Here is a 230686-nt window from a genome sequence, read left to right as displayed (position 1 = left end):
GATCAAAGCAGCCGCGCAGCTGGTCCAGTCGCTGCGAAAAATCCGGCTCCTCCAGCACAAATTTTGTTTTGGAGGCCAGCAGCTTCTGCAGCAGACTGTCAACAGCCTCTACCGCTTCCGTATTCTGATATTCAAATTCAATGATGATATCCGCTATCGCCAGCAGCTTATCGCTCACAAGCAGAGTGCCCCAGGCACAATACAAGCGCACACCGTCAATATTTTCCGGCGTAAAACGTGTCAGGCGATATTTGTACATATCATTATCGTTAAAATATTTTTCTTTGATTTTTACCTTAACGGTACTGCCAGGCAGCAGCCTTTTCACAAGATTAAGCAGCTGCGCCTGGTTTTTTACTTCCAGTCCATGCAGACACAGCTTGTGTTTCATGTCATCTACCTCCCGGACCTTGACGCTTATTTATGCGCTTATTTGTTCTTCGGTACAATTTCCAGCCAATAATTATCAGGGTCGGTAATAAAGTAAATTCCCATAGCAGGATTTTCGTAGCAAATGCAGCCCATTTCCTTATGCTTAGCATGCGCTGCTTCGTAATCATCTACCAAAAATGCCAGATGGAATTCATTTTCGCCCAGATTATAAGCCTCCTTGCGGTCGCGCAGCCAGGTAAGCTCCAACAGATGCGGAGTTTTGCCGTCAGTCAGATACACCAGAATAAAGCTTCCGTCCGCAGCCTCTTTGCGATGATCCTCCTTCAGGCCCAGAGCCTCCTCGTAAAACTTCAGGCTTTTTTCTAAATCCAATACGTTAAAGTTGTTATGTGCGAAAGTAAATCCCATATTGTACACCTCTCATTAAATTATATTATATATTTAAAAAAATACTACCTGCTTCAAGAGCAGAGCAGCTAAAGCAATACCTGCTGCCAGCTTGCCGACCATTGCAAAAAAGCGCATCTTCGCTGCCGTCCACGCCAACTGCATAGCAGCCGCCGAAACACCCGTATGCGCCAGCTCATAGGCAAACGCAGCCGCAAAGGCACCGGCCATGCCGCCAAGCAACGAGCCTAATATCGGAAAAATCAATGTACCGAGCAGAGTGCCGGCAAAGCTTCCCAAAGCAATGAAAATAACCGCGAACCAGGATACCTTACTGCGCTTGATGCCGAAAAGGCCGACGCAGAACTCCCAAAACTCGCCCAAAGCATAAATGAGCACCATAGCAGACAGCAGTCTGCCGTTAAAATAAAGTACCTCATCAAAAAAAGCAAACATCAAAGATGTCAGTAAAAGCAAAGTATTCCCCGGAAGGTCGAATATTGTCAGTATCGGTCCCGATATAGCTATGAAGATTGCAAATGTACGTTCAACCAGCAGTTCCATAACATGCCTCCGTCTATTTATATTGTATTAATTATACCACAATCATAAACATACAAGTTTACTAAAGTGTCACGAGAATTAGAAATAAATGTAAAATCGTTGTGCAGCAACACAGAAAATGCTAAAATTAGTTAAGCTGAAAAATTCTTAACCAAGGAGGTTCCCTCGTGAACGATATATTGCTTACTCTTAAACCCTGGTACCCTTCCATAAGTGCCTTTCTTTTCTTTACCGTTGTCCGCTACATTTATAAAAACTTTTTCATCCGCCTTTTACGCCGTCTGAATAACAAGGTTTCCTTCAGCTACGGCGAGGATTTTCTTAACGCCTTCGAAACACCTATCAACATTGCGCTCTTTATTATTGCGTTCTATGCGGCAATCAACCTGTCGCCGTTGGCATCAATACATGATGTAAGCTTTACCGACCGCATCCTGCGCACAATCATTGTCACCAACTTTTTCTGGGGCCTTTATAACCTGATTGATACAACGCACGGCGTTTTCTTCGATTTGCTGGAAAGATTCGGCATCCAGACCGATGAAGCTATCGCCAACATTCTCGCGACTGTTTTCCGCATGATTATCATCATGCTGGGCTTTGTAACCGTAGCCCGCGAATGGAATTATGACATCAGCGCCTTCATCGCTTCCCTCAGTATCGGCTCTTTGGCTGTTGCATTTGCAGCCAAGGATGCATTGGCCAACGTTTTCGGCAGTATGATAATCCTGCTCGATAAGCCCTTTAAAATCGGCGACTGGATTAAAGCCAACGGCATTGAAGGCATCGTAGAAAGCGTTTCCTTCCGCAGCACCTGTATCCGCACCTTTCCGCAGGAGCTTGTTTATATTCCGAACTCCCTCCTCAGCAACACGCCGATTACCAACTATACGCTGCGCGAACGCCGCCGCATCGACTTTACGCTTGGCCTGACCTACGGTACAACGGCTGCCCAAATCGAGGAATTTATCTTCAAGCTGAAAAATTATCTGGAGGATCTCACGCTTATTGACGAAAATGATGTACGCGTTCATTTCCTCACCTACAACAGCAGCAGCCTTGATATACGTGTTGTCTGCTACGCCAAAACAGGCAAGCACCTCGAATACCTCAACATTATGCAGGAAATCAACCTGCATACCTTGGAACTTTTGGAAGAAGTCGGCGTAAGCTGCGCCTTCCCCAGCACCAGTCTTTATTTTGAAACTCCGCTGCAGGAAAATGTTACCGAGCAGCCTGTCAACGCACACGCCGAAGCTGATAAGCCAAAAGATAACAGCACCTCTGCCAACTGCTAATTCACTATTATTTTGCAGAAAAATTTTGCAAACTGAGTTATAATAAAATAAAGAATAATTTTCCATTTTATCTCAGTTTATATTTACAGGAGGCTGCCTATGACTAACAACATTAAGCAAGCGATTATTATCGGCGGCGGTCCCGCCGGAGTAAGTGCTGCTCTTTATCTGGCGCGCGCCGGTCAAAAGGTATGCATCATTGAAAACGGCCCCGGCGCACTGGCCAAGGCACATAAAATCGATAACTATTACGGCATTGCCGCTTCCGGCGCCAAGCTTTATGCGGCAGGACTGGAGCAGGCACGCTCTCTGGGCGTAGAAATTTTGCAGGATGAAGTTCTCGGCGTTGAATACACCGACTGCTTCACGCTCAGTTTAAAAAACACAGCCGAGCCGCTGCAGACGGAAGCTCTTGTTCTGGCTACCGGCAGCAAGAATATTACGCTCAACCTTCCCGGTCTTATCGAGCTGGAGGGCAAGGGCATAAGCTATTGCGCCGTCTGCGACGGCTTCTTCTTCCGCAAAAAGCGGGTGGCGGTTTTAGGCAACGGCGCCTATGCTCTGCACGAGGCGGCTTATCTTAAGCAGCTGGCAGGCAGCGTCACTATCCTGACCAATGGTCAAAGCGGCGACGCAGCCAAGGCTGCAGGCTTTGAGGTAAACACCTCCGTGCTGCAGGCAGTAGAAGGCAACGGCAGGCTCAGCAGCATCCGCTTTACCGACGGCAGCACGCTGGCCGTCGACGGCTTGTTCATCGCTCTGGGCACGGCAGACAGCACCGATATGGCGCACAAGCTTGGCGCAGAGCTGAACGGACGCTTCATCCGTATCGACGGCGACGGAGCGACTAACATCCCCGGACTTTTCGCTGCCGGCGACTGCACAGGCGGACTGATGCAGGTAGCTAAGGCAGTACACGAAGGCGCACGCGCCGGCTTGGCAGCGTTAAAGTTTTTACGTCATCATAAGACAGACGAAAAATAACTAAAAGTTTTACAAAAACACCTAAGGAGTGATAATTATGGCATTAGAAATTACTACAGCAAACTTTGAGCAGGAGGTTACCAATTCTACCCAACCAGTTCTCGTTGATTTTTGGGCATCTTGGTGCGGCCCCTGCCGTATGCAAGCTCCGATTCTGGAAGCCTTTGCTCAGGAGCACAGCGATATCAAGATTACCAAATGCAACGTTGATGATAATCCGGAGCTGGCAGAAAAATTTGCTATCATGAGCATCCCCAGCCTGCTGGTTTTCAAAAGCGGCAAGCTGGTGAAATCCGCAGTCGGCCTGCACGATAAGGAAGCTTTGGCAGCACTGGTAAAATAGCAGCGCTTTGATTACTTAATGAAAAGAATCCCGGTTATGGTTTTTGAAGAAGCCATGCCGGGATTTTCTTTGTTTTTAAGCATAAAAAGAACTCCCTACGAGGCACTGCATAAGCAGGGCACATAGAGAGTTCTTTATTTTTCTTTTTACCGTGCTGCTTACGCAGCACGGCTTATTTTTTATTAAGCAAGAATTTTATTCCTTGCCTGCCAGCTTTTTGTAGCCGTCCAGACGAGTCATTGCGTCCTTCTCGGTCTTTTCGAACAATGCTTCCGCAGTATCCGGGAACATCTTCTGCAGGGAGCTGAAGCGAACTTCGCCCATGAGGAAGTCACGGAAGTTTGCGGTAGGCTCTTTGCTGTCCAGAATGAACGGATTCTTGCCTTGCTCCTTCAGTTCCGGATTGAAGCGGTAGGTTGCCCAGTAACCACAGTCAACAGCACGTTTTTCTTCGAGCTGGCTGCAGCCCATGCCAACCTTCAGACCGTGGTTGATGCAAGGTGCGTAAGCAATAATCAGGGACGGGCCGTCATAAGCCTCTGCTTCGGCAATAGCCTTCAGAGTCTGGTTCTTGTCGGCACCCATAGCAACCTGTGCAACATATACATAGCCATAGCTCATAGCCATCATGCCAAGGTCTTTCTTCTTGGTCTTTTTGCCGCTGGCAGCAAATTTAGCGATTGCCGCAGTCGGAGTAGATTTGGAGGATTGACCGCCGGTGTTGGAATATACCTCGGTATCGAATACCATAACATTGACATTCTCGCCGGATGCCAGTACATGGTCCAGACCGCCGTAGCCGATATCATAAGCCCAGCCGTCGCCGCCGAAGATCCAGTGGCTGCGTTTAACGAAGAATTGCTTCTCGTCATACAGAGCAGCGCATTTATCGCAGTTGTCTTTGTATTTTTCCAGTACAGCAGTCAGCGCTTCGGCACGCTCACGGGTGCCTTCGCTGTCGTTGACATGCTCCAGCCAATCGGTCAGCGCAGCCTTGAGATCCTCAGGCAGCTCGCCTTCCAGCATAGCTTTTACCATGTCTTCTACACGCTCACGGGATTGTTTAACGCCCAGGAACATACCTAAGCCATATTCAGCGTTATCCTCGAACAGGGAGTTTGCCCAGCTCGGACCATGGCCTTTGCAGTTTTTGGTGTACGGCATGGACGGAGCGGATGCACCCCAGATAGAGGTACAGCCTGTTGCATTGGCAATCATCATACGGTCGCCAACCAGCTGGGTTACGAGCTTAGCATACGGAGTTTCGCCGCAGCCTGCGCACGCACCGCTGAACTCAAGCAGCGGCTGCTCGAACTGAATACCCTTCATGGTCTTCTTGTTGAGCGGATTTGCCTTCGGAGCAACCTCCTTCTGGCTGTATTCCCATGCAGCAGCTTTATCAAGCTGAGTATCGAGCGGTTTCATAACGAGAGCCTTGGCTTTCGGAGCCGGGCATACCTGAGCGCAGTTGCCGCAGCCGGTGCAATCAAGCGGAGAGATGCTCATGCTGAACATCAGGCCTTTTGCGCCGATAGCAGGCTTGCTCGGCAGAGTTGCCGGAGCCTTGGCAGCTTCTTCCTCGGTCATGAGAACCGGACGGATAGCAGCATGCGGGCAAACGAAAGCGCACTGGTTACATTGGATACAGGTGTCCATCTGCCATTCCGGTACATCGATAGCAATGCCGCGTTTTTCGTAAGCAGCAGTACCGCTCGGGAAGGTGCCGTCTGCATAATCAGCAAAAGCACTTACCGGCAGCTTGTCGCCTTCCAGCTTGTTCATCGGAACGAGCAGCTTGTCAACAAATTCGTTGCCGGTTGCAGCTTCGGCAGCAGTATCGCCGGCCTCAGCCCAGCTTGCGGGAACATCAACAGCAACAATAGCGTCAATGCCCTTGTCGATAGCAGCGTTGTTCATGTCGACAATGTTCTGGCCCTTCTTGCCGTAGGAATGCTCAACAGCATCCTTCAGGTATTTAACAGCGTCAGCCAGAGGAATAATATCAGCCAGCTTGAAGAAAGCAGACTGCATAATCATGTTGATGCGGCCGCCCAGACCGATTTCCTGAGCAATCTTAACAGCATCAATGATGTAGAATTTGATATCGTTCTTAGCGATGTAGCGTTTGAGCTGACCGGGCAGCTGTGCGTCGAGCTCCTCAGCGCTCCAGTTGCAGTTCAGCAGGAAGGTGCCGCCTTTTTTCAGGCCTGCGGTTACATCGTATTTATGAACATAGGACTGATTGTGTACTGCAACAAAATCGGCAGCATCAATCAGGTACGGTGCCATAATCGGAGTATGACCGAAGCGCAGATGGGAAACAGTTACGCCGCCGGATTTTTTACTGTCGTAGGAGAAGTAGCCTTGAGCGTACATATCGGTGTGGTCACCGATGATTTTGATAGCGCTCTTGTTGGCACCAACGGTACCGTCACTGCCCAAGCCCCAGAATTTGCAGCCCTTGGTGCCTGCAGGAGTTACGTCAATGCCTGCGACGCACGGCAGAGAGGTATTGGTTACATCATCAGTGATGCTGATGGTGAAGTTGTTTTTCGGTTCTGCACTTGCCAGATTATCGAATACAGCTACGATATCGCCGGGCAGCAGGTCTTTGGAGCCCAAGCCGTAACGGCCGCCGATAATCATAGGCTTGCGGTCACTTGCATAGAAGGCAGCACGTACATCAAGATACAGCGGTTCGCCGAAAGCGCCCGGCTCTTTGGTGCGGTCCAGTACAGCGATACGTTTTACGCTTTGCGGAATTGCGCCCATGAAGTGCTCGATGCTGAAAGGACGATACAGGTGAACTACGAGTACGCCAACCTTTTTGCCTTCTGCGTTGAGCTTTTCAACAACAGTGCGTACGGTTTCGGAAGCAGAGCCCATGATGATGATAACATCTTCTGCATCCTCAGCGCCGTAGTAGTTGAACAGATGATATTCACGGCCGGTCAGCTTGCTGATTTCGCCCATGTAATCCTCTACGATTTCCGGCAGAGCATTGTAATAGGTGTTAACAGCCTCGCGGGTCTGGAAGTAAATGTCCGGGTTTTGTGCGGTGCCGCGGATAACAGGATTATCCGGGTTCAGGCCGCGTTTACGGAATGCGTCTACCGCATCCTTATCCAGCAGCTTTTCGAGATTAGCATAATCCATAACCTCAATCTTCTGGATTTCGTGAGAGGTACGGAAGCCGTCGAAGAAGTTCAGGAACGGTACACGGCCTTTGATAGCACTCAGATGTGCTACGCCTGCCAGATCCATAACCTCTTGTACGCTGCCTTCAGCCAATAATGCGAAGCCGGTCTGACGGGTAGCCATAACGTCCTGGTGGTCACCGAAGATAGACAGAGAGCTTGTTGCCAGTGCACGTGCGGAAACGTGGAAAACTGCGGGCAGCAGCTCGCCGGCCATTTTATACATATTAGGAATCATCAGCAGCAAGCCTTGAGATGCGGTGTAGGTAGTAGTCAGCGCACCTGCCTGCAGAGAGCCGTGAACTGCGCCGGAGGCACCTGCCTCAGACTGCATTTCCATCAGCTTAACGGTTTGTCCGAAAATGTTCTTTTTGCCTTGGGCAGCCCATTCATCGACAACCTCAGCCATCGGTGAGGACGGAGTAATAGGATAAATTGCAGCAACATCGGTAAATGCGTAGGAAATATACGCAGCAGCTGTGTTGCCGTCCATTGTTTTCATTTTTACCATTGGATTCCCTTCTTTCTTGAAATCACAAAATTACTTGACCTTAATTTTTACAGGAAAAACTTTCCGGTTCATACAATTAGTATACACTACTCAGCCTTGTTTGTAAAATATCTGCATAAATGTATACAGCATTTTTGCGTAAATAAAATGTGAAAAAAGATGCCGCCGGTTAAGCAGCATCTTGAAAATATTTATGCTTCCAGATAAATCGCACTGTCAAGTTTTTCGGTCACATAGCCGATAATCTGCGTACTAGGAGCAACAGCCCGCAGCTCTGCCAAGCAAGCCTCTGCCTCCGCCGCAGGAACAGCACACAGCAGGCCTCCGCTCGTCTGCGGGTCGTAAAAAATATCCTGCAGCGCACGCGCGACAGCTCCCACAACACGCACACCCGCTTCGGCAAAATCACGGTTGCGGTAGGCCCCGGCCGGGATAAAGCCCATATCCGCCATCTCGTATGCTTCCTTGTGATAGGGCACATCCTGCGCCTTCAGGTGCACAGTAACGCCGCTGCCCTGCGCCATCTCCAGACTGTGGCCCAAAAGGGCAAAGCCTGTCACGTCGGTGCAGGCATGCACGCTGTATTTCACAAGCACGTCATGCGCATATTTATTGAGCGTACTCATCTGCACATACAGCTTGTCGAGCAGCTCCTGCTCTACTAAGCCGGCCTTCGCCGCCGTCATCAGAATGCCTACGCCCAAAGGCTTCGTCAGCAGCAGTACGTCACCGGGTTGCGCGCCGCTGTTCGTCCACACATTTTCAGGCTTCACAAAGCCTGTCACCGCCAAGCCGTAAATAGGCTCGGCGCCGTGAATGGTGTGGCCGCCGGTTATAATTGCGCCTGCTTCATAGGCCTTGGCATAACCGCCGCGCAAAATCTCCTGCACGGTTGCTTTGTCCATTTTCTCGGGGATGCACATAATGTTCAGCGCCAGCTTCGGCTCGCCGCCCATAGCGTAAACATCGCTCAGAGCGTTCGTCGCCGCAATCTGTCCGTACATAAAGGGATCATCGACAATCGGCGGAAAGAAATCCGTTGTCTGTACAATCGCCAGCTCGTCGCTCACCTTATATACACTGGCATCGTCGCTTTTATCGTAGCCTACCAAAAGATTAGCATCATAATGCGTCTGAAAGCCTGCCAGCAAATTGCACAGCGTACCGGCACCCACCTTGGCCCCGCAGCCGGCACAGCTCGCCAGCTTCGTCAGCTTTACTTCGTTTTCCATAGCTCAAACCTCCGCTCATTCGGCAGCAGTATACAAAACCTCGTAGCCATCCTCACGCTCACGCACTATCTGCTCCAGCTCCGGTGTCTGCAGGGACGCTGCATCTTCCAGCGTCTCTGTTTTAAAAAACACGCAGGTACCGCAGCTGCTGCTCAGGCTGCGCGGCACCGGGCGCACCTGCGCCTGCCAGCCACGCTCCGCACACAGATGCTGAAAGCGCACCGCGCCGAAGTGCGAAAAGAACGTTGCAATATACTGCATCATTTGCTCAGGGACAGAGTAAATTCGCCGTCCTGCTCCGTCACAGCAACCTTATAGCCCTGATGCTGTGCGTAGCGTGTTACATTTTCCTTGGAGGTATTATTATCCACGATTACCTCATAAGCAGCCTCGCCGCTCATCATCGCCTGACGCGTCAGGATAACAGGTTCGGGACAGGAAAGTCCTCTTGCATCAATAGTTTTCATAGCGTTTCCTCACTTTTTATATGTATTCAGATAAGCAATCACAGTAACAACCACAATACCGATTACAACAGCAATCTGACCGTTAGCGGTAGGACCGTTGCCGCTGGAAGCCAGGCCGAAGTTATGCGCAAAGGCCGCACCCACGATGAAGCCCAGCAGAGTTACGGCGCTATCGGAGTTGCCTTCGCCGGACAGCACCAGCTGACGCATCGGGCAACCGCCCAAGAGCACGCAGGCAAAGCCAGCCAGGAAAAGTCCCAGCACGTTCCACAGCGCATCGGTGTGTGCAATAGGCTGCGCCGCAAAGCCCACCTTGAAGAAGGCACCGCCGGTTACGGAGGTCAGCACAACATTGCAGGCAGCAGCTGCCGCAACAACAGCCACAAAGCCCCACAGCATTTTAGTTTCTTTAAAGAGAATAAAATCGCGGATACCGGCAATCATGCAGAAGCGTGTGCGCTGCGTGAGATAACCGACTGCCACTGCAGCAATCAGGCTCACAGCAACAGCCGCATGCTTGGCGCCGGGGCCTCCGCCTGCCTTGGTAAAGTGGATGAAGTCCGGTGCAGCAACGAGCAGCACCAAAAGCACAACAGCAATTACCGACATAATGCTGCCTTCCGCCGCCGTCATCTTATAGGTACGCTTCAGGCTGTAGCCACGGTTCAGGAAGAAAATGCCGGCATAAATACCTGCCGCAAAGCCAACCAAACCGACAACAGCGTTCAAGTCACCGCCGGCAATACGCAGCAGCATTCTGAACGGACAGCCCAAAAACATCAGACAGCCGATCATCGCAAAAAAGCCCAGTACAAAACGTGTCAGCGGAGAGCTGCCGCCCTTCGGCGAAAATTCTCTGTGCAGATATGCAGCACCCAGCGCGCCCAGCACCAGACCGCTGATTTCCGGACGGATGTACTGCACAGCCTTAGCGGCATGCAGTCCCAAACCGCCGGCAGTATCACGCAAAAAGCAGGCAATACACAGGCCCATGTTGGCCGGATTGCCGAAAAACACCAGCATTGCTGCCACCAGGCCGATAACCGCACCTGTTGCAACAATCGTTACTTGTTCATTTTTCATAAAAAGCCTCCCCAAAATATTTCTTCGACAAAAGTATATCATAGCCCACATGCTTATACCAATATCATTTATAGATAAAGCTGATTGATTTATTAGCTTTTCAGATAATTATATGATAGAATAGGCGTAACATGAGGAGGTACGGAAAATGCAGCAAATTTATCTCGACAACGCCAGCACCACCTTTCCCAAGCCACAGGCAGTTGCTGACGCAGTTTATCAATATATTACACATGCAGGCACCAACATCAGCCGCGGTACCTGCGCTGCGAGCAGCGAGGACCTGGTTTTTGCCACCCGCGAGCAGCTTTGCCGCTTTTTCGACGGCGAGGACAGCAAAAATGTTGTCTTTACGAAGAACATTACCGAAAGCCTGAATATCATCATCAAGGGGCTGCTGCACAGCGGCGACCATGTGCTTGTTACCGCTATAGAGCACAACGCCGTCATGCGTCCGCTCCAGCAAATCGGCACAGAGCTTACTGCCGGCAACGCTCCCACTGATGCCATCACCTTCAGCCGCATTCCCTGCGACGCGGAGGGCGCACTGTGCTTAGACGCTTTACCGCAGCTGTTGCGCCCCAATACCAAGGCTATTATCATGACACACGCCAGCAATGTCTGCGGCACGCTGCAGCCCTTGGCAGCAATCGGCAGCTTCTGCCACAAGCATAACCTGAAATTCATCGTCGACAGTGCGCAAAGCGCCGGCGTCGTTCCCATCAACATGCAGGAAATGCACATTGACGCTCTCGCCTTTACGGGGCACAAGGGACTTTTGGCACCGCAGGGCATCGGCGGTTTTGTGCTGCGTGAAAGCATTATCGACGAAATAACACCGCTCATCGTCGGCGGCACCGGCAGCCTCAGCCACACGGAGCACACTCCCAACTTCATGCCAGATAAATTTGAGGCAGGCACGCTCAACCTGCCGGGCATCGCCGGCCTGCATGCTTCCCTCAGCTGGCTGCAAAAGCAAGGCATTGATAAAATCCGCACGAACGAGCTTACGCTTACGCAGCAATTTATAGACGGATTGCAGCAATTAGAAGCGCAAAAGCTTATGCGCATCGTCGGCAAAAGGGACTGCACCGACCGCGTAGGTGTTGTTTCCATCAGCACAGATATAACAGATATCGCAGAGCTGGCCTTCATTTTGGCAGACAAATACGCCATTGCTACGCGCGTAGGCCTGCACTGCGCCCCCAACGCCCACAAAACGCTCGGAACCTATCCCACGGGAACACTACGCTTTTCTTTCGGCTGGCACAATACTGCGGAGGAAGTCAACATTGCCCTGCAAGCATTGAAAGAGGTGCTCGCCCATGGACTTTAAACAGCTGCAAAGCTTTGTCACCGTAGTGCAGGAGGAAAGCTTCACACAGGCTGCAGGCAGGCTTTTCGTATCGCAGTCCACCGTCAGCACGCACATCCGCCAGCTGGAAAGCGAGCTTAACACCAAGCTCATTCTGCGTACCACAAAAAGTCTGCAGATAACCCCCAAGGGACGCGAGCTTTACGAATACGCGCTGAATATCCTGGAGCTGAAGGAGCGCATGATTCAGGCCTGCTCCATCGAAAGCCGGCGCATCATCCACCTCGGCGCCTCCACCATCCCCTCGGCTTATATCCTGCCGCAGCTTTTAGCGGACTTCGGCAAATTGCATCAGGATATTTACTTCATCATTCACCAGAGCGACAGTCAGGGCATCATCAACGGCCTGAAGGACGGACTGTTCAACCTTGGCTTTATTGGCATGAGCTGCGAGGACAGCGACTTCTGCTGCCAGCCCTTCTGCAAGGACCGCATGGTAGTCATCACTCCGGTCAACGAACATTTTCTGCAATATAAGCAGCAAAAGGAAAATGTACTGCCGGAGCTTTTACGCGAGCCGCTGATTCTGCGCGAAAAGGGCAGCGGCAGTAAAAAAATGGCCGATAACTTTCTGGCGCACAGCGGTATTTCCGAGGACGAGCTGCAGATTATTGCCCGCGTCAACGATCAGGAAACCATCAAAAACCTTGTCGCCGGCGGCATGGGCATTTCCATTATCTCGGAAAAGGCGGCGCACAACTTTCTGCAGGAAAAACGTTTGCTGGCCTTCGAGCTGCCGCAGGCTTTTTCCGAACGCAGCCTCTACCTCATCTACCGCAAAAATTATCTGCTGCCAAGCTACGTCAAGGAGTTTCTCGGCTTCATCAGCCAAAGCAAATTATAAGCATAACAAAACGAGTACGCACAGGACGAACCCTTGCGTACTCGTTAATTTTTTGCATATTTACTTAACAATTGTCACAGGCACATTAGCGTTTTCCACTATGACGCTGCTGACACTATTGCGGAACAAGCCTTCCAAAACTCCCATGCCTCTGCTGCCCAGCACGATACCGTCACATTCCTGCTCACCTACAGCACGCAGGATGCTTTCGGCAATATCGTTGTCGTTTTCCAGCAAATAGGTGCAGTCAATGTTCTTGCCGCTGAGAATCGCATGTGCGGCATCAAGCACTTCATCACCCATCTGAACATACAGGCAATCGCTTCCAAATTCCACAATATGCTGTTTCATTCTGCCGGAAAGCACCGTCATAACCACCAGCGAGCCGCGCGTATAGCTTACAAGCTCACAGGCATATTCCAATGCTCTCCAGGAATGCTCCGTACCGTCAATAGGTACAAGAATGCGTTTCAGCATTTTATTTTACAATCAGCACAGGTACATTTGCATATTGAGCAACCTTGGAGCTTACGCTGCCAAGGAAGAATTCAGCAATACCGGAAAGGCCACGGCTGCCGATAATGATTGCATCTGCGCCGGTCTTTTTAGCCATAGCGATGATGCGTTCAGACGGATGGCCAACCTCCAGGCTGAATTTGGTTTCGCCTTCGTAGTTTCTCAGACGCTCCTGCGCCATTTCGAGAACCTTGTCACCGATTTTCTCCAGCTCACTGTTGCCCTGACTTACAGTTGCATGATCCAGAGGAACTGCCAGCAAAGCAGCATTATTATATGGTTGGATTACATTGATTACATGCAGTTCGCCGCCAAACTTTTTGCCAAGCTCTACAGCAGTATCCAGTGCTCTCCAGGAGCCTTCACTGCCATCTACAGGAACAAGAATCTTTTTAAACATAACAACGCACCTCCATAATAATGCACATGTTGTATTTTATTTATTATATTTTTTACAAGAAGAGGCTTTTTTTCTTCTTACGTTATATATTCTGCTTTAGTGCAAAAAATCCTGCCTGAATTACTCGCGGCCGCGATTTTTTCTTTTTTCGTGGATGCGGGCAGATTTCTTGCTGAACTTTTTCGGTTCGTCAGCCAGTTTTGCCAGCTCGGAAGGAGATTGCTCCTTAGCCTCGGCAAAGTTTTCGCCCTTCACAAAGCGGAAATAAATCGCAATACCGGCAATCAGCACCAGAGGAATGCTGCCGATAATATAACGGTAGCTCTGCGGTGCAGCCATGGTGATAAAGTCATAGATAACGATACATGCAGGCACCAGGATAATTTGTCCCATGCGGGCGAGGAAGCCGTCCTTACCCATAAAACGCACTACCATGCCATAAGCCAAAAAGGCTACCGCAAAGGAAACGAAAGACATAAATACCAGAAACGCAAAAAACTCAAAATTCATCTAAAAAAGCACCTTCCTTAATTCTTCTGTCCGCAGGCACGGGCACCAATTACGCGCGCAGCCCAGACACCGCTGGCACTCGCCTGCGATAATCCGCGTGTAATACCGGCACCGTCGCCTACCGCAAACATATTCGCAACCTTGGTTTCCAGATTGCTGTCCAGCTCGAGGCGTGCGCTGTAAAATTTTACCTCTACGCCGTAAAGCAGCGTATCAGCATTCGCCATACCGGGAGCAATCTTATCCAAAGCATAAATCATTTCAATGATATCATCTAGATGGCGTTTAGGCAAGACCAAACTTAAATCACCCGGCGTTGCACTGAGCGTCGGTTTGGTAAAGCTCTTGAGCATACGCTTTTCATTCGTGCGTCTGCCCTTCACCAGATCGCCAAAGCGCTGCACCAGCACGCCGCCTCCCAGCATGTTGGAGAACGAAGCGATACGCTTGCCGTACTGCAGCGGCTCATGGAAGGGCTCGGTAAACTTGCTGCTCACCAAAAGCGCAAAGTTGGTGTTCTTGCTGTGCATCTTGGGGTCGCGGAAGCTGTGGCCGTTAACCGTAATAATGCCGTCCGTGTTTTCTGCTACTACATAGCCGTAGGGATTCATGCAGAAGGTACGCACAACGTCATTATAAAGCGAGGTGCGGTACAAAATTTTTGCTTCATACACCTCGTCGGTGATATGCTTGAACACTTCTGCCGGTACCTCCACGCGCACGCCGATATCCACCTGATTGTTGATAAAATCAAGGCCCATCTTGGCGCACTGCTCTGTGTACCATTCCGCACCGGCGCGGCCGGGAGCGGCAATCAGATACTTGCAGGCAACCTTTTCGCCCTTATTCAGCTCCAGCACAAAGGTTCCGTCCTCCTGACGGCAGATTTCTTCAACCGCAGTATTGCAGCGGATTTCAATCTTATCCTCCAAAAACTTATGGATGTTTTCCATAATCACCAGATTGTTTTCCGTACCCAGATGGCGTACCTTGGCGTTCAGCAGATGCAGGTCGTATTTCAGCGCCTGCACGCCTATTTTGCTGTTCTTGGTAGAAAAATATTCACCGGGAGCACCATGACGGCAGTTCAGCTCATCAACATAATCAATCAGCTCGATAACCTTGTCCTCCGGCAGATATTCGTTCAGCCAGCCGCCGAATTCCGTCGTAAAATTATATTTGCCGTCCGAAAAAGCACCGGCACCGCCAAAGCCGCGCATAATACTGCAGGGGTTGCAGTTAATGCAGTGGTCAACCTTCTTGGCTGCCAGCGGGCAGAAGCGCTTTTCAATCGTATTGCCGGCCTCCAGCATAATAACTTTCAGCTGCGGATATTTCAGCACAAACTCATAAGCGGCAAAAATTGCGGCAGGACCGCCACCGATAATGGCAACATCATACATAAATTCTCCTCCTTGTCATATCCCATAAAAAAACCGCAGCCTCATTTTTTAACTGCGGTTTATCAGCTTATTGCTGTTGTTCCTGCTGCTTGCGCAGGTAGCTTGGCTGCGGTGAGCCGTTTCTGATATCCTTGTAGCCCTCTGCCGACTTGCGCATAAAATCGGTTACCAGATAATCAGCCTCACCCATAACCACCAACGCATGGGTTGCATTCTTTTCCAGAAAGGGCAGAATCTTTTCGAGGTTTTCCTTTTTATCTACCAGCTCCACAATCACCGGGAAATTAGCATTGCCGCTGATAAATGTGCTGACAGCACGGCCAACGCCGCGCACCTTGGTAGCATAGCCTTCAATACCCTTGATAACAGTACCGCCGGCAAGGCCCAAAGAGCGTGCTTCACGCAGAATTGCTTTATAAAGCGGAATATCCTCAAAAAGAACATCCTCGCCTGTATAAATCTTTAAATACGAGGTTTTGTTAAATTCTAAAGCCATGGTTCTACACCTCCAGCCATCATTTCAATTTTGCTTATCTTATATTATTATAATTCGGCGCTTGGCAGACAATTCCTGCAATATATAGGCAAAAAATTCTTATCCCTGCATTTAGGACTTGTCAGCAGAACGATAATACTTTATGATATAAGCGTATGATTTGATTATTGAAAGAGGGTATTAAGCATGACAAATTTACATACCGGACTTACCGGCACCGCTAACGTAACCGTAACCGAGGCTAATATTGCCGCTACTATGAAAAGCGGCTCTTTGGCTGTTTTTGCCACTCCCGCTATGTGCGCACTGATGGAGGAGGCTGCCTGCGCCGCAGTCAACGCTCATCTGGAGGAGGGCAGCGGCACTGTAGGCATCAGCCTGAATATTACGCATGACCGCGCTACCGCTATGGGCGACAGTGTTACCGCTACCGCTAAGCTGACTGCGGTTGACGGACGCAAGCTGACCTTCGAGGTGAGTGCTGCAGACAGCAAGGGCGTTATCGGTAAGGGTACGCATGAGCGTTTTATTATTGATAATGAAAAGTTTATGGCGAAGGTGAATAAGTAATTCGGGGATTTTTAAAGGCGTTCTGCTGCCAGTTCAGCAGGACGCCTTTAGGTTAATAAGCATAAATCAATCTATTTAAAAAGATATAATATAGCAAATATTAAATCAATTAATTGATCAAAAGCATACAAAAAAAACAGCAAAAGACGATGAAGCTAAAAATACCCGAAAAATTTCTTTATTTCTTTTATAATCATTACGAATATAACTCAAAAAGTAACATGGATACATTAAAAAAATGTAAACAGCACTGCTGGTATTATTCGACGAAAAAAATGAATAAGTCTCATTGGTATCTGAATCCATAGACTTGGGTCTCCTGGAGAACTCAACAGATAATATTGATGGAAGAACTTATTGTAGATTAGAATTTCTAATTCTTGATATTTTGCGTCAAAGAATTCTACAGTAATGAACGCTAACGTCCAAGGAATAATATATGCTAATATGAAATTGTACCATACCCGTTTATAACCAAACAACGCATGCATTATCCCATTGAATATCTTTTCCCTGAGTTTCTTTTTTCTTTTTACATAGTAACTATATCCAGTCTCTTGCCTTGCTTGTTCTTGTCGTCTGCGCTCTGCTTCCTGCCTTGCTTGTTCTTGTCGTCTGCGCTCTGCTTCCTGCCTTGCCTGTTCTTGATATCTGCGCTCTGCTTCCTGCCTTGCCTGTTCTTGATATCTGCGCTCTGCTTCCTGCCTTGCCTGTTCTTGACGTCTGCGCTCTGCTTCCTGCCTTGCCTGTTCTTGACGTCTGCGCTCTGCTTCCTGCCTTGCCTGTTCTTGACGTCTACGCTCTGCTTCCTGCCTTGCTTGTCCTTGACGTCTGCGCTCTGCTTCCTGCCTTGCCTGTTCACGTCTTCTGCTCTCTTCGCGTAATCTTGCTTCATAATTTAAATTATAGTCATATTTTTTTCGTGCTTCAGCATCAGAAAGTACATTATAAGCATTAGTAACCTCTTTAAACTTTTCTGCCGCGTATTTTTTATCTAATTTTGTCGTATCGGGATGCCATTTTTTTGCCAACTTTCTGTAAGCACTTTTTATCTCTTTTTCTGTAGATGTACGCTCAATTTCAAGTATTTCATAATAGTTCGCCATTTTACACTTTTCCTCAAATCATAACCTGAATTTGCTTCATATATTCTTTCAGAACTTTAAGCATATGCTGCAATTCTTCGCAATCCTCTCTAGATATCTCTAAAAAACCGTAAGAACCCCACTTCTCACTATAAATTGGATAGCGTATATTATTATGCAAGCTACTAAAACGAACATTTTTAAAGACAACGGCTTTCAGTTGATGCTCTAATTGCTGCGACAATACATCATCTTTCCCATATACTAAAAGTTCAAGGAAAAAATCTATCGCTAAATCCAGGGAATGCCCTATAGCCTTTAGTTTAGCTGCATAATAAGTATTGGTTACATCAATCTTGGAGCTTATCGCTGTCTTTACTACTTTTTCCATAGCTTGAATATAATAATAAGCTGATTCGTTATACAAGCCATTTTTAAGGAGCACATCTGCTGCTTTTTCATCGTTCGTAGCATACACACTATACTCATCAGCAATTTCTGTTCCCTTTTTAACGTACCGCATTTTTCCGATTCGTTTATATCTACCAAAATTCATATTATAAAGTACCATCCTACCAATTTTAAAATTTATTATCTAAGCTATAATCTTCACGGAAAGTAAGCGTCAAATCCACCGTGTATGTGTGCGGCGGCTGTACTCCGTTTTATTTAAAATAAAATTCCATGTTTAATATTTTCTCGTTGCCTATCAGTTAAAATGGAATTATGAAGTAGTTCAAAGTTCTTTTGCAATAAATCAATAGATATTTTCCTATAACATTCATGTGGATATATAGTCCTTACAGTTGATAGATCTATTTTTCCATGATCAAATGAACATAAAATAAATCTATTTTTCCCATTTCCAGTTACTAACAATTGATCTACAAGCAATACTCCTTTAGATTTTAATATTAGCTGTTCATGCTCAATCTGTTCAATATAATTCAATATGCTTTCAAATGTAAGGCAAAGGAGAAAACTGTCATATTCTTTATTGTCCAATTGTTGTATTGCATACTCTTTCATGTCAGCTCCTCCTTTCTTAGTTCATCGTTCACATATCAGAGCAAGACACTTTCTAATTATTTCATTAGCCTCATCTTTAGTTTCAATCAGTCTTGTAGAATCCGTACTTCCCATAATATCTCCAAAATGGAATATAGTATCTCTTTGTGATTTATAATAATTATAACACTTCTCTATCTGCGGTTTCCATGAAACATCAGAAATAGTTCCAGTAAAAATATATGCTTCAGACATATCTTTGTTAAAGGTATTAAATGAACGACCAACTGTACCACCAGAGGAAGTTATAAGATATTTTATATGACCTTCCAAAGCTCGTAATGCTGAAAATGCATATTGTGAGTATTCCTCACTTTCAACAAAATAATTCAAATTGATAATAGATTGTCGAATAAGGCGTTTTGTGCTTTCAGGATAATTTGTCGGGAACGTAGGACAAATCGCATTAAAAGAATCATCAATTCTTTTAGAGTCAATATTAGTACGGTATGCACTACTTAAGATAGGTTCTACTCTATTAGTCCCATCTAATTCAATAATTATTGAAATAATTATTTGAAATAGTACCGAATTTTCTCCTTGAACTAATACTTTTTGATTTTTTGACTTGAATAAGGTTGTTACGATTTTACTTCCGTCTAACTCAAACTTATAAACTATTTTAGTTGGATAAGTTGTTGATGTAATTACGATATGTTCATTTTCTTCTTTTATCAACTCTGCAAGAGCCTGAAAATCAGACTCCTTAAAGTATGGCAACACAAACCAATGATCCCCTTGAATTGCCATCTTAGTTTTATCCTGTAAAGCAGATTTGGCAAGCGTATCGGCTTTGTCATTATATTTATTATTACTATGTCCTTTAACTTTTTCAAACTGAATTTCTAAAACTCCATCAAACTTTGTGTGATATATAGAAAGAAACATTTGAGCAACATCGCTTTTAGCGGTCCATTCTCCGCTGACCCATTTACTCAATCCTTCATAGTCATGATATATCTTTATTTTTTCATACCCATTGGAAACCGCCCAATCTAAGGCATTTATTACCCCAAATATTTCACCTATAATATTATTACTTGAGATATACTTTTGGTTACTTCCAAAACCACATAATGAAGTTTCTTTTTTTTCGCTATCAATTAAAACCACACCATACGAATAACAATTCAGTTTATTCTCATAACTACCATCGCAAAACGCAACTAAAAATCCTTTTTCAATATCTTTTTCTACAATTTCATCCCATAAGTCTTTATCTATTAAATAGGCTTCTGCTTCTTCCCTCGAATTAAAGGATTTGAAATCTTGCCCTGGAAACCCTTTTATTGATTCATTACACTCATTCCAGTTATCAAATATACCAACAGTACGACCTACTTTTACCGCATAATATTTCACAAGAACACACCTCCACACAAATCCAAAAACGGATTTTAATATTTAATTATAACTTGTAACATTATAGATGTCAACTATTTCAGGTGAGTTTCGCAGTAGTAGGCACTGTGGGAATGTGTATAACTGACCGTATCAAAGAGCTGTGGGAAACGGCGTTTGCAGGATGTGGGAAAGCCTCGGCTTTTCCATGTGCTGTGAATGTGTTTTCCATCGTTGAAATGATCTGTTATGCACATTTCCATGGTGATAGTTCAATAATTATTCTATAGAATTTTCTATGTACTCAGTCCATGATTTTCCATGAACCTCTCGGCAACAGGTATCTTGCAATATATTTCTAAGACCTATTAAAAAATTAAGATTGATTTTTGCACTATCCTTTTCGTAGATATAACGCCAGTGTTCAAACGCATTAGACATATCAAAAGTATTTCATCAAACATATTTTCATTCTTTGAATTGAACCATAGTTTCATCCTTTGTTCAATATTTAATGTAGTTTCTATATTGCACTAGTCAACAAATTTTAGACACAAATCACAAAAAAATATACAACAAAAATCTCTCTGTTATTCAGCTACACTTCTATAATGCAACTCGCGATATTGAATAGGCGTCAGATAGTTTAAAGAATAAGCAGGACGCTGTTCATTAAAGAAATGAATGTATTCTGTTACTTCATCTACAACAGACTTTTCTCCTGTTACATGAAAATCAGTAAACATTTCTGTTTTTATCCAACCATTAATCGCTTCCATTGCTGCATTATCGGTAGGTGTTCCTGCACGAGACATAGAATGGGTAATGCTATACATTGGCAACAAGTCATTAAATGCCTTAGACGCGTAAACGGAACCTTGGTCTGAATGTAGGATCATTTCATATTCTGGATATTGTTTCTTTAAAGCAATTAAATCCTCCAAACCGCTAATATATGTCATGCGGTCACCTCGTTTAGAAGAAAGAGAATGACTTACAATTTCATTATTCCAAAGGTCCATATACAATGTCAGCTCATAATAAATCCCTTTAACATGAAAAGCAGTCATATCGCTTACAATACATTGTAGCGGTCCATCAATCTGCATTTCTTTCATGAGCAGATTCGGAAAAATCCGGTATGAATCCCCTGGTTTCTTGTATTTGTAATGCTTAGCCTGACTTTTAATACCAGTAATTTTGCAACACTTATGTGCATATGCATCCGAAAGGATAAGACCGGTATCCAGACGAATCTTAGCGTTAAGCCAGCGATATCCGTGAGAAGGATATTTAGCATGGTATTCATTAAAAAGCAAAATATTACTAAGCAGATTCCGCATTTTTGTAGAAGGATGTGAGAGCTTCTTCTTCCATGCATAGAAGCTGCTACGCTGTACATTCATTGTTTCGCATATAAGTTTTACCGGAAATTCGCCAGAGAGTTCTAATATTACTTGGTATTCTTGTTGCCGTATAGAATTACTGTACCATCCCCTTTCACCGCATAGCCTTTTTTTAATCTAGCTTCTGCAATTCTTGCTTTAAGCAACTCACGAATTAATTCTTCCTTGGTCATAGATTGATAATCATCCGTGTTCGCAGAAAGTGCAGGTGCATTGGGACGTATTATATTACATTTTTGTTGTTTACAATTTTTTGCAGGCAGGTTATTCGCATCTCTGTACATACGCATATAGGTACGTGCTGTACCTTCGCAAATATTGTATAACTCTGCTGCTTGATAGCGAGTAATCTCGCTATCATATATTCGGCGACCAATGTCTAATTTTTCTTGTTTAGTGTATTTCATGGTAAACCTCCTGTTTAGACCGAAGTATTGCTTGTCTATTGATATATATATTGGTGTATTCCATTATATATCATCTGTACAAGAAATACCCCCTCTGTGTCTAAAATAAGTTTACCACTTCATCACGGTATAATCACGGGTTTTCTCTATACGGAAAACTGCCATAATCGGACACCTCCTTTCCGTTTTCTAAAAAGGTCGTTTTTCTTGTGATTTTTCCTCTGTGCTGTTTCCGTCAGGATACAGAGATAAATTCTCCTGCCTGTTGTCGGAGAGAGGCATACAGAGAGGAAAAAGGATGATTTTCGCCCCAAAAGAGGGTGCTTTTCAGATGTCACGGTCTTTTGCGTCATAGTGGAGGTTTCCCGCTATCACTTTGGCGTGGTTTCTGATCTTGATAAATCCCTTGTCCTGGTTCTCCCTGGCTTTCTGGTATCCCTGCTCGGTGAGGAACAGACGCATAACGTTCACCTTTATATCCCATAGGGGACTCATGGGAGAGAACATCTAAGACGATCATGTGGCGGGTATCAGGGGCAAAACGCTCTAGAGCCATAATGTCATGGCCGGCCAGTTTCTCCGCCCCGGACTTCTGCCTTGCCTCCGCAAGCATTTCCCCGATGGTTCGGGCTTTCCCTGCAAGTGGTAATTCTTCTGAACATCTTTTACCAGATCCATGCACTCCTTGTCGGAGAGCAGCCGCAGCTTTGACAAAAGGTTTTCTGCGGTCTGCCGGAGTTCCGGGTTTTGGGCATATCGTTTATTCATGGCTATCTCGTCCAGAATGGCTGCCTGGCAGGTGCTTTCTACCTGGTAAACCATTCTCTTTTCATTTTCGGTTAAATTCATGGGATGGGGTCCTTTCTAAAATTTAAATGGTGGCAAAAAAATAACGGCTAAAAATAGCCGTTAAGAGCGAAAAACATTGAGCATAATATGAAACGCTGATATAATATAATTAACACTAGGTGAAACTAGAAATAAAATGGAGGTGTAAATCATGGCAGACGGTAACGCTCCAAAAAGGATATTTCTTCGGAAAATTTTATATCGTATAGATTTCCAACTTATTACTGAAAAAATGCAGGAGGATTTGTTTCAATATGCTGCTGAAAAATATAGCCAATATTTTTCTAATCAGGGAAGTGAGCAGGAAAACTCTGTAGATATTGAAATAAACCCATTGTATCCAGGGATACCTAAAATGAATACGCGACTTCAAAATGTCTTTGTTCTTATACATTCTAAAAGTGATGATAGCGATGGACGTACTATTAAAATTGGAAAAACTTTTATCTATTTAGAATTAGATTTAAATATTGAATCAATGAATCTTCCATATTATGAATGGTTTTCTGACATAGTTGATCATATAAAAACAAATCCAATGTTTAGACCTACACGTGTAGGTCTAAGAAAATTTAATTTGTTTTATATCTTGGATGAAGATAAGCAATCTATTGAAGAAATCTTTCGAATTCCTTTTTTTACAAATGCGGATGTTGATGCATTTGAATTGAGTCAAACGAATACTGCTCAGGTTTATAATACTGAAAATTATACCCTTAATTTTTCACGCGAGTATTCAACGGGCAATTTAAGCAATGCTAGTATTGATAATAAACTAGCACATTTAATTGCGTTCGATTTTGATTTGTATAGCACGGAACAATCAACATTAGATGAATTTATCCAAAATCCTAAAAATGGCTTGATAAAGATGAATGATAAAATTTATCAGTTTTTTACTCATGTAGTAAATGATAATATTGTTGATTTAATTAACGGTGGTGACTTATTAGAGCGATATAAAGTGCTACCTTTTTAAGGAGGCGATATAATGTTTACAAAAGTAAATAAATCACAGGGAACAACTAAATTTCAAACTGTTACTAAAAATAGATTTAGTTCCTTGGTAACAGCTTCTGCTGTAAGTGCTTCAACATTTACACCAAGAGTAAGCAAAACTATAACACCAAATGAAAGTGCAATCATAAGTATAAATAGACGTAGGACATATAAATACAATGAAAAAGGATGAATTATTTTTTAATTATTATAATAAAGTGTCTTGTAAAATATATGTTTTGGGAAGTTCCTCCGAAGGAGAAAGCATTCTTTTTGTGCTTTATGGGGATGATAAGGTAATATATTCATGTGTAACGGATTCATTTCTTTATCAAAATCAACCAGCAGTAAAAGTTATTTTAGATGACGCTAATATCAATCAAATTGCTGACTTGTTTTGGACACACCCACATGACGATCATTCCGATGGATTGATTGAGATTGTAAAAACGTTTAAACCCAAACGTGTATTTTTACCTACCGAGTTGCAGAGTTTACCTAAAAATACAGCTAAAATATCACGCGACGTATTGGATAAATTAAATAGTTATCGTGGTTATGATAAAAGATATAAAACTCATTAACCCAAGATTCAAGGAATTGGAGCAAATTCTCTAATAAAGGATGAAACAATTAAAGTTGGAACAATGCAAATTCCTTTTTCTATTTGTGCGATTTCGCCCTCCCTAGGTAAAATAAGAAAAAAAGCAATAAACCAAGACTACAACGCATTAAATGATTATTCTATTGCTGTTTCAATATTAGTTGGTGATTTTTCATTATTACTAACTGGTGACATTCAAGATCAAATGTTACAATACTTATTAGATGAATTAGTGAAAGAAGTTCCGATTCCCAATATATTGAAGATTCCTCACCATGGGTCAAAGTATTCATTAGGTATTACATCACTTTTTGAAGAAGAACCTAGCTTTGATATTGCAATTACTACAGCAAAAAGTTCTAGTAAACTACCGAAACAAGAAGCATTGGATCATTATAGGACATATAGTAAGCATTTATATAAAATAAATAGTGGAGCTCCAGACTTAGCAATTTGGGGAGTAGAAGTTGATATTTTGCATGCTACCATAACTCAAATTGTTAATAATAATTATGTTGCAGTATAGCTATGGAAAGAATTTGAGATTAAATTTCTTCCATAGCTATAAATATATTTACTAAGAATGTGCTAATTGAACACTTTGCAATCGGGCGAAATCTGTTGAATGAGGTGTAATACCTTAACAGGTCAAACGCCCAGAAAAGCCCGTAAAATCAAGGTTTTCTTGAATGAGAAGTTATGTAGTCGGCAACCGCACGAGGTGGTAAGCCATACTCCTAAGCGGTAGGTCGCCAGTTCGATTCTGTCCAGGATCAGCAAGAAAATTTGATTGCCGTACATGCTTACCTAAGAAGAAAAGTCGCCAGTCCGATTCCACCATTGCGGGTACGCGTGGCCGGGATCAGCATCTCGGAATTATGGCATTGGTCCAAATTTCGGGGTTGGGCTGTTACATGAGTGTGGGTCGACCTAGTCCGTAGTTGTGGGTAAACCTATTACAATATGTGGGTCGGGCTAGTACAAATTTTGTGGTCGACCTAGTCCATGCTACTGGGTTTCAATGGCTGGAGCGTATTGCTCCAGCCATTTTTGTCTTTAAAGAGTGAATTTATCGTATTTGTTGAGACAATAAAGGATTCGGTTACGGGTTCGTTTAAAATTTCTGGTACTGTCAATAGTTTTGCGCAAATTTTTTCAGACATCCTAGCAGAAGTTTAGTTATATAAGTTTAACGGTTAGTGCACTTCACCGTTAAATATCAACTAGCTTCTGCTTTAGATACCTTTGCTTATTAAGTTAAATGATTTTCGTCTTAAATTCTGGCGTGTATTTTTTCTTTGGTATGATTTTGTCCAACATTTTCTGTATATACTTAATATACCATACACGCCTATTTTTTCAAAGTCTGGTCCAGTTCCTAGTGTCCATTATACTGTTGATTTTCTCGATAAAATTCATCTACTATAAACTCATCGCTTTCTCCCCACATAGCAGTAGCAGGAGTCGTTAAGCACCAGTAAGTATGACTTTTCGCAAACAACATATAGGCTTCATCAAAGCTGATTTTATTTTGTGCAGCAATAAGCTCAACTACATGCCGCAGCTTTTCATAAATATCGAGCGTTAAATCCATACCCTTATAAATATATTTACTAGTCAACTTCGTACCTCCTCACTAACTTGATATATCTAAGCGCTTTTTCTGTATTAAGGCAAACCTGGTCATTAACTTTAAAATAAGCTAAGCGCTCTAATGCTTCTTCAACAGTATAAGTACCATTCATATAACGATTTACTGTGAGCATGGTATTATCATCAGCAACAGGTCCTATTACAACATCATATTCATGCTGCACGCCGCCTAAAGCCCGATTCATTTTTATAAATTCTAACCAGTCCTTCGTTAAGCCTTGAAAAGATTTACATTTCAGTTCTTCACTAAAAGTAAATTCATAAACATATACATAAGCAACCTTAGCAGCATTTCTTAATGCTATGTTTTTTGCCCAGGCTTCAGCTTGTGCTTGAATGGTGGTTGTATAAAACCCTTTGCCAAAATCCCTTTTATTCTTTGATTTGCTTAGGTCAATATTTTCAAAACCAAAAGCAGTTCCGTGATATACTATAATTTTTTTCATGCGCTCACCTGCTTTAGCATATCTTCAGCAAAGAGAGCTACTTCATCTAAGTCCAACATATGCAAAACTGCATATTGTGAGCGAATAGCTGGTATAACATTATGCTTACCAAATAGCTGTAATACATTTTCTGTTTTCATATTATGCTTTTGAGCGTATTCCTCTACTGCTGCAATAACAAGCAAATTGCAATCTTTAATATCCTGTTCAGACATAGTTAGCACCACCTTTTCCATAGCTGTTTACTCAAATATATTATACCATATTATCTTCACCATACAGGCACATTATACGCAATAATATATACTGGATAGCAAACCCTGAAAAATCACTCTTATATAGTTTTTGTATACTAGGCACTTTTTCGCCAAAAATTACCTTTTTTTGCGCAAACTAAAACCGCCCCCAAACCTAGACTGGGAGCGGTTTTCTTGGTGATCCCGGCCAGAATCGAACTGGCGACCTACCGCTTAGGAGGCGGTTGCTCTATCCTACTGAGCTACGGAACCATAAAAACAGCTCAGGCAGAACTCAAGCCATTCCGCCCAAGCTGTATTAAATATTATACCGCAAAAACAAAATACTGGCAATGAGGAAACAGCAAGTTATGCGTCAGCAAGCTTCTCCTCTTTTTCCTTTGCCAAAAACTCCGCCACAGCAGGCAGATTATCAAAAATAAACTGCTGCGCTGCCTGCGGATAAAAGTTAATATAATAAATCTCTCCGGTGGCTTGTCTTACACGCTTTTCGGTAACAATACCCAACGCAGAACCCTTTTCTGTCGGAATTTTATTGCGCCCATCCTCTGGCAACTGCAGATAACCGGTATTTTCCAACCATCTGCCAAGCTCCACCGTAGTAAGATTATGCATTTCCTTATCTGCAAAGGTATCATTAATATATTTTACAAGCTTTGTGATATTGGTAGCTTCAGTCATAGGCTGCAGCCTGCTCAGGTCATCCTGCTCCACAACAAAGCTGCTTTTAACTGCCTTAGAAGTTTTGGGTGCAACCTTAAAGCTCGTGCTCTGCGACACCAGATTCATAATCTTACCGTAAACAGCAATCACCTCTGCGGCATCGGCAAGCGCCTCTTGTACCTGCGCGCTCTGCACAACCTCAAGTGAAAGCTCTTCTTCGGCAAAAGGATGTCTGTTTTGGCTCATACGGTGAATAACATTGTAAGCATTGCGTAATTTGTTGATATCCAGCATCTGCATTTCTCCTATTCTTCACACAAATTTTATAAACAAAAAGGCAGACTCTGCTATATCAAGAGTCTGCCCTAAAACAATCAGCAGTTAATGTGCTTCTGCCAGCACCTCAGCGGCGATATCGTCCGCCATTCCCGGAGGCATGCTCCATTCAACACGCACGCCGGTTTTACCCCAAAGACGGGTGAGCGCTACTTGAAACGCCTCCTTACTGGAAAGCGGCTCCAGCGTTATCGTAGCAAAATCACGGATAGTATCACCCTGCGGCACATCCAGACTCAACGGAGTTGCCAGATACTTTTCGACAGCAGCCTTAGCTTCGGCAACAGCCTCCGGCAAGGTTACTACGGCAGTCTTATCCGCTTCGTTATATTCTACATAGCCATAATGGCAATTATAATTCAAGGTTACAGCATAATTACTCATTTTAATCCCCCTCTACTCTTGTTACTAATTATAACAACTTAAGCACATAATATCAATATAAGGATTTAAGTAAGCAATTAAAATATAAGTCTTTCTTAGCCTGTAATCCTTGATAAATATAATGCATCACTATTATCTGCGGCTGAATACAGGCTGCAGACGCTTTTCCATCGGCAGCTTGTCGGCAGTCACCGCCAACTGCGCCATCTCGTACAAAGTGCTTTGCGCGCTCACAGGCTCCAGCTTATTGCGTACACGGCGATAGCTGCCGTTGGACTGCATCATATGCGCGCCCACGTTATCGCGCAGATACAAATCCAGCAGCGCCTTGATGCGATGGATATGCTCCTCTGTTTCTACCGGGAAGAACAGCTCTACGCGGTCATTAAGGTTACGCGGCATCCAGTCGGCACTGGAAAGATACAGCTGCTCTTCGCCGCCGTTGGCAAACCAGAAGATACGGCTGTGCTCCAGCTGACGGCCCACAATGCTTCGGACCGTGATATTGTCGCTGATGCCCTCAATACCCGTGCGCAGACCGCAGATACCGCGCACAATCAAATCGATATGCACGCCTGCGGCAGAAGCCTCGTACAGCTTCTGGATTACGGGCTGGTCAATCAGCGAGTTCATCTTGGCGATGATATGTCCCTCACGACCGGAACGCACCATAGCAATTTCATTATCAATCAGCGCGTAAATCTTCTCGCGCAGTCCCAGCGGCGCCATAACCAGCTTGTTCCAAACCGGTGGCTCGCTGTAACCGCTGAGCAGATTGAAGAACGCCGAAGCATCGCTGCCGAACTCGTCATTGGCTGTCATCAGGCCAAGGTCGGTATACAGCTTTGCGGTGCTGTCGTTATAGTTGCCTGTACCCAGATGCAGATAACGCCTGATGCCGTTATCCTCCTTGCGCACAATCAGAATAATTTTGGCATGTGTCTTTAAGCCTACCAAACCGTAGATAACATGGCAGCCTGCTTTTTCCAGACGGCGCGCCCAGAGAATATTATTTTCCTCATCAAAACGTGCCTTAAGCTCTACCAGTACGGTTACCTGCTTGCCGTTTTCCGCAGCACGCGCCAGCGCAGCAACGATAGGACTGTTGCCGCTCACACGGTACAGCGTCTGCTTAATTGCCAGCACCTGCGGATCATCGGCAGCATCGCTCACCAGCTTAACTACCGGGTCAAAGCTTTCGTAGGGGTGATGCAGCAAAATATCATTTTCACGGATAGCGGCGAACAAATCGCTGTCATCCGGCAGCTCCAGCGGACGCTGTGGCACAAATGGCTCATACAGCCACGGCCACATGCCCTTCATACCGATAAATTTAAAGAAGCAGGTCGGGTCCAGAGGTCCGTTGATTTCATAAACTTCCATCTCCGTAACATCCAGATTTTCCTCCAGGAATCTTTTGATACGATTATTATTCGTTTTGAAGATTTCCAGACGTACAGCAGCGCCGCGCTTACGCTTACGCAGCGATTCCTCAACCTCCTTCATCAGGTCAACGCTGTCATCCTCTTCCAAGTCAAGGTCACTGTCACGCGTTACTCTGAAGGACACCATATCCAGAATATGGCAGCCCTTGAACAGATCATGGCAATGGCTGGCGATAATATCCTCCAAAAATACGAAGGTACGCTTGCCCTCAGGCTCAACCTCCACAATGCGGTCCAATACGCTCGGCACCTGAATCAGGCCCATGCTGTGCTCGCCGTCGGCCTTAATCAGCTCAACAGCAAGGTTCAGTGTTTTATTGGCCAAAAACGGGAAGGGACGCGAAGCATCTACCGCCATCGGTGTCAATACCGGGAAAACAACCTCACGGTAATATTCCTCCAGCCAGTCCTTGCCCAGCTCGCTCAAATCCTTAACGCGGCGGAAATGCAGCTTCACCGCATCCATTTCTGCCATCAGCGCAATCAGCGATTTTGTCTGAGTGCGCACCTGCTCATGCGCTGCCTGCGAAATAGCCACCAGTTGCTCATGCACCGACATGCCGGAGGCATCGCGCTTTTCTACGCCGCTGTCAAAATTGCTCCACAAACCGGCTACGCGCACCATAAAGAATTCATCTAAGTTAGAGGCCGAAATGGCGATAAACTTCAGGCGCTCCAGCAGCGGTGTGTCCTTAACCATTGCTTCCTTGAGCACGCGCAGATTAAATTTCAACCAGCTCAGCTCGCGGTTATAAAAATACTCAGGCTTTGTCAAATCTAATTTTCCCATTACTTATTCACCCGTTCCAAAATCGGTTCAATACCAAAAACTTCCTCAAAGAAAGTTGATTTATCATCAAATGTCCAGATTTCCAACGTCAAATCCTCTTTACTTGCTGCCAAAACCTTCAGCTTATTATCCTTCAGCGTTACAGTGCAGCTGTGGATTTTTTGCATATAACTGCGGTCTAAGGCATCGGCCAGACGCACAATGGCAGCCAGCTTGGCCACAACAGGCACCAGCTCCTTTTCCACATGCGGAGCAAGCGTATTGGTCTTGTCAAACAGTCTGTTGGCATGATAATACGATGCCAGCGCTACGATTTTCTTATCCTTCTCGCTCAGGCCGATAATATCCGTAGACATAATCAGCTGATAGGTGTAGATAGAGTGACTGCGCATGCAGATGTATTTGCCTATATCATGCAAAATGCAGGTTGCACGCAAAAGCAGGCGCTCATGCTCGCCCATGCCGTAAGCCTTGGCAATCTTGTCGAAAATAATCAGCGACAGGCGCTCCACCTGCTGAGCATGCTTCTTATCATACAGATAACGGGCGCCGATGGTATGGAAAAGGCTGATAAGCTCCTGCTCCAGCTCCTTACGCATGACAGGGTTCGTTTTATTGCCGATATGCAGCAGCTGGATGCCGTCGATAAAGCGGTCTGCCGTAATAATAATTTCCTTGGCGGGAATCAGATGCAGCAGCTGTTCATAAAGCAGCACCGTAGGCAGCACAAGCTCCGCAACATTTTCCGGCAGCTTGTATACCTGAATCAGCTGCGGCAGGCTCATCTGACGCATGCTGTCGAAAAAGGCATGGAAATCCGCCGCCTTGATGCGATGCACCTTCTGCTGCTCATCCAGTCCCAGCATACGCAGCAAAAGCTCGGTCTCTGTACCGGACAGCACCAGATAACGCACCTTGCTGTCACCCAGCTCATTTCTTACCGGGCCGATTGTACTGCTGAGGAACTCCGTCAGCGCCTTGTTAAAATGCATGCTTTCACGGCGATTGCGTTCAAAGCTCTCCTTAATACGGATAATACCGATATGGAAGTTGCCCTGATAGCAGATTTTTTCATCGCGCACCAGCGTTACACCCAAACCGCCGGAGGAAATATCCATCATCAGCATGCCCTCACGCTCGGTAGAAATTTTTTCTGCCTTCAGAGTATTACGGATAGCCACAAATTTGGTGTAAATCTCCTTCGGCATATCAACAACATCGACAACAAGTCCCGTTTTGTTATAAATCTGATCCAGCAGAAAAACCTGATTGCTAGCCTCACGCACGGCAGTTGTCGCCTGCATAACATATTCCTCTACACCGTATTCCTTCATCAGACGCTTGAAGCCGATAAGAATTTCGCAGATTTCGGAAACCAGCGGGAAAGGAATTATTTTATTTTTAAAAGTTGCCTCACCCAGGCGAATGCGTCGGTTGCAGCACTCAATAACCTTATACCTTTCGGTATTGTGATATTCGGTAATCTGCATACTGAGCATCTCCGAGCCTAGATGAATAGCAGCAAAGGTTGTGTAATTTTTACGCTTCATTAGCTAAGCCTCCAAAACAGTATGTTATTGTTATAATTCGGGTTTCTTAACAAAAATCCTGCGAAAAAATCAAAATTATACAGTAATTTAACAAGTTAACACGAATTTTACTTTTTCACGCAGGATTTTTTCAGGTTATGGGTAATATAATAAATATATCGTTAAAATAGAATAATCGGAGTTTATAGAAACACCCCACAAGGAGAAAAGGAAAATGCAACGAATCGCAATTATCGACATCGGCTCCAACTCGGCCCGGCTTGTTATCAGCCATATTTATAAGAATGGTGCTTATAATATGGTCTATAACCAAAAAGAAGCCTTGCGCCTCAGTCAGAAGGTCGACGAAAAAAACATGCTTACAGAAGTAGCCTTCAGCAGCACCATAGAAACCATGAAAAGCTTTGCCTATATGTGCAAAATTTATCAGGCTGACAAGACCATTGCCGTTGCTACCGCAGCCATCCGTAACGCTGCCAACGGTGCCGAGCTTGTCGCACGCGTTGCCGAGGAAACAGGCATCCAGCTGCACATCATCTCCGGCAATACCGAAGCCTACATCAGCTACCTTGGCGTTATCAACACCCTCAACGTCAAGGACGGCATCATCTTCGACTTGGGTGGTGGCAGTACCGAGCTGATTCTGTTCAAGAACCGTAAAATTTTAGATAGCGTGTCCCTGCCCATCGGTGCAGTCAATACCACCTCCATGTTCAATACCCGTAACGTCATGCCCGCCAATGTCTTCAGCGATGTCAGCTTTTTTATCATGAGCCGTCTGGAAAAGTACCCCTGGCTCAAACAGAACGGCCTGCCTCTCATCGGTGTCGGCGGTACTGCGCGTACGGTAGCTAAAATCATCCAACGTGAAAAGAAATATCCGGCAACCAAAATCCACAATTACTCCTATACCACGCAAACATATTGCAGCTTCTTCAACAGACTGCGCAATACAAATCTGGAGCAGCGCAAAAAGATTTCCGGCCTCAGCAGCGAGCGCAGTGATATCATTTTGGCCGGCAGCAGCATTATCAGATGCCTTTTGGAGGCAACAGGTGCCAAAAAGCTCATCACCTCCGGCTGCGGCCTGCGCGAAGGCCTGTTCTTCGATTATTATTCTAAGGAAAACCACGTGCCCATTATAGCGAAGGATATCCTGAGAATGAGCAGGGAAAATGTGTTAAACTTATATGAACCCGATCAGCAGCATTCCAGACACATCACCCATTTGGTGTTATCAATGTTTGACGGCTGGAGCGAGTTGCACGGCTTACGCAAAAATTACCGCCGCCTGCTGGAAACCGCTGCACTTTTGCATGACATCGGCATCACCATCAATTTCTACAGTCACGCACGTCACAGTGCCTATATGATTTTAAATGCCAAGCTCTTCGGACTGACGCACAAAGAGCAGGTTATCACGGCAGCCATCGCCGGCTGGCATAACGGCGTTTCCAAAAACTATTTCAAGGACCGTTTCTACAAGGAACTGCTTAGCGACGCCAACTGGAAAACAATCAACAAGCTGGCACTGCTGCTGGCCTTGGCAGAAAGCCTCGATTATACGGAAACATCCCAGATTCACGTTATTGAACCCGGTATCAACAAAAAGAATGCTACCTTAAAGCTCTATGCTCAAGGTATTCCCAGTATTGAAATGCATCAGATTCAGGAGCATCTTTCATGGTTCAAAAAGACCTTCGGCGTAGAGCTGAAGGTGCAGCTGGCGACAGCAGCAGAAGAATAAAGCAAAGCAGCCTCAGTATACGCATGCGTATGCCAAGGCTGCTGTTTTTATTTTGCTCCATATTTTTCTGTTTCTTCCTGAATGTAATGTGTCGTAAAAACAGGCATAAATCCGCCGCCTTCTTTTTTGATATACTCGCGCAAAATATTTTGCCAAGCACGCTTAGCATACAGAAAACGAATGACATAAACAGCACTTTCATCTTCGCGCACGACATAAAACAGCAGATAATTTTTCACGGGCACGAAGCGGATTCCCCACGCACGCAAAAATGCGTCGTTACATAAGGGATAACGAGTCGGAAAAGCAGCAAGGCTATCTCCTTCGCCGAAAAAATTCTCTACTATACGATCTGACGCAGAGATATTACACAACTTGAGCTTTATATAACTAGCGACAGCATCTAAATCCGCCAATGCTTTTTGCGTATAAATTATCTTGTACGTCATCATATATTTGCTCCAGGATATTTCTTTCTGAACATCTCTTTAGCATCTTCTGCGGAAACTACTCTCCCCGCCTCAATATCATCTAAACCTTGCTTCAACGCACCATACAACTCAAACCTTGCTGTAAGCTCCTCGTAGGCTTCAATGCTCATGACAGCCAAATCGCCCTTGCCGTTTTTGGTAATAAAAACCGGCTCCTTATACTTATGGCAGAAATTAGAAATCTCGTTATAGTTGTTGCGCAAATCTGCGCTGGAAGTAATTTTCGGCATAATCGCACCTCCTTTTTTATATATAAATTATACCTTAATTCGGCTATGTGGTCAAATTTCATAATTAAAGGCCTGCATGCGTTTTGCACATGCAGGCCTTTAATTATATATACCTTTTTATTTTACCGCAGCCTTCAAAATACCGTGTACCATCAGCGCAGTATTATACAAATCCTCTTCCTTGATGTATTCGTCTACAGTATGCACATGAGCCATACCGGTACCCAAAATTACGCTGGGCAGTCCGTAAGCATTCAGGAAGTTGGCATCACTGCCGCCGCCGGTAACCGTAATATCCGGAGTAAAGCCGTGCATTGCGCAGGCAGCCTTCGCCAGTGCTACAACATCGCTGTCCTCGGCAACAGCAAAGGAATCATACTTGTTATCCACAAAAACCTCTGCCTTAGCGCCGTATTTTTCAGCACTGGTTGCAATAGTTTCTACGATTTCCTTGCAGATAGCCTCCAGCTTTTCCTTGTTACGGCTGCGCGCATCACCCTCAATGGTTACCAGATCAGGCACAATATTGGTTGCCTTGCCGCCGCCGATAATGCCGATATTGCAGGTAGTTTCCTCATCAATACGGCCATAGCGCTTAACATCGGCAAGAGCCTTGGCAGCAATCATAATGGAGTTGATGCCCTTTTCCGGCTCCAGTCCGCCATGCGCGGTTCTGCCGATAATGTCGATTTTATATTTCTTCTGGCCGGGAGCACCGACAACAATCTCGCCCGGAGCACCTTCACCGTCCAGTGCATAGCCAACATCCGCACGCAGCTTAGAGCGGTCGAGGCAACGGGAGCCGTTCACGCCGCCCTCCTCGCAAACTGTAAAGAGTATCTGGATATCACCATGCGGAGCGTCTTCCTCCAACAGCAGACGAATACCCTCTAAAATACCCTCAACGCCGGATTTATCGTCACCGCCGAGAATAGTGGTGCCGTCGCTGTATAAAACGCCGTCCTTTTGGATAACGGTAGTGCCGCCGCAGGGCTCAACACCATCCATATGTGCAGAAAGCAGTACGCGTACCGCACCTTCAACTCCTGCGCTGGCAGGCAAAAATGCCCACAGATTACCACAATTGCCGCCCAGCTTTTCACCGGCGTCATCCTCTTCCACCGTAAAGCCGAGAGCCTCTAATTTGCCTTTGAGCAGTTCGAATACCGGACGCTCCTGCAGGCTGTGACAAGGCAGAGCAACAATTTCCTTAAATTCTGCGAGCATACGCTCCTTATTTACTTGCGTCATGTATATCTTCCTTTCTATGATATAAATTAAGCTCAGCGTGCCTAAAGGGGTAGCAAATCCGCTAAACTTTTATTCCTTAAATTATTCCTGTATGTTCCAGCAAAATTTTGACACCGATAAAAATCAGCACCAAGCCGCCGGCCACATCAGCTCGCTTGCCGGCCATAGCACCCAGCTTAAAGCCTGCCAGACCGCCAAAGGCTGCGATAGCAAAGGTCACCACGCCAATCAGTATGGAAGCGGACCAGATATCTGTATTCAAAAAAGCCAGACTGATACCTACCGCCAGAGCATCAATACTGGTGGCAATCGCCAGCACCGCCATCTCCTTCACGCTATAATCTTTTTTGACATGGCAGGCCTCGTTTGCTTCACGAATCATGTTGATTCCCAGATAAAGCAATAAGAAAAAGGCAAGCCAATGGTCATATTCCGTAATATAATCACGGAAAGACACAGCGCCGAAATAGCCTATCACCGGCATCAAAAACTGAAACGCTCCGAACCAGCTGCCGAAGCGTAATGCTCCGCGCAACCTGTTATCCGGTGTCAGCACCATACTGCCGCAAACGGAAACGGCAAAGGCATCCATCGCCAGGCCAACCGCCAACAGCAACAGCTCTGCTAAACCCATATTTTCATTCCCTCACTCACTGTAAATAACCTTATTCTTTTTCTTCCTTATGCAACAGCTGCAGCAAGCGTTTATGATCCTTGCTTATCTTAATTACACGGAATACGCTTGTCATAAGCATCATCCCCAAGGCAATAGCACTGGCATCCATGCCGGTGGTTATAAGGATGTTCATCCCCGTGTCGTAATCATTTTCTATAATCGCTGCCATACCGCGATACATGCCAAGTCCCGGCACAATCGGGATAATACCGGGAATAACAAAAATTGTTACCGGCTGCTTAAACATGCGCGCCGCCAGCTCGCTCAAAAGCGAAAGCGCAACCGTGGCAAAAAACATGGCATAAAAAGAATCATACGCCAAATCCTTACGGATATAGCAATAAACTACCCAGCCTACAGCACCGATAAAGCCGCTGATAGGCAGGCTTTTACGCGGTGCCTGAAACAGAATACCGAAGGCAGCAGTAGCAATAAATGCAAAGCCAAAGGCTGTAAAATAATTTATGCCCACAGCTTCCACCCCCAGTGATACCATACAAGCAGGCTAAATGCCAAGCCAATCGCAATGGATGTAGCGAAAAGCATTGCCTCGGCGATACGCGAATTACCGGAAATCAAATCACCGGCCATATAATCGCGCAGACCGTTGGTAAAGGCTACGCCCGGCAGGAACGGCATCAGCGCACCTACGATGATGTTGGTACGTGTGCATTCTCCGTCCATCTCACAGCAAAAAATAGCCAAAGCGCCGATTGCCGCACCGGAAAGGGCATTTTCCCAAAAGGCACTGGGGCGATAACCGCCCATCTGCTTTAACAGCACCATTGAAAGACCGCCGGTAATAAAGGCCGCGATAAAATCATGGCCGTTGCCGCCCAGCATCGCCGAAAAGGCTGCCGAGCTGATTGCCGAAGCCATGCAGACACGCCATTTGCCATAGGGCGGAGCCTTATGACGCAGCTCATCCAGATACGCCAGCGTTTCTTTGTAATTCAGCGGCCAGCGTTTCAGGTTATAGGAAAAATCATTCACAGCGCTGATAACGCTCAAATTAGTGCTGCGATAACGAATACGGCTGATAATCGTCGCACCCTCGCTTTCCTCATCGCCTAAAATAATAACCGTCGGCGTAACAAAAACATGAATATCATGATAGCCGTGCGTATGACAGAAGCGGGAAATTGTGTCCTCTACTCTGGAGGTTTCCGCACCGTTTTTCAAAAGCGCCTTGCCCATGCCAAGAGCAATATGCAGTGTCTGCTCACGGCTTAAAGGAACAGCTTCCAAATCCATTACATCTCACCGCCTAACAGCTGCGCTACTGCCGCACGGAAGCGGTTGGCACCGCCCATAGACGGATGCGGCACAGCCATACATTCAACGCCGTAACGTGACAGCGTTGTCGCCGCCTTCTGACCTATAGCGACAATCTTCATCCCCGGACGCAACTCCAGCAGCATCCGCGCGTACTCAATGCCTACATCAAGCTCGCTCGGTGAGGGCGTACGGTTAGTCAGCAGATTGCCTGCTTTATACGGATGAAACGGAAAAATATTCCAAAGAATAACATCAAAGGACGCAAGGCCATGACTGTTCAGCGCGTTCCAGACAACAGTATCCGTGGGCTCGTTAAAGCCCTTCAGGCGCTGCGTATTATTCAGCATTGCGCTGCTTTCATCACTCGTGCGACGGTAATCCCATTCACCCAGCACGCTTTTCGGCTCTACATCAGGATGATGGCCCAGCAGAATACGCTCCGAAGTAATTGCAATACCGCTGAAATGACCGCCCTGATAGCCCAAGGCCTCGGCAATAAACAAATAATGTGCGTCAGGACGCAGCTCCAGATAACGGCGCAGATTGGCACTGCGAATAACGGGAGCCTGCGGACCTATATCACAGCTTGTATCAAAATCACGCCAGGGGTTAAAAACCTGCTCGCTGTGATAGCTCTGTAATTTATCAAGAAAAGTATTAATCTCCATAATTCCCTCCATGCATTATTATACCGCATAGAGGCAAGTCGTCGCAATAAAAATGGATGCGAAGCAATAGTTCCGCATCCATTTTATACTTTAAAAATATCTGATTTTAGAACAGCAGCAGTATCATGCCTACAACCAACGCCAGGGTAATACCCAGAGCATTACGCTTGCAAACATCCATCGGGTCTACACCGGCAATGCCTGCGCAGATAATAGTAGCACCTGCAATTGGGGAAATAGTACGGCCGAGAGTACCGCCCAAAGCTGCAATGGAGCCCATGTTCATGGTTTCCAGACCAAACTGTGCCGCATGCGGAGTAACTGCTTCGTTAAACGCAACGGTTGCAGCGTCACCGGAACCGGAAATAAGTGCCAGCACAAACGGACCGAATGTAGCAGCAATTTTAACAATACCGGTAGAATTCAGCATCCAGTTAATCAGCGCCTTAATCAGTCCCAAAGCATTCAGGCCTGCTACGAAAACTCCTACGGAAATAATAATACCGATGATATTAGCATAAGCATCGCCCATGCCGTCAAAGAAGCTCTTAGTCAGCTCAACAGGATTTTTACGGGTTACTGCCAAAGACAGGATTGCACCGATAACCATAGCGTGGGGTACGCCCATTTTCAGTGCAGGAACCAGCTTGGTGCTGCCAAGCAGCAAGATGATAACCGGAACCAGCGGCATAATAGCGAAAAGCGGATTGATACCGAAGTTTTCGTCAACACCGGCTTCGCCTTCCGGTACAAAGCCTCTGTTTTCCTTCAAAACAACTGCGAGAACAGTCAGTACAGCTGCAGCAATGATTACGCCGACTACGGTTGCCAGCATATGGTTGGCAATTACATCAGTAACTTGCACGCCTGCCAGCTTAGCGATAACGGCGTTGTGTACCAGGCCGGGGTTCAGCATACTGCCATAAGTACCGGATTTAACGGCAGCAGCAGCCATTGCCGGATGAATGCCCGCAGACATCATAATCGGAATAAAAATTACGCCTACCGCAGCACTGCAGCCTGCAGCACTGGGGATAGCAATATTAACAACAAAGGTTGCCAGCGTAGCGCCGGGAATGAGCAAAAAGCCCATTTTTTTCAAAACCTTACCGATAGCGACAACCAAATGCTTGTCGCAGCCCGTATACTTCATGCACCAGGCAAAGCCCATGCAAGAACAAACAGAAGTAATCAGACCGGCATTAGTCATACTCTTGGCAAAAGCATCAAGAGAAGCCATCGGCTTGCCGGCAATGCAGCACATCAGAATACCAGCGGCAATCAATACCATTCTGGATTCATGTCGTTTCAACAAAAGATAAATTACACCGATAACAACGAGTGCACCTATTATCAGAAACATCTTCATTCCCTCCATAAAATTATTTTTTTGCATTAATATTATATGTGATAGAACTGCTTTTGAAAAGTGTATTATCAATTGTATACATAATACTTGCTTTCTTCAGCTAAGTTTATATAGCAAAAGTACAAATACCGTCCCACATTTCTGCGGAACGGTATTTTTTAATAACTTTATTGATGCCACAAACCATAATAATGAATAATATAGTTTGTTAAAGCATCCTCATATTCTGTGTCCGGTACAGGCTTATCCATCTGGTCGACAAAATGACGCTCATCCGACCAGTAGAACGCCTTACCGCCAAAGTAGCCTAAGGCATAGGGAATATCCGTAGGCTGCAGAAGATTGCGGCCCATAAATTTTTCCGGCACATCAATGCCCAAGAGATACAAAAGCGTCGGTGCCAGATCAATCTGCGAAGCGTATTCATTGGTGCGCAGATTATTGAGCGGTGCGAGATTCTTCGACACAAAAATCAGCGGAATCGGTGCAATGCTCTGCTTATCATCAGCCTTGGTAACGAGCTTGGTGTACTCGCCGCCGCTGTGCGGATTATGGTCACTTGTAATGATGAACAGCGTTCTGTCATCCATCAGGCCACGCTTCTGTGCTTCCTTAAAGAAATGCTCCAACGTTTTATCAACCCAATAAACGCCGCGCACTGTAATAAACTGGTTGCTGCGTACATTGTCCGGCATTTCGTTCCAGCTGAAGCCCGTATAAGGATAAGGCTGATGCATATCCAGCGTTTTGGTAACCATCACCAGACGGTCATTCTTCGCTTTGGCTTTTTCCAACAGCTTCAGTGTTTCCTCATACATTACGTCATTATGGAAGCCCCAGCCGCTGGCGCCTGTATAACCTTGCTTTTCCAGATATTCCTTGGCATAATATTCGTTCATACCGAACTGCGTAGGATATTCGCGCAGCTCGTTAGCATAATACTGGCTGGAGGCATTCATGAAAATGCCGCGCATCCCCGCTGCCTGCACGCTGCGGAACAGTGAAGGCGTATTTTTACCGGGAAGATCCTTGTCCATAATCAGATGCGAACGGAAGGTAGCATTCAGGCCCTGCGTTGTCGGCACGGCAGAGGAATAATACCTGTTCATATGCGGATAACGGATAACAAGACTATTCAAAAACGGAGTAGCTTCTTCGGGAATATCATGGTTATAGTAGTTGATGTAATCACGGTGCATGGATTCCAGAATCAGCAGAACAACTCTGTCATACTGCGGTTTGATTTTGGCAATCTTTGCTTTAGGCTCATCAATGCCCATTTCCGTCAGACGTGTTTTATCCTTGGCAGTCAGCTCGCGCTGCTCCACATGCTTGCCGCCGGCAATTTTATCCGTATCAAAAATTGCCTTGCTGACGAAGTTCACATTAACAGGAACGGAAAGCATATTGCGGTAGTTCATGCGCGTCTTTTCGTTCTCAACTTCAGCGTACATACCGATAACATTTTCCACGCCGTACATGCCGGCATAGCCAAGCAATCTGTCGGTAAGGTTCAAGCCCAAGGTGAACATGGCCACGCACAGCAGCGACCAGGCAAAGTTAGGCTTACGCTTTTGCGGCTTCGGTACATAAAACAGCAGTAAAATCACCACAATGCTGATAACGATACCGGCAATCATCGTGTTGCTCATCGTCGCAAAAATACCTTTAACAGCATAAATATTCAGGTTTTGGAAGAGGACGCTCTCCACGTGCATGGAGGTCTGCCAAAAGTAAAAACCGTCAAAGACCAACGCCAAAGCGGAAAATACATAAACAGCAAAATAGAGTATTTTCATCCCGATATTAGGCCATTTATGGTAGCACATTGCCATCAGCAACACTGCAAAAATGTTATTGTTAATACCGGCAAGCACGGACAGGCTTGTCTGCAGGCCTTTATCCAAGCTAAGCTGGTTAACCATGAAAAAGGCTTCGCACAGATACAGAATGCCGATAACAATAACAGGAAAATAACGCTGCAATCTGTCAGGCACACGCTTGCGCCGATAATACAGCACATACACTACCTCTGCCAAAACACAGTCACGCAGAAGATGATCAAAAATCTGAAAACCAAACTCGTTCAGCGGAAAGGGGTGCGTCCCGCCGAAGCTCTGCCAGGCAAAAAAGCCTTCCACAATACCGGCAACGATTATAAAAATCAGCCAGCCCATTTTTCTACTAATCCTATTCACCTTACACCATTTCCTTGCTTACGCCAAAAACTTAATCGGCTCGGACTCCATCTCAATTAAAAGCGGAGCAGTTGTTACAGCATCTCCGTCAAGCTCTGCTGCAAAATTTTCTTCATTGCAGCGTATTTCCATTTTTTTCGCTGCACGGATAATAATATCATTATCCAGCGTCAGCGCCTCCATAGCAATGCAGGCCGCATAACGGATAAAATCGGCGCGCTTATCCCCGGTAAACAGCGCCGCATGTAAAAGAGGTGACGAAAGCGACGCACCGTTAAAGAGGTTGTAGCGTCCGGCATAATAGCGGCTCTTGCCTACAATAACAGATGTTGCATCATACCACTCGTCTTCATCATCAAAGCGCACCTGAAAGCGGTAACGCCAGTTGTTAAACAGAAATTCCTTACGCATAATCTCTGTTCCCTGCCAAACATAAGCGAGCTTGTTGAGCAGCTTTTTCTCCTTTTCGGTCACCTTGTCTACTACAAGGGAATCGAAGCCTATACCGGCAACCGTCAGAAAAACATTTCCGTTGGCGCGTCCCAGATAAACAGGCACCTCTATACCTTTGGATACACGCTTAAACCATTTATGCGGATCCGCCTTCAGCAGCAGCTCCTTAGCCACCAGATTTACCGTACCGGCAGGAAAAACGCTGATGTAAGGTACATACTTGCGATTAGCCAGCTGTTCAATCATTGCTCTGATTGTGCCGTCACCGCCGGCAATTATCACCCAGTCAACCTTTTCCTCAACTATTTCCGCAGCAATCTGCGGTATCTGGTCAAAGAAGCGGATATCTCGCATTTCTGCATTTTTAGGTCCTACTAATTCCTTCACCAGCTTATAGGTTTCATTCACCTTAGCCATCATACTGGCAAAAAGCTGCTTACCGGAATTACGGTTATACAAAAGCACAACCTTTTTAAATTTTTTTACGTCTACATATTCTCCAGGCATATCTAACTCCTAAAAATCCATTTTTTACGTGAGAGATAGTTCCATACAACAACAATACAGCTTGTCAGCACCTTAGACAGCATCGGCTGCCAGTCAAGCAGGCTGACGAAAATATACATCAGCAGCAGGTTAAACGCCAGGCCTATACAGCTTACCAAAAACACCAGGCTAAGCTCCTTGCCGCGTTTGTAACGGCTGCCGCTGTCAAAAACCAAAACATTGCCCAAGAAATAATGATACAGTGTTGCCAAACAAAAGGATAAGGCTGTTGCCAGCATAGTCAGCAAGGTCAGGCTCAACCCGGTTAAAAGATAGTGGAAGAAAATGTAGAACAAGGCCCACTCCACCAAGGCCGCCGTGCCGCCGACAAACAGATACAGCAAGAGCTTAATCAGCTCACTGTCCGTATAATCAACACCAAATAATATTTTCCTGCGCATAGCGTACTCCAGTCATAGTATAATAGCTTATTATATCATCTTTAAGCGAAGTTTTCAAAGCTTTCCGCTAGGAGATGCTGATGGTGACGGATTTATATATTTAGATAATTGTTGAAAAAAGATACACAGCCCGCTCCTTTTGTATAGCAGCATGACGCAGTAAAGAGCGTAACCATCATCGAATTCAAAGATGGCAAGCAGGCTTACCGCACAACTGTAAAACCCTGATTTCCCTCTCAATATCGGTCTTCCCAACCGATTTGTGGAAAAAAGTGAGGCTATCATATCACTCTAGTGATAGCCTCCACTTTTTATTTCAGATATTTCATATAAAAAGCTTCTATTTTATCAAAGGAACTTACATCAATCTTGCAGTACAAATCCGACGCACAGCACCAGAAATAATTAGCAGCTCCTTATTGTCTCCTTGTAGCTTTTTAACAGCATTTGAATTTAACTCAAAACTAAGAATAAAAATCACAAAAACAGAGCGATGCTTTCGCACCGCTCTAAAAAATTTATAAAAATTTATTCTTAAAGGCTGTATTTCACCTCTTTATCCACCACTACACCAGTTTCCGGATTAATATTCATCTCACCACGCAAACCAGAGGCACTGAATTTCACTTCGTATTCATATAATCCATGTTCTCTGTCCAATTTCAGTGCATAAATCGACACGTCACCAACTTCTTTAGCAACAATTGCTTTTACATCATCTTTGGACAAGATTACATTAGCGCTGCCGCCCAACGCTTTTCTTTCCATATTATATTCTTTGATTTTACCATTTACCTGATATACATCAATTTCATATTTTGTCTGAGTAGCAGTATCAAAAAACTTCACTTCATAATATGGTTGCAGTTTTTGCAATTCTGCTTCAGTATTCAGGTAAGTACTACATGTTGGAACTTGCTTTTGCGCAATTGCCCGAGCTTCGTCCGCACTAATCAGATTAGCAGCAAATGCTGTAGCAGAAATTGTCAAAACAGTCAGTGCGCCAGTAATAATAGCTGTTAATTTTTTCATGAGATAAACCTCCTTCAATGTGAAAAGTTACACTATATTTAAAGTATACTAAATTTCTAGGATTTACATTGTGAAGTTTTTGTGACTTCTTTAGAAGCTCCAACGCACGCCAGCGTTCCAATCCCAATTCTTTGGGTTTCAAGGCAAGAATATATAAAACAACTGCTGCCACGTTTTTGTAGTATGATTGGGAGTTAACATTCACCACTAAACTTCCATTTTCCACTTGACTTAGAGTATACTTCAGGTATTAAAATATAAGTAACTAGATTATAGGAGGTAGATGAAATTGACACAAGAATTTGCACAAGCCCCTGTAGTAGGCTGCAAAAAAGTTTCCGCAAACGATAACGCAGGCTCTCATGCCAAAGTATACTTCACCAAACACATTGATGCAGAGCATCTCATCAAATTATATGATTTAATCAACGAAAGCATTTACGGCAAGGTTGCCATCAAGCTGCACACCGGCGAAAAGCACGGCCCCAACATTCTGCCGCGCGAGCTGGTCAAAGCACTGCAGCAGCAAATCCCTGACAGCACCATCGTAGAAACCAACACCCTGTATCAGGGCGACCGCTATACCACCGAGGAGCATCTTGATACATTGAAGGTTAACGGCTGGACCTTCTGCCCTGTTGATATCATGGACGCAGAAGGCACTGTAAATCTGCCTGTCCGCCACGGCAAGCATTTCAAAGAAGTTTCCATGGGCAAAAACATCGTCAACTACGATTCCATGCTCGTTTTAACACATTTCAAAGGTCACGCTATGGGCGGTTTCGGCGGCTCCATGAAAAACCTTGCTATCGGCTGCGCTGACGGACGCATCGGCAAAGCTCAGGTTCACGGCGTAGATAAGGATAACCTGCCTACGGACTGGAACGTATGGCCCGGCAAGGAGCTGCTCATGGAAAATATGGCTGAATCCGCTAAGGCTACTATCGATTTCTTCGGCAAGCACATCGTTTACATCAACGTTCTGCGCCGCATGTCCGTTGACTGTGACTGCGCCGGCTTAAGCGCAGAAGAGCCGACCATTCCTGATATCGGCATTCTCGCTTCTACCGACATTCTGGCCATCGACCAGGCTTCCGTTGATCTTGTATATGCCACGGAAAGCAACCATGACCTCGTTAAACGCATGGAAAGCCGTCACGGCCTGCACCAGCTCACCGCTATGCGCGAGCTGAAAATGGGCAACGACAAATATGAACTGATTGAGCTGGATTAAGCGCAATTAAAAAGGCTGTCGCATTCACTATTGATGCGGCAGCCTTTTTGCTTATTTAGTTAATTTCACTTCGTCAAACTGCTTGCCATCCGGCAGAAAAGCTTTAAACTCCAAGGTTTTCTCATCGGCTTTCATTGTCATATAGTTGGCAGTTTCCGGCTTCGGCGCTGTTGCCGCATCCCACTCAAAATCTCCCCACAGCTTAGGATAACGCACACTGCCGGCCACACCTGTCAGAATATAGGTAACACCGCTTCCCTGCGGTGCAGGCGCAAAATTCTGCAAGGGCACACGACGGCGATAAGTATGCAGATGCGCCGTCAGCACTGCATCAACCTTGTATTTTTCAAAAATCGGCATCAGCTGATAGCTGAAATCAAGAAAATGCGTCTTGGTCTGCGCTCTGCCCGACTCCGGCCCGAAGCCGTAGAGAAAAATATCGCGGTGCATCAGAACCACCTTCCACTGTGCCTTGCTCGCCGCCAAATCCTTTTCCAACCAAGGCAGCTCGTCTGCCAATAAATCAGGCTGAAAATTTTTCATCTCCGGGAAGTTGGTATCCAGCACTACAAAATGCACAGGACCGTAATCAAAGCTGTAAAACTGATTCGGATACTTTGCCAGACCATTTTGCGGCACATTGAACAGATGCGTATAGCTTGCAGGCAGGCATTCCTTCCACTCCAGACTGTACGCCTCGTGATTGCCGAGTACGGGTGCCAGCGGCACAGCATCACTGAACACGCTCACGCTGTTGAACCAGGCACGCCATTGGCTTGCATCCTGTCCGTTGTCCACCAAATCACCCATATTCACGTAAAACGCACTTTCCGGATGACGCTTATACGCTTCACGCGCCAGTTGCTGCCAGCCGCTGTAATTGGCACTTTGCGAATCCGGGAAAATTAAGGCAGTAAAGCCTGCGCCGTTTTCCGTCTGCAGCTTGTGCCAACGCCCTTTATTCTGCGCTGTGTTGATGCGATATTCATAAGCACTGCCAGGGACCAGCCCGCTAAGACGCGCAGTATATTGAATAACACTGTTCTTATCCGTAAAGCTGCTGTCTGTTGCCTGCACTTGCTTTATATCCTTGTTGCCCTTTAAACGGTACTCCAGCGTATAAGGCTGCTTAACCTTTGCTTCCCACATAATTGTGCGCCCTGTCTTGTTATCCGCAGCCACCAGCTGACGCGGATTGGTAATGGCAACGGCGGTATCACTGCCCTGTACTTCGCTGTCGGCATTTTTAGCACAACCGCTTAACGCTGCCACTGCAAGGCAGAATATAAAAAGTAAAAGCTTAAATTTCTTGCTCATGCTCTGCTTCCTTTCATGTTGCTTTATTTAAGTATAGCATAACACCTGGAGTCCGGTCGAAGTCAAGCGCAAAAGAAAACAGCGGCCCTGACTCACGCCAAGGCAGCTGCTTATTTTTGTCTTACTTTAATATATCACTGTTTCCCCGTCTTCCGGAATCACATAATTATCAACACCACGACGTACAAGCGCACCTCGCATTTGGCTACGTGTAATCGAAGCATGAGCAACATTATCGAAATGTGTCAGATACAGCTTTGCTTCCGGCAATGTCTGATGTACGCAATCCACATCTTCATCATTCATTATCAGCCTGCCATAAGCACGCAGCTCCGCAGCGCAGGCATTAAGCATAATTACTTCCGGCTGATAATTTGCCAAAGTTTTACGAACACCATCAAACCAAATCGTATCTCCGGCAACGTATAAAACTTTTTCCTGCTCTGCTTTAAACACTACACCACAAGCATCAGACGATGGCTTTATCGTGCCATGCATAGCGGACGTTTTATATAAGGTTATATCTGCAAACTTAACCCCATCATTTTTCAGGATACGTACATCCTGAAAACCTGAAGCTTTTAAGACCTGTGCATCATCTTCATTTTGCACAAAAATTGGCTTATCATGCTCCAAAACATCACCAAAAGTGCCCTTCTGCATATTGATATCTATATGATCAGGGTGCAGATGCGTTACAATATAAGCATCTACTCCACTCAAAATGCTTTCTACCGTTTCCGGCAAAGCAAAAAGCGGCATTGGTATTTTCGCCTTTACCTGATCAACAGGCATGTAAGGATTTCCCGGAATACTGTCAAAACAGCCTAAACCATATTGCTCCACAAGCCAAGGATCTAAAAGAAAAGTTTTGCCACCATAAAAAATTTTATTCGTCGCACTGCGAATTTGCTTGATTTTCATTTTGTTCCTCCAATAAGTTTTTATTTCATTATAGACGTAAAGTCACTGCTGCAAAAGAAAAAACTTAGTTCTTTACCGCAACCAATTAGTTGCGGTAAAATAAGATTGAGGTGAAAAAAATGCAGTCAAAGCAATTACAATATTTTATCACAGCCTATGCAACAAAAAATATCCAGCGAGCAGCAGAAAAGCTTTTCGTGTCTCGCCAAGGAATAAGTAAAACAATTCGTGAGCTGGAGCAGGAATTAGGCGCAGACTTATTCTTGCGCTCATCCAAAGGCTTAGAGCCAACGGATTTTGCCGAGGCATTATTTCCCCATGCCAAAAAGTTGCTCGATGAATATAACTACATAACAGGCCTGAACACCTTGGCAAAGCAAAAGGAAAATGTTATCACCATCTACGCGCTTGATAACATCGTAAAATATTTAACAGCAGAATTTTTCTTTGACTTTCGCAAAATATATCCGAATATTATTCTCAGCATTATCGAAAGCACCGATGAGGCCGCTCTCAACGCCTTACTTGCTCGCAATGCAGATTTCGCTATTACTACAGATCCGTTGGACAACACAAATTTTACACTTACACCCATATTTTATACGCATTATTGCATAGCACTTTCTGCTGACCACCCTTTAGCTGCTAAAGAAAGACTCAGCTATCAGGATCTTCATAATCAAAAAATCATCAGTAAAGGCAGATCCTTCCGTTGTTTTCGCGACAATATGGAAAAATATATTCTTGGTAATGGTCTGAATGTAGATATTTTTGCGGAAATCACCGATATTGACGTTGCTCTGGATTTAGTAAAGGAAAGCAACGTAATCTATCTAGGCTATGACTACATTGCTGCAATGCAAAGACATCCTGATATCAGATGGAAGATGCTCGATGCTGAAGTAAGCGGTCAGAACATGTATATTGCAAGTCTAAAAAATACTCTGCCGCGCAAGGTGTGCCGTGATTTGCAAAATTTTTTATTGGCATGGCTGCCAGTACACAACAAAGATAAAATTATTTTGTAACCTCATTGTATAATGAAATTGCACACCTGAAAAATTGAACAAGAAAAAAACAGCAGCTGCAACACTGAAGTGTTTTAGCTGCTGTTTTCGTATATGAGATGGAGTTAAGTATGATGAGCTTAATTAAAATTCAAACTCTGCGGAAAGCATGAAGGAACGCGGCATGTTGAGCATGAATTTATTGTTCTGACCAGCTTGCGCAATCCAATGACTATCATTAGCAACATTGTAGCAAGCTGCAATAAATTTAACAGGTGTACCATTAATTTTAGCTTTATGGCTTGCAAACAGGTCCAGAGTAACATGAGAAGGAATATCCAGCTCTTCTTTATTGCCCTTTACATATTTGCCAACCCCAACATAGCTCAGTCTTCCGGTAAAGCTAGTGTCTTCATCAGGCTTGTATTCCAAGCCCCAAACGCTGCTCCACTCAGCCGAACCCATTACATGACAACCATCATATTTTCCGTTAGCTGTTTTTTCTTGGCGTGCATCAAGCCATTCAAAACCACCAAAAGCATTCCATTTATCAGCAAAAGAGGCATTCAAGCTAAAATCAACGCCCTTATAACGGTTTAAACCATTATTAGTCAGCCACAACTTGCCAGCAGCATCCTTTACATCAATAGTCTGAGGTTGTTTCATGTCAAAATATGCCAATGTCATCATCAGATTATCATTTGCTTTATATTTTACACCAACTTCAGCATTGCTATTACGAACAGACGGTAAGATTTCGCCATCATTCTCATAATTTTTCTTACCAGATGCAACAACTGCTGTACCACGGTTTCTTGAATTTGCTTTAGCTGCATAAATTGATAAATCATCAGTCGGTGCATAGGATAAGCCAAAGGTTGTTGCCCAATTATTATCTTTAACATTATTTTTCTGCTGATTCTTGGTTGTACCACGTACATAATCACCATGACGACGAGAAGCAGAAGCAAGCAATGTCAGTTTGCCAATTTCAACCTTGTCCATAAAGTTCAAACTTACGTCTGTTTCCTCATGTTGAAGGTTTTTCGTTAATGTAGAAGATATATCACCGTTATAAATCCACGGTCTAAAAATCACTCCAGTATAAATATTGCCTTCAAAACTACCATCAGCTTTTCCAGTTGATGGATTTATAGTATCAACGCCTTTTTTATACATTTTACGATGAAAGCGATCTACAGATACGGCAACATTGTGCTTAGCCATGCCTGTCATAAAATCGCCCTTTAAGCCAGTCTGCAAATACTGGTTACGAATATGAATATAGTCAGACCACACCGCAGTTTTAGGATCTATATCGCCATTATCAAAAATGTCGACTTCACCATCGTAAATATAGCGACGCATAACAGATTGGTTAGCACCAGCATTAACAAACCAGTTTAGATGCTCACCCAATTTTTTCTGATGATTGAGTGTCAGCATATAACCATTGGTATCCTGATGCATCAAGCTAGGATCGTCAAAGCTCTTGCTAGCATCCGGAGCATCAGGAATTTTTGTTGGATCTCCCGTCAATAAGAAACGACGTTCTGTACCCATAAGCTTCTGGTCATAATAACCGCCAAAAACGTTGGTTTTAGTCGTCTCGCCTTCATAGCTGATGTTAGCAAATAAATTCTTCTTGCGCTGGCCTGCACCGGAAATAGCCAAACCGCCATCATCATATTGGCCATAAATTCTTAAACCAATATTACGGTCCTTGCCAAAGCGTTGGCTTACATCAAGATATTCGCCGTAATCGCCATAACCACCAAAGGTCTGCGTATATTTGATGAAATCATCCTCACCGGCACGTTTGGTGTTCAAATAAATAGCACCCGGAGTTGCACCAGTTAATGGACCAGCTTGATAAGAGGGAGTGGAACCATTGATAGTAGAAGCAGGACCAATTAAAGCATCAATACTACCTACAGTATGTGTTATAGGACCAGTAGCCATAATAAAGAAACCAGGGATATTATTTACATAATAAGAAGCGGCATTCGTACAAACACCACGGATAGAAAAATCCGTTTTAATCGGAGAAGTACCTGTGCGAATTGCAGGCACATTGGAAAGAACAGTATCTAAATCCTGATTAGGCATGGCCATCTTACTTACAGTATCCTCAGTAATACTTTGGACAGTGAATGGTGCCTTGATAACCTCTGTTTCACCTAAAAGACCTACTCTGGAGGAATCATTGTTAAAGCCACCGGGCAACGGAGTTTTGTGGTTACGAGAGCTTTCAACAACCATCTCATCCAGATTGAACGTTTCAATGGTTTCTGCGCTTACAGGAGCTGCACTTACGCCAAGAATAAGTGAGCACATGATACTGCTTAAAAGCAATTTTTTTCTCTTAGACATTCTGATACACCTCTTAATCATCAACTTTATAAATTTTATATGTGAGAGTGAAATAACAAGCTAGTAGGGAACACAAATAGTTCTTTGCTGCTCCGGCAAATACAGCAGCTTTATTTTCAGCTTATAAATTTCCTCTAACGCCGACTCTGTTAACACATCTCGCACATCGCCAACCTCAAGTCCGTCGGGCTTTAAAATCGCCGTCTTACTGCCCAGATAAAAAGCCTGGTCAGGCATATGCGTTGTTAAAATAACAGCTATCCCTCTTTGTGACAGCTTCTGTACCATTTGCAGTACGCGGAACTGATTACCGTAATCAAGATGATTTGTCGGTTCATCCATAATAACCAGCTGCGGCTGCTGCACAATAGCACGGGCAATAACTGCCTGACGTTGCTGTCCGCCGCTCAAAGTATTGAAGGAACGGTTACGCAAATGATAAATGCCTAAATCATTCAATACCTCATCAGTCAACTCGTAATCCTTTTGTTTAGGCTTAGTAAAGACACCAAGATGCGGCGCTCTTCCCATAACAACATAATCACGCACCAGAAACGAGTAAGCAGTATTTTGTACCTGGGGCACATAACCGATTTGGGCAGTAAACTCTTTCTGATTTTCGTAAGGCGTATATTCATCGCCCTCGTCCGTAATAAGACGTACACTGCCACCGGCTAATGGCTTAAAAAATCCTATTAACGTACGCAACAGTGTTGTTTTACCAATACCGTTACTGCCTAGAATCGTCATAACCTCACCCTTGTTGAGCGTAAAGCTGACGTTCTGCCATAAAGGTGACTGTTCATTATAGGCAAATGCTAAATTATTTACAATTAATTTCATGATAACGCCAACCTTTGTCTTAACAAGAGATAAAAGTAAAACGGAGCACCGATCAGACCGGTAAGAATACTCAAGGGAATCTCCGCACTCATCGACGCACGTGAAATCGTATCAACAGCCAACAGGAAAAATGCTCCCAAAACAATAGCTAACGGCAGCAGGCGTTGGTTGTTAGGGCCGACAAGCATTCTAGAAAAATGCGGAATAACAAGACCAACCCAACCGATAGTACCGCTAATGCAAACAGAGCAGGCTGTAAGAACAGTCGCACACAGGATAATCGCATAGCGCAGCCAGCCGGCATCACGTCCCAGCATATGTACCTCTTCATCGGAAAGCGTCAGGATATTCATACGCCAACGAATGACCAACATAAACACAAGACAAAATACAATAGGTATTCCGCTGGAAAAAATATTAGCCCAGGTTACGCTAACAAGAGAGCCTAGCTGCCAATAGGTGATTTCCGGCAGTTGTGTTTCGCTGTCTGCAAGGTATTTTATAATACCCAGCAAAGCATTCATCAGACCGGAAACGATAAGGCCGGACAAAACAAGCATAACTATCGAATTTTTACCGATAATACGCGGAATAATAACAGCGCAGCCTACGGCAAGCATACCACCGGCGAAGGCTCCCAGCTGGATAAAGGTACTGCCTAAGCCAAACAATATGCAAAGCGAAGCACCAACGCAGGCTCCTGATGATACACCCAGCATATCCGGCGCTACAAGCGGATTTTTAAAAACACTCTGATAAGCAGCGCCGGAAAGCGACAATGCCGCACCAATCAAAATTGCTGCCAGCACACGCGGCAGACGCAGCGTATAAATAACGCTCGCCGCCTGATCACTCCAGCTTTGCTCTACAGGCACAACATAAGAGCACAAGATTTTAAAGACATCCATAGGCGCAATGTAAAGGCGTCCCATTCCTAGGCTCAGTACTACCATCAATAACAGTAACATGCTGAAGATAAGCATGATTACCGCATAATTTGATTTGCTAGCTTCTATCTGCATCAGAATAACGGCTTACTGTTTTTATTAGCTTCATCAGCAAAAATTTGCGCCATATCTGCTTCAGAAATATTGTAATGCATAAAATCCTCATAGAATTTTTTTGCATCTGCACGCACATCCAGATCCTTGAATAATTCAGGCTGCAGCACATGCGCCAGCCATTCCATCATGAGCGGTGTTTCTACGCCCGGAGCATCCCAACGGTAAATGCCCATAGGCACCTTATACACGCGTTTTTCCTTAACTGCTTTCACTGTACTCCAATCCTGACCGGGAATTTTGTTATCATACAAATCATCAGGCACAAATTTATCAAAGTTGCTCAGCAAAATAATATCCGGATTCAGCTTATATACCTCTTCCATAGCGATGGTCTGCTCACTGCCACCACTTAACGCAATCTGTTCATAGGGATTTTCTCCGCCGCCAATACGGATTGCTTCATGGATGAAATTATCATTGCCCTGTAAACGCAGTTTAGCATTACGCAGGAATAAAACAGTCGGCTTATCCGTCTTTTCCCATGCTTTTTTAGCAATAATTTTTTCATTAGTTGCATCGTAATATTGGTTAATCTTTGCAGCACGTTCTTCTTTGCCCAAAAGCTTGCCAATAATTAAAAAGCTTTTCTTCAGATTTTCTACGGTGTCATTGTAAATCAGTAATGTCGGAATCCCAACCTTAGTCAGTTTTTCGGCATCCTTATCCTGATATTGCCACAAAATAGCAGTATCAATTCCGGCCTGAGCTGCACTTTCAATGTTAACAGAAAAGTTCTGCGCAATAATTTTAGTATCTAACTGCGCAAAATGCTTATCCTTTGTTTCCAAAAATTTACCTGTATAAGCTGACATCGCCCCGGCATGAATTGCCGCCAAACGCTCAGAGCTTCCGTCGATGGCATAAATAACACTAGCCCAAGGAATAGGCACAACAGCAATACGCTTCACATTCTGCGGCACGCTTACCTCTCTGCCCTTCAAATCCGTAACTATTTTTGTTGCCTGCTTAGTATCTGCCTTTTTATCGGCATTATTACCGCAACCTGCTAACGCTCCCACCAAAGCTAACGCCGCCAACGCAGTAGCAGTCAATTTTTTCCAGTTTTTCATAGAAAAGCTCCTTTCACTTCACTCAACCTCATACTCAAATTTTATTTTACCAACAGCTTAAGCTGCTCAGCTATATTCTTGCCTAAAGCACCACTGCCGGCAGTGCAAGCACTGCGGCCGGAAATAACACCCCAGGACAACGGTACATGCTTTTTCGTCTCAGCCCCAATAGAACTCATTACATCAGCTAACAACGTATCGGCAAATACGATATCTGCATCCTCCCACAAATCCTGTAACGCTGTTAAGCTGTCTATAATAATCAGCCACTTATCAGCACCTGGAGTATTACGGTATAAATTACGGCTGGCTACACCGGTACACAGCGTGGCCAACTGTATATGATGAAAGCCTTCATGCCAAAGCGCATGTGCCAATCCCATCGTCTGCATGGGATCGCCTATAAATAACAGCTTGCGTTTATCTGTTTCCTGTATGCTGTAGTTATGAATGCATAGCTGGCGTATCTCACTATTTTCAGACTTGCACAGCTCCTGCACATTTTTCCGCCACATCTTCATAGCATGTTCTCCTACCGGACATGACAGCAGCAGCGGTACAGCATATTTTTCGTTCAGCACACGCGCAGCCGGTATACCGGCAGTTGATACTACCCAACATAAAGCAGGTTTGCCGGCAGCTTTTTCGCCAACAAACCGTGGCTCATAGCCTATACTTCTAATATAGGCAAAACATTCCGCATACTGCTCTCTTTCACCACAGAGAAGAGGACTATATCCTAGAATAAGTATCTCACGAGCAGGTTTTACATATAGCTCCTGCTCTTCCTCCACTAAAAGCTCCTGCGCACAGCTTACGCCATATACAGCATCATTAAATCCATCTATATTAAAGCTTCGTGTTTTCAAATTATTTTCCATTGAATTTGCCACCCAATTGCCATCAAAGCCAATAAAAGCTGCTACTGCAGAACTGATAAGATTCAACGATTTATATTTTCCGTCTGACATCAGCTCCCTGCACTGCTTAACACAATTATCTTCTATACCATAAATAAAATCCTGCTTTTTTGTTTCCAGAGTATACACTCCCTGCGTTTGCTCCAGTAAATCACCATCGCGCAGACAAGCCCGGCAACCGCTGGGCGCTACCAATACCTTCGCCTCATTTGCAGGCAATGTGTCTATAACACCGGCAACATCAGTAGCTAAAGGCGGCAGCTGATACAGGTTATGACTTATGCAACCATTTTCCTCTGGCAGTTCAGCCATAAACTCGTAAACAGGCTTAAAATGCCTTATGTCCATCTTTCCCAACGGTCCACGAAAGAAGTAACGTACCATAACACCGGTTGCTTCAGAAAGACTGCTCTCCAGATAATCAAAATCAAGTCTTGTCAATATATCCAGACAGTTCAAATACAATACCACAACCTGTACACCATGCACCGCTGCAGCCCGTTTTATAACGCGCGTAATTTTTTCTTCGGCAGTTCCCATAGTATAATCATCATCTGTTGTATGGCAAAACATAAGCTGCTGCAGCTTTCCCTGCTCTACGGCACGATAATAAAGTTCCCGCAAGCATGGACCGGAACCGGCGGCAACTAACATTATGTCTTTTCTCTGCCACAAAACATCAGAGGGAGGTTTTGGCATATTAAACTCCATAGTCTTGATTGGCTTCATTACTTTCACTTCTTTCGTGCTATTTTCTATTAATATTCTATCACATTTGCATTGTTAATAATAATTGATGTTACTAAAGCCTTGATTCAATGATATTGAACCAAGGCTCTGTTTCTTCAAAAGAATTAAACTGTCAATCTTCCAAGCTTTTATATTGTTCCAACAGCTGAAAAAATAATTTCAATGGCGGACTAAGCCACTTATCTTTACGATAGGCATATACCGCATGGATCGGCTCAAACTTTTTATCTATAGGAATTTCTACCAACACATCCTTATCCAATTCCTCTTGAATAGTAAACTTGGGCAAAAAACATATACCCATATCATTTTTCACTAAATTTTTTATCGTCTGTGTACCGCGAATTTCTATCGTCGGTCCCATAGTAAAATTTTTGCTTTTGATATATTCATCGAATCTTTTACGCACCCTGCCTACGGCAGGCTGGCAAATACGTGCTAACGATCTGAAATCCTGATTAGGCGTAATAAAATCGCTATATAGCTTTTTAATTTTTGGCGAAGCAAACATCACAAAATCAAAATCTTTATATGGTACAACCTTTATCGTAGCATCATCTACAGGCAAATCATAAAAAATACCAATATCAGTTTTATTTTCTCTTATGGCCCTATACACCGAGGTACTGGTCATAGAGTCAAGGTAAATATGCACACGAGGCGCCTGTTTACGAAATTCGCGCAAAATCTTCGGCATATGAAAGCACAGAAGAGATTCCGGCGCAGCAATACGTATATCCCCCTGGCACTCTTCAATAACACTGCGAAAGCTTTTCATATTGTTTACAGACTGCAGCACATTTTCTACATAAGGCACCAATTCCTGTCCTGCCTTAGTCAAAACCATATGTCTGCCAGCCTTTTCAAAAAGCTGCACACCAAGCTCCTTCTCCAGCTGACTTACATGAAATGTAATAGTTGACTGCGTATAGCATAATTTTTCGGCAGCCTTATTAAAGCCTCCTGCCTCCACAATGGTGTGAAAGGTATTAATATAACGTAAGTCCATACTTCCTCCAAAACGATACCAGCACTCATCAAAAAATTTATAGTAACAAGCTATTTATTGCGTTATTTATATTATACAGTCTTTCCTCATATATAACAACAGCAGTTGCCTAACACCAAGGCAGCTGCTCATTTTATCATGTACGAAATACTGTCGTTTTTTCCATAACCACACTTAAAGTTACAATAATACTATCTTTTTTACTCTACAAAACATTATAGAATTTATTCATTATGTAGTAAAAGATAATTTGTGAAAAGCTTTCAAAAGCACTTTCATAAAATGCTATTTTTGATATAATATAAGGTGAAGCTATCGCATGCTGTTATTTTAAACAAGGTATCATAAGGAGGAGACCATATGAGCTTAAAAATAATTACTAAGCGTTGCAAGGGCTGTGGTATTTGTGCGGCCTTCTGCCCGAAAAAAGTTCTGGCAGTCAGCGAAGTCGGCAAAGTCGAAGCCGTTGCTGAAGAAAATTGCATCAAATGCGGACAATGCGAAATGCGTTGCCCCGACTATGCCATCTTTGTAGATAAATAAAAAGGAGTGAGGTAACCCATGTCAAGAATCCTGCTGTTACAAGGTAACCAAGCGGTTGTTGAGGGTGCGATTGCTGCCGGTGTAAAATTTTACGGCGGTTATCCGATCACCCCTTCTACCGAAATTGCTGAACAATTAGCTCTGCGTCTGCCGCAGGTTGGCGGTAAATTTATGCAGACTGAAGATGAAATCGCCGGTCTCGGCACTGTTATCGGTGCATCTATGGCCGGTAAAAAGGCTATGACCGCAACCAGCGGCCCGGGCTTCTCCCTGAAACAGGAAATGCTCGGCCTCGCCTGCAGCGCCGAAATCCCCTGCGTTATCGTTAACGTACAACGTGTAGGCCCCGCTACCGGCCAACCGACCTCCCCCGCACAGGGCGAGGTTATGCAAACCCGTTGGGGCACCCACGGTGACCACTGGCTGATTACCGTTTCTCCGTCCAGTGTTCCCGAATGCTTCGACTTGACTTTGCGTGCAGTAGCATTGAGCGAAAAATATCGTTGCCCGGTTATTCTCCTGATGGACGAGGTTATCGGCCATATGCGCGAGAAAATCGAGCTTCCCGACACCTATGATGAAATTCCGCAGGCAGAACGCAAGCGCCCGACCTGCGCACCCGAAGATTATCTGGCTTACGGCTGCGAGGAAGGCTCCAAGGTTCCTGCTATGGCAGACTTCGGCAGCGGTTACCGTTGGCACGTATCCGGTCTGGTACATGACGAAACCGGTTTCCCGAAAGGCACCGGCGAAGCAACCCGCACCTCTCAGGACCGTCTGCGCACTAAATTAGAAGATAACTTAGACGACATCGTACAAGTAGAAAACTATCGTATGGAAGATGCCGAATTTGCTGTTGTAGCCTTCGGCGGTGCTGCCCGTACTGCTTATGAAGCAGTTGACATGGCACGCAAGGAAGGTCTGAAGGTTGGCTTCGTCCGCCCGATTACCATCTGGCCGTTTGCCGAAAAGCAAATGCAGGAGCTGGCAGGCAAGGTTAAAGGCATCCTCGTACACGAGCTGAACTGCGGCCAGTACGTTCTGGAAGTTGAACGTGCGGTAGCAGGCAAGGTTCCTGTAAGCCTGTACGCTAAATACGATAACGAATCTGCTACTCCGGCAGAACTGTTAGCTGAAATCAAAAAGGCTATGGCCTAACGGATGAGAGGAGAAAAAACGATGAGTGAAATGGAAAATTTAATCAATAAATATTTCCGCCCGGGCCGTCTGCCTCACATCTGGTGCCCCGGCTGCGGCAACGGCGTTATCACCGGCGCCATTGTAAAAGCAATTGATAAGCAAGGTCTGGAAAAAGACGACGTTGCAGTAATCAGCGGTATCGGCTGCTCCAGCCGTTCCTCCGGTTATCTGGACTTCAACACCGCCAACACTCTGCACGGCCGTGCTCTGCCGATTGCTACCGGTGTAAAAATGGCTAACCCTGCACTGAACGTTATCGTTTGCAGCGGTGACGGTGACTGCACCGCTATCGGCGGCAACCACCTGATTCATGCAGCACGCCGCAATATCGATTTAACTCTTGTTGTTTTCAACAACAGCATTTACGGCATGACCGGCGGTCAATATTCTCCTATGACCCCGATTCATTCCAAAGCAACCACCGCTCCGTACTACACTGTTGAACCAAGCTTCAACCTGCTCGATTTGGCAAAGGCTGCCGGCGCAACCTATGTAGCACGCGCAACCACCTACCATGTTCCCGTACTGGTTGATGTTATCGCTAAAGGTATTGCTCACAAGGGCTTCTCTATCATCGAAGCTGTCAGCGCCTGCCCGATTTCCTTCGGCCGTCAGAACAAAATGGGCGGACCTGCTCAAATGATGGCTTGGCAGCGTGACCATGGCGTTATGAAGGCTGTTTGGGACCGCATGGATGAAGATAAAAAGGCAGAAGCAATCGCTGCCGGCAAATTCCCCATCGGCGTTCTCTATGAAAACAATGACGTTATGGAATACACCAAGGCATATGACCAAATTATTCAACGTGCACAGGAGGGTAAATAATTATGAGACATAGCTTTCGTTTCTCCGGTACCGGTGGTCAGGGCCTGATCACTGCTGGTATTATTTTAGCCGAAGCTGCCCTCTTAGACGACAAGCTGGCTGTACAATCCCAATCCTACGGTCCGGAAGCCCGCGGCGGCTCCTCCAAGGCCGAGGCTATCATCAGCGACGAACCCATTTATTTCAGCCGTGTTATCTGCCCGGATACTCTGCTGGTAATGAGCCAGGAGGCTGCCAACAAATTCATTGCCGACTGCGATGAGCACACCACCGTTATTACCGATACTCTTTTCGTAACTGATGTTCCCGGCAAGTACGGCAACCGCGTTGACCTGCCTATCACCCACACTGCCAACACTGTTTGCGGCAAGACACTGTTTGCAAACATCGTTGCTCTGGGCGCAGTTGTTGCACTCACCAAATGCGTTTCCAAAGAAGCAATTCTCAAAGCTGTGCTGAACCGCGTTCCGAAAGGAACCGAAGAAGCTAATACCAAGGCTCTCGAAGCTGGTATGGCACTGATTGAAAAATAAAATCTGACCTATAACAATTAAAGCTGTTGCTTTCGGCATTCACGCCGGAGGCAGCAGCTTCTTAATTTTTAGCTGGCTAATTATGCAAAATGTCATGCAAATGCCACAAACTTACGCTATAATATACAAGTACAATAGGCTTTTAACTTCAAGGAAACGAGGAATCTACTATGAAGATATTAAAAATATTATGTTGTATGGCAGCCGTCTGCCTCACAGCCTTCAGCCTGAGCGGCTGCAGTCTGCAAAAAACGGAAGGCAGTCTTGGCAGCGGCACAATCAGTATCCCCACCTATGCAGTCAAGGCTCCGACAGCAGGCAAGCTCATAGGTCTTATCAGTGAAAAGGGCGAGCGCATCAGCAAGGGCCAGCCGCTTTTTGCTATCGGTGACGCAAAGCTAGATAAGCAGGTTAAGGACCTGGCAACGCAGGTTGCCAAGGCCGAAGCAGATTTAAAGCGTATGCAGCAGGGCACACCGACGGCAGCACCGATTGCTGACACCTCTCTGGCGCAGGCCAACGTAGCGGCGGCACAGCAAAAGGCCGCTAAGATGAACAGCCTGCTGGCACAGGGCGCAGTTTCACGCAACCAGGCGCAGGCTGCCCAGGACGAGCTGCAGCGTGCTATCGCGCAGCTGCAGGCAGCAAGCAGCGTAAGCGTCAGCTTCAAACCCGCTTCTCCGGCAGAAATTGAGGCGCAGCAAAAGCTCATTGTACAGCTCAAGGCACAGCAAGCCGCTGCAATAGCACAGCAAGAGAAAAATGAAGGCAACAGTCCCTGCACCGGCATCATTACCGATTTGCAGGCTGCCAACAACGCTACCGTACAAAAGGATCAGGTAATCCTGCACATCAAGGCTGTCGACAGCTGCAGTATAACGCTGAACGTCAGCGCAGCGCAGGCCAAGGAACTTAAGGCAGGAATGCCGGTAAACATCAAAGCCAAAGAAAACCCAGCACCATTCAGCGGTAAGATAAGCAGCATTGACGGCACTAAAATCACTGTTACTTCAGACCAGAAGCCCGAGGATCTTAAGGACGGCGCTAATGCTGAAATCAGCTTAGCAGCTTAAGCTGCCAATATCCAAAACAAGAAATTTTACGCAAGGAGATTCATATGCTTAACCAGTTTTCACGCACAGAGCTGCTTTTCGGCAGTGAAGCAATTACGCGTCTGCAAAATGCCCATGTCGCTGTTTTCGGTATCGGCGGTGTAGGCGGTTATACAGTTGAAGCACTCGCCCGTAGCGGCGTCGGCAGCTTTGACCTCATTGATAACGATACCGTTGCCCTCACCAATCTCAATCGTCAGATTATCGCTACTCTTGATACTGTCGGCCAGCCTAAAGTTGAAGTCATGGCCAACCGTATTGCAAGCATCAATCCCGATGCCAAAGTAAATTGCCGCCAATGCTTCTTTTTGCCGGAAAATCAGCACGAATTTGATTTCTCGCAATATGATTACGTTGTCGATGCCGTAGACACTGTGGCAGCAAAAATTGCTATCGTACTTGCAGCCAAGGCAGCAGGCGTGCCGGTTATCTGTAGCATGGGAGCAGGCAACAAGGTTAATCCTGCCATGTTTGAGGTAGCAGATATCTATAAAACCAAGGTTGACCCCTTGGCACGTGTTATGCGCCAGGCTATGAAGAAAAACAACATAAAAAAACTAAAGGTTGTTTATTCGCAGGAGTTGCCGCTTTTACCTATAAATGAGGAAATAGAAAGCGAATGTCACGCCGAAGCACCCAAACGCCGTGCGCTGCCCGGCAGCAATGCCTTCACACCTTCGGTAGCAGGACTGATTATTGCCTCCGAAGTCATCAAGGACCTGGTAGGCTGGGATGACAGCCACCGCAAGGGATTAGCTTAACAAAAACAGAATTACAGGCAAAATAAAAACGCCTCTGCCCACAGCTCAAAGCGTGGTCAGAGGCGTTCCCTCATTACAATTATTCAAAAATGCACATAACAGTCAGGACGCCTAAGAAAACTAAGCTAACACCAGCGGCACTAAACATAGTAACTCACCTCCATGCATTCGCACTTTTTATTTTTTTGATACTGTATTTTTACAGCCTGTGGGGTTTTTCCCTCATCTGCTATCTATTATAGCACTTTTTTGTATTTTGTATACAGTATTCTCGAAAAAATTTTAAAGTTTTTCTGATAACTACAATTGCTCGTCACAAAGCCCTCAGCATTGCCTCATACTTGCAACTTTACCTGTTATAGTATATAATAGCGTTATGGTATTTTTATCTGCGGGTATAGTTCAGCGGTAGAACATCAGCTTCCCAAGCTGAGTGTCGCGAGTTCGATTCTCGTTACCCGCTCCATTTACGTTTATCAGCTTCAAGCCTTCGGCTTGGAGCTTTTTTTGCGCTCACATAAAAAAGTCTGACGGCAAAGCATTTATTGCTTGTCGCCAGACTTTTAGGTTGTATTGAAAATGACAATGTATACGGTGCTTATCCTCATGCTCAAAGGCTGACGAGAAATTACCGGAAGCAAGGAACGGATGCCGCCGACATACTTTTAATTTGTGACGAAGTATACGGTGCTTCTCCTCTATCTCAAAGGCTGGCGAGAAAGTACCGGAGGCGAGGAACGGATGCCGCCGGCGTACTACTGCTACGTCAAGGCATTCGTGACAATGCATACGGTGCTTTATCGGCGGCCTTCCCTACCATGCACATTTTAGAAGATAAAATATAGCCCCCAAAAACGCACCCATAACCGTACCGTTAAGGCGAATACGCTGCATATCGGTATTAACCTTACTGCGCACCATCTCCGTCAAACGTTCATCGGCCATTGCCTGCAAAATACGCTCCACAATATCGCCCAGCATCGTCTGAGCCTGCAGCAGACCTAAGCCAAGTATATGCTGCAGATACGCCTCTGCCTTAGCCTTAAATTGTGCATCGGAACGTAAATCCGTTTCAATAGTTTCCAACGCCTCTTGCACAGCCTGCAGCAGAATCGTCGGCTGCGCTGCCGCACTGCCTTCCTGCGCAAGCGGACGGCACAGAGCCTTAATCATATTATCCAAAAGCTGCTTCAAGGCAGACTGCAGAGAAATATCATGCAAAGCACGATTCTGCAGTGACTGCACCAGTTCACGCCACGCTTGCGTACCATAAACACTGCCTGCAACACGCTGCAGCTGTGCATACAGCCAGGAGCGCCACTGCTTGTCATCCTGCAGACGGTGAGCAGTTCCCACCAAGGCACGGCAGATGGCATCTGTTGCATCATCAACATTAACAACATCTAGCTTTTTGGCAGCCCACAGCTTCAGGCTGCTCCATAAGCCTTCGCTGCTACGCTGCTCCACCTGCTTTTGCAGCTCTTTGTGCACACGCTCCCTGATGGCAGGAGATTCCGCCAGCGCAACCAGCTGCTGCAGCAGCCATTCGTAGCATTGCTCATCCCTACGCTGTGCAGCCAAGGCTTTAAACAGCTTATCAAGCTGTTCGTTGGCTTCTACGTCAGCTAAGGCTGTTTTTATTTTACCCTCAAGCTGCCTGCTTAAAGCTAACGTATCCAGCTTATGCAGAACGCCTTCGGCAAAATTGGTCAGCAAACCCTGCAAACGCATCTTATTTTCCGGCTTTTCCAGATAAGCTATAAATTTATCCATAATTACCAGCTGTTTTTTTTGCAGCAGCAAGGCCTTTTTCGTCAAAAACTCCTGCTGTACCATTTGACCGCAGCCACGCACAAAGCCTTCTCTGCTGCGCGGCAAAATCGCCGTATGCTTGGCCATAAACGGCAGCAGACGGCATATCCAAGGCACCTTAAACACAGCAGTCACGGCAAACCAATCCGCAAAGCTACCAATCAACGCCGCTTCCGCCATATAGTAGCCCAAAATCAGCCAATCCCACTTAAGCTCGCCGAAATGCCCCATGTACATCCCGGCATAATGCAGTCTGAGATATAAGAAAAGCAGATAGATTGCACCGGAAGCAAGAAAAGCGCTGTCTGCATATGTCCAATGTTTTTTCAGGCTATCCATCCTACCCCACCAGCCTTTCTGCCAACGTCGCAATAATAAACAGCACCGCTCCCATCAAGCCGCCTATACAGGTGCCGCTCTTGCGGATATTTTGCAAATCATCGCCCACGCGCTGCTCCATCTTCGCAATTAGCGTATCTCTATCATAGCTCTGCAGCTTAGCCAAAACCAAATCATATACCGTATCATGCTGCATTGCCAAGGCCTGCAGCAGCAGCTCCTTCAACGCACCGTCCAGCCTGCTCTGCTCCGCCTCGCTGTCAGCCAGCAGCTGCAGCCTCTTTTGCAGCAGAGTCAATAAAATATCTACGTCCTGCGTTTGCAGCAGCTCCTTAAAAGCCAGTGCCTTCGCTGTTGCCAGCTGTGACAGCTTGCTGTTGAGCCAATCCGCAAAAGCAATATCATGACGATAATCCTCCATACGCGCCAACAGCCAATTATCAACCTGCCGCCGCAGCTCACTGTCAGGATCAGCCAAGGCATCCAAAGCCTTTTCCAGCTCCTGTACAAAAAGCGGTGCCAGCTTAGCCGCCTGTCCGCTCACAAATAAATTGCGCAGCAGACTGTCCTTGTTATATTCTTCTTCCGCCATCTGCGTCAGGCCTTCCAGCAAAGCGGTAAACTCCGGCTTATGCAGAATCTGCTTGGCCTCCTGCGTCAGCAGCTGCCAAATACCGTTAAAGCTGCCGTTGGCCACAGCCTTCTGCAGCGCGTCCACCAGAATCTCCGGAATACGCAGGCTGGCAATATACTTAGGCAGCTCCGAAAGCAAAAGCTGTTCGGCCTGCCTCGTATTGAGTGAGCGCAGCGCATGCTGCGCCAACGGACGTACCGTCTGCCACAGGCGCTCTACATTCTGCTGCTGCGCAAAATGTGCCAACAGCAGCTTGGCAAAATTTTCTCTGCCGACAGCCCGCATAACATTTTCTGCCGTCAGCAGATCATTGCTCACAAAATCCGCCAAACCTGTCGTCAGGCGCTCATAATTATTACGCAGTACATCGGTGCCTGGCGCATTGATGCCCAGCGGACGCTTAAACAGCGCCGTCACACCCCACCAATCTGCCAAGCCGCCAATCGTCGCAGCCAATGCCGTATGATGTATAAAATCAGCCGCCAAACTGGCCTGCGCCCAAGGCCAGGCGCAGACAGCGGCAGCTGCGGCGCCGGCCAGCAGGCAGTGCGCCTGTGTTTTTACTGTAGCCATAATTATTCTCCTATCAACAAACGCTTTATAATAGTATGCTATAGAATTCCTTTCCTGCTATTTTTAATTATAGCACAAAGCAGATTACAGAGTAAGCAAAGCTATCCAACACCTTTAAAACGCATAAAAAATAGTCGGTGCAAGGAACTCTCACTCACCTTGCACCGACTATTTAAAATTCTCTCTCTCCTCGTAAAGCAGAAGTGCTTAACCTTTTTGTTTTAACAACTTTACAATTTGCAGAACTTCTTCCAAGCTGATATCTTTATCTTTGGCATCAGCCTGTTCATCTAAATCAACAAAGAAACTGCTCATGTTGCACTCTAATAAGCTGTGCAGCTTAAGCAGATTGGGCAGAGTTACAGGAACACGGCCACACTCTATATTACACAGGTGTGTCTGGGAAATCCCCATCTCCTTTGCCAACCCTGTTTGTGTCAGATTTTTTGCGGTACGCAGCAAACGGATTCTGCGACCAATAAGTTTAATTTCCTCTTGCAATTTCCTAGCACCGCCTTTCGGTTTACTTGCGACAAATTTTTTTAAACTAATAAAGCACTTATTTAAAGTTTACCACGTTTTTCAGATTTCGCAAGAGTTTTTTCGTATATTTTATTTACTTTCCTCTATATTTTAGTTATGAAGCTATTAAATTTCTAGTGAAATGCTAAAATTCTTTTTTTATGGTACTCTTGTTTACCTATCGTAAACTTGTGTCCATATCGAGAAATTCAGCCTATCAACCAAGCAGCAAACGGTCACTTGCCATCTCGGAGCCGCTTGCCTTTTCAAACATATCCAGCAAATCGGCTATTTGCAAATGCTGCTTTTCTTCTCCCTTAACGTCGATAATTACTCTGCCGTTATGCAGCATAATCAGGCGGTTGCCGTAACGCAGTGCATCGCGCATATTATGTGTAATCATCAGCGTTGTCAGCTGATCACGGGTTACGATTTTTTCCGTAAGCGCCAGCACCTTTGCTGCAGTTTTGGGGTCCAATGCTGCCGTATGCTCGTCCAAAAGCAGCAGCTTGGGTTTTTTCAGCGTTGCCATCAGCAAGGTAAGTGCCTGACGCTGACCGCCGCTCAAAAGACCGACCTTCGCAGTCATTCTGTCCTCCAGACCTAAATCCAGTTCCTTCAGCAGCTCATAAAAACGGTCATGCTGATCACTGGAAAGGCTCCAGCCCAAGCCGGGAGTTTCGCCGCGGCGAGCCGCCAGAGAAAGATTTTCTTCTATCATCATACCGGCAGCAGTACCCAGCATAGGATCCTGAAATACACGGCCGATATATTTAGCACGCTTATGCTCCGGCTTCTTGGTAATATCTTCACCATCAATAATAATCTTACCCTTATCTATCGGGAAAACACCGGCAATCGCATTCAGCGTAGTAGATTTGCCGGCACCGTTACCGCCGATAACGGTAGCAAAATCACCGGGCTCCAGATGCAGAGATAAATCCTGCAGAGCCTTTTTTTCATTGATTGTTCCCGGGAAAAATGTTTTGGAAACGTGTTCTACATGCAGCATTTAACGCACCGCCTTTCTGGCACCGAATTTACTTTTAATCAGCGGCATGGACAACGCAATTGCCACCAGCACAGAGGTAAAGAGCTTCAGATCGTTTGGCGGCATACCCATAGCCAATACTACGGCAATAACGATACGATAAACAATGGAGCCTAAAACTACGGAAATCAGGCAATTTTTAAAGCTGCGTGTACCGAAAAGCACCTCGCCGATAATAACGGATGCCAGACCGATAACGATTGTGCCGGTACCCATACCGACATCGGAAAAGCCGTTGGACTGTGCAACCAGCGCACCGGAAACAGCAACCAGAGCATTACTGATGAGCAAGCCGAGAATAATCGTTACGTCGGTATCTACACCCTGAGCGCGGATCATCTGTTGGTTGAAGCCGGTAGCACGGATAGCAGCGCCAATCTGTGTACCAAAGAACCAGTACATGAAGCAGCCCACCAGAACGGTTACAGCCAAACCGACAACAAGCGTTGTCTGCGCCATTGACAGGTCCATCATAGACTTGGCAATTTTAAAGGTAGTATCCACACCAAGCAGGGATAAGTTAGCCTTACCCATAATGCGCAGGTTAACGGAATACAAAGCAATCATTGTCAAAATACCGGCCAACAGAGCAGGTATTTTCATTTTAGTATGCAAAATGCCGGTTATAATACCTGCCAGCATACCTGCAATGCAGGCACCCAAAAGTGCGGCCAGAGGACCGAAGCCTGCAACCATCATAGAAGCAGCTGTTGCCGCGCCCAACGGAAAGCTGCCTTCTACCGTCAAATCAGCAATATCCAGCACTCGGAATGTTACATATACACCAAGAGCCATCAACGCCCACAGTAAGCCCTGTGCCACTGTAGGTATCAACAAACTAATCATTTCCCAATTCCTCCCAATCTTCTTAGCGAAAAAAGAGCCTGCTTTTTTAACGGCAGGCTCCAAATTTTAATTATTTAATAACCTCTGCACCCTTCAGCAAATCTTCAGGAACCTTCAAACCAATCTTAGCTGCTTCCTTAAGATTGATGGTAGGCTTAAATTCTTTTTGTGCCTGAATAGCCATATCAGCCGGTTTAGCCTTGCCGCTCAGAATATCAGCAGCCATCACACCGGTTTGGAAGCCGAGCTTGTAATAATCAACGCCCAGGGTTGCAAGACCGCCGGCTCTTACCATACCGCCTTCAGCACAGATAACCGGTAATTTTGCTTCCTCAGTTACACTGATTAAAGTAGGAATAGCAGATGCCAATACATTGTCGGTAGGTACATATACTGCCTGTACATCACCTGCCAGACTGCGGGCAGCCTGTTGGATATCATTAACAGTAGAAACAGTTGCTTCCTTTACGGTAATGCCCTTAGCAGCTGCAGCCTTCTTCAGCAGCTCAACCTGCAGTTGGGAGTTAACTTCGCTGGAGCAATAAATTGTACCGATGGTTTTAGCATTCGGAACCAGCTTGAGCAGTAAATCCAGCTGCTCGGCAACAGGGTTCATATCAGTTGTACCGGTTACATTAGTGCCCGGTTTAGCGTCATCCTTAACCAGCTTAGCGGTTTTGTAGTCAGTTACCGCAGTAGCAACGATAGGAATATCGCTGGTAACATTGGCTACAGTCTGAGCTGCAGGAGTTGCGATAGCACAAATCAGGTCAACCTTATTGTTTACAAAGCGATGAGCAATGTTCTGCAGATTGGATTGGTCAGCCTGAGCATTTTGTTTGTCAAAAGTAATGTTCTGGCCTTCCTTATAGCCCTTAGATGCCAGACCGTCAATAAAGCCCTTGTTAGCTGCATCGAGCGCTTCATGCTCAACCAGTTGTACAATGCCTACATTAACCTTTTCAGCCTTTGCACCTGCTTCCTTTTTGTCACCGCCACAGCCTAATGCCCCCAAGGCGAGGGTCAGCATCAGGCCGGCTGCCAATGCTTTAAGTTTGTTGCTTTTCAGAGAAATCATTTTCTACCATCCTTCCATGCTACAAATTTCGTATAAATGTAGTTAGGGTTATTTTATGCTTTTATACTTTATTTGTAAAGTTTTTTGAAAAAATTTCCTCATTTCTGTTTTCAATGTATATTTACTGTATAAAAAGTTACATGTTCTGCTGTAAAAAGCAAAACTGCCCCACACCTATAGTGTGAAGCAGTCAATCATCAATGAAATTATTTCAGCAAAGCCTTAGCCTGCTCTTCGCTGACAATAAGATGTGTAAAAAGACCTGTTGCCAAAGCACCCACCAACGCCTTATTACCGGCATTCAGTCCTATGCCTATCAGCTTCTTGCAACGGCGCAGCTGTGCCAACGGAATATGCAGACAGTAATCATTATTACCGCTGATGAATTCACCGCGCTGATTATAATAATATGATAAAAAGCTGCCTACGGCCCTTTGCTGCTCCAACGCGTCACCGAAACGGGTTGCCGTTGCTTCATCAGGCACGGCAGGATAACCGCAAATGGAAACAACAGCAGCATCCAGGCTCTGCCATTGCTGCAGAAGCTGCTGATAGACCGACCTGCTTTCCAGCTCGGCGCGTTCCTCCTCGGAATCAGGAAAAGCACTACAGCCCAACATATAACAGCTTCTGCCACAGGCGCTTGCCCATATTTTCACCAGCTCATCCGGATGATAACCCTTATTAGGAAAATTCGCCGTACCGATCAGCGGATATACCATGCCATCCTGCGTATAACTGCTGCAGTCCGCAGCCTTCAGCACAACCTCGCCCAAGGCATAACCCCAGCCCAGCGCCAGGCTCTTGTCAGCCGTTGTTTCAGCCATAAGATAATGCATAGCCTGCGTCAATGCGTCCTGTTCATCTGTAAGCACACAGCCACCGGCCAAGGCATATTTAGATTGCAGACGCTGCAGCAAATCCGCCTTTCCCTCATCTCCGGCACGGATTTCGATATGCACAATTCCCAGCTCACGCGCTCTTGCCAGCATCTTGCTGACAGACGGACGTGACACATTAAGGCGTTGCGCAATTTGCGCCTGCGTCAGATTGCTTTCATAATATAAACGGGCAGCAGCTACAAGCTGTGCCCGTTCATGAACCGATAGCATTTATTTAACTTCTTCCATTAATTCGAACAGGATTCCGTCCTTCATGATGAAAGCAATGCGGGTATGCTCATCAGCCATCCAGGGCTCAACAATAACCTTATTTTCTGCCAGCTGCTTATCAAGGTCATCAACCTTATAAGCTACATGCACTAAGATCTGCAGCTCTTCCGGCAACGGAGTATCTTTTTCGAAACGCAGGTATTCAATATGAAATTCATTGGTATCAGGAGTAATGAGATGTGTCTTTATGCCTTCTGCATAAATCTCGCCTTCTCTTGCAACAGTCGTCGGTACGCCGACATGCATAAATTCTTTCATTTAATCCACATCCTTCTGCCATAACTCATAAGCATGGTAAGCTGCTTCCGGAGTTGCATTTTCGTGTACAACCATGCGGATTGCACGCAGCATTGCCTTCGGTGCGGCAGCCTGTAAAACGTTGCGTCCCATATCAACACCGGCTGCGCCTTCATTTACGGCACGATAAGCCATTTCCAGTGCGTCACGCTCAGGAATCTTCTTGCCGCCGGCAATTACGATAGGTACAGGGCACGCAGCAGTAACCTGTTCGAAGTTATCACAATAATATGTTTTGATGATATGTGCACCGGTTTCGGCCAGCAGACGTGTAGCCAGGGAGAAATAACGCGTGGTACGCTCCATCTCCTTGCCAACTGCTACAACACCGAGAACAGGAATCGCAAAACGTTCGCCCATATTTACATAATAAGACAAATTGCGCAGGGAGTCAAGCTCGCCCGCAGAGCCTACAAAGCATTGAACCGCCATGCAGGAAGCATTCATGCGGATAGCATCTTCAATTTCTACGCCCACATTGCCAAAGCTCATGTCGTCCTTGAGTACGCTGGTGTCTGCAGTGCAGCGCAGAGCAACAGCCTTGTGATGGTTAGCGGGAATGCAGGTACGCAAAGCACCTCTTGTTGCCATCAGGCAATCCGCATATTGCATCAGCGGCGGAATTGTCAGATCAAGACGTTCCAGACCTGCGGTAGAACCCATAATATAACCATGGTCAAAAGCCAGCATAATCGTGCGGCCGTCATCAGCAAAAATCTGTCCCAGACGCGATTGCATGCCCCAGCCTGCGGATGCGTGCCCCTTTACCGGAAACGGACGCTCCGGCGGAGCAATACCGATACCATAATCTTTTGCCAGTACATTACCTTCTTTATCTGCCATATTCAGTCACCTGCTTAATTTCTGTAGTACGGAGTGCGGCACGGAGCATTCCAGTAGCCAAGCAGCTCATCATCCATACGCGCAATGAACATCTGGAAGCCTGCGGTTTCCTGTACGGTAAGGATTTCGCCTACAGCACTTGCCACAACCTCAATGCCTTTTTCTGCCAACAGCTTATGGCAGGCACGGAAAACAATCAGCTGTTCCATCAGAGTAGTAGCACCGCTGCCGTTGATAACAACCATCAGCTTTTCGCCTGCTTTTACGTCCAAATCCTTCAGCAGAGCGTCCATCATAATTGCAGCAGTTTCGTCAGCAGATTTCATCGGTTGGGTACCGCCACCGCCTTCACCATGCTGCCCCATGCCAACTTCCATGGTGCCTTCGGCAATATGAGCGATTTCCATACCGGTTGCCGGATGAGTAGCGCCCTTGGTAGCAACAGCGATAGTTGCCATGTTATCAGCAAATTTTTGTGCAATAGCAGCAACCTCTTCCAAGGATTTGCCTGCAGCAGCTGCAGCGCCGGCAATTTTATACAGAGGAACGCAGCCAACCAGACCACGGCGGTCGTCAGCGTTTTCACGCGGAGCATTGGCAACGTCTTCCTGAGTTACAACCTTAACAACATTAATGCCCAGTTTTTTCACCTGTTTCATAGTCAGGTTGCCGGTCAGCATATCACCTGCATGATTAAGTACAACGAAAAGTACGCCATGACCTTTATCAGCCATCTTAATTGCTTCTACGCAAGCCTGAGGGCCGGGTGCAGCAAAAATATTACCTGCAACAGAAATATCAATCATGCCTTCGCCGACAAAGCCGCTGATAGCAGGCTCATGGCCGGTGCCGCCCAAGGTTACGATGGTTACACGATCTGCCTCTGCCAATTTCTTGTTTACAATGAGGTTTCCCTGCTCCAGAGTGATGATATCAGGATTAGATAACACCAGACCTTCCAATAATTCACTTGTCAGATTTTCCGGATTGTTAATGAATTTTTGCATAATGACGCCTCCGTTTTTATTTATTTTATTGTTTTTTAAGCTTGCGCTTTATCAGCAAATCAGATTGCGGCAGCCATTGCTGTCAGCAGAATAGAAATAGACGTTGCACCGGGATCCTTCGTACCCAGGCTACGTTCACCTACGTTTTTGGCACGGCCGAAGCGTGCTACCATATCAGCGGTTTTTTCTGCGCCCTCGGCTGCAGCCTTGCCCATAGCCGCAAAGACAGCCTTCGCATCACCTTCGGCTGCAATACCTGCTTCAAGTGCGGGATACAGAGCATCAACCATTGTCTTATCACCGATTTTAGCCTTGGAAATATCCTCAAAATCCTCTTTAGCCTGAGCCAGCATAGCGTGAAGCTCCTCCAAAGAAACCTCCTTGGCATCCTCTGGGGCAGCATCAGCAAAGCCGCCAAAAACAGTTCCCCATAAAGGTCCCGCACTGCCGCCGTTGCTGTTCATAAAAGCCATGCTCAAATCATCCAGCAGGTCTTTAATATTAGCGCTGTCATGTGCTTCTACTTTCTTTTTCATGGACTCTGCCATACGCGCAATAGTAACGCCATGGTCACCGTCTCCGGCTACGCTGTCCAGCTCGCACAGCATTTTGCTTTTTTCTTCAAGCTCAACTGCTGCTGCCAAAAGCATTTTTTCCAGCATTTCTAAAGTAAGCATAATTTATCCGCTCCTTTCGTTATTCTCATTGTAGCATTTGTCAGAACATATGTAAACGATATTTCTGAAATTTATTTCTTCTTCTTCTTCTGCTAAAAAAAGTTCGCCGCACTAAGTACGACGAACTTAAAGATTTTCAATATTTACTTATCAGTCACAATTACATCAGGCTGGAAGGATCAACCTGCTCGCCATAATGAATAACTTCAAAATGCAGATGCGGACCGGTGCTGTAACCGGTGCTGCCGACATAACCGATAATCTCGCCTTTTTTCACATATTGTCCTGCACGGCAGACAACTCGGCTCATATGACCATAGGCTGTCTGATAGCCATAATCATGGTTTATACGTGCATAAATTCCATAACCGCCATACCAGCCTGCCTGCTGCACATAGCCTGCCGCACTTGCATAAATAGGCTCGCCATAATCAGTAGCAATGTCAATTCCCGGATGCCAGTCACGGCCATAACCGCCGAAGGGATTAGCACGACCGCCGAAAGAAGATGAAATATAGCCACCGCTGGTAGGCCATTGGCTCGGAGTAACCTCACGACGATAGTTCTCAGCTTCAATAGCGCTCAGCAAATTTTCCAAATCAACTTTTTTCGCATCGGCCTCAAGACCAATGTTTTTTTCCTGCTCCAGTACAATGTTTGCCGGATTAGCGGAACCCAATACAGGACCGCCCTGACCTGCATAATCGGAAGCATTGCTCTTAGGAGGAAGCTGTGCACCGCTTTTTTCCATCTGGCTGCGCACCTGGTCCTCCAGCTTAGACAAAGCTGCCAGCTTTTTCTGGTTGGTTTCTGCCATCAGGCGTAATTGTCTGATAGTCTGCTCCTGCTCGGATTTAGTCTGCTTATAAGCAGCCAGCTCCTGCTTCTGCTGCTCGTTTTGCACAGCAAAATGAGCCAGTACACCTATAGTACAAGACACAAAAACAAGGAATGAAGCAACTGCTGTCAAAGCATATTTCAAATGAGTCTTTTTTACATGGGTTTTAGCGATATTCTGACCGTCTGCCGGAATAAACCAGAAGGTAAAATGCTGATTGCGGCGCCAAGTACTGAGCAGCGCATGATAGCGTGCTTTCATACGTCCGACAATCTCCTGCTGCTTAGCCTGCAGCTTATTCACAATGCTCATAACATGCAGACGCACGCGACGCTCAAGCATAGTCAGTTGAATTTTTGCAACAGCTGCGGCAACAGCTATTACGGCCTTCACCTGAGCAACAATCGCAACTATTTTTTCTAAACAGCCATTGTATAATAACTGCACTTTTTCTAACAGCTTGGCAACCAGTTCGCTTGCCTGTGCTTTACAGTGATTATATAATGATTGCACTTCTTCTGCCAGCTTAGCATACAATTCGTTTACTTTTTTTCCGCAACAATCATATATTGATTGCATTTTCTCATTACATCGCTCCAAGAAATTTTGACTCATCCTGATACTCCTTTTATTTTTAATATCTATTAAACTGCTATGCTTTTATTTTTTACGAAGCTAATACAACGTTTATATTTTAATACTTTTCACGCATTTAGTCAAATTTTTGACTGATTTTCTGCTTATATCATTATTTAATCTTTCCAAATAAATTATGCACAATATATTTTTCAAAGCGCCTGTCGCATCCCCGCAGATTCTCTGCTTTTATTTTACATCATAGCCACAAGCAAGCATTTTAATTATATAGTAAATTTAAAAACAGACCTGTTTTGTTTTTCTTATACTATATAAAACAATTCTGTTTACACGCTAAATTACTGACTTATAATGTTTTGCTTACTTGACAAACACCGCTCTCTTTTGTAAGATAGATATATAATATGGGGGTATAGCTCAGCTGGGAGAGCGCTTGAATGGCATTCAAGAGGTCAGCGGTTCGATCCCGCTTATCTCCACCAGAATTTACTAAGCCGTTGGTTTTACCAACGGCTTTTTTATTGCAGAGCATCTATTTTCTAGCAAAATTCTCTGTTACCGCAAAGCGAAATTGAAACCAAATTGCAACCAACAAGTATTATTTTTTACCCGCGCACAAAAACAGCACCCACGCGAAACCCGCATGGGTGCTTGATTTTTTAATGGAGCTACTGACGGGATTTGAACCTGCGACCTACTGATTACGAATCAGTTGCTCTACCAGCTGAGCTACAGTAGCACATAAGCTATATTAAATTTCCATCTGCATTGCAGCTTCTTCAGCTGCCTTAGCTGCTGCCATCTCTGCCTTAGTACGGCGCTTTCTGACCTTCTTGGCACTGTTAATACCGGCCTTCTTGATGACCTTTGCTAATTCAGAAATAATATGCAGTTCATCTACGGAACAATCCTTAACCAAGTCAGCCAGCTCATTGCAGTAAATCTGCTCACTGTGATGAATGTTGTCACACAGCAGCTCGTCCACAGAAACATCCAGTACATTAGCCAGATGAATAATTGTAGGCAGGCCAAGCTTAGTATTACCGGTTTCTATATTGCTGATATGCGGAGTTGACAGACCAGTTAGATTAGCTATATTTCCCTGAGTTAATCCTTTTCTGGCACGAGCGGCCTTTATCCTCAGTCCTATAGCCTTATAATCAATATCTAACTTCACAAACGTTCTCCCCTTCTACTTAATCACATACTAATAACATTACAATTATATATGATATCATCGTAAAAGGCAAGAGTCATTTATTTTTTTATAAAATTTTATTTTTTCAACACAGGCACTGTCAGACTGCCCTGCGGCATCAGTAAAACCTTATAATCTTTGCCGACATATTTTTCTGCCAGCTTCATAGCCGCATCTACATCATCCACAGATTCAAACAGCAATTTTTTGGCAAGCTCTTTATCCAAAGCGGAAACAAGTATAAAATGCGCCTTCTTCATCAGGCGGGTGATAGCAAAAGCCTTATGCGCACCGATGACAAAATTCTTTTCCAGCTCCGCCTTAATAGCATCTGGAGAAGGATTTTCTTCCAATGCCTTTTCCAGAGCGGCACTGCCGCTGCCTTCTTCGCATTCACCGAGAATAATGATTACGCCGCCATCCTTAACAGCACACCAGGCATTATCCATTGTCTTTTGCAGCTGATAAATATTGATATCCTTAGGATAACCGCCGCAGCTGGCAATAACTACATCCGCAGGCTCGCTGATAGGTACGCCGTAAACCTGCTCGACAAATTTGCAGGCCTCAAGATGTGCTTCATACCAGTCACCGGCAAAAACCTTCAGGAATTGCTTTTGCGCATCCAAAATAGAATGGAACAGGAACATCTTATGCTCCTTGGCAAAAAGACGCACGCCCTCAACCTGATCATCGTATACAGGATTGCCATGCAGCTTGCCTAATTTTGCCTCCGGACTCATCATCAGGCTATGGTTCTTGCGAACCGTTTCCATAGCTGCAACACCGGGCAGCACAGCCTTGCGTCCGCCGCCAAAACCGCTGAAGAAGTGGTAAACAACGGTACCGGTCAAAATAACCAGGTCAGCATCGCAAACATGCTTATTAAGCCATACAGGAGTGCCATGCTCTGTTTCGCCGAAATACTCAAAGTCGTCCTGCACATGACAGTCACTGTTATACATTTTCAGGCGTTTGGCAACATCCTCGCCGACCTGCTCCATCATTTCCTCGTGGCTCATGCAGCGATGTGTACCCAAAGCAAAGACAATATGCATATCATCATCCTTAACGCCCAGTTTATTCATTTCGTTAACCAAAATGGGTATAAAGGAATGCGTGTTGGCAACACGGGTTGAATCGTTACAGATAAAGGCTATTTTCATTCCGGGCTGCACCAGCTCATCAATCGGTGCGCTGGCGATAGGATGATACAAAGCATCCAGAACAGCTGCTTTTAAATTCTCCAGCGGCGGCATCTGCTTCATTTTCAGTTCGCCCAGGACATGCTTCTCCGGCAGAGAAAACTCCTTGTAGCCATGACCATATTTGTACTTATAATCAGTCATCTCCGTACCTCCTCTTGCTTAGCTTAAGCAATTTTACTTAATTCTATTCTATCATATCTGCTATGAAAAATGTTTATTTTTTTGGCAGTGAAAGTAATAAAACCGTAAAAATAATGCACGCCATACCGATATAATCAGCCATTGCCAATTTTGTGTTCAGCAGCAAAACTACGGAGATAATAGAAGCCAAAGGCTCGGCGCAGGAAATCAGGCTCGCCTTGGTAGGGCCGACAATTTTCAAACCTGACAGATAAAATGCATAGCTCGCAATAGTCGCACCCAACAGCAGATACGCAAAAGCCAAATAACCGCTCATATCCCAATGACCTGCAGGCGTAAAGGGATTACGCCAGATAATCAATGCCACGCCGCTGATAAGCTGGCCCCAGCCGATAAGCGTTGCCGCAGTATATTTTTTGAGCATTTGGCCCGGCTTAATGCTGTAATATGCATAGGAAAGCGCAGACAATACACCGATTGTCAATGCCATTGGCGAAATCGCCAGGCTATCCAGACTGCCGTGCGTTGCGATAAGAAAGACACCAACAAGTGCGCCGACAATGCCTATCAGTTCACGTACGTCAGGAATTTTTCTTGACTTATAGCTCATCCACAGCATTACATAAAGCGGTGCCATGTATTGCAAAACCGTCGCCGTCGCCGCATTGCACAAACCGATGGTGTAATAAAAACCCAGCTGCGCGCCCAAGATACCTAAAAACGAAAACTCAATAATATTCCAGGTATCTGCCTTAAGAATAGCAAAGATATCCTGCTTCTGCACAAAGGCCGCAAAAAGCAGGAACATACAGCCTGCCAAAATCTGACGTACCATACAAAGCCAGATCATATCTGCCTGATGATATTGATACAAATACTGTCCTGCTACACCGCCCATTCCCCAGCAGGTTGCGGCACATATAATTAAAAATATACCCTTAAGCATACCGATAACCTCTTTCATATATGATGATTATCAATAATATAACACCTAATAAGAATATTTACAAGACAAAATAAATTGTACTTTAAAAAGACTACATAAAAGAGCTGCCGCACCTGCGTGCGACAGCTCTTAAAAGCATTTTACAACGTAGCAATAAAGTAAGCAATGCTGCTTACCAACACCGTCAAGGTAATCATCATCGGGTCAGCGATAGATGTACGGTAGTTTTCAGGATTATAATGCGTGCGTTTACGGAACGGTTTGGCATCGAGGAAATCCATAGGATTGCTCGTAAGATCCATAAACTTTTCGTACAGAACGCCCCAGGCTCCGCCCAGGCCGCCGCTGATTGCGCACAGCAGCATGCTGATGCGTACGATAATAAAATCAATCGGCTTACGGTAGAACCAGTCTGTATCGAGGCTGAGCGCTGTATGAGGCTCCATGCGCGGCAGGAACATCATAAACGGCACCATGGTTACGACAAGAATTTCTACGTAACTCAGCATATGTGCTGCAGTGAACGGCTGGTAATCGGGATAACCGAACGGCAGATAGCGATACAGCAGATCCGGATATACGCCGTACAGGAAGCAGAGCGCTGCGCCAAAGCCCATGCCGATATACATATTCTTCGGCAGATGATTTTTAATTTCCACATTCTTATCGGCATCACGCAGGAAGATGAAGTAACCCATCTTCAAGGTAATGGATAAGAAAGTACCTATGCTGGCAAGCTCCAACAGTGTATATACCCAATCATAACCGGCAGCTGATGCAGCGGCAATCGTAATCGTTTTGCTGATGAAGCCGTTGAAGAACGGTACACCGGAAATGGAGAACGCCGCTACAAAGAAGCATACAGCCACGAACGGCATCTTTTTCGCCATACCGCTGAGCTGGTTAATCTTGCGGATACCGGTTGCATAGATAATTGCACCGGCACACATGAAGAGCAGGGATTTATACAGGATGTGCGAGAAGGCATGGGCCGCAGCACCATTCAGTGCCATTGCCGTGCCAACGCCTACACCGGCAACCATGAAGCCGACCTGGCTGATAATATGGTAACCGAGCAGACGGCGCATATCGTTTTCCATAATCGCATAGGCTGCACCGTAAAGCGCCATGAAGCAGCCAAAGCCCATCAGGAAATCTGTTCCGGCAAAGATACGGATTAAAGCGTAAACAGCAACCTTTGTTGTAAAGGAGCTTAAGAATACGCTGCCTGTAATCGTGCCTTCGGGATAAGCATCAACCAACCAGGCATTAACCGGCGGAATTGCCGCATTGACAGCCACGCCGATTAAAATTGCCCAGAAAGCAAGGTCATGCGGAGCCTTAGACAGATTGGCAATCAGAGAATCACCGCTGCCAACCTTCAGGAAAATACCGAGCAGCAGCAGATTGCCGCCGAGCATGTGCACCAAAAGATAACGCAGGCCTGCGCGACGGGACTGAGGAGTATTGCGGCACCAGATCAAGAACAGAGAGGTTACGGCAAGTGCTTCCCAGAAGAAAATCAGCGTCAGCCAATCCTTAGCCAGTGTTACACCAAGAGCACAGCCGGCGTAGGACATGGAGCACAATGCTTCCATGCGGTTCTCGTTATGACAGGAATAAATGCCGCCGATGCAAGCCATCAGCGCAAAAATCATGCAGAACACGTAGCTGAGCTTATCTACAAACATATAGCCCAAGTGATAGCCTGTACCAAAAAACTCAATGCTCAAATCTGTGCCAACCGGCATAGAAAGTGCAGCAAAGAGGGCAAAGAACGGACCTATAGCCAAAATAAACTTACGCAGCATTTTCGGCACGAGCATTGCAATCACGCCCACGGCAATGAGGATCAGACCGGGATGAAGCAGATTACTCATCGTCCTCACCTCCCTTAGGATCAGCATAATAGGTTTCATCACGCTGCAGCAGCGGCGTCATGATAATTTTTGCCAGAATAATCAGCAGCCAGCAGCCGAAGAAGCCGAAGAAAATATCATAGCCAAACGGCAGCGGCCACCACGCAGGACTGTGCATATGTACGCCGCAAAGCTCTCCGATTGCGGAAAGCACGAGCACGGCAGCAGCTATCATGTAAACAGTTTTCTTGCTCATTACATCCAACCTCCATTCCAGCCTGCGCAAATAGCGTTGGAGGCCATTGTTGCCAGCTCATAGAAGTGCGGATAAATATCCGGCACGATACCGAGGACAACAGCAATAATCGTTGTAATGCAGATAGGAATCAGCATCGAGTAGCTGATAGCGCCATATTCACGGAACTCCTCCTGTGGGTCCTTGCGGAAGTATGCCATCTGTACAACAGGCATCAGATATCCGGCAGCTAAAAGTGCACTGGCAACCCAGACGAGAATGTACAGAGGCTTGCCTGCCTGCAAAGCACCGAGTGCCAGATTCCATTTGCTGACAAAGCCAACGAGGAACGGCGTACCGGCGATACCCAGAGAAGCAATCGTGAAGCAGGCCATTGTTACCGGCAGCTTCTTGCCGATGCCATACAGCTCACTGATATTGTTTCTGTGTGTACGCGCGATAATCAGACCGGCGCACATAAAGAGGGTAATCTTCATAACAGCATGAGCTACCAGATGCAGGTAAGCACCCTTGATGCTCAGCGGAGAAATCAGCGCAGCGCCTAAAACAATGTAGGAAAGCTGGCCGATAGTGGAGAACGCAAGACGACGTTTCAAGTGATCCTGACGCAGAGCGATGAGCGAGGAAATAATAATGCTCGCCGCAGCAGCCCACGCCAATACATCAACAACACCGATTTCCGCCAACAGCTTCGGACCAAAGACGAAGCCGATGATACGCAGTACGGCGAAAACACCGGTTTTAACAACGGCAACGGCATGCAGTAATGCAGATACCGGAGTCGGCGCAATCATTGCTGCCGGCAGCCAGCCATGCAGCGGCATAACCGCAGCCTTTACGGAACCGGCCAAAATCATCAGTACGAAGATAGCCTGCAGCACCCATCTCGGAGCCATATCCGTAGTCAGGAAGCCGCCGGGAGTAAAGTCCATCGTACCGCTGATGCAGTAAACGGCGATAACGCCGGCCAGGAAAAGCTGACCGGAAATCAAGGTATAAATCAAATACTTACGGCTGGCCATCAGGGCTTCCTGGTTACGCTTATGCAGTACCAGCGGATAGCTTGCCAGAGTCAGCAGCTCGTAAAAGATGAAGAAGGTCAACAGGTTTTCGGCCATCGCAATGCCCATTACGGCACTCATGCAGATAGCAAAAGCAGCAAAGTAACCGGTCTGCTCACTTTCGTTATTGCAGCGCATATAGCCGATGGAATAGAAGTTCATCGGTACCCACAGCATCGAAGCCAGTACCGCAAAAATCATGCCTGCCGGATCGGTACGCAGCGTCAGGCCTACAGTATCTGTAATCTGGCACAGCGTCCATTGATACTGGTTGCCGTCGAGAACAGCAGGCAGCATCGACAGGATGATACCGAATTTAAGTACGGAAGCGATAACGCTCCAGGTTTCACGCAGGTTAGGCCAGCGTCTGCTGAACGCGATAAGTACAGCAGCTATAAAAGATACACCAACCGCCAGAAATGGTCTGCAATCTAAAATAGTCATCTCAGAAACACCTCCGGCAATCCTAACTTAACGACATCGGTAACGATGTCAACACTGTAGAAGCCAAGTACCAGAATCATGATACCGCCGACGAGAATCGGGATAACCATGGAAAGCGGTAAGCCCAGCTTGCCCTTATGCGGATGTACCTCAGTCAGCGAAGCTTCACGCTGTATAAACATCTGCTCAATAATACGGAAGAAATAAATTGCATTCAGCAGAGAGCTGATAACAAGTACAGCGATGTAGAAATACTGTGCACCGGTGTAGGCACCAAGCATAAGATACCATTTACTGAAGAAGCCGCAGGTCGGAGGCAGGCCGATCATAGACAGAGAAGCCAGCAGCACGGTAATCGTACTGATAGTCATCTTTTTGTTCATGCCGCCTAAGCGGTACAGATTAACCTCACCGAAGCGATACTCAATACCGCCGATAACCAGGAAGAGGCTGCTCTTCATAAAAGCATGGTTGATAGCGTGCAGCACGGCGCCGATAAAGCCGTACATATTACCCATTGCCAGACCAATTGCAATATAACCGATCTGTGCCACAGAGGAATATGCCAGCATACGGCGGAAGTCATACTGAGCCATCGCCATAATAGAACCGATAAGAATACCTGCTACACCGAGAATGCCCAAAACGTTGAGTGCGCTCTGAACTACAGGGTTATCAACCTTAAAGATATAGTAAACAAAACGGATTAAAGCATATGCCGGAGCCTTACTCATGCAGCCTGCGATAAAAGCAGCAGCGCCCGGATGAGCGAAGGTGTAGGCATCAGGCTGCCAGCCATGCAGTGGGAACAGCGCCATCTTGATACCGAAGCCGATGATAAAGCAGGCTACGGCAATCGCAAACAGCGGCGAATTCAGATGCGGAACTACGCGTGCAGCAAGGTCAGCCATGTTCAGAGTACCGGTCATAGCGTACAGATAACCGACACCAAGCAGATACAGAGAAGCACCGATGGTACCGATTAACAGGTAACGGAAGGCTGCCAGCATTGACTTTCTGCCGCCGAGGGCAATCAAGCCGTAACCGGAAAGTGACATAATCTCCAGATATACATAGAGGTTAAAAACGTCACCGGTGATAATCATACCGGAAAGACCTACCGTCAGCAGACCGAACAATGTATAATAGCCGCCTACATGCAGCCAATCCTCATCCTTGACGAACGGACGGCTGTAAAGCGAAACCATCAGGGAAATAAACGTTACCACAACAGCCAGAATACTGTTTAAGGGGTCAAGAGCAAATTCAATACCGATTGGCGGTTCCCAACCACCCATCCAGTAATGCCAGGTTTTGCCGCCGGACTCCAACACTCTTTGCAGTACGATGCATGCATTGGCAAAGGCACCTGCGATAGAAGCCATAACTATCCAGGAGCCTAAAAACTTGCTGATACGGGAAAATAACATACACAGCAATGATGCTGTCAAAGGTAAAAGTACAATTAGGACGGGAGCATGCTGTGTCATTTACTAGCCCTCCTCAATACCTCTACTTCTTCAACAGAACCGTAGATTTCTTTAATACGCATGAGGAGTGCAATTGCTACGCCTGTAGTACCAAGACTTACAACGATTGCCGTCAGCATCAGGCCATGCGGCAGAGGGTTAATGTAAGCATTAGGATCTGTTGTCAGGCCGTTCTGGATAGGAATCATTGCGCCATCCTTCTGTGCGAAGCACAGATAAAAGTAAATAACGGCAACCTGCATAACATTCATCGCCATCAGCTTCTTCATATAGTTCTTGCTGAGGACCATGCCATATACACCCAGGAAGAAAAGAATCATGACCAGGGAATAAATGCCTTTTGTTTTCAAAAACTCATTGAGCACTTCCATCTTCGTCACCCCTTTTCACGATTGCATCAAGCAGATTAATAATTGTCATCATTACGCAGATGGCAACACCGATTTCAATAAGGAAAATGCCCATAGCATGCATTTCATGCTGCGGCTCCATATGAATCGGCATATAATTGTAGTTCAGGAAAAAGTCTGCACCGCCGAACAAGGTCAGCCAGCCGGTAAAAGCATACAGGAAGGTGCCCACGCCGGCAAGAACAACAGAGGTTTTGCCTAAGACATTGAACTTTGTATCAAAGCCCAAGATAAGACGTGCCAGCAGCACGCCTACAGAAAGCAATGCGCCTGCCTGGAAGCCGCCGCCCGGAGAAAACTCACCCAGGCAGAGAACGTAAATGCCGTAGGTAATCGTGAACGGCACCAGCATTCTGAAGGCCACATTCAGGATAAGACCGCCAAATGGTTCTTTCATTTGATAATCTCTCCTTCCTCCGGATCCTCCGGCTCTTCCTCAGGTCTGCGTCCTACCGGATTGCTAGTCAGCACCAGCACCGTTGTCAGACCGGCAAGGAACATTACCGAGGTTTCCCACATAGTATCGAAGCCACGATAGTCGATGATGACGCCCGTTACGATATTGGGCGAGCCTGTATCCTCCGCACTACGGGAGATATAGGTCGGAGTAACATGCTGGTTAGGCGCAGTGTTCGCGTCACCAATTTCGGGCAGGTAGGTTACGACAGAGCAAAACATGCCTGTCATAATCGCCAGGATAACAGCAACTAATCCACGCATTATTTACACCACCTATCAATTTTTTTCAACGAAGCTACGAAGAAGATGGTAGAAATCGTACCGATAACAGCCTCCGTAAAGGCCACGTCAGGGGAACCCATCATCAGATACAGCAGCACAGCGCAGAAGCTGAACGCACTGTAGATAATCGCAGCACTAAGAATATCCTTGCAGAAAATAACTGCACAGGTAATGAGAATCAGGAAGACAAGTAAAAGAGCTTCAATAGTATAAATCTCCATTTTATTTATCTCCTTTCTTCTTATGATATTTATGTACCTGATTACGATTTGTTTTTGCAGGCTTCTTGCGGATATGACCGACAGGCTCGTCAGCACTGTGGTCAACTTTTTCCAGACCGACAAGCTTTTTGGCTCCCTTGCTTTGCAGTGTCCAGACAGGATGCCCGGATTTATAGGCTGCCTTGCTCAGAATATGCGAGCCGATCGGATTCGCCATAAAAACAAGTAAAAATACAAAAGCCATCTTTGCCGCTGTAAGTGTAGGTCCTTCATAAATCATCAGACCGATAAAGGAAAGCGTACAGCCAAGAGTTTCACTGTTACCGGAGGCATGGATTCTGGAATAGAAGTCCGGCAGGCGCAGCATACCGATAGCTGAGCCGATGAAGAATACCAGACCGCTTAACAGGAACAGTGCAGCGATAACTTCGCGTGGAGAGGTAAAACCGAATTGTTCAATCATATCCTTTTACCTCCTATAAATTTAGCTACAATCAGCGAGCCGATGAAGCCTAAAATTGCATAAGAAATCGCTATATCAACATACATATCCGGACGTTTGTCAATATAGCCGAAAAGTACCAATAATAGAATTGTATCGGCACCGATAACGCCCAAGGCGTTCATTCTGTCAAAAATTGTCGGTCCGTTAAACAAGCGTTGCAGCATCGTACCGATGATCAGAAGAATGGCTACCATCATAATATAAAATATAATCTGCATAATCATTCCTCACTCTCTACTACTGCAAAATCAAATTTTTCGCCATATAAATCGGCAACCTTTTTCTGCATGCCGCCATCAAGCACGCCTGCGGCCGCACCAACGGTCAGTGCATGAATCTCATACACACCGTCGTCGGTAACATTCATTGTTACTGTACCCGGTGTCAGCGTAATTGAGTTCGCCAAAATAACAGATGCCATAGGATTATCAGCTCTGAAGCGGAAGCGGACAACCTTAGGATCAATGTTCAGCTCCTGACCTGTAGTTGCCAGCAACACATCAATATTGGCGAGCACCAGCTGCCACATCAGCCAGAAAAAGTACATAATCATTTTCGGAATTGAAAAACCGAAAACATAATACTTTTTACTGCCGTCCTTATTCGGGACCAGCAGAAGCGGGTATGTAACCCAAGTCGTCACCACAGCTGTGAGGATACCGTATACGACAAATTTTGTTTCTGTTCTGCCTGACAAAACCATCCAGAATGCAAACAGCACCAGAGCAAGACCTGTCATATGCACCATAGGCGAGCCTACAATTTTTTTATCGTTCAATACTCCCTGCTTTTCCACAGCTACCACCTTTCTTTATATTATTTTTGAATATAATAGCATTTGCGTAACCAGTCATCTGCCGATACAGATGACATAGCTGCGAAAATATAAATACCGCTTTCACAGTATCATGAAACCGGCATTTAGTAACATAAATACCTATTTAGACAACTCTCAAAGCAAGCTATCTTAATAGAAAGCCTTCTCACTCCTATTTACTATAAATTAGACATAAAAAAGAAAATTCCTGCTATTTTTTACGAACGGAATAAAAGTTATGCAATCAATTCTCCTTTAAATCAATTAAAGAAAAGTCGCACTCGTCGACAGGCAGCATTCTGCCTGCCAAGCGCTCAACTCTTGCCAGATCCGCCGTGCAACAAACCTGCAGATGTCCCTTGCCTTCTGTACGCAGCAGGCCTTCCTCCTTAAGTGCTGCGATAGCGTCGGCACTGGTGGCAGCCGCCGGGTCAAGCACCTTTACATTCGGTCCTAAATCTGCTTCAATTTGTTCTTTGATAAAAGGATAATGCGTGCAGGACAAAATCACTGCTTCAACGCCCGCTTTTTTAAAAGGCTCGGTATACTCGGCGATAGCCTGCTGCAGCTCCGGGCTGTCAAAGCGCTCACCTTCAATTAACGGTACAAACTTGGGACAGGCCACAGGATAAACTTGCGCTTGCGCATCAGCGGCAAGAATAGCCTTTTTGTGCAGTCCGCTGGCAATAGTAAACTGCGTTGCCAACACGCCGATTTTCTTATTCGGACTGGCCGCCAACAGCTGCTGCGCCCCCTTGGACATCCCGACAACACCGAACGGATGCGTCCCCCGCAGACTGTCTACACCGAGCATCGTCAGCGTATTGCAGGCTATGACTACCTGCTTAACGTTTTTGGCTGCCAGCCAATCGATTATTTCGCCTACAAAACCACGGATTTCTTGTTCACTGCGTGTGCCGTAAGGCGTACGTGCAGTATCACCCACATAAATAAAATCCTCGTGCGGCAGCATCTGATGCAGGCATTTTAAAACCGACAGACCGCCGACTCCCGAATCAAGTACGCCAATGGGCTGCATTTTATCCATAAAAATACCCTCCCGTATTTTTTATACTTTAATACATTAATTATATCACTTATATACGTTTGCGTATATAAAAAACAGGCAAAGAAAAGTTCTTTACCTGTTTTTTGCCTGTTTTACCGCAATTCAATATTTACAATATTTATCCGGCTGTCAGCCCACCGTCGACAGTTACAATACTGCCGGTCATAAAGCTGTTGGCAGGGGACGCCAGACTGCAGATTACGTGAGCAATCTCACCGGCTGCAGCAATCCGCTGCAACGGATAGGCTGCAGCTACATCCGCCAGCGTATAACCGCCGTTCGCATCAGCAAGCTGCTGCGCCAAAAGCGGCGTATCAACGTCTGCCGGGCAAACGCAGTTCACGCGCACGCTCGGCGCCAAATCCAGCGCCAGCGCTCTGGTAAACGCCACCACCGCACCTTTAGTCGCACAATAAAGCGCACAGCCGTAATTGCCGCTGACAGCAGCATCCGACGCAATATTCACCACGCTACTTTTGCTGCGCAGATAAGGCAACGCTGCCTGCGTCAAAAACATCATACCCTTAACATTGACGTTCATCATCGCATCAAAATCTGCTTCCGTAAGCTGCTCCAGACGCTGCTCGCGATAAAAGCCTGCACTGTTGACCAAGATATCCAATTGCCAATCAGGCTTGCCCTCCTGCTCGGCAATCTTTGCCACTGCAGCCTTGCATTCAGCCTGCTTCGTCACGTCACAGGAAATATATACTGCCTGCTTTCCTGTCTGCTCCTCCAGATAACGCAAAGCCTGTGCGCCACGCTCCTTTGAACGTCCCAAAATATATACACGCGCGCCGTCCGTCAAAAAGCGCAGCGCCGCCGCCAGCCCGATGCCTGACGTACCGCCGCTGATAGCAACGCATAATCCCTCACAGCCGTAATTCATCTTATTCATCCGCATACTCCTTTTCCTTCAGCTCGGGCGGCAAACCGATAATAATTGTAGTACCTTCACCGAGCTTGCTCTGCAGCTCCAGCTGCATATCATGGCGCTGGGCAATCTGCTTGGCGATTGCCAGTCCCAGACCGCTGCCACTCTTATTATGCTCATTGCGCGCCTTATAAAAGCGGTCGAAGGCATGCGGAATATCCTCTTCCTTAATACCGCAGCCATGGTCAATCAGCTTCAGCCTGTTGCCTGCCAGCTCCAGCTTAATTTCACTGCCTTCGGGCGAAAACTTGATGCTGTTATGCAAAAAAATCATCAGCATCTGCCGCAAGCGTCCGTAATCACCGTTAAGCATATAAATATCCTTATCCGCACTGCCTGTAATCTGCAGCTTTTTATCCGCACCGAGCTGCCTGCCGCTGCGCACTGCGTCATGCATAACATCGACAAAGTTCAACGGAGCCTTTTCAATCGGAAAATCTGTATTCTGCAAACGCGACAAATCCAGCAGATCATTTATCAGGCGCTGCAAAAACAGGCTTTCCTTATACATCTGCTCATGAAATTCCTCTACATCCGCCTTTTCCGTAACTACGCCATCACGCAGGGCCTCCAGACTGCCGCGGATAACCGTTACAGGCGTGCGCAGCTCATGCGAAATGTTGGCAATAAACTCGCGGCGCAGCTTTTCCAGCTTCTGGCTTTCGGCATCTGCCAGCTCCAGACGCTCCGCCAAAACATCTAGTGTACGTGCCAGCTCGCCGATTTCGTCATTTTGCTTAATGTTGGTGCGAGCGCTGTAATCACGTTCCGCCAGACGCTCGGCAATATTTTTCATTTTTTCTATCGTACCGGTAAAGCGCCAGCTGAGCACTACCGAAAGCAACATGCCCAAAGCCATTGCCACCAGCAGACTGATAAGCAGAATGCGCAGACCGGACCAGATAGCATCTTGCAATCCTGCTACCGGAGAATGCAGCAAAAGCACAGCCTTTACCTGTCCCTTGCTGTCATAAATCGGTCTGCCTACAGTCAGCATAATGCCATCCAGAACAGGATTATATTCTTCTATAATAAACTCTTTGCCGCTAAAGCCCTCTTCAACCTTTTCTCTGACCTGTGCAGGCAGTCTTTCATAGGCTTCCTTAGAAGTCTTAGGCGGTTCCTTCCAGGCAATCGGTGGCAGCGGACGCTTAAAAAGGCCAAAGCCGCTATGCTCATGATGCTTTTGTACCTCACGACGCTGACGCTGTACCCTGTCCTTATTGATGCTCAGCTGACGATTGCTGTCCACCACCCAGACGATTTCCTGCGTCACATTATCCAGATAGCTGATAAATTTGCTGTTGGCAATACCGTCACCATGACGGCTTTCCATACGCTCCATATTATCACTCAGCACTTCGGCAATTTTCTCCGCCCGCAGACGCATTTCCTTTTCCTTGATTTCAATCGTCTGCTGTTTGAAGAACTGGTAAAAAACGCCGCCGATAATCAGCGCAAAAACAAGCAGCACCGCAGAAAAATACAGTGTCAGCTTTAAAGCAATTTTATTATTCATCCTTGTGTCCCTCAAAACGATAGCCTACGCCCCAGATAGTTTTTATTTCCCACAGAGGGTGCTCGTACTTATCCAGCTTGGCGCGCAGGCGCTTGATATGCGAATCAACCGTACGGCTGTCACCGAAATAATCGTAACCCCAGATGCTGTCCAGCAGATTATCACGGCTGAAAACCTTCGTAGAATTTTTCGCCAGCGTCCATAAAAGCTCGATTTCCTTTTTTGTCAGCGGCACATCCTCACCGTTAATCTGCACTGCATACTTTTCCAAGTTAATGTACAGATTTGCGTAAGACAGAGTCTGAGCGTTCGCCGGCTCCTGAGCGCCCAGGCGACGCAGTACCGCACGCACGCGGGCCATTACCTCCGGTGCGCTGAACGGCTTAATCACATAATCGTCCGCACCGATATCCAAACCCATAATCTTGTCGTAATCCTCACCACGCGCCGTAATCATAATAATCGGCACCATGGATTCCTTGCGCAAACGGCGGCAAACCTCAAAGCCATCTATCTCCGGCATCATAACATCCAGCAGCACGACAGCTATTTCATGCTCATACTGCAGATATTTATCCAGTGCCTCCGCTCCGTCCAGCGCAATAACCGGCTCAAAGCCTTCCTTTTTGGCATAGCCGGATAAAATTGTCGTAATCTGTTTATTATCATCAGCGATAAGTATTTTCTTCATCGCAAACCCTCCTTAAGCTGCCTTTCTTTCATTATATTACATTTTAACGTCCAAGTGTGTTAAAAGTATGACGCAAAAAAAGATATTTTTCAGCTCAAATTAAGTCTAAAAACATAAAAAAGTCATAAAATGCCTGTACAATATAAGCAAAGTTAAGGAACAGCTAAAAGCCGGGCCTTAAGCAAAGCAAAATTCCACTAAACGATTTAAAGATATAAGGAGTGATTCTAATGTTGAACATGAAAAAGATTCTCATTACCGGTACAGTTTTAACAGCCTTCTGCACCAGCGCTTTTGCTGCCTCTGCAGATTGTCCACCGCAGCCTTCTATGAGCGAGCGTGTAAATGCTATTCTGCACGAAAATGACGCAGACCGTCCCTGCCCGCCGCCGGTTCACAGAATGCATCGCCAAGGTCCTAAGCTTACACCCGAACAGCGTGCCGAGCGCCAAAAAATGCGTGAAGAATGGAAGAGCATGACACCCGAGCAGCGCGAAAAGGCTGTAGAAAAAATGCGTAAAGAGCGCAAGGAAGCTCACGAAAAGTACGCCAAGGAAACTATGTCTAAACTCACTTCCGACCAAAAGGCCGAAGTGCAGCAGTTCATCAAGGACGATATGGCGCAGCGCCAGGCACGCCACGAGCGCCTGCAGCATATGACTCCCGAGCAGCGCGAGGCTATAAGAGCCAACAGACCACTGCCGCCGAAGCCGCCCAAACATCATAAAGGTGAATACCGCAGCTACAAGCACCATAAGGAAGAATTCCATGGCTACAGACATCACAATGGCGAATTTCCCCAACCGCCTCAAGATTAACGCAAGGCAAAAATAGTAAAAATTAATTAATCCTCTTTCCCTTCAATATAACCGTAAAAAGCTTCATCCCCTGGAAGCTTTTACAACATACTCTGTAGCTTGTGCGGCAACACAAGCTATACAACTCAACCCTTTTTTCTACTCAATACTCATCAAAAGCAAAACCCCGCAGGCTGTAAGACCGCGGGGTTTTGTATTTTTGCGCACAACGCAAAAAGCGTCCGTTTGCCGCCGGACGCCTTTTACGTTTTTTGATGAGTATGAGTATATCATGAAGCGAAGTCAAGTTCTTGACTAAACTCTATGTATATGATAATCTAAGTTGGGTAAAAAATCTATCTACAAAAATCGAAATTCGTACTTTAATGAACACTTTTCATAAATTGTACATTATCGGGAGAGGAGCACTGCATACCATGGACAGAAGACAAAAAAAGACCCGGCAGGCAATTATCGATGCCTTTGTCAAATTGCTTACCAAAACGAGCTATGAAAAAGTCAGCGTTAAGGAAATTATTGATGCAGCCAACGTCGGACGCAGCACCTTCTACAGCCACTTCGAAACCAAGGATGATCTGGCACGCCAAATCTGCTTCGAGCTTTTCGACCATATCTTCAGCCCCGTTATCCCGCCCTGCTCCACACATAATTTTTCCGAGATGCCGCAAAACACGGAAACACGTATTACGCACATTCTTTACCACCTGCGCGACAAACGCGAATACTACCTTGGCATCATCAATTACGATGACGGTACGCTATTCTTAGGCTTCTTCCGTGATTACATGCTGCAGAACGTCAGCATCAAGATGAGCGGTTCCTACGATGAATACTCACAAAGAGTGCCGGAGGACTTCTTAATCAACAGCCTCACCAGCAGCTTTGTCGGCATGATTCGCTGGTGGCTCAAAAACAAAATGAATCCCGGTCCCGAGGTTGTCGCCGGTTATTATATGGCATTGATTAATCCTGCCATTGCCGAATTCCAGACCAAGGGAGAATAAAACTTGTTTACGCAACAAAAAAGAACTGCTAAAGCTTTGTACAGCAATACACTGCACAGAGCTTTCGCAGTTCTTTATTTTTTAAAGGTATTTAATCCACAGCGGATAGGTACTCAGCACTACTACCAGAAGGAGTACGAAAATATCTCCGAAACGCAGCGGTGCCGGCGGCATATTCTTATAGGTGTTGCCGCCAAAGCCCTTCAGCTCCATAGAAAGCGCCAGTGTTTCCGATTTGGCTACCGCACGCATAACCAACGGACGGATAACAACCAGATAAGCGAAGAAGCGCTTGAACATGTTGCCACGGTTAGAATAGCCGCGACAGCTTTGTGCATCCAGCGTAATACCGCTGTCGGTCAGGAAGTTAGGCACAAAGCGCAGTGCCGTAGTCAGCATGAAGGCATATTCGCAGGGCATATGGAAACGGTCTACCAAAGCCTTGGCAATATCCTGAATACGGCTCGCTGCCAGCAGGCACAAAAACGCCATCGTCATAACCAGCATGCGCAGGCCGCCGATAAGCGATACATCGAGCGGTGAGCCGAAAAGCAGCTGCAGTAAAATCATCATACCGGTGAAAACTGCCAGGCCGCCGATAGCAGCCATCGTCATTTTGTCATGCTTAATGTATAACAGCAACGCCAGCTCCAAAACCAGAATCGTGGCTACCGCTTCTACCGGCAGGATGAACACCCAGGCAGTAACCGCCAGAGTAACTATAATCTGTGTAAAGGCTGTCAGCTTCATCTGCTTCCCTCCTTACAAATAACTTGCTTGCAAAATTCTTCGGCAGTTGCGGCCTCAATGCCCAAAGAAGCAGCTAACGCTGCTACCGTAGGACGGCACAGACCCCAGCGCTCTACAGGCTGGCTGCCGTCAAACAGCTTCGCCGGAGTACCGTCGTAAACCAGCTTGCCGTAATGCAATACAATCGCACGCTTAGCGTAACGGCGTACAATATCCATATCATGCGAAATCAGCACAATCGTAATACCGCGCTTTTCATTGATTGCCTGCAGGTAGCTCATCATAGCTTCCTTTTCCAACGCATCCTGGCCATTAGTAATCTCGTCCAGAATCAGTGTACGCGGATTAAGCGCCAGTGCCGCCGCTACGCCAAGGCGGCGCTTCTGTCCGAAGGACAGCAGGCGCGGATACTCGTCCTTCAGCTCTGTCAGGCCCATAGCCTCCAGAGCTTCGTTTACCTGACGCTCTATGGTTGCTTCCGTCAGCTTTTTGGCACGCGGACCATAAGCAACCTCATCAAATACAGTATCCTCTAAAATCTGCAGGTCCGGATTTTGGAATACGTAACCGATTTTGTCGGCCAAATCTGCCGGCTCACGCTTAACGATATCCTCGCCGTCAACAAAAACCTGACCGCTGCGCGGATGGCACAGTGCCATAAACAGACGGCTCAAGGTTGTTTTACCGCTGCCGTTATGTCCCAACAGCGCCACAAATTCTCCGTCCTCTATCTTGCAATCCATATCCTTGATTACAGGCTGTCCGCGCATATAAGCGAAATTGACATCCTTTGCTTCTAACATCAGTCAGCTCTCCCTTCTGCCGCAACAATCCCATAGGTGCGAAAATCAGCCAGCGCATCCTCTTCGCTGCGCCAATCACCCAGATCCACGCCAAGCTTTCCCTCCAGGCCCAGCTTAATCTGCCACAGTGACGGCAGCAACGGACGTAATGCGGGATTTTCGTACATTTTAGGAGCAGCAGCCTCAAAGGCATCAGCCACCACCAGCTCGCCCTCGTTCAGTACAATCATATCCGTTACGTAAGGCAGCACATAATCCACGCGATGCTCAACGGCAATAATCGTTGTACCATACTGCTTATGGATTTTGTCTACCAGCTTATACAGGGAACGTGCACCGTCCGGGTCCATTGCGGATACAGGCTCATCCAGCACAATAATCTCCGGATGCACGGCAAGCGTTGCAGCCAAAAGCAGACGCTGGCGCTGACCGCCGCTGAGTTCGTCGAGCTGATAGCTTTCACGCCCCGGCAGGCCAACATCCTCCAGTGCCTGTCTGGTACGCTCCGCAACCTCATGCGGTGCGAAGCCGTGGTTCAGCAGGCTGAAGGCAATTTCCTCGCCGGCAGTCAGAGAAACCAGCTGGCTTTCGTAGTCTTCCATAATAAATCCCACACGCATGGCAATATCGCTGACGCGCTTGCCCTTAGTGCTTTCGCCGTTAATTTTGACATCGCCGCTGTAGCGTCCGCCCATGTAATAGGGGACGATACCGGTCATAGCCTTGCACAGCGTTGTCTTACCGGCACCACTCGGTCCGGTGATAACGGTGAAGCTGCCTTTTTTTATTTCAAAGTTGATATCACGCAGCACCAAATCCGATTTTTTATAGGCAAAGTAAAAATTATCTATGTTGATTACGCTTTCCATTATTTTTCATCCTCCTGAAAGTAAAACAGCTTCCGCACGGGAGCGTACAGGAAGAAGGTTATCAGACCATTGAGCAGGCCTACAATCGCAACAACCGGCAGCATAGCATAAATCCATACGTGCAGCGGCAAGCCCAAAATAAGCTTCAAGATAAAAGTAAACAGACCGCCGCTGGTCATCGTGGCAACAAAGCCGGTGATAAAAGGACGCAGCTTCCATTCGCTGATACCTGCTTTGAACATAGCCTCAACCAAAAGGCAGCAGACAGTCGCACCAGCCAGCTCACTGGCAACGTTGCCCAGCGGGAAAGCCGATTTGGAGGACGGAACCAGCGTCAGGCCGGCGATAAAACCGATACCGATAGCCTGCGACAGCTTGGGACGCGTCAGATTAATAACAATAGAATACATAGCAATGGTCCAGTTAGGCGTTACACCGCCGACGTTAGGACTTACGGTGTGCAGAATAATACCGATTGCCAGCAGCATCGCCGTAATTGCGACCCAGCGGTAGCCATCCTGCATTGGCTCAACCTCTATCAGCTGCGGCACAGGCTTATTATTTCTTTCATCCATGAGTAATTACACCTCTCCCTAAAATAGTGCCAGAAAATAATATGTTATCATTATACTATATTTAAATGCTTTTGTAATGCTTTAGCGAAAAAAAGTATCCTGCGTTATAGCAGGAGAAGAAAATTGTTACAAAGGTAATAAAAAAATCTGCTACGCTTGCACATAGCAGATTTTATGTTTTATGACGGATTACGCGCCGATATATTTATTTGGCATTCAACGCATCATTGCGCGTAAGCAGATACACACAATACTGATTCATGCTGATGCCTTCCTGCTTGGCATGCTGACTCAACAGCTTATGTAAAGCCCTGGGCACACGAAGTTTAAACTGACCGGAATATTTGTCCTTTTTCTCCGGCAGAGGAATTTCCATTTCATTTTCCATAGCGGCTTCCAGCCATGTACGCTTAGCATCGACTGCATTTGCGGCAGCCTCTTCAATAGTATCACCCATAGTAATACAACCGGGAAGCTCAGGAAAATAAGCAACATAACCGCCTTCATCTTCATCAGGCTCAAACTCAAGGCGATAATTCAGCTTCATGTAATCTTCTAAAGTTTTCATTTTTCTTCCTCGCTTTCCACAATATTTTTCACTAACTTAATATACACCTTTTTGATTGGTTTATGCTTAGGAATAGTAATAACAGCTCTGCCCTTTTTACGAAACGAAAAATGGCTGCTGCCACTTCGCGGAGATTGCATTTCATAGCCATAGCTTTCCAATATTTTCTGCAATTCCTCAAACCGCATATCAGGCGATAATTTCTTCAGCTTGTACATTAGCTTTTCCCATTGTGACATAGCTTCTTTCTACCTCCATTATACTTGGTGTCATATGTGGTGTCAATAAAAAAGGCATCTGCCGAAAGCTCGACAGATGCCACTGACTCACACAGTCAGGCACGACATTTTCGCTAAACGAAGATAATCATGCAACTGCTTATAGTCTAACATATATATTTTATATTGTAAAATTTTCTTTACGCTCTCTTGCCCCCAAGCTCACGCAGCAGCTCCTCCGGCGTAATGTTGTGATAAGCCAGAAGCACCAGGCAGTGATACCACAAATCTGCCATTTCGTGCAGCACCTTATCCTTTTCGCCGTTTTTGGACGCGATAATCGTTTCCGTAATTTCGTTGCCCAGCTTTTGCAGCAGCTTATCCTGACTGCCGCTCATGAGGAACTTCATCTCCGCATCATCAGCCTGACTCTTGTACAAAATCATGCGGTACAGCTCGCTGATAACCTTCGGCAGGCCTTCTACCTCAGGCACCGGCAGATTGGACGTATGCCACAGCGGATTATGGAAGCAGGAATATTCACCTGTATGGCAGGCCACTCCCTGCTGCTCTACCTTTACGAGCAGCGCGTCACCGTCGCAGTCGTAGAACAGCTCCACAACCTTCTGCAGATTGCCGCTAGTTGCGCCCTTGTTCCACAGCTCTTGACGGCTGCGGCTCCAGAACCAGGTATAACCTGTTTCTAATGTTTTGAGCAATGACTCCTCATTCATGTACGCCAGCATAACAACATCGTTCGTGCGTACATCTACAACAACAGCAGGCACAAGACCTCTGCTGTCAAATTTGATTTTAGAAATATCGATCTGCATTATAACCTCACCTCTATACCTCGAGAACGCAGATACTCCTTCACCTGCTTAATAGTGAAGGTTTTATAGTGAAAAACAGAGGCCGCCAACACAGCGTCAGCGCCACCTTCTGTCAGCACATCATAGAAATCCTCCAGCTTACCTGCACCGCCGCTAGCGATAACAGGCACATTTACGGCACTGCTCACGGCCTTCGTCAGAGCAATGTCATAGCCGTTTTTCGTGCCGTCGGCATCCATGCTTGTCAGCAGGATTTCTCCGGCACCGAGCGCTACGCCTTTTTTTGCCCATTCTACGGCATCAAGGCCCGTCGGCTTACGCCCGCCCTGCACATAAACCTCCCACTTGTTCTCACCGCATTTACGTGCATCAATTGCGAGAACAATGCACTGGTTACCAAACAGTTTGGCACCGTCGGCAATCAGCTGCGGATTTTTTACCGCAGCGGAATTGAGCGAGGTTTTATCGGCACCGGCACGCAGAGCGTTTTTGATATCCTCCACGCTGCTGATGCCGCCGCCGACTGTCAGCGGCATAAAAACCTTGGCCGCAGTTCTGCTGATAACATCCAGCATCGCCTTGCGCTCCTCAAAGGTCGCAGTAATATCAAGGAAAACAAGCTCATCGGCACCCTCGGCATCATAAGCCGCCGCACGCTCCACCGGGTCACCGGCATCACGCAGGCCGACAAAGTTCGTGCCCTTGACAACACGTCCTTCCTTAACATCAAGACAAGGAATAATTCTCTTCGTAAGCATCTTATTCCTCCTTTGCCGCAGCAATTTTTAAAGCATCCGGCAGATTAACGGCACCGGTATAAATTGCCTTACCGATAATACAGCCTGCTACGCCGTCCTTTTCGTATTTTTTCACATTGCGGATATCGTCCAGCGAAGCTACGCCGCCGCTGGCAATAATCGGTACGCCGCAGGCCCGCGCCAGCGCCGCTGTCGCTTCGGCATTTACGCCGCTGAGCATACCGTCACGGCTGATATCGGTAAAGATAATCGTTGCCACGCCGTAGTCCGCCATGCGCTTTGCCAGCTCGGTTGCGGCAACGCCGCTGCCCTCGCCCCAGCCTTCGATAGCTACATCGCCGTTCTTCGCATCAATGCCGACAGCGATATGTCCGGGATATTTGGCGCAGGCCTCCTTGACAAGCTCAGGATTCTTTACGGCAGCGCTGCCCAGAATCAGGCGCTCCACACCCAGCTCCAAAAGCTTTTCTATCGCTTGCAGATTGCGGATACCACCGCCAAGCTCCACCGGAATTTTTACAGTTTTGAGGATACGCTCAATCACAGGCAGGTTTTTGCCCTCGCCCGCCAGCGCACCGTCAAGATCAACAAGATGCAGCCATTCGGCGCCACAAGCAGCCCATTTGGCTGCCATCTCCGCCGGATCATCGGCAAAAACAGTTTCCGCATCAAAGCGTCCCTCCGTCAGACGCACGCAGCGTCCGCCACGGATATCTATTGCAGGATATATAATCATAATTTTCCCCTCATAATTCAACAAAATTTTTCAGCAGGCGCATGCCGACTCTGCTCGACTTTTCCGGATGGAACTGGAAGGCCTGTACATTGCCGCGTCCTACGGAAGCAGTAACCTCCATGCCATAGTCACAGACCGAGGTAATAATGCTTCTGTCCTCCGGCTCCGCATGAAAGCTGTGCACAAAGTAAACATATTCACCATCCGCACCCTCTAAAAGCGGCGAAGGACTGCACAGCTCCAGCTTATTCCAGCCCATATGCGGAATTTTCAGCTCGGTATGCAGCAGGCGCACCTGACCTTTGAAGAAGCCCAGGCCCTTAACTCCCGGTGCTTCGTCGCTGCCCTCAAACAAAAGCTGCATGCCCAGGCAGATGCCGAGAAAAGGCTTGCCGCTGTGCAGACTGTCCATAATCACGGAAATCAGGCCCGATTTTTCCAGGTTAGCCATGCAATCGCCAAAGGCACCCACGCCAGGAAGCAGAATCTTTTCAGCATTCGCGATAACCTCTGCATCGCTTGTCACCACAGGTTCTGCGCCGATAGAGCGCAGTGCATTCTGTACGCTGTAAAGATTGCCCATGCCATAATCTATAATCGTTATTTTTTTACTCATATATTTTCCCTCATGCTAACTTACAACATATGTGAAGCAACGGTGCTTTATAGTGTGTCTTAAAGTGTACCCTTGCTGCTCATAACACCATGTACACGGCTGTCAAAGGCTACAGCCTCGGCCAAAGCTCTGGCAAAGCCCTTGAAAATTGCTTCGATGATGTGATGCGTATTCTTGCCGTAAAGCACGCGGATGTGCAGCGTAAGGCCTGCCTGCATTGCCAACGCACGGAAGAATTCCTCCGTCATTTCGGCATCGTAAATGCCAAGCTGTACCTTTGGAATATCCGCATCAAAAACAAGATACGGACGGCCGCTGAAATCCAGGCACACCTGCACCAACGCTTCATCCATCGGCAAAAAGCAGTTGCCGTAACGGTGAATACCTGCCTTATCGCCCACAGCCTCCTTCAGCGCCTGGCCGAGGACAATACCGCAGTCCTCCACCGTATGATGGCTGTCAACATCCAGGTCACCCACAGCATGCACCACCAGATCACTGAAGCTGTGCTTCGCCAAAAGCGTCAGCATATGGTCAAAAAAGCCGATGCCTGTATTTATTTCGCAGCTGCCGCTGCCATCAAGACACCATTCGGCGCTGATGCCTGTTTCCAGTGTTTTTCTTTCTACATTACCGCTTCTCATGCTTTTACCTCCGCACACAGTTCGGTGATTTTAGCAATAATCTGCTTGTTTTCTTCAGGTAAGCCGATGGTGATACGCAAGCAGCCCTGCAGCACCGGATGCGTGCTGAAATCACGCACCAGAATACTGTTGGCCAAAAGATATTTAAATATCAGCTTGCCTCCTGCAGCCTGCTCCGGCAATCTTTCGCTATATTTCGCCGCATAAGCCTTGGCAAGCTGCTGCATCAGCTCACCCTCCGCACGGAAGGTGACAAAATTAGTTGCTGTAGGCCATACCTTAAAGCCTAAGGCTTTCAGACAGTCCGCAAATTTTTCGCGTTCCTCACGGATGGTTTTGATGCGTTCTTTATACAATTCCTTGTTTTCGTAAACTGTTTTAGCTGCCATCAGCGTAAAAGCATTTACATGATACGGCAGCAGCGCCTTGCCCAGCTGACGCACCAGCCCCAGCGCACCCACTGCGTAACCGCAGCGCAAGCCAGCCAGCCCATAGGCCTTGGAAAAGGTGCGGAAAACCATCAGATTGCTGTAGCGTCCAACTAAGCTAAGTGTAGAGCCTGCTACCAGCCACAGTTTATGCATCGGACGCAGGTCATTCGGTGCCAGCTCCTTGCCATCGACAAATTCCATATAAGCCTCATCCATAATAACAGGGCAGTCTACATTAGCAAGAATTTTTTCCATAGCCGCCAGGCTGTTATAGTTGCCTGTCGGGTTATTCGGATTGCAGACGATTAAAAGCGACGGCTGCTGCTCCTTGCAAAAGCTGATAACACTATCCGCATCAACAAAGCCTTCGGCTGTCAGCGGATAGCGTACCTCCTCGCTGTCGGAAAGGGCAGCGTATTCGCCGTACATAGAAAAAGAAGGCCATGGTACGGCAATCTTTTTGCCCGGTCCGCCAAAAACATAGCAGGCCTTTTCCAACAGCTCGCTGGAGCCGTTGCCGATTTTTACACAGTCAATATCTACATCCAGCTCTTTGGCAATAACCTCGCACAGGTTTTCCGATTTAATCGGCGGATAACGGTTAAACGGAAATCGTGCGGTGCGCTGGTTAATTTTTTCCGCAATCTCCTGCGGCAGCGGGTAATTGCTTTCGTTGGCGTTAACAATAATATCCGCCGCCACGCTTTCTACGGCATATTCCTCCATCGCCTCAATACTCTGGCGAACAGTAAAGCTACTCATTTTCTGCCTCCTTATTTACCCACACGTTTACGGATAGCGTTGGCATGAGCCTGCAATCCCTCTGCTTCAGCCAAGGTAATAATATCGTCAGCAGCAGCCATCAATGCCGGAGCAGTGTAGACAATAATGCTTGTTTTCTTCATAAAGGTTTCTACGTTCAGTACGGAATAGAACTTCGCCGTACCGCCTGTCGGCAGAACGTGGTTCGGTCCTGCATAGTAATCGCCCAGCGGTTCCGGTGAATAAGCACCGAGGAACATAGCGCCGGCATTACGGATATACGGCATAATTTCAAACGGTGCCTTGGTCATGATTTCCAAATGCTCCGGTGCGGAAAGGTTAGCCATTTCGATAACGGTAGGCATATCCTTGGCAAGGATAATCTTGCCTGCCTGCTGCAGCGAGGTGCCGGCAATTTCCTTACGCGGCAGCTGTGCCAGCTGTACTTCTATTTCTTCGCCCACAGCATTAGCTACACGCTCGCTGTCGGTAATCAGAATAGCGCAAGCCAGCGGGTCATGCTCTGCCTGGCTCAGCAGGTCTGCTGCCAAATAAGTCGGATTAGCGCTGTCATCTGCTACAATTAAAATTTCGCTCGGGCCGGCCAGCATATCAATATCTACGTGGCCGATAACGGCTTTTTTAGCCAAAGTTACGAAGATGTTGCCGGGGCCGGTAATTTTTTCTACCTTCGGTACGGTTGCAGTGCCAAAGGCCAGCGCAGCAATCGCCTGAGCGCCGCCCATTTTATAAATTTCGGTAACGCCGATTAATTTTGCCGTTACCAGCACGTTCGGATTAACCTTGCCGTCCTTTCCGGGCGGTACGGCCATCACAATGCGGGGAACGCCTGCTACCTTTGCCGGGCAGGCATTCATCATTACAGACGAAGGATAAGCAGCAGTGCCGCCGGGAACATAAATACCGACGGAATCAACCGGGGTAACCTTTTGTCCCAGCAGTGAACCGTAAGGGCGGTTCGTAAGCCAGGTTTTCGGCATCTGCTCCTCATGGAACTTCATTACGTTAGCAATAGCACGCTCCAAAGCAGCCTTTACTTCCGGTTTGACAATAGCTTCCGCTTCCGCAAATTCTTCCTCGGTTACGCGGATATTTTCCGGTGTCAGCTCTACGCGGTCAATCAGCTTAGTATAGTAAAAAAGGCTTTCGTCACCGTTTTTACGCACATCAGCGACAATCTGGTCAACAACCTGTGCTGCCGTCATGTGTCTGCCGAACATAGCATCCGTGCCTGCCTGAATGCGCGGAGATAATTCCACCTCGTCAAAAGCCTTCTTCTTCATTAAAGCAGCAATCTCTGCTGCGCTCATCTTTCTTGCGTCTGTAACCTGCATTTTATTTATCCTCCTCATTTAAAACAATACGTAAATCCTCAACCAGCTTATGTAAGCGGGCAAATTTCAGCTTGAAGCTGGCGCGGTTGGCAATCAGTCTGGCAGTAGCGGTAAAAATAGAATCAACCTCCGCCAGTTTATTTTCTTTCAGGGTGCGCCCTGTTTCTACTATATCTACAATCATTTCGCTCAGGCCTACGATAGGTCCCAGCTCAATTGAGCCGTTGAGCTTCACAATTTCCGTCTGAATGCCCAGCTTATTGAAATAAGCCTTGGCGCAGTTAGGATACTTCGTTGCTACCCTCAGGTGAGCGTAATCCGTCAGCTTGGCGCGTCGCTTAGCCTCCGGCACTGCCATCATCAGGCGGCAACGGCCAAAGCCCAAATCCAAAAGCTCCACTACGTCCTTATCCTGCTCCAGCAGCACATCCTTGCCGATGATACCGATATCTGCCGCACCGTATTCAACATACGTCGGCACATCAACGGTTTTGGCAATAATGAATCGCACCTTGGTTTCCTCGTTGCTGATAACCAGCTTGCGCGAATCCTCGGTAACGTTTTCGGCGCTGTAGCCTACCTTCGCCAGCAGGCGTACAGACTTATCGAACAGCTTGCCCTTCGGCAATGCTATAGTAATGTATTCGTCCATAAAAATACCCCTCTATATTTTCCAGCCATAAGCTTAATGCGTCTAATTTTTTCCTTTAAGCTTATTCTACATATACTAACGATTTACAGCCATATTCCTTTACGGCGAGCGCTGCTCCCTGCAGGTCCGCAGCCTCGGTCAGTAGCTTAACGCTGCGGCCTTCGCGGCGCAATGCTGTCGCTTTGGCAATCGCCTCCGGCAGCTTGCCTTCGCTCCAGGCTACCAGCACGTCCCAGGTGCGGTTGTTGGTAACAACGCCGTTGCGCTCCAAAGCCAGCAGCACGCGGTCTACGCCAACAGCAAAACCTGTTGCCGGGCACTCCAGGCCGAAGCGCTGCATCATCTTGTCGTAGCGGCCACCGCCTGCCACCGGATAACCCATTTCCGGCAGATACACTTCAAAAAGCATACCGGTGTAATAATCAAGTGAACGGTACAAGCCAAGATCAAAGCTCAAATAGTCTGCAGCGCCATATGCTTCCACCAGCTTATAGATTTTGCGCAAATCATTCAGAGCGCCTTGGCACTTAGCGTTAGTTACTATTGCAGCAACTTTGTCTAAAAGCTCTATGCCACCCTGCAGGAAGAGGAAATCGGCAAAAAGCTGCTTGATTTCCGGACGGATATTTTCCATCGCATCTGCCATCTGCTGCATACCCACAGCATCATGACGGCGCAGGCAATCCTTCAGCTGCTGCAGCTGAGCAGCATCAAAGCCTGCTTCCTCCGCCAGGCCGTTGATAAAATCAACGTGGCCCAGGCTGATAGCGAACTTCTGCAAGCCTGCAGCCTGCAATGCTTCGGCTGCCAGCACGATAACCTCGGCATCGGCAGCAGCGCCGCTGGCACCCAGCATTTCTACACCGGCCTGCTCAAATTCGCATTGGCGTCCTGCCTGAATTTCTTCATAGCGGTAAAGGTTTGCCAGATAGCAAAGACGTTTAATCTTTTCGCCGCCCTGCAGGCGCGTCGCTGTCAGGCGGGCAATCGGCGCCGTCATATCATTGCGCAGTGCCAGCAGATTATTGCTGCGGTCAAAAAACCGGAAATCCCCTTTGGTACCGGCAGCGCCGAAGGTATCAACATATTCAAAATCGGGTGTTTTTACCTCATCATAGCCCCATTTGTCAAAAACATTGATAATCGCATTTTCGATTCCACGGCGTGTCTTCATCTCTCCCGGCAGAATATCCTTGGTTCCGTAGGGAACCTGATATACCTTATTAGTCATCTTCTTTCTTCCCCTCTTTTATAACTTGCATAACAGAATTATAACCATCCGCGCCGTAAACAAGACAACGCTTAACACGTGAAATGGTTGCGGTGCTGGCACCGGTTTTCTCTACGATAGTTTCGTAAATACAGCCCTCATCCAGCATGCGCGCCACCTCCAGGCGCTGTGCCATGGCCTTCAGCTCGCTGATAGTACAGATATCCTCAAAAAATTTATAGCATTGCTCCTCATCCTTTAAGCTGAGAATCGCTTTGAATAATTGGTCTGTTAAATGATCATGAATATTTGCTGCCATTTTTAGTTTCCTCCTGTGCGTTACGTGCATATAACGATAGTACTTTAACTCACTAACTCGTAAAAATACTTTAATACTTTATCTTGCGAAAGTCAAGGAAAAATTTACAAAAAATCTTTTTTCCGCAGGTTTTGTAAAAAATTTCGCATTTCGCTTTACAATTACCTAGCATTTTGATATAATTTGAGCAATTCCTGAAATCCATTGGACGCAGCTTTACAGCTTTACAGTTTTTCAGTAAATTTTACGCAAAACTGTTGACAATATCCTAAAATAGATGTATGATTATTTCATTCAAACTTAACAGAGATTTCATCAAGAGTAGCTGAGGGACTGGCCCGATGAAGCTACGGCAACCACACATCAGTGAACGGTGCCAATTCCAACGGATAATTCCGGCAGATGAAGATTACAGATGCAACGTATCCTTCGCCGTGCCGGTGAAGGATTTTTTTTACGCCGGCCGTCGATTCCGACAGCAGACGTACACCGGAGAATGCGACTCTCAAGCAACATCCGCTGACTTCTATTGGAAAATAATCTCTCACACTCAAATAAGGACTGCTGAAACTTGCAGTCACATTAGAAAGGAACACAAGAATGATAGAACTAGTTAATGTAGAAAAAACCTACTACAGCAAGGCCGGCGACATCCATGCTCTGTACAAAACAAGCCTGAGCATCAAGGCCGGCGAAATTTTCGGTATCATCGGTCTTTCCGGTGCCGGCAAATCCACATTGGTGCGCTGCATCAATATGTTGGAAAAACCGACCGCAGGCCAGGTATTCGTTGACGGCCAGGAGCTGACCGCCATGAGCGAAGCACAGCTGCGTAAAGCACGTCAGAGCATCGGCATGATCTTCCAGCACTTCAACCTGCTGGCAAGCCGTACTGTTTATGATAACATCGCTTTTCCGCTGGAAATCCAAGGTCTGAGCAAGAGCGAAATCGACAAGCGCGTACGTCCTCTGCTGGAGCTGGTACAGCTGGAAAGCCGTGCCAACTACTATCCCAGCCAGTTATCCGGCGGTCAGAAACAGCGTGTAGGCATTGCCCGCGCCCTGGCAAGCAATCCTAAGGTACTGCTGTGCGACGAAGCAACCAGTGCTCTCGACCCGCAGACCACCAAATCTATTCTGCATCTGCTGCAGGACATCAACAAAAAGATGAATCTGACCATCGTGCTGATTACACACCAGATGGAGGTTGTAAAAACCATCTGTGACCGCGTTGCTGTTATCGAAAGCGGCGACATCATTGAGGAAGGCCCGATGATTGACGTTTTCACCAATCCGCAGCACCCCACTACCAAAGAATTTACCAAGAGCGTTATCAACGCCGAGCTGCCTGATATCGTTAAACAGATGAAATTAAGCGATACCTATACCGAAGGCAGCAAGCTGCTGGTACGTATCTCCTTCATCGGTGACAGTGCCAGCGAGCCTATTATTTCCGGCATGGTAAAACATTTTGATGTTGACGTAAGCATTATTTCCGGTAATACCGACCAGCTGAAGGATGTCCTCTTCGGCACTCTGCTGATTGAGATTTCCGGTAACCGCGAGCGCATTAAAAATGCATTGGAATATCTGCATCAGCAGCATCTGAAAACGGAGGTAATTGGCTATGAGTCCTGATATGATTGACCTTTTAATAAAATCCTTTTGGGAAACCTGCTACATGGTTTTCGCTTCTACCGCACTTTCCACTTTAATCGGCATTCCGCTGGGCGTAATTCTTACCGTAACCCGCAAGGACCACATTCTGCCGAACCAACCGCTTAACACTATTCTGGGCGCGATTGTCAACGCAACGCGTTCCACTCCTTTCATTATATTAATGGTAGCAATTATTCCGCTGACACGTATGATTGTCGGCTCTTCCATCGGTACTACCGCAGCAATTGTGCCGCTGACTATTTCCGCAGCACCGTTCATTGCACGTATCATTGAATCTTCTTTGCTGGAAATCAACCCCGGCATTATCGAAGCAGCACAGGCTATGGGTGCAAGCCCGATGCAGATTATCACTAAGGTACTGCTTCCCGAAGCAATGCATTCCATCGTACTGGGCGTAACGCTTGCCATCATCAGCTTAATCGGCTATTCCGCAATGGCCGGCACCTTGGGCGGCGGCGGTCTTGGTGACTTGGCAATTCGCTACGGCTACCAGCGCTTCCAGATGGACGTTATGATTGCCACCGTTGTCGTGCTCATCGTCATGGTACAGGCAATGCAGTCCTTAGGCGACTACGCATCCAAAAAGCTTAACAAAAACAAACTGTAATCTACAGGCCAAATGAGGGTTTACAACGATGAAGCGAGTTTCATCGACGTAATAAAGAAAAAAGCCGCTGCTGTTTGACAGCAGACCACCATTATTTTAGGGAGGAACAACTTATGAAGAAGATTACCAAACTTTTACTCACCGTTGCGCTCTGCGCACTGACCATCATCGCCGCAGGTTGCGGTGGCGACAACAAGGCAGCCGATAAAAAGGCTGACCCGAACGCACCCGTTAAAATCGGCGTAACCGCAGGTCCGCACGCTGAAATCATGGACAACGTTAAAAAGCTGGCTGAAAAGCAAGGCCTGAAAATTGAGGTTGTCGAATTCTCAGACTATGTAACCCCGAACGTATCCCTGGCACAGGGCGAGCTGTTTGCCAACTCCATGCAACATGCTCCGTATCTGGCAGCAACTCTGAAAAAAGAGCCTAAATTCGAACTGGTTGAAGCTTTCAAAACCGTAAACTTCCCGATGGCTATCTATTCCACCAAATATAAAAAGGTTGAGGATATCCCGGCAGGCGCAACCATCGGCATTCCTAACGATCCGTCCAACGGTGCTCGCGCACTTCTTGTTCTGGCTGACAAAGGCTTCATCGAAGTTAAGGATAAAAATGATGTTTCCACCTCTGTAGCAAGCATCACCAAAAATCCGAAAAACTACAAAATTCAGGAGTTGGACGCTGCTTCCATTCCTAAAGCAATGGGCGACCTTGATATTGCCGTAATCAATGCCAACTATGCACTGATTGCCAAACTGAACCCGTCTAAGGACAGCCTGCTGGTTGAACGCGCTGATAACCCGTTTGTCAACATCTTCGTAACCACCAAGGCTAACGAAAAGGATCCGCGCATTGAACAGCTGAAGAAGATTTACACCTCCGCTGAAAACAAAAAATTCATCGAAGATCACTTCAAAGGCTCCATTACTCCGGCATTCTGATTTACCGAAGTATAGTCCAAAAGCTCCCGCAGACTTCTGCGGGAGCTTATTTCTTGCCTTACCGCAATTTCTAAAAAATTTTTGCATTTAGCACTTTACAAATTTAGCATACTAAAGTATAATGGGTACATAGTTAAATGCTAATTAACAAATGAGGTGTGGAAAATGAAAAAATTAGTTGCTTTAGTAATGGGCCTGATGATGATGCTCATGATGGTTGCCGGCTGCGGCAGCGACGGCCCGAAAAAAATGGTAATCGGCCTGGACGATAACTTCGCTCCTATGGGTTACCGCAATGAAAAGAATGAAATCGTCGGCATGGATATCGACCTTGCACGCGAAGCCTGCAAGCGTGCCGGCATGGAAGTAGAATTTAAACCAATCGACTGGGGTGCAAAGGAAGCAGAGCTCAAATCCAAACGCATTGACGCTATCTGGAACTGCTTCACCGTTAACCCGGAGCGTGAAAAGGTATATGGCATGTCCAAGCCTTACATCAACAACTCCCAGCTGGTTGTTGTTCCTAAAGATTCTCCGATTAAAACCCTCGAAGATTTAAAGGGTAAAATCGTAGCGGTACAGGATGACAGCACAGGCTCCTACCTGCTCGAACAGCCTGCACACAAAGAGCTGGCAGCTTCCATGAAGGAAGTTCGCAAATATCCCGACTTCGCAGCTATTTACATGGAAATAGACAACAAACGTGTTGATGCTGCTATCGTAGACGCAGTTCTTGCTCGCGGCTATTATGACAAAAAGAAACCCGGTGCCTACAGAATTCTTGAACAGAACATGGGTGATGAGGTTGTAGCAATTGCCTTCCGTAAGGATGACAAAGACTTTAAAGACCGCATCGACAAAGCTATGGATGAAATGAAAAAAGACGGTACCTGCAAAAAGATTTCCGAAAAATGGATGGGCGCAGATATCACAAAATATTAATTTGTTATCACTTGAGGGCTGTCGCATTTAGCGGCAGCCCATATTATAATTATATGGAGAGAAATAATTTATGGATTACGTTTTAAATATCATCCCTCAGATGATGGATGGCTGCCTGGTATCATTTCAAGTTTTTATTATCACCATCGTCCTGAGCATTCCGTTGGGCATTCTGCTCAGCCTCGGCCGTGTTTCCGGCATTAAACCCCTGCAGGCCCTCATCGGCGGCTACGTTTGGATTTTGCGCGGCTCCCCGCTGATGCTGCAGATTTTCTTTGTTTACTTCGTACTGCCGTCCGTCGGCATCCGCCTGCCGGACTTTGAATCGGCCATCGTAGCCTTTGTATTAAACTACGCTGCCTACTTCTGCGAAATCTTCCGCGCCGGCATCCAGGCAATTCCTGCAGGCCAATACGAAGCAGCGCACACTCTGGGCATGAACTATGTGCAGACCATGCGCCGCATTATCCTGCCGCAGGTTATCCGCATCATTCTGCCGCCTATCAGCAACGAAACCATTACTCTGGTAAAGGATACCTCCCTGGTATACGTTCTGGCGATGAACGATCTGATGCGTACCGCACGCAACCTGGTACAGCGTGACTTTTCTATTACCCCCTTCATCGTTGCTGCAGTCTTCTATCTGCTGGCAACTCTGATTTTAACCATTGTTTTTGAACGTCTGGAAAAACGCTTCTCCAGATATGACCAATAGGAGGAGTAACAGCAATGACAACCAAAATCAAAGCAACCAATATCTGGAAAAAATTCAATAACCTGGAAGTACTCAAGGGTATCGACCTGGAAGTAAACGAAGGCGAAGTTGTTGCCGTAATCGGCCCTTCCGGCGGCGGCAAGAGCACCCTGCTGCGCTGCCTCAACAAGCTGGAAACAGTTGATAAGGGCAGCATCACCATCGACGGCGAAGAGCTGTGCCGCGAAACATCCGGCGGTACGGAATATGTCAAGAACAATGATGTCCGTCGTATCGCCTGCAAAATGGGCATGGTATTCCAGCAGTTCAACCTTTTTCCGCATATGACTGTTCTGGAAAACCTGATTGAAGCACCTGTCAACGTACAAAAGCGTGATAAAGCAGAAGTTATCAAGGAAGCAGAGGTTCTGCTGGCAAAGGTCGGTCTTTCCGAAAAGCGCGATGTTTATCCGCGCAAGCTCAGCGGCGGTCAGCAGCAGCGTGTAGCTATCGCCCGTGCTTTAGCCATGAAGCCTGCTATTATGCTTTTTGACGAGCCTACATCTTCTCTGGATCCGGAGCTGACCGGTGAGGTTTTGCGTACTATGCGCGAGCTGGCAGACGAAAAAATGACCATGGTAGTCGTAACGCACGAAATGGGCTTTGCCCGTGAGGTTGCCACCAAGGTTGTTTTCATGGCTGACGGTCATGTGCAGGAGCAGGGCAGTCCGGAAGAAATTTTTGTTAACCCTAAAAACGAACGTCTGAAATCCTTCTTAAAAGTAATTTTAAAGTAATCAGATAAAGGTTTCTAAATTAATTCACAGATTACACCTACCTTTGTCATATATGTTTGTTACAATAATACTCGAGGATGAAAGGAACCTATCGAACAAGGCAAGCAAAGAAAGGTGATTTCAATGCACGTTAAAATTCTTGGCCCCATGACTAAGCAGGCAGAGCTGCTGCTGCAGAATACTGCTATTGCTTTAAAGAAGCTCAAGGTTAAGGCTGAGTTTGAAAAAGTTTCCGAATTCCAAAAGGTAGTGGCCTATGGAGTGATGGCCTTCCCCGCTTTAGTCATCGACGAAAAGTTAGTTGCTGTCGGCAGCACGCTTTCGGTAGATGAAGCCATGACTCTTATAAAGCAACTCTCCTAAACATATCTTTTCATCATACACCTCTCCTTAAAATACACCGCACCGTGCGAAATGTGCGGTGTATTTTTTTGCTTTGAAAGGATTTTGACTAATGTTAAATTTATGTAAAGTTCCTTACGCACTTTTAACATCATAAAATTTCGAGTATAATAGGTATAGGTATATGCTGTTTTTACAGCAATTATGGATGCATACAAACTAAAAAAGGGGACTTATTTTTTATGCTTGCTTATTTCTTGGCATTTTTAGGCGGTATCGCCTTATTTATGTATGGTATGCAGCTGATGGGTGACGGTCTGCAAAAGGCTGCCGGCGCCAAGCTGCAAAAGATTCTTGAAGCCATGACAGGCGTGCTCGCCATGGGCATTCTGTTAGGCGCAGTTGTTACTGCTGTGCTGCAGGCCAGCGGTGCTACCACCGTTATGACCGTAGGCCTGGTAAATGCGGGCCTGCTCACGCTGAAGCAGGGCTTCGGCATTATCATGGGCGCCAACATCGGTACCACTATGACGGCACAGCTCATCGCCTTCAAGCTTTCCGACTATATCACAATTTTAATCTTCATCGGCTTTTTGATGCAGCTGCTGGCGAGAAAAAGCCGCACAAAATATCTTGGCCAGGTTATGCTGGGCTTCGGTATTCTGATGCTGGGCATGGATATGATGGGCAAGGCTGTTATGCCTCTGCGTAACTATCCCGGCTTTGTACATTTCATCGAGGTTTTCTCCAGCAATCCGCTGCTTGGCATCGGTATAGGTATGATTATGACTGTACTGATTCAGTCCAGCAGTGCTACCATCGGTATTCTTATCGCCATGGCCGGTCAGGGCCTTATTCCGCTGGAAGGCGCGATTCCTGTACTGCTCGGCGACAATATCGGTACCTGTATTACTGCCGTACTCGCTTCGCTGCGTGCTAACCTTACGGCTAAGCGTGTAGCTGCAGCTCACGTAATGTTCAACGTCATCGGCAGTATAATTTTCGTAATCTTGATGCCGTTCTTCATTAAATTCGTGCTGCTCGTATCACCTGACGGCGATATTGCGCGTCAGATTGCGAATGCGCACTCGGCGTTCAACATTCTCAACACACTGCTATTTATGCCCTTTGTCAACCCTTTCATCAAGCTGGTAGAAAAGATTGTGCCGGGCAAGGCAGAAATCATCTCCATGCGCCCTGTTTATCTTGACAAAAACATGCTGAACACTCCCTCCATCGCTATCAGCCTTGCTGTCAAAGAGGTTGTGCGTATGGGCGAGCTGGCACGCAAGGACGTGCGTCTGGGCATGGAGGCTATTCAAAGCTTTGATGCCGACAAGGTAAAATATGTTCTGGAGCACGAGCCTGTTGTCGATGCGCTAGAGCGAGATATTACCGACTATCTGACACAGATGAGCTCCGCAGAAATGAGCGAAAGCCTGACGACACGTCACACCGGTCTTTTGCACGCCTGCACGGATATCGAACGTATCGGTGACCATGGTGAAACATTGGCTAAACGCGCACGCAAGCTTGTTGAGGAGGACGTGGTTTTCTCTGATGAGGCTAAGGCCGAGCTGCTGCAGCTCAGCGAAATGGTACTGCGTGCCTCCGGACGTTCATTGGAAGCACTGGAGAAAAATGATAAGGTTATTGCGGAGGACGCTGTGCGTCTGTGCCGTGAGGTTAAGCAATACCAGAAGAAAATCCGCAAAAATCATATCACGCGCCTTAACGAACATATCTGCAATCCTACTGCAGGCTTTGTTATGATGGAGCTGCTGATTAACATGAAGCGTGTATCCGATCATTCCAAAAACATTGCCCAGCTGGTGCAAGGAACATTCTAACGCTTATAAAGCAACAGCAAGCATACAGACTACTGCTCAACATAGTCTGTATGCTTTTCTTTTGCGTAAAAGCATCAGCTAATAATAGTCTTATCCTTACAAACCTATTTTGCTGTACTTATAAAATCACAGCTTTTTCACAAATTCTTTGCTATAATTTAAGTAAGCAAGGACTGCGTTTCCGACTGTTACAGTCTTAGCGCAGTCCTTTTTGGTTACGCGTAGAGTCTCAAACGGCTTTACGGTTTTTTATTATACCTATTGCGGCAGAGATTTTTATAATATATAAGCTTATAAAATATATTATATATATTGAGCACAACATTTCTCCGCTGTAAAACTACGGAACGCTGCAGCGTTTCACACTTTTTTTACTTTAATTATTGATGACACCTTTTACTAATTACAGGTAAAGTATTACAATATAAGATGAGTATTTATCAGCTTAGATTCAGATTATAAAAAAAGAATGTGAACATGCTTCAGACATGGCTCTGAACGTCATATTCGCAGGAGGTTACTATGCAGATAGGATTGGATATTGGCAGTACTACAATTAAAATCGCCGTACTGGACGATGCAGGCAATCTGCTATTCCATAAATACGAAAGACATTACAGCCAGATTGCAGAGAAAATTCTGGCCCTACATAAAGAATTGATGACGAAATTCCCTACACTGCATAGCGCACGTCTGGCCATCAGCGGCAGCGGCGGTATCGGTGTAGCGGACAGTTGCGGACTGCAATTCGTGCAGGAGGTTTTTGCAGAAAAAATCTGCGCCGAAAAGCTCAATCCCGGGACCGATGCCGTTATCGAATTAGGTGGCGAGGATGCCAAAATCCTCTTCTTAGGCCGCCATTTTGACGCACGTATGAACGACAGCTGCGCCGGAGGTACCGGTGCTTTCATCGACCAGATGGCTTCTCTGCTGAATGTAGAAACACCCCAGATGAACGAGCTGGCACAGCAGGCACATAACACCTACACCATCGCCAGCCGCTGCGGCGTTTTCGCCAAGAGCGATATCCAGCCGCTGCTCAACCAGGGTGCGGAAAAAAGCGATCTGGCAGCCAGCATCTTTCACGCTGTAGCAAGCCAGGCCATCACCGGTCTTGCCAAAGGCCGTCCCATCTGCGGCAATGTGCTGTATCTTGGCGGACCGCTCACCTTTATGAGCTGTCTGCGTGATGCCTTTGACAGTGTTCTGAATATCAAAGGTGTCTGCCCGGAAAACAGCCTGCTTTATGTAGCAATGGGTGCAGCCTTCTGTGCCGAGCACGAGGTGGACCTTACCACGCTGCCGGAAAAGCTGCAGGCAGCAGCAGCGCAGCACAGCTTTGAACATCTGCCGCCGCTGTTTAAAAACGAAGGTGAATATACCGTTTTCAAGAAGCGTCACTCTAAAGAAAGTGTCGCTATCGGTACCCCTGCGGAGGCAAGTGAAGCCTTTATCGGTATCGATTCCGGCAGCACGACTATTAAAATCGCTGTTATGAGTCCTGACGGCAAATTGCTTGATTCCTTCTATCAAAGCAATAAGGGTAATCCTGTTGTTGCCGTCCGCAATTATCTTACCAATTTCTATACAAAATATCCCACCTGCCGCCTGTTGGCAGGTGCAGTCACCGGCTACGGCGAGGAGCTGATTCGCCACGGCTTCGGTGTTGACTATGGTATCGTAGAAACAATGGCGCACTTTTATGCTGCCCAATATCTGGAGCCGGAGGTAGATTTCATTCTTGATATCGGTGGACAAGATATGAAGTGCCTGAAAATCCATAACGGTGCCATCGACAACATCTTTCTGAACGAAGCCTGCTCCAGCGGCTGCGGCAGCTTTTTGCAGACCTTTGCCGAAATTTTGGGCTATACAGCCGAGCAGTTCGCGCAAATTGGCCTTAAAGCAGATATGCCGGTAGACCTGGGCAGCCGTTGCACCGTGTTTATGAACAGCAGCGTTAAGCAGGCACAAAAGGACGGTGCCTCCGTTGCCAACATCAGCGCCGGCCTGTCCATCAGTATTGTCAAAAACGCTTTATATAAGGTTATCCGTCCGGCCAGCAAAGAAGCCATCGGCAAGCACATCGTCGTTCAGGGAGGCACCTTCCTCAACGACTGCGTACTGCGCGCCTTTGAGCAGGAAATGGATTTGAACGTTATCCGCCCCAACATTGCAGGCCTTATGGGAGCCTACGGTGCCGCTCTGTACGCACAGCGCCGCTACAAGGACGCACCGCATCAGACAACGCTGCTCAACCTGCAGCAGCTGGGTGAATTCGTTCATACAGTCAAGGGCATAACCTGCGGACTGTGCAATAACCATTGTCACCTCACCGTCAACACCTTTGCCGGCGGCAAACGCTTTATCAGCGGCAACCGCTGCGAGCGCCCCATCACCCACATGGCACCCAAGGATGAGCTGAACCTGTACCGTCAGAAGCTGCAGCTGCTCAAGGAATTGCCTGTTAACGAAACGCCTAAACGCGGCATTATGGGTATACCTATGGGCCTGAATATGTACGAGCTGCTCCCCTTCTGGAATGCTTTACTCTCCAGCCTGGGCTTCAAGGTTGTCCACAGTCCGATTGAAGACAAAACAATTTACCGTCTTGGTCAGGGAACCATTCCCAGCGACACCGTCTGCTATCCGGCCAAGCTGATGCATGGTCATATCAAATGGCTGCTGAAGCAGGGAATCACCAATATCTTCTATCCCTGCATGACCTACAATATAGATGAACAGGGCACGGAAAATTGCTATAACTGCCCTGTTGTAGCCTATTATCCCGAAGTGCTGCACGCCAACATCCGTGATTTGAATAAGCCCGAGATACATTTTTTCTATGATTATCTTGGCCTGCTCCACAAAAAGAAGCTGGTTAAAAAGCTGCAGGAAATGTTTGCCAAGGCTTATCCGGATATCACCAAGGAGGAAATCCGCAAGGCCGTTGATGCTGCCTTCACTGCCTTTTATGACTATGAAGCGCAGGTAAAGGCTAAAGGACAGCAAATCATCAGCAAGGCACGCGAAGAGCATAAGCCTATCGTTGTACTGGCAGGCCGTCCCTATCACATCGACCCCAAGGTCAACCACAGCATCGACCGCCTGATTACTAACATGGGCGCTGCCCTCGTCAGTGAGGATGCAGTAAGCAGTCATATCAAGACCAAGGAGCTCAACCGCGATTTGCAGGTGCTCAACCAGTGGACCTATCACGGCCGCCTGTACGCGGCAGCCGAATATGTTGCCCAAAATCCTGATATGCATCTGATTCAGCTCGTCAGCTTCGGCTGCGGCTGCGATGCGATTACGGCCGATGAATGCCGCCGCCTCCTCGAAGAACGCGGACGCATCTATACACAAATAAAAATAGACGATATCGACAACCTTGGTGCTGCCAAAATCCGCATCCGCAGTCTGTTCTCCGCAGCCCAGCTTTTCGATATAGATAATAATTAAAGGAGATTTGCATATGCTACCAGCAGCTAACGTTAAGTTTACCCCCTTCACGGAGGATATGAAAAAAACGCATACTATACTTATACCCGGCATGCTGCCTATGCATTTTTCACTGCTGCAGGCAGCACTCGTAAGCTGCGGCTACAAAGCCGAGGTTCTGCACAACACCGGCCGCGAGGTAATCGAAACCGGTCTTAAATACGTCAATAATGATATCTGCTATCCGGCACTGCTGGTTATCGGCCAGCTGATAAACGCTTTGGAAAGCGGCAAATATGATTTGGAGCACACTGCGCTGATTATCACCCAAACTGGTGGCGGCTGCCGTGCCTCCAACTACATCTACCTGCTGCGCAAGGCTTTGGAAAAAGCCGGCCTTACGCACATCCCTGTCATCAGCCTCAACGTCAACGGCTTGGAGCAGCAGCCAGGCTTCCATCTGGACGCATCCATGGTGCATAAGTTTTTGGCTGCCGTTGTTTACGGCGATACACTGATGTACCTGACGAATAAAACACGTCCCTATGAGGTTGTACATGGCGCTGCCGACAGACTGGCGCAAAAATGGCTGGCACGCTTGAGCGAAGCCTTCAAAAGCGGTAAGGCACAGGCCTTAGGTACCATCAAGCAGCTTACTAAGGCTATTGCGCACGAATTTGCGGATTTGCCTATCACCAACAAAGAAAAAACTAAGGTCGGTATTGTCGGTGAAATCTATATCAAATATGCCGCTTTGGGCAACAACAATCTGGAAGCCTTCCTGCAGCGTCAGAACTGCGAATATATGCTGCCCGGTCTGATGAATTTCATCATGTACTGTGTTGATACTTATCTTACGGACTATAAGCTCTACGGCGGCAGCCTGCTTAAATACAGTGTCAACAAAGGCGCTATGTGGTATTTGAAATATATGGAAGGCATTCTGCATCAGGCTCTCAGTATCGCTCCCTTCAGCGCCCCCGCCACCTATGCGGAAACTAAGGCTATGGCCAAGGGCGTTATCGGCTACGGCAATAATATGGGCGAAGGTTGGCTGCTGACTGCCGAAATGCTGGAGCTGGTACACAGCGGCTACACCAATATCATCTGCGCTCAGCCCTTCGGCTGCCTGCCTAACCACATCGCAGGCCGCGGTATGATCAACAAAATCAAGGAGATTGCCGAAGAGGCTAATATTTTGGCACTGGACTACGATGCCAGCGCTGCCCGCGTCAATCAGGAAAACCGCATTAAGCTGATGCTGGCGACAGCGAAGTAAAAAAGCATAAAAAGATTCAAAGGCGTTCTACCGTACTTAAGTAGAACGCCTTTACTGTTTTTGCCCCTTAACGACAGCCCTTTTCAAAGAAAACCTCCGCAACATCCCACAACAAATAATTTACAATTTTTTTGCTTGTAGCACACAAATATGCTGTGCTATAATATTCAGCGCAATTTTATTGAATGAAAGTCAGGTGCTTGATATATTATGGAAAACAAAATCACTACCCGCGAATGGCTGCCCTTAATCGGCATGACCGTTTCCGCCTTTATTTTTAACACATCGGAATTTATGCCCATAGGCCTTTTATCCGATATCGCCGCAGACTTCCGCATGACGGAAGCGCAGGCCGGTATGCTGATTACCATTTACGCCTACGTCGTAATGCTCATGAGTCTGCCGCTGATGATTGCCGCTTCCCGCTATCCGCTGCGCAAGCTTTTGCTGGCCACCATCAGCCTGTTCGCCGTATCGCATGTAGCCTCCGCCTTCGCCACCGGCTTTTGGACGCTGCTGCTTTCACGTATCGGCGTAGCCTTCGCCCACTCCATTTTCTGGTCGGTCGCCTCACCTATCGCCGTGCGTCTGGTCAAAGGTCCCTTTAAAGCACTGGCTATGAGTATGATTGTAACCGGCACGGCCATCGCCATCATCGTCGGCCTGCCCTTAGGACGCATCATCGGCCTTTACGTCGGCTGGCGTATGGCCTTTATGTGCATCGCCGTTTTAGCCTTCATCGTACTGGCCTATATGTTCTTCGTTTTCCCCAAGCTGGAAAAAAGCGAACCGTTTACGCTTTCGCAGTTGCCGATAATGCTGAAAAATCCTGTGCTCATCGGTCTCTATATGATGTCCTTTTTACTCCCCACCGGCTATTACACCGCCTACAGTTATATCGAGCCTTACCTGAAGCAGATTGCGCTGATGGATGATGCCTGGATAACCATCACCCTGGTTATTTTCGGTGCAGCCGGACTTTTGGGCAGTGCCGCCTTTTCCAAATGGTATGACAAATGCCGCTATCACTTCTTCCGCATCACCGTTCTTGGTGTTGCAGTTGTTTTGCTGCTGCTCTACCCCATAAGCATCAATCATTATCTGCTGGTACTGCTCTGCGCAGTCTGGGGCATTTTCGTTACCGCCTTCAACGTTGTAGGCCAGGCAGAGCTTTTACGCACAACTACCATGAGCACCTCCGCTGTGGCTATGTCGATTTACTCCGGCATTTATAATCTGGGTATCGGCAGCGGCAGCTATCTGGGCGGACTAATCTGCACGCATGCTTCCATCGCTTATATCGGTCTCGGCGGCGGCGCAATCGTGCTGCTTTCCTTTATTTACTGTGCCTTTTTCCTGATTCCTGCTATGCGTCACCAGCAAGTAGAGGCTGAAAAATAAATTTAACCGCCAAAAAGCGTATAATAAACTGTATATTAAATTTCCTCACTTGCTATATTTCCTGTTTTTATTTATAATTAAGAGATACGTAAGATTACAAAGAAGGAGATTTTCTATCAATATGTCTGCAAGTACAACCAAAACTAAGAATCAACCATCCCGTAAACCTGTATTGTTGGATTACTTAAAAGCCTTCACTAAGGATAAATTGATTTTTGCAGCGCGTCAGCTCTGCATCACCTACAGCAAGCTCAAAAAGGACGAGCTGGCAGAAAAAATCTGCACAGAAATGCAAAAGCCGGAAATTGCAGCAAAACGTTTTGCTATCATGCCGGACGAAAATATCCATGCCTTCGAAGCAGCCTTGGAGAAAAAATGCTTCCATCCTACCTACAGCGAATATGCACTGCTGCTGCCCTTTATTTCTATGGGCTACATTGTTTCCTATCCCGACGACTGCTTTGAAGCAGTAAAGGAAGCACGTACCGTTTACAAAAAAATCAACACCGCAGACTTCCAGGCTCGCCGCCAACAGCTGGCATGGCTGCTGGACTGCATCACCGCTATGTCCAGCCTGCACCTTATTCTGCCGGTAGAATTTTTCTGCGAAATGTACAATCAAAAAGCAGGCTTTGAGCTTACTCCGGAAACTCTGCCACAATTACTTGCCGAGGTTCCGAGCAACTTTAACCCCTGCGCAATTAAAGACGGCCGCATCCTGCTCAAGAAAAATGACAGCGATGACTTCTACACCAGACTGGAACAGGGCAGAAAGCCCTTCGGCCTGTATAAGCCTACCGTAAAGGAAATCACCATGCTTTCCCACTACGGCTATCTGCAATCTACCACCGCATATCAGGATCTGCATGACTTCTTTACTCAGGAGCTGAATGTTGCGGCACTGGATGCACATTACTGGTGCCAGTACATCTATGAATTCGAAAACTCCAACACCGACGGTAATACCTCTGAGCTGATTCAGAAGCTGCAGGCTAACATCCCCGCCTGGAACAATTACAGCCATCTCGGCAGACTTTCCGTACTACTGCAGAACGCCCGCAACAATGCTACCCGTATGTTCTGCCTCGGCGGCCACACTCCCAACGAAACTATCAAGCTGCTGCGCGATGCACAGCAGGCAGCTCAGCAAAATACCCGTGTAGGTGCCAAAGCGAAAAAGGTTTATCCTAACGACCCCTGTCCCTGCGGCAGCGGCAAAAAGTATAAAAAATGCTGCGGTAAAAAGCACTGAGCAGCAGGCTATGCTTTAGTGTAAGAAGGAATTGCAATGAAGAAATTTTTAGTCGTTGATTTTGAATTTACTACCTACGAGCGCCCTGTCGGCCGTCCGCGCGGCTTCTTTTCCGAGATTATCGAAATCGGCGCAGTGAAGCTGGACGGCGAACCGCTCACCGATTGCGGACGCATCCAGAGCTTTGTCAAACCGCATTTTTATCCCAAGCAGGCCAAGGATTCTATGGATTTTTGCATGATAACCGCCAAGGATATGCAGCAGGCCATTGAATTCCCTGCTATGGTGCAGGAGCTGGCAGCGCTTTACGAAAGCGGCGAAACCTACTTTGTAGCCTGGGGAACCGAGGATTATAAGGTACTGCAGACAGGCTGCGAGCGTCATAAAATCGAAAACCCCGTAAAATACGAGGACTATCTTGATCTGGCGCTGGCCTACCGCCTGTGGAAGGGTGATGACTACACCACCGGTCTGAAAAAGGCAACCGAGGAGCAGGAGGTCAACACCGCCGGCCTTTGGCACACCGCCTTTGACGATGCCAACAACACCGGTAAGCTGCTGATTGAAATGTTTAACCGCGGCTGGAAGCTGGAGGATTTCTTCGCTGCCCGCGAGGTTTACGAAGCGGAGCGCGCTGCCCGGCAGGCAGAGCGTGCCAAGCACCATAACGGTTACAGAAGATGGTAAAATTTTAAAGCGCATAAAAAATGCAAGTTATCTTTGCACGATAACCTGCATTTTTTATTTACGCCTGTTTTTTCTTATGCATCAAGAAATAAAACGGTAATGCGATAACCGCTGCGCCAAAGCCGATCATAAGCTGCTGCGGTTTAGCCTGCGCCAAAAGCCACAGGCTTACAATTAAAGCAATAACAGGAATAACCGGTCCGAACGGAATCTTAAACGCACGCGGTGCATCCGGCATTTTTTTGCGGAATACCATGATAGAAAGACACGTCGGAATATATTGCGAAAAACGTGAAACTACGCTGATGGAAGCTAAAAATGCGAAACCACCGGAATAACCTATCAGCATCGCAACCACTGTCGATATAATAATGCACCAGTAAGGTGCACCAAAACGGTTACGCTCTGCCATAAAAGCAGGCAGCATATGCTGCTCCGCCAAAGCCAGTCCGCAATGCGGTGTAACAAAGGAAGCAGCAATACAAAGCGCGCCAATGGAAATCAACGTACCGGCAGCAACAACCGTTGTACCAAAGGCACCGGCAATACGAGTAAAGGCCGCCTGTACCGGAGCTGTTGTATCTGCAAGCTCATAGCCCATGATACCGATAGCACAGGCCAACAGCAGAATATAAATGGCAGATACGGTAAAAATTGTAATCAGAGTTGCCTTCGGCAGATTTTTTTGCGGGTTTTCCATCTCGGCAGCTGCAACACCCAAGGATTCAAAGCCGGTAAAAGCAAAAAACAGCATTACGGCCGCAGTGCCAAAGCTTCCCGGTGTATAAACGCCATGAGGAAACAGCGGTGTAAAATTAGCAGGCTCGATATAAAAAATACCTATGCCAATAAACAAAACAAACGGCAGCAGCTTAGCAATAGTTGCTACGTTCTGAATAACTTCGTACAGTTTGATACCCAACAGGTTAATAACTGCCAGTATCAGGAAAATAACACTGACAATGACATTCTTCATCATATCAGAGCTGAGTGCGGGAATAATACCGCCTAAAGCTGTAGCAAAACCAACTGCCATTGTTGCAAAGGCAATGATACGCGTTGCCCAGGACAAAAAGCCTACTTCATAGCCGACAAAGTCGCCAAAAGCTTCCTTAGCATAAATATATGCGCCACCATTTTCCTTAAACAAGCCGCCGGCTTCGGCAAAGCAAAAGGTAATCGCCAGTACCAGCAGCATATCAAACAGCATAACCAAAAGGCTGGCCGGTCCGATAATTGCCATCGCTTTATTCGGCAAAAGGAAAATACCCGAACCGATAATACCATTGATACCTAATAATACAATACTCCAAAAGCCTAACTTTTGTGATTCCATACTTCCGACCTTCTTCTGAATAATTTATTTAGCAGCTTCTACACGCGCCATAAAATCTGCAAATAGGCGGCGCATTTCAGGATGTTCCTGCCACATATTTTCCGGATGCCACTGTACGGCAACAATCTGATTATCTTTGGTCGATTCAATACATTCTACTACACCATCGGGAGCCGTGGCAGTAACCTTCAATCCGTTGCCGACATCTTTAATTCCCTGATGATGGCGGGAATTCACATAAGCCTTCGCACCTAAGGATTTATACAGCTCGCTGCCTTCTTCAATGCTGATATTATGTGTCGGATAAGAGCCGTTGGCACCTTGGGAATGACGGATATAAGCAGCAGGATTTTCTGAAGGCAGATCCTGATAAACGCTGCCGCCCATAAGAATATTAATCAGCTGGCAGCCACGGCAGATACCGAAAATAGGCTTGCCTGCTTTATAGAATGCCGCAAAAATTTCTTCTTCAAATACATCTCGTTTATAATTGGTGCTGCCAATCTTCCAATGCGGTTCTTCACCAAAGAAAGTGGGGTCTACATCCGGCCCGCCGGGAATAATCAGCGCATCAAACATTTCTGCATAATCTTCTCCTTTAGCATCGGGAACATCAGGCAAAACTATAGGCAGAGCACCAAGCTCATTGATAACATCTACAAGACCGCGCGCCGTAAAGGGAGCACGCACAAGATTCGTAATATCGCTGGCAAACGGATAAGTGTCAGCAGTAATAGCAATACGTAATTTAGACATACTAACCTCCAAAAACTAAAATTACTTACACGATAAAAATCGCACCTAAATGTTTTCCGCACCTAGGCACGAACAGTTTTGTATTATACGCTTCCAGTTTATTTTTGGCAATATGACAGAAATATCTAAATTAAGATAACGCGTAAAGCGTTAACTTTGTAACAAATACATAAAAAAAGACGGCAAAGCCTTAACCTTACCGTCTTTTTGTATGTATTTTAGTACTTTAAGAAAACACTCTGCACCTCGTTGCGCTCCTGCGTCCGCAAAAGTGCCAACTGCAGCAAAAGGCGTGCCTTTTGCGGATTCAAATTATCCGCATACAAAAAGCCTTGCTCCTGCCACCGCTCCAAGCCTGCGGCAACAATACCGCTGCCGGTGCGGCTGGAACGCACTACGATAACGCCACGGCTGACAGCCTCCGCCAGCGCCGCTTCCACAGCCTCATGAATGCTGCCCATACCGCTGCCGGCGTAGATAATGCCACGCGCGCCTGCTGCCAATGCCGCATCCACAAATACGCGGTCCTCACCGATATGCGTGTAGATGATATCTACGCGCGGCAAAGCAGTAACACCGCTTACGTCAAATTCGCTCTGCAGTGTGTGCGGACGCACGCTGCGGTAGTAGTAATGCACCTCACCGCCAACGATAAAGCCTAATGGACCGCCATTCGGTGCCTTGAAGGTTGCCACATTCGCCGTGTTTCTCTTGGTCACGTCACGCCCGCTGTAGATTTCATCGTTCATCATCACCAGCACGCCCTGTCCGGCGCTTGCAGCATCCACAGCTACCTTAACAGCGTTGATAATATTCAAAGGTCCGTCGGCACTGACTGCGGTGGCAGGACGCATTGCGCCCACGAGTACCACCGGCTTAGCACTCTTTACCGTCAGGTTCAGGAAGAAGGCCGTTTCTTCCATAGTATCGGTACCATGGGTAATAACAACGCCGTCGACATCATCCTGCGCCAGCAGCTCATTGCAACGCTGCGCCAGACGCAGCAGCAACGCATCGGTAATACTGCTGCTGTCGATATTGCACAGCTGCTCGCCGCTGATATGCGCCAGCTCGCCCAGTTCAGGCACACCTGCCAGCAAATCGGCAACGCTGTAGGCACCAGCAGTATAGCCAGTCATCTGGGTACCGGAAGCAGCCTTGCCGGCAATAGTGCCGCCGGTTGCTAAAATTACAATGTTCTTCAACTCAGTTTTTTCCATCAGCCTGACCTCCATCAGTCCTTCTTTCAGCTTCGCAGCCAATGCTTATTTTACCAGGCCCTTTTCCTGCAGATAATCGGATACCATGTCTGCCGCTTCGGCAGTAATCTTAATACATTTAGTTCTGTATTCCGGTGTGCCGAAGCTCAGGCGGTTCAGCGCTCTGCAGCAGGAAGCACCGAAATGCTTCGTAAAACGCTCATAAAACTCATGCGTATATTTATAGACCTCTGTCTGATGTTTTTCAGACGGGTCCAATCTGCCCACGATAGAGCTGATAACCAGGCAGGAGCCGCTCAGCGCACCGCACACGCAGCCGCTGCGGCCGATACCGCCACCCATGCCAGACACCATGCGGATTGCCACATCCGGCAGGCCCAGCTTTAAGCCGTCATTGCACGCCTTAACTACGGATTCTACGCAGTTATTGCCCTCGTTATGATATTGTTCTGCTAAATCATAAATTTCCTTCATATTCTATGCCTCCAAAAAATAACCTAATCCTGTTTATTTTAGCAAGCATAGAACAAAATAGCAAGAAAAATGCTGTGACCAGCAAGCCACAGCATTGTATATCAAAGTCCGAACATAGTCTTAGCCAACTTTGTTCCGCTCTCTGTTTTAAAAATCCGCTCCACAGCTTTGGCAATATTCTCCTTCGGCGTACCATCCTCATAAAAGTTTACTATAAAATCAGCTTCCACAAGCAGCTGATAATCAAGACCGTCAATGATATTATACGTATGGTGATGACCGACAAGATAGCAGATGCGTTCAATTTTTTCAGGGGCATACCCAAACTTTTGCAAAAGTTTGCGTGCTACCGCAGGTCCTTCCTGCTCCTGAATTTTGCCTGTGCAGTGACCGGCACCATACTTGGCCTCGCCGGGTTTAATACCGCAGTCATGCACAAGACCGGCCGCCTCCACAAGCTCTGTCAGCTCTGCATCCGCACCCTCGCTCTCAGCCAGCTGCTTAGCCAGGCTGGCAACCTTAATAAAATGCTGACAGCGGCGTGCATCTCCGGCAAAAAAATCTATCATCTCATTATATAAAGCAACGTTTTTATTCATAGCATTCACTCCAATCCGACTAAAATACGATTCAATCTTATTTTGGCCTAAACAATGCAGTTTTGCAAGTTTTTTCGCGATAATAAGATTATAAAAGCATTCTCCTCCAACACACAGAAAAGCGCTCTTAGCCTGCATTACGCAAGACATCGAGCGCCTTCCTGTTTTATTAGGGAGTTTGATTAGGGAGAAGCAAATTATTTTTCCTCAATAGGATAATCCTGCAGAGCATCATAGCCTGTTTCACCGGTACGAATCTTAACAACATCCTCAACATCATAGATGAAGATTTTGCCATCGCCGTATTTGCCGGTATACAGAACCTGCTTAGCAACATTGACTACTGCTGCAACAGGAATTGCGGAAACAATCATTTCAACCTTTACCTTCGGCAGCAGGTGAGCAGCAACCTCAGCACCACGATACATTTCCGTGGAGCCCTTCTGGATGCCGTAGCCCAGAACCTTGGTAACAGTCATGCCGGTAATTCCCAGCTTATCCAAAGCATTTTTCAATGCTTCGAAACGATTTTGCGAGGTAATAATAACAACCTTGCTCATCTTTACTGCGCCTGCAGGCTTAGCAGCTGCTTCCTTAGCAGGAGTAACATAAGTAGTAGTAACAGAGGTCTGTGCCTCCAGCGGAGTTTGCATAAAGTCGGCATAGCTGCTGAGCAGGCCATGCTCTTCCATATCCAGGCCTTTGATTTCTTCGGATTCCTTAACACGCAGGCCGAAGAGCTTATCAAGAACTTTAAAAATAATCGTCATCGTAATCGCAACATAGATTGCTACAACTACAACGCCGAGGATTTGTTTTACCAGGAAATCAGTACCGCCGCCATAGAAGAGGCCGCCGTCAAGAGCGAAGAGACCGGTTGCGATAGTACCGAAGGCACCGCAGACACCGTGAACAGAAATTGCACCGACAGGATCATCAATCTTCAGCTTCTGGTCGAAGAATTCAACAGCAGCAACTACCAGCACACCGGCAATCAGGCCGATGATTAAAGCGCCGGCCGGGCTTACCATATCGCAGCCGGCGGTAATTGCTACCAGACCTGCAAGCACGCCGTTCAGTGTCATGGAAACATCAGGCTTGCCGTAGCGAATCCAGGTGTAAATCATAGTTGCGGTAGCAGCAGCTGCTGCAGCCATGTTAGTGGTAATGAAGATAGCACCCATGGAAACCAATGCGTCATCACCGGTTGCGCAGACGGTGGAAGCACCGTTGAAGCCAAACCAACCGAACCAGAGAAGGAAAACGCCCAAGGCACCAAGCGGAATGCTGTGACCGGGAATAGCGTTTACCGTACCATCGGCATTGTATTTGCCGATACGCGCGCCAATCATCTTGGCACCGACGAGAGAAGCAACGCCGCCTACCATATGAACGGCAGTTGAACCGGCGAAATCATGGAAGCCCATCTGTGCGAGCCAGCCGCCGCCCCAAATCCAGTGACCGCTAATCGGGTAAATAATAGCGCTGATTAATACGCTGTAAATGCAATAAACCAGGAAGTTGGTACGTTCTGCCATAGCACCGGAAACAATGGTTGCTGCGGTAGCACAGAACATCGTCTGGAAGATAAAGTACGCAGTGCTTGGATAGCTGGCACCGTAATCACCTTTTACAAAGAAGTCCGGCGTGCCGATGAAGCCGCCGATATCGGTACCAAACATAAGGCCAAAGCCCAGAACCCAAAAAACGATGGACCCGAGGCACATATCCATGACGTTCTTCATAACGATGTTGCCGGCATTTTTAGCTCTGGTAAAGCCTGTTTCAACCATTGCGAAGCCCGGCTGCATAGAGAATACCAGGAAAGCACCTATCAGCACCCATATAGTATCGGCAGATACATATTTGTCCATTTGTAAACACCCCTCAAATTATAATATTTTTTAACGTGTCATTGAGCAGCGCTCACATGGCATTAGCTAAAGAAAAAGGGGCGTACCCGATTTTTCGAATACACCCCATTGTGTATGAGTTTATATATATTATTTTATCTTAACACACCTTACTCAAGGCTGTCGAGAAGGCAACTGCAGCTTACTCATTTACACCAAACAACAACTCACCATAAGTCGGATAGTCGAGATACTTACCACCGGTCAAAGCTTCGGCAGCATCAACAGCACTTCTCAGCTTGCCCATTTCTTCAAGAACGGTATCGTGATAGTACAGAGCCTGTTTCTCGCTATCGCCGATTTCTGCTGCTTCCTTCAAGCCATCTTCCAGCTTCAGGGAGGATGCATACATTTCTCCGCCCAACTTGCTCAGCTTATCGGCAAGTGCGCCTTCAAATCCTGCACTGATACCGGCAGCCTTTTTATCAAGTACTGCTTTGGTCAAATCTCCGGTATAAGCGGTAACTGCCGGGAGGATGTCCTTATGGAACATATCCAGCATAGTTGCTGCTTCGATAGAAATCGTGGTGCTATAGTTCTCCAGCAGGATTTCTACACGGGATTCAACCTCGGCTTTTGTGAAGATGTTATGCTTTTCGAACAGCTCGATGTTCTTGGCATGTCCCAGATACGGCAGAGCCTCCGGAGTAGATTTAAGGTTCAGCAGACCGCGTTTGGCAGCTTCCTCAACCCATGCATCGGTATAACCGTTACCGTTGAAGACAATGCGTTTATGAGCCTTGTAGGTTTCTTTAACCAAATCATATACTGCTGCTTCCAGATCAGGAGCATCTGCCAGTTTATCGGCAAATTCATCCAGCTCTTCGGCAACGATGGTGTTCAGTACGATGTTGGGGCCAGCGATGGAGAACATGCTGCCCAGCATACGGAATTCAAATTTATTGCCGGTGAAGGCGAACGGAGAGGTTCTGTTTCTGTCGGTGTTGTCCTTAACAAGAGCAGGAATGGTATCGTCGCTTACTTTAATGTAGCTTTCCGGATTGCCGTTGTAAACCTTGTCTGCTGCAATAGCTTCGAGAACTGCAGTCAGCTCAGTGCCAAGGAACATGGAAACGATAGCCGGAGGAGCTTCATTTGCACCCAGACGATGGTCATTGCCAGCGCTGGCAACAGATACACGCAGCAGATCCTGATATTCATCAACAGCCTTGATAATTGCTGCCAGGAAGGTCAAGAAGCGCAGGTTTTTGTACGGCTCCTTGCCGGGATCCAGCAGGTTCAGGCCTTCTTCCGTAGATAAGGACCAGTTGTTATGCTTACCGCTGCCGTTTACACCATCAAAAGGTTTTTCATGCAGCAGGCAAACAAGACCGTGACGCAGAGCAACACGTTTCATGAACTCCATCATCAGCTGGTTATGGTCAGATGCTACGTTGGTAGTGGTGAAGATAGGTGCCAGCTCGTGCTGTGCCGGAGCGACTTCGTTATGCTCGGTTTTAGCAAGTACGCCCAGCTTCCACAGCTCATCGTCCAAATCCTTCATGAAGGAAAGAACTCTTTGTTTGATAATGCCGAAGTAGTGGTCGTCCAGCTCCTGGCCACGCGGAGATTTCGCACCGAAAAGGGTACGGCCGGTGTAAACCAGGTCTTTACGTTTTTCCCACATTTTTTTATCTACGAGGAAATATTCCTGTTCCGGACCAACAGTACTGTTGACGCGGATAGTATCAATGCCGAACAGCTTCAGCAGCTTGCAGGCTGCTTTGCTGACTGCATTCATGGAACGCAGCAGCGGAGTCTTTTTATCCAGCACTTCGCCGGTGTAGGAGCAGAAGGCTGTAGGAATGCACAGGCAGTTATCTTTGATAAATGCATAGGAGGTCGGGTCCCATGCTGTATAGCCGCGGGCTTCGAAGGTTGCACGCAAGCCGCCGGACGGGAAGCTGGAAGCATCAGGTTCGCCCTGAATCAGCTCTTTGCCGGAGAAGTCCATAATAACACGGCCTTCGGCAGTAGGAGAAATGAAGCTTTCATGTTTTTCAGCGGTGATGCCGGTCATCGGTTGGAACCAGTGAGTGAAATGAGTGCAGCCATGCTCCAGAGCCCAATCCTTCATAGCATTGGCGATGATATTAGCAATTTCCAGATTCAGCGGAGTGCCTGCCAGCACTGCTGCCTTATATGCCTTATAGGTTGCAGTCGGCAGACGGTCCTTCATAACACTTTCGTTAAAAACTAAGCTGCCAAACAGTTTCGGTACATCATTCATTGTAAAACCTCCCTAATTTCTCTCTGAGAATTTCCTTGGGTTTACGAAGTGTAAACCCCTCATTTGAAATACAGTTTTTTGTGCTTTACAGATTTTCTTCTCTCTGGCTCTGTAAATAAGAAAGCACCGTCAGCTGCGCCTTGCGCTGCTACGGTGCTTCGTTGCACTTATCATGGGTAAGAGGATAATTCTCACCGCTGATATAAAAGAAAAAGCAACCACGAAGTTTGGATTTTTCAATCCAACAACCACGTTGTTGCTTTATGCGCTTATTATAATACTAGGATTTGAATTTGTAAAGGGGGTAAGAGGAAAATTTTTTATTTTTTTCTGCGTATACTAAAAAAGTATGCTTATTTTCGACTACAACAGCAAGAATTTTTATCAGATATAACTGATAAAAATCTAAAATCACAAAAAAGTTTCAGTTATATCTGATAGAAATTTGATTTTCGTCTTGAATTTAAGATATAACTGATATATTATATAGATAGTGAGGTGATTTACATGATCAAAAGAGAATCTTACATGCAAAAAATCCGCCCATTCATTAACAGTGATTTAGTAAAAGTACTTACAGGTATCCGACGTTGCGGTAAATCTGTTATGTTAGATCTTATAAAACAAGAGCTGTTACAACAAGGAGTTACTCCCCAACAGCTTATTTCCTATAATTTTGAAAATATGAGCTTTGCCGGGCTTTGCAATGCCCAAGCTCTTCATGATGAAATAATAAGCCAAACCCAAGCTTTAACAGGAAAAATTTATCTTTTCTTTGATGAAATCCAAGAGGTAAAAGATTGGGAAAAATGTATTAATTCCTTACGTATAGAGCTTAATTGTGATATCTATATCACCGGTTCCAATGCCAAGCTCTTATCCGGTGAATTAGCCACCTATTTAGCAGGACGCTATGTAGAATTTGTTATTTATCCTTTTTCATTTTCTGAATTTATTGAGCTATATAATACTATACAGCCCAATACAAGTGAAGCAGACTGCTTTAAGAAATACCTGCACTTCGGCGGAATGCCCTATCTGGCAGCCCTGCAATATAACGAAGCTGCCTGCAAACAATATTTACAGGATGTATATACATCAGTAGAACTAAAAGATATTGTACGCCGCAACAATATCCGTGATGTTGACATGCTTGAACGCATACTTACCTACATAACCGCAAATATCGGTACCATTTTTTCTGCCAATGTGCTTTCTAAATATTTGAAAAGCGAAGGGCGCAGTATGGCAACAGAAACCATTATCAACTACGTTAAGGCCTGCACTGATGCTTTTCTGTTTTATCAGGTAAAACGTCAGGATATACAAGGTAAAAAGCTGCTTGCTATCAACGAAAAATATTATGTTGCTGACCATGGCATCCGCGAAGCAGTCTTCGGCGGCAACATGAAGGATATCAATCTCATTCTGGAAAATATTGTTTACCTGGAGCTTTTACGCCGTGGTTATAAGGTGAGCATCGGCAAGGTAGATACAAAAGAAATTGATTTCATCTGTGAAAAACAGGATAAAAAAATTTATATTCAAGTTACGTACTTATTGGCTGCAGAAGAAACTATTCAACGTGAGTTCGGTGTTTACAATGAAATTACCGATAATTACCCGAAATATGTGCTTTCACTCGACGAATTCGATATGAGCCGTAATGGTATTATCCATAAAAATATCAGAGATTTTTTGACAGATGCATCTATATAACTGTTTAGAAAAATACCAAATTTAACATTATCAAAACCATTACGTATGCTCTTCAGCAGGATTTTTGCGTTCTGTAAAGAATTGTACAGTATAGAGTATGTAATGCAAAACGCAATATAACTAATTGCCAAGGAGGAACCCTTATGGAATTAACCGCTGTTGCGCAGCTGCGCCGCATGGTGCTGGAGCATTTATCCCGCTACACCTGGAATAACGAGTTGCCTGACCACGTCTACGATATTCTGCAGGAGGTACGCGAGGACACTCCGCGCTACCGCTGCTGTGTTTATAAAGAAAGAGCCGTACTGAAAAACCGTATTGATATGGCGCTGGGGCAGGAGTGCTCCAGCAATATCATCGAGGCTGCCAAGCTGACGCTGAACGAGCCTGAGCGCACCGATTTACCGATTATCGACGTGCTCCCCGCAGCCTGCGACCAATGCCCGATTGATGCTTATTACGTTACCGATATGTGCCGTCACTGCATCACCCACAAATGCATGAATAACTGCCCGAAAAAGGCTATCAGCATTATTCAGGACCGCGCCTTTATCGATAAGACCAAATGCATTGAATGCGGTCGCTGCAAGCAGATGTGCCCCTACGGTGCGATTATCGAAATCCATCGTCCCTGCGTGCGTGCCTGCGCCATCGGTGCCATCAGCATCGGTGAAAACCGCAAGGCTGTCATTGACCACGAAAAATGTGTTTCCTGCGGTGCCTGCCGCAACGCCTGCCCCTTCGGCGCAATCGACGAGCGCAGCAACATCATCCGCGTTATCCGCGAAATTCAGCAGGGCAAGCAGGTTATCGCCCTTGTGGCACCGTCCATCGTAGGCCAATACGGTTTGAAGATTACTATGGCACAAATTTACGAGGCACTTCAAAAAGCAGGCTTCGCTGAAGTCGTAGAGGTTGGCGTCGGCGCCGATATCACCAGCGTTAAAGAAGCAGAGGAATATCTGGAGAAGGTTCCTGCCAAACAGGGCTTTATGACCAGCTCCTGCTGCCCCGCCTTTGTTAAGCTGATTAAAACGCAGGTGCCGGAGGCTGCGGACAAAATTTCCGACACTCCCTCCCCCATGCTCACCTGCGCTGAGCTGATCAAGGAAAAATATCCTTATGCCGTTACCGTGTTCATCGGTCCCTGCATTGCCAAAAAGGTGGAGGCGCGTGAGCACCGCGAAACCATCAACTACGTGCTTTCCTTTGAAGAGATTATATGCATGCTGGAGGGCAAGGATATCAAATTTGCGGAAATGAGCGGTGATACTGCTTACGAGCGCGATGCCTCCAAGCTCGGCCTCAGCTTCCCGCTGACTGCCGGAGTAAGTGCTGCCGTGCAGGATACGGTTGCAGCTATGGGCGGTGAGGTGCATAATGCACAATACTGCTCCGGACTGGACAAATGCCGTGATACGGTCAAAGCTGTTGCCGCAGGCAAGCTCGACTGCAGCTATATCGAAGGCATGGCCTGCCCCAACGGCTGCATCGACGGCCCCGATACCGTAGGCGACTTCCACATCACGAAGGTTGCCCTGACGAAATATGCTGCGGCTGCCCCCAATAAGCAGGCTGCCGAAGACAAGCACACAAAATAATAATTTAAAGCCTATCCCTTCTGTCATACAGGCAGAGGGGATAGTTTGTTAATAGCAGGATTTTAGTCTGCTAAAATCATAGAGTGCGTTTTTCTGCGCACTAAAAAGAACGGAGATTCCCAAGCAAATGCAAAACACCCGCTACATCGGTCACCTCGCTGCCCTCATTACGATTGCTACCTGGGGCACGACCTTTATTTCTACCAAGGTTTTACTTACCGGCTTTCAGCCGCTGGAAATTCTTTTTTTCCGCTTTATTATGGCCTTTTTCGCCCTTTGGCTGGCCTATCCCAAAATGCTGAAAACAGATAAAAAGCAGGAGCCTGTTTTTATGGCCGCAGGCCTCTGCGGCATCTGCCTCTACTACCTTTTGGAAAACATCGCCCTGACCTACACACAGGCCTCCAACGTTAGCGTAATCGGCAGCACAGCGCCTTTCTTTACCGCGCTGCTAGCGCATTATTTTATGCGCTCTGCCGGCAGCTTAAGCAAGCAGTTTATTATCGGCTTTTTTATCGTGATGATTGGTATCGCCTGCATCAGCTTCAACGGCGCAGCCATGCAGCTCAATCCGCTGGGCGATTTGCTGGCGATTTCGGCTGCCGTCGTGTGGGCATTTTATGCTCTGCTGACGAAAAAAATCAGCAGCTACGGCTACCCTGTTATCCTCGCCACACGCAGAACTTTTTTCTACGGCATTCTCTTTATGGTACCGGCGCTCGGCTTTCTGGATTTTGAACTGAACCTGGCGCGCTTCGCCAACACTACCTATCTTTTTAACATTGTCTTTCTCGGTCTGGGCGCTTCCGCCCTCTGCTTCGTCACCTGGAATCTGGCAGTAAAGGAGCTGGGCGCAGTCAAGGCCAGCGTTTATATTTATATGGTTCCCGTAATTACTGTCATTACCTCGGCGATTATCCTGCAGGAAAAAATCACATTTTTGGTTGCTCTTGGTACTATCCTGACTATGACCGGTCTGTTTATCTCGGAATACAGACCGAGGAAAAAATAAAGTAAAAAGGCAAACAAATACGCCCTAGACATCAACAGCCTAAGGCGTATTTTTATTTATTCTGCATATAATAATTAATAAAGGTCTGCGCAACCTGCGACAGCTCTCTGCCCTTAACTATAGACAGCGTCATCTCCAGAAACAAGCGCTCATCCTTGATTTCCTTGCGGACCAGATTCGCCGGAAACAATTCTACAGCCGGTGCCGGTACAATTGCCACACCGGTATTTTTTTCTGCCCAGGCTATGGCCGAAAGCTTAGTAGTATTAATACTCATAACCTGCGGGAAAATGTGTGAATCCGAGCACACAGAAAAAAACAGTTCAGAACAGCCACGCGAAAGACATAACGGAATGTCCTCCAAATCATCCAGCAGGATATTAGGCTTATCATTTTTCAGATACGGGCTATCCTTATGAAAAAGCGCAACCAGACGCTCTTTACGGCTGAACAGCGTTTCAAAGCGTTTAGACTGCTTTAGGGGTGCATTGGCAATGCCTATTTCCGTTTTCCCCTCCAAAAGCTGCTGGGTTTGTTCGTCAATCGGCACCTCATACAGCTCATAATTAATATGCGGAAACTCTCTGTAAAAATCACTCAAAAAGTTTTTAATAAAGTTTATTGACATCGAAGGCGACAGACTGATGCGCAGCGTACCGCTAAAGCCTGCCTGACAGTCAACTATCTCCTTCAGAGCACTGTTTTCTGCCGAGCAGATATACTTAGCCTTGTTATATAAAATACAGCCTGCATCCGTAAGCTCAATGCTGTGACCGCCACGGCGCACATGCAGCAACTGCGTACCAAAACGCTTCTGCAGCACCTTAAGCTGATTACTCAGCGCCGGCTGGGCAATCGCTATCTGCTTAGCTGCGGCAGAAATACTGCCGGCCTCAACTATGGCAATAAAATTGCGGTAATATTCTATTTCCATATATAGTTCTCCTTTACTTCTCTCTGCCTTTATTATACTATACAGCAATATTTCTGAGTACTTTTTTAGTTTTTAAAATTAAATTTTTCATAAAACCAATGACAGCATATGCAAAACGCATATAACTCCAATAGATTATTTTTATAAGTGATTAGGAATAAACGCATAAGTTTTTCGTTTTTTTCTAAAAACAGACAACTATATATCATGAATTATCCTGTTCCCGCATCAAAGAACGAGTTAACGTATATGCATTTTTTATATGTAAAATGTATTTTCCGTATTTTACTTTATATGTTGATAGGTTTAAACTGTAAGCAGATAAGGAAATTTCCAAAAAAGAAAAGAGGTTTTTAAAATGCTGGATGCAACACGTTTGCGCACCCCCTGCCTATTTGACAAAATAGTCAGCGCGGACGAAGCAGCCACACTGATTACCGACGGTATGAATGTCGGTGTCAGCGGCTTCACCCCCTCTGGCTATCCTAAGAAAACCACACTTGCTCTCGCTAAAGCCATCAAGGCCGGCAAAAAATGCCGTATCAATATTTGGAGCGGTGCTTCAGTCGGACCGGAAATCGAAGAAACACTTGCCGAAGTCGGCGGTATCAGCGGACGCATGCCTTATTATGCAGCCTCCAACAAAATACTCAGCCGCCAGATCAACACCGGCAGCGTAACCTATATTGATCAGCATTTAAGCCACTTTGCCCAACAAATCGACTACGGCTTTTACGGCGATGTTGATGTTGCAATCGTTGAAGCCGCTGCTATTAATGCAGACGGCAGCATTGTTCTCGGTTCCGGTGTTGGCAACACGCCTATGCTTGTAAAGCATGCAAAAAAAATTATCGTTGAGGTCAACACATCTATCCCGCTGACGCTGGAGGGAATGCACGATATTTACATCTGCAGCAAGCCTCCAGAGCGCACCGAAATTCCTATTTACCATGTCGGGGACCGCATCGGTTCTCCTTATGTAAGCTGCGGACTTGACAGAATTACCTGCATCGTCGAATCAAACATTGTCGACCATGTACGCAATTTAAGCGCTCCTGATGAAACAAGCAAAAAAATTGCCGCTAACCTGGTTGATTTTCTGGAGCACGAGCAGCGCCACGGCCGTCTGCCGCAGCAAATGCTGCCGTTGCAGTCCGGCGTAGGAAGCATAGCCAATGCTGTATTAATGGGTTTGGCAGAATCTAAATTTGATAATCTTACTATGTACTCGGAGATTTTGCAAGATTCTGTTTTTAAGCTGATAAAATGCGGTAAGGTCACCCAAGCCTCCGGCTGTGCCTTCACCCCATCGCCGACAGTTTGGGAGATGTATAAAGAAGATCCCGAGCTCTACCGTAACCGCATTGTTCTGCGCCCGCTCGACATCAGCAATAATCCGGAGGTCATCCGCCGCCTCGGCGTTATCTCTATGAATACACCGCTTGAATTTGATATTTACGGTCAGGCAAATTCTACACATGTTATGGGCAACCGTATGATGAACGGTATCGGCGGCAGCGGAGATTATATGCGCAACGGTTACCTGACAATATTCTCCACTCCGTCAACTGCCAAAGGCGGTAATATCTCGAGCGTAGTTCCCATGGTTTCACATGCAGATCATACCGAACATGATACGATGATTTTTATTACCGAACATGGTGTAGCCGATATCCGCGGTCTGAGTCCTCTAAAACGGGCCAAGCTGATTATCGAAAAATGCGCCCACCCCGATTTCAGGGAACAGCTTTATGATTACCTGAAAATGGCGCAAAGAAAAAACGGCCATGAGCCTGTTGACCTGGAACACGCCTTCGACATGCACATAGCGTTAGAAAAAACAGGCACGATGAAAGAGAAATCCAAGGAGGAAGATCATTATGACTACACGAGAAGATTTACAGCTTAGCTTAGATGCCTATGATGCCAAGGTTGCCAAGGCAATCGCAAAATTCCCTGAACGGCAGCATTTAAGCGAAAAGCGCTTATATACACCCTTAGATGTCGATGAAAACTTTGATTATAACAGTAAACTCGGCTTTCCCGGTCAGTATCCCTTTACCCGTGGCGTACAACCCACAATGTACAGAGGCCGACTTTGGACTATGCGTGCTTACGCAGGCTTTGCCACTGCCGAAGAAACAAATGCCCGCTACAAATATCTGCTGCAGGCAGGCCAAACCGGTCTTTCCGTAGCTATGGATTTACCGACACAAATCGGTCTGGACAGTGATGCACAGTTATCCGAAGGTGAAGTCGGCAAGGTTGGCGTAGCAATTGATTCTCTCGCTGATATGGAAAAGCTTTTTGAAGGCATTCCCTTAGACAAGGTCAGCACCTCGATGACCATCAACGGTCCGGCAGCCGTACTTTTGGCAATGTATGTTGCTGTTGCCGAAAAGCAGGGCGTAAAGCCGGAGCAGCTGAAGGGCACTATTCAAAACGATATTCTCAAGGAATATATCGCCCGCGGAACCTATATCTTCCCGCCACGTCCTTCTATGCGCCTGATCACAGATACCTTTGCTTATTGCTCGCAGAATATCCCCAAATGGAATACTATCAGCGTAGGCGCTTATCACATCCGCGAAGCAGGTGCTTCCGAGGTACAGGAAATCGCTTTTGCCTTCGCTAATGCCATGGCCTATATTGATGCTGCAATCAAAGCAGGCCAAAAGGTTGATGATTTTGCTCCCGGTATCAGCTGGATTTTTACGGCAGGCCTGAATTTCTTCTCCGAAATAGCCAAATTCCGCGCTGCCCGCCGCCTGTGGGCACGCATCATGAAAGAGCGTTACGGAGCCACCGTTCCCAAGGCACAGATGCTGCGCGTACATGTTCATACCGCTGGCAGCGTGCTGACAGCACAGCAGCCTTTGAACAACGTTGCCCGCATTACCTGGCAGGCTATGTCCGCTGTACTTGCAGGCATTCAGTCGATGGCCTGCTGCGCTTATGACGAAGCCATCGCCCTCCCGACGGAAGAAAGTGCAACTCTTGCACTGCGTACCCAACAGCTCATCGCTTACGAAAGCGGTGTTGCCGATACTATCGACCCCATGGCCGGTTCCTATTATGTTGAAGCACTCACTGACAAATTTGAAAAAGAAGCTTATGAATATATCCAAAAAATTGATGCCATGGGCGGTGCGGTTGCTGCTATCGAACAAGGCTATATGCAAGGTGAAATGGCTGCCCATGCCTACGAATATCAGACAGATATCGAAAAAGGCAAGCGTACAGTCATCGGCGTCAACAAATTTGCGGACAATAAGGCTGTCAAAACAAATGATGTTATTACGGCAGATTTAAGTGTTGCGGAACGTCAGATTGCCCGTGTAAATGAAATGAAGGCTCACCGTGACCAGCAAGCAGTAGATTCTTCCCTGAAAGCTCTGAAGGAAGCTGCCAAGGGTGAAGCTAACCTTATGCCTTATCTGATTGATGCTGTTAAAACCTATGCAACCTTAGGCGAAATCTGCGGCGTACTGCGCGAGGTTTTCGGAGAATACCAGCAGGGAGGTAATTTGTTTTAAGTCTAAGGCAGGTGTTCACGTTGCATTTGGCGAATACCATGGTAATAGTTAAAATTAAAGCAAAGGCAGGTATTTACAATGACAACTAAAGCATTAGCAAAATTTACCGCAGAATTGTGCTACGAAAAGCTTTCTGCTCACAGTATCGAAATGGCTAAAAAATGTCTGCTGGACTGGCTGGGAATTGCTGTCCGCGGTTCTCAGGAAAAACCGGTACGTATTATACATGATGTTATCCTGCAAGGTGATGCACCACAGGCGAATATTTTCGGCAGCCTTCCCGCCAAAAAGGCCAGTGCCCTGAACGCAGCCTTTATCAACAGTGCTGCCTCTCACAGTCTGGACTTTGATGACCTGCATAACCCGTCGATTATTCATCCGGCCTGCGTTGTTGTTTCCCCAGCGTTGGCTATCTGCGAGGCCGAACACAAAAGCGGCAAGCAGCTCATTGCAGCAATTTGTGCAGGCTACGAAGCCAGCGGCCGCGTAGGCGAAGCAGTTATCCCGGAATCCTACTTCTTTTGGCATACTACCGGTACCGCAGGCACCATCGCCGCCGGTGCTGCTGCCGCCAACGCTCTCGGTCTTGACGCACAGCAGACACTGATGTGCTACGGCAGCGCCGGTACCCAGGCAGCAGGCCTGTGGGAGTTTTTAAAAGAGGGTGCCATGAGCAAGCCGCTGCACACGGGCAAGGCTTCCTACAGCGGTGTTCTCAGCGCTTATCTGTCGCAGAAGGGTTTTACTGCAGCCAGTGAAATTTTAGAAGGCGAAAAGGGCTTCTGCCGTGCCATGGTCAAAGAACCGCATTTGGAAAAGCTTACCGAAAGCATGAGCACCGACAAGCTGAAAATTGACATCAACTCCTTCAAGCCCTACGCCTGCTGCAAGCACGCCCATGCCGCACTTTACGCCATTCAGGAGCTGCGCAAGGCTCATTCCCTGCAGCCCAAGGATATCGCTAAAATTAAGCTGTACGTCAACGATATTACCAACTATCTGATCAACAATCCTCAGCCGCAAACTCCCTACGGCGGCAAATTCAGTATTCAATATTGCTCCGCTGCTATGCTGAAGTTCGGCGAAGTAGGCATTGCACAGTTCACCGAGGAATGTATCCATAACCCGGAGCTTACGGATTTAATGCAGCACATCGAGGTTATCCGTGATGAGGCTATGGAACAGCTTCATGCAGCAGATGCTTCCAAGCTGGCTTCCAGAGTAGAAATTCAGCTGCATAACGGACAAACTCTTACAATGCAGGTTGATTATCCTAAGGGAGATCCGGAAAATCCTCTGACCTGGGATGAGCTCTGCGCCAAGTTTATGAGCCTTGCCGTACCTGTTTACGGTGAAGCAAAGGCATTACGTTTACAAAATTGGGTATCAAGCCTTGAGCAATGCAACGACGTTGCCCAAGCGCTGGACGCCTGTCTAAAGGAGGAATGATTTATGCAACCGGAAGAAATTATCCGAAGCGTAAAAGATATCTACACGCATAACGCTTTTATGCAGCACTGCGGCATAAAGGTTCACAGCATCAGCTGCGGCAAAGCTGCAGTAGGCCTGCGCATCGACCCTGCTATCCACACAAACCTTAACGGCAAGCTGCACGGAGGCTTGCTTACAACACTGGTGGATAATGCCACCGGCATCGCCTGCGCCGCTATGGGCAAGCGCGTGGTTACGGTATCGATGACCGTAGATTTCATTAAGGGCGCTCCTTCCGGTGCAATGGTAGAGGCACAAGCTGAGGTTGTTTCGCATAATGGCCAGTTAATTACTATGCAGATTCATGTATATGATACTGATACAAATACACTGCTGGCCACCGGCAGCTGCTGTATGCTGACGATTGCCGACTTCCCCGGAATTCCGGAAAAATGGTAAGTGTCAGCTTCGCAAGCAGTCTATAAAGCGTATACCATAACAGCTTAACTGCTTTCGTTATAATGTAAAAAGGCGTTCTCCCCTGCGGGAGAACGCCTTTACTGTAAGAAAAAATCTTTATCAAATTCATTCCGCCTTAATTGCTTCAACCTGCTCAACGGAAAGTGAAGTAGCCTTAGCAATATCCTCTACAGATAATCCCATACTTAAAAGACGCTTTGCGGTTGCAGTCTTTTCTTCTGCCTTGCCTTCGGCAAGACCCTGAGCCTTACCCTCAGCCAGACCTTCGGCATGTGCTTCGTCACGCAGGTCTTTCATACGCATTTCGTAAGTCATATAGGCATCCCTCACTTTCTTGTCAAATTCATTCCGCCTTAATTGCTTCAACCTGCTCAACGGAAAGTGAAGTAGCCTTAGCAATATCCTCTACAGATAATCCCATACTTAAAAGACGCTTTGCAGTTGCAGTCTTTTCTTTTGCCTTGCCTTCGGCGAGACCTTTTGCCTTGCCTTCAGCGAGACCTTCTGCCTTACCTTCGGCGAGACCTTCTGCCTTGCCTTCGGCATGTGCTTCATCACGCATGTCTTTCATACGCATTTCGTAAGTCATATAGGCATCCCTCACTTTCTTGTCATTTTTAATTTCTACAATCGTGTCAGCAACCTCACGTGTAAAATTACTGTTAATAATATTGCTGTTGATGTAGTCAAACAGACTTTGAATGTCCGGTGACACATCACCTTTGGTTCCCAAGGTATTGAGAAACATAATAACAGCTTCATCTGCCAATTCAATATTCATGTTTTCCAGACAACGCTTCTTAAAGGTATAAATACGCTGAGAATCCTGAAAAAAATCAAACAGACAGAAGAAAATTATATACGTAGGAGATAATTCGTCATAATCCTGACCTTTTTGCAGCATATCCGTATCAAGCATAGCTTGATAGTAGCGAGTACGCTTAGGCAACAGAAATTTTCCTGTAGCACGATTAACAGGATTCTTTACCTGAATTTCCAAATTGTAATGAGTATTGGCAGTATCTGCAATTCTAACATCCAGACGAATACCATGGCTGTCAGGATAAACATCAATAGTCTGCTCTGCTTCAAGATAGGTAATGTCTGCAATTTCGGTATGTAAAAGCTCTTCCAGAATATGCTTGCAGATGCGCTTCCTGAGCATAACGTGCTTGAAAAGAAAATCGTTAGACAGAGTCAGCTTATCGAGATTAGAGATTTGCTTTTGCATATGTTTCCTCCTTTGATTATAGCATAATTTGCAGTAAAAATATATAAGCCGGCAATTGCGACTGACATAAAGGAAAAGGCGCCTGCCGAAAGCTCGACAGGCGCCACTGGTCCGCACGACCAGGCATAAGCTCCGCCAAAATGCGGCTACCTATGCAACTAAGGTAATTATAACACAGAAACATTTTGAAAACAATAGTTCGTTAAACAAAAAATGCTATTACACTTAGGGCATATTTCATTACTGCAAAAGGCGTTCTCCCCTGCGAGAGAACGCCTTTACTGTTTACTGAGCTTTATTCACTTGTCACTGCCGACAATTTATTTTGCCAGCTTGTTGCCGTAATGGTCGCGCTCGCCTTTAGTATCGTTTACGCGTACACGTTCGATCTTATCGCGATCGCCATCTTCACCGCTGATGCGGTCTACACGGATGCGGCCCAATTCAGGCTCAAATTCTTTGATGATCTTTTCTTCCAGAGCTGCGCCGTTTTCGATTGCACGATAAAGCATTGCAGCAAATTCATAACGAGTCATCAGACGGTCACCGCCGAAGTTGCCGTAAGGATAGCCTTCGATGTAGCCGTTGCCTGCCAGCTTAGCGATGTATTCATATGCCCAGTGGTTAGCCGGAACATCCGGGAAGAGCTTGGTCTTGGTTTCATCCAGCATACCGAATGCTTTTTCCATCTTAGCCATTTTAGCACCCATTACTGCCAGCTGACCGCGGAGGTCGATAACCTCACGAGCCAGAGCGGTCCGGCTGTTGCTTACATGGTTGGTACGGTCCAAGGATATATATCTTAAATTTTTAGAAGTTCCAACGCATGCCAGCATTCCATTGCCAATCCTTGTAGAAATCGCTGCCCGTGCTGCGTTCTACATCAAAGTAAACATGACTGTTTTTGCTGGTTGCCAAGGCTACACCCAAGCCGTATTCAAACCAAGTATCATTATAGGTGTTGCTTACGGGTAAGCTGCTGTCTTCTGCCTCCATTACTACATCATAGCCGCCACCAAATTCATGGAGCAGGTTTGCTTTAGCATATACAATACCTTTTTCGCCAATCTTCTTGCCAATATTGAAGCCAATGCGACCAAGTGCACTCTTAATACCGCTTTGATCAACCAAAATGCCATTATCTGTTTCATAGCTTGCACCGCCCATGTAACCCAAAGTCAGCTGTGCTTGAGGCTCAATGTACCAGCCATTGTTCAAATCGTTTTTACGACCATATTCTGCACTGATGGACACGCCGGTATTATCATACTCGCCGGTAATTTTGTTACCTTTGGTATCAAATACCTTGAAATCATTATCCATATTGCTAATCTTGAACACAAAATCAAGGTAATGACCCTTGCTATATTGTTCAGTGGTATAGAAACTAATAGACTTGCCATGATTGTCGCCACTGCCACAACTATAGCTACTCTTGCCATCCACATAGCTCAGCGCTGCGCCCTGATAACGCACTATGTCATCGGTACGTTTGGTAACTGTGTCATAGCCCAATTCGTAGGTAGTGTACTTGTTCTCAAAGCTGCCGTCATAACCAATCTTGCTGCCTTTTACTCGGAACCAAGCACCCTGCTCTTCCTCACCATTATGTCTCAGCTCGCCCATACGCTGCAGCAGCTTATCATTTTCTGTACGCCAGGTGTGGTAGTTCAAAGAATTAACAGCCAGAACAGTTTCTACACTGGTAGTAGGTTTATTAAGCTTTTCTATATCCTTCAAATACCAGTCTGTAGAATAACCTTCAGTAACAGTATCACCTTTATCCTTTTCATACTTAGCCAAGTCATACTTATTCCAGAACAAAGTGCCTTCACTATCTTTAGCCTTAAACTCACCCCGCTCATCCTTAACGCTGACGAGAACAGTACCCTCTGCACCATCGTGAGAGCCATCCGCTGCCACATTATCCAAGGTGATATAATGAATGCCATTATGAAGGCCCTTTACATAAATACGGTCGCTGTTATCTGCATTTTTAGAAGCATCGATATCCATTTTTATAAGGTTTTGAGAAGCGCCATCCCCCTTCAGATTCTTCAAATACAATTTACTGAACTTGTTATCATCTTTATCGGCAGTCATATCCAGCTTAGCACCGTTAGCAATATTTAAGGTATTCATCCAGCTGTTACCGGTCAGATTCCAATATGATGTGCCATTATTCATATTGATATTGATATTAGCATCCCCAGTGGTTATTGCGCCTTCCTGGAAAACGCCCATAATACCACTAAACTGCACAACACCCTCGCCGTTATTATTAATATCCACTCTACTGTTACCATCTACACTAATCTGGGAATTATCATGTAAACTGATGAAATCCTTTTGCAAATCAACAACGGCAACATTTTCGTTCTTTTTCACACTGTTTGCAAATATAGCAATCTCTGCATTCACCTTAACAGCATCACTAAAAGCAATAGTAGATTTCTCATTATTGAAAATATAATTATTAGCCTGACCATAAAGAGCAACGCCCTTCTTTCCACTAACAGTAATATCTGCAGTCTTGCCTACAAAATTACTTCTTTCTGTCATATATAAGCCTTTATTGCCAACTTGCTGAACAACCTCATCACAATTCACATTAATCTTTAAATGACCATCCACTTTGCTGACATATGTAAACTTTTAAACAGATAAAGTCACAAAATCTGCTCTTTTATCTCAGACATTTGCTTTGCTAAACAATAGTCGGAATATTATTTTATTTTTGGCGAAAATTTCTCCTTCAGCTTTTAATCTAATAGAGTCTGTCAGAATATGCTTTGCCTGTGTTTATCAGCTTTTCCAAATAAAAATCTCTGCGTATTTCCATTAGCTCACCTTCTTTAGAAGAGATTTCTGCAACATGTTGCACTTTTCTCTTCTAAATTCGCCTCGCAGCGCCAAGCTCCCTCAAAAACGTAAAAGCCCCCGGAGCAGGACAAGCCTGCTTCGAGGGCATTCAGGTTAAAAATTTATTTTGCTTTCGGTCCCAGGCCGTACTTCTTCAGATAACGATACAAGGTTACACGGCTGACATCAAGCATTGTTGCCAGCTTACTGATATTGCCGCCGGCGGATTTCCAGGCTGCAATAAAGGCTTCCTTGTCATACTTCCAGGAGCGCTCCAAGGTTTTGTCACCGGGCAGCTTAATGTTTTCTGCTTCGATGATGCTGCCGGGAGTGTGGAAGAAGGCCTGCTCGATAACACCCTGCAGCTGCTTGATGTTACCCGGCCAGCTGCAGGACAGCAGCAGGGAAACAGCCTCGGGAGAAAGGCGTTTTTGCGGCAGGTTATGCTGTGCAGACATTTCCACCAGAATATGCGAAGCGATAACCTCGATATCCTTCACGCGCTCACGCAGAGGCGGTACGCGCATGGTGGTATCCAAAACCAGCTCATACAGATTGCGGGAGAACAAGCCCTTGTCTGCCAAGCGCTTAAGGTTGGAATCGCAGGCTGCAATTACGCGCACATCAAACATACGCGGCTTGCCGCCCTTTTCCGTTGCAGGCAGACCGTGCGTCAGTGCATCAGCCAGCTTGTCGCCCATTTCGAGCGGCAGCTTTTCTACCTCGTCGAGGAACAGAGTACCGCCGATAGCAAGCTCCAGCTTGCCTGCAGACTGCTGTCCATCCTCATTGGTGCCGAAGAATTCAGCCTCCAGCTCTGCCATAGATGCGTTGTGACATTTTACCGCAATCAGCGGAGCGGCAGCGCGGGGGCTGGCCTGATGAATGCCGTGTGCCAAACGCTGCTTGCCGGTACCGGGCTCGCCCTGCAGCAGAATGTTGTGGTCGGTGCGGGCAACGCGGCTTGCCTTATGCTGCAGCGCCAAAAATTCGCTGGTTTCGCCAACCATGCTGTACAGGCTGTAACGGCTGCTGTAACCGGTTGCATGGGCGATGGTTGTTTTCAAATCCTCGATGGACATAGAAAGCACCAAAGCACTTTCTACCTCGCTGCCAACCTTAATCGGCATAACAGTGGTAATATCCTCAAAGGTTCTGTCCTGAGTAATCCAGGTAATTTCACGACGCTGTGTTGCTACGCCATGCAGAGCTTTTTTGATAGGAATATGCTCGTAGTTCAGGAACACATCCTCCAGGCGCTCATGGCCTTCCAGACGCTTGCGGCCGTTTTCGTTGCAGTATTTCACACTGCCGTCCTTGCCCAGCCAGTAAACGGTTACCGGCAGCTGTTCCATCATAATGCGGTTGATGCTCCAGGCCTCCAGCATATTCAGGTGCTGCTCGATGGAATATTTCATCGTCATCAGCAGGCTCAACAGCAAATCATAGGGCAAATCGTTCTGATCCAGAGAAAAGAAGGAAATAATATAGCGGATTTTGCCGTTTACGCAGATAGGCGCACTGCAGGCATCGCCGGAATGGCTGTCCTTAATCCACATTTCCGGACCGAACATCAGGAAAGGCACGTTATGCTCGCGCGCAATGCTGATGCTGGAGGTACCAACATCCTCCTCCAGAACGCGCATACCCTGAATATCCTCGATAATGCGTTGGAAGAACGGCATAGCGTAGTTTTTGATTACATAGCCGTTTTCATCAATCAGCAGCATGCTCAGGTTGTGGATATTGAAATGCTGCTTGCTTTGCTCATAAAGACCGTCAACGTATTTGACGATGAACTCATGCGTCTTTTGGTGCGCGATAATTTCCTCGCGGCTCAGCTTGTTGATTTTGGGCATGGTTTCGTGCGGCAGATGCATAGCACGGCAACGCTGCCAGCTGTCGGCAACCCACGGATGCACGTTGGGGTCAACAATGCCCTCTTCCATAAACTTTCTGTAATAAGAAGCCAGCTTATCCTTATTTCTTCTCTCGCGAATCATATTTTATACCCTCCCCCGCTGTCCGGCAGTCGGCTGCCGTCAGCAGAACTTTTATTTATAAACCTCGCCGTTCGTAATCAACACCCGGCGTGCTCCATAATAGCGTTGTTTCCAGTAATCGTCCTTCAGCGACGAAAGCATTACACCCTTGGACGAGGATGCGCTCCAAAATTGTCCGTCACCGGCATAAATGCCCACATGCGACGCGCCTGCGGCGTAGGTGGTAAAAAATACCAAATCGCCGGGCCGCAGCTGCTTCTGCGTTACAAAAATCCCCTGTAACGCCTGCTCGTCTGCCAAGCGCGGCAGCTTGGCCTTGCAGTCCTTAAACACATACTGCACGTAACCAGAGCAGTCAAAGCCCTTGGTCGTGGTTCCGCCGAACACATAGGGCACACCCTTGTATTTGGCTGCACGGCTGACGATTTCCTTGCCCTTAACCTTGGGAATGCCCTCCTTGGCAAAGGCCTCCCAGGTCAGCTTCTGATAAGTAGCATCATTCAGCTCGCCGTCTGCCTTCAGCTTGTACTGCTTCTGGAAGCTTTTCAGCGCAGTGCTGGTAGCCTCCGTCATGCGTCCGCTGGGGCGTTCGTCACTGAAGCCCAGCACCTGCAGCTTTTGCTGTGCCACCTTCAGGCGCCAGTTGCTTTGCTGCACCTGTACCTTGGACTGCTGTTTGTCCTTAGTTTTTTTCTTTGCAGTTTTCTTCGCCTTTTTCTCAGGCTGCGCCTGCTTGGGCGCCTTCACTTCGGTAGCAGGCTTGGCTGCGGTATCGGCCTTGACGGCAACAGGCTCCGGCACCGCCTTCACAGGCTGCACCTCGCTTACGGCCGGCGGCGTTGCCACCGGTGCCTTATGCGGTTTGTTGCTGACAATAGGCGCTGCAGCCTGTGACTGCCATGGCAGGCTGCAGGCCAGCATGATTACGGTCAGCACAGAAGCCAGCTTCTTTTTCATCTTCATCAGCCCCGCTCAAATGCAAAATTAAAAATTAATTGTAGTTATATACGTCCCAGCTTTTCAGCTTGCTGAGCTGAGCAATACTGTAATCAATATCGCGCAGCAGCCTTTGCTTGTCATGCGGCAGCGTTGCTGCCAGCTGAACGTAGTTCGATACATGGTTGCTGCGGAAAAGGCAGTGCCTATCCGCAGGTAAATCTATATTTTCTATTATCAGTTTCAGCTCGCGCATCAAGCCCGCCGGTGAAAGCGGATTGAACTTGCCTGCCTCGTACTGGTCCAGCAGCTCGCTGCCGCGGTAAAGCATCAGGCAAAGCGCGCTAAGATGTGTCGGCTTGATAATATTGATCGCCTTGGCAGTTGCCAGTGCGTGGCGTTCGCTGCCCTCCGCACCTGCCAGGCCCAGAATAATCATCATAGAAAGCTTCATGCCGCTGGCAGTAACTCTGCGTCCCGCTTCTACCGCCTGCTCGCCGTCAACACCCTTGTTGACAGCCTTCAGCGTAGCATCGTCGCCTGTTTCCATGCCGTAATACAAAAGCTTCAGGCCTGCTTCCTTCAGCTGGCGCAGCTCCTCCTCGCTCTTGCGCAGGATATCCTTGGGCGCAGCATAGCTGGCAACGCGCTGCAGATGCGGAAACTGCTCGCGCAGTACCTGCAGAATCTTCAGCAGCTTGGCCGTCGGCAGCACCAAAGCATCGCCGTCCGCCAAAAAGACGCGGCGCACCTTGTTCTTGCCGTAATGGGCCGCCAGCGCTATCTGACGGGAAATTTCTTCATCCTTTAAAATCTGAAAGGGAACACCTCTGTACATGTTGCAGTAGGTGCATTTATTATGTGCGCAGCCGCGCGTAACGCGCAAAATAAAGCTGCGTGCCTCACTGGGAGGTCTGAAGACTGGTGTCTCGTAAGAATCAAAAAACATTTCTACTATTCTACCTCATTTTACTTTGATTGATTTGGCGCCAGTTTGAGATCTCAGAGATTTTGTAAAGTATAGTACACTTTAATAATATTATACTAGATTTTTCGCCATTTGTAACGTCCAACTGAAAACTTTTTGTTACTTTTTTTACAGAGATTTTGTGAAACATTGTCAGAGTGTAAAATAACTGTGATTTCCCGCGCCTGTTGGCAACGGTAAGGACGCTTGGGCAGGCAAAAAGCGGACGTAACAGCATATACCCGCACACAAAAAATACGCCTGCGGTCACAAACAACAGCATCGCCGCAGGCGCACCAAAGAGGCTGACACAGGTCAGCCTCCGATGCTTCATATTATTTTTTCGCTAAGCATAACGCTTTACAGCATCAGCTTATCATTTGCGTTTTCTGCGCAGGAAGAAGAAGGCAGCGCCACCGATGATAATTACGCCGCCGATAATCGTCAGCAGGCCAAAACCGTCATCGTCATCCTCATTTTCTTCCTCATCCTCGGCAGCGGGCAGCTCTGCATTGCCCACAGCCACCGGCCATTGGCTCTTCATCTCGCCGTGGACTGCCGTAACGGTAACGACGCCATCAGCCTTACCAATCAGCTTGCCATCTTCGATAACGGCAATTTTTTCATCGCTCACGCTCCACTCCGGTGTCACGCCGTCAGCCTCGCCCACAACGTAGGCCTCCAGCTTCAGCGCCTCGTCTATTCCCAAGTGTGCCGGCAAATTCGGAGCCTCCAGCTTCGGCTCATAGGCGGTAATCTGCGTCACAAAGGCCTTTTCGCCCTTTTCCAGCAGCAGCTTACCGCTAATCGTCGCAGTTCCCGGCTTCACAGCCAAAAGCTGCACATCGCCGTCCACCTTCACTATATCACTGTTAGAGGAACGCAGATCCGTTACGTTATAGCCTACGCAGCCCGGCAGCGAAGCAACTATGCGTGTACGCTCGCCCACCTTCAGGCTTGCCTCCTCCGGAGCCACCGTCACCAGCGGGCTAAGCTCGGAGGCTGCGGTTGCAGGCAGGTCAGGCGCATCCTCATCGCCCTCAAGCTCGCCGCTTTCGATTGCAGGGCCTTCCAGCTCATCCTCCTCTACAAGCGGTGCTCTTTTGGCAGCCAGCATATTGATCGGGTCACCGTAAATAAGGCTTACCTCATCCTCTTTATCGTTGCGGTACACAGCGCTCAAATCGGCAGCTACCAAAAATTTGGCAATAACCTTGCCCTCATCATCAAGCGCCGTCAGCTGATAGAACCAGCCGTCCACAGGTTCCTCCGCATAGAGCAGCTTATAATCATCGGCATCCTCCGGCAAGCCTGTCTGCTTTTCCGGCAGTCCGGCAAGCAGCGCGGCGACCGCAGCCTCGGATACATCAAAGCTGTCCTCGTTGAATCTGTATTCACCCTGAACATCAAGCGGCAGCGGTCCGTCCTGATAGGCGGTAATGCTCTTGTCCTTCAGCACGAAGCGCAGCTCCACCGTATCATTATTTTTGTAATCTACCTCGGCAATACCGTCGCCGTCCTCGTTGATTTCAAAAACGCCGGCAGTAACGAAATCCTCCGCACTGTCCTCTTCCTCACTGCCACGCAAAACCTTCAGCTCGTAAAGATATTTATCATCGCCCAAGGGTTTGATATTCAGCACGCCGTTATTATACTGGCTGCTTTCGGTCCACACATAGCAGCCTGCCGTATTCTTCCAGTCATTTTTGGAGGCGGCGCCTGCCAGCAGCGTCAGGCTGCACAGCAGCAGGGTAAGCATAACAGTTACGATAATACGCATCATTTTTTCTTTCATTATGCTCCCCTCCTCAAATGCTCAGACGAAACTTGGCAGTTTTGGGATTAACGCCATCCATCCAATACTTCACGGTGTATACGCCCTTAGCACATTTTTTGCCGCTGTTGCCGCTCGCCCAGCCGTTCCAGCTGAAAGCAAAATCCTGATTGGCATTTCTTGCCTTATATTTCGTGCTGTAGACCAGCTTGTTGTTTTTATTGAAAATCTGGGCATAGCAGGTCTTGCCCGTGGAATTATTCTTTTTGAAATACAGGCGCTGGTAAACATCACCGTTGCCCTTGCGGATAATCTTGGACGCACGGAACTGCATCTTGCTCTGCGGCTTGTAGCTGATGTTGACAGTCTTTTTAACCGCACCGCCCTTGCCGAAGCTGCTGGTCGTTACCAAGCGATATCTGCCCGGCTTCAGGTTTTTCATATCATAGCTGTAGGGTACAAAGCGGAAATATTTATCACCGTCATAGTACCATTTTTTCAGCTCGCGCTGCTTCCAGCGCACAACAACCTTATTATCCTTGTTGAGCAGCACCGCCTTATCCTTCATAGGACCCTTGCCCTCTACATAGCGCTGCACATTCAGCTTGGTACCGCTTACCTTGATAGTTGTTTTGTACTGCGTTGCCGCCCACGCCAATGCCGTGAAGGCCACAAGCATCGCCAGGCACGCCCCGAGCACTGTCTTCAGCCGTTTCATTTTTCCGCCTCCTAACCGCCGGATATAAAAAGACCCGGCATATACTTCTTCATTTACAGTATATACCGAGTCAATATTAACTATAAGTAACCTTTAGTTAAGAGTTGGGGAAAAAGCGCTCCAGCTGATGTCTTTTATTTTTGGCCGCCGCATCAATCTGCAGCTTGGCAAAAATTTTATTGAGATATTGCTTAATTGTCCCCTCCGACAGCGACAATCTTTGCGCAATCTCCCTGTTCGTATGGCGAGCTGCCGCCAGCTGTGCTATCTGCAGCTCCTGCTCCGTCAGCTCCTGCAGGCCTGCTTCGGCAAAGCGCATGGACATAATCTGCCCCCGGCCTGCCTCCAGCTGCTGCCCCAGGTGCAGCGCCACCGCTGCCGTTGCAGAAAATTCACCCTGCGCCTCCTGCTCCAGATAAGGCCGCAGCAGCGCTACGTTCTGCGCCAACGGCAGCACCAGCTTATCCGGCGCAGCCAGTGCCAGCGCCTGCTTCAGCGAGGCGCGGCAGCTTGTTACATCGCCTCTGCCGGCAAAGGCCGACGCCCTTTGCACCTGCAAATACAGCAGGCACAAAAAATTACTGTAGGGATGGCATTCCTGCTCCCAGTCGGACCAGCGCACCAAAAGCTCCGTATACTGCCCTTGTGCCAACAGACACTGGGCACTGATATAGTTGCGGCAGGGGCGCGCCGGATAAAGCACCGAAGGCTGCTGTCCGTTTTCGTCCGTCAGCCAGCTCGGGATATATTCCGGCTTACCTAAAAGCGCATAGTAAAAGCCGGCGCACATATCGGCAGTATTCAGCAGCATGCTCTGCTTCCAAGGCTGCAGCTGCCACTGATGGCGGCTGTAGGCCTCCGCCTTGCTGCTGTAAACGCCGCGGAAAAGGTCACGCTGCATCTCCAAAAAATCACAGCAGATAGTAATACACTCCTGCCCATGCTTTTCCGCCTGATAATACGCCTTCTGCAGAGGCATATCCATTTCGTCGATGCGTCCCTGCAGCAAAAGTGCTTCCGCCTCCGTCAGCTCGGCCGCACCGGCACCGTGCCAGCCGCTCAGCAGATAGTACGGCGGCATGCACTCCTGCATATCCTCCACCGTCTGCCGCAGACTGCAGCCCGTGCGCAAATACAATCCCAGAACACTGGGCGCGCCGAAGGTCCAGATGCCCTGCTTGCTGAGCGTCTGCGGTGCGCCGCTCAGCAGCTTGTAGGCACGCCTGTGATGCTCGCTCATACCGGTGATGCTGTTGAAGGCCAAAAAGCTCAGGATAACCTCCAGCTCGCCGTAATAATTATCGCGCTCACGCTGGCTGAGGGCAATATTGCGCTCTAGCGCCGTTACGTACCATTCCTTGACCTGCAGCATTTCCGGCACCATGTTCAGCGAAAACATGCGCCGCATAATAATCAGCACCGCCTGCGGATACTGCCACAATATTTCCGGCGGACATTCGCGCAGCCAATCGAAAAGATACTGCCTGTGCTGCGGGCGCATCGACCAGTCGCGCAGTTGCTGCACTGCAGCCAGCAGACCGTTAAAATCACGGCCGCGGTACAGCCAGTCCAGCGCTTCCTCGTACTCCCTCTGCTGTGCGTACCATTGTCCCAGACGACGGAAGTACCTTTGCTGCTCAGCCTCCGGCAACAGGCCGAAGGCATGGCGCGTTGCCTGCTTCAGCATATGATGACAGCGCAGTCTGCCGTTGGCCAACCTGATAATAAAGGCATTGCATTCCAACAGTCTGCTTACAAACTCTCTGCAGCTTGTTCCGTAGGCATAGGCCACCTGCTCCGACGTAAACTCCTCCGGCTGCCCCATAAGCAGCAGCAAGCGCTGCTGCTCCGGCGGCAGCGGACGCAGCAGTACATCGGCAATCATCTCATAAACGCTGCCTGTATCAAGACAAAAGCGCTGATACCTGTCGTAGTTCAAAAAGTTAAGATAGGTAACGGAAAACCAGCCCTCGCAGGCTTCATGCAAAGCATCCAGCTGCTGCGCCGTAAGCTGCAGACCGCATCTGCTGCTGTATTCCGCCAGCTCGTCACGCTGCAGCGCCAGGTCATGCTTATCAAGGCAAAAGACCTTGCGCCCCAGCTCCAGCAGCCGGCTGCCGTCAAAAATCTGCCCTCTGCTGACAAGCAGCAGGTGCAGATGAGCAAAGCCGGCCTTGCTCAGAGCAAACAGGAAATCCAGCGCCTCGCTGCTTTCCAGCAGATGCAAATCATCTATAAACCAATAGACAGGCTCCTGCGGCAGCAGCTGACGGAACAGCTCCAACACCAACGTTCTGGCATTGGCATCGGCAGGCAAAGACTGCTGCAGCAGCGCAGCGCCCAGCTCCGTACCATGCCAGCTGTGGCACACTCCCTGCCAAAAGGCCTCGGCACCGGCGCCGTAAATGCTTTGGCGCAGCACCTTTTTGCCATAGCGCTCCTGCTCCTGCAAAAAGTACTGCACTGCCAGCGTTTTGCCGTAGCCCATGGGCGCAACAACCAGCGTTGTTCCCGCTGTCTGCAGCTCAGCCAAAAGCTCTTTTATTCTCTTGGAATAATATAAATTATTGAGCCTTTTCATGATATTTTTACTTAATTACGTTCTGCGGTGCTCCTGCCAGCCATTTTTCGATGTTGGCAAAAACGATATCAGCACGTGCAGCCAGTGCTTCGGCGCTGGCGAAGGCCACGTGCGGTGTCAGCACGGTGTTCTTGGCATGGCACAGAGGATGCTCCGGCGCAATCGGCGGCTCGCCCTCAAATACGTCAATGCCTGCGCCGGCAAGGCGTCCTTCGTTCAGCGCCTGCGCCAATGCCTCACTGTCCACAACGGGACCGCGCGCAGTATTCAGCAGTACGGCAGTCGGCTTCATCTTGGCAATAGCCTCAGCGTTAATCAGTCCGCGGGTTGCGTCCGTCAGCGGCACATGCAAGCTGACAAAATCGCTGGCAGCCAAAAGCTCATCCAAGCCGACATAGCGTACACCGGCAGCCTGCAGCTCTGCCTTCGGGGTGCGGCTGTAGGCCAGCACCTTGCAGCCGAAGGCAGCGGCAATCTTCGCCACTCTGCTGCCAATCGCACCCGTGCCCACTACACCGAAGGTTTTACCGAAAAGCTCAAAGCCTACCAGACCATCCTTCGTTCCTGCCTGACGGCAGCGGGCATCACATGGTACGATGTTGCGAATAACGCTGATAGCCAGACCGAAGGTCAGCTCTGCTACCGCATTGGTGGAATAGCCTGCAGCGTTGCACACCATCACGCCGCGCTCACGGCAGGCAGCCAGCGCAATATGGTCTACGCCGGTAAATGCAACAGAAAGCATTTTCAGATTAGGGCAGGCGTTAATAATCTCCGCACTCAGCGGCTGGTTGGCCAGCATAATAATATCAGCCTGCTGCACACGTGCCAACAGCTTCGTCTGGTCTGCTTCCTTCTCAGTATAATATACAAAATCATGACCTGCAGCCTGCAGCGGCGCTGCCAGTGCATTTATCTGCTCCATCTTTACGCCTAACGGCTCCATAACTACTATTTTCATCAAAGCACCTCCGAAAAAGTCTGTAAAATTTTTGCTTATCACTTACATATTACTACCGCAGGTATTGATTAGCAAGGAAGAATTTTTCAGGGTCTGCATCTGCCTTTATAAATATTTGCATCCGCAAATACAAAAAAGCCGTTCTTCTTTCGAAGAACGGCATATTTTCGTTGGTGATCCACCCGAGACTCGAACTCGGGACACCCTGATTAAAAGTCAGGTGCTCTACCAACTGAGCTAGTGAATCATTTGTTACCATAAATTAGCAACATTAATAGTATACAGACTAACGCAAGGAAAGTCAAGTACTTTTTTAAAATATTTTTGCTGTTTTTTCAGCAGCCTAAGCTTACAGCAGCTCCTTCAGAACGATGGTCTGCTCGCGGTTAGGACCAACGGAGATAATACCCAGTTCAACACCGGATACTTCGCTGATTTTAGCCAGATATTTTTTAGCGTTTTCCGGCAGCTCGTCATAGTTGCGGATGCCGCTGATGTCGGTCATCCAACCGTCGAACTCTTCGAAAATCGGCTCAACCTTAGCCAGAACGTTCAGGCTTGCAGGAATACGTTTGAGAACCTCATCGCCAATCTTGTAGCCAACGCACATTTTAATCTTCGGCATATTGTCGAGGATATCCAGACGGGTAATTGCCAGATAATCCAGGCTGTTCAGGCGTGCGCTGTAACGCAGCATGAAAGCATCCAGCCAGCCGCAGCGACGCGGACGACCGGTTACGGTGCCGTATTCATGGCCGGTTTCACGGATTTGGTTGCCGGGGCCGTCGGTATCCAGCAGCTCGGTGATGAAGGGACCTTCACCAACGCGGGTAGTATAAGCCTTAACTACACCTACAACATGGTCGATGAAGCGGGGACCTACGCCACTGCCGGTGCAGGCATTACCTGCAGTCGGGTTGGAGCTGGTAACATACGGATAGGTACCATGGTCGATATCGAGGAAGGTAGCCTGTGCGCCTTCGAACAGAACGTTTTTGCCTGCTGCAAACAGCTCATCCATAACAACGCCGGTGTCAGCAACGTACGGACGCAGCTCTTCTGCATAAGCCAGGTATTCCTTCAGTACGGTATCATAGTCAAACGGTTCTGCACCGTAAATTTTGGTGATAATAGCATTTTTTGCTTCCAGATTAACCTTCAGCTTATCAGCAAAGGTTTCGGGCTCCATCAGGTCGCAGATACGGATGCCAACACGAGCAACCTTATCCATGTAGCAGGGGCCGATGCCGCCTTTGGTGGTGCCGATTTTGTGATTGCCCAGTGCTTCTTCCTGCAGCTCATCAAGACGTTGATGATACGGCAGAACAACGTGTGCACGGTCAGAGATAACCAGATTGCTGCAATCAATTCCCTTTTCCTTCATGCCGGCGATTTCAGCCAGCACAACGCCGGGGTTGATTACAACGCCGTTGCCCAGAACGTTAGTCTTATCATTAAACAGTACGCCGGATGGCAGCAGACGCAGCTTATAATTAATGTTGTTAACTACAACGGTATGGCCTGCATTGGAGCCGCCGCTGTAACGAACTACAGCATCAGCCTTTTGCGCCAAATAGTCAACAATTTTACCTTTACCCTCATCGCCCCATTGGGCGCCTAAAACTACAACAGATGACATTAGCAGTCACTCCTTATCAAAATTATAAACCAAATCTAGCAAAAATCTCATCAACGTGGCGCAGCATCGGTTTCGGATCGAAGCAATGCTCAACCTCTTCGTCGGTCAGATATTTCTTGATATCCGGGTCAGCTTCAACGTTGGTCTTGAAGTCAGCGCCTTGCAGCCAACGTGCCATAGCGTTGCGTTGTACCCATTTGTAAGCGTCCTCACGCAGTACACCTTTGGTAACCAAAGCAATCAGCAGGTTTTGGCTGAAAATCAGACCGCCGGTTTTGTTCATGTTGGCAATCATTGCATCAGGATATACCAGCAGCTTGTCGATGATGTTGGAGAACTTACGCAACATATGGTCCAGAGCAATAGTTGCGTCCGGCAGAATAACGCGTTCTACGGAAGAATGGGAGATATCGCGTTCATGCCACAGGGTTACATCCTCCAGAGCTGCTACTGCATAGCCGCGCAGCAGGCGAGCCATACCGGAAACCTTTTCACAGGTGATAGGATTACGTTTATGCGGCATAGCGGAAGAACCCTTTTGGCCGGGTGCAAAATATTCTTCAGCTTCACGGATATCGGTACGTTGCAGGTTACGGATTTCGGTTGCCATCTTATCCAAAGAGGAACCGATGATTGCCAGAGTAGTCATGAAATGTGCATGACGGTCACGTTGGATAACCTGGGTTGCCAGGCGTACCGGAGTGAGCTCCAGCTTTTCGCAGACATATTTTTCTACAAACGGATCGATGTTGGAGTAAGTGCCTACAGCACCGGACAGCTTGCCGACTGCCATCATTTCACGCGCTTGTTTCAGACGTTCGATGTTACGCTCGATTTCAGCGGACCACAGCAGGAATTTCATACCGAAGGTCATCGGTTCTGCGTGGATACCGTGGGTACGGCCGATCATAACGGTATATTTGAATTCAGCGGCACGACGGCGCAGAATTTCATGGAAGTTTACCAGATGACGCATAATCAGGTCTGCGGATTGTACGGTCATGTAGCACAGTGCAGTATCCTTTACGTCGCTGGAAGTCAGGCCTTTGTGAATGTATTTGGACGCATCGCCTACATACTCAGCCACATTAGTCAGGAAAGCAATAACATCATGGTTGGTAACTGCTTCAATTTCCTTAATGCGGTCCAGACGGAAGTCTGCCTTCGTCTGAATATCCTTCAGCGCTTCGTCAGGCACAATGCCCAGTTTGTTCATAGCCTCGCAAGCCAGAATTTCTACCTTCAGCATGGTACGGAATTCATTTTCGAGTGTCCAGATATTACCCATTTCAGGATGAGTATAACGATCAATCATTTTTGTATGCCTCCCAAGACAATTTTATTCATGAAAAAACATCTGAAAGCCACAGATATTACCTTCAGATTCTTCACTACACTTTGTTGCATAAATATCATATCATTTTCCGCGTCTTATCGCAAGCTTTATGAACATTTTTTGTTGATTTTAGGTAAAATATTCGGTTTTTCTTTGCGGTTTTCTTGTAAGCTTTTTTACACTTATCAGAAAAAATCTTTGTCCGGAGAATAATTTTCACGCTTTTGACCCCAAACGGGCAATGCTCCGTGCAATACTCAAAAAGTCCCGAGATGTTAAAATCCCGGGACTTTTATTATGTCGCTGTATTCTATGCTCAGCTTTCGCGCTTTGTAAAGCCGACAAACTTGGTGAACTGCTTCTGGAAGAACAGATTAACGGTATCTACCGGACCGTTACGATGCTTAGCGATAATCAGCTCGGTATGCTTGTTTTCCGTTTCCGGATTGTAGTAATCCTCGCGGTACAGGAATGCTACAATATCCGCATCCTGCTCCAGAGAGCCGGATTCACGCAGGTCACTGAGCATGGGGCGCTTAACCTGACGCGATTCTACACTACGGCTCAGCTGTGACAGCGCCAGCACCGGCACATCCAGCTCACGCGCCAGAGCCTTCAGTGAGCGGGAAATTTCCGAAACCTCCTGCTGACGGTCACCGGAATAATTGCGCTTGCCGCTGCCCTGCATAAGCTGCAGGTAATCGACTACAATCAAATCCAGACCATGCTCTGCCTTCAGGCGGCGCGCACGGCTACGCATATCCATCGCCGTAATGCCCGCCGTATCATCAATATAGATTTTCGCACGGCTCATCGTATCGCAGGCATCCCAAAGGTGCGTCCAGTCCTCGTCATGCATCTCGCCTACGCGCAGGCGCTGGCTGTCGATGCCTGCTTCGGCGCACAGCATACGGTTAACCAGCTGCTCCTTGCTCATTTCCAGGCTGAAGAAAGCTACACTGCGCGGTTCGCCGCCGATAACCTTGTGCGCACGCAGTGCTACGTTCTGCACAATGTTCAACGCCAGTGCAGTTTTACCCATGGAAGGACGCGCTGCCAGAATAATAAAATCGGAAGGATGCAGACCGCTCGTCAGCTTATCCAAATCCGCAAAGCCTGCCGGCAGACCTGTAAGACCGCCCTTGTTCTGCAGCAGACTTTCGATGCTCTGCACGCTGTCCATCAATACGTCGTTAATCGCTGTAAAATCAGTCTTTTTCTTGCGGTTGGAAATTTCCAGAATGCGGCTTTCGGCTGTATCCAGCAGCGTACCGACATCCTCATTGGCCTCATAGCCCATAGCCGCAATTTCGGTAGAAACGCGCACAAGCTGACGCAGAACCGATTTTTCGGCAACAATATCCGCATGGTATTTAACGTTGGCCGCCGTCAGCACCACGTTCGCCAGACTGGTGATGTAGGCAATGCCGCCGATGTCCTCCAGCTTATTGTCACGCTTGAGGATTTCCGTAACAGTAACCATATCTACTGCTTCATTTTTATTATAAAGCTCCAGCATCGCACTAAAGATAACGCGATGCGCTTCGCGGTAAAAATCATCCGCCGACAGCACTTCGGTCGCCTTGGCAATAGCTTCTTTATCAATCAGCATTGCACCAAGCACAGCCTGTTCCGCTTCTATATTTTGCGGTGGCACTCTTTCTTCAATCACTCGCTTCTACCTCCTGTCAGTAATCTTTTCATTCATATTATTATACATTATTTGCTACAAAGCTGAAAGCTTTTTATTTAAACAGTATCAATGCCAAAACAAAAACAACCTCCCGCAAGCAATAGCCTAAGGGAGATTGTTCGTATAATTTTTTCCTATTGCAAGCTACAGCGCCACCTCAGCGAACTCTGTGCCCTCCTGCTCCAGCTCTATCTGCTGATTCAGGTTCTCGGTCAGCCAAGCCTCGGCCTCCGCCTTTTGCTCCGCGCGCATCTTCAGGATAACCTTGGCGCGCAGGTCATACTGCACGTCAGCAATTTCAAACAGCTGCTGTTGATAAAGCACATTCAGAATGCGGCCGACACTGTTCACATCATATAAAAAGCTGTAATAGCCCAGCAAAATCTTCTGCGCCAGGCCAGCTTCCTTCACCGCGCCTGCCACGCTGCCGCTGTAAGCGCGCACCAGTCCGCCTGCACCCAGCTTAATGCCGCCGAAGTAACGTGTCACCACGGCAGCGGTTTCCGTCAGTCCGTTCTTACGCAACACCTCCAGCATAGGAATGCCGGCAGTACCGCTCGGCTCGCCATCGTCACTGGAGCGCTGTGCCAGGTCATCCACGATATAGGCGGAGCAGTTGTGCGTTGCATCCCAGAACTCTTTTTTTACGGCCTTAATGAACTCCTGAGCCTCTGCTTCACTGTGCACCTTTTTCAGCGAGCAGATAAAACGTGATTTTTCAATCACAATTTCTTTGCGGTAATCTCTGCTTATAGTATACAAGTAGCGTACCTCCGTCCGTATTTTTCGCAATTTATATTAACATTATAACACAATTCTGCTGTTTTTAAAATTTTTTACCGTTTTTTACAGCAAACTCTTTATTTCCTCTTCTGTCTTTGTTATAATAGTGGACATTACAGACAAAGGAGAGAGCATTGATGCTACTCTCTAAAATTATTATTTTTTTATTAAGGGAAAGAGGTAATTTCATAATGAAACAATTTTGTGCTTTAATCGGCAAATTCTTTGGCATCATCGCCATCGTTTTTCTGGTTCTCGGCCTCACAATGCCGCAGAACTTTTTGTGGGTATTGAGTAAGGTACACGGCATCAGCGTTCTGAGCTGCATGCTCGGTATCGTAATGTTCGGCATGGGCACCACGCTGAACCTGAAGGATTTTGCACTGGTACTCAAACGCCCGCTTGATATTCTCATCGGCTGTTGCGCTCAGTATTTCGTAATGCCTTTCCTGGCATACCTGCTGTCCGTTGCCTTTAATCTGGACCCGGCACTGACCACCGGCGTTGTACTGGTAGGCACCTGCCCCGGCGGTACCTCCTCCAACGTAATCACCTTTATGTCCAAGGGCGACGTTGCACTTTCCGTAACCATGACCAGTGTTTCCACTGTACTTTCTCCGATTCTGACTCCGTTCATCACCTACATGATTATCGGTGAAAAGATTAACTTCGATCCGGTAGGCATGTTCTGGAGCATCGTCCAAATCGTTATCCTGCCTATCTGCTTAGGTCTGGCTGTTAAATCCTTCCTGCCTAAGCTTGCCGAAGCAGCAACCGACTATCTGCCTGCTGTATCCTCCATTGCAATTTCTCTGATTATCGCAGGTGTTATCGGCGCCAGCCGCGACCTGATCCTGAAGGCTCCCGGCCTGATTCTGCTGGTAGTTATTCTGCATAACTGCTGCGGTTACGCTCTTGGCTTTGCCATCGCCCGCTTCACCGGCCTCAGCTGGAAAAAGGCTGTTGCCCTGTCCATCGAGGTTGGTATGCAAAACTCCGGTCTGGCAACCGGCCTGGCAAAAGCACATTTCGCTGCTCTGCCTGCCGCAACCGTTCCCGGCGCAGTATTCTCCGCATGGCACAATATTTCCGGTGCACTCCTTGCGTGGGCTTACCAAAACTACCTGAATCCGAAATTTGACCCGGATTATGCTAAGGAAGAAACTGTAGAAGCAGAACCTGCAAAGGCTTAAAAATTAAATTTGACCTGAATATTATTAATAACCTTATGGCTAGTACCTCGGTACTACGCTGTAAGGTTATTTTTGTGCTATAATATTAGTTACAAAAATTCGAAGAAAAGAGTTATATTTATGGACGATAAAGAACAAAAATTCAAGACCTACCGTTCGCTCAGCAACATGCACAACTTCCGCCTGCGCCTGTTTGCGGAGGGCATTCTCACCGGTATCTTGGCCGGTATAGTCATCAGCTTCTTCCGCTTCGCCCTCTCGGAGATGGAATACCTGCGCGGAGCGCTCTACAATCGTTTGTGGGTGAGCGACTGGAGCATTAACGCCTGCTGGTTCGCTGTGCTCATCGCCATCGCCTTCATCCTGCACAAGCTCAACTGCATCGAACCAATGGCCGCCGGCAGCGGCATTCCGCAAGTCAAAGGTGCCATTTTAGGCCTGATGAAAATGCGCTGGCTGCACATTCTCTGGGTTAAGCTCACCGCCGGCATCATCGGCATCGGCGCCGGTCTTTCTCTGGGACGCGAAGGCCCTTCCATCCAACTGGGCGCAGTAACTGCGCAGGGCGTCAGCCGTATTATGGGACGCACGCGCATGGAGGAACGCTATCTGCTGACCAGCGGTGCCAGCGCCGGTCTGGCAGCAGCCTTTAACGCTCCGCTCGCCGGTGTTATCTTTGCTTTGGAAGAGCTGCACCGTAACTTTTCCATCATGGTTCTGCTGCCCTCCATGGCCGCAGCCTTCACTGCGACGATTATTTCACGTGCCATCTTCGGCCGTGCGACAATTTTTGATATCCCCGACTTACAGCTGCTACCCATCGGCTATTACGGTATTGTCATTCTTGTTGCTCTCGCCAGCGGTCTGGCAGGCGTTATCTTTAACTGGGGACTGCTGAACATCGGCCGCTTTTACAGCCTGCCCTGCTTCAAGCACCCTGTACAGAAGATTGCCTTTGCCCTCATCTGCGCCGGTATTCTGGGTTACTTCCTGCCTGAGGTTTTGGGCGGCGGCAACGATCTGATTAATCATCTGGCCAAAGCTCCCGTGTCTTTGCAGCTTCTGCTGATTTTTCTTGCAGGCAAGCTGATTTTTACGCTCATCAGCTACGGCTGCGGCGTTCCCGGCGGCTTCTTCCTGCCGATGCTTGTTATCGGCGCTCTCTGCGGCAGCATCTGCGCTCAGATTCTGATTATGTTCGGCTGGATTGAGCCTGCATACGCCACCAACATCATGGTTGTTGCTATGGCGGCACTTTTTGCTTCTTCCGTACGCGCGCCCATTACAGGCACTGTGCTGATTATGGAAATGACCGCCAGCTACCAGCAGCTACTTTCACTGGCAATTGCTGCTATGGTAGCCTTCGTCATTGCGGAGCTGTGCCACAGCAAGCCTATCTATGAGGAGCTGATGCAGCGCATGCTGCGCAAAAAAGCACCGGAGCCGGCTGTATTGGAACAGCGCAATGTTATCGAGCTGGCAGTTTGCAGCGGCAGCAGTGTAAGCGGCAAGCTTATCAAGGACATTCCCTGGCCGCCAAATACACTCTTAGTAGATGTCAAGCGCGGTGAATCACAGCTCATCCCTGCAGGCGACACACGCCTGCTCAGCGGCGATTTCATTTATATTCTTACTGCTACCGAGCACGTGGAAGAGCTTACCAAAATGGTAGAAGAATAATTATATATCAGATACAAAAACAGAGAGCCTGCGTAAACCGCAGACTCTCTAATTTTTTGCTTTATTACAGGCCAAGCATTACATCAATAATTTCTTTATCGGTTTCCACCATGCCCTGGCTGGCAATTTTGCCAACTGCAGCAATGGTTTCATCGGCAGTATTTTGGACAATACCGTCACCGCCAGCAAAGTTACGCTCTGCCACGGACATATCAACGCCCATCAGACCGCCTTCAACAGCCATAGCAATCTTAGCTGCGCAGGAGGATTTTGCACCGTCGCAGATAATACCGCTGTTGATAGCCAGAGCATTTTCTACAGCATGCTCAATCTGGTCATCGGTGCAGTCATACAGGAAAGCGATTGCCGCACCGGCACCGCAGCCGGCGCTGATAGCACCGCAGTAAGCGGACAGCTTACCGATACCCTGCTTCAGGTAAATGGTAACCAGGTCGCTCAGCAGTACTGCGCGCAGCATTTTTTCTTCGCCTGCAGCCAATGCATGTGCATAAACAACAACAGGAACGGAAGCGGTAATACCCTGGTTGCCGCTGCCGGAGGTAATTACTACCGGAAGCTCGCAGCCGTTCATACGCGCGTCACTGCCTGCAGCAGCGCTGGCACGTGCGCGGATACGCAGGCTGTCCGGATCGCGGCGCAGCAAAATCTTGCCGATGCTTGCACCGTAATCATTAGTCAGACCTTCTTTGGAAATAGCCATATTGAAATCAATCTGGCGTTGCAGCAGATGTTTTACATTATCTAAAGGCATATTGCGTGCCGCATCCAGAACGTCTTCAATTCTCCACAGGCTCTTTGCCTCTTCTTCAGCAGGCACAATCGGTTTTTCCAAAACGGTAACACCGTTTTTCTTGATGCAGGTAACATTAGTGTGGTCCGTACGAATAGTTACCTCAGCATTATTGCCGCCTGCTGCCAGGAAAATGCGGATATAGAAAATATCCGGTTCTTCGGAAACGTGAATATTAATCTTGCCGGATTCAGCCAAAGCCTTAATTTCAGCCTTTTCCTCTTGGTTAATATAAGCCAGAACCTCCAGCTGACGCTCGGAATGAGCGGCAACAACACCGGCAGCGCAGGCAACCTCGATGCCCTTCATCTTGTTGGTGTTAGGTACAACAACACTCTTAACGTTCTTAATAATGTTACGGCTAACCCAGATTTCAATTTGCTCCGGGAAAGCTCCTAATTGCTCGCGGCATACAGCAGCACAGTAAGCAATGGCGATAGGCTCGGTACAGCCCATAGCGGGAATAAGCTCCTCCGCCAACGCCTCCTCATAAACAGCATATTTATTTTGCATAAGCACATCCTCCAAAATTCAGCTGCATTCCCTCACAGCCTGATAATTTTTTCGGAAGCATTATTGCCTAAAGCTTCCGACAATTCACTATATATTTTAAATCAAAAGCTGTTTTCAGGCAAGTGCTTAAATCACACAATAAAAAGGACTGAAGCTCTCAGGCTCCAGTCCTCAATAAACAACGTCACGAAGCGTTGCTTTTTGCTTTTTACATTTTAATTTTTGCTTCTTCTGCCAGCTTCGGTCCGTACTCGCCGAAATCAAAGGTAGCAAAATAATCTGCCGGGGTTTCCGCACGGCGAATCATTTTAACACTGCCGTCCTCCTGCAGCAGCAGCTCAGCACTGCGCAGCTTGCCGTTATAGTTATAGCCCATGGAGAAGCCATGTGCGCCAGCATCATGAATAAAGAGCAGGTCACCGATATTAATTTCGGGCAGCATTCTGTCTACGGCAAATTTATCGTTGTTCTCGCACAGGCCGCCGGTTACATCATACTTATGGTCGCAGGGAGCGTTTTCCTTGCCCATAACAGTAATATGATGATAGGAACCATAGATAGCGGGACGCATCAGGTTAGCAGCGCAGGCATCACAACCGATATATTCTTTGTAGATATGCTTTTGGTGGATAGCGGTAGTTACCAGAGCGCCATTCGGTGCCAACATGTACCGGCCAAGCTCGGTGAACAGCTTAACATCACCCATGCCTGCAGGTACAAGCACCTCTTCAAACACTTTGCGCACGCCTTCGCCGATTGCCAGTACATCGTTATCCTGCTGCTCAGGCTTATAGGCAATGCCGATACCACCGCTGAGGTTGATAAAGGAGATATGCGCGCCGGTTTTTTCCTTCAGCTCAACTGCCAGCTCAAACAGAATACGTGCCAACTCCGGATAGTATTCGTTGGTAACGGTATTAGAAGCCAGGAAGGCATGAATACCGAAATTCTTTACGCCCTTGCTCTTGAGGATTTTATAAGCCTCAATAATCTGTTCATGAGTCATACCGTATTTTGCATCGCCGGGGTTATCCATAATGTTGTTGGCAATGGCAAAATGTCCGCCGGGATTGTAACGGCAGCAGACGGTTTCCGGAATATCGGCAACCTTCTCCAAAAAGTCAATATGAGTAATATCATCAAGATTGATGGTTACATTCAATTTACGAGCCAATTTAAAGTCCTCTGCCGGAGTTGCATTGGAGGAGAACATAATCTCGCTCTCCTTAAAGCCTACGGCATCGCTCATCTGCAGCTCGGTATAGGAGGAACAGTCGGCACCGCAACCCTCTTCGCGCAAAATCTGCAGCAGATAGGGGTTAGGTGTAGCCTTTACTGCAAAATATTCTTTAAAGCCCTTATTCCAGGAAAAAGCCTTGTTCACCAGACGCGCGGTGCGACGGATACCGGCCTCATCATACAGATGGAACGGAGTAGGATATTGGGAAACGATTTTTTCTAATTGTTCTTTAGTAACAAACGGAATTTTCTTAGACATTTATATCACCTTTCTGTAATTTAATCAGCGCAATTTCATTCTGCAGCGCTTCCTTAAATAAATCAACTAAATTGCGTTTGCAGGAATACAAACAGGTTGAATCCTCATCATCCTGTAAATCTCCCGTCAAAACAGTGTGTGAATCGGCAATCAGACGAATCTGCTCGCTTTGCTTATTGGTACCGTAGCAGATTGCACCCGGCAGAGAAAAGCTTTTATCGCCGATAACTACTACCTTCAAGCCCCGCTGCAAAGCAGCCTGCAGCTCCGGCAGCAACAGCTCCAGCATTCTGCTGTTAGCCGACAGATAAATTCTTGCCTGTGCCTGACGCACGGTATTGCGCAGTTTATTTATAATCTCTTGCGCACCCTTAATGGTGATATACCCCTCAGGATCATTATTCAGCACCGGCAGCTGCTGGAGTATATCTTTTTTTATCTCCTCCAGGCAACTGATTTTGTTGCTGCAAAACTCGGCAGCAGGCACCGGAGTATAGCGCGTTACCTTGCCCTCCTCCAGCACATACGCTGCTCCCTTATCCACCAGTCCTGCCAGCGCAGTGTAGGTGTTAGAGCGCGAAATGCCGGTCTGCTTGGCTGCTTCGTAGCCGGTCATCTGACCGGACTTCAGCAGCAGCACATACAGCGTTGCTTCCTGCTTTGTTAAATTAAAATTAGTAAGACCTTCAATTAAATTCATAAAACCCTCATTTAGCTCTTCGGCTTTTGCGACGGAACTTTTATGCGCTTTGTGCGTAAATTTATATTGTTGTTCCTGTTTAAGACCACTATACTACTGTTAAGCCGAGTTGTCAATAGCTAACCACAGTTTTTTATGTTTTTTTACATAAAAAAAAGGAGATAACAGTAATTTAATCCGTTATCTCCGTCTTGTATTTTCAGCTTAGTTTCTGTCAAAAACCATTACTCTGTCAAAGTCCAGGTATACCTTGGAACCGTCAGGAATTGCATCTAGGTCTGCGCCCTTAACGATAACGCGGATGTCATGGCCGTGAACGTTTACACGATAGTCAACCGCATCGCCCAAATAGAAGCGGTGAGTTACCTGACCTTCCATCTGACCGCCGCTGAGGGACATGGTAATATTCTCAGGACGTACGGCAATTGTTGCTTCGCCGGTAACCTTAGCGGTATTCGGGAAAGAAACATTGCTTCCCTTAATGAATACTCTGTCACCCTTAACCTCGCCATCAATAAAGTTAACCAGACCGATGAAGTCGGCAACCATTTTGTTGGCAGGCTTGGTATAAATTTCGTGCGGTGCGCCGATTTGTTGTACAACGCCAGCGCTCATTACAACTACGCGGTCGCTCATTGCCATTGCTTCGCCCTGGTCATGGGTTACATACACAACGGTAATGCCCAGCTCCTTTTGAATAGCCAGGATTTCAAAGCGCATGGATTCACGCAGCTTAGCATCCAGGTTGGAAAGAGGCTCGTCCAACAGCAGCAGGCCGGGCTGTGCTACCAAAGCACGCGCCAAAGCTACACGCTGTTGCTGACCGCCGGACAGCTGATGCGGATAACGCTTACTGTATTCGCCAAGATGAACCAGCTCTAGCATCTTCTGTACGCGCTCTTCGCGTTCCTTTTTATCTACCTTTTGAATTTTCAACGGATAGCCTACGTTTTCGGCAACAGTCATATGCGGCCAAACAGCATAGGATTGGAATACCATACCGATGTCACGTTTTTCAGGCGGAGCGAAGTTGCCTTTAATAGAGGAGCTTACGCAGTGGTCACCGATATAAATTTCACCTTCGGTAGCACGTTCAAAGCCTGCAATCATGCGCAGGGTAGTGGTTTTACCGCAACCGGAAGGACCGAGGATGGAAACAAATTCGCCATCCTTTACAACTAAATCAAAATCGTTTACGGCAGTTACAGCGCCGAAACGTTTAAATACATGCTCAATTCTTACCTCAGCCATTTATTACACTCCTTTAATTAAATACCTACGTTACCCTTGGAAACCTTATTCAGAATCAGGTTACCAATCAAAACAATCAGCAGAATGATTACAGAAAGCACAGAAGCGTTCTGCGTATCTGCATAGGTCTGCAGTTCATACAGCAATACGCCGATGGTCTTAGTATCACTGCCGTACAGGAGCAAGGACATAGTCAGCTCGTAGAAGGACGGCATGAAAATCAGGAACCAGCCGGCAACTATAGACGGTGCAATAAGCGGCATGATGATATCCTTGCAGCAACGCAGCCAGCTGGCGCCGGAATTCAGTGCAGCCTCCTCCAGAGAGATGTGCACCTGGCTCAGCGAAGCGGCGATGGTACGCACAGACATCGTCATGTATTTTACCAGATAAGCAACTACCATAATCCACATCGTGGAATACAGGTTCAAGCCAAAATTACCGCTGAAGGTAATAATCAAAGCCAACGCAATAACGATGGACGGGGTACTGCCACCGATAACTACCAGCAAATCCGGCAGGCTACGGCCTTTGATTCTGGTTTTAACTGCAAGATATGCAATAAAGATAGAAATAAGTGTGCCGATGCAGGCAGCAATAACAGCGTAAACAACAGAGTTCCAAACGCTTTCCATGTACTGGGAGCTGGTGATAACAGGAATCCAGGCATCAAAGCCCAGGTTGTCCAGACCAATCGGCTTGGACAGGGTGATAATCAAGCTGGTAAGCACGATGGAGCCCAGCGGAATGATAATGGAAATCATGCTGTAAGCGCCAACCAGGCAGAAGCAGGGCCATTTCCATTTGCCCAGTTCAACAATGTTCGGACGGGTGCTCTTACCGCTGATAGTGGTGTAATCCTTTTTGCCAACCATCCAGGTCATACCGAAAAGCAGGATGTTAGCAAGGAACATCAGGGAAGCAGCCAGAGCGGTAGCATCACGTACGCCCGCAGTATCGCCCATGTAAATATAGGTTACGATACGCGTGGTCATTACTTCAATGTTGCCCGGCATACCTACGATAGCAGGAATACCGAAGCAGCTGCCGGCAGCAATAAATACCAGCAGGCCGCCTGCCAGAATGGACGGAGCCATCAGCGGCAGGGTTACGTCAAAAACGGTACGCATCGGAGAAGCGCCGCTGACACGCGCAGCCTCCTCCAAGGTCGGATCCATTTTCTCCATAGCACGGGAAATGGTGATGAAAGCAAAGGGAGAGTAGAACAGAGTCAGTACCCAGCCTAAGCCGGCCATAGTATAAATGTCAAAGGGTGCTGTTTCCAGACCAAAGACAAATTTAAGAATCTCGTTCAGATAACCTACACTTGGGTTCAGCAGCTGTACCCAGGCAATAGCGCCTACATACGGCGGAATCATGTAGCTGGATACCAGCAGAGTACGGTAGATTTTTTTGCCGGGCATATCAGTACGGCCAACCAGCCAAGCCAGCGGGAAGGTAATCAGCACACTGACAATCATAACGCCCAAAGACAGCTCGATTGTATTCGTCAACGCACGCCAGTTGACATCCTGACTATATACATTGCGATAGTTTTCCAAGTTAATTGCGCCATCCAGCATGATGCTGTCATACAGCAGAATTCCCATCGGGAAGATAACAAAGTATAAAAGCAACAGCACGGAGATAGCGATAACAATAAATTTACTGTTTATTCTTGACATAGAACGCTTCTTTCTCCTTTTTTGATACCTCAGAGTAATACCAAAAGCAGTCTTTCGGCCCCTCTTTATTGAGCAGAAAACAGGGATGGCCTGAAAGGTCTCCCTGTTTCCGCTATAATTTAACTTAGCAACGCATTAAACGCATTATTTATCCATAACTCTCTTACGGAATTCTTCTTTGATTTGAGCATTGTTGTTAGCCAGCTTCTGCCAATCAACTTTAATTCTGCCTTCAACCAGTTTCTTAGTATCTTCAGCACCGGTAGGAGCTTTTACGTCGCCACGAACGGAGTGCATCCAGCCCTTAACAACTGCCTGCTGACCTTCTTTGGACAGCCACCAGTCAACCAAAGCCTTTGCACCATCAGGATTCTTGGTATCCTTGAAGATTGCAATCGGGGAAGGAATGTTGATAACGCCATCAGTCGGATAAATAACTTTCAGCGGCTCTTTCTTGGTGTTAGCCAGTTTCAGGATGTTTTCTTCCAGAATCATAGCTGCAGCATATTCGCCGGTCAGCAGCTTGTTCTGAATAGCGGAGTTGCCTTCTTCAACGCGCAGGCCGTTAGCTTTCAGCTTGTCGAAGTATTCCCAGCCATATTTGTCAGCCAGAGCGCCAACTGCTACATAAGCAGTACCGGACAGCATCGGGTTAGGCATAGCGATTTTGCCTTTCCATTTCGGATCTGTCAGATCAGTCCAGTTTTTCGGAGCTTCTTCCGGTTTCAGCTTGTTGCCATTGTAAGCAATAATCATGTTGCAAACACGAACTGCATACCAAGAGCCGTCAGCAGCTTTATCGCTGATAACATTAGCATCTTCTTTGGATTTATAAGGTAACAGCAAGCCTTGCTCATTGAGCTTCAGATAGTAGGACGGATCCGCAACCATCAGAACGTCTGCAGCAATTTTTTTTGCTTTGATTTCGCCGGTAATCTTGGTGATAACTTTTTCGGTACCGCCTTGGAACCAGTTAACCTTCATATCCGGAAAAGCCTTAGCAACGTTAGGTTTGCACATATTGTCGATGATGTCAGGATAAATAGAGGTATAAACCATCAAATCACCTTTAACACCGCCAGCCTTGTTATCAGCCTTTTTGTCACCGCCGCCGCAGCCAGCCAAAGCTACAGATAAAGCCAGCATTGCTGCTGCACCAAGCATCCATTTAGATTTTTTCATTCACATACACTCCTTTTTTTGCATCGTCGTTGAAAATTATATTTTAGCGTGTTCCATTCTACACCCATATTTGATAAATTCGCTGCAGGCCGTTTTTTACCTGCTTACACTTTACATTATTTTTACAAAGATTTAACTTTTTGTGTCACCTTGACACTTATTGAGCGGACATTCCACCACCATATTACATTTGACGTTTTTTGTCCTATATGGACTTTTATCGTCCCACTATTTTTTGATGCAAATAAAATTCAATTCCCATGCAGGGACATAAGGATGCTTACGCAAATAAATCTTATACTCCGGCACCAGCTCCCATAAAAGCAGCGGCAGGCGGAATAAATCAACATCATAATGATAGGCCGCGATAAACAGCTTCGGCTTACATTTGCCGATTGTCTGCCTTCCGCCGGCAATAGCCTGCACCTCCGCCCCCTCGACATCCATCTTGATCATTGTCACCGGGCGTCCCGCCGCTACAGCATCAATCGTCGTCACCGGCACTGTTTTCTTCTCCGCACCGATAAATGTTGACTGTCTGCCGCCGCTGTCGCTGAAGCCCAGCTCACCCTGCTCGCTCCAGATGCCTGCCTCGTGTATCTCGACAGTAAGCCCCTTCGCCGCCAGCTCATCTGCCAGCAGACACAGCTTGCGACAGTTACGGCGGTCAGGCTCTACCGCCAGCACCTCGCGCCATTGCCAGTCAGTCAAACGTCCCAGCTCCTGTATGGTATCACCGTTATAGGCACCAAGATCCATATATACTTCTTCGGCTGTCGGTGCAAGCAACGTCCTGATATCCTCCTCACGCTGCGTTTCGCAGTCAAAAAGATAGCTTATCTTACCGCTGAGCTTATAGTTAAGCGTATCCGCAAAAACTCTGCGCGACTGTTCATCCGCCAGTCTGTCGTAAACCTGCGTCAGCTGCTCTTCGTAACGTTGCAGCCAGGCGGCGCTTACAGTTTCCTCCTCATCAAAAAGCGGCAGATGCGGCGCCACCACCTCCTGCTCGGTAGCCAGCTGCGCAAAGCGCTCCAGCACCTCCGGTCTTTCGCTGGCAAAGGCGATAACAACCAAAAGCTCATTGCCCAGACGCGCGCGCAGCGCATCATAACGTTCTACAGTAAAACCGCGAAACTGCTGCCCGCGGACGAACTCATCACTGGCAAATACTCCCTGCACCTGCACTCCGTTTGCTTCGCACCAGTCGATAATTTTATCGGCTCCGTTGCCCATTCCGTAAAGCACTATCGGCTTTTTTGTCTTTTGCAGAAGCTCCCAGACACTTAGCGTTTCCTGCATAACTTTTAACATAGCACTACCTCTTTCCGTCTAATCATCTATTTTAGATAGCCACAGCTTACTCATCTGACTATTTTGTTTGTTTTTTATTATACACTATCTCAGCTAGTGACGTTAAGAATTAAATGTGTTAAAATAGTAGTAATCGAAATATTACATCTGATACTGATGGAGGTTATAAAAATGTCACTGCTGGAATCCGGAGAAAATTACTTGGAAACTATCTTAGTTCTTACCAAACGCAATGGCAGCGTACGTTCTATCGACATTGCGGAGGAAATGAATTTTACAAAAGCCAGCGTCAGCCGCGCTATGAGCATTCTTAAACGTGATAACTATATTATCATGGAGCCGGACGGACGCATCCTGCTTACCAAGGATGGTCAGAAAAAAGCTGCTGCCGTCTACAACCGTCACGTAACCCTCACCCGTTTTATCAACGAGGTTTTGGGCGTAGACGAAGAAATTGCGGAAAAGGATGCCTGCCGCATCGAGCATATTATCAGCCCGGAAACCTTTGCAGGCATTAAGGGCATGCTGAAGGATTAATTTGTCGTAAGCTTTCGAGAGGTTCGCTATGAAAAAATCAGTTTTGTTTCTGCTTACATTCATTCTGCTGCTCTGCGTCAGCATTTCCTGCTTCGCTAATCAACCCTATAAGCATCCTGATTACAATCTGCGTACAGTCAAAGAAATTCATATTACCCAAATTACTAATCTGGAAGGAGAGCCCACTCGCTATTTCAAATCGGACGAAAACGCCGAAACCAGGGTGCTCGCCGCTGTTTTGCAGGCTGCAGGCAAACAAAAGCTGATTGCTACGGACGAAACGCAAAAACTGCTGCCTGAATATCACAATGATAAAAATACCGGCCGTAAAGTCTTTGCGCCACGAGATTTGGAAATGCGCATTACCGTTAATCATTGCGGCTACAGTGTAGTTGCCGTTCCTGCTCATTTTGAAGATTACACTACTCAGGAAAGACATTACTATTATGACAAAGACGGCAAACGTCACTATTGGACCGAGGACGTTGTCCGCCAACGCTGGATACCGGAAAGCTTTCATCCTTATGCGCAGCTAAGCCTGATTTACAGCTTTTATGATATGGACGACGGCACACTTGTGGCCTCCTTCAGCGACAGCCGTAACCGTGAATACGAAAACGACCCGGCGGACGGTATGCTCAATCGTTCTCTAAAAGACTGCTTCAAAAAAATTTTCAGGAAATAATCCTGCAACAGACTGCTGATAACAGCAGTCTGTTTTTTTATTACAACTTCATAATAGCAATTCTTATTATTTTTGTTGACATCTCAACTATAAGTGATATAATACAGAGAAGTAAGGTTTATAAAACAACCTTCTACTATTTTTGATGATTTATGAATACAAAGGAGTGCTTTCAAAATGAAAAGTCTGAAAAAATTTGCTGTTGCATCTATGACTTGCGCTGCCCTCTTAGGCTTTGCTGCTACCAGCCATGCCGCATATCAACTGAACGACGAAGTTAAAGACGCTACCCCGGCTCTGCTTATGGCATCCCAAATCGGCGTAAAAACCAATGTTAATCCGGCTCTGGCAAACCTGCCTGACAAAGACGCTATCGTTGTTATGAGCTTCGGTACCACCTTTAAAGACAGCCGTGCTAAAACTATTGAAGCAACTGTAGACGCTATTAAAGCTGCTCATCCCGGTGTAAAAGTAGTTACTGCTTTCACCTCTCATATTATTATTGACCGTATCAAAGCCCATGAAGGTCTCACCATTCCGACACCTGAACAAGCTCTGGCTCAACTTAAAGCTGAAGGCTACACCCGTGTTGCTCTTACCTCTCTGGATATTATTCCGGGCATGGAATATGCATACAAAGATGCAGTTTACAACCTGCATAAAAACGACTTCAAAAAAATGACCTTCGGTACTCCGCTGATGTACTGGCAAGGCCAGGAAGGTCAAGCTGACGATATTACCGAAACCATGAAAGCAGTTTCTACTCAATTCCCGAAACTCGGCAAAAAAGATGCTGTTCTGATCATGGCTCATGGCACTCCGCATCCGTCCAATGCTTACTATGCAGTAATGCAAGACCGTCTGAATGAGCTTGGCTACACCAACGCTTACATCTTCTCCGTAGAAGGCTGGCCGCATCTGGATACCGTTACTCCGCAACTGAAAGCTAAAGGCATTAAGAACGTAACTCTGATGCCGCTGATGATGGTTGCAGGTGACCATGCTAACAACGATATGGCCGGTGACGAGCCTGATTCCTTTAAATCTCAACTGGAAGCTGAAGGCTTCAAGGTTTCCACCTACATCCATGGTTTGGGCGAAAACGCAGCAGTACAAAAACTGTTCGTTGAAAGAGCAAACGATTCTTGGGATGCTCTGGAAGCTAAATAATTTACTGAACAAGTAATTCATTTCTTTCACACCTTTTTACTCTCCGTCCGCTTGTCTGGGCGGAGAGTATTTTTATAATATAATTTAATTTAGGAAGAAGAGGTGCTATAAATGGATAGCAAAAAAGCTCTGGTGGTTATCAGCTTCGGCTCCACCTTCGACGAAACCAGAACCCACGATATCGGCGGCATTGAGCAGGCACTTGCCGCAGCCTTCCCTGCCTATGACCAGTACCGTGCCTTTACCTCCGTAATTATCCGCAAACGTCTGGCTGAACGCGGTATTAAAATCGACGATACGGAAACAGTACTGCAAAAGCTGGTTGACGCAGGCTATGAAGAGGTAGTGCTGCAGCCGACACATCTGCTGCACGGCGAAGAATTTGAACAAAAGATTCTCAGCCTCAAGGATAAATTTACCGCTAAATTCCAAAAGATTATTATCAGCCAGCCTCTTATCGTTAACGATGAGGACTATAAGCTGGCAGCAGCAGCCATTGCCGTTCAGGTTCCGCCCTTAGCGCCGGGCGAAGGCGTAGTTCTGATGGGGCACGGCACTCCGCGCAATAACAACAAAGCACATGGCTACACCTACGTTAAGCTGCAGGAAATCTTTGATTCTATGAAATTCCCTGTTATTGTAGGAACAGTAGAAGAAGAGGATACTCCTAATTTTGAAGCGGTTCTGCAAAAGCTGCAGGAGCGCAAATACAAGCATGTGCATATGTATCCTCTGATGGTTGTTGCCGGCGATCACGCCAACAACGATATGTACAGTGATGATGAAGACAGCTGGAAGACTCAGATTGAAGCTTTGGGCATCAAAACAACCGGTCATCTGTGCGGTCTTGGCCGTTCCAAAGCTATTCAGGCTATTTATATCCAACATGTTTTACGTGTTTTGTCTTTAGAAGATTGACATTTATTAATAATTAACTAAAAAAACCTGCATTCTGTCCCCTTCGCGGGGAATAATGCAGGTTTTTTTATTGCTTAATGCAACAAAGTTATGCTATAATGGAATTGCCTAAATTTTTGTAAAATAAATTTATAAGAGAAAGGGATGATGAAAATTGGGTATTGTTATTTCTGCAATTATAACTTTTTGGGTTGGCTATTTGATTTACAAAAAGTACAAACCACAGCCTGTGCTCTTCATGGGCGGTATTATCATGATGTATATCGCTGCTATGCTGGGTTACAGCCAGATTTTAGGAGCTAAGGCTACAACAGGCTCCGTAATTTTCGATGCCTTTGAATTTATCCGCGCAACTTTCAGCTCTAATGTCGGCAAACTTGGTCTGAACATTATGTCTGTAGGCGCTTTTGCTAAATATATGGATAAAATCGGCGCTTCCCGCTCTTTAGTACGTTTAACCATCAAACCGTTGATGGCTTTAAAATCCCCCTATCTGGTAATGAGCGGCACCTGGATTATCGGTATGCTCATCGGTCTGTGCATCAACAGTGCCTCCGGTCTGGCAATGCTGCTGATGGTAACCATGTTCCCCATCCTGTTGGGCTTGGGCGTAAGCCGCCTGTCCGCAACCGCTGCTGTAGCAACCACCCTCTGCTTCGACTGGAGCCCCAGTGATACCGGTACCATCCTCTCCGCCGAAACCGCAGGCGTTGACCCTGTAGTTTACTGGAGCCATTATCAGGTTCCTATCGTTGCTGTAGCCTTCGTAGTTGTAGGTGTTTTGCATTACCTGACTCAGAAATATATGGATAAACGCGATGGTCATATCGTGCAGCCTATGGAAGTTGAAAAAGTTGAAGAAGAAGCAGATAATGCACCGATGTGGTACGCTATCCTGCCGGTAATTCCTCTGGCATTGATTCTTTCCTTCAGCTCTCTCTGGATTACCACTATTAAGATGAACATCGTTATGGCAATGTTCATCGGCATGACTATCGGTGTTATGTGCGAGTACGGCCGTTGGCGTGACGGTCAAAAGGTTCTGGGCGATATTCAGACCTTCTTTGACGGTTTAGGTATGCAGATGGCTAACGTTATTACTCTGGTTGTAGCAGGTCAGACCTTTGCTAAGGGCCTCGTATCCATGGGTGCTATCACCACTCTTATCGACGGCAGTAAAAACTTAGGCTTCGGCCCGATGGCTATGATGCTGGTTATGGTAGCAATCATCGCTGTATCCGCAATTGTTATGGGCAGCGGCAACGCTCCCTTCTTCGCATTCGCCGCACTCACTCCGGCAGTTGCAGCGCACAGCGGCCTGCACCCGGTACTGATGCTGCTGCCAATGCACTTTGCAGCTTCCATCATGCGTAACTGCTCCCCGATTACCGCAGTTATCGTAGTATCCTCCGGTATGGGCGGCGTTTCCTCCTTTGATCTGGTAAAACGCACCGCAATCCCCATGGCAGGCGCTATGATCGTTACCATCGGTATGACCTTCTTCTACTACTACACCGGTTGGTAAGAATCAAGTACCTTTAACTGTTAAGTAAAAATTTACAGTATTATAACCCCCGCTGTTCCACGTTCGGGAAACGCGGGGGTTTAATAAATTCTGAAAGGAGTTTTCCCTATGTTTATCTGTGACTGTCACTGCGACACCCTTACCGAATTATATAAGAAAGGCACCAGCCTTTATGCCAACGACCAGCATTTTGACATTCAGCGTCAAATCGCCCTCGGCGGTGGTCTGCAATTCTGTGCTATTTTCGTACCCACACGCGAATTCCGTTATTACGGCGGCCTGCGCTACACCCTGCAGCTGCTCGACAAATACCTGCAAGAGGTAAAGAAGCTGCATGCAGACGGTATCGACGTGCTGCAGGTGCTTACTAAAGAGGATGCTGCCGATGTACTCAACCACAAGGCTGCAACTCTGCTCGCCATCGAAGAAGGCGGCGCTATCGACGGCAGCCTGGAAGCACTGCGTTGCCTCTACGCCTTAGGCGTGCGTGCAATGACGCTTACCTGGAGCAACCGTAACGATATTGCCGACGGCGTTAACGAAGAAAGCAGCGGCGGCGGACTCACCATTTTCGGCCGTCAGGTAGTTGCCGAAATGAACAAGCTCGGTATGCTGGTTGACGTTTCCCACATCGCACCCGCAGGCTTCTGGGATGTTATCGAAGCCAGCAGCAAGCCTATTATCGCAACCCACTCCAACGCCAAGGCTCTGTGCCCGCATCCGCGTAACCTGGATGACAAGCAGATTCTGGCAATCAACGAAAACGACGGCCTCATCGGCGTTACCTTTGCCGGTCAATTTTTGGAGCACGATTACAACGATGCCTGCATCGAAAGCATTTACCGCCATATCGACTATATGCTGAACCTCATGGGCAACGATGACCATATCGGCTTCGGCAGTGACTTTGACGGCATCAGCCATCCGCCCTACAACCTCCACGGCGTGCAGGATTACAGCGCTGTTTACGAATACCTTTCTAAAAAATACAGCGCCAGCACCGTTGAAAAAATCACCCATAAAAACGTGTTGAACCTGCTGCAAAAGGTACTGTAAAAATAATACTTAAAGCAACTAAAAAGCCATACCATGCTAAGCAAAACGCTTAGCATGGTATGGCTTTATTTATTACTCAAATCCGCTTATTTCTTTTTAGCCTTAGCATCGTTGGCATTGGCTATCTGCGCCCAATCACGCAGCATATCAACGCAGGCTGCGGCATAAGCGCCGGCACTACCAAAGGCACCTGCATCCTGAGTGTACAGACGGAAAACCTGAATATCGTCATAATAGATATCTGCTGTACTGCCGTTGTCATAAACTACAAAATGGTTGGGGTTTACAGGTCCGCGCTGACGCACGTTCCACAAGCCGCCGGCAAGCATATAAGCACGATATTTGCCCTTCGTATTGCCAATGCTCTGACTTACGTTAAAGCTCCAGTTGCCCTCGGTAACAGTCGCATGGTCATCGTCCTTAACAACAACGTCGGGATGAATGTTATATTCCTTCAGCTGCTTCATAACACGTTTTACGCGTTCCTCCGGCTCGGGATGGCTGCTGAACAGACCGTATTTCGCACCGCCGCCCTGCTTGGACAAATCATCCAGCTTCCATACGGTAATCAGCATGCTGTAAGGGTTATAGCCTGCTGCGATACTGTTTTTTACGCCTTCCTTATCGGCACCGCGCTCGTCAGTACGGCTGTAGCCGGCAAACAACGCCTGCTGCGCTGCCTGCACAAGTCCCATGCCCTGTCCGCGGGTGGCAGCTATCAGAATCAGTGAGGTCCACATCTGCTTTTCAATCGCATTTACTGTATGCTTCTTGGCTACGTGTCCCACCTCATGACCAAGAACGCCGGCCAGCTCCATATCTGTCGGCATGTAGTCAATCAGTCCCTTATACACATAGACAAAGCCGCCGGGGCAGGCCAATGCATTGACCTCATTATTATTGAGCACCTTGAAGGAAAAGGTGATATCATCACGACCGCAAACCTTCGCCAGTCTTTGGCCGATGCGGTTAACTCTTTCCTGCAGCGCAGCATCCTGCGACACACCATATTGAGCCTCCAGCTGCTGCGCAGTCTGCTGGCCCATTTCAATTTCCTGCTCTCTGCTGATTAAACCTGCTTCTGCAGGATTAACGCCTACGAACAGGCAGCAGGCAAAAACAAATGTCATAAAAAGCTTTAATATTTTCCTCATATTGGCCTCCTGCTTCATAAACACACTACAACCAAAAAATCCTATATTGCGCCCTCTTCATGTAAAGCGCTGATTTCATTATCATTATATCCCAGTTCCTGCAAAATATCCAGCGTATGTTCGCCGAGCTTAGGCGCTCTCATGCGAATGGTACTTGCATCCTCACTGAACTTTACAGGTCCGCCGATATACTGCAGCCTTCCAAGATCGCTATCTGCCTCCTGCAGGATATGCTCCTGCGCCGTCAGCTCACTGTCCAGCGCTTCCTCCAGACTGCATACAGGTGTTACGCAAAATTCTGCGCCGCCGATAAGCTCCAGCCACTCTTGCTGAGTTTTAGTGGCAATTTTAGCAGCCACCAACTGCTGCAGCTCCTCCTCATGAGCAAAATCATATTGGCGTTTTTCCAACTCCGGACATTCAATCAAATCGCAAAAGCGCTGCCAAAACTTAGGCTCGATAGTACCGACTGTCAGATATCTGCCATCTGCGGTACGATAAATATTATAGTAATGCGCTATGCGTCCAAAGGGCTTTTCGCCTGTTTCCCTGCAGCCCCACAAGGCGCTGATACCTGTCACCTGCATAGACAGTGCCGTAGCATACAAATTAACATCAAGCCATTGTCCCTTGCCGGTACGTTCGCGCGCCAGCAGTGCCATCGAAATCGCACTTAAAGCATTCAAACCGCTGCCGATAGCGCTCACCTGCACCTCAGATACGCAGGCTCTGCCGATATCATCAAGATTATTTAAGCCTGCAAGCCCCACAACATTCAGATCATGCGCAGGCTTATGCGATTCCTGGCCGAAGCCGGTAATCGAGCAGTACACCAGACGCGGATTGATTTTGTGCACGCTTGCATAATCCAGTCCATAACGCGCCAGATATCCCGGACGGAAGCCCTCTAGAAAAACATCAGCCTCTTGCAGCAGCTTCAGCAGCAAATCACGTCCGCCGTCCTTTTTAAGATTTAGGGCAACGCCTCGCTTATTGCGGTTCAGCATCAGATGCCAATAGCTCATACCTTTAGTTTTTTCAGGCCAAAAGCGTCGCGTCGCATCGCCCTGCAAATCCTCAATCTTGATAACATCCGCGCCGTAATCACCCAACAGCATACCGCAATATTGTCCCGGCAGCCATTTGGAAAAATCAATAACCTTAATACCTTCTAACAAAGCCAAATTTGTCACTCCTGTTCTGCTTAATAAGCTTTTATATTCTGAAAAATTTTCTTATGAATTTATTCAGATATGTTCACAAAACACCTATTTAAATGCTATAATATAGTTATATCATCGTTAGCCATACACAACTTTCCCATGGAGGTTTTTATATGCAAACCCGCAAGCTGACATCAGCAGCGCTTCTGATTGCCATCGGCACACTGAGCGCACATTTAATTTATATCCCGGCAGGTGTTTCCAAATGCTTCCCTGTGCAGCACGCCATCAATGTTATGGGCGCGGTTCTCTTGGGACCTGATTACGCCGTTGCTATCGGCTTCATCATTGCCTGTCTGCGCAACATGCTGGGCACAGGCTCACTGCTGGCTTTCCCCGGCAGTATGATCGGTGCAGCCCTCGCAGGACTGGCCTATAGCCGTTACAAAACATTGCCGGCAGCTATGGCCGGTGAAATTTTCGGTACCGGTATCATCGGTGGCTTCGTTGCCTGGATTATGGCCACTCTGCTTTTAGGCAGCAAGGCTGTAGCCTGGTTCTTTATCCCGCCGTTTTTGGTAAGCACCATCGGAGGCAGCGTTATTGCCTGCCTGCTGCTCAAAACCGGCTTTTTTAAGCAGTTCAGCAGCAAAGAAGGTAAGTAAGATGAACTTCGGCGAAATTGTTAACCTTCTTCTTTATGCCTTCAGCGGCATTTGCTTCGGAGCCTTTGCCTCACGCTACAGCGTTTTCAGTGCGCTGCACATTAAAAGCAAATGGCAGGAGGAAGGCATCAGCTGTCTTTTCAGCTGCTTGCCGCAGCTGCTCTTTCTCAGTGTAAGCTTTTTCCTTTTTCCGACATGGTTTATCAGCAAGACTCCTACCGGAGGCTTCTTTTATTACGCAGTACTCGCATTCTTTTTCAATAAAGGTCTGCGCTTAAACAATAAAAAATAAAGTAGGTGAAAAAATGACACACATCCACAATCATGCCTTGCCTCTCCCCGGCAATGATGACGAAAAATATATCCAGCCTATGGCAGATATTTTTAAAGTTCTCAGTGATCCCACCCGTATCCGCATTCTCTCCCTGTTAGCACACGAGGAAATGTGCGTTACCTGTATTGCCGATGCCCTCGGTATGACTCATTCCGCTATTTCGCATCAGCTGCGTCTGCTGCGTGCCACCAACCTGGTAAAATTTACCAAGGACGGCAAAGAGGTTATCTATTCTCTGGATGACAGCCACGTGCTCAGTCTGTTTGACCAGGCACTGGACCATGTAAAGCATAAGGTATTATAATGCTGATTGGCGCTGTAAAAGCGCCAATTTTTTTATGCCTTTAAAGCGCACCGCGCCATTGGCGGATAATCTCACTCTTATAGACCGAGGTCCAGCTTAAATCATCTACCGGCACGCGGACATTACCTATAAGCTCCCTGCGGCCGTCATTATAGGGATATTTTTTTACATGCCACATATAGTGATAACCGTTAGCAGGCAACAGCTCTACACCCGCATCACTCATCAGATAATCCAAAAAGGCACGTGCCTCATCAGGATGCTCCGCGCTGCGCATAATTGCTGCACCGGTAAGCATCGTGCGGTTGGCATCCTTCACCACTGTCGCAAACAGATGACGATGACGCGCTTCCATCAGTAAAGCATAATCCAACGGTACTACAGCAACGGTTTTTTTACCGATATACACAAGGTCTACAGCCTCGCCGAAGCTCTTAGTATAAACAGGCTGCTGCGCATTAAGCTTGGCTGCATAAGCCATAGCCTGCTCCTTGCCGCGCATCTGCCAGATGCTTGTAATCATGCCGAAGCTTGCACCGCCAAGATCAAAGTCGGCAATCGCCAGCTCATCCTTAAGCTGAGGTGCCAAAAGCTCATCCCAGGTTTCCGGGGCATACAGACCATAGGCATGCAGATTATTTTTATTGCTCAGCAAAGCAATATAGCTCAGATACAAGCTCGTCCATTGTCCTGTGCGGTTGCGCAGCTCTGCCGGCACCTTGTAGGATTCCTTGGCAATATACGGCTGCAGAATATGCTGCTCATCAGCCATGAAGTATTCCTCACTGGTGCCACCCAGCCAGACATCAAACCTGTGCTTACGCAGGTAATCCAAACGTTCCTGCTGCGTGCCTCCCGGCAAATAGCTTATATTTACTTTTACACCGGCAGCCTTGCTGTAGCTGTCGGCAATAACCTCCGTCAGCTTGGTGCCCATGCTGCTGCAGAGCTGCAGCTCCTTAGGCTGTGGCTGTTGGCTGCCGCAGCCTGCTGCCAGCAAAGCCAGCAGCGTTAAAATATATATTATAACTTTTCGCATTATCTTTTCCGCCTTTCGCTATGCTATTATTATAGCATGAATGCCAAGCTTTCTCCATATTTTAGGCAGCTTGCGGCTTGCTACAAATCCTTTGTTGCCTTATAATAAAATGCATAGATATAAAAAATTATTGCAAGGAGATTGTCTATGAGTTTCGGCAAGAATGACATCTATGATTTGCTAAACGCTAAAAACATACCGTTTACCTGTACGGAGCACCGGCCGGTTTATTCTATGGAAGAACTTGATGCACTGGAGATACCTGCCAATGCCGTTATCTGCAAAAATTTATTTTTGCGTAACAGCAACGGTAAGCAGCACTTCCTTCTGACCGTTCCCGCAGCTACGCCTGTTGACCTAAAAGAGCTTGCAGTAAAGCTTGCAAGCTCCCGCCTCAGCTTCGCTTCGGCAGAGCGTCTGGAAAAATATCTCGGACTGCAGTCCGGCTTAGTTTCTCCCTTCGGCCTGTTGAACGATACAAGCAAAAGCGTTATCTTCGTCAGCAGTAAAAACTTACCGCCATCCGCCATCATCGGTATTCATCCGAACGATAACACCGCTACCGTCTGGCTTACTTTCGGCGATTTACTGGCATTGTTGTCTGAACTGCAGGTAGAAGTAAAGCTGATAGAGATGTAAGTATAAAGCATACTTGCGTAAAATGAGCGTTAAGACTGCCCTCGCTGTGTCTAAAAAACCTGGACCTGTAACGTTTTTCCGCACTTTTTACAATCATTTTGTCACGTTTTTCCGCGTTTTATCATTGCTTTCTGTAACGTTTTTCCGTATTTTTTATGCCTCATCCGTCACGTTTTCCCTAAAATATAAAACCGCACCAACGTTAAACGCTGATGCGGTAATAATTCTATTTTCATTTTACAGCCTGAGCTACAGACTGATTCATCTCAACACGGCCAACGGCGGCAACAGGCTCAACCTCAGCTTTTACGCGCTCCCAGATAACGAACTTAGCCTTGCTGAAACCGTTAAAGGTAGTTGCACTGGCAGAGGTATAGGCACCGCAGCTAGGAACCAGCAGCAAATCGCCAACCTGCAGCGGTACTGTCAGGCGTCCGCGGAACATAATATCCAGGGAATCGCAGCTCGGTCCGGCAAACGTCGCTGCCACCTTTTCCTCACCCTCACGGAAGCTAATCAGCTTGAAATCCCACTGGTCAAAGAGTACACCGGAGAAGGTTCCATATAAACCCTCATCGAGGAAGTACCAGGGCTGGCCGCCGCGCTCGGTAACGCCGATGACGCTGGTAATCAGATTAACCGCCGTACCGCAAATATAACGGCCTGGTTCGGCCCAAATTTCGGCATCGGCAAAATCTTCATCCAGACGTGCGTTAATCTGGCGCAGCATTTCCGGCAGATTGAATTTCACCTTCGGCTCAGGAATAGGGAAGCCGCCACCGATATCAAGAATGCGCAGCTTCAAGCCTGCTGCCTCAGCCTCCTCAAACAGCTCACGCGCAATATCCAGCGCATGCAGATAAGGATCAGCGCTGACAGTCTGGCTGCCTACATGAAAGGCAATGCCGCCCATATCCAGGCCTGCTTCCTTAGCCTGCTGCATCAATGCCAGAGCATTTTCACGCGCAGCACCGAATTTTTTATTCAGATCAACATGTGCCGAGGAATTGTCGATACGCAGTCTGAGCAGTACAGTCGCATCCGGGCACTGTTTTTTTATTTTATCTATTTCACTGGCGCTGTCAAATGTCATCTTGCGTACGCCACAGCTGCGGCAGGCCTCCAAGCCTACGCCTGTCTTTACCGGATTAGCGTAAATCAGACGACCGCCATCCACACCCATATCATGCAGGGTGCGGATTTCTCCATCGCTTGCTACATCAAAGCAGGAGCCCATATCTGCCATTACCCGCAAAATGTCCGGATGAGGATTAGCCTTAATCGCGTAATGAATTTTGACACGCGGCATATATTTTTTCAAAACCTTGTAGTTCTTTTTGATTTCATCAAGAGAAAGTACTAACAGCGGTGTACCGAAACGTACCGCTAATTTTTCTACAGCCTGCTGGCTTATTTGGAAATGTTTTTTATTACTCATAACACTCTCCCCTTGCTATTGCATTTATTTTTTCTTCTATGATTGTACCACAATAATTTGAAAGTACAATAGGAAAACGGCAAAAAATTGATTTTTTTCGAGGAGAACGGGAAAATTTTCCAATAATCACGGATTGGCTCATTTTTGACTGTAAAATAGCGAAAATTTCGCCATAAACATATGAAACAACAGAAACATATCTGAATCCGGCAGGCAAAAATAAAAGGTTCTATAATAAGTGTTGGGGTATTGACCTAGATTAGGTCAATACTTCCAGCACTTATTTTTTTAGACAAAAAAATAAAGCATAAAATGCTGGAATTGTAGTAAAATATCATCGACCAAAACAATACAATCTACAAAGGAGACCAGACACCTTATGCTTCACGACAATTATACACAATCCATTCCTTTTTTTAAAGGGGTAAACACAAAATATTTTGAGGAAGATGAATCAACAGGATCATATAAAGCCTTTATAGAGATGCCTGTGAAAGAACATCGCTGTCCTCACTGTGGTAATAGTACTACTTATATTAAGGATTACAGACTTCAAACGGTCAGAGATTTAGTCGTTTTAGGCAAGCCGTTAATTGTCACAATAAGAAAAAGACGTTATATTTGCAAAAACTGCAATACTACTTTTACTGAAGAAAATTCATATATAAAAAGATATTGCCATTTTCCAGACAGGCTTTATCTTGAATCAATCAAAGAAACTTTCCGCTTGCAGAGCTTTTCATCAATAGCTAAAAGATTTGGAGTATCTGTAACCAGTATAATAAGATGGTTCGACAAACTCAATTACCCTCATCCTAAGTTACCGGAATGCATAGCAATAGATGAATTCAGAGGCAATGCCGGTGGTGAAAAATTCCAGTGCAATATTGCAGATCCTGTAAAACATAAAGTAATAGATATTCTGCCAAGTCGCAATACGGAGAATCTTTGCAAACATTTTTTGGAATATCCATATAAAGAACGTGCTGCGGTCAAGAAGATAATTATGGACTTAAGTATTTTGTTCAGGTCTGTTGCCAAGACCATGTTTCCCGAAGCCAAGATAGTAGCAGATAAGTTTCATGTTATCAGAGTAGTCATAAACAGCCTGGAGAATGTTAGAAAACGCATCCAAAAAGAATTTCATGCAACAAAACGAAAATGGTTCAAGCGAAGTCGTTATCTTTTGCTTAAGCCGGAATACAAACTGACAGATGAAGATAAAGCAGAATTGGCTCGAATGTTAAACTCATCCTACGATCTTGAAAAAGCATATGTTTTGAAAGAACGTTTTTATGAAGTATTCAGGAAGCAGACAAGAACTGAAGCAAAAAAAGAACTGGGAAACTGGTTATTGTTGGCAGCTGATTTATCACTTTCTGAATTTAGGCATTGCATTACGACTTTTAGTAATTGGAAAACTGAAATCGCAAATATAATTGACGAAAGAGTTTCTAATGGGTTTATTGAAGGCAGTAATAATAAAATCAAAGTATTGAAACGAATCAGCTATGGTGTAAGGAATTTCGACAGATTTCGAAACAGAATACTGTATCTAGAATAAAATATAGTAAAATCGCATTAGGATAACTATGTCTTATTTTAGAAAAATAAAACCAGCCTCCAATATAAATATACTAGAGGCTAGTTGAATTGCAAAAATAATTATGTATTGTCTAGGTCTATGATATTAAAGTCTTGAATACCCCAAAACTTGACAAAGAACCAAATAAAAGCGTTGAAATGCCGGTTAAATGACATTTCAACGCTTATTTTTATTCAGCTGTATCTGCGCAGCTTATTTTTTCGGAGCGGGAATTACATCGCAGCCCATGTAAGGACGCAGAACCTCAGGAACAACTACGCTGCCATCAGCCTGCTGATAGTTTTCCAGAATAGCAGCAACGGTACGGCCAACAGCTACACCACTGCCGTTAAGGGTATGTACAAATTCCGGTTTGGATTTTGCATCACGACGGAAGCGGATGTTAGCACGGCGTGCCTGGAAGTCCAGGAAGTTGGAGCAGGAAGAAATTTCACGGTAGCAGTTTGCTGCCGGCAGCCATACTTCGAGATCATAGGTGGTAGCGGAGCTGAAGCCCAGGTCACCGGTGCACAGACGTACAACATGGTACGGCAGGCCCAGTAATTGCAGGACTTCTTCAGCATCGTTGGTCAGCTTGTCCAGCTCAGCCCAAGATTCTTCCGGTTTGGTGAATTTAACCAGCTCAACCTTATTGAACTGATGCATACGGATCAGACCACGGGTATCACGGCCTGCAGCACCGGCTTCTGCACGGAAGCAAGCGCTGTATGCGGTATATTTCAGCGGCAGCTCGTCGCCGGTCAGAATATCATCACGATGATAGTTGGTTACAGGAACCTCTGCGGTCGGAATCAGGTACATATCGCCGTTTTCCAGCTTGTACATATCCTCGGCAAATTTCGGCAGTTGGCCGGTGCCCTGCATGCTTGCACCGTTAACGATGAACGGCGGGAAGAATTCGGTATAGCCATGCTTTCTGGTGTGTACATCCAGGAAGAAGTTGATAACGGCACGCTCCAGACGGGAGCCCATGCCACGATAGAATACATAACGTGCACCGCTAACCTTAACGCCACGTTCGAAATCCAGAATGCCCAGGTTTTCACCGATATCCCAGTGAGCCTTAGGTTCAAAATCAAATTTGGTCGGTTCGCCCCAGGTGCGGATAACCGGGTTGCAGGTATCATCCTTGCCTACGGGAACATCTTCTGCGGGAACGTTAGGAATAGTCAGCAGAATGCTTTTGATTTTTTCTTCAATCTCTTTCAGTTTCTTGTCATCTGCAGCAATTTTATCGCCGAGAGCACGAACTGCAGCCATCTGCTCAGCAGCATCCTGACCGGCTTTTTTCAGCTTGCCGATCTCCTGAGATGCAGTGTTGCGTTCTTTTTTCAGTGCTTCTACCTGTTGGGTAATTTCACGACGTTGTTTATCCAGTTCCAGGAATTCAGTCAAATCAAGGCTGCCATTACGGCTTTTTACAGCCTCTTCGACCAGCTTCGGATTTTCGCGGACGAATTTTAAATCTAACATAATATAGCCTCCAAACAATTTATCATAACTTATATTGTAGCATAAATCACGCCGGGATAAAAGATTTTACTGCAATTTTTAATAGCCGATTCCCTCATCGCGACGTGCAAGATAGCGGATTGCCGAAAGAGCAGCCTTTTGGCCCTGACCGGCAGCACGGTTTACCTGCCAAGGCTGACCTGTGCAGTCACCGCCGGCAAAAACGCCTTCAATATTTGTTTGCGCCTGATCATCAACATAAATGCTGCGGCCGCGGATTTCCAATCCCGGCAGGAAGCTGTTGAGCGGATCGCTGGCGCGGAAAACAAAAGCAGCCTTAACGCTGTAAAAATCATCGCCTGCACGCAAGCCGGTAACCTTGTCGGTACCGGTAATTTCTGTCGGCTTATCCAGCACTACAGTAATATTTTTCTTTTTGGGCGGAACAAAACCGGAATACAGCGGGAAGAAGAATACATGCTCGCACTGGTCTGCCAGATATTCAACCTCTTCCAGAGCATCAGGTACAGTAGCAATAGCAGCCACGGACTTGCCCTTATATTTATCAGCATCAACAACAGCGCAGTAGCTTACGCCCTTACCCAAAAATTCCTTTTCACCCGGGAAAAGGGTAGAGCGGGAAATACCGGTTGCCAATACTACGGAATCCGCAGAATATTCACCATGCGGCGTACCCAGCATAAAGCCTTCGCCTACTTCACGCAAAGAAATAATTTTGGCCTCAATAATATCTACTTCCATCTGCTTGAGATGATTTACAAAAATATCCATAAGCGCAGTACCGGAAATATCGGGTATACCCATATAATCTGTAATCTGCGCTACACTACGCAGACGGGGGCTGAAGCCATGGGCTTCAAACAGAACAACCTTACGTCCCTTGCTGGCTGCAGTAATCGCTGCAGATACGCCGGCAGGACCACCACCAATAACGGCAATATCGTAATCCATAAGTCTATCCTCCGTACAAAAAATTTAGAACCTACTATAACACTTTAATTGTATGCTTTTCTAGATACATAGTCAAATGTTTTTATGCTTCCGGAGATTTTTTAAGTTTTTTTGAAAAAAGTGCTTGACATTTTCCTGCATATAGAGTATTATAATCAAGTAACGTGACCACGGCCCATTAGCTCAGTTGGTAGAGCACCTGACTCTTAATCAGGGTGTCGTAGGTTCGAGGCCTACATGGGTCACCACATTTGGCCGGTTGGTCAAGCGGTTAAGACACCGCCCTTTCACGGCGGTATCGGGGGTTCGATTCCCCCACCGGTCACCAAATACGGGCGCTTAGCTCAGCTGGGAGAGCGTCTGCCTTACAAGCAGAATGTCAGCGGTTCGATCCCGTTAGCGCCCACCATTTTTTTGCCCATTTTGCCTCAATATTGTAATGGCCCGGTGGTTCAGTTGGTTAGAATGCCGCCCTGTCACGGCGGAGGTCGTGGGTTCGAGTCCCATCCGGGTCGCCATTACGCCTCGGTAGCTCAGTTGGTAGAGCAAAGGACTGAAAATCCTTGTGTCCACAGTTCGATTCTGTGCTGAGGCACCAATCCAAAAACAGCACCTGCTATTGCGGGTGTTTTTTTATTATCTGTATATCTATATCTGCTTAAACACATTTTTCAGCCAGCAAGGAGTGTTATCATGTTTGAAAAATTTTTCCATGAAGTAACCGGTCCCTATATCTGGGGTCTGATTCTGCTTTTATCCCTGCGTGCCATCTTCTCTTCCTTACGTAAAAAGGATTATCCGCACGCTGCTGCTTTTATCGTCGTAGCCATTGCTGCCGCATTTATGACAGCAAGCGCACTTGATATGCTTCCGCCTGCTATAGCAGAAATATTTGCATAAGAAAAACGCCGCTTACGCGGCGTTTTTTTGTGCTTATTTTCAGTTGATGCCGGTTACATCAAAGCCGGTATCCTCAACAGCAGCCTTCAAAACTGCATCATCCAGGCCTGTGCCATCAACAACCGCATTATTGTTTTCCAAGGAAACAACAACACTTGTTACACCTGCTACAGCAGCAAGTGCTTCCTTAACGGCGCCAACACAATGCTGGCAATGCATACCTTCGATAGCAATAGTCTTAGTCATAATAAAATCTCCTTTGCAATTACAATTTTATAAAACGCAGTCTTAGTGCGTTAGTAACAACAGAAACACTGCTGCAGCTCATCGCCGCCGCTGCAATCAGCGGATTCAGCAGCCAGCCGAAGGCAGTATAAAATACACCTGCAGCAAACGGAATACCGACGGCATTATAAATAAAGGCCCAGAAAAGATTTTCCTTGATATTGGTCATTACACTGCGGCTTAAGCAAATTGCCTTCGCCACATCCAGCAAGTCGCTTTTAATCAAAACCATATCAGCAGCCTCAATCGCAATATCCGTGCCGGCACCGATAGCGATACCTACATCGGCACGCGCCAACGCAGGCGCATCGTTGATGCCATCACCTACCATGGCAACAATATGGCCTTCCTGCTGCAGCTTGCGTACCACCGCTTCCTTATCCTGCGGCAGCACCTGCGCAACAGCCTCATCAACACCTACCTGTGTGCGAATCGCCTCCGCCGTCGCCCGGTTATCACCGGTCACCATCAGCACATGCAGGCCCATAGCCTGTAGCTTGCCGATTGCCTCCTTGCTCGTAGCCTTTACGGTATCGGCAACAGCAATACAGCCTAAAAGCTCGCCCGCACGGACAAAATATAACGGTGTTTTTCCCTGAGCCGCCAGCTTGTCATACTGGTCCATCAAACTGCTTGTATCAACATTCAACGCCTGCAACAGCTTCATATTGCCTGCTGCGCACTCATCGCCTGCAAGCTCAGCAGTAAAGCCCTGACCGGAGATTTGCTTATAATTACATACTTCTAAAAGTGCAAGCTGCTTTTCTTCAGCAGCAGCAACAATAGCTTCCCCCAAGGGATGCTCCGACAGCTTTTCCAAGCCTGCGGCAAAGGCCAGCAATTCATTTTCCGTAACCTTTACAGGCAAAATATCCGTCACTACCGGCTTGCCCGCTGTAATCGTACCTGTTTTGTCTAAGATAACGGTATCAACCTTATGCGCCGTTTCCAACGCTGTTGCCGATTTAATCAGAATGCCGCTCTTGGCACCACGCCCCGTTCCTACCATAATCGCTGTCGGTGTTGCCAATCCCAAAGCACAGGGGCAGGAAATGACGAGCACCGAAATAGCTATCGTCAGTGCAAAATGCCAGCTTGCTCCCAGCGCCAGCCAGACAACCGCCGCAAGCACGGCAATGCCTATAACAGCAGGCACAAAATAGCCGCTCACCTTATCAGCTAGCTTGGCAATAGGCGCTTTAGAAGATGTTGCCTCATCCACCAGCGCAATAATCTTCGCTAAAGCAGTATCAGCGCCAATCGCAGTCGCTTCCATCTTAAAGTAACCACTTCTGTTAATAGTGCCGCCGATAACCTTGTCACCGATTGTTTTATCTACCGGCAGGCTTTCACCCGTCAGCGCACTTTCGTCCAAGGCACCGCTGCCCTCAATGATTTTGCCGTCCACAGGCACGGACGCACCGCTTTTTACAATCAGTACATCACCTGTAACTACCTCCTCTACAGGAATTTCTCCCTGCAGGCCGTGGCGTTCGACAAGCGCCATCTTCGGCGTAAGCTTCATCAGCGCCTTAATCGCATCAGAGGTGTGGCTCTTCGCCCGCGCCTCCATAAACTTGCCTAAGGTTACAAGCGCCAAAATAACGGCACTCGCTTCAAAATATAAAGCATCGGCAAAGCCTGGCAGCAAATCAAGACGGTTATGGCCAAAGGCATACGCCATGCCAAATACGGAATACAAACCATAAATAAACGATGCACCGCTGCCTACGGCAATCAGGGAATCCATGTTAGGCGCACCGCTTAAAAGATTACGCACACCGTGGATAAAATACTTGCGATCGATAAAGAGTACCGGAATACACCACAGCATCTGCAGCAAAGCATTAATCATCTCGTTTTCCTGCCCCAGAATAAAGCCTGGCAGCGGCCAGCCCCACATGCGCCCCATATGCTGATAAAAAACAAGGCCGGCAAAAATCAGCGAGCCGATAAGACGCTGCTTCATCTCCGCCATCTCCTGCGCCGCCGTATCCTGCTGCGGCACAGGCGCTGCAACATTTGCAGCATGCACTCTCGCGCCAAAGCCCAGCTTTTCAATGCGGGCAATAATCGCTTTTTCATCTACAACACTTTCGTCAAAGGTAACGTGCGCATTATTTTTCAGCAGATTAACACTCATCTGCTCCACGCCCTGCATCCTGTTGACAACCTTTTCGATGCGTGACGAGCAGGCACTGCAACTCATGCCCGTTATATCAAGTAATTGTTTTTTCATTGTGGCTCCTTTCGTTTACTATCTATTTGACGTAAAATTTTTTGTCTGCTATTATTATAGCAAACGCTACCTTTATTTCAAGAATGCACTATTTAGGTAGATAGTATACAAAAAGATACTGTAAAATAACATATCAACTTCTTTGCTCCATGCAGAAAGGATAATTCAAATGAAAGACACCATTAACGTCAACTGTCCCGTTGCTGCCACGCTGCAGCTCATCGGCGGCAAATATAAAGCATTGCTCCTGTGGCATCTGTCAGGCAAAATTCTACGCTTCAATGAACTGCGCCGCCTCGTCCCCGAGGCTACGCCCAAAATGCTCACCCAGCAATTACGCGAGCTGGAAGGTGACGGCTTGATTGCGCGCAAGGTGTACGCCGTCGTTCCGCCTAAGGTTGAGTACAGCCTGACGCCGCGGGGTGAAAGCCTCTTTCCCATCCTGCAGGCCATGTATGCCTGGGGCAGCAAGCTGCTGGAGGGCGAAGGCATCTGCCCGGAATGCTCCATGAAGCCTATGGAAGCAGAACATTGCTGCTGTCACGACAAAACCGAATAGAAACGAAAAACTTCGGTAGAACGATGATATTTAGCGTTCTACCGAAGTTTTTTATTTGCTGTTCTTTTCATAAACTGCAATTTCAATCAAATTACCATCCGCATCCCGCAGATAAATGCTTTGCATTGCTCCACAGGCACCATGACGTGCCACAACACCTTCCTCAATCGGATAGCCCTTAGCTTCTATTTCTGCTTTAATTGTGCAGATATCCCTGTCAGCAAGCAGGCAGATATCCTGACTGCCGTATGTAGGATGCTGCGCTGCCGGCAAAAATTCTGCCGGTCTGCAGTGAATATTAATCTTCTGCACACCAAAGTAAAAAGCATGCTTGCCATTTTTCAACTCATGACGCAAACCTAAAACGCCTGCATAAAATGCTATGCATTTATCAATGTTGGCTGTTGTGATAACAATATGGTCTAAACCAGTTATACGCATGAAAATCACCTGCTTTAATCTAAATCTCCCAAACAGGAATTATCAAATTATCTCTGTCAAATGCCGTAAACTTATCACTCAGGCACAAAATTCCACCTGTCCCACGCTTTAAGCTGGTCTTATCCAGCACACCAAAAACATTCGTCCAACGTTTGTCCGGCATCATGGTTTTCTTTACTTCGAGCGGATACAATGTACCATTGCGTTCAAGAACAATATCAATCTCCTTATTATCCTTATCACGGTAATAATAAATAAACGGCTCTAAACCTGCATTTTGATAGCTTTTCACAATCTCAGACACAACAAAGTTTTCTAAAATTGCCCCACTCATTGCGCCATTCATCAATGTCTTACTGTCTGTCCACTTCGTGAGATAGGCAACTAAACCGCTGTCATAAAAATATAGCTTCGGCTTTGTCACCATACGCTTCAGCAAATTATTACTGTATGGATGCAGGTAAAAAATAATTCCCAAGCGCTCTAAAATGTTCAGCCAGTTTTTCACAGTAGGCACACTGATTTCTACTGCATCAGCTATAGTTTTATAATTCACCATCTGGCTAGTAAGCGCCGCAACAACAGTGACAAAGTTCAAGAATTTAAAAGAATCAACTCTATCCGCAATCTCCTTGACATCCCTGTCAATATAGGTGGAAATATAGCTGCTATAAACTGCCGCCTGTTCTTTTTTTACTCCACTAACAATGGCAGGCATAGCACCACGCCAGATCCGCTCAAAAACCTCCTGTATGCTTGCAGGAGAAACAGCTTTGCTACGCATTAACAAGCGCTCAAAATCAACTGTAAACGGTTCAGACGTACAGCCACATGCCTCTGCCTGCGATAAAGGTGACATGTGCAGCAAGCAAACACGCCCCGCCAAGGATTCCTGCACACCATCCATCAATTTAAAAATCTGTGAACCTGTCAGCCAAAAATCTCCTGCCTGCTGATGCTCATCAACATAAATCTTAATATAAGGAAAAAGCTCCGGTGCATATTGCACCTCATCAATGAATACCGGTGGCTTATGCAGCTGCAAAAACAGTTTAGGATCGTTTTTCGCCATCTCGCGTTCTGTAATATCATCAAGTGTAACATATTCGCGATTTACATTCTCTGCCTCAGCCAGTCTTTTTAACATAGTTGTTTTGCCAACCTGCCTGGGACCGGTCAATAGGACAACAGAAAATTCCTGCGCCATTCTTTTAAATGTCGCCTCCATTGCTCGATTAATATAAGCCATAGTCATCATCCTTTCCTTGTATTCTATGCAAAGTATATCCCATATAATACCTAAAAGCAAGCAGAATATCGGCTAAACCATAATCGTCCTTACGATTTAGCCGAACTTTTTGCGTTTCTACTTTAAAACAGCCGAAATATTTTATTCACACACATCTTGCAAATGGTTTTAAAACAAAATAAATAATACAAAAAGCACGCTGCAGCCTGCGCCAAGCGCAAGCCGCAACGTGCTCATATAATGCTTATAATCAGCCGATTTCTGCTTCCTTTTCAGTACCGCGAACATTAATCGGATGGTTGTTTTCGTCAACCATTACAACCTTCGGTACATAGGTTTTAGCTTCTTCCTCGGTCATGAGGCTGTAAGCGATGATGATAACAGTATCACCAACCAGAACTTTACGTGCAGCAGCACCGTTCAGGCAGATAACACCGCTGCCACGCTCACCGGCAATAACATAGGTTTCCAGACGGTTACCGTTGTTGTTGTCAACGATTTGTACACGCTCGCCCGGAAGAATACCGGACAGCTCCAGCAGCTCGCTGTCGATAGTAATGCTGCCCATATATTCCAGATTAGCCTGGGTTACGGTAGCGCGATGAATTTTGCCATGGTGCATAGTATAAAGCATATTATTTCTCCTCCAAAACTACATTATCAATCAGACGGGTGGTGCCGAATTTAACAGCTACAGCCAGCAGGTTGCTGCCTGCCATCGGAGCTGCTACAGGTTTCAATTCCGGCAGTGCGTAAATTTCAACATAATCAATATCAGACATAGGCTCTTCTTTAATGGAAGCAGTAACAGCCGCGGTAATCTTAGCAGCGTCACGTTCACCTGCTTCGTACTGCTCCTTAGCAGCCTTCAGGCTACGGCTCAGTACCAGAGCTGCCTTGCGCTCTGCTTCATTCAGATAGGTGTTGCGGGAGCTCTTTGCCAGACCGTCAGCTTCGCGGACAATCGGCATAATGCGCAGCTGGATATTGAAGAACAGGTCTTTTACCATGCGCTTCAGAACCTCAACCTGTTGTGCGTCCTTCTGGCCGAAGTAAGCACGGTCCGGTTGTGCCAGGTTGAACAGCTTGGTAACAACGGTAGTTACACCGCGGAAGTGAATCGGACGGGTACGGCCGCACAGAACCTTGGTAATCTCACCGGTTACTTCTACCCAGGTTGCATCCTCACTCGGATACATTTCCTTCGGAGCCGGAGCGAAAACTACGTTAGCGCCCATGCTTTCTGCCAGCTTGCAGTCTGCTTCCAGAGTACGCGGATAAGCATCCAGATCTTCGTTAGGACCGAATTGAGTCGGGTTTACGAAAACGCTGACTACAACAAAGTCATTTTCCATGTTAGCTGCTTTAATCAGGGATGCATGGCCTTCATGCAAAGCACCCATAGTAGGCACCAGACCGATGGTCAAACCCTGAGCTTTAGCTGCTGCAACCTCTTCGCGCAGCTCTGCAACTGTATGTACTAATTTCATTTTGAATTACCTCACTTTATGTATAAAAGTATTAATATAATTTTTCTAAAACAGCATCGTCAATCTTAAAGGTATGCTCCGGAGCAGGGAAACTTCTTGCCTTGACATCGGCAATATATTCCTTTACTGCTTTTACGGTAGTATCATGCAGATTAGCATACTTCTTAACAAATTTCGGGCAGAAGCCGGTGGAAACTCCCAGCAAATCGTTGCATACGAGCACCTGGCCATCGCAGCCGTTGCCGGCACCGATACCGATGGTAGCCATGGTTTTCAGCTCGCTGGTTACCTTCGCAGCCAGTGCGGCCGGAACGCATTCCAGCACGCAGGCAAAAGCACCTGCAGCCTCCAAAGCCTTGGCATCATCAATCATTTTTTGTGCAGCGGCAATATCCTTGCCCTGTACCTTGAAGCCGCCCAGCTGATTTACAGATTGCGGAGTCAGACCGATATGAGCACATACAGGAATGCCGGCCTGTGTCAGGCGCTCTACAAGAGGAACTACTTCAGAACCGCCCTCTAGCTTAACTGCGGTACAGCCTGTTTCCTTCAGGAAGCGTGCCGCATTATACATTGCATCAACAATGCTTGCCTGATAGCTCATAAACGGCATATCGCCAACTACTAAAGCAGTACTGTTGCCACGCATAACAGCCTTGGTGTGATGAATCATTTCATCCATCGTTACAGGGACTGTGGAATTATATCCTAAAATTACGTTACCCAGGGAATCACCTACAAGAATCATATCTACGCCTGCTTCGTTCACGTTGCGGGACATTGCTACGTCGTAAGCGGTTATCATCGTGATAGGTTCGCCCTTTTGCTTCATTTCTCTAATCGTTGCGACTGTTACTTGTTTGTTAGCCATAATATCCTCCAAGCAAATTTCTCAGCTCATCAGCTGCATTTTCGTCAATAGTGCCATTAGCAAGGGCCAGCGAGATTGTCGCCAGGCCCAGAGAGCAATAGGCAGGAATTACAGCTGCCGGCAAGGCAGCAAGATGTTTCGCTACCGTGCTGACATCACCGCGGGCAATAGGTCCTGTAAGAACCGCCGCAGGATTTTTCGTAGCCTGCAAATTAGCCGCTGTGCCTTTGAACAATGGCAGCAACGCTTCCCAGGCAGCTTCGTTGCTGCCGGTCCAGCGAGCCATCAGCTGCGCCGCCATAGCCTCCACCGCTACAGCGTAGTTGGAGCAGATGCACGCTGCCGCATGATAGGCCGCACGTTCTGCAGCTGGTACGCTGAACGCTTTTCCGTCAAAAAGCTCTACGAGCTTTTGACCTGCGTCCTGCGCTTCGCTGTCACCGTCCAACGCCATATACACACCTGCAAGCTGTGTATTTCCGCCGGCAAAGCTTTGCAGCGGATGCAGACTGCCTACGTGTGCGCCTAACTGCGTAAGCGGAGCCAACGGCTCCAGTCCTACACTGCCGCTCACATGCAGCACAACCTTAGCCGCCGGCGTCACGCTTTGCGCCAGCTCCTCTGCTACCGCGCCAATTAACCGATCCGGTACGGTAAGCAGCAGCACGTCCGCTGCCTGCCACAGCTTTGCGTTATCCGTCGCCGGTACGCCAAACTGCTGTGCCAGCTGTGCGCTGTGCTGCTCGGATGCAGCAGTAATGCCGGCAAGTACGCCTGCTTCACGCAAGCTTGCAGCCAGACGGCTGCCAACGCGGCCACCGCCAATAATACCAACCTTCAAGATTGCCCTCCCTTCTGACCACAGGAGACGCTGTGCAAATTCAAGGCTACGGAATTGCCGATTAATGCCGAAGCATATAAAAAAGCGCATTCCGGTACGGAATGCGCATAGTTAGCCTGTTTGCGTCTTCGTCCCGGTCTTATAGATCCAAGCGAGTATTGACTTAAAAATTTTTCAGAAGTAAGCTTTACTGTTAACTGCTCCAGCTCATCCTAAATGCTACTGTGCATCAGTAAATTTTACCGCACTTATAATAGCATAGAAACGCGCAGTTTGCAAGCAAAATATGCTATAATGAAAGAAAAACGCAAGGAGGTCATCAGCATGCCCTATGTAAACATCAAAATCACCAAAGAAGGTAACGTTACACCCGAGCAGAAGCGTGCTCTCATCGAAGGCGCAACCAATCTTCTGCACGACGTTTTAGGCAAAAACAAATCCACCACCGTTGTCACCATCGACGAGGTTGATACAGATAACTGGGGCATCGGCGGTGTACCTGTAACCGAAATCCGTAAAAACGCAGCAGCAAAAAAATAATTTTTCCTTTATATTAAGATGATTCTTCGTTAACCACAAAATAAGCAAAGATTGACAGTTATAACCACAAAATATGGCTGTCAATCTTTTTTTATGCCCAACCGGTATAGTTAACCATACTATTTTGCTAGGTTGACATTAAATTTTCCACAGCGTATACTTAAGCTACAACAAAGTTAACCATATAGAATCTTAAGTTAACCAAAATAAATTACGAAGGTGAAAATTATGAGTAAAGGTCTTTTCATTACAGCAATCGGTACAGATATCGGTAAAACATACGTTACCGGCCTGCTTGTTAAACGCTTACGCGATGCAGGCATCAACGCAGGCTACTACAAAGCAGCGCTGAGCGGCGCCGAAGAACAGCCTGACGGCACCTGGCTGCCGGGCGACGCAGCCTTTGTTGCCAAAACCGCCAACATCCCGGAAAAGCCGGAAAACCTTGTTTCCTACATTTATAAGGAAGCAGTTTCCCCACATCTGGCAGCACTGCGCGAGGGCAATCCTGTAGAAATGGAAAAGATTGAAGCTGATTATCAGGCTTCACTTGCCAAATACGATTACGTTACTATGGAAGGCAGCGGCGGCATCATCTGCCCTATCCGTTGGGATGAAGAACACATCCTGCTCGAGGACATCATCCAAAAGCTTGATTTAGGTGTACTGGTAATCTCCAACGCAGCGCTTGGTTCCATCAACAACTGCGTACTGACCATCTCCTACCTCAAGCAGAAAAACATTCCCGTCCGCGGCATCATCCTTAACAACTATGACGGCAGCAACTTCATGCAGGCCGACAACAAGCGTATGATGGAAGAAATTACAGCGGTCCCCGTACTTGCCTGCGTACCGCCGAACGCCAGCGAGCTGGATATTGATGTAGAAGTACTCAAAGGATTATATAAATAAAAATCAACAGCCCCCTTTAGTCTCGCTCACGCTCGACAGTTCCCCCAAGGGGGAACCAAGAAAGTCCTAATTACAGACTCTTGCCTGCCCCTATGGGGAAGGTGCCGAACAACGTGAGGCGGAAGGGGGAATAAACAATAATGACACAAAACTCAGGAGGAAAAAATGAACGATAAAGTAGCAGATTTACAAAAAAGAGATTTAGCCCACATCTGGCATCCCTGTTCCCAAATGAAGGACTACGAAACCTTACGTCCCATCATCGTTGACCACGCTAAAGGCCCTTACCTTTACGCAGCTGACGGCACCGAATATCTCGACATCATCAGCAGCTGGTGGTGCAACCTATTAGGTCACTGCAATCCCAAAATCAACGCTGCCATCAAAGAGCAGATTGAACAATTAGAGCACGTTATCTTCGTTAACTTCACCCACGAGCCTGCTATTAAGCTGTGCGAAGAGCTGGTTGATGTTCTCCCCAAAGGCCTGAACAAATTCAACTTCGCCGACAACGGCTCTTCTTCCGTAGAAATCGCACTGAAAATCGCTTTCCAATATCAGCTGCAGACCGGTCACCCGGAAAAACAGCGCTTCATGTGCCTCAGCGAAGGCTATCACGGCGAAACCATCGGTGCTCTTTCCGTAGGCAGCATGGACCTGTTCGCACAAATGTACAAACCCATGATGATGAACAACATCCATGTAAAGGCACCGGACTGCTACCGTTGTCCGTTTGCCAAAGACCGCGAGCACTGCCAATGCGAATGCTTCAAATTTGCTGAGGAAGAATTTGCCAAACATGCTAAGGAAACTGCTGCCATTATCGTTGAGCCTATCGTCCAAGGCTGTGCAGGTATGCGTATTTATCCGCCTCTTTACCTGCAAAAGCTGCGCAAGCTCTGTGATGAGTACGGCGTACTGCTGATTGCCGACGAAATTGCTACCGGCTTCGGCAGAACCGGCAAAATGTTCGCCTGCAACCATGCAGGAATTACCCCGGATATCATGACCATCAGTAAGGCACTCACCGGCGGTTATCTGCCGATGGCTATTGTCTGCACCACAGACAAGATTTACGATGCCTTCTATGACGATTACAACAAAGGCAAGCAGTTCATGCACAGCCACACCTATGCCGGTAACCCCATCGGCTGCGCTACTGCCCTCGCTGTACTCAAGATTATGAAGGAAGAAAATATTCTCGAGCATGCTGCGGAAAAAGCAACATATTTCCACAATGCGCTCATGGATACCTTCGGCGCTCATAAAAACATCGGTGAAATCCGTCATATCGGCCTGATTAACGCGATGGAGCTTGTTACCGATAAGGATAAGAAAATCGGCTTCGACGGTGACCTGCGTATAGGCTACGAAATTTATAAAAAAGCACTTACCCACGGTTTGCTGCTGCGTCCTCTGGGCAACGTCATCTACTTCAACCCGCCGCTGAATATCGAAAATAAAGATCTGGATAAGGCTATAGCACTGGCTAAACAGTCTATGGATGAGGTTTTAAAGTAAGGAGCAAATAAATGAAAGATTTGAGTATGAAAGAGCTGACTACCATCGCTTTATTAGGTGTCTTGATTCTGATTTCAGGTTCTTTTAAAATCCCTTCACCAATTGCCGGTGGCGAATTCCAGTTATCTGCACCAATTGCCGTACTCATCTGCGCCTGCTTCGGCTTTAAACGCTACATTATCGCAGGTATCCTTGCAAGCATGCTCGGTATGATGCTAGGCATGCACAACATCATCAACGTGCTTGTACAGATGGTATTCCGCGTTGTTGCCGGTGGCACCATGGCTCTGCTCGGAACCAATCTGCTTACTGTTGCTGTCAGCGGCCCGCTCGGAACCTTCGCTGCCCGCCTCGTACTGTGGCAGGTTACCGGTGTAAACTGGATGGTACTCACCGCCGCAGCCTTCCCCGGTATGATTTTCACCGCAGTTGCCGCCGGTGCATTCTATAAGCCTGCTCAAAAGCTGCTTACCAAAGTTGCTTTGCTCAGAGGCTGATAAATAATAGCAAAAAGAGGCTCTCCTTAGGGAGAGCTGATGCCCGTCAGGGCGACTGAGAGGGGTCTGCATTCTTTGCGCTAAAGAATAACGTGAAGTTTTGCACACCCCTCTCCGTCATCGCTAAGCGATGCCACCTCTCCCCAAGGAGAGGCTTTTCATCAGCTAATTTTGCCAAACACCGAATTCAAAACACAAAGGAGATTCCCTATGCCTTTATACAGCATCAAAATGCGCGCATCAAAAGGTGATTTACATGTCAGCGGCGCAGAACGCATTATCCTGCAAGCCGATATCGGCAACGCTGTCAGCGCACTTACCGAGCGCGCTCTGCATCACGGCCTTGGCCGAGCAGACTTCATCAACGTCAAAATGGAAGAGGTCGCACCGGAAAAGCTGCAATACCTCGACGCTCTGCCTGTCAGCAAACGTCCTGCCGACACAGTAGAGGAAACCTATAAAATCATGAAGGAAATGCTCTGCGAGCTGGGACTAAAAGCCAAGGCAGATGCATTAATCGACCTTCTGCGTCACAACCATCCTATGCGCGGTGCAGTTCTCTACGACGTTGCCACCGGCACCAGACTTGAGCCTGACCACGAGCGCGGCATCCGCGTAACCTATATGGATGCTGAAGGAGCAGCAAGCAACTGCAGCGGCAAAAACCACTTCCGCGAAGCTATCGTACTGGCCACCAAGGTTGTTAACGCCCCCGGCATCATCGCCGAGCTGTGCCTTTCCGATGATCCCGATTACCTCGTCGGCTACCTAGCTTCCTTAAAGCATGGTTATGTACGCCTCATGCCGATGAAGGAAATGGGCAATCCGCATGGCGGTCGAGTTTTTATTTTTGACAGCAGCAAAGCTAAGGCTGAGGATGCTATCAGCTATCTGGAAAAGCAGCGTGTACTTGTACGCGGACTGCCAGTCGAAAAACCTGCTAATCCAAACCCGGAGCAGATTTTTGCCGACGAGCTGAAACAGCTTAAGGAGCAGAATCTTTACCGCTCTTTGCGCACTATGGACAGTGAACAAAGTAAATACGTTGAAATGCAGGGACGCAAGGTTTTAATGCTTGCCTCCAACAGCTATCTTGATTTGGCAGCAGATGCCCGCATTAAGCAAGCCGCTGCCGAAGCTGCGCTTCAATGGGGCGCAGGCAGTGGCGGCAGCCGTCTGACCACCGGCAACACCGCTCTGCATGAAGCGCTCGAAAGCAAGCTGGCACAGTTCAAGGGTACGGAAGCAGCTCTAGTGTTCAACACAGGCTATATGGCTAACGTCGGCATTATCTCCGCCCTCTGCAACAGCGAAAGCGTTATCTTCAGCGACGAATATAACCACGCCAGCATCATCGACGGTGCCCGCCTTTCCAAGGCACGCATCGTTGTCTATAAGCATAATGATATGCAGGACCTGGAAGCGAAAATTCTTGCTACTCCTTGCAGCAGAGGCCTGATTGTCAGCGACGCAGTTTTCAGCATGGACGGTGATATTGTCGACCTGCCTGCTCTCGTCGCACTCGGCAAAAAATATCATCTTCTCACCATGATTGACGAAGCACATGCCACCGGCGTTATCGGCAAAACAGGCCATGGCACCGTTAAGCATTTCGGCAACACTGTCCGCCCGGATATTCTCATGGGTACGCTCAGCAAAGCGCTTGGCGCCGAAGGCGGTTATGCCTGCGCCAGCAAAGTAATCATCGAATATCTCAAAAATAAAGCTCGCAGCTTTATCTTCGCCACCTCCCAAACTCCTGCTACGCTCGCCGCTGCGCTGCGAGCTATAGAAGTACTGGAGGAAGAACCGCAGCGTGCGCAAAATCTGCAGCATAACGTTGAGTTTTTCTTAAATGCATTGCATGCTGAAGGTATAGAAGCCTACTCTCCCACCGCCATCATTCCTATTATCATCGGCGATGAAAAGTCCGCTCTACAGGTTGCAGACGAGCTGCTGGCAAACGGCGTACTAGCCCCCGCCATCCGCTATCCGACGGTAGCAAAGGGTACTGCGCGCCTGCGTGTTGCCCTCATGGCAACGCACACCGAAGCGGAGCTGTCGCAGACAGCGAAGCTGATCGGTGCAGCAATCAGAAAGTATAAAAAATAAAGTACAAAAAAAGCAAGGCCTAGGAAATAAACCTCCTAAGACCTTGCCTTTTAATTTTTATAAACCAGCTTTTTCAGGCACTGTTATTTATGCTCAGACACATCCTCAGCATCAAGCACCTTAATTCCATGTGCAGAAAGTAACTTGGCGAACACGCCCTGCCCTTTTATCTTCTTGCCGCTGAAGCTGCCGTCATAAATCTCCTTCACGCCACAGCTGGGACTGCGTGATTGCAGAATTGCCAAATCCACCTTTTTTCCCAAAGCAACTGCCAACGCCTTCTGCGCCCCCTTGCGAAACTCCGCATCCACGCTGATGCCTTCCTTGTTCGTCACTACGCCTTCAACAATTTCTGCCGGCAAGCGAGGAGTAGACAGCCCACCCAACTGCTCCGGACAAACGCCGATAACCTCATGGCCTTCGATAAAATCCAACACGCTTTGATTTAAGTTATTGCCACCGTTATACTTACAGTTTTTGCCCAACAAGCAGGCACTCACGAGAATCTTCAAAGAAACATTCCTCCGTTATTATAAAAACAAGCTGCTAACATACCGGATGCTAACAGCTTATTTTCATATTTATTCTTCCTTGCTGATTTCTACAGAAATTTCCGGCAGCTTGCCGTCAATGCTTATGTTCTTATTAACCTTAGCATCGTAGGTTTCACCCTTAGCAATCTCCTGCAGGTCAATGCCGGTAGCACTCTTCACCGTATCGAAAACCTTCGCCATCACGGAAGGAACATTGCCGGAAAGACTGCCCATGCCGCCTTCACCGTAAAGCGTAATCTTATCCACCTTACTGAGCGGAGCAGCAACCTCTTTCGCAACCTGCGGCAGAACCTCAATCGCCATCTGAGCCATTGCAGCCTGACCGTATTTCTTCATAGCTTCGGCCTTCTTATCCATAGCCGCAGCCTCAGCTTCGCCCTTTGCTTTGATAGCGGCAGCCTCAGCCTCGCCCTTTACTCTGATAGCATAAGCCTCAGCATCGCCTTTCGCTTTAATAGCGGCAGCCTCCTGCTCCATAGCATATCTTTGTGCTTCTGCTTCACGTTGTTTCTTGGCCTGCTCAGCCAAAGCATCCTGTTCCACTCTGTACTTATCAGCATCAGCCTGCTTCTGAATGGTAGCAGCAAGAATCTGTTCTTTTACCAGCACCTCCTGCTTTTTCAGGTCAGCTTCACGCTCAGCCTTAGCAATCTGCGCATTTACCGTTGCCACCTCAATAGACTTTTGCTGTTCCTGCTGTTGAATAGCATAAGCAGCATCTGCCTCTGCCTTTTTAATATCGGCAGTACGCTTCAGTTCACTCTTAGCAATAGAAAGCTCATTCTGACGCTGCGCAATCGCCAGATCAGCATGCACCTGCGCATCATTAGCCTCTTTCTTGGCAGCAGCCTCGGCAATAGCCACATCACGCTCGGCAACAGCCTTGCTGATAGAAGCATCCTTACGGATTTTCGCCGTATTATCCGCGCCCAAATCTACAATCAGGCCATTATCATCAACAACGTTCTGGATATTGCAGCTCAGGATGCTGATACCCAGTTTTTCCATGTCCTTGGCAGCCTTCTTCAGCACTTCGTCGGAGAAGGAGTCACGATCGACGTTAATCTTCTTCAAATCAAGCGTACCGATAATCTCACGCATATTACCTTCAAGAGAATCCTGCAGGCTACGCGTAATATCCGCCGGCTCCATATTCAAAAAGTTTCTTGCTGCCAGATAAATACCGTTTTCCTTATCAACAATAATCTTGGCAACTGCATCAACCTTGACATTAATAAAGTCATTGGTGGGAACGCTCTGGCTGGTTTTGATGTCAACGGACATCTGCCCCAGATACAGCATATCCACGCGCTCCAAAAGCGGGATTTTAAAGCCGCCTATACCAATAAGGATACGCGGGTTCTTCGTCAGACCGGAAATAATGTAGGCCACGTTTGGTGGTGCTTTCACATAGCAGGTCTTGGCTGCAATAATAAATAAAATCAGGAAAATAATAACGAGAATAGCAATTCCATAAGTCAAAATAATTCCCCCTTATCATCTAAACGCTTTTAGTAAATCATAGCATAGGTAATCATGAAAGACAAGGAAATTATTCGTTACATTTTGAACATTTCTACAATACTTTAAACCATTATGACAAAAACAGAATATCATCTTTCCAGCAATTAACCTGCTAATCAAAAAAATTTGGGGTAGACTCTTCTCAAGCCTTACGATTTTGCTAAAATTCCAACTAGCAGGCCAGAAAATTTTTCAAAACACAAACAGACGCTAACACTATATGCAGAACAACAAATTCCCAACACATTGAAACTATATCGCAAGACCATTAAATACCTCACGTTGACAACAAAATACGCTCGTGGTAAAATCATCATAATTTATCAGAGGAATTGTAGCGCTCAAGCTATTGAAGTGGGATAGGATTCAAACGAATTTCATCCCGCTTTTTTAGATAAATTATGGTAATGCTCAACCCATAAAAGCTCTCATAGCTACTTATGTAACGAAAGGAGTTTTTAACAATGCAAATCAACAAACCAGAAAACACATTACAAAATATTTCCGTCGGCAGCAAAGAAATCAATGCAGCACGTGTAGCCTTTTTCCTGCCCGGCTTCGTCATTTCCACCTGGGCACCGATGATTCCTATGGTCAAAGCACGCCTGAACCTTGAAGCGGATGTACTCGGTCTTTTGCTTCTGTGCATCGGTATCAGCGCTTTTATCTTTATGCCTTTGGCCGGCGCACTCGTACAACGCTATGGCTGCAAAAAAGTAGTCATTACAGGCTCAACACTGATGGCACTAATTTCCGTGCTGCTTTCTTGCCTGCCAAACATCTGGAGCTATGCCATTGCGCTTGCTTCCTTTGGTGCAGTTATGGGCGCAACGGATGTCAGCATGAACACCAATGCCGTTATTGTAGAAAAGCTTGCAGGCCGCAGACTGCTCAGCGGCATGCATGCCTTTTGGAGTATCGGCTGCTTTGCCAGCGCAGGTCTTTTCAGCGTACTGGCATCTTCAGGCTTAGACGTAACGCTCATCGCCACACTGCACTGCGCTATCGTCTTAGCGTTACTGGCAGTTTTCGGCCGCCACTTACTGGATTATAAAAGCCCCGGCGGCGAAAAGGCCTTTGCTATCCCACGCGGCATTGTTATCGTTTTAGGCATTCTCGCCTGTATCTCCTTCCTCGTTGAAGGCGCAGTTATGGACTGGAGCGGCGTACTGCTAACCGAAGTGAAAAATATGGATATAGCGTTGGCAGGCACAGGTTACGCTATCTTTTCCGTTGCTATGCTCATCATGCGTCTTTTAGGCGATAAGACTGTGCAATTCTTGGGCGAACAAAAAGTAGTCATCGGCGGCAGCCTCGTAACGGCAACAGGCTTTGCTCTCGTGGTTATTGTAGATAACCTCTATCTCAACGCCTTCGCCTTCATTCTCATCGGCCTTGGTTGCGCCAACATAGTCCCTGTGTTTTATTCACTTTTGAAATATCAAAAGGACATGCCTATCAGCGCTGCGGTAACTTCTGTAACCAGTTTAGGTTATACAGGTGTTATCCTTGGTCCCGCACTTTTAGGCTTCATTGCCCACGGCATCAATATCAGCGCAGTATTCGAACTGGTTGCCTTATTGCTTGTCATCGAAGCAGTAATTGCAAAATATGTTTTCTGCAAGCTGAAAATGTAAAATACGTCATATATCAAAACGAGCCGGTTTTAGCACAATTGCTAAAGCCTGCTCGTTTTTGATTGCAAAAGTTTTGGGATATTTTTTCCCAAAACTTGTCGTTTCTGTATAGTTTTGGGAATTATTTTCCTAAAACTTTCGATAAATTGAATGTACTATACCTAAAACAATATCGCTAACGATACCGGAAAACTAAATTTGTAAAACCAACCTAGAAAACGCCACCCTCCGCGCTGCGCAGACCGGAACGGACGACGGACTCGCCGGCACATCTTTGTTACGCGAAAATTCACTGGCAACGGACCGACAGGGAATTTTTCGCTGGAGCGTTGACGAACCACTCAGCAGGCATACCTCACAAAATTCAGCGACGTGAAAAATTCTGCGAATCTAGTCGCCGGAATCCGGCGAAGCAGCTACGCAGGGCGTTTTTTGGATACTTTTTGCCGCCCCGGGCAAAAAGTATCACATACTACACCAAAAACGCTCCCCTGCTACCCGACGGCAGCAAAGGAGCGTTTGCAAACTTCCATATAAACTTTTACTTTTCCGCTTCAGCGCTCTTCACAACCGCCTTCGCAGCCTTTTCGAACTTGGTACGCGCCAGCATGACAAAATGTCCGCAACCACAGCATTTCATGCCAAAGTCCATACCCGTACGGGTAATTTCCCACTCATCACTGCCACAGGGATGAGCCTTTTTCATTTTAACGATATCGCCTACATTAACATCCTTACCGGAAAGCATTATTCAATACCGTCCAAAGTCATTACGTCGCTGACCTCATAGCCGGCTTCACGGATTTGCTCAATGATATCCATACCATTATTATTGAGAGCGGCACGAATGGTAACTTCAGCAGTACCATCGCCATGTTGCTTGGTAACCAGAGAAATAATATTAATGCCGTCTTCCTTCATAATGTTGGAGATTTCCGCAACAACACCAACCTTATCAGGTGCTTCGATAGTAATACGCAGGCAGTTGCGGTTCATACCCATAATTTCTACGATAGAACGGAAGATATCGCTGCGGGAAACAATACCGCAAAGCTTATTCTCCTGGTTAACAACCGGCAGAGCGTTAACTTTGTATTTATACAGCTTGTAGGCAACATATTCGATAGTATCATCTGCCTCAACGCTGATAACGCTACGTTTCATAACGTCTTTAACCTTCAGACGTCCTAGCAGATAATTAGCCTCATAACGGGAAAGGGTGCTGCTGTCACTGGGAGAAGCTTTGCCGATATCATCACTGGTAATAATGCCGCGTACGCGTTGCATATCATCTACAACCGGCAGGCTGATAAGTCTTTTGCCACGCATAATTTCGCGTGCTTCCAAAATGGATTGATCCTCTCGTGCAGTAACAACAGTGTCAGTCATAATATCTTTTACTAACATATGAGTTTTACCTCCTTTGACTATAGAACACAATCATTTTAATATAATCATTTTCACTTTAAGGCAGCTATGAAGCACCCCGACGCATTTGTATATTAATCAGCCGCCGAGGTATGCTTTGCGAACAGCCTCGCTGCTTGCCAGCTCCTTAGCTGTACCACTCAGAGTAATACGTCCCGTTTCCAGAACATACGCCTTATCAGCGATGGACAGCGCCATATTAGCGTTCTGCTCAACCAACAGAACGGTAGTACCGCTCTCGTTGATTTCTTTTATTATATTAAAAATTTCCTTTACAAGCAAGGGGGCAAGACCCATAGAAGGCTCGTCCAACAGCAGCAGCTTAGGACGGCTCATCAGCGCACGGCCCATAGCCAGCATCTGCTGCTCGCCACCGGAAAGCGTACCGGAAAGCTGATCCTTACGTTCCAGCAGACGCGGGAATTTTTTAAAGACCTCATCCATGTCCTTGGCAATTCCGTCCTTATCCTTACGCAGATAAGCACCCAGCTCCAGGTTTTCCATAACAGTCATATTAGCAAAAACATGACGACCTTCCGGAACCTGGCACAAGCCCATGCCAACAATTTTATGCGCCGGTACACCGGCAATATCATGACCTTCATATAAGATTTTACCGGTCTTCGGTTTCATCAGACCGGAAATGGTGCGTAATGTGGTAGATTTACCGGCACCGTTGGAACCGATCAGCGCTACGATTTCACCATCGGGAACATCGAGGCTGATACCTTTGATAGCGTGAATCGCGCCATAATATACATTGATATCTTCAACAGTTAACATCAGTTGATAACCTCCTCGCCCAAGTATGCTTCAATAACGCGCTTGTTGTGTTTTATTTCTTCCGGAGTACCTTCGGCAATCTTCATACCGTATTCCAGTACGTAAATACGCTCGCAGACACCCATTACCAGGCCCATATCATGCTCAATCAGCAGAATGGAAAGATTGAATTCCTTACGAATCCAACGAATCATTTCCATCAGCTCTTTGGTTTCCTGCGGGTTCATGCCGGCAGCAGGCTCGTCCAACAGCAACAGCTTCGGCTCGGTAGCCAGAGCACGCGCAATTTCCAGACGACGTTGCTTACCATAAGGCAGGTTCTTTGCTACCTCATGTGCTTCTTCCTCCAGATGGAAGATTTTCAGCAAATCAAGAGCCTTTTGTGTAATATATTCTTCTTCACTGAGATATTTGCCATCACGGACGATAGCATCAGCAAGATTATAGGTTACGTGCATATTATAAGCAATTTTTACGTTGTCGATAACGCTCAGCTCAGAGAAAAGACGGATATTTTGGAATGTACGCGCCATACCCATCTGCGTAACCTGGTAAGATTTTTTACCGCTGCTTTGCTGACCGTTAAAATATACCTTGCCTTCGGTCGGTGTATATACACCGGTAATCATATTGAAGGCTGTTGTCTTGCCGGCACCGTTAGGACCGATAAGGCCAATCAGCTCTCCTTCGTCGATATGCATGGAAAGATTGGAAACGGCACGCAGGCCGCCGAAAACCATGGATACATTATCTACCTTCAGCAGTTCTGCCATTGTCCTTACCTCCTAATTTAAACATTTTCAAGCTCAATTCCTTGCTGCCGAACAAGCCTTGCGGACGATACAGCATCAGGATAATCATGGTAACAGAATAGATAATCATACGCCATTCCGGGTAATCCGACAAGTAAGCGGAAATGAAGGTCAGCAAGGTTGCACCGGTAATCGCACCGGTCATAGAACCAAGACCACCCAAAACAACCATGGTCAGAATATCGAAGGAACGCATGAAGGTGAAGGACGCAGGATGCGCCAGGAAGAAGTAGTGGCTGAAGAGTGCGCCTGCAGTACCGGCAAAAGCAGCACCGAAGGTGAACGCCATTACTTTATATTTGGTAGTGTTGATACCCATGGTATCTGCAGCAATTTCGTTTTCACGGATTGCCAGGCAGCAACGGCCATAGGAGGAGTTTTTAAAGTTCTTGATGAAGAAGATGATAGCTATCATAATCCAGAAGGTATACGCGAAATTGGTCATACGGGGAATGCCCATCAAACCGGAAGCACCGCCGACATAATCAATGTTCAGGATGCATATACGGATAATTTCGCCTAAGCCCAAGGTGGCGATTGCCAGATAGTCACCATCAAGACGCAGCGTCGGCAAGCCAATCAAAAAGCCCAACAGGCCGGCGGCCAGGGTTGCTACAACCAGGCCTGCCTCAAAAGGCATACCCAGCTTAACCGTCATAATAGCACTGGTATAAGCACCGACTGCCATGAAGCCGGCATGGCCGATAGAGAACTGACCGGTATAACCGTTAATCAGGTTCAGGCTGACTGCAAGAATAATGTTGATGCAGATAAGGATAATGTTCAGCTCCCAGAAGGGACCTATGATTTCGCCAAAGAGCAGGCCTTGTACGATACCAAAAACGATAACGCAGGCAACTATGGCTTTTAAATCAAATTTTCTAATTGCATTCATACCATGTCACCTCAGACTTTCTCACGAACGTTCTTGCCTAATAAGCCGGAAGGTTTATAAAGTAAGATGATAATCAAAATACCGAATGCTGCCGCATCACGGAAGGTAGAGGAAATAAAGCCGCTGACCATTGCTTCTACAACGCCCAGGATAATACCGCCGATCATAGCACCGGGGATAATACCGATACCGCCGAGAACTGCGGCAACGAAGGCTTTAAGACCGGGCATCATGCCCATCAGCGGGTCAATAGAGTTATAGTAAACACCTACCAGCACGCCGCCTGCTGCTGCCAAAGCACTGCCAAGCGCAAAGGTAGTGGAAATTACACGGTCAATGTTGATGCCCATCAGCCTTGCAGCGTCAGCATCATAAGATACAGCACGCATAGCCTTGCCGGCTTTAGTTTTATTTACGATGTAAGTAAGAACTGCCATCAGGATAATGGCACTCAACAGGATAACCAGCTGCTGACTGTTAGCAACCAGAGGTCCAAGATGATATACTGTAGCGCCGAATACAGCGGGGAAGGTTCTCGGTTGCGGAGAAACCAGCAAAATCATGCTGTATTCCAAGAAGAAGGATACGCCGATTGCAGTAATCAAAATTGCGATACGCGGTGCATTACGCATGGGGCGATACGCAACACGTTCGATAATAATACCTGCGATAGCAGCGCCTGCCATCGAGAAAATAATTGCCGGGATAAACGGCAAGCCTAATTGGGTAGTAGCGAAGAAGCCAAAATAGGCACCCAACATATAAATATCGCCATGAGCAAAGTTTATCAGCTTAATGATGCCGTAGATCATGGTATAACCCAAGGCGATCAATGCGTAGATACTGCCGAGAGATACACCATTTATCAGCTGCTGAAAAAACTGATGGATCAAAGTCTCCATAATTTACCTCCCTAGAGATTTCAAAGATTTGTGTAAGCGGGACACGCTTACTTAAAGGAAAAGGCTGTTGCTACGCAAAACAACAGCCTCGTTGATTAAATCAGATTAACTACTAATGTAAACTATCAGGGATTAACTTTAGTTTTAAAGGTTTGTTTGCCATCTTTATGTTCGATAATTACAGCACTCTTGATCGGGTTATGCTGTTCGTTAAAGGTTACTTCACCGGATACACCCTTGAAGCCTTTAATCTTAGCCATTGCTTCAGCAATTTTAGCCGGATCAGCACTGCCTGCATCTTCGATTGCTTTTGCAACCAGCAGAGCGGAATCATATGCCAATGCTGCAAATACATCCGGGTTGGTGTTGTAAGCTTTTTTGTATTCAGCTACGAAGTTTTTGTTCAGATCAGAGGTATCGTCCGGAGAATACAGGCTGGAGAAGAAGGTGTTTTCCAGAGCAGCTTTGCCGGCAAATTCAGGAAGCTTAGCGCTATCCCAGCCGTCGCCGCCTGCCATAGGAACGGTGATGCCCATCTCACGAGCTTGTTTAACAATCAGGCCAACCTCCTGGTAATAACCGGGAATGTAGATGAAATCAGGTTGTGCAGCTTTAATTTTGGTCAAAGTGGATTTGAAGTCGGTATCCTTTTGCAGATAAGCTTCTTCAATTACAACCTGACCGCCGTTTTTAACAAAGTTTTCTTTGAAGAACTGTGCCAAACCTTTAGCATAGTCACTTGTATTATCGATATAGATAGCAGCCTTCTTCACTTTCAGTTCATTGGAAGCAAAGCTTGCCATTACAGTACCCTGGAACGGATCAATAAAGCAGGTACGGAAGCTGTAGGGTTTAACCTGTTTAGTTTTCGGATCAAAGGTAACGTCCGGGTTAGTGCCCATAGGTGTAATATCTACAACCTTAGCACCGTTGTTGATTGCACCGGATGCGATTACAGCAGAGGATTGGTTAGGACCGATTACTGCTACAACCTTATCCTGAGAAATCAGCTTTTGCATACCGTTGGTTGCTTCGGAGGCTTCAGATTTGGTATCAGCAACAACTAAAGAAAGTTTTTTGCCGCCCAGCACACCTTTTTCATTTATTTTTTTCAGTGCCAGGTCGATACCGTTTTTACTGGAAATACCGAAGGATGCGCTGCCGCCGGTCATTTCCAGCAGGCCGCCTACCTTTATGGTATCGCCGTCAGCTCCTTTAGAGCCGCCTCCACAACCGGTCAGCGCGCTCATAAACATAGCGCCGGCTGCTAGTACAGATAACAATTTAGTTACTCTTTTCATGGTTTATTCCCCCTCAGAAATAAATAAAATATATTTTTTATAGAGGGCGCATCCGGTAGACGCGCCCGGTCTAACTTAATAAATAACCCATGGAATAGAAGTCTTGTTGTACTTTCTGATATTTACTTGTAGAATTTTTTATGTTTATTTTTTTGTTAGCAATTACAGGCTGATTTTTTCAACCAGAGTCGGAGTACCAGATTCCAAACCGATAATCAGAGCAGGCATTACCGGGTTGTGGTTAGCATCAAAGGTGAGCTTGCCGCTTGCAACCGGCAGGTCTTTGGTTTCAGCAATTGCTTTAGCCAGTTTGGTACCATCAGTGGTGCCTGCGCGTTTCAGAGCATCTGCCAGGATCAGGCCTGCATTGTAGCCTTGCATTGCGAAGATATCAGGATCTTTTTGATATTTTTCTTTAAATTTCTTAATGAAGTCCTGAACGGATTTGTCTTCGTCTTTAGCATTGAAAGCACTTACATAGTAGCAACCCTTCAGAGCATCTTTACCGGCGATTTCAGCAAGTTTCGGGCTTTCCCAGCCATCGCTGCCCAGCATCGGGCAGGTAATGCCGATTTCGCGAGCTTGTTTGATAATCTTGGAAACTTCTTCATAGTAACCGGGAACGTAAATTGCTTCCGGATTGGATGCTTTAAGTTTAGTCAGAGCGGATTTGAAGTCAACGTCTTTAGCCAGGAAAGCTTCCTTAGCAACAATTTTACCGCCTTTGCCTTCCAAGGTTTTTTGGAATACTTCTGCCAAGCCTTTGGAATAGTCACTGGAGGAATCGTAGAAAATAGCTACGTTTTTAACCTTCAGAGTTTTATCGGCAAATACTGCCATTACCTGACCTTGGAACGGGTCGATGAAGCAGGCACGGAATACGAAATCCTTTACCTTGCCGTTTTCCACGGTAATGCTCGGTGCGGTAGCAGCCGGAGCAATTTGAGGAATCTTATTGGCAGTAGTAATAGGAGTTGCTGCATTTACGCAACCGCTGGTTGCAGGTCCGACAACAGCAACTACTTTATCTTGGGTAATCAGTTTGGTTACAGCGTTACCGGATTCAGCCGGCTCGGATTTGTTATCGCTTTCAACTACGCTGATTTTTTTACCGTTCACGCCGCCGTTTTTATTAAGTTCGTCTACAGCCAGCTTGAAGCCTTCGTTGATGGATTTACCGTAGTTAGCAACATTACCGGTTAATTCGAATGCTGCGCCAACCTTAATAGTATCTCCGGTATCAGCTTGTTTCTTTTCTCCGCCACAGCCTGTGAGCAATGCGGCGCACATCATAGCAGCCATAGCCGCAGATGCGAATTTCTTCCATTTTTTCATTTTGAGTCCTTCTTTCCCTTAAAAATAAAATATAAAACACAGTACCGGGAGTGTTCTCAGATTCAACCACTATCCCAGCAACTTTATGTAACCAATTATAGCTGTTATATTACACTTTTGTCAACGAATTTTTTCATGTTCATTGTATACATGAGTATTTTACACATAAACTGATACATTTTTTATGTTTTCTATTTTTGCGTTTATTATTTTAGTATTTTTGTGCTTTCTAAGAAAACTTTGTAGCTTTTGTGTCTTCTTGCTGCCTTTATAGCGCTCTGCCTGCAGATAGTGTATAATATAATGCAGAAGAATTACTTGTCTTTACAAATGCAGGCAAGATAATTTATAGAATGAGAGGTATTTATGAACTTTATTGCTTTATTTTTCTTGTGTGTGCGCATGTTTCATTTTATTCATTCCCACAAAATCGCCTATCTGCTGCAGCGCTTTTCCCGAATTTTAGACGAGCGCCGTGCCAACCCCGGCCGCAAGCAGGTCATTATTATCGACGGCAGCGCCACCACCTTTATCATTTACTTCCTGCTGGATGTTTTCTTTCTGTTATACTGCATCTGGCTGATGCTGCACGATACTACCTGGACACCGGGTTTTCTGCTGCTCGTAATTGCAGCTTTGGAATCCTTCGCTATTCACGCCCGCATCAGCGGTGCCTATGACGAGGACGAGGAAGGCTTTGTCTATCCCCGCACCTGGCTGCGCTACCTCTGCTTCGGTGAGAGCATGTTTATTCTGCTGAGGCTGTTCGAAGGCGCTTAACGCATAGCAATTTAAGGCGCAAAAATCCCGACAACATGTAATATGCTGTCGGGATTTTTCTTACACTGTTTAAATTACAAGAGTCTTTGCTCTTCCTCTGCCAGCGGATAGCTGGACTTACCGTTATCGATATCCTTAGCAAAGCAACGGCTTTCCTCTCTGCCGTAAATGCTGGTCATAATAACACCCTTATTATTCGCATCCGTAAGCAGCAGGGAGTAGCTCATTTCACCGCCCATAGCGTCAAAGGCATCGTAACGCACAATCTTAATATTCTGCAGACAGTTCTGCACCTGTGCATGTAGCTTCTGATGCTCATCCTGCAAAGCTGCCAGCTCATTCTGCACCGCATGCAGCTCCTGCAGCGTATCTGTCAGTACGACATCAATGTTGGCTTCTTTACCCTGAGTAAAGAAATCATATTTTTTTTGCAGCTTATTCAATCTTCCCTGAAGACTGAAGCACATGCCCAACGCAACCAACACAATAAGCAGCAGCACAATGATAATTGCTGCTGAATGTGTATTAACCAAAAGATTGGCCTGTTCCATCAATAAAAGCCCCCTCATACTAAAGCTTATCTAAATTACCAGCCCTTGAAGGCCGTTTTTCATCTCACTGTCACACGTCTGAAATCACACATTCAGACGCTTAGGCTCGCCGTTAAGCGGTTTTTCCTCGTGGCGTCCCTGCTGCAGCACCTCATAAATGCGCTCCAGGTCCTCAGCGGAATAATATTCAATGTGAATGGTACCGCCCTGGCGTCCCTGCTCATCCAGTTTAGGCACAACCTTAACCTTAGTACCCAAAAACTCTACCAGACGCTGTTCAAAGTCATGGCAGAAAATATCATTCTCGGTAGGCTCACGCTTAGGCTTCTTTTCCTTGTTATCCTTGTTCTTAGCTTCTTCTTCGATAAGCTCACGGACAATCTTCAGCTTCTTGCCTTCCTTCAGCTTACGCACAACCTCTTCCGTCATGCGTGAGCTCCAGCCGTTGGCAATAATCGCCTCCGCTACCTCGCACATCTGCTCCGGCTTCGGCAGTCCCAAAAGCTGCTTGGCCTGGCCCATCGTCAGCACGCCGTTGATAATCTGCTTTTGTACCTGCTCCGGCAGGTTCAGAAGACGCAGAATATTTGTTACTGCGCTGCGGCTACGGCCTACCTTTTCGGCAGTCTGCTCCTGCGTCAGCTTGAATTCCTGCATCAGGCGGCGCAAGCCCTGCGCTTCTTCAATCGGGTTCAGATCATGACGCTGAATATTTTCAATCAGCGCAATTTCCATCATCTTGGCATCGTCATAATCCTTAACGATAGCAGGTACCTTAGTAAGTCCGGCCAAGCCTGCGGCACGCAGACGGCGTTCGCCTGCCACCAGCTCGTAGCTTCTGCCCTTTTTGCGCACAACTACCGGCTGAACAACGCCAAACTCCTTGATGGAAGCGGCCAGCTCCTGCAGCTTTTCTTCATCAAAGTTACAGCGCGGCTGATACGGATTCGCTGCGATATTTTTTATAAGCAGCTCCTGTGCAGCACTTGCAGGCTCCTGCACTTTTTCTACAGCAGGACTGGTATTTTCGCCGAAAATTGCGCCCAGGCCCTTGCCTAAGCCGCCCTTCTTACTCATCCTCAATCACCTCACGCGCAAAGTCCATATACACCTGCGCACCCTTAGATTTGCTGTCATAGTCGATAACCGGCTGTCCGTGGCTGGGTGCTTCACTCAGGCGCACGTTACGCGGAATAATCGTCTGATACATTTTTGTTTTGAAGTACTTCTGTACCTCGTTCACAACATCCTGCGACAGGTTCGTTCTGCTGTCATACATAGTCATCAGCACACCCTCCAGCTTCAAGGCCGGGTTCAGGTTACGCTGTACCAGCTGAATCGTGTTCATCAGCATAGTAACGCCCTCCAGCGCATAAAATTCGCACTGAATAGGAATCATTACCGAGCTGGCAGCAGTCAGGCCGTTGATTGTCAGCAGACCTAAAGACGGCGGGCAATCAATAATAACGTAATCATAATTATGCTTTACTCTTTCCAGAGAGTTCTTTAAACGTCCTTCACGGTTCATCAGCGAAACAAGCTCTATTTCCGCACCGGCAAGCTGGATAGTAGCAGGCACCAGGTCCAGTCCTTTATAGGCTGTGTGCTTAATTACATCCTGCATGGGTACGTCACTGATAATCGCATCATAAATACATTGCTTAATATCACGTTTATCAAAGCCAAAGCCGCTGGTAGCATTTCCCTGCGGATCACTGTCAATCAAAAGTACCTTGCGTTCCAGCGCCGCCAGACACGCAGCCAGATTTACCGCCGTAGTAGTCTTGCCAACACCACCCTTCTGGTTGGCAATAGCAATTACCTTTACCAATTCGCTTCACCTCGTAGTCATAGTATATCTATTCTATTTTATCACACTTTACGTGCTCATGGGAAAAGAATTTTTGTTTATTTGATTTTGTACGCTGCTCCAGCGCCTCCCAACAGCAAAAAGCGCAGCACGCTTTCGCTTGCTGCGCTCAGGTTGTGTATTACGCTATTATAAATTATACGTTGAAGCGGAACTCGACAACATCGCCGTCCTGCATAACGTAATCCTTACCCTCCAGACGAACCAGGCCTTTTTCACGCGCTGCAGCCTTGCTGCCGCAGGCTACCAGATCATCAAAGGAAACGATTTCCGCACGGATAAAGCCACGCTCAAAGTCGGTATGGATTTTGCCTGCTGCCTGCGGAGCCTTGGTGTTCAGCTTAATAGTCCAGGCACGGGATTCCATTTCGCCCGCAGTCAGGAAGGTCATCAGGCCAAGCAGCTTGAAGCCTGCTTTAATCAGGCGGTCCAGACCGGTTTCCTCCAGGCCTGCCATTTCCAGATATTCCTTAGCCTCTTCTTCCGGAAGCTCGGCAACTTCGCTTTCCATCTTAGCGGAAACAACGATAACCTCAGCATTTTCTTCTGCAGCATATTTCTTTACAGCCTGTACATGCTCGTTACCGGACGGATCTGCAACCTCGCCCTCGGCAACGTTGGTAATGTACAGTACCGGTTTCATGGTCAGCAGATGCAGCTCACCCAGGAACTCCTGCTCTTCCTCAGTCAGGCCAAGGCGGCGTGCAGGCACACCATCAGAAAGGCCGGCCATAACCTTTTCCATTACAGCCTGCTCCAGCTTAACCTTTTTATCGCCGGTCTTTGCCAGCTTAACCAGGCGCTCCTGGCGCTTTTCAACTGTTTCCATATCTGCCAGGCACAGCTCGGTGTTGATGATATCGATATCACGCAGAGGATCAATGCTGCCCTCAACGTGGGTGATGTTGCCATCCTCAAAGCAACGTACAACCTCGGCAACAGCGTCTACCTCACGGATGTGGGACAGGAACTTATTGCCCAGGCCTTCGCCCTTGCTTGCGCCCTTTACCAGACCGGCAATATCTACAAAGCGCATAGCTGCCGGAACAATCTTTTTGGATTTAAACATATCGCTCAAAACATCTAAGCGTTTATCAGGCACATCAACAACGCCTACATTAGGTTCAATTGTGCAGAAGGGATAGTTTGCTGCTTCTGCGCCAGCTTTGGTAATAGCATTAAACAGGGTACTTTTGCCTACGTTAGGCAGGCCAACGATACCGACTTCTAAATTTGTACTCACGTAAATCGCTCCTCGTCATATATATTTAGTGCGTTAAAAACTCTGTATCTAATATATTTTACAATAATATGCTTTGATATGCAATGTTTAGACGCAAAATGGCACTCTTCCGCAGGATAAAAAAGAGACAGTCCGCAGACTGCCTCTAATTTTTGCGTAGGCTTAGAAATATTCCAGCTCTCTCTTAGCAAATGCACCGGTTACCGGGTTCATGTCAGCTTCTACTTTATATCTTGCAGTAATGAACTCAACATCATAATGCACATTGTTGCCTTCTTTTTCAGTTTCGATGACAATATTTCTTGCATCGGGATATGCTTCCAGAACGATTTGTCTGATATCCTCAGGAGTTTTTACCATCATCGTGCTGCCGGCAATATTGCTGCCTTTAATTTCTACTTCCTTAACCTTGGTAGTTGCCAGAACAACCTCTACCTCGTATTCCAGATAATTGTCATTATCACGGAAGTTCAAAACAGCTTCGCCGTCTTCTTCCTTGTAGCCATAAAATACAGCAGCAGCAGGAACCTCGGCACGTGCAGCATCAATAACCATCTGCTGATGGCTTTTAGCCGGTGCAGCAAAAGCTACTGCGCTCATTGCCAGCGCAGCCAGCATAGAAAGCAAAACTAATAATTTTTTAAACATTGGTATTCCCCCTTTGAAAAAATATAATCAGCTTACAGGACTTATTGTCTATCCAAAAGTCTGTTAGCGTAAGCACGCATAGAAGGATTTGCTACAGCCTTGAAATCTGCAGGCGGCAGAGCAAAGGCAGTTGCCTCATCTACAGTATTGGAAACCTCCAGAACCTTAAAGATAGGCAGATAGCTTACTTCGTAGCCCTTCCAGTCATCGGTATCCTTTGCATAATAGAAGTTCAGGCTGTTGGTGCCCTTGGTCATCTTATCATAATCATAACCGGTGTTTTCATCATTACCGCCCTGCGGACGTACATTGAACCAGCTGATTAAGGTTTCGGCAAAAGGAACGCTCATGCCCGGCAGCTCAGGAACTCTGTCATAGTTTTTATTGAGATAGTCAATAGTATACCAATAACCGTTCTTCACAAAGGAAACGGCATCCTTGATTACCTTGCCGTCACCATCGGTAGTAGTGATGCGCTCGGCGTTAATGCCGTTGGCTTCATTGTATTCGGTACGGTTGGTGCGCTTTTGCTGTGCAGTCGGCAGCTTGGCATAGGCTTCGGCAGTCAGCACCTCACGCATATCAATCGTCTGAGTTACAACCAGATGTACAGGATGCTTATCACTGTTCAGAGTGTTACCCAGCAGATGGATGGTACGCTGACCGGGATTATAGGCAAAAGCCATTGCTGTGCAAAGCATCGTAAAAACAAAAGTCAAAAATAAGGTTCTCAAAGATGTTTTCATGCAATTCACCTCGTATGTATAGTTCTATTATTATTATATCATGTTAACGCCTGCGTAAATAAGTAAATTTTTTGTGATTTTTACATAAACGAAAACCCCGCAGCCAAATGGCTACGGGGTATAAGTTTCGTTTAAACCGCCGTGCGAATTATTCGCAGGTGAACGGCAGCAAAGCAACGCAGCGAGCGCGTTTGATTGCTACGGTCAATTGGCGTTGGTGCTTAGCGCAGGTACCGGAAATACGGCGCGGTAAAATCTTACCACGTTCGGTGATATAGCGTTTCAGCTTATTTGCATCCTTGTAATCGATTTCTTCAACTTTATCAACACAGAAGCTGCAAACTTTTCTTCTAGGTCTTCTGCCTCTTTCGCGTTTCATTGCATAACCTCCCTTAAATTAGAATGGAATTTCCTCATCAAAGGGAACCTGTTGTCCGAAACCACCCATACCGCCGTCTTGTGCCGGCGCAGCAGAGCGAGTCGGATTGCTATGAGCAGCAGCGGCATCAGCTTTGCGCTCAATAAACTCGAAGCGATCAGCGATTACTTCGGTTATCCAGCGTTTGTTGCCATCCTTGCCATCATAGCTACGGATTTGCAGGCGGCCTTCAACAAGCGCGCGCTGCCCTTTGGTGAGACTGTTACCGCATGTCTCAGCTTGTTTACCCCAGATTACTACTGGAATAAAATCAGCTTCTCTTTGGCCTTCCTGATTGGCAAAAGGTCTGTCTACTGCAAGAGTAAACTGACAAACAACTTTACCGGTCGGCGTATAACGCACTTCCGGATCTCTAGTAAGTCTGCCCAACAGAATAATCTTGTTCATTGATTATTCACCCTTTCTGATAATCATATGGCGCAGTACTTCATCGGTAATTTTCATAACACGATCAAGTTCCTTAACAGCAGCGGCGTCAGCCTGGAAGGTTACGAGAACATAGATACCTTCATTCAGGTCCTGGATCTCATAAGCAAGGCGTCTTTTGCCCCAACGATCGGTTTTTTCTACATTACCACCGTTTGCAGTGATGAGTTTCTCGAATTTAGCAACAACTGCTTCACAAGCCTCATCCTCAACAGGTTTAACGATGTACATGACTTCGTATGCGTTCACGAAATCACCTCCTCCTTTGGACTTTGGCCCCCGTCTCTCCGGGAGCAGAAGAAGTATATATAGTTATATACAAGCTTAATAATTATATCATTGCTTACGCTGCTTTGCAAGCTTTTTTGAAAAATTTTCCTGCTATTTCTGCTTGCGGCATTCCGGACAATAGCCATACCATTCCAGGTTATGTCCTACAATGGCAAATTCCGTTTTATCCGCCAGCTGCTCCTCAAAATCAGCAATCGGGCAATGGTCTACCTCCACAATCCGGTGGCAGCGCAGGCAGATAAGGCGGTGCCTGTGCCCCAATGCGTGCAGGACAAAGCCGTACTTGCGCGCATCTGCCAGAAAGCTCTTTTCCGTCAGTCCCTTTTGCGTAAAATTTTCCAGAATACGGTAAACCGTGGAAAAATTTATCTCCGTGCCCTGCTCACACAGCTGCTGATAAATATCCTCTGCCGTCAGCACGCCCTCGCTCGCCAGCAGCAGCTGCAGAATAAGCTGTCTGTGACGGGTATTTTTTAATCCGTAGCGATGCAGATAATCGCGATAATCTGCCGCAGAACTTGTATCAGTCATCTTTCTACCCCTTCTTTATAAGACAGCACGTATTTCTTTATAAATGATAATCAACAGCAGCAAAGCCACCGAAACCAAAGCGGTTACACCGCCCGGCGCCGCACCCAGCCAATAGGAGGTCACAAGGCCTGTAATAATAGCGATAAAGCTCAGCACCATGGCTGCCAGCATCGTAACCTTAAAGCCCTTGCCCAACTGCAGTGCCGCCGCTACTGGCAGCGCAATCAGCGAGCTGATAACCAGAATGCCTACCACACGGATGGAAACAGCAACCATGGCCGCTACCAACAGAGCAAAGATATAATTAATCAGGCGTGTTTTTACACCGGCAATTTTGGCGCCGTCCTCATCAAAGGCCAGCATAACCAACTGCGGATACAAAAAGTAAACAGCAGCCAGCGACACTACACACAGCACTGCTACCGCCAGCACATCGTCAGGCGTTACGGTCAGAATGCTGCCGAACAAAAATGCTTCTACATTAGTATGTACCATACCGCTGCTGATAATAGTAATCGCAATACCGACAGACAGCGACAGAATAATCACCAGTATAAGCTCAGCATAGCGGCGGAAGCGCTGACGCAAAACCTCAATCAGCACGGCAAAAACAGAGGTTACGGCAAAGGCGCTGATAATCGGGTTTACCTTAACAAGCAGGCCAACCGCTACGCCGGCCAGCGATGCATGTGCCAGCGTATCGCCAATCATGGAATAGCGGCGCAGCACCAGGAACATACCAATCATCGGACACATTAAAGAAATCAGTACAGAAACCAGCAATGCGTTCTGCATAAAAGCGTATTCCAGCATTATTCCGCACCTCCTACATTATCCTGCATATATTCCTGTACATATTCCTGCGGATTGCAGAAATGACCATGTCCGTTCATGACATGATACATTTTATCGGCATTACGCGCCGCAAATTTCAGGTTATGCTCTACCGTGATAATGGTAATACCCTGCTCATGCAGCTCCTGCATAAATTTGTACAGTTCCTGCTGACTCTTGACATCAATGCCGGTAGAAGGCTCATCAAAAATCAGCAGCTGCGGGCTGCCCAGCAGTGCTCTGGCAATCAGCACCTTCTGGCACTGGCCGCCGCTCAGCGTACCGATAAGGCGGTCACGCAGGTCGTAAACATGCATCAGCTCCAGGCAGCGGCGTACTGCCTGCTTATCCGCTACTTTTAATATCCTGCGGTAATATTCCATTACTTCATATACAGTTATCGGAAACTGGCTGTTGAGAGTTTCAAAGCGCTGCGGCACGTAGCCGATGCTGCCAAAAGTATTCTTCAATTCGCCTTTTGACGGCTCCAGCAAGCCCAAGAGCAGCTTGACCAGCGTACTTTTGCCGCTGCCGTTTTCGCCGACAATGGCAATATACTCGCCGTCATTTACCTGCATATTGATATCGCGCAGCAGCTCGTTGCCATATTCATAGGCAAATTCTATATGCTTCAGTTCTATCATAGTGGCTCCTTCATTTACTTACGGCAGTCTGCGCTGCCGTTTTTGTTGCAGTAAATATTATAGACCTCGCTTGGCAAATATGCAAGTCATTTGCATTTAGCTTGACAAGAAAGTTCACGGGTGTTATGATAAAATTTGTTATAATATGCAAATCATTTGCGTTTATTTGTGTTTAAATGAGGAGGAGAGCCCATGAAAAAGCTCAGTATTATTTTTTGTATTTGCACACTGCTGCTCTGCAGTCTGCTGGCAGGCTGCGGCAGCAAGGAGCCTGCACCTGCTGCGGACCACAAGCTGCGAGTTGTGGTAACCTTTAATGCTATGAAAGAATTTGCTCAGGCCGTAGGACAGGATAAAATTCATATAACTGCCCTGATTCCCGACGGCACAGAGCCGCATGATTTTCAGCCTACTACTAAAACTATGCAGGCCCTGAGCAAGGCAGACATTCTGATTTACAACAGCACGGGCATGGAGCGCTGGGTGGAGCAGGCAACGCAGGCCGCCGCCAATCCCAAGCTCGTCATCGTAGAAGCTGCCAAGGGAACCGACCGCATCAGCCTTACAGAAGCCGATGAAATCAGAGCACACGGCCAGTATGACCCCCACACCTGGCTAAGCCTGAGCTGCGCACAGACAGAGGTAAAGAATATTGCCGAAGCACTGGCCGCCGCAGACAAAGCTAACGCCGATTCCTACCGCAAGAATGCCGCAGAATACAATCAAAAGCTACAGGCATTGCTTGCTGCCTATCAGAAAAAATTCAGCAAGCTGGAACAAAAGGACTTTGTCACCGGCCATGCTGCCTTTGCTTACCTGTGCCGTGACTTCGGCCTGCAGCAGCAAAGCATCGAGGACGTTTTTGCCAGCGGTGAGCCGAGCGCGCAAAACCTGGCCAAGCTGACAGCCTACTGCAAGGAGCACAATGTAAAAACTATCTTTGTTGAAGAAGCAGTAAGCCCCAAAACATCGGAAACACTGGCGCGCGAGGTTGGTGCCACTACGCAGGAAATATACACTATCGAATGCAGCAACGGCGAGAAAACCTATCTTACCCGCATGGAAGAAAACCTGGACGCTATTTACCAGAGCCTGAAAAAATAAAAAGACCGCCATCTTGGCAGTAAACAAAATTATCTACGCACAGCAAAACGCCGCGGCTTACGCAGCAGGTTATCGACCTGCCGCAGCCACGGCGTTTTTACGTATAGCACCGCTCCGCCGGCCAGGCCGGCAAAGCTGATTCACTTTTTGTTTTTGGGCAGCACATCCTCATTCTTAGGCGAATAGGGATTAATATTTTTCAGCTGCTGATTGGGACGGTAATTATCGCGCGCCGACGAGCCCCAGATAATCATCCAGGTCAGAGAAAAGCCCATCAGGAGCCACAAAACAGCCATAGCCGCCGCCGGATACCACGAAAGATTGAACCAGTAGCTAAAGCCCCAGAGCAGCACCGCGATAAACCCCCATTCCCAGTTCACTATCAGGTTGGCAATAAAGCAGATAAAAAAGCCTGAATTTATAGTCGTTCTGCGCATAATAACCTCCCTTTTAAAAAAGCGGCCGCGATAAACAATCGCAGCCGCAAAAAGTTTCAGCTCATTTCAATATCAGTAGCTGCCACCGCCGCCGCCATGATCACTATCAGCAGAGCTTTCGCTTACAGAACCATCGTCACTGCTGCCGCTGGATTTAGACTTCGGAACAGCAGAAATGTTGGTGTACAGATAAGTATCATTGCTGTGCGTCAGCGCAAAGGTTTGCTTATCAAGGTAAGCATTTGCTTCAACAGCTTCACGGACATTGCTCATGCCACTAATAAGCAGAGCACGACAGCCATAGGCTGCAGCACCGCCGATACCGGCAGCAATTACTAAAGCAAACCAGTTGAAGCCTGCATTAGGATCCCACGGCTCGCCTTCCTTTTCGTAATACTCAAGGAGCTCGCCTGCTTTTTGAGCATAGGTGATGTAGCCTTGGGCATAATTATCTTTCTTGAACTCTGCAACCATCGGCTTGCTCATATACTCAGTAGCTTCATTGCCAACGATAACCTGCTTCAGCTGTTTATCGGTAGCAATATACCATTTACGGGTGTTGGTAACCTGCAGCAATACCATATTGCCCTTGGCACCGTCATTATAAACATCGTCGAGCAGCTTATTGGCATATTCACCTGGAACGGCACCGCCAATTGTCTTCATGGTTACAACAGCAATGCGCACATTATGCGCCTGCTCCTGCTTGTGCAGCTCTGCCAGAACTGCCTGACGCTGCTGCGGCGTAAGAATCTTGGCGTTATCCACCAGGCTGGGCGCAGCAAAGGCTGTTACACTGGCTAACATAAGGGCTGCCAGCATGGTTAAGATTGCAAATAACTTTCTCATTCCGGCACCTCCTTATAAGATGAACTTCACAATGAAGTAGCTGATAATTGTTACAATAATAAAGGTCAGGGCAGTGTAATTACGCAGCTTGCCATAGTCAATCGGCAGACTGCCGACAACCTTACCCGTCTGACCGTTCATCATAAAGGTATAGGGCTTACCTTCAAAGCGTGTAGACAGAATCCATACCGGCACCATTGCATAATGTACAGCATTTTCATCCTTAATAACTGCGCAGTCACCGTTGCTGGTTACACGGGTATAGCCTGTAACGGTATCTGCCAGGCAGCCCTCGGCACTTTTGACAACGCGCGCATCAGCACGTGCTACAGCAGCCTCGGCATCCACATCATACTTATCTGCCAAAAAGCCTGTCAGATAAGCGGTGCTGAAGGGAACCATTTCTTTGTAATCAAACGGCTCGATGCTTTCCATAAAGGTATCGTCCATCTTCTCGCTGCCATCTACAGGAATGCGCTCAAAGGACATGGTGCCTTCACGTTCGCAGTTATAGACAACGGTAGTCGTAACAACCTCATCATCGGTTTCATAAACGCTGTCGCTGGCACCCTGATAGCTGCCGCTGGCACTAACCTTGGAGTCAAACAGCCAGAACGGTACATACATCGCCTGGATATCCTCCACACGATTGTTGGCCGTAAAGGAGTTAGGCAGCAGGGTTCTTCCCTTGTAAAATTCTTTGAGGGCAGCAACAGCTTCCTCTTTGGTTTTCTTGAAGGGAATGATGAAGTCCGGTTTCAGCATACCTTCGAAGCGGCTCGGCAGCATGGTCGGGCTGCCGCAGTAGCAGCATTCTGTTGCCATGGTGTTGCCGTCGCTCACAATCTGCGCACCGCAGCTGGAGCAGGTAAACGCCTTCATCTGCTCTGCTTCGTCAGCTTCCCATTCGCTGCCGGCAGCAGAGGTATCCCACTTAGCCTCCTTGGCAGCCTGCGCTTTGGCAGCAGCGGCTTCCTTGGCGGCATACATTTCTTCTATAGTCTTAACTTCAAGCTCGGTACCGCAGTATTCGCAGGTCACCTTATCATGACCGGGCAAAAACGTCAGCGGCGCGCTGCAGTTAGGGCACTTATAGCCTACAGAGGTTTCAGCCATAATATCACCTCGTTAAAATATAGTTATGCAATTTTGATTGCTCCCGCTCCCCCTTTAGTCGCCTATTTCGACATCTTGCCTTCCACTCATGAAAGGTAGTTGTACATCGCAATTAAATATCGTTCCAGTCAGAAGCAATTTTCCGGTGCCCAAAGGGCACAACGCAAATTTCGTGTGGAACCAAGACGAAGCTTCGGTAAAATTTGTCAGATAGTAACAGTATGTTACGTCCCCTCGCTTAGCGGTTCGTGTCAAACCAATCAGCTGCGCTCTTTGAGCTTGCTTCTTGGGACACTATCGCATGGCGCACATGAGCCAATCAGCATCGTCCTGTGGACTCGCTTCTTGGATGCGCCCGCATATGGTTCCGGACACTTATTTGCTAAAATTGCTATTCCTTACACGATATGTTAATTGCTCTCTAAGGCTTTCGATTCACCCATTGTTTTTTTGCTAACCTTCTTGCCTTCCCCTTGGGGAAGGTGCCGAACGCAGTGAGGCGAAAGGGGGCAGCCAAGGAGCATACATCATGCTTGCATTCACATCTGACGCAAGCAGTTAATATATGAGGTTATTGTTTGTCGTTATCGTCGAAAATATCGCCGCATTCAGGGCAGAACTTAGGCGGATGGTGCGGATCTGGCGGCTCCCAGCCACACTTATCGCACTTGTACAGCGGTGCTCCCTCAGGCTTCTTGCTGCCGCATTCAGCGCAGAACTTGCCTTTGTTTACAGCGCCGCAGCTGCAGGTCCAGCCTTCCTCTGCCGGTTTGTCTTCCGGCTTCTTGCTGCCGCAGTTAGCGCAGAACTTACCGGTATTGGTAGTGCCACAGCTGCAGGTCCAGCTGCCCTCTGCCGGTTTCGGCTCAGGCTTCTTGCCGCCGCAGTTAGCGCAGAACTTACCAGTGTTGGTAGTGCCACAGCTGCAGGTCCAGGTATCTGCTGCCGGTGCTGCTGCCGCAGGGGCGGCAGGGGCGGCCGGCGGCGGAGTAGGAGGTTGCGGCTGTTGCGGATAAGGCGGTTGTCCGTAAGGAGGCTGTTGGCCGTAAGGATTCTGCTGAGCATACATCTGCTGCTGTTGTCCTTGGGCAAACAAGCCAGCCACATTTGCGCCACCGGCCATTCCGGCCATATTCATGCCAACAAAGCCGCCCATTGCACCCATGCCGCCTTCATTGCCAGCTGCAATACGCATAGCGTCTGCAGTAGCACCAGCCATAGCTGCTGCTGCACGGTTCGGATTGCTGAGCATCTGGATATCTTTCAGACGTTGAGCATCTTCCTCAGACATGGTTACGCTTGCCAGTGCAAAGGAATAAACCTCTACACCACGGCGGTCACGCCATTGGTCGCTCAAATCTTCGTTCAAAGCGTTAGCGATTTCTTTGCCATGACGCGGCAGTGCGCTGTAGCGCATACCGTTTTCAGTGAGCGTACCGAGGGCAACGCCCAGGCTCATCATGAGCTCGCTCTTCATCTGGCTGTCAATCTGGTCACGACGATATTCGTCAGTGATGTTAGAGCATACATTGGTGTAGAACAGCAACGGATTGGTAATCTTATAGCTGTATTCACCGAAGCAACGGATGCCAACTTCCCAATCAATGCCTAAGTTGTTGTCAATCAGGCGTACAGGAATCGGCTGAGCGGTGCCAAACTTGTTGCCGTAAATTTCCTTCATATTGAAGTAATATACGCGCTGATCCTTGCCGGGGTCACCGCCGAAGGTGAAACGTTTACCGATCTGACCGAAAATCGCCTTTACATTATCCTTCAGATCGCCGGTAAAGATAGACGGTTCAGTAGAAGTATCGTATACATATTCGCCGGGCTCGTTGCACATATCTACAACCTTGCCCTGCTCAACGATAATCATGCACTGACCTTCGTTGACAGCAACAACGCTGCCATTACTGATAATGTTGTCTTCTGCAGAAGTGTTGGAGCTGCGTCCTTGGCTGGACGTACGCTTCATACCCTTGGTTACCAGAACCTCGGGAGGCATGCTTTCGCAATAGAAAAACTCTTTCCATTGGTCGCCCAGTACGCCGCCTACAGCGCCCATTGCCGCTTTAATTAAACCCATAATACAACCTCCTTTTGTATCACTAAAATATTAACAATTATATTTTATCAAAACCCGCTTAATATTAACAGGACTTTGAATAAAACAGACGTACACTTATCAGACAAGAAATTGTAAAATATTTATCTTATCCTTATCTGTAGTAAAAAGCTATTCACTAATACTTTGATTTGTGATAAACTAATTGTTAGACAATCTTAGCAAATCATCTGTGCAGGTAAGCTGTTTTCCGCTTCCTTGCCTTAAGTTTAATATAAAAACCGCATTTAGTCACTACACCAAATGGCGAATTCGGGTAGGATAAGGGTAAATTTTCCTTATTTTTTACCTTTTTTCTTTAAAAATTCCCTTTCAGGAGGTTTTTTCATGTCCGTTGTATCAAAAAAATTTTCTGCTTCATTATACAGTATGTTGGTGCTGTTACTGCTCTGTCTTATTACTGCTTTCAGCAGCGGCTGCGGCAGCAAGGCATCACTCGACCCGGCCAAGCCGGTAACGCTCACTATCTGGCATGTTTACGGCAACCAGACCAATTCTCCGTTTAATGATACAATCGAAAAATTCAATGCCTCTGAGGGTAAGGCCAAGGGCGTCATTGTCAAGGTTGCTTCCGTAAGCAGCTCCAATGTTATTGACAAAGCTTTATTCGCCTCTGCCAAGCAGGAGCCCGGCGCAGTGCCGCTGCCCGATCTTTTTACTGCCTATCCGCGCGTTATTCCCGCAATGCACGATAAACTGCTGCATTGGGACCAATACCTTGATAAAGAAGATTTAGCTGTTTACCAGCCGGAATTTTTAGCCGAAGGCTATCAGGATAAGGAACTGCTGATGCTGCCAATAGCAAAATCCACTGAGCTGCTTTTTGTAAACCAGACATATTTTGACCGCTTTGCTGCGGCAACCGGTGCCAGCATTGAAGATTTTGCCGATTACGACAAGCTTTTTGCGCTCTGCCGCAAGTATTATGCCCGAACCGGCGGCAAAAACATGTGCCAGCTGGACGATTTCTATAACTATTACCTGACGAGCATGGCTTCCTTAGGCGACCCGTTAATCAAGGACGGCAAGCCGGACCTTGCCAGCCCCAACTTCAAGCGCATCTTCCGTGCCGCAGCCGAGCCTGCTATCGCCGGCGGGTTGGGCATTGAAAAGGGTTATGCTGCCGATGCCTGGAAAACAGGCGATTTAATCAGCAACGTCGGCTCTACCGCCGCTATTCTTTATATGCGCGATTACGTTACCAATCCCGACAACACGCGTGAAACCATTGTTACCAACTATTATCCCTGCCCTGTTTTCAGCGGCGGCAAGGTAACACTGCTGCAGCGCGGTGTAGGATTATTAGCCATCAAAAGCACAGATGAACGCAAAAACCTTGGTGCCGTTGTTTTTGCCAAATGGCTGGCGCAGGAAAACAGCAATTTGAATTTTGCAATGCAAGCGGGCTACCTGCCAACCAATAAGGAAGCACTGCCCAAACTGCTGAATAATCCGCAAGAGGTGCATAACTTCAAATATCGCAAGCTGTATACCTGCATGCAACAGGTATACAAAAAAGGCACCTGGCTGCATCTGCCGCACAACGCTGCCGAAATTCAGCAGAATCTGGAATACGGCAGCAAAAACATTCTGCGCGCTGCCCACCAGCAATATCTGCAGCAAATTGCCGCCGGCGCCAACCCACAGCAAACGCTTGATAAGTTAGTAGAAGAAAGTTATCAGAAGCTGCTGAATTACAAGCAATAAGCCAAAAAATCCTACCAAGGAGGCTCTTAATGCTCAATAAGCTCACCAAAATAAAAAGACTGCTGCTTATAGGCAAGGAAATATGGCATAATAAACGCTCCATGCGCGGCCGTTTCATTATTTACCTGCTGTCACTGGTTCTGCTGGCAGGTTCTGCTATGCTGATACTGTTAAACGTTATCGGCATAGTACAGCCGCCAAGCCATGATATCGACCGCTTTCTTGAATATGAGCTTAACACCCGTACCAACGATATCAAACGCCAGATGAACGCACTGGCTGCTCACAATATCGATTTGTCGCAGCAGCTGCAGCAGGATATCAACCGCGTTATGCTGGAGCAGGGCATTTATAATAATTATGATGCCCTGAACAACAATCCCGAGGCCTTAACAGCGATTCAGCAGGCAACCTACCAGACACTTGCCGCCAAAATGCAGCAGGCACCGGCCAGCGGCGCCTTGTATCTGATTAATGCCAGCGTCAACACAAATCTGCTGGAACCTACCTATAACGGTCTTTTTCTCAAATTCACTAACATCTATTCCGAAAACACTCTGTTCAACGAAATCTGTATGTTCCGCGGCAACCCACAGGTTGCACGCAATAATAACATCAGCCTTTACAGCACCTGGCAAATGGAACTCAATATCCACGCCTATCCGCAGGCTGATACGCTTTTGCATGCCAAGGAAAACAACATTTCCCAACAATATATCCTGACAGACGTTGCTCACCTTAAAGAAAGCTGGGAGCAGTCACGTCTTTTCCTGATGCCCATTAACAGTAATGACGGCAAGATTATCGGCGTCTGCGGCTTCGAAATCAGCAGCGTGTACTTCCAACAGCGCACCAAACAGGCCAATTACAAGGGCTATCCTCTGATTACCGCTATCCTCGATAAAAAAGCGGACAACGAATACCAGGGACAGCTTTCCAATCCGGCCTCCTTCGTCAATGCTACTATAACAACCAGCTCTGACGGCGAGCATGAATTCTTTACTGCCGGCCAGGATCGTTTCGTCGGCTTCACTGCCCCCTTGACTGTTGGTGCCTCGGAGCACAGGGTAGCAGTCATGCTGCCTGCCGACAGCTATTATCATCTGCAGAGGCAGGCAAAAATGCGTCTGCTGATAATGCTGGGTATTATTCTGCTGCTTTCATTGCTGTCTGCCGGTTATTTCAGCAAAAGATATGTAGACCCGCTGGTAGCGGATTTGCAGCAGCTGCAGCAAAATCCCGATGCTCCTCCGCAAGCCAATGTGCTGGAGCTCAACCAGTTCTTTGAATTCCTGCAGAACCATTCCGAGCAGCAGGCCGAAAAAATGCGCCAGCTGCAAAGCGAAAACAATGAAGTACAAAAACAATACGGTCAGGCCGCCGTGCGTCTGCAGGAGGCACAGGAAAAGCAAAAGCAGACCGCCAACCAGTATATTCAGCTGGAGGAACAGCTTGCTGCCCTGCAGGATGAAATTCAGCAGGTACGCCTGCAAATGGAGCAGACGCAGCAAGAAAAGCTGCAGGCTCAGCAGGAACGCGAGCAGGCACAGCAGCAGTTCAACTTTGCCCAAGCTGCTTTGGAAAAAGCCATTGAAAAGAAGCTGGAATCCGTCGATCCCGACAGTTATCAGATGTTTATCGATAATCTTGTTACGCTGACACCTAAGGAAGAGGACATCTTTAACCTTTATGTACAAGGCTGCTCTACCAAAGATATTATCAGCCAGTTGGGTATTACCGAAAACACCTTAAAATATCATAATAAAAATATCTACAGCAAGCTGGGTGTAAAAACCCGTAAGGAGCTGCTGCAGTATATCGAACTGATGCGCAACGCAGAGCATTGACGCACCAAAGCAAGCAAAAAGCCTCCGGCGAGTTTACTCGTCGGAGGCTTTCGTTATGGTTTAGGGGTTACTATTGCAATATTAACTTTATCGATCATTTTATCACTCATTTATCGCTCATTTATCGCTCATTTTTATTACATATATAGCCATACACACTGCTAAAACCAAATATCCAATTTAAGCTATAATTCAAACACCCCCAAAATATATCTTTCGGGGGTGTTCAAATCTTTATTTCTTAAATTTTACAGCTTCTGTCATGCCTTCTACCCTACATTACAGCTGCAGGATGAAGAATTCATCTTTAATATTTTTTCTGTCATTGCTGAGGGCAACCAGAATTC

The 230686-nt window shown here is 47.0% G+C and carries 230 protein-coding genes, 10 tRNA genes, 1 pseudogene and 1 riboswitch (2 of these 242 cut by a window edge); of the genes and pseudogenes, 73 read left to right on the top strand and 168 right to left on the bottom strand.

Annotated features, from left to right (window positions below; translation table 11 throughout):
• The 3 genes in view from KAH19_RS05760 to KAH19_RS05750 are tightly spaced (at most 38 nt apart) and all read right to left on the bottom strand, a layout consistent with a single transcriptional unit that may run on beyond the window.
• Window positions 1-391, bottom strand: partial view of a CHAD domain-containing protein gene (locus KAH19_RS05760; protein WP_210683766.1) — the beginning only. Its footprint begins 890 nt before the window's first position; the window shows 391 of its 1281 coding nt (coding positions 1-391); the start codon lies at window positions 389-391; its stop codon lies beyond the left edge, outside the window.
• 38 nt (window positions 392-429) lie between these two features.
• Entirely contained in the window at window positions 430-801 is a 372-nt protein-coding gene (locus tag KAH19_RS05755; protein WP_210683765.1) for a VOC family protein, read from the bottom strand.
• 33 nt (window positions 802-834) lie between these two features.
• Entirely contained in the window at window positions 835-1344 is a 510-nt protein-coding gene (locus KAH19_RS05750; protein WP_210683763.1) for a DUF456 family protein, read from the bottom strand.
• Window positions 1345-1511: 167 nt separating this feature from the next.
• Between KAH19_RS05750 and KAH19_RS05745 the strand changes: the two genes are divergently transcribed.
• The 3 genes from KAH19_RS05745 (at window position 1512) to trxA (ending at window position 3969) form a co-directional block, all read left to right on the top strand.
• Window positions 1512-2642 (top strand): mechanosensitive ion channel family protein, encoded by a 1131-nt coding sequence (locus tag KAH19_RS05745; RefSeq protein WP_210683762.1) that lies wholly within the window; start codon window positions 1512-1514, stop codon window positions 2640-2642.
• A 99-nt stretch (window positions 2643-2741) separates the two neighbouring features.
• On the top strand, window positions 2742-3626 hold the full coding sequence (locus tag KAH19_RS05740; RefSeq protein WP_210683761.1) for an NAD(P)/FAD-dependent oxidoreductase: 885 nt from the start codon (window positions 2742-2744) through the stop codon (window positions 3624-3626).
• Window positions 3627-3663: 37 nt separating this feature from the next.
• On the top strand, window positions 3664-3969 hold the full coding sequence (gene trxA / locus KAH19_RS05735) for a thioredoxin (RefSeq protein WP_210683760.1): 306 nt from the start codon (window positions 3664-3666) through the stop codon (window positions 3967-3969).
• Window positions 3970-4164: 195 nt separating this feature from the next.
• On the opposite strand, the gene nifJ is transcribed toward trxA, so the two are convergent.
• The 5 genes from nifJ to yedE form a co-directional block, all read right to left on the bottom strand.
• Window positions 4165-7677 (bottom strand): pyruvate:ferredoxin (flavodoxin) oxidoreductase, encoded by a 3513-nt coding sequence (nifJ, locus tag KAH19_RS05730; protein WP_210683758.1) that lies wholly within the window; start codon window positions 7675-7677, stop codon window positions 4165-4167.
• A gap of 191 nt (window positions 7678-7868) precedes the next feature.
• Window positions 7869-8909, bottom strand: coding sequence for a selenide, water dikinase SelD (selD, locus tag KAH19_RS05725; protein ID WP_210683756.1), 1041 nt, complete (start codon window positions 8907-8909; stop codon window positions 7869-7871).
• A 15-nt stretch (window positions 8910-8924) separates the two neighbouring features.
• Window positions 8925-9173, bottom strand: a complete 249-nt coding sequence (locus tag KAH19_RS05720) for a DUF3343 domain-containing protein (RefSeq protein ID WP_210683754.1) — start codon at window positions 9171-9173, stop codon at window positions 8925-8927.
• Entirely contained in the window at window positions 9170-9376 is a 207-nt protein-coding gene (locus KAH19_RS05715) for a sulfurtransferase TusA family protein (RefSeq protein WP_009146013.1), read from the bottom strand. Before KAH19_RS05715 ends, KAH19_RS05720 begins: the two co-directional genes overlap by 4 nt.
• A gap of 9 nt (window positions 9377-9385) precedes the next feature.
• Window positions 9386-10459 (bottom strand): YedE family putative selenium transporter, encoded by a 1074-nt coding sequence (gene yedE, locus KAH19_RS05710; protein ID WP_210683753.1) that lies wholly within the window; start codon window positions 10457-10459, stop codon window positions 9386-9388.
• Window positions 10460-10607: 148 nt separating this feature from the next.
• On the opposite strand from yedE, the gene KAH19_RS05705 reads away from it, so the two are divergent.
• Together KAH19_RS05705 and KAH19_RS05700 are read left to right on the top strand one after the other, a co-directional pair.
• Window positions 10608-11795 carry an aminotransferase class V-fold PLP-dependent enzyme gene (locus tag KAH19_RS05705; protein WP_210683752.1) on the top strand — a complete coding sequence of 396 codons (1188 nt, stop codon included), beginning with the start codon at window positions 10608-10610 and terminating at the stop codon, window positions 11793-11795.
• Window positions 11785-12678 (top strand): selenium metabolism-associated LysR family transcriptional regulator, encoded by an 894-nt coding sequence (locus KAH19_RS05700; RefSeq protein WP_210683751.1) that lies wholly within the window; start codon window positions 11785-11787, stop codon window positions 12676-12678. The genes KAH19_RS05705 and KAH19_RS05700 overlap by 11 nt, the downstream gene beginning before the upstream one ends.
• A 60-nt stretch (window positions 12679-12738) precedes the next feature.
• Here the strand turns inward: KAH19_RS05700 and KAH19_RS05695 are convergent, their stop codons facing one another.
• The 5 genes from KAH19_RS05695 to KAH19_RS05675 form a co-directional block, all read right to left on the bottom strand.
• Window positions 12739-13155 carry a universal stress protein gene (locus KAH19_RS05695; RefSeq protein WP_210683750.1) on the bottom strand — a complete coding sequence of 139 codons (417 nt, stop codon included), beginning with the start codon at window positions 13153-13155 and terminating at the stop codon, window positions 12739-12741.
• Between the two features lies 1 nt (window position 13156).
• A complete protein-coding gene (locus KAH19_RS05690) occupies window positions 13157-13594 on the bottom strand; it encodes a universal stress protein (protein WP_210683748.1) in 438 nt (145 codons plus the stop codon).
• Window positions 13595-13714: 120 nt separating this feature from the next.
• On the bottom strand, window positions 13715-14104 hold the full coding sequence (locus tag KAH19_RS05685; RefSeq protein ID WP_210683747.1) for a hypothetical protein: 390 nt from the start codon (window positions 14102-14104) through the stop codon (window positions 13715-13717).
• A 17-nt stretch (window positions 14105-14121) separates the two neighbouring features.
• A complete protein-coding gene (locus KAH19_RS05680; RefSeq protein WP_210683746.1) occupies window positions 14122-15507 on the bottom strand; it encodes an NAD(P)/FAD-dependent oxidoreductase in 1386 nt (461 codons plus the stop codon).
• Between the two features lie 67 nt (window positions 15508-15574).
• Window positions 15575-16003: a DUF190 domain-containing protein gene (locus tag KAH19_RS05675; RefSeq protein WP_210683744.1), complete on the bottom strand. Its 429-nt coding sequence runs from the start codon at window positions 16001-16003 to the stop codon at window positions 15575-15577.
• A gap of 186 nt (window positions 16004-16189) precedes the next feature.
• Here KAH19_RS05675 and KAH19_RS05670 point away from each other — a divergent pair, with 186 nt between their 5' ends.
• A complete protein-coding gene (locus tag KAH19_RS05670) occupies window positions 16190-16573 on the top strand; it encodes a thioesterase family protein (RefSeq protein ID WP_021720335.1) in 384 nt (127 codons plus the stop codon).
• A 230-nt stretch (window positions 16574-16803) separates the two neighbouring features.
• Here KAH19_RS05670 and KAH19_RS05665 read toward each other — a convergent pair whose 3' ends face one another.
• The 8 genes and pseudogenes from KAH19_RS05665 to KAH19_RS11050 form a co-directional block, all read right to left on the bottom strand.
• Window positions 16804-17679, bottom strand: a complete 876-nt coding sequence (locus KAH19_RS05665; RefSeq protein WP_210683742.1) for a J domain-containing protein — start codon at window positions 17677-17679, stop codon at window positions 16804-16806.
• A gap of 13 nt (window positions 17680-17692) precedes the next feature.
• Window positions 17693-18214 (bottom strand): HEPN domain-containing protein, encoded by a 522-nt coding sequence (locus tag KAH19_RS05660; RefSeq protein WP_210685460.1) that lies wholly within the window; start codon window positions 18212-18214, stop codon window positions 17693-17695.
• A gap of 113 nt (window positions 18215-18327) precedes the next feature.
• Window positions 18328-18687, bottom strand: coding sequence for a type II toxin-antitoxin system RnlB family antitoxin (locus KAH19_RS05655; protein WP_210685459.1), 360 nt, complete (start codon window positions 18685-18687; stop codon window positions 18328-18330).
• A 21-nt stretch (window positions 18688-18708) separates the two neighbouring features.
• A complete protein-coding gene (locus KAH19_RS05650; protein ID WP_210685458.1) occupies window positions 18709-20088 on the bottom strand; it encodes a viroplasmin family protein in 1380 nt (459 codons plus the stop codon).
• Between the two features lie 569 nt (window positions 20089-20657).
• Window positions 20658-21521 carry an IS3 family transposase gene (locus KAH19_RS05645; RefSeq protein ID WP_246869461.1) on the bottom strand — a complete coding sequence of 288 codons (864 nt, stop codon included), beginning with the start codon at window positions 21519-21521 and terminating at the stop codon, window positions 20658-20660.
• A complete protein-coding gene (locus KAH19_RS05640) occupies window positions 21521-21880 on the bottom strand; it encodes a hypothetical protein (protein ID WP_210683834.1) in 360 nt (119 codons plus the stop codon). The genes KAH19_RS05645 and KAH19_RS05640 overlap by 1 nt, the downstream gene beginning before the upstream one ends.
• Before the next feature lie 327 nt (window positions 21881-22207).
• Entirely contained in the window at window positions 22208-22342 is a 135-nt protein-coding gene (locus KAH19_RS11055) for a DUF5720 family protein (RefSeq protein WP_371816689.1), read from the bottom strand.
• 73 nt (window positions 22343-22415) lie between these two features.
• Window positions 22416-22493, bottom strand: a pseudogene (locus tag KAH19_RS11050) (DUF5720 family protein); the annotation flags it as partial.
• A 387-nt stretch (window positions 22494-22880) separates the two neighbouring features.
• Here KAH19_RS11050 and KAH19_RS05630 point away from each other — a divergent pair.
• From KAH19_RS05630 to KAH19_RS05615, 4 genes are all read left to right on the top strand, one after another.
• Window positions 22881-23708, top strand: coding sequence for a hypothetical protein (locus KAH19_RS05630; RefSeq protein WP_210685456.1), 828 nt, complete (start codon window positions 22881-22883; stop codon window positions 23706-23708).
• Between the two features lie 12 nt (window positions 23709-23720).
• Window positions 23721-23921, top strand: coding sequence for a hypothetical protein (locus KAH19_RS05625; RefSeq protein WP_210685455.1), 201 nt, complete (start codon window positions 23721-23723; stop codon window positions 23919-23921).
• On the top strand, window positions 23908-24312 hold the full coding sequence (locus tag KAH19_RS05620) for a hypothetical protein (protein ID WP_210685454.1): 405 nt from the start codon (window positions 23908-23910) through the stop codon (window positions 24310-24312). Before KAH19_RS05625 ends, KAH19_RS05620 begins: the two co-directional genes overlap by 14 nt.
• A gap of 63 nt (window positions 24313-24375) precedes the next feature.
• A complete protein-coding gene (locus tag KAH19_RS05615) occupies window positions 24376-24858 on the top strand; it encodes a hypothetical protein (protein ID WP_210685453.1) in 483 nt (160 codons plus the stop codon).
• Window positions 24859-25710: 852 nt separating this feature from the next.
• Here the strand turns inward: KAH19_RS05615 and KAH19_RS05610 are convergent.
• From KAH19_RS05610 to KAH19_RS05575, 8 genes are all read right to left on the bottom strand, one after another.
• On the bottom strand, window positions 25711-25953 hold the full coding sequence (locus KAH19_RS05610) for a hypothetical protein (RefSeq protein WP_210685452.1): 243 nt from the start codon (window positions 25951-25953) through the stop codon (window positions 25711-25713).
• On the bottom strand, window positions 25946-26431 hold the full coding sequence (locus KAH19_RS05605) for a DUF3990 domain-containing protein (RefSeq protein WP_210685451.1): 486 nt from the start codon (window positions 26429-26431) through the stop codon (window positions 25946-25948). Before KAH19_RS05605 ends, KAH19_RS05610 begins: the two co-directional genes overlap by 8 nt.
• Entirely contained in the window at window positions 26428-26646 is a 219-nt protein-coding gene (locus KAH19_RS05600) for a DUF3791 domain-containing protein (RefSeq protein WP_210685450.1), read from the bottom strand. Before KAH19_RS05600 ends, KAH19_RS05605 begins: the two co-directional genes overlap by 4 nt.
• Before the next feature lie 217 nt (window positions 26647-26863).
• A tRNA-Arg gene (locus KAH19_RS05595) sits at window positions 26864-26940 on the bottom strand.
• Between the two features lie 96 nt (window positions 26941-27036).
• Complete coding sequence (locus tag KAH19_RS05590) at window positions 27037-27645, bottom strand: hypothetical protein (protein WP_210685449.1); 609 nt, start codon at window positions 27643-27645, stop codon at window positions 27037-27039.
• 87 nt (window positions 27646-27732) lie between these two features.
• Window positions 27733-28071 carry a hypothetical protein gene (locus tag KAH19_RS05585; protein ID WP_009146478.1) on the bottom strand — a complete coding sequence of 113 codons (339 nt, stop codon included), beginning with the start codon at window positions 28069-28071 and terminating at the stop codon, window positions 27733-27735.
• A gap of 132 nt (window positions 28072-28203) precedes the next feature.
• Window positions 28204-30306 (bottom strand): RNA degradosome polyphosphate kinase, encoded by a 2103-nt coding sequence (locus KAH19_RS05580; RefSeq protein ID WP_210685448.1) that lies wholly within the window; start codon window positions 30304-30306, stop codon window positions 28204-28206.
• Window positions 30306-31856 (bottom strand): HD domain-containing protein, encoded by a 1551-nt coding sequence (locus tag KAH19_RS05575; protein ID WP_210685447.1) that lies wholly within the window; start codon window positions 31854-31856, stop codon window positions 30306-30308. Before KAH19_RS05575 ends, KAH19_RS05580 begins: the two co-directional genes overlap by 1 nt.
• A gap of 214 nt (window positions 31857-32070) precedes the next feature.
• Here KAH19_RS05575 and KAH19_RS05570 point away from each other — a divergent pair, with 214 nt between their 5' ends.
• The gene (locus KAH19_RS05570; protein WP_210685446.1) at window positions 32071-33603 is read left to right on the top strand and encodes a Ppx/GppA phosphatase family protein; all 1533 of its coding nucleotides are present in this window, start codon (window positions 32071-32073) and stop codon (window positions 33601-33603) included.
• Between the two features lie 47 nt (window positions 33604-33650).
• Here KAH19_RS05570 and KAH19_RS05565 read toward each other — a convergent pair whose 3' ends face one another.
• The 12 genes from KAH19_RS05565 to KAH19_RS05510 all read right to left on the bottom strand — a co-directional run bounded on the left by KAH19_RS05565 (window position 33651) and on the right by KAH19_RS05510 (window position 44196).
• On the bottom strand, window positions 33651-34055 hold the full coding sequence (locus KAH19_RS05565) for a type II toxin-antitoxin system RelE/ParE family toxin (protein WP_210685445.1): 405 nt from the start codon (window positions 34053-34055) through the stop codon (window positions 33651-33653).
• Window positions 34052-34324, bottom strand: coding sequence for a type II toxin-antitoxin system Phd/YefM family antitoxin (locus KAH19_RS05560; protein ID WP_210685444.1), 273 nt, complete (start codon window positions 34322-34324; stop codon window positions 34052-34054). The genes KAH19_RS05565 and KAH19_RS05560 overlap by 4 nt, the downstream gene beginning before the upstream one ends.
• A gap of 117 nt (window positions 34325-34441) precedes the next feature.
• Window positions 34442-35575, bottom strand: a complete 1134-nt coding sequence (locus KAH19_RS05555; protein ID WP_210685443.1) for a M20/M25/M40 family metallo-hydrolase — start codon at window positions 35573-35575, stop codon at window positions 34442-34444.
• Between the two features lie 76 nt (window positions 35576-35651).
• The gene (locus KAH19_RS05550; RefSeq protein ID WP_210685442.1) at window positions 35652-36209 is read right to left on the bottom strand and encodes a manganese efflux pump MntP family protein; all 558 of its coding nucleotides are present in this window, start codon (window positions 36207-36209) and stop codon (window positions 35652-35654) included.
• Between the two features lie 31 nt (window positions 36210-36240).
• Window positions 36241-36723, bottom strand: a complete 483-nt coding sequence (locus KAH19_RS05545) for a threonine/serine exporter family protein (protein ID WP_210685441.1) — start codon at window positions 36721-36723, stop codon at window positions 36241-36243.
• Window positions 36714-37505, bottom strand: coding sequence for a threonine/serine exporter family protein (locus tag KAH19_RS05540; protein ID WP_210685440.1), 792 nt, complete (start codon window positions 37503-37505; stop codon window positions 36714-36716). Before KAH19_RS05540 ends, KAH19_RS05545 begins: the two co-directional genes overlap by 10 nt.
• On the bottom strand, window positions 37505-38197 hold the full coding sequence (locus KAH19_RS05535; RefSeq protein WP_246869440.1) for a uracil-DNA glycosylase: 693 nt from the start codon (window positions 38195-38197) through the stop codon (window positions 37505-37507). Before KAH19_RS05535 ends, KAH19_RS05540 begins: the two co-directional genes overlap by 1 nt.
• A 106-nt stretch (window positions 38198-38303) precedes the next feature.
• Entirely contained in the window at window positions 38304-39560 is a 1257-nt protein-coding gene (gene dcuC / locus KAH19_RS05530; RefSeq protein ID WP_246869439.1) for a C4-dicarboxylate transporter DcuC, read from the bottom strand.
• A gap of 173 nt (window positions 39561-39733) precedes the next feature.
• A complete protein-coding gene (locus tag KAH19_RS05525; protein WP_210685437.1) occupies window positions 39734-41743 on the bottom strand; it encodes an LTA synthase family protein in 2010 nt (669 codons plus the stop codon).
• Window positions 41744-41782: 39 nt separating this feature from the next.
• Window positions 41783-42724 carry a diacylglycerol kinase family protein gene (locus KAH19_RS05520; protein ID WP_210685436.1) on the bottom strand — a complete coding sequence of 314 codons (942 nt, stop codon included), beginning with the start codon at window positions 42722-42724 and terminating at the stop codon, window positions 41783-41785.
• Window positions 42725-42726: 2 nt separating this feature from the next.
• Complete coding sequence (locus KAH19_RS05515; protein WP_009146463.1) at window positions 42727-43164, bottom strand: GtrA family protein; 438 nt, start codon at window positions 43162-43164, stop codon at window positions 42727-42729.
• A gap of 534 nt (window positions 43165-43698) precedes the next feature.
• Window positions 43699-44196 (bottom strand): PepSY domain-containing protein, encoded by a 498-nt coding sequence (locus KAH19_RS05510; RefSeq protein WP_210685435.1) that lies wholly within the window; start codon window positions 44194-44196, stop codon window positions 43699-43701.
• A gap of 283 nt (window positions 44197-44479) precedes the next feature.
• On the opposite strand from KAH19_RS05510, the gene KAH19_RS05505 reads away from it, so the two are divergent.
• On the top strand, window positions 44480-45430 hold the full coding sequence (locus KAH19_RS05505; RefSeq protein ID WP_210685434.1) for a DUF362 domain-containing protein: 951 nt from the start codon (window positions 44480-44482) through the stop codon (window positions 45428-45430).
• A gap of 51 nt (window positions 45431-45481) precedes the next feature.
• Here the strand turns inward: KAH19_RS05505 and KAH19_RS05500 are convergent, their stop codons facing one another.
• Window positions 45482-46747, bottom strand: a complete 1266-nt coding sequence (locus KAH19_RS05500; RefSeq protein ID WP_210685433.1) for a metallophosphoesterase family protein — start codon at window positions 46745-46747, stop codon at window positions 45482-45484.
• Window positions 46748-46873: 126 nt separating this feature from the next.
• On the bottom strand, window positions 46874-47671 hold the full coding sequence (locus tag KAH19_RS05495; RefSeq protein WP_210685432.1) for an MBL fold metallo-hydrolase: 798 nt from the start codon (window positions 47669-47671) through the stop codon (window positions 46874-46876).
• A gap of 119 nt (window positions 47672-47790) precedes the next feature.
• On the opposite strand from KAH19_RS05495, the gene KAH19_RS05490 reads away from it, so the two are divergent.
• Window positions 47791-48699, top strand: coding sequence for a LysR family transcriptional regulator (locus KAH19_RS05490; protein ID WP_210685431.1), 909 nt, complete (start codon window positions 47791-47793; stop codon window positions 48697-48699).
• A 123-nt stretch (window positions 48700-48822) separates the two neighbouring features.
• Here KAH19_RS05490 and KAH19_RS05485 read toward each other — a convergent pair whose 3' ends face one another.
• The 6 genes from KAH19_RS05485 to KAH19_RS05460 form a co-directional block, all read right to left on the bottom strand.
• A complete protein-coding gene (locus tag KAH19_RS05485) occupies window positions 48823-51051 on the bottom strand; it encodes a TonB-dependent siderophore receptor (RefSeq protein ID WP_210685430.1) in 2229 nt (742 codons plus the stop codon).
• A gap of 60 nt (window positions 51052-51111) precedes the next feature.
• Window positions 51112-51894 (bottom strand): ABC transporter ATP-binding protein, encoded by a 783-nt coding sequence (locus tag KAH19_RS05480; protein ID WP_210685429.1) that lies wholly within the window; start codon window positions 51892-51894, stop codon window positions 51112-51114.
• Window positions 51891-52916: an iron ABC transporter permease gene (locus KAH19_RS05475; RefSeq protein WP_210685428.1), complete on the bottom strand. Its 1026-nt coding sequence runs from the start codon at window positions 52914-52916 to the stop codon at window positions 51891-51893. The genes KAH19_RS05480 and KAH19_RS05475 overlap by 4 nt, the downstream gene beginning before the upstream one ends.
• The gene (locus tag KAH19_RS05470) at window positions 52916-54028 is read right to left on the bottom strand and encodes an ABC transporter substrate-binding protein (protein WP_210685427.1); all 1113 of its coding nucleotides are present in this window, start codon (window positions 54026-54028) and stop codon (window positions 52916-52918) included. Before KAH19_RS05470 ends, KAH19_RS05475 begins: the two co-directional genes overlap by 1 nt.
• 41 nt (window positions 54029-54069) lie before the next feature.
• Complete coding sequence (locus tag KAH19_RS05465) at window positions 54070-55602, bottom strand: nitrogenase component 1 (RefSeq protein WP_210685426.1); 1533 nt, start codon at window positions 55600-55602, stop codon at window positions 54070-54072.
• Window positions 55603-55810: 208 nt separating this feature from the next.
• Window positions 55811-56707 carry a LysR family transcriptional regulator gene (locus KAH19_RS05460; protein ID WP_210685425.1) on the bottom strand — a complete coding sequence of 299 codons (897 nt, stop codon included), beginning with the start codon at window positions 56705-56707 and terminating at the stop codon, window positions 55811-55813.
• Between the two features lie 360 nt (window positions 56708-57067).
• Here KAH19_RS05460 and KAH19_RS05455 point away from each other — a divergent pair, with 360 nt between their 5' ends.
• From KAH19_RS05455 to KAH19_RS05425, 7 genes are all read left to right on the top strand, one after another.
• The gene (locus KAH19_RS05455; RefSeq protein WP_009146451.1) at window positions 57068-57250 is read left to right on the top strand and encodes a 4Fe-4S binding protein; all 183 of its coding nucleotides are present in this window, start codon (window positions 57068-57070) and stop codon (window positions 57248-57250) included.
• Between the two features lie 18 nt (window positions 57251-57268).
• Entirely contained in the window at window positions 57269-58408 is a 1140-nt protein-coding gene (locus KAH19_RS05450; RefSeq protein ID WP_210685424.1) for a 2-oxoacid:acceptor oxidoreductase subunit alpha, read from the top strand.
• Window positions 58409-58438: 30 nt separating this feature from the next.
• On the top strand, window positions 58439-59275 hold the full coding sequence (locus KAH19_RS05445; RefSeq protein WP_363186290.1) for a thiamine pyrophosphate-dependent enzyme: 837 nt from the start codon (window positions 58439-58441) through the stop codon (window positions 59273-59275).
• 2 nt (window positions 59276-59277) lie between these two features.
• Complete coding sequence (locus tag KAH19_RS05440; protein WP_210685422.1) at window positions 59278-59808, top strand: 2-oxoacid:acceptor oxidoreductase family protein; 531 nt, start codon at window positions 59278-59280, stop codon at window positions 59806-59808.
• Between the two features lie 170 nt (window positions 59809-59978).
• Window positions 59979-60881: an HlyD family secretion protein gene (locus KAH19_RS05435; protein ID WP_210685421.1), complete on the top strand. Its 903-nt coding sequence runs from the start codon at window positions 59979-59981 to the stop codon at window positions 60879-60881.
• A 44-nt stretch (window positions 60882-60925) separates the two neighbouring features.
• The gene (locus tag KAH19_RS05430; protein ID WP_210685420.1) at window positions 60926-61681 is read left to right on the top strand and encodes a ThiF family adenylyltransferase; all 756 of its coding nucleotides are present in this window, start codon (window positions 60926-60928) and stop codon (window positions 61679-61681) included.
• A gap of 391 nt (window positions 61682-62072) precedes the next feature.
• Window positions 62073-62147: transfer RNA gene (locus KAH19_RS05425), tRNA-Gly, on the top strand.
• Window positions 62148-62494: 347 nt separating this feature from the next.
• On the opposite strand, the gene KAH19_RS05420 is transcribed toward KAH19_RS05425, so the two are convergent.
• From KAH19_RS05420 to KAH19_RS05365, 12 genes are all read right to left on the bottom strand, one after another.
• Window positions 62495-63832: a DUF445 domain-containing protein gene (locus KAH19_RS05420; protein WP_210685419.1), complete on the bottom strand. Its 1338-nt coding sequence runs from the start codon at window positions 63830-63832 to the stop codon at window positions 62495-62497.
• Between the two features lies 1 nt (window position 63833).
• Window positions 63834-65039 (bottom strand): DUF445 domain-containing protein, encoded by a 1206-nt coding sequence (locus KAH19_RS05415; RefSeq protein WP_210685418.1) that lies wholly within the window; start codon window positions 65037-65039, stop codon window positions 63834-63836.
• A 207-nt stretch (window positions 65040-65246) separates the two neighbouring features.
• The gene (locus KAH19_RS05410; protein WP_009146440.1) at window positions 65247-65540 is read right to left on the bottom strand and encodes a helix-turn-helix domain-containing protein; all 294 of its coding nucleotides are present in this window, start codon (window positions 65538-65540) and stop codon (window positions 65247-65249) included.
• 238 nt (window positions 65541-65778) lie between these two features.
• The gene (locus KAH19_RS05405) at window positions 65779-66573 is read right to left on the bottom strand and encodes an ABC transporter ATP-binding protein (RefSeq protein WP_021720385.1); all 795 of its coding nucleotides are present in this window, start codon (window positions 66571-66573) and stop codon (window positions 65779-65781) included.
• Window positions 66574-67455, bottom strand: coding sequence for an ABC transporter permease (locus tag KAH19_RS05400; protein WP_363186288.1), 882 nt, complete (start codon window positions 67453-67455; stop codon window positions 66574-66576).
• Window positions 67456-67528: 73 nt separating this feature from the next.
• A complete protein-coding gene (locus tag KAH19_RS05395; protein ID WP_210685416.1) occupies window positions 67529-68536 on the bottom strand; it encodes an ABC transporter substrate-binding protein in 1008 nt (335 codons plus the stop codon).
• Between the two features lie 206 nt (window positions 68537-68742).
• Window positions 68743-69648, bottom strand: coding sequence for a sugar-binding domain-containing protein (locus KAH19_RS05390; protein ID WP_210685415.1), 906 nt, complete (start codon window positions 69646-69648; stop codon window positions 68743-68745).
• On the bottom strand, window positions 69649-69966 hold the full coding sequence (locus KAH19_RS05385) for a hypothetical protein (RefSeq protein WP_210685414.1): 318 nt from the start codon (window positions 69964-69966) through the stop codon (window positions 69649-69651).
• Window positions 69967-70848: a 3-hydroxy-5-phosphonooxypentane-2,4-dione thiolase gene (gene lsrF, locus KAH19_RS05380; RefSeq protein ID WP_210685413.1), complete on the bottom strand. Its 882-nt coding sequence runs from the start codon at window positions 70846-70848 to the stop codon at window positions 69967-69969. It lies immediately after the preceding gene.
• A 14-nt stretch (window positions 70849-70862) separates the two neighbouring features.
• The gene (locus KAH19_RS05375; protein ID WP_210685412.1) at window positions 70863-71855 is read right to left on the bottom strand and encodes a dihydroxyacetone kinase subunit DhaK; all 993 of its coding nucleotides are present in this window, start codon (window positions 71853-71855) and stop codon (window positions 70863-70865) included.
• Window positions 71856-71914: 59 nt separating this feature from the next.
• The gene (gene dhaL / locus KAH19_RS05370) at window positions 71915-72532 is read right to left on the bottom strand and encodes a dihydroxyacetone kinase subunit DhaL (RefSeq protein WP_210685411.1); all 618 of its coding nucleotides are present in this window, start codon (window positions 72530-72532) and stop codon (window positions 71915-71917) included.
• Between the two features lie 160 nt (window positions 72533-72692).
• Window positions 72693-73949 (bottom strand): M23 family metallopeptidase, encoded by a 1257-nt coding sequence (locus tag KAH19_RS05365; RefSeq protein WP_210685410.1) that lies wholly within the window; start codon window positions 73947-73949, stop codon window positions 72693-72695.
• Between the two features lie 424 nt (window positions 73950-74373).
• On the opposite strand from KAH19_RS05365, the gene KAH19_RS05360 reads away from it, so the two are divergent.
• Window positions 74374-74449: transfer RNA gene (locus KAH19_RS05360), tRNA-Ala, on the top strand.
• Window positions 74450-74630: 181 nt separating this feature from the next.
• Here KAH19_RS05360 and KAH19_RS05355 read toward each other — a convergent pair.
• The 19 genes from KAH19_RS05355 to KAH19_RS05265 form a co-directional block, all read right to left on the bottom strand.
• Window positions 74631-74706 (bottom strand) — tRNA-Thr (locus tag KAH19_RS05355).
• Window positions 74707-74718: 12 nt separating this feature from the next.
• Window positions 74719-75144, bottom strand: a complete 426-nt coding sequence (locus tag KAH19_RS05350; RefSeq protein ID WP_009146428.1) for a helix-turn-helix domain-containing protein — start codon at window positions 75142-75144, stop codon at window positions 74719-74721.
• Between the two features lie 98 nt (window positions 75145-75242).
• Entirely contained in the window at window positions 75243-76514 is a 1272-nt protein-coding gene (gene larA / locus KAH19_RS05345; protein WP_210685409.1) for a nickel-dependent lactate racemase, read from the bottom strand.
• Window positions 76515-76587: 73 nt separating this feature from the next.
• Window positions 76588-77460, bottom strand: a complete 873-nt coding sequence (locus KAH19_RS05340; protein WP_210685408.1) for a DMT family transporter — start codon at window positions 77458-77460, stop codon at window positions 76588-76590.
• Window positions 77461-77600: 140 nt separating this feature from the next.
• Window positions 77601-79340, bottom strand: a complete 1740-nt coding sequence (locus KAH19_RS05335; RefSeq protein WP_210685407.1) for a Na(+)/H(+) antiporter subunit D — start codon at window positions 79338-79340, stop codon at window positions 77601-77603.
• Complete coding sequence (locus KAH19_RS05330; RefSeq protein WP_210685406.1) at window positions 79333-79575, bottom strand: hypothetical protein; 243 nt, start codon at window positions 79573-79575, stop codon at window positions 79333-79335. Before KAH19_RS05330 ends, KAH19_RS05335 begins: the two co-directional genes overlap by 8 nt.
• Window positions 79575-81080, bottom strand: coding sequence for a proton-conducting transporter membrane subunit (locus KAH19_RS05325; RefSeq protein ID WP_210685405.1), 1506 nt, complete (start codon window positions 81078-81080; stop codon window positions 79575-79577). Before KAH19_RS05325 ends, KAH19_RS05330 begins: the two co-directional genes overlap by 1 nt.
• Window positions 81077-82570, bottom strand: coding sequence for a monovalent cation/H+ antiporter subunit D family protein (locus KAH19_RS05320; RefSeq protein WP_009146422.1), 1494 nt, complete (start codon window positions 82568-82570; stop codon window positions 81077-81079). The genes KAH19_RS05325 and KAH19_RS05320 overlap by 4 nt, the downstream gene beginning before the upstream one ends.
• Complete coding sequence (locus KAH19_RS05315; protein ID WP_009146421.1) at window positions 82567-82941, bottom strand: sodium:proton antiporter; 375 nt, start codon at window positions 82939-82941, stop codon at window positions 82567-82569. The genes KAH19_RS05320 and KAH19_RS05315 overlap by 4 nt, the downstream gene beginning before the upstream one ends.
• Complete coding sequence (locus KAH19_RS05310) at window positions 82925-83377, bottom strand: MnhB domain-containing protein (RefSeq protein ID WP_021720124.1); 453 nt, start codon at window positions 83375-83377, stop codon at window positions 82925-82927. Before KAH19_RS05310 ends, KAH19_RS05315 begins: the two co-directional genes overlap by 17 nt.
• Complete coding sequence (mbhE, locus tag KAH19_RS05305; protein ID WP_009146419.1) at window positions 83374-83700, bottom strand: hydrogen gas-evolving membrane-bound hydrogenase subunit E; 327 nt, start codon at window positions 83698-83700, stop codon at window positions 83374-83376. Before mbhE ends, KAH19_RS05310 begins: the two co-directional genes overlap by 4 nt.
• The gene (locus KAH19_RS05300; protein ID WP_009146418.1) at window positions 83700-83942 is read right to left on the bottom strand and encodes a hydrogenase subunit MbhD domain-containing protein; all 243 of its coding nucleotides are present in this window, start codon (window positions 83940-83942) and stop codon (window positions 83700-83702) included. Before KAH19_RS05300 ends, mbhE begins: the two co-directional genes overlap by 1 nt.
• 1 nt (window position 83943) lies before the next feature.
• Window positions 83944-84405 carry a monovalent cation/H(+) antiporter subunit G gene (mnhG, locus tag KAH19_RS05295; RefSeq protein WP_210685404.1) on the bottom strand — a complete coding sequence of 154 codons (462 nt, stop codon included), beginning with the start codon at window positions 84403-84405 and terminating at the stop codon, window positions 83944-83946.
• A complete protein-coding gene (locus tag KAH19_RS05290) occupies window positions 84402-84665 on the bottom strand; it encodes a monovalent cation/H+ antiporter complex subunit F (protein WP_021720122.1) in 264 nt (87 codons plus the stop codon). The genes mnhG and KAH19_RS05290 overlap by 4 nt, the downstream gene beginning before the upstream one ends.
• Window positions 84666-84667: 2 nt before the next feature.
• Window positions 84668-85243, bottom strand: coding sequence for a Na+/H+ antiporter subunit E (locus KAH19_RS05285; protein WP_210685403.1), 576 nt, complete (start codon window positions 85241-85243; stop codon window positions 84668-84670).
• Window positions 85244-85508: 265 nt separating this feature from the next.
• Window positions 85509-86312, bottom strand: a complete 804-nt coding sequence (gene murI, locus KAH19_RS05280; RefSeq protein WP_210685402.1) for a glutamate racemase — start codon at window positions 86310-86312, stop codon at window positions 85509-85511.
• 139 nt (window positions 86313-86451) lie between these two features.
• Entirely contained in the window at window positions 86452-87231 is a 780-nt protein-coding gene (locus tag KAH19_RS05275; protein ID WP_210685401.1) for an SDR family NAD(P)-dependent oxidoreductase, read from the bottom strand.
• Window positions 87224-88786, bottom strand: a complete 1563-nt coding sequence (locus KAH19_RS05270; protein WP_210685400.1) for a cell wall metabolism sensor histidine kinase WalK — start codon at window positions 88784-88786, stop codon at window positions 87224-87226. Before KAH19_RS05270 ends, KAH19_RS05275 begins: the two co-directional genes overlap by 8 nt.
• The gene (locus tag KAH19_RS05265) at window positions 88779-89477 is read right to left on the bottom strand and encodes a response regulator transcription factor (RefSeq protein WP_210685399.1); all 699 of its coding nucleotides are present in this window, start codon (window positions 89475-89477) and stop codon (window positions 88779-88781) included. The genes KAH19_RS05270 and KAH19_RS05265 overlap by 8 nt, the downstream gene beginning before the upstream one ends.
• 230 nt (window positions 89478-89707) lie before the next feature.
• Here KAH19_RS05265 and KAH19_RS05260 point away from each other — a divergent pair, with 230 nt between their 5' ends.
• Together KAH19_RS05260 and KAH19_RS05255 are read left to right on the top strand one after the other, a co-directional pair.
• Window positions 89708-90295 carry a hypothetical protein gene (locus KAH19_RS05260; protein WP_210685398.1) on the top strand — a complete coding sequence of 196 codons (588 nt, stop codon included), beginning with the start codon at window positions 89708-89710 and terminating at the stop codon, window positions 90293-90295.
• 416 nt (window positions 90296-90711) lie between these two features.
• Window positions 90712-91299 (top strand): TetR/AcrR family transcriptional regulator, encoded by a 588-nt coding sequence (locus tag KAH19_RS05255; RefSeq protein WP_246869436.1) that lies wholly within the window; start codon window positions 90712-90714, stop codon window positions 91297-91299.
• Window positions 91300-91380: 81 nt separating this feature from the next.
• Here the strand turns inward: KAH19_RS05255 and KAH19_RS05250 are convergent, their stop codons facing one another.
• The 16 genes from KAH19_RS05250 to KAH19_RS05175 form a co-directional block, all read right to left on the bottom strand.
• On the bottom strand, window positions 91381-92049 hold the full coding sequence (locus KAH19_RS05250; protein ID WP_210685396.1) for an energy-coupling factor transporter transmembrane component T: 669 nt from the start codon (window positions 92047-92049) through the stop codon (window positions 91381-91383).
• Window positions 92046-92852 carry an energy-coupling factor ABC transporter ATP-binding protein gene (locus KAH19_RS05245; protein ID WP_210685395.1) on the bottom strand — a complete coding sequence of 269 codons (807 nt, stop codon included), beginning with the start codon at window positions 92850-92852 and terminating at the stop codon, window positions 92046-92048. The genes KAH19_RS05250 and KAH19_RS05245 overlap by 4 nt, the downstream gene beginning before the upstream one ends.
• Window positions 92852-93721: an energy-coupling factor ABC transporter ATP-binding protein gene (locus tag KAH19_RS05240; protein WP_210685394.1), complete on the bottom strand. Its 870-nt coding sequence runs from the start codon at window positions 93719-93721 to the stop codon at window positions 92852-92854. Before KAH19_RS05240 ends, KAH19_RS05245 begins: the two co-directional genes overlap by 1 nt.
• Window positions 93721-94296: a tryptophan transporter gene (locus KAH19_RS05235; protein WP_021719140.1), complete on the bottom strand. Its 576-nt coding sequence runs from the start codon at window positions 94294-94296 to the stop codon at window positions 93721-93723. Before KAH19_RS05235 ends, KAH19_RS05240 begins: the two co-directional genes overlap by 1 nt.
• A gap of 205 nt (window positions 94297-94501) precedes the next feature.
• Window positions 94502-94864: a type II toxin-antitoxin system HicB family antitoxin gene (locus KAH19_RS05230; RefSeq protein WP_210685393.1), complete on the bottom strand. Its 363-nt coding sequence runs from the start codon at window positions 94862-94864 to the stop codon at window positions 94502-94504.
• The gene (locus tag KAH19_RS05225) at window positions 94861-95103 is read right to left on the bottom strand and encodes a type II toxin-antitoxin system HicA family toxin (RefSeq protein ID WP_210685392.1); all 243 of its coding nucleotides are present in this window, start codon (window positions 95101-95103) and stop codon (window positions 94861-94863) included. The genes KAH19_RS05230 and KAH19_RS05225 overlap by 4 nt, the downstream gene beginning before the upstream one ends.
• Window positions 95104-95282: 179 nt before the next feature.
• Window positions 95283-95915, bottom strand: a complete 633-nt coding sequence (hisIE, locus tag KAH19_RS05220; RefSeq protein ID WP_210685391.1) for a bifunctional phosphoribosyl-AMP cyclohydrolase/phosphoribosyl-ATP diphosphatase HisIE — start codon at window positions 95913-95915, stop codon at window positions 95283-95285.
• Window positions 95915-96673: an imidazole glycerol phosphate synthase subunit HisF gene (gene hisF, locus KAH19_RS05215; RefSeq protein WP_021719142.1), complete on the bottom strand. Its 759-nt coding sequence runs from the start codon at window positions 96671-96673 to the stop codon at window positions 95915-95917. Before hisF ends, hisIE begins: the two co-directional genes overlap by 1 nt.
• Window position 96674: 1 nt before the next feature.
• Window positions 96675-97409, bottom strand: coding sequence for a 1-(5-phosphoribosyl)-5-[(5-phosphoribosylamino)methylideneamino]imidazole-4-carboxamide isomerase (gene hisA / locus KAH19_RS05210; protein ID WP_210685390.1), 735 nt, complete (start codon window positions 97407-97409; stop codon window positions 96675-96677).
• 10 nt (window positions 97410-97419) lie between these two features.
• A complete protein-coding gene (hisH, locus tag KAH19_RS05205) occupies window positions 97420-98025 on the bottom strand; it encodes an imidazole glycerol phosphate synthase subunit HisH (protein WP_210685389.1) in 606 nt (201 codons plus the stop codon).
• A gap of 59 nt (window positions 98026-98084) precedes the next feature.
• Entirely contained in the window at window positions 98085-98669 is a 585-nt protein-coding gene (hisB, locus tag KAH19_RS05200; protein ID WP_210685388.1) for an imidazoleglycerol-phosphate dehydratase HisB, read from the bottom strand.
• Window positions 98666-99862 (bottom strand): histidinol-phosphate transaminase, encoded by a 1197-nt coding sequence (locus KAH19_RS05195; protein WP_210685387.1) that lies wholly within the window; start codon window positions 99860-99862, stop codon window positions 98666-98668. Before KAH19_RS05195 ends, hisB begins: the two co-directional genes overlap by 4 nt.
• Before the next feature lie 11 nt (window positions 99863-99873).
• Window positions 99874-101217 carry a histidinol dehydrogenase gene (gene hisD / locus KAH19_RS05190; protein WP_210685386.1) on the bottom strand — a complete coding sequence of 448 codons (1344 nt, stop codon included), beginning with the start codon at window positions 101215-101217 and terminating at the stop codon, window positions 99874-99876.
• A gap of 1 nt (window position 101218) precedes the next feature.
• Window positions 101219-101869 carry an ATP phosphoribosyltransferase gene (gene hisG / locus KAH19_RS05185; RefSeq protein ID WP_009146395.1) on the bottom strand — a complete coding sequence of 217 codons (651 nt, stop codon included), beginning with the start codon at window positions 101867-101869 and terminating at the stop codon, window positions 101219-101221.
• Between the two features lie 61 nt (window positions 101870-101930).
• Window positions 101931-103100 (bottom strand): ATP phosphoribosyltransferase regulatory subunit, encoded by a 1170-nt coding sequence (gene hisZ / locus KAH19_RS05180; protein WP_210685385.1) that lies wholly within the window; start codon window positions 103098-103100, stop codon window positions 101931-101933.
• On the bottom strand, window positions 103093-103398 hold the full coding sequence (locus KAH19_RS05175) for a YerC/YecD family TrpR-related protein (RefSeq protein ID WP_021719150.1): 306 nt from the start codon (window positions 103396-103398) through the stop codon (window positions 103093-103095). Before KAH19_RS05175 ends, hisZ begins: the two co-directional genes overlap by 8 nt.
• 309 nt (window positions 103399-103707) lie before the next feature.
• Window positions 103708-103807, top strand: a riboswitch (SAM riboswitch).
• A 191-nt stretch (window positions 103808-103998) separates the two neighbouring features.
• On the opposite strand from KAH19_RS05175, the gene KAH19_RS05170 reads away from it, so the two are divergent.
• From KAH19_RS05170 to KAH19_RS05110, 13 genes are all read left to right on the top strand, one after another.
• Window positions 103999-105036: a methionine ABC transporter ATP-binding protein gene (locus KAH19_RS05170; protein WP_210685384.1), complete on the top strand. Its 1038-nt coding sequence runs from the start codon at window positions 103999-104001 to the stop codon at window positions 105034-105036.
• Window positions 105026-105685: a methionine ABC transporter permease gene (locus KAH19_RS05165; protein ID WP_009146391.1), complete on the top strand. Its 660-nt coding sequence runs from the start codon at window positions 105026-105028 to the stop codon at window positions 105683-105685. Before KAH19_RS05170 ends, KAH19_RS05165 begins: the two co-directional genes overlap by 11 nt.
• Window positions 105686-105798: 113 nt before the next feature.
• Window positions 105799-106629 (top strand): MetQ/NlpA family ABC transporter substrate-binding protein, encoded by an 831-nt coding sequence (locus tag KAH19_RS05160; protein WP_210685383.1) that lies wholly within the window; start codon window positions 105799-105801, stop codon window positions 106627-106629.
• Between the two features lie 165 nt (window positions 106630-106794).
• Entirely contained in the window at window positions 106795-107571 is a 777-nt protein-coding gene (locus KAH19_RS05155) for an amino acid ABC transporter substrate-binding protein (RefSeq protein ID WP_009146389.1), read from the top strand.
• 70 nt (window positions 107572-107641) lie between these two features.
• Window positions 107642-108286, top strand: a complete 645-nt coding sequence (locus tag KAH19_RS05150; RefSeq protein ID WP_210685382.1) for an amino acid ABC transporter permease — start codon at window positions 107642-107644, stop codon at window positions 108284-108286.
• Window positions 108287-108300: 14 nt separating this feature from the next.
• Window positions 108301-109062 carry an amino acid ABC transporter ATP-binding protein gene (locus KAH19_RS05145; RefSeq protein WP_210685381.1) on the top strand — a complete coding sequence of 254 codons (762 nt, stop codon included), beginning with the start codon at window positions 108301-108303 and terminating at the stop codon, window positions 109060-109062.
• 123 nt (window positions 109063-109185) lie between these two features.
• The gene (locus tag KAH19_RS05140) at window positions 109186-109425 is read left to right on the top strand and encodes a thioredoxin family protein (protein ID WP_009146386.1); all 240 of its coding nucleotides are present in this window, start codon (window positions 109186-109188) and stop codon (window positions 109423-109425) included.
• Window positions 109426-109646: 221 nt separating this feature from the next.
• A complete protein-coding gene (locus KAH19_RS05135) occupies window positions 109647-111254 on the top strand; it encodes a Na/Pi cotransporter family protein (RefSeq protein ID WP_210685380.1) in 1608 nt (535 codons plus the stop codon).
• A 522-nt stretch (window positions 111255-111776) separates the two neighbouring features.
• Entirely contained in the window at window positions 111777-114716 is a 2940-nt protein-coding gene (locus KAH19_RS05130) for an acyl-CoA dehydratase activase-related protein (protein WP_210685379.1), read from the top strand.
• 13 nt (window positions 114717-114729) lie between these two features.
• Entirely contained in the window at window positions 114730-115974 is a 1245-nt protein-coding gene (locus KAH19_RS05125) for a 2-hydroxyacyl-CoA dehydratase (RefSeq protein ID WP_210685378.1), read from the top strand.
• Between the two features lie 210 nt (window positions 115975-116184).
• Entirely contained in the window at window positions 116185-117375 is a 1191-nt protein-coding gene (locus tag KAH19_RS05120; RefSeq protein WP_210685377.1) for an MFS transporter, read from the top strand.
• 121 nt (window positions 117376-117496) lie between these two features.
• Entirely contained in the window at window positions 117497-118627 is a 1131-nt protein-coding gene (locus KAH19_RS10935; protein ID WP_246869435.1) for an SEC-C metal-binding domain-containing protein, read from the top strand.
• A 36-nt stretch (window positions 118628-118663) separates the two neighbouring features.
• Window positions 118664-119314: an exonuclease domain-containing protein gene (locus KAH19_RS05110; RefSeq protein ID WP_210685376.1), complete on the top strand. Its 651-nt coding sequence runs from the start codon at window positions 118664-118666 to the stop codon at window positions 119312-119314.
• A 58-nt stretch (window positions 119315-119372) separates the two neighbouring features.
• Here KAH19_RS05110 and KAH19_RS05105 read toward each other — a convergent pair whose 3' ends face one another.
• From KAH19_RS05105 to KAH19_RS05075, 7 genes are all read right to left on the bottom strand, one after another.
• On the bottom strand, window positions 119373-120650 hold the full coding sequence (locus tag KAH19_RS05105; RefSeq protein ID WP_210685375.1) for an APC family permease: 1278 nt from the start codon (window positions 120648-120650) through the stop codon (window positions 119373-119375).
• 24 nt (window positions 120651-120674) lie between these two features.
• The gene (locus tag KAH19_RS05100) at window positions 120675-121406 is read right to left on the bottom strand and encodes a gamma-glutamyl-gamma-aminobutyrate hydrolase family protein (RefSeq protein WP_210685374.1); all 732 of its coding nucleotides are present in this window, start codon (window positions 121404-121406) and stop codon (window positions 120675-120677) included.
• A 218-nt stretch (window positions 121407-121624) separates the two neighbouring features.
• Entirely contained in the window at window positions 121625-122641 is a 1017-nt protein-coding gene (locus KAH19_RS05095; protein ID WP_210685373.1) for an asparaginase, read from the bottom strand.
• A 30-nt stretch (window positions 122642-122671) separates the two neighbouring features.
• Window positions 122672-123100: a C-GCAxxG-C-C family (seleno)protein gene (locus KAH19_RS05090; RefSeq protein ID WP_210685372.1), complete on the bottom strand. Its 429-nt coding sequence runs from the start codon at window positions 123098-123100 to the stop codon at window positions 122672-122674.
• 101 nt (window positions 123101-123201) lie between these two features.
• Window positions 123202-123699: an HD domain-containing protein gene (locus tag KAH19_RS05085; RefSeq protein ID WP_210685371.1), complete on the bottom strand. Its 498-nt coding sequence runs from the start codon at window positions 123697-123699 to the stop codon at window positions 123202-123204.
• Window positions 123700-123896: 197 nt separating this feature from the next.
• A complete protein-coding gene (locus tag KAH19_RS10925; protein WP_210685370.1) occupies window positions 123897-125573 on the bottom strand; it encodes an ammonium transporter in 1677 nt (558 codons plus the stop codon).
• A 181-nt stretch (window positions 125574-125754) separates the two neighbouring features.
• Window positions 125755-127842, bottom strand: a complete 2088-nt coding sequence (locus KAH19_RS05075; RefSeq protein ID WP_210685369.1) for a glutamine synthetase III — start codon at window positions 127840-127842, stop codon at window positions 125755-125757.
• A 507-nt stretch (window positions 127843-128349) separates the two neighbouring features.
• Here KAH19_RS05075 and KAH19_RS05070 point away from each other — a divergent pair.
• From KAH19_RS05070 to KAH19_RS05060, 3 genes are all read left to right on the top strand, one after another.
• Window positions 128350-129561 (top strand): ATP-binding protein, encoded by a 1212-nt coding sequence (locus tag KAH19_RS05070; protein ID WP_210685368.1) that lies wholly within the window; start codon window positions 128350-128352, stop codon window positions 129559-129561.
• A 143-nt stretch (window positions 129562-129704) separates the two neighbouring features.
• Window positions 129705-131162 carry a monomeric [FeFe] hydrogenase gene (locus tag KAH19_RS05065; protein WP_210685367.1) on the top strand — a complete coding sequence of 486 codons (1458 nt, stop codon included), beginning with the start codon at window positions 129705-129707 and terminating at the stop codon, window positions 131160-131162.
• Between the two features lie 127 nt (window positions 131163-131289).
• Entirely contained in the window at window positions 131290-132174 is an 885-nt protein-coding gene (locus KAH19_RS05060) for a DMT family transporter (protein WP_210685366.1), read from the top strand.
• A 52-nt stretch (window positions 132175-132226) separates the two neighbouring features.
• Here KAH19_RS05060 and KAH19_RS05055 read toward each other — a convergent pair whose 3' ends face one another.
• Entirely contained in the window at window positions 132227-133108 is an 882-nt protein-coding gene (locus tag KAH19_RS05055) for a LysR family transcriptional regulator (RefSeq protein ID WP_210685365.1), read from the bottom strand.
• A gap of 358 nt (window positions 133109-133466) precedes the next feature.
• Between KAH19_RS05055 and KAH19_RS05050 the strand changes: the two genes are divergently transcribed.
• The 4 genes from KAH19_RS05050 (at window position 133467) to KAH19_RS05035 (ending at window position 138534) form a co-directional block, all read left to right on the top strand.
• Entirely contained in the window at window positions 133467-135017 is a 1551-nt protein-coding gene (locus tag KAH19_RS05050; RefSeq protein ID WP_210685364.1) for a succinate CoA transferase, read from the top strand.
• A complete protein-coding gene (locus tag KAH19_RS05045) occupies window positions 134989-136644 on the top strand; it encodes a methylmalonyl-CoA mutase (protein WP_210685363.1) in 1656 nt (551 codons plus the stop codon). Before KAH19_RS05050 ends, KAH19_RS05045 begins: the two co-directional genes overlap by 29 nt.
• A gap of 78 nt (window positions 136645-136722) precedes the next feature.
• Entirely contained in the window at window positions 136723-138093 is a 1371-nt protein-coding gene (locus KAH19_RS05040) for an MmgE/PrpD family protein (RefSeq protein WP_210685362.1), read from the top strand.
• A 3-nt stretch (window positions 138094-138096) separates the two neighbouring features.
• Window positions 138097-138534 (top strand): PaaI family thioesterase, encoded by a 438-nt coding sequence (locus KAH19_RS05035; RefSeq protein WP_210685361.1) that lies wholly within the window; start codon window positions 138097-138099, stop codon window positions 138532-138534.
• 126 nt (window positions 138535-138660) lie between these two features.
• On the opposite strand, the gene KAH19_RS05030 is transcribed toward KAH19_RS05035, so the two are convergent.
• The 16 genes from KAH19_RS05030 to KAH19_RS04955 form a co-directional block, all read right to left on the bottom strand.
• Window positions 138661-138870, bottom strand: coding sequence for a hypothetical protein (locus tag KAH19_RS05030; protein ID WP_246869433.1), 210 nt, complete (start codon window positions 138868-138870; stop codon window positions 138661-138663).
• Window positions 138871-138898: 28 nt separating this feature from the next.
• Window positions 138899-139786: an Rpn family recombination-promoting nuclease/putative transposase gene (locus tag KAH19_RS05025; protein ID WP_210685360.1), complete on the bottom strand. Its 888-nt coding sequence runs from the start codon at window positions 139784-139786 to the stop codon at window positions 138899-138901.
• Window positions 139787-140106: 320 nt separating this feature from the next.
• Window positions 140107-140622: an S-layer homology domain-containing protein gene (locus KAH19_RS05020; protein ID WP_210685359.1), complete on the bottom strand. Its 516-nt coding sequence runs from the start codon at window positions 140620-140622 to the stop codon at window positions 140107-140109.
• Window positions 140597-142348, bottom strand: a complete 1752-nt coding sequence (locus tag KAH19_RS05015; RefSeq protein ID WP_210685358.1) for an autotransporter outer membrane beta-barrel domain-containing protein — start codon at window positions 142346-142348, stop codon at window positions 140597-140599. The genes KAH19_RS05020 and KAH19_RS05015 overlap by 26 nt, the downstream gene beginning before the upstream one ends.
• Window positions 142349-142770: 422 nt before the next feature.
• Complete coding sequence (locus tag KAH19_RS05010) at window positions 142771-144651, bottom strand: sigma-54-dependent Fis family transcriptional regulator (RefSeq protein WP_210685357.1); 1881 nt, start codon at window positions 144649-144651, stop codon at window positions 142771-142773.
• A gap of 51 nt (window positions 144652-144702) precedes the next feature.
• The gene (locus KAH19_RS05005) at window positions 144703-145614 is read right to left on the bottom strand and encodes an NlpC/P60 family protein (protein ID WP_210685356.1); all 912 of its coding nucleotides are present in this window, start codon (window positions 145612-145614) and stop codon (window positions 144703-144705) included.
• A gap of 28 nt (window positions 145615-145642) precedes the next feature.
• Window positions 145643-146536 (bottom strand): radical SAM protein, encoded by an 894-nt coding sequence (locus KAH19_RS05000; RefSeq protein WP_210685355.1) that lies wholly within the window; start codon window positions 146534-146536, stop codon window positions 145643-145645.
• A 394-nt stretch (window positions 146537-146930) separates the two neighbouring features.
• Window positions 146931-148349, bottom strand: a complete 1419-nt coding sequence (locus KAH19_RS04995) for an LPXTG cell wall anchor domain-containing protein (RefSeq protein ID WP_210685354.1) — start codon at window positions 148347-148349, stop codon at window positions 146931-146933.
• Between the two features lie 13 nt (window positions 148350-148362).
• The gene (locus KAH19_RS04990; RefSeq protein ID WP_210685353.1) at window positions 148363-149046 is read right to left on the bottom strand and encodes a hypothetical protein; all 684 of its coding nucleotides are present in this window, start codon (window positions 149044-149046) and stop codon (window positions 148363-148365) included.
• 97 nt (window positions 149047-149143) lie between these two features.
• Entirely contained in the window at window positions 149144-151627 is a 2484-nt protein-coding gene (locus KAH19_RS04985; protein ID WP_210685352.1) for a LuxR C-terminal-related transcriptional regulator, read from the bottom strand.
• 7 nt (window positions 151628-151634) lie between these two features.
• Window positions 151635-152588, bottom strand: a complete 954-nt coding sequence (locus tag KAH19_RS04980) for a 2-hydroxyacid dehydrogenase (RefSeq protein WP_246869432.1) — start codon at window positions 152586-152588, stop codon at window positions 151635-151637.
• Between the two features lie 171 nt (window positions 152589-152759).
• Window positions 152760-152835: transfer RNA gene (locus tag KAH19_RS04975), tRNA-Lys, on the bottom strand.
• A gap of 102 nt (window positions 152836-152937) precedes the next feature.
• The gene (locus KAH19_RS04970) at window positions 152938-154227 is read right to left on the bottom strand and encodes an adenylosuccinate synthase (RefSeq protein WP_210685350.1); all 1290 of its coding nucleotides are present in this window, start codon (window positions 154225-154227) and stop codon (window positions 152938-152940) included.
• A gap of 22 nt (window positions 154228-154249) precedes the next feature.
• A complete protein-coding gene (gene purB / locus KAH19_RS04965; protein WP_021719764.1) occupies window positions 154250-155542 on the bottom strand; it encodes an adenylosuccinate lyase in 1293 nt (430 codons plus the stop codon).
• A 337-nt stretch (window positions 155543-155879) separates the two neighbouring features.
• On the bottom strand, window positions 155880-157232 hold the full coding sequence (dnaB, locus tag KAH19_RS04960; protein WP_246869452.1) for a replicative DNA helicase: 1353 nt from the start codon (window positions 157230-157232) through the stop codon (window positions 155880-155882).
• A 168-nt stretch (window positions 157233-157400) separates the two neighbouring features.
• On the bottom strand, window positions 157401-158018 hold the full coding sequence (locus KAH19_RS04955) for a YigZ family protein (protein ID WP_021719762.1): 618 nt from the start codon (window positions 158016-158018) through the stop codon (window positions 157401-157403).
• A 212-nt stretch (window positions 158019-158230) separates the two neighbouring features.
• On the opposite strand from KAH19_RS04955, the gene KAH19_RS04950 reads away from it, so the two are divergent.
• Both KAH19_RS04950 and KAH19_RS04945 read left to right on the top strand, forming a co-directional pair.
• Window positions 158231-159232, top strand: a complete 1002-nt coding sequence (locus KAH19_RS04950) for a bile acid:sodium symporter family protein (protein ID WP_210685348.1) — start codon at window positions 158231-158233, stop codon at window positions 159230-159232.
• A gap of 120 nt (window positions 159233-159352) precedes the next feature.
• Window positions 159353-160912, top strand: coding sequence for a ClC family H(+)/Cl(-) exchange transporter (locus KAH19_RS04945; RefSeq protein ID WP_210685347.1), 1560 nt, complete (start codon window positions 159353-159355; stop codon window positions 160910-160912).
• 64 nt (window positions 160913-160976) lie between these two features.
• Here the strand turns inward: KAH19_RS04945 and KAH19_RS04940 are convergent, their stop codons facing one another.
• From KAH19_RS04940 to KAH19_RS04910, 7 genes are all read right to left on the bottom strand, one after another.
• Window positions 160977-162236, bottom strand: a complete 1260-nt coding sequence (locus tag KAH19_RS04940; RefSeq protein WP_210685346.1) for a serine dehydratase subunit alpha family protein — start codon at window positions 162234-162236, stop codon at window positions 160977-160979.
• Window positions 162237-162444: 208 nt separating this feature from the next.
• Entirely contained in the window at window positions 162445-163734 is a 1290-nt protein-coding gene (locus KAH19_RS04935; protein ID WP_210685345.1) for a diaminopimelate decarboxylase, read from the bottom strand.
• Window positions 163727-164434: a TrmB family transcriptional regulator gene (locus KAH19_RS04930; RefSeq protein ID WP_210685344.1), complete on the bottom strand. Its 708-nt coding sequence runs from the start codon at window positions 164432-164434 to the stop codon at window positions 163727-163729. The genes KAH19_RS04935 and KAH19_RS04930 overlap by 8 nt, the downstream gene beginning before the upstream one ends.
• A gap of 204 nt (window positions 164435-164638) precedes the next feature.
• Window positions 164639-165685 (bottom strand): ABC transporter ATP-binding protein, encoded by a 1047-nt coding sequence (locus KAH19_RS04925; RefSeq protein WP_210685343.1) that lies wholly within the window; start codon window positions 165683-165685, stop codon window positions 164639-164641.
• Window positions 165686-165702: 17 nt separating this feature from the next.
• Entirely contained in the window at window positions 165703-167370 is a 1668-nt protein-coding gene (locus tag KAH19_RS04920) for an iron ABC transporter permease (protein WP_210685342.1), read from the bottom strand.
• A gap of 144 nt (window positions 167371-167514) precedes the next feature.
• On the bottom strand, window positions 167515-168552 hold the full coding sequence (locus tag KAH19_RS04915) for an ABC transporter substrate-binding protein (RefSeq protein WP_210685341.1): 1038 nt from the start codon (window positions 168550-168552) through the stop codon (window positions 167515-167517).
• A gap of 228 nt (window positions 168553-168780) precedes the next feature.
• Entirely contained in the window at window positions 168781-169866 is a 1086-nt protein-coding gene (locus tag KAH19_RS04910; protein WP_210685340.1) for an FkbM family methyltransferase, read from the bottom strand.
• Between the two features lie 177 nt (window positions 169867-170043).
• Between KAH19_RS04910 and KAH19_RS04905 the strand changes: the two genes are divergently transcribed.
• The 6 genes from KAH19_RS04905 to KAH19_RS04880 all read left to right on the top strand — a co-directional run bounded on the left by KAH19_RS04905 (window position 170044) and on the right by KAH19_RS04880 (window position 175757).
• Window positions 170044-170403: a metal-dependent transcriptional regulator gene (locus KAH19_RS04905; protein ID WP_371816700.1), complete on the top strand. Its 360-nt coding sequence runs from the start codon at window positions 170044-170046 to the stop codon at window positions 170401-170403.
• Window positions 170404-170431: 28 nt separating this feature from the next.
• Window positions 170432-171088, top strand: a complete 657-nt coding sequence (locus tag KAH19_RS04900) for a hypothetical protein (protein WP_210685338.1) — start codon at window positions 170432-170434, stop codon at window positions 171086-171088.
• A 177-nt stretch (window positions 171089-171265) separates the two neighbouring features.
• Complete coding sequence (locus KAH19_RS04895) at window positions 171266-172258, top strand: sirohydrochlorin cobaltochelatase (protein ID WP_210685337.1); 993 nt, start codon at window positions 171266-171268, stop codon at window positions 172256-172258.
• 111 nt (window positions 172259-172369) lie between these two features.
• A complete protein-coding gene (locus tag KAH19_RS04890; protein WP_210685336.1) occupies window positions 172370-173176 on the top strand; it encodes a sirohydrochlorin cobaltochelatase in 807 nt (268 codons plus the stop codon).
• A gap of 154 nt (window positions 173177-173330) precedes the next feature.
• Window positions 173331-174701: a C4-dicarboxylate transporter DcuC gene (dcuC, locus tag KAH19_RS04885; RefSeq protein ID WP_210685335.1), complete on the top strand. Its 1371-nt coding sequence runs from the start codon at window positions 173331-173333 to the stop codon at window positions 174699-174701.
• Between the two features lie 108 nt (window positions 174702-174809).
• A complete protein-coding gene (locus tag KAH19_RS04880; RefSeq protein WP_210685334.1) occupies window positions 174810-175757 on the top strand; it encodes a dipeptidase in 948 nt (315 codons plus the stop codon).
• Between the two features lie 86 nt (window positions 175758-175843).
• Here the strand turns inward: KAH19_RS04880 and KAH19_RS04875 are convergent, their stop codons facing one another.
• Entirely contained in the window at window positions 175844-176911 is a 1068-nt protein-coding gene (locus tag KAH19_RS04875) for a M48 family metallopeptidase (protein ID WP_210685333.1), read from the bottom strand.
• Between the two features lie 41 nt (window positions 176912-176952).
• A complete protein-coding gene (locus KAH19_RS04870; protein ID WP_210685332.1) occupies window positions 176953-178095 on the bottom strand; it encodes a CaiB/BaiF CoA-transferase family protein in 1143 nt (380 codons plus the stop codon).
• A 152-nt stretch (window positions 178096-178247) separates the two neighbouring features.
• Between KAH19_RS04870 and thiW the strand changes: the two genes are divergently transcribed.
• From thiW to KAH19_RS04855, 3 genes are read left to right on the top strand one after another with little or no spacing between them, the layout of a single operon-like run.
• Complete coding sequence (gene thiW / locus KAH19_RS04865) at window positions 178248-178739, top strand: energy coupling factor transporter S component ThiW (protein ID WP_009145153.1); 492 nt, start codon at window positions 178248-178250, stop codon at window positions 178737-178739.
• Window position 178740: 1 nt separating this feature from the next.
• Entirely contained in the window at window positions 178741-179031 is a 291-nt protein-coding gene (locus KAH19_RS04860) for a hypothetical protein (RefSeq protein WP_210685331.1), read from the top strand.
• A 13-nt stretch (window positions 179032-179044) separates the two neighbouring features.
• Complete coding sequence (locus KAH19_RS04855; RefSeq protein WP_246869430.1) at window positions 179045-179377, top strand: helix-turn-helix transcriptional regulator; 333 nt, start codon at window positions 179045-179047, stop codon at window positions 179375-179377.
• Window positions 179378-179417: 40 nt separating this feature from the next.
• On the opposite strand, the gene KAH19_RS04850 is transcribed toward KAH19_RS04855, so the two are convergent.
• Complete coding sequence (locus KAH19_RS04850) at window positions 179418-180416, bottom strand: extracellular solute-binding protein (protein ID WP_210685330.1); 999 nt, start codon at window positions 180414-180416, stop codon at window positions 179418-179420.
• Window positions 180417-180563: 147 nt separating this feature from the next.
• On the opposite strand from KAH19_RS04850, the gene KAH19_RS04845 reads away from it, so the two are divergent.
• Window positions 180564-181055, top strand: coding sequence for a prolyl-tRNA synthetase associated domain-containing protein (locus tag KAH19_RS04845; RefSeq protein WP_210685329.1), 492 nt, complete (start codon window positions 180564-180566; stop codon window positions 181053-181055).
• A gap of 232 nt (window positions 181056-181287) precedes the next feature.
• On the opposite strand, the gene KAH19_RS04840 is transcribed toward KAH19_RS04845, so the two are convergent.
• Complete coding sequence (locus tag KAH19_RS04840; protein WP_210685328.1) at window positions 181288-182493, bottom strand: type III PLP-dependent enzyme; 1206 nt, start codon at window positions 182491-182493, stop codon at window positions 181288-181290.
• A gap of 379 nt (window positions 182494-182872) precedes the next feature.
• On the opposite strand from KAH19_RS04840, the gene KAH19_RS04835 reads away from it, so the two are divergent.
• On the top strand, window positions 182873-184057 hold the full coding sequence (locus KAH19_RS04835) for an ISL3 family transposase (protein WP_210685327.1): 1185 nt from the start codon (window positions 182873-182875) through the stop codon (window positions 184055-184057).
• Window positions 184058-184291: 234 nt separating this feature from the next.
• Here the strand turns inward: KAH19_RS04835 and serS are convergent, their stop codons facing one another.
• Together serS and KAH19_RS04825 are read right to left on the bottom strand one after the other, a co-directional pair.
• The gene (gene serS, locus KAH19_RS04830) at window positions 184292-185572 is read right to left on the bottom strand and encodes a serine--tRNA ligase (RefSeq protein WP_210685326.1); all 1281 of its coding nucleotides are present in this window, start codon (window positions 185570-185572) and stop codon (window positions 184292-184294) included.
• Between the two features lie 78 nt (window positions 185573-185650).
• Window positions 185651-186523 carry an NAD(P)/FAD-dependent oxidoreductase gene (locus KAH19_RS04825; RefSeq protein WP_210685325.1) on the bottom strand — a complete coding sequence of 291 codons (873 nt, stop codon included), beginning with the start codon at window positions 186521-186523 and terminating at the stop codon, window positions 185651-185653.
• A gap of 172 nt (window positions 186524-186695) precedes the next feature.
• Between KAH19_RS04825 and KAH19_RS04820 the strand changes: the two genes are divergently transcribed.
• From KAH19_RS04820 to KAH19_RS04795, 6 genes are all read left to right on the top strand, one after another.
• A tRNA-Lys gene (locus KAH19_RS04820) sits at window positions 186696-186771 on the top strand.
• A 5-nt stretch (window positions 186772-186776) separates the two neighbouring features.
• Window positions 186777-186851, top strand: a tRNA-Glu gene (locus KAH19_RS04815).
• Between the two features lie 5 nt (window positions 186852-186856).
• Window positions 186857-186932 (top strand) — tRNA-Val (locus tag KAH19_RS04810).
• A 32-nt stretch (window positions 186933-186964) separates the two neighbouring features.
• Window positions 186965-187041, top strand: a tRNA-Asp gene (locus tag KAH19_RS04805).
• 4 nt (window positions 187042-187045) lie between these two features.
• A tRNA-Phe gene (locus KAH19_RS04800) sits at window positions 187046-187121 on the top strand.
• A 95-nt stretch (window positions 187122-187216) separates the two neighbouring features.
• Window positions 187217-187423 carry a hypothetical protein gene (locus KAH19_RS04795; protein ID WP_210685324.1) on the top strand — a complete coding sequence of 69 codons (207 nt, stop codon included), beginning with the start codon at window positions 187217-187219 and terminating at the stop codon, window positions 187421-187423.
• A gap of 39 nt (window positions 187424-187462) precedes the next feature.
• Here KAH19_RS04795 and KAH19_RS04790 read toward each other — a convergent pair whose 3' ends face one another.
• A complete protein-coding gene (locus tag KAH19_RS04790; protein WP_210685323.1) occupies window positions 187463-187669 on the bottom strand; it encodes a heavy-metal-associated domain-containing protein in 207 nt (68 codons plus the stop codon).
• A 19-nt stretch (window positions 187670-187688) separates the two neighbouring features.
• The gene (locus tag KAH19_RS04785; RefSeq protein WP_210685322.1) at window positions 187689-189947 is read right to left on the bottom strand and encodes a cation-translocating P-type ATPase; all 2259 of its coding nucleotides are present in this window, start codon (window positions 189945-189947) and stop codon (window positions 187689-187691) included.
• A 169-nt stretch (window positions 189948-190116) separates the two neighbouring features.
• Between KAH19_RS04785 and KAH19_RS04780 the strand changes: the two genes are divergently transcribed.
• Complete coding sequence (locus tag KAH19_RS04780; RefSeq protein WP_210685321.1) at window positions 190117-190506, top strand: helix-turn-helix domain-containing protein; 390 nt, start codon at window positions 190117-190119, stop codon at window positions 190504-190506.
• 51 nt (window positions 190507-190557) lie between these two features.
• On the opposite strand, the gene KAH19_RS04775 is transcribed toward KAH19_RS04780, so the two are convergent.
• From KAH19_RS04775 to KAH19_RS04750, 6 genes are all read right to left on the bottom strand, one after another.
• The gene (locus tag KAH19_RS04775) at window positions 190558-190947 is read right to left on the bottom strand and encodes a VOC family protein (protein WP_210685320.1); all 390 of its coding nucleotides are present in this window, start codon (window positions 190945-190947) and stop codon (window positions 190558-190560) included.
• Window positions 190948-190966: 19 nt separating this feature from the next.
• Complete coding sequence (locus KAH19_RS04770; RefSeq protein ID WP_210685501.1) at window positions 190967-192196, bottom strand: ATP-binding protein; 1230 nt, start codon at window positions 192194-192196, stop codon at window positions 190967-190969.
• Window positions 192197-192446: 250 nt separating this feature from the next.
• On the bottom strand, window positions 192447-192830 hold the full coding sequence (gene panD / locus KAH19_RS04765) for an aspartate 1-decarboxylase (protein ID WP_009145844.1): 384 nt from the start codon (window positions 192828-192830) through the stop codon (window positions 192447-192449).
• 1 nt (window position 192831) lies between these two features.
• Entirely contained in the window at window positions 192832-193686 is an 855-nt protein-coding gene (gene panC, locus KAH19_RS04760; RefSeq protein WP_210685319.1) for a pantoate--beta-alanine ligase, read from the bottom strand.
• A gap of 31 nt (window positions 193687-193717) precedes the next feature.
• Entirely contained in the window at window positions 193718-194557 is an 840-nt protein-coding gene (gene panB, locus KAH19_RS04755; RefSeq protein WP_210685318.1) for a 3-methyl-2-oxobutanoate hydroxymethyltransferase, read from the bottom strand.
• Window positions 194550-195398, bottom strand: coding sequence for a Rossmann-like and DUF2520 domain-containing protein (locus KAH19_RS04750; RefSeq protein WP_210685317.1), 849 nt, complete (start codon window positions 195396-195398; stop codon window positions 194550-194552). The genes panB and KAH19_RS04750 overlap by 8 nt, the downstream gene beginning before the upstream one ends.
• Before the next feature lie 324 nt (window positions 195399-195722).
• Here KAH19_RS04750 and KAH19_RS04745 point away from each other — a divergent pair, with 324 nt between their 5' ends.
• From KAH19_RS04745 to bioF, 5 genes are all read left to right on the top strand, one after another.
• Window positions 195723-195938: a 4-oxalocrotonate tautomerase family protein gene (locus tag KAH19_RS04745; protein WP_246869428.1), complete on the top strand. Its 216-nt coding sequence runs from the start codon at window positions 195723-195725 to the stop codon at window positions 195936-195938.
• Window positions 195939-196166: 228 nt separating this feature from the next.
• The gene (bioD, locus tag KAH19_RS04740) at window positions 196167-196850 is read left to right on the top strand and encodes a dethiobiotin synthase (protein ID WP_210685315.1); all 684 of its coding nucleotides are present in this window, start codon (window positions 196167-196169) and stop codon (window positions 196848-196850) included.
• A 165-nt stretch (window positions 196851-197015) separates the two neighbouring features.
• The gene (gene bioA, locus KAH19_RS04735) at window positions 197016-198371 is read left to right on the top strand and encodes an adenosylmethionine--8-amino-7-oxononanoate transaminase (protein ID WP_210685314.1); all 1356 of its coding nucleotides are present in this window, start codon (window positions 197016-197018) and stop codon (window positions 198369-198371) included.
• 11 nt (window positions 198372-198382) lie between these two features.
• Window positions 198383-198868: a hypothetical protein gene (locus KAH19_RS04730; RefSeq protein ID WP_210685313.1), complete on the top strand. Its 486-nt coding sequence runs from the start codon at window positions 198383-198385 to the stop codon at window positions 198866-198868.
• Window positions 198869-199078: 210 nt separating this feature from the next.
• Entirely contained in the window at window positions 199079-200980 is a 1902-nt protein-coding gene (bioF, locus tag KAH19_RS04725) for an 8-amino-7-oxononanoate synthase (RefSeq protein ID WP_210685312.1), read from the top strand.
• An 83-nt stretch (window positions 200981-201063) separates the two neighbouring features.
• Here bioF and KAH19_RS04720 read toward each other — a convergent pair whose 3' ends face one another.
• Both KAH19_RS04720 and KAH19_RS04715 read right to left on the bottom strand, forming a co-directional pair.
• Window positions 201064-201492 (bottom strand): DUF523 domain-containing protein, encoded by a 429-nt coding sequence (locus KAH19_RS04720; RefSeq protein WP_210685311.1) that lies wholly within the window; start codon window positions 201490-201492, stop codon window positions 201064-201066.
• Window positions 201493-201561: 69 nt separating this feature from the next.
• Window positions 201562-203022, bottom strand: coding sequence for a flotillin family protein (locus KAH19_RS04715; protein WP_371816699.1), 1461 nt, complete (start codon window positions 203020-203022; stop codon window positions 201562-201564).
• Between the two features lie 500 nt (window positions 203023-203522).
• Here KAH19_RS04715 and KAH19_RS04710 point away from each other — a divergent pair, with 500 nt between their 5' ends.
• Window positions 203523-204695 (top strand): MFS transporter, encoded by a 1173-nt coding sequence (locus tag KAH19_RS04710; protein WP_210685309.1) that lies wholly within the window; start codon window positions 203523-203525, stop codon window positions 204693-204695.
• Window positions 204696-205236: 541 nt separating this feature from the next.
• Here KAH19_RS04710 and KAH19_RS04705 read toward each other — a convergent pair.
• The 8 genes from KAH19_RS04705 to KAH19_RS04670 all read right to left on the bottom strand — a co-directional run bounded on the left by KAH19_RS04705 (window position 205237) and on the right by KAH19_RS04670 (window position 212151).
• Window positions 205237-205443 carry a DUF951 domain-containing protein gene (locus tag KAH19_RS04705; RefSeq protein WP_021719843.1) on the bottom strand — a complete coding sequence of 69 codons (207 nt, stop codon included), beginning with the start codon at window positions 205441-205443 and terminating at the stop codon, window positions 205237-205239.
• Window positions 205443-206102 carry a CBS and ACT domain-containing protein gene (locus KAH19_RS04700; RefSeq protein WP_210685308.1) on the bottom strand — a complete coding sequence of 220 codons (660 nt, stop codon included), beginning with the start codon at window positions 206100-206102 and terminating at the stop codon, window positions 205443-205445. The genes KAH19_RS04705 and KAH19_RS04700 overlap by 1 nt, the downstream gene beginning before the upstream one ends.
• 99 nt (window positions 206103-206201) lie before the next feature.
• Complete coding sequence (locus tag KAH19_RS04695; RefSeq protein ID WP_210685307.1) at window positions 206202-206906, bottom strand: ABC transporter ATP-binding protein; 705 nt, start codon at window positions 206904-206906, stop codon at window positions 206202-206204.
• On the bottom strand, window positions 206906-207679 hold the full coding sequence (locus KAH19_RS04690; protein ID WP_021719845.1) for an ABC transporter ATP-binding protein: 774 nt from the start codon (window positions 207677-207679) through the stop codon (window positions 206906-206908). Before KAH19_RS04690 ends, KAH19_RS04695 begins: the two co-directional genes overlap by 1 nt.
• Window positions 207654-208613 carry a branched-chain amino acid ABC transporter permease gene (locus tag KAH19_RS04685; protein ID WP_009145530.1) on the bottom strand — a complete coding sequence of 320 codons (960 nt, stop codon included), beginning with the start codon at window positions 208611-208613 and terminating at the stop codon, window positions 207654-207656. Before KAH19_RS04685 ends, KAH19_RS04690 begins: the two co-directional genes overlap by 26 nt.
• 11 nt (window positions 208614-208624) lie before the next feature.
• Window positions 208625-209515 carry a branched-chain amino acid ABC transporter permease gene (locus tag KAH19_RS04680; protein WP_210685306.1) on the bottom strand — a complete coding sequence of 297 codons (891 nt, stop codon included), beginning with the start codon at window positions 209513-209515 and terminating at the stop codon, window positions 208625-208627.
• Window positions 209516-209640: 125 nt separating this feature from the next.
• Window positions 209641-210816, bottom strand: coding sequence for an ABC transporter substrate-binding protein (locus tag KAH19_RS04675; protein WP_210685305.1), 1176 nt, complete (start codon window positions 210814-210816; stop codon window positions 209641-209643).
• A gap of 162 nt (window positions 210817-210978) precedes the next feature.
• The gene (locus KAH19_RS04670; RefSeq protein ID WP_210685304.1) at window positions 210979-212151 is read right to left on the bottom strand and encodes an ABC transporter substrate-binding protein; all 1173 of its coding nucleotides are present in this window, start codon (window positions 212149-212151) and stop codon (window positions 210979-210981) included.
• 366 nt (window positions 212152-212517) lie between these two features.
• Between KAH19_RS04670 and KAH19_RS04665 the strand changes: the two genes are divergently transcribed.
• Entirely contained in the window at window positions 212518-212931 is a 414-nt protein-coding gene (locus KAH19_RS04665) for a hypothetical protein (RefSeq protein ID WP_210685303.1), read from the top strand.
• Between the two features lie 74 nt (window positions 212932-213005).
• Here the strand turns inward: KAH19_RS04665 and KAH19_RS04660 are convergent, their stop codons facing one another.
• From KAH19_RS04660 to KAH19_RS04605, 12 genes are all read right to left on the bottom strand, one after another.
• Window positions 213006-213482, bottom strand: coding sequence for a DUF4446 family protein (locus tag KAH19_RS04660; RefSeq protein WP_210685302.1), 477 nt, complete (start codon window positions 213480-213482; stop codon window positions 213006-213008).
• An 84-nt stretch (window positions 213483-213566) separates the two neighbouring features.
• Window positions 213567-214559, bottom strand: a complete 993-nt coding sequence (locus tag KAH19_RS04655; protein WP_009145524.1) for a ParB/RepB/Spo0J family partition protein — start codon at window positions 214557-214559, stop codon at window positions 213567-213569.
• On the bottom strand, window positions 214552-215313 hold the full coding sequence (locus tag KAH19_RS04650) for a ParA family protein (protein WP_210685301.1): 762 nt from the start codon (window positions 215311-215313) through the stop codon (window positions 214552-214554). The genes KAH19_RS04655 and KAH19_RS04650 overlap by 8 nt, the downstream gene beginning before the upstream one ends.
• A 175-nt stretch (window positions 215314-215488) precedes the next feature.
• Window positions 215489-216595, bottom strand: a complete 1107-nt coding sequence (gene ychF, locus KAH19_RS04645) for a redox-regulated ATPase YchF (protein ID WP_210685300.1) — start codon at window positions 216593-216595, stop codon at window positions 215489-215491.
• A gap of 162 nt (window positions 216596-216757) precedes the next feature.
• Complete coding sequence (locus KAH19_RS04640; protein ID WP_210685299.1) at window positions 216758-217243, bottom strand: PepSY domain-containing protein; 486 nt, start codon at window positions 217241-217243, stop codon at window positions 216758-216760.
• A gap of 41 nt (window positions 217244-217284) precedes the next feature.
• On the bottom strand, window positions 217285-217989 hold the full coding sequence (locus KAH19_RS04635) for a hypothetical protein (RefSeq protein WP_210685298.1): 705 nt from the start codon (window positions 217987-217989) through the stop codon (window positions 217285-217287).
• Window positions 217990-218137: 148 nt separating this feature from the next.
• Window positions 218138-218368, bottom strand: a complete 231-nt coding sequence (gene rpsR / locus KAH19_RS04630) for a 30S ribosomal protein S18 (protein WP_009145516.1) — start codon at window positions 218366-218368, stop codon at window positions 218138-218140.
• An 18-nt stretch (window positions 218369-218386) separates the two neighbouring features.
• Window positions 218387-218815, bottom strand: coding sequence for a single-stranded DNA-binding protein (locus KAH19_RS04625; RefSeq protein ID WP_009145515.1), 429 nt, complete (start codon window positions 218813-218815; stop codon window positions 218387-218389).
• A gap of 3 nt (window positions 218816-218818) precedes the next feature.
• On the bottom strand, window positions 218819-219103 hold the full coding sequence (gene rpsF, locus KAH19_RS04620) for a 30S ribosomal protein S6 (RefSeq protein WP_009145514.1): 285 nt from the start codon (window positions 219101-219103) through the stop codon (window positions 218819-218821).
• A gap of 132 nt (window positions 219104-219235) precedes the next feature.
• On the bottom strand, window positions 219236-219676 hold the full coding sequence (locus KAH19_RS04615) for a Fur family transcriptional regulator (protein ID WP_210685297.1): 441 nt from the start codon (window positions 219674-219676) through the stop codon (window positions 219236-219238).
• A 15-nt stretch (window positions 219677-219691) separates the two neighbouring features.
• The gene (locus tag KAH19_RS04610; protein ID WP_210685296.1) at window positions 219692-220489 is read right to left on the bottom strand and encodes a metal ABC transporter permease; all 798 of its coding nucleotides are present in this window, start codon (window positions 220487-220489) and stop codon (window positions 219692-219694) included.
• Complete coding sequence (locus KAH19_RS04605) at window positions 220489-221154, bottom strand: metal ABC transporter ATP-binding protein (protein ID WP_210685295.1); 666 nt, start codon at window positions 221152-221154, stop codon at window positions 220489-220491. The genes KAH19_RS04610 and KAH19_RS04605 overlap by 1 nt, the downstream gene beginning before the upstream one ends.
• Before the next feature lie 192 nt (window positions 221155-221346).
• Here KAH19_RS04605 and KAH19_RS04600 point away from each other — a divergent pair, with 192 nt between their 5' ends.
• Entirely contained in the window at window positions 221347-222258 is a 912-nt protein-coding gene (locus tag KAH19_RS04600) for a metal ABC transporter solute-binding protein, Zn/Mn family (protein WP_210685294.1), read from the top strand.
• Between the two features lie 140 nt (window positions 222259-222398).
• Here the strand turns inward: KAH19_RS04600 and KAH19_RS04595 are convergent, their stop codons facing one another.
• The 4 genes from KAH19_RS04595 to KAH19_RS04580 all read right to left on the bottom strand — a co-directional run bounded on the left by KAH19_RS04595 (window position 222399) and on the right by KAH19_RS04580 (window position 226746).
• Complete coding sequence (locus KAH19_RS04595; RefSeq protein WP_210685293.1) at window positions 222399-222695, bottom strand: hypothetical protein; 297 nt, start codon at window positions 222693-222695, stop codon at window positions 222399-222401.
• A gap of 72 nt (window positions 222696-222767) precedes the next feature.
• Window positions 222768-223544: a YgcG family protein gene (locus KAH19_RS04590; protein WP_210685292.1), complete on the bottom strand. Its 777-nt coding sequence runs from the start codon at window positions 223542-223544 to the stop codon at window positions 222768-222770.
• 12 nt (window positions 223545-223556) lie between these two features.
• On the bottom strand, window positions 223557-224660 hold the full coding sequence (locus tag KAH19_RS04585) for a hypothetical protein (RefSeq protein WP_210685291.1): 1104 nt from the start codon (window positions 224658-224660) through the stop codon (window positions 223557-223559).
• Between the two features lie 571 nt (window positions 224661-225231).
• On the bottom strand, window positions 225232-226746 hold the full coding sequence (locus KAH19_RS04580; protein WP_210685290.1) for an SPFH domain-containing protein: 1515 nt from the start codon (window positions 226744-226746) through the stop codon (window positions 225232-225234).
• 366 nt (window positions 226747-227112) lie between these two features.
• Here KAH19_RS04580 and KAH19_RS04575 point away from each other — a divergent pair, with 366 nt between their 5' ends.
• Both KAH19_RS04575 and KAH19_RS04570 read left to right on the top strand, forming a co-directional pair.
• Window positions 227113-228492: an ABC transporter substrate-binding protein gene (locus tag KAH19_RS04575; protein WP_210685289.1), complete on the top strand. Its 1380-nt coding sequence runs from the start codon at window positions 227113-227115 to the stop codon at window positions 228490-228492.
• Window positions 228493-228521: 29 nt separating this feature from the next.
• Window positions 228522-230339: a helix-turn-helix transcriptional regulator gene (locus KAH19_RS04570; RefSeq protein ID WP_210685288.1), complete on the top strand. Its 1818-nt coding sequence runs from the start codon at window positions 228522-228524 to the stop codon at window positions 230337-230339.
• 279 nt (window positions 230340-230618) lie between these two features.
• Here the strand turns inward: KAH19_RS04570 and KAH19_RS04565 are convergent, their stop codons facing one another.
• Window positions 230619-230686 carry the 3' end of a hypothetical protein gene (locus KAH19_RS04565; RefSeq protein ID WP_210685287.1) on the bottom strand. 994 nt of this gene lie beyond the right edge of the window, so 68 of the gene's 1062 nt are visible here — the last part of the coding sequence; its start codon lies beyond the right edge, outside the window — the gene reads right to left on this strand; the stop codon is at window positions 230619-230621.

Source organism: Phascolarctobacterium sp. Marseille-Q4147 (assembly GCF_017968825.1).
Taxonomy (GTDB): Bacteria; Bacillota; Negativicutes; order Acidaminococcales; family Acidaminococcaceae; genus Phascolarctobacterium_A.
This window is presented reverse-complemented; position numbering and strand designations above follow the sequence as displayed.

Excerpts from the sequence above, each read along its gene's own strand:
- KAH19_RS05755 (WP_210683765.1), bottom strand. The coding sequence starts at position 801 with ATGGGATTTACTTTCGCACATAACAACTTTAACGTATTGGATTTAGAA.
- KAH19_RS05750 (WP_210683763.1), bottom strand. The coding sequence starts at position 1,344 with ATGGAACTGCTGGTTGAACGTACATTTGCAATCTTCATAGCTATATCG.
- KAH19_RS05740 (WP_210683761.1), top strand. The coding sequence starts at position 2,742 with ATGACTAACAACATTAAGCAAGCGATTATTATCGGCGGCGGTCCCGCC.
- trxA (WP_210683760.1), top strand. The coding sequence starts at position 3,664 with ATGGCATTAGAAATTACTACAGCAAACTTTGAGCAGGAGGTTACCAAT.
- nifJ (WP_210683758.1), bottom strand. The coding sequence starts at position 7,677 with ATGGTAAAAATGAAAACAATGGACGGCAACACAGCTGCTGCGTATATT.
- selD (WP_210683756.1), bottom strand. The coding sequence starts at position 8,909 with ATGGAAAACGAAGTAAAGCTGACGAAGCTGGCGAGCTGTGCCGGCTGC.
- KAH19_RS05720 (WP_210683754.1), bottom strand. The coding sequence starts at position 9,173 with ATGATGCAGTATATTGCAACGTTCTTTTCGCACTTCGGCGCGGTGCGC.
- KAH19_RS05715 (WP_009146013.1), bottom strand. The coding sequence starts at position 9,376 with ATGAAAACTATTGATGCAAGAGGACTTTCCTGTCCCGAACCTGTTATC.
- yedE (WP_210683753.1), bottom strand. The coding sequence starts at position 10,459 with ATGAAAAATGAACAAGTAACGATTGTTGCAACAGGTGCGGTTATCGGC.
- KAH19_RS05705 (WP_210683752.1), top strand. The coding sequence starts at position 10,608 with ATGCAGCAAATTTATCTCGACAACGCCAGCACCACCTTTCCCAAGCCA.
- KAH19_RS05700 (WP_210683751.1), top strand. The coding sequence starts at position 11,785 with ATGGACTTTAAACAGCTGCAAAGCTTTGTCACCGTAGTGCAGGAGGAA.
- KAH19_RS05695 (WP_210683750.1), bottom strand. The coding sequence starts at position 13,155 with ATGCTGAAACGCATTCTTGTACCTATTGACGGTACGGAGCATTCCTGG.
- KAH19_RS05690 (WP_210683748.1), bottom strand. The coding sequence starts at position 13,594 with ATGTTTAAAAAGATTCTTGTTCCTGTAGATGGCAGTGAAGGCTCCTGG.
- KAH19_RS05685 (WP_210683747.1), bottom strand. The coding sequence starts at position 14,104 with ATGAATTTTGAGTTTTTTGCGTTTCTGGTATTTATGTCTTTCGTTTCC.
- KAH19_RS05680 (WP_210683746.1), bottom strand. The coding sequence starts at position 15,507 with ATGTATGATGTTGCCATTATCGGTGGCGGTCCTGCCGCAATTTTTGCC.
- KAH19_RS05675 (WP_210683744.1), bottom strand. The coding sequence starts at position 16,003 with ATGGCTTTAGAATTTAACAAAACCTCGTATTTAAAGATTTATACAGGC.
- KAH19_RS05670 (WP_021720335.1), top strand. The coding sequence starts at position 16,190 with ATGACAAATTTACATACCGGACTTACCGGCACCGCTAACGTAACCGTA.
- KAH19_RS05665 (WP_210683742.1), bottom strand. The coding sequence starts at position 17,679 with ATGGCGAACTATTATGAAATACTTGAAATTGAGCGTACATCTACAGAA.
- KAH19_RS05660 (WP_210685460.1), bottom strand. The coding sequence starts at position 18,214 with ATGAATTTTGGTAGATATAAACGAATCGGAAAAATGCGGTACGTTAAA.
- KAH19_RS05655 (WP_210685459.1), bottom strand. The coding sequence starts at position 18,687 with ATGAAAGAGTATGCAATACAACAATTGGACAATAAAGAATATGACAGT.
- KAH19_RS05640 (WP_210683834.1), bottom strand. The coding sequence starts at position 21,880 with ATGAAATACACTAAACAAGAAAAATTAGACATTGGTCGCCGAATATAT.
- KAH19_RS11055 (WP_371816689.1), bottom strand. The coding sequence starts at position 22,342 with ATGCGTCTGTTCCTCACCGAGCAGGGATACCAGAAAGCCAGGGAGAAC.
- KAH19_RS05630 (WP_210685456.1), top strand. The coding sequence starts at position 22,881 with ATGGCAGACGGTAACGCTCCAAAAAGGATATTTCTTCGGAAAATTTTA.
- KAH19_RS05625 (WP_210685455.1), top strand. The coding sequence starts at position 23,721 with ATGTTTACAAAAGTAAATAAATCACAGGGAACAACTAAATTTCAAACT.
- KAH19_RS05620 (WP_210685454.1), top strand. The coding sequence starts at position 23,908 with ATGAAAAAGGATGAATTATTTTTTAATTATTATAATAAAGTGTCTTGT.
- KAH19_RS05615 (WP_210685453.1), top strand. The coding sequence starts at position 24,376 with ATGCAAATTCCTTTTTCTATTTGTGCGATTTCGCCCTCCCTAGGTAAA.
- KAH19_RS05605 (WP_210685451.1), bottom strand. The coding sequence starts at position 26,431 with ATGAAAAAAATTATAGTATATCACGGAACTGCTTTTGGTTTTGAAAAT.
- KAH19_RS05600 (WP_210685450.1), bottom strand. The coding sequence starts at position 26,646 with ATGTCTGAACAGGATATTAAAGATTGCAATTTGCTTGTTATTGCAGCA.
- KAH19_RS05590 (WP_210685449.1), bottom strand. The coding sequence starts at position 27,645 with ATGCTGGATATCAACAAATTACGCAATGCTTACAATGTTATTCACCGT.
- KAH19_RS05585 (WP_009146478.1), bottom strand. The coding sequence starts at position 28,071 with ATGAGTAATTATGCTGTAACCTTGAATTATAATTGCCATTATGGCTAT.
- KAH19_RS05580 (WP_210685448.1), bottom strand. The coding sequence starts at position 30,306 with ATGGGAAAATTAGATTTGACAAAGCCTGAGTATTTTTATAACCGCGAG.
- KAH19_RS05575 (WP_210685447.1), bottom strand. The coding sequence starts at position 31,856 with ATGAAGCGTAAAAATTACACAACCTTTGCTGCTATTCATCTAGGCTCG.
- KAH19_RS05570 (WP_210685446.1), top strand. The coding sequence starts at position 32,071 with ATGCAACGAATCGCAATTATCGACATCGGCTCCAACTCGGCCCGGCTT.
- KAH19_RS05565 (WP_210685445.1), bottom strand. The coding sequence starts at position 34,055 with ATGATGACGTACAAGATAATTTATACGCAAAAAGCATTGGCGGATTTA.
- KAH19_RS05560 (WP_210685444.1), bottom strand. The coding sequence starts at position 34,324 with ATGCCGAAAATTACTTCCAGCGCAGATTTGCGCAACAACTATAACGAG.
- KAH19_RS05555 (WP_210685443.1), bottom strand. The coding sequence starts at position 35,575 with ATGACGCAAGTAAATAAGGAGCGTATGCTCGCAGAATTTAAGGAAATT.
- KAH19_RS05550 (WP_210685442.1), bottom strand. The coding sequence starts at position 36,209 with ATGGGTTTAGCAGAGCTGTTGCTGTTGGCGGTTGGCCTGGCGATGGAT.
- KAH19_RS05540 (WP_210685440.1), bottom strand. The coding sequence starts at position 37,505 with ATGGATTTGGAAGCTGTTCCTTTAAGCCGTGAGCAGACACTGCATATT.
- KAH19_RS05535 (WP_246869440.1), bottom strand. The coding sequence starts at position 38,197 with ATGGAGATTAATACTTTTCTTGATAAATTACAGAGCTATCACAGCGAG.
- dcuC (WP_246869439.1), bottom strand. The coding sequence starts at position 39,560 with ATGTTTCTGATAATAGGTGCACTCGTTGTTATCGGTGTAATTTATCTT.
- KAH19_RS05525 (WP_210685437.1), bottom strand. The coding sequence starts at position 41,743 with ATGGGCTGGCTGATTTTTATAATCGTTGCCGGTATTGTGGAAGGCTTT.
- KAH19_RS05520 (WP_210685436.1), bottom strand. The coding sequence starts at position 42,724 with ATGCCTGGAGAATATGTAGACGTAAAAAAATTTAAAAAGGTTGTGCTT.
- KAH19_RS05515 (WP_009146463.1), bottom strand. The coding sequence starts at position 43,164 with ATGCGCAGGAAAATATTATTTGGTGTTGATTATACGGACAGTGAGCTG.
- KAH19_RS05510 (WP_210685435.1), bottom strand. The coding sequence starts at position 44,196 with ATGAAAAAATTAACAGCTATTATTACTGGCGCACTGACTGTTTTGACA.
- KAH19_RS05505 (WP_210685434.1), top strand. The coding sequence starts at position 44,480 with ATGAAATTGACACAAGAATTTGCACAAGCCCCTGTAGTAGGCTGCAAA.
- KAH19_RS05500 (WP_210685433.1), bottom strand. The coding sequence starts at position 46,747 with ATGAGCAAGAAATTTAAGCTTTTACTTTTTATATTCTGCCTTGCAGTG.
- KAH19_RS05495 (WP_210685432.1), bottom strand. The coding sequence starts at position 47,671 with ATGAAAATCAAGCAAATTCGCAGTGCGACGAATAAAATTTTTTATGGT.
- KAH19_RS05490 (WP_210685431.1), top strand. The coding sequence starts at position 47,791 with ATGCAGTCAAAGCAATTACAATATTTTATCACAGCCTATGCAACAAAA.
- KAH19_RS05485 (WP_210685430.1), bottom strand. The coding sequence starts at position 51,051 with ATGTCTAAGAGAAAAAAATTGCTTTTAAGCAGTATCATGTGCTCACTT.
- KAH19_RS05480 (WP_210685429.1), bottom strand. The coding sequence starts at position 51,894 with ATGAAATTAATTGTAAATAATTTAGCATTTGCCTATAATGAACAGTCA.
- KAH19_RS05475 (WP_210685428.1), bottom strand. The coding sequence starts at position 52,916 with ATGCAGATAGAAGCTAGCAAATCAAATTATGCGGTAATCATGCTTATC.
- KAH19_RS05470 (WP_210685427.1), bottom strand. The coding sequence starts at position 54,028 with ATGAAAAACTGGAAAAAATTGACTGCTACTGCGTTGGCGGCGTTAGCT.
- KAH19_RS05465 (WP_210685426.1), bottom strand. The coding sequence starts at position 55,602 with ATGTTAGTTGCCGCCGGTTCCGGTCCATGCTTGCGGGAACTTTATTAT.
- KAH19_RS05460 (WP_210685425.1), bottom strand. The coding sequence starts at position 56,707 with ATGGACTTACGTTATATTAATACCTTTCACACCATTGTGGAGGCAGGA.
- KAH19_RS05455 (WP_009146451.1), top strand. The coding sequence starts at position 57,068 with ATGAGCTTAAAAATAATTACTAAGCGTTGCAAGGGCTGTGGTATTTGT.
- KAH19_RS05450 (WP_210685424.1), top strand. The coding sequence starts at position 57,269 with ATGTCAAGAATCCTGCTGTTACAAGGTAACCAAGCGGTTGTTGAGGGT.
- KAH19_RS05445 (WP_363186290.1), top strand. The coding sequence starts at position 58,439 with ATGGAAAATTTAATCAATAAATATTTCCGCCCGGGCCGTCTGCCTCAC.
- KAH19_RS05440 (WP_210685422.1), top strand. The coding sequence starts at position 59,278 with ATGAGACATAGCTTTCGTTTCTCCGGTACCGGTGGTCAGGGCCTGATC.
- KAH19_RS05435 (WP_210685421.1), top strand. The coding sequence starts at position 59,979 with ATGAAGATATTAAAAATATTATGTTGTATGGCAGCCGTCTGCCTCACA.
- KAH19_RS05430 (WP_210685420.1), top strand. The coding sequence starts at position 60,926 with ATGCTTAACCAGTTTTCACGCACAGAGCTGCTTTTCGGCAGTGAAGCA.
- KAH19_RS05420 (WP_210685419.1), bottom strand. The coding sequence starts at position 63,832 with ATGGATAGCCTGAAAAAACATTGGACATATGCAGACAGCGCTTTTCTT.
- KAH19_RS05415 (WP_210685418.1), bottom strand. The coding sequence starts at position 65,039 with ATGGCTACAGTAAAAACACAGGCGCACTGCCTGCTGGCCGGCGCCGCA.
- KAH19_RS05405 (WP_021720385.1), bottom strand. The coding sequence starts at position 66,573 with ATGCTGCATGTAGAACACGTTTCCAAAACATTTTTCCCGGGAACAATC.
- KAH19_RS05395 (WP_210685416.1), bottom strand. The coding sequence starts at position 68,536 with ATGATTTCTCTGAAAAGCAACAAACTTAAAGCATTGGCAGCCGGCCTG.
- KAH19_RS05390 (WP_210685415.1), bottom strand. The coding sequence starts at position 69,648 with ATGCTATCGGTTCATGAACGGGCACAGCTTGTAGCTGCTGCCCGTTTA.
- KAH19_RS05385 (WP_210685414.1), bottom strand. The coding sequence starts at position 69,966 with ATGAAAGAATTTATGCATGTCGGCGTACCGACGACTGTTGCAAGAGAA.
- lsrF (WP_210685413.1), bottom strand. The coding sequence starts at position 70,848 with ATGGCAGATAAAGAAGGTAATGTACTGGCAAAAGATTATGGTATCGGT.
- KAH19_RS05375 (WP_210685412.1), bottom strand. The coding sequence starts at position 71,855 with ATGCAAAAATTCATTAACAATCCGGAAAATCTGACAAGTGAATTATTG.
- dhaL (WP_210685411.1), bottom strand. The coding sequence starts at position 72,532 with ATGCTTACTTTAGAAATGCTGGAAAAAATGCTTTTGGCAGCAGCAGTT.
- KAH19_RS05365 (WP_210685410.1), bottom strand. The coding sequence starts at position 73,949 with ATGCAATCAATATATGATTGTTGCGGAAAAAAAGTAAACGAATTGTAT.
- larA (WP_210685409.1), bottom strand. The coding sequence starts at position 76,514 with ATGACTGATTATAAGTACAAATATGGTCATGGCTACAAGGAGTTTTCT.
- KAH19_RS05340 (WP_210685408.1), bottom strand. The coding sequence starts at position 77,460 with ATGCTTAAGGGTATATTTTTAATTATATGTGCCGCAACCTGCTGGGGA.
- KAH19_RS05335 (WP_210685407.1), bottom strand. The coding sequence starts at position 79,340 with ATGAGTAATCTGCTTCATCCCGGTCTGATCCTCATTGCCGTGGGCGTG.
- KAH19_RS05330 (WP_210685406.1), bottom strand. The coding sequence starts at position 79,575 with ATGAGCAAGAAAACTGTTTACATGATAGCTGCTGCCGTGCTCGTGCTT.
- KAH19_RS05325 (WP_210685405.1), bottom strand. The coding sequence starts at position 81,080 with ATGACTATTTTAGATTGCAGACCATTTCTGGCGGTTGGTGTATCTTTT.
- KAH19_RS05320 (WP_009146422.1), bottom strand. The coding sequence starts at position 82,570 with ATGACACAGCATGCTCCCGTCCTAATTGTACTTTTACCTTTGACAGCA.
- KAH19_RS05315 (WP_009146421.1), bottom strand. The coding sequence starts at position 82,941 with ATGGAAGTGCTCAATGAGTTTTTGAAAACAAAAGGCATTTATTCCCTG.
- KAH19_RS05310 (WP_021720124.1), bottom strand. The coding sequence starts at position 83,377 with ATGAAAGAACCATTTGGCGGTCTTATCCTGAATGTGGCCTTCAGAATG.
- mbhE (WP_009146419.1), bottom strand. The coding sequence starts at position 83,700 with ATGCGTGGATTAGTTGCTGTTATCCTGGCGATTATGACAGGCATGTTT.
- KAH19_RS05300 (WP_009146418.1), bottom strand. The coding sequence starts at position 83,942 with ATGGAGATTTATACTATTGAAGCTCTTTTACTTGTCTTCCTGATTCTC.
- mnhG (WP_210685404.1), bottom strand. The coding sequence starts at position 84,405 with ATGATTGAACAATTCGGTTTTACCTCTCCACGCGAAGTTATCGCTGCA.
- KAH19_RS05290 (WP_021720122.1), bottom strand. The coding sequence starts at position 84,665 with ATGCAGATTATATTTTATATTATGATGGTAGCCATTCTTCTGATCATC.
- murI (WP_210685402.1), bottom strand. The coding sequence starts at position 86,312 with ATGGATAAAATGCAGCCCATTGGCGTACTTGATTCGGGAGTCGGCGGT.
- KAH19_RS05275 (WP_210685401.1), bottom strand. The coding sequence starts at position 87,231 with ATGAATAAGATGAATTACGGCTGTGAGGGATTATGCGTTGCTATCAGC.
- KAH19_RS05270 (WP_210685400.1), bottom strand. The coding sequence starts at position 88,786 with ATGAATAATAAAATTGCTTTAAAGCTGACACTGTATTTTTCTGCGGTG.
- KAH19_RS05265 (WP_210685399.1), bottom strand. The coding sequence starts at position 89,477 with ATGAAGAAAATACTTATCGCTGATGATAATAAACAGATTACGACAATT.
- KAH19_RS05260 (WP_210685398.1), top strand. The coding sequence starts at position 89,708 with ATGTTGAACATGAAAAAGATTCTCATTACCGGTACAGTTTTAACAGCC.
- KAH19_RS05255 (WP_246869436.1), top strand. The coding sequence starts at position 90,712 with ATGGACAGAAGACAAAAAAAGACCCGGCAGGCAATTATCGATGCCTTT.
- KAH19_RS05250 (WP_210685396.1), bottom strand. The coding sequence starts at position 92,049 with ATGAAGCTGACAGCCTTTACACAGATTATAGTTACTCTGGCGGTTACT.
- KAH19_RS05245 (WP_210685395.1), bottom strand. The coding sequence starts at position 92,852 with ATGTTAGAAGCAAAGGATGTCAATTTCGCTTATATGCGCGGACAGCCT.
- KAH19_RS05240 (WP_210685394.1), bottom strand. The coding sequence starts at position 93,721 with ATGGAAAGCGTAATCAACATAGATAATTTTTACTTTGCCTATAAAAAA.
- KAH19_RS05235 (WP_021719140.1), bottom strand. The coding sequence starts at position 94,296 with ATGGATGAAAGAAATAATAAGCCTGTGCCGCAGCTGATAGAGGTTGAG.
- KAH19_RS05230 (WP_210685393.1), bottom strand. The coding sequence starts at position 94,864 with ATGAAAACTTTAGAAGATTACATGAAGCTGAATTATCGCCTTGAGTTT.
- KAH19_RS05225 (WP_210685392.1), bottom strand. The coding sequence starts at position 95,103 with ATGTCACAATGGGAAAAGCTAATGTACAAGCTGAAGAAATTATCGCCT.
- hisIE (WP_210685391.1), bottom strand. The coding sequence starts at position 95,915 with ATGCAGATCGATATTTCTAAAATCAAATTTGACAGCAGAGGTCTTGTG.
- hisF (WP_021719142.1), bottom strand. The coding sequence starts at position 96,673 with ATGCTTACGAAGAGAATTATTCCTTGTCTTGATGTTAAGGAAGGACGT.
- hisA (WP_210685390.1), bottom strand. The coding sequence starts at position 97,409 with ATGATTATATATCCTGCAATAGATATCCGTGGCGGACGCTGCGTGCGT.
- hisH (WP_210685389.1), bottom strand. The coding sequence starts at position 98,025 with ATGAGTAAAAAAATAACGATTATAGATTATGGCATGGGCAATCTTTAC.
- hisB (WP_210685388.1), bottom strand. The coding sequence starts at position 98,669 with ATGAGAAGCGGTAATGTAGAAAGAAAAACACTGGAAACAGGCATCAGC.
- KAH19_RS05195 (WP_210685387.1), bottom strand. The coding sequence starts at position 99,862 with ATGAGTAGCTTTACTGTTCGCCAGAGTATTGAGGCGATGGAGGAATAT.
- hisD (WP_210685386.1), bottom strand. The coding sequence starts at position 101,217 with ATGCAGGTTACAGACGCAAGAAAGATGAGCGCAGCAGAGATTGCTGCT.
- hisG (WP_009146395.1), bottom strand. The coding sequence starts at position 101,869 with ATGGACGAATACATTACTATAGCATTGCCGAAGGGCAAGCTGTTCGAT.
- hisZ (WP_210685385.1), bottom strand. The coding sequence starts at position 103,100 with ATGACTAATAAGGTATATCAGGTTCCCTACGGAACCAAGGATATTCTG.
- KAH19_RS05175 (WP_021719150.1), bottom strand. The coding sequence starts at position 103,398 with ATGGCAGCAAATATTCATGATCATTTAACAGACCAATTATTCAAAGCG.
- KAH19_RS05170 (WP_210685384.1), top strand. The coding sequence starts at position 103,999 with ATGATAGAACTAGTTAATGTAGAAAAAACCTACTACAGCAAGGCCGGC.
- KAH19_RS05165 (WP_009146391.1), top strand. The coding sequence starts at position 105,026 with ATGAGTCCTGATATGATTGACCTTTTAATAAAATCCTTTTGGGAAACC.
- KAH19_RS05160 (WP_210685383.1), top strand. The coding sequence starts at position 105,799 with ATGAAGAAGATTACCAAACTTTTACTCACCGTTGCGCTCTGCGCACTG.
- KAH19_RS05155 (WP_009146389.1), top strand. The coding sequence starts at position 106,795 with ATGAAAAAATTAGTTGCTTTAGTAATGGGCCTGATGATGATGCTCATG.
- KAH19_RS05150 (WP_210685382.1), top strand. The coding sequence starts at position 107,642 with ATGGATTACGTTTTAAATATCATCCCTCAGATGATGGATGGCTGCCTG.
- KAH19_RS05145 (WP_210685381.1), top strand. The coding sequence starts at position 108,301 with ATGACAACCAAAATCAAAGCAACCAATATCTGGAAAAAATTCAATAAC.
- KAH19_RS05140 (WP_009146386.1), top strand. The coding sequence starts at position 109,186 with ATGCACGTTAAAATTCTTGGCCCCATGACTAAGCAGGCAGAGCTGCTG.
- KAH19_RS05135 (WP_210685380.1), top strand. The coding sequence starts at position 109,647 with ATGCTTGCTTATTTCTTGGCATTTTTAGGCGGTATCGCCTTATTTATG.
- KAH19_RS05130 (WP_210685379.1), top strand. The coding sequence starts at position 111,777 with ATGCAGATAGGATTGGATATTGGCAGTACTACAATTAAAATCGCCGTA.
- KAH19_RS05125 (WP_210685378.1), top strand. The coding sequence starts at position 114,730 with ATGCTACCAGCAGCTAACGTTAAGTTTACCCCCTTCACGGAGGATATG.
- KAH19_RS05120 (WP_210685377.1), top strand. The coding sequence starts at position 116,185 with ATGGAAAACAAAATCACTACCCGCGAATGGCTGCCCTTAATCGGCATG.
- KAH19_RS10935 (WP_246869435.1), top strand. The coding sequence starts at position 117,497 with ATGTCTGCAAGTACAACCAAAACTAAGAATCAACCATCCCGTAAACCT.
- KAH19_RS05110 (WP_210685376.1), top strand. The coding sequence starts at position 118,664 with ATGAAGAAATTTTTAGTCGTTGATTTTGAATTTACTACCTACGAGCGC.
- KAH19_RS05105 (WP_210685375.1), bottom strand. The coding sequence starts at position 120,650 with ATGGAATCACAAAAGTTAGGCTTTTGGAGTATTGTATTATTAGGTATC.
- KAH19_RS05100 (WP_210685374.1), bottom strand. The coding sequence starts at position 121,406 with ATGTCTAAATTACGTATTGCTATTACTGCTGACACTTATCCGTTTGCC.
- KAH19_RS05095 (WP_210685373.1), bottom strand. The coding sequence starts at position 122,641 with ATGGAGGTCAGGCTGATGGAAAAAACTGAGTTGAAGAACATTGTAATT.
- KAH19_RS05090 (WP_210685372.1), bottom strand. The coding sequence starts at position 123,100 with ATGAAGGAAATTTATGATTTAGCAGAACAATATCATAACGAGGGCAAT.
- KAH19_RS05085 (WP_210685371.1), bottom strand. The coding sequence starts at position 123,699 with ATGAATAAAAACGTTGCTTTATATAATGAGATGATAGATTTTTTTGCC.
- KAH19_RS10925 (WP_210685370.1), bottom strand. The coding sequence starts at position 125,573 with ATGGACAAATATGTATCTGCCGATACTATATGGGTGCTGATAGGTGCT.
- KAH19_RS05075 (WP_210685369.1), bottom strand. The coding sequence starts at position 127,842 with ATGAATGATGTACCGAAACTGTTTGGCAGCTTAGTTTTTAACGAAAGT.
- KAH19_RS05070 (WP_210685368.1), top strand. The coding sequence starts at position 128,350 with ATGATCAAAAGAGAATCTTACATGCAAAAAATCCGCCCATTCATTAAC.
- KAH19_RS05065 (WP_210685367.1), top strand. The coding sequence starts at position 129,705 with ATGGAATTAACCGCTGTTGCGCAGCTGCGCCGCATGGTGCTGGAGCAT.
- KAH19_RS05060 (WP_210685366.1), top strand. The coding sequence starts at position 131,290 with ATGCAAAACACCCGCTACATCGGTCACCTCGCTGCCCTCATTACGATT.
- KAH19_RS05055 (WP_210685365.1), bottom strand. The coding sequence starts at position 133,108 with ATGGAAATAGAATATTACCGCAATTTTATTGCCATAGTTGAGGCCGGC.
- KAH19_RS05050 (WP_210685364.1), top strand. The coding sequence starts at position 133,467 with ATGCTGGATGCAACACGTTTGCGCACCCCCTGCCTATTTGACAAAATA.
- KAH19_RS05045 (WP_210685363.1), top strand. The coding sequence starts at position 134,989 with ATGACTACACGAGAAGATTTACAGCTTAGCTTAGATGCCTATGATGCC.
- KAH19_RS05040 (WP_210685362.1), top strand. The coding sequence starts at position 136,723 with ATGACAACTAAAGCATTAGCAAAATTTACCGCAGAATTGTGCTACGAA.
- KAH19_RS05035 (WP_210685361.1), top strand. The coding sequence starts at position 138,097 with ATGCAACCGGAAGAAATTATCCGAAGCGTAAAAGATATCTACACGCAT.
- KAH19_RS05030 (WP_246869433.1), bottom strand. The coding sequence starts at position 138,870 with ATGACTTACGAAATGCGTATGAAAGACCTGCGTGACGAAGCACATGCC.
- KAH19_RS05025 (WP_210685360.1), bottom strand. The coding sequence starts at position 139,786 with ATGCAAAAGCAAATCTCTAATCTCGATAAGCTGACTCTGTCTAACGAT.
- KAH19_RS05020 (WP_210685359.1), bottom strand. The coding sequence starts at position 140,622 with ATGCTGGCATGCGTTGGAACTTCTAAAAATTTAAGATATATATCCTTG.
- KAH19_RS05015 (WP_210685358.1), bottom strand. The coding sequence starts at position 142,348 with ATGACAGAAAGAAGTAATTTTGTAGGCAAGACTGCAGATATTACTGTT.
- KAH19_RS05010 (WP_210685357.1), bottom strand. The coding sequence starts at position 144,651 with ATGATTCGCGAGAGAAGAAATAAGGATAAGCTGGCTTCTTATTACAGA.
- KAH19_RS05005 (WP_210685356.1), bottom strand. The coding sequence starts at position 145,614 with ATGAAGATGAAAAAGAAGCTGGCTTCTGTGCTGACCGTAATCATGCTG.
- KAH19_RS05000 (WP_210685355.1), bottom strand. The coding sequence starts at position 146,536 with ATGTTTTTTGATTCTTACGAGACACCAGTCTTCAGACCTCCCAGTGAG.
- KAH19_RS04995 (WP_210685354.1), bottom strand. The coding sequence starts at position 148,349 with ATGAAAGAAAAAATGATGCGTATTATCGTAACTGTTATGCTTACCCTG.
- KAH19_RS04990 (WP_210685353.1), bottom strand. The coding sequence starts at position 149,046 with ATGAAACGGCTGAAGACAGTGCTCGGGGCGTGCCTGGCGATGCTTGTG.
- KAH19_RS04985 (WP_210685352.1), bottom strand. The coding sequence starts at position 151,627 with ATGAAAAGGCTCAATAATTTATATTATTCCAAGAGAATAAAAGAGCTT.
- KAH19_RS04980 (WP_246869432.1), bottom strand. The coding sequence starts at position 152,588 with ATGAAAATAGTAGTTATGGAGCCGTTAGGCGTAAAGATGGAGCAGATA.
- KAH19_RS04970 (WP_210685350.1), bottom strand. The coding sequence starts at position 154,227 with ATGTCATCTGTTGTAGTTTTAGGCGCCCAATGGGGCGATGAGGGTAAA.
- purB (WP_021719764.1), bottom strand. The coding sequence starts at position 155,542 with ATGATTGATCGTTATACTCATCCTGAAATGGGTAATATCTGGACACTC.
- KAH19_RS04950 (WP_210685348.1), top strand. The coding sequence starts at position 158,231 with ATGAAACAATTTTGTGCTTTAATCGGCAAATTCTTTGGCATCATCGCC.
- KAH19_RS04945 (WP_210685347.1), top strand. The coding sequence starts at position 159,353 with ATGGACGATAAAGAACAAAAATTCAAGACCTACCGTTCGCTCAGCAAC.
- KAH19_RS04940 (WP_210685346.1), bottom strand. The coding sequence starts at position 162,236 with ATGCAAAATAAATATGCTGTTTATGAGGAGGCGTTGGCGGAGGAGCTT.
- KAH19_RS04935 (WP_210685345.1), bottom strand. The coding sequence starts at position 163,734 with ATGTCTAAGAAAATTCCGTTTGTTACTAAAGAACAATTAGAAAAAATC.
- KAH19_RS04930 (WP_210685344.1), bottom strand. The coding sequence starts at position 164,434 with ATGAATTTAATTGAAGGTCTTACTAATTTTAATTTAACAAAGCAGGAA.
- KAH19_RS04925 (WP_210685343.1), bottom strand. The coding sequence starts at position 165,685 with ATGGCTGAGGTAAGAATTGAGCATGTATTTAAACGTTTCGGCGCTGTA.
- KAH19_RS04920 (WP_210685342.1), bottom strand. The coding sequence starts at position 167,370 with ATGTCAAGAATAAACAGTAAATTTATTGTTATCGCTATCTCCGTGCTG.
- KAH19_RS04915 (WP_210685341.1), bottom strand. The coding sequence starts at position 168,552 with ATGAAAAAATCTAAATGGATGCTTGGTGCAGCAGCAATGCTGGCTTTA.
- KAH19_RS04910 (WP_210685340.1), bottom strand. The coding sequence starts at position 169,866 with ATGTTAAAAGTTATGCAGGAAACGCTAAGTGTCTGGGAGCTTCTGCAA.
- KAH19_RS04900 (WP_210685338.1), top strand. The coding sequence starts at position 170,432 with ATGAAAAAATCAGTTTTGTTTCTGCTTACATTCATTCTGCTGCTCTGC.
- KAH19_RS04895 (WP_210685337.1), top strand. The coding sequence starts at position 171,266 with ATGAAAAGTCTGAAAAAATTTGCTGTTGCATCTATGACTTGCGCTGCC.
- KAH19_RS04890 (WP_210685336.1), top strand. The coding sequence starts at position 172,370 with ATGGATAGCAAAAAAGCTCTGGTGGTTATCAGCTTCGGCTCCACCTTC.
- KAH19_RS04880 (WP_210685334.1), top strand. The coding sequence starts at position 174,810 with ATGTTTATCTGTGACTGTCACTGCGACACCCTTACCGAATTATATAAG.
- KAH19_RS04875 (WP_210685333.1), bottom strand. The coding sequence starts at position 176,911 with ATGAGGAAAATATTAAAGCTTTTTATGACATTTGTTTTTGCCTGCTGC.
- thiW (WP_009145153.1), top strand. The coding sequence starts at position 178,248 with ATGCAAACCCGCAAGCTGACATCAGCAGCGCTTCTGATTGCCATCGGC.
- KAH19_RS04860 (WP_210685331.1), top strand. The coding sequence starts at position 178,741 with ATGAACTTCGGCGAAATTGTTAACCTTCTTCTTTATGCCTTCAGCGGC.
- KAH19_RS04855 (WP_246869430.1), top strand. The coding sequence starts at position 179,045 with ATGACACACATCCACAATCATGCCTTGCCTCTCCCCGGCAATGATGAC.
- KAH19_RS04850 (WP_210685330.1), bottom strand. The coding sequence starts at position 180,416 with ATGCGAAAAGTTATAATATATATTTTAACGCTGCTGGCTTTGCTGGCA.
- KAH19_RS04845 (WP_210685329.1), top strand. The coding sequence starts at position 180,564 with ATGAGTTTCGGCAAGAATGACATCTATGATTTGCTAAACGCTAAAAAC.
- KAH19_RS04840 (WP_210685328.1), bottom strand. The coding sequence starts at position 182,493 with ATGAGTAATAAAAAACATTTCCAAATAAGCCAGCAGGCTGTAGAAAAA.
- KAH19_RS04835 (WP_210685327.1), top strand. The coding sequence starts at position 182,873 with ATGCTTCACGACAATTATACACAATCCATTCCTTTTTTTAAAGGGGTA.
- serS (WP_210685326.1), bottom strand. The coding sequence starts at position 185,572 with ATGTTAGATTTAAAATTCGTCCGCGAAAATCCGAAGCTGGTCGAAGAG.
- KAH19_RS04825 (WP_210685325.1), bottom strand. The coding sequence starts at position 186,523 with ATGGATTACGATATTGCCGTTATTGGTGGTGGTCCTGCCGGCGTATCT.
- KAH19_RS04795 (WP_210685324.1), top strand. The coding sequence starts at position 187,217 with ATGTTTGAAAAATTTTTCCATGAAGTAACCGGTCCCTATATCTGGGGT.
- KAH19_RS04790 (WP_210685323.1), bottom strand. The coding sequence starts at position 187,669 with ATGACTAAGACTATTGCTATCGAAGGTATGCATTGCCAGCATTGTGTT.
- KAH19_RS04785 (WP_210685322.1), bottom strand. The coding sequence starts at position 189,947 with ATGAAAAAACAATTACTTGATATAACGGGCATGAGTTGCAGTGCCTGC.
- KAH19_RS04780 (WP_210685321.1), top strand. The coding sequence starts at position 190,117 with ATGAAAGACACCATTAACGTCAACTGTCCCGTTGCTGCCACGCTGCAG.
- KAH19_RS04775 (WP_210685320.1), bottom strand. The coding sequence starts at position 190,947 with ATGCGTATAACTGGTTTAGACCATATTGTTATCACAACAGCCAACATT.
- KAH19_RS04770 (WP_210685501.1), bottom strand. The coding sequence starts at position 192,196 with ATGGCTTATATTAATCGAGCAATGGAGGCGACATTTAAAAGAATGGCG.
- panD (WP_009145844.1), bottom strand. The coding sequence starts at position 192,830 with ATGCTTTATACTATGCACCATGGCAAAATTCATCGCGCTACCGTAACC.
- panC (WP_210685319.1), bottom strand. The coding sequence starts at position 193,686 with ATGAAATTAGTACATACAGTTGCAGAGCTGCGCGAAGAGGTTGCAGCA.
- panB (WP_210685318.1), bottom strand. The coding sequence starts at position 194,557 with ATGGCTAACAAACAAGTAACAGTCGCAACGATTAGAGAAATGAAGCAA.
- KAH19_RS04745 (WP_246869428.1), top strand. The coding sequence starts at position 195,723 with ATGCCCTATGTAAACATCAAAATCACCAAAGAAGGTAACGTTACACCC.
- bioD (WP_210685315.1), top strand. The coding sequence starts at position 196,167 with ATGAGTAAAGGTCTTTTCATTACAGCAATCGGTACAGATATCGGTAAA.
- bioA (WP_210685314.1), top strand. The coding sequence starts at position 197,016 with ATGAACGATAAAGTAGCAGATTTACAAAAAAGAGATTTAGCCCACATC.
- KAH19_RS04730 (WP_210685313.1), top strand. The coding sequence starts at position 198,383 with ATGAAAGATTTGAGTATGAAAGAGCTGACTACCATCGCTTTATTAGGT.
- bioF (WP_210685312.1), top strand. The coding sequence starts at position 199,079 with ATGCCTTTATACAGCATCAAAATGCGCGCATCAAAAGGTGATTTACAT.
- KAH19_RS04710 (WP_210685309.1), top strand. The coding sequence starts at position 203,523 with ATGCAAATCAACAAACCAGAAAACACATTACAAAATATTTCCGTCGGC.
- KAH19_RS04705 (WP_021719843.1), bottom strand. The coding sequence starts at position 205,443 with ATGCTTTCCGGTAAGGATGTTAATGTAGGCGATATCGTTAAAATGAAA.
- KAH19_RS04700 (WP_210685308.1), bottom strand. The coding sequence starts at position 206,102 with ATGTTAGTAAAAGATATTATGACTGACACTGTTGTTACTGCACGAGAG.
- KAH19_RS04695 (WP_210685307.1), bottom strand. The coding sequence starts at position 206,906 with ATGTTAACTGTTGAAGATATCAATGTATATTATGGCGCGATTCACGCT.
- KAH19_RS04690 (WP_021719845.1), bottom strand. The coding sequence starts at position 207,679 with ATGGCAGAACTGCTGAAGGTAGATAATGTATCCATGGTTTTCGGCGGC.
- KAH19_RS04685 (WP_009145530.1), bottom strand. The coding sequence starts at position 208,613 with ATGAATGCAATTAGAAAATTTGATTTAAAAGCCATAGTTGCCTGCGTT.
- KAH19_RS04680 (WP_210685306.1), bottom strand. The coding sequence starts at position 209,515 with ATGGAGACTTTGATCCATCAGTTTTTTCAGCAGCTGATAAATGGTGTA.
- KAH19_RS04675 (WP_210685305.1), bottom strand. The coding sequence starts at position 210,816 with ATGAAAAGAGTAACTAAATTGTTATCTGTACTAGCAGCCGGCGCTATG.
- KAH19_RS04670 (WP_210685304.1), bottom strand. The coding sequence starts at position 212,151 with ATGAAAAAATGGAAGAAATTCGCATCTGCGGCTATGGCTGCTATGATG.
- KAH19_RS04665 (WP_210685303.1), top strand. The coding sequence starts at position 212,518 with ATGAACTTTATTGCTTTATTTTTCTTGTGTGTGCGCATGTTTCATTTT.
- KAH19_RS04660 (WP_210685302.1), bottom strand. The coding sequence starts at position 213,482 with ATGGAACAGGCCAATCTTTTGGTTAATACACATTCAGCAGCAATTATC.
- KAH19_RS04655 (WP_009145524.1), bottom strand. The coding sequence starts at position 214,559 with ATGAGTAAGAAGGGCGGCTTAGGCAAGGGCCTGGGCGCAATTTTCGGC.
- KAH19_RS04640 (WP_210685299.1), bottom strand. The coding sequence starts at position 217,243 with ATGTTTAAAAAATTATTAGTTTTGCTTTCTATGCTGGCTGCGCTGGCA.
- KAH19_RS04635 (WP_210685298.1), bottom strand. The coding sequence starts at position 217,989 with ATGAAAACATCTTTGAGAACCTTATTTTTGACTTTTGTTTTTACGATG.
- rpsR (WP_009145516.1), bottom strand. The coding sequence starts at position 218,368 with ATGAAACGCGAAAGAGGCAGAAGACCTAGAAGAAAAGTTTGCAGCTTC.
- KAH19_RS04625 (WP_009145515.1), bottom strand. The coding sequence starts at position 218,815 with ATGAACAAGATTATTCTGTTGGGCAGACTTACTAGAGATCCGGAAGTG.
- KAH19_RS04615 (WP_210685297.1), bottom strand. The coding sequence starts at position 219,676 with ATGACTGATACAAGTTCTGCGGCAGATTATCGCGATTATCTGCATCGC.
- KAH19_RS04610 (WP_210685296.1), bottom strand. The coding sequence starts at position 220,489 with ATGCTGGAATACGCTTTTATGCAGAACGCATTGCTGGTTTCTGTACTG.
- KAH19_RS04605 (WP_210685295.1), bottom strand. The coding sequence starts at position 221,154 with ATGATAGAACTGAAGCATATAGAATTTGCCTATGAATATGGCAACGAG.
- KAH19_RS04600 (WP_210685294.1), top strand. The coding sequence starts at position 221,347 with ATGAAAAAGCTCAGTATTATTTTTTGTATTTGCACACTGCTGCTCTGC.
- KAH19_RS04595 (WP_210685293.1), bottom strand. The coding sequence starts at position 222,695 with ATGCGCAGAACGACTATAAATTCAGGCTTTTTTATCTGCTTTATTGCC.
- KAH19_RS04590 (WP_210685292.1), bottom strand. The coding sequence starts at position 223,544 with ATGAGAAAGTTATTTGCAATCTTAACCATGCTGGCAGCCCTTATGTTA.
- KAH19_RS04585 (WP_210685291.1), bottom strand. The coding sequence starts at position 224,660 with ATGGCTGAAACCTCTGTAGGCTATAAGTGCCCTAACTGCAGCGCGCCG.
- KAH19_RS04580 (WP_210685290.1), bottom strand. The coding sequence starts at position 226,746 with ATGGGTTTAATTAAAGCGGCAATGGGCGCTGTAGGCGGCGTACTGGGC.
- KAH19_RS04575 (WP_210685289.1), top strand. The coding sequence starts at position 227,113 with ATGTCCGTTGTATCAAAAAAATTTTCTGCTTCATTATACAGTATGTTG.
- KAH19_RS04570 (WP_210685288.1), top strand. The coding sequence starts at position 228,522 with ATGCTCAATAAGCTCACCAAAATAAAAAGACTGCTGCTTATAGGCAAG.